Annotated in this window: 222 protein-coding genes, 2 tRNA genes and 2 pseudogenes (2 of these 226 cut by a window edge); 117 read left to right on the top strand and 109 right to left on the bottom strand. The window is 64.9% G+C overall.

All coding sequences use genetic code 11. From position 1 onward, the window contains the following. The 4 genes in view from LJF27_RS09690 to LJF27_RS09675 are tightly spaced (at most 10 nt apart) and all read right to left on the bottom strand, a layout consistent with a single transcriptional unit that may run on beyond the window. Positions 1-155, bottom strand: partial view of an integrating conjugative element protein gene (locus tag LJF27_RS09690; protein WP_003099819.1) — the start only. Its footprint begins 346 nt before the window's first position; the window shows 155 of its 501 coding nt (coding positions 1-155); it begins with the start codon at positions 153-155; the stop codon falls past the left edge of the window. After that, positions 152-733, bottom strand: a complete 582-nt coding sequence (locus tag LJF27_RS09685) for a lytic transglycosylase domain-containing protein (RefSeq protein WP_198339558.1) — start codon at positions 731-733, stop codon at positions 152-154. The genes LJF27_RS09690 and LJF27_RS09685 overlap by 4 nt, the downstream gene beginning before the upstream one ends. Further along, on the bottom strand, positions 718-1,473 hold the full coding sequence (locus tag LJF27_RS09680; RefSeq protein WP_033985465.1) for a TIGR03759 family integrating conjugative element protein: 756 nt from the start codon (positions 1,471-1,473) through the stop codon (positions 718-720). Before LJF27_RS09680 ends, LJF27_RS09685 begins: the two co-directional genes overlap by 16 nt. Before the next feature lie 10 nt (positions 1,474-1,483). Continuing rightward, positions 1,484-2,176, bottom strand: coding sequence for a hypothetical protein (locus LJF27_RS09675; RefSeq protein ID WP_003123350.1), 693 nt, complete (start codon positions 2,174-2,176; stop codon positions 1,484-1,486). 282 nt (positions 2,177-2,458) lie between these two features. Here LJF27_RS09675 and LJF27_RS09670 point away from each other — a divergent pair, with 282 nt between their 5' ends. The 3 genes from LJF27_RS09670 (at position 2,459) to LJF27_RS09660 (ending at position 7,773) form a co-directional block, all read left to right on the top strand. Next, a complete protein-coding gene (locus LJF27_RS09670; RefSeq protein WP_171945329.1) occupies positions 2,459-2,848 on the top strand; it encodes a transposase in 390 nt (129 codons plus the stop codon). After that, positions 2,845-3,711, top strand: coding sequence for an IS3 family transposase (locus LJF27_RS09665; RefSeq protein WP_058167798.1), 867 nt, complete (start codon positions 2,845-2,847; stop codon positions 3,709-3,711). Before LJF27_RS09670 ends, LJF27_RS09665 begins: the two co-directional genes overlap by 4 nt. Before the next feature lie 780 nt (positions 3,712-4,491). Beyond that, positions 4,492-7,773, top strand: coding sequence for a hypothetical protein (locus tag LJF27_RS09660; RefSeq protein ID WP_128569572.1), 3,282 nt, complete (start codon positions 4,492-4,494; stop codon positions 7,771-7,773). A gap of 83 nt (positions 7,774-7,856) precedes the next feature. Here LJF27_RS09660 and LJF27_RS09655 read toward each other — a convergent pair. The 18 genes and pseudogenes from LJF27_RS09655 to LJF27_RS09575 all read right to left on the bottom strand — a co-directional run. After that, a pseudogene (locus tag LJF27_RS09655) lies at positions 7,857-9,264 on the bottom strand (tyrosine-type recombinase/integrase); the annotation flags it as partial. Between the two features lie 38 nt (positions 9,265-9,302). Beyond that, positions 9,303-9,662: a hypothetical protein gene (locus LJF27_RS09650; protein WP_058167800.1), complete on the bottom strand. Its 360-nt coding sequence runs from the start codon at positions 9,660-9,662 to the stop codon at positions 9,303-9,305. 235 nt (positions 9,663-9,897) lie between these two features. Further along, complete coding sequence (locus tag LJF27_RS09645) at positions 9,898-10,608, bottom strand: hypothetical protein (RefSeq protein ID WP_058167801.1); 711 nt, start codon at positions 10,606-10,608, stop codon at positions 9,898-9,900. Between the two features lie 115 nt (positions 10,609-10,723). Continuing rightward, a complete protein-coding gene (locus tag LJF27_RS09640; protein WP_171945330.1) occupies positions 10,724-10,885 on the bottom strand; it encodes a hypothetical protein in 162 nt (53 codons plus the stop codon). Between the two features lie 136 nt (positions 10,886-11,021). Beyond that, positions 11,022-11,510 (bottom strand): STY4534 family ICE replication protein, encoded by a 489-nt coding sequence (locus LJF27_RS09635; RefSeq protein WP_016264237.1) that lies wholly within the window; start codon positions 11,508-11,510, stop codon positions 11,022-11,024. 322 nt (positions 11,511-11,832) lie between these two features. After that, positions 11,833-11,967: a hypothetical protein gene (locus LJF27_RS30385; protein WP_255320593.1), complete on the bottom strand. Its 135-nt coding sequence runs from the start codon at positions 11,965-11,967 to the stop codon at positions 11,833-11,835. Between the two features lies 1 nt (position 11,968). Further along, positions 11,969-12,148: a hypothetical protein gene (locus LJF27_RS09630; protein WP_004347955.1), complete on the bottom strand. Its 180-nt coding sequence runs from the start codon at positions 12,146-12,148 to the stop codon at positions 11,969-11,971. 72 nt (positions 12,149-12,220) lie between these two features. Continuing rightward, entirely contained in the window at positions 12,221-12,610 is a 390-nt protein-coding gene (locus tag LJF27_RS09625) for a hypothetical protein (protein ID WP_058167802.1), read from the bottom strand. 913 nt (positions 12,611-13,523) lie between these two features. Continuing rightward, a complete protein-coding gene (gene pilM, locus LJF27_RS09620; protein WP_058167803.1) occupies positions 13,524-13,961 on the bottom strand; it encodes a type IV pilus biogenesis protein PilM in 438 nt (145 codons plus the stop codon). 28 nt (positions 13,962-13,989) lie between these two features. Continuing rightward, positions 13,990-15,318 (bottom strand): shufflon system plasmid conjugative transfer pilus tip adhesin PilV, encoded by a 1,329-nt coding sequence (gene pilV, locus LJF27_RS09615; RefSeq protein WP_019726843.1) that lies wholly within the window; start codon positions 15,316-15,318, stop codon positions 13,990-13,992. A gap of 4 nt (positions 15,319-15,322) precedes the next feature. Further along, entirely contained in the window at positions 15,323-16,264 is a 942-nt protein-coding gene (locus tag LJF27_RS09610; protein ID WP_003109361.1) for an ATPase, T2SS/T4P/T4SS family, read from the bottom strand. Continuing rightward, on the bottom strand, positions 16,261-16,791 hold the full coding sequence (locus LJF27_RS09605; protein ID WP_003099765.1) for a type 4 pilus major pilin: 531 nt from the start codon (positions 16,789-16,791) through the stop codon (positions 16,261-16,263). The genes LJF27_RS09610 and LJF27_RS09605 overlap by 4 nt, the downstream gene beginning before the upstream one ends. A gap of 21 nt (positions 16,792-16,812) precedes the next feature. Further along, positions 16,813-17,892 carry a type II secretion system F family protein gene (locus tag LJF27_RS09600; RefSeq protein ID WP_058167804.1) on the bottom strand — a complete coding sequence of 360 codons (1,080 nt, stop codon included), beginning with the start codon at positions 17,890-17,892 and terminating at the stop codon, positions 16,813-16,815. Further along, positions 17,892-19,472, bottom strand: a complete 1,581-nt coding sequence (locus LJF27_RS09595; RefSeq protein WP_003149523.1) for a GspE/PulE family protein — start codon at positions 19,470-19,472, stop codon at positions 17,892-17,894. The genes LJF27_RS09600 and LJF27_RS09595 overlap by 1 nt, the downstream gene beginning before the upstream one ends. An 8-nt stretch (positions 19,473-19,480) precedes the next feature. Continuing rightward, complete coding sequence (pilP, locus tag LJF27_RS09590) at positions 19,481-20,014, bottom strand: type IV pilus biogenesis protein PilP (RefSeq protein WP_017002274.1); 534 nt, start codon at positions 20,012-20,014, stop codon at positions 19,481-19,483. Continuing rightward, the gene (gene pilO2, locus LJF27_RS09585; RefSeq protein ID WP_058167805.1) at positions 20,004-21,329 is read right to left on the bottom strand and encodes a type 4b pilus protein PilO2; all 1,326 of its coding nucleotides are present in this window, start codon (positions 21,327-21,329) and stop codon (positions 20,004-20,006) included. The genes pilP and pilO2 overlap by 11 nt, the downstream gene beginning before the upstream one ends. A gap of 3 nt (positions 21,330-21,332) precedes the next feature. Next, positions 21,333-23,042, bottom strand: coding sequence for a PilN family type IVB pilus formation outer membrane protein (locus LJF27_RS09580; RefSeq protein WP_020751093.1), 1,710 nt, complete (start codon positions 23,040-23,042; stop codon positions 21,333-21,335). After that, positions 23,042-24,166, bottom strand: coding sequence for a TcpQ domain-containing protein (locus tag LJF27_RS09575; RefSeq protein WP_058167806.1), 1,125 nt, complete (start codon positions 24,164-24,166; stop codon positions 23,042-23,044). Before LJF27_RS09575 ends, LJF27_RS09580 begins: the two co-directional genes overlap by 1 nt. 252 nt (positions 24,167-24,418) lie before the next feature. Between LJF27_RS09575 and LJF27_RS09570 the strand changes: the two genes are divergently transcribed. Beyond that, positions 24,419-25,288 (top strand): hypothetical protein, encoded by an 870-nt coding sequence (locus tag LJF27_RS09570; protein WP_171884488.1) that lies wholly within the window; start codon positions 24,419-24,421, stop codon positions 25,286-25,288. On the opposite strand, the gene LJF27_RS09565 is transcribed toward LJF27_RS09570, so the two are convergent. From LJF27_RS09565 to LJF27_RS09425, 29 genes and pseudogenes are all read right to left on the bottom strand, one after another. After that, positions 25,274-25,600, bottom strand: coding sequence for a hypothetical protein (locus tag LJF27_RS09565; protein ID WP_071536614.1), 327 nt, complete (start codon positions 25,598-25,600; stop codon positions 25,274-25,276). The two genes, LJF27_RS09570 and LJF27_RS09565, sit on opposite strands and share 15 nt — an antisense overlap. A gap of 110 nt (positions 25,601-25,710) precedes the next feature. After that, positions 25,711-27,687, bottom strand: a complete 1,977-nt coding sequence (locus tag LJF27_RS09560; protein WP_058167808.1) for a DEAD/DEAH box helicase — start codon at positions 27,685-27,687, stop codon at positions 25,711-25,713. Next, complete coding sequence (locus LJF27_RS09555) at positions 27,684-29,573, bottom strand: hypothetical protein (RefSeq protein WP_198339557.1); 1,890 nt, start codon at positions 29,571-29,573, stop codon at positions 27,684-27,686. Before LJF27_RS09555 ends, LJF27_RS09560 begins: the two co-directional genes overlap by 4 nt. A gap of 163 nt (positions 29,574-29,736) precedes the next feature. Next, a complete protein-coding gene (locus LJF27_RS09550) occupies positions 29,737-30,642 on the bottom strand; it encodes a hypothetical protein (RefSeq protein WP_124086598.1) in 906 nt (301 codons plus the stop codon). A 117-nt stretch (positions 30,643-30,759) separates the two neighbouring features. Continuing rightward, the gene (locus LJF27_RS09545) at positions 30,760-31,512 is read right to left on the bottom strand and encodes a hypothetical protein (RefSeq protein ID WP_034086252.1); all 753 of its coding nucleotides are present in this window, start codon (positions 31,510-31,512) and stop codon (positions 30,760-30,762) included. A gap of 8 nt (positions 31,513-31,520) precedes the next feature. Then, positions 31,521-33,440, bottom strand: a complete 1,920-nt coding sequence (topA, locus tag LJF27_RS09540) for a type I DNA topoisomerase (protein WP_058167809.1) — start codon at positions 33,438-33,440, stop codon at positions 31,521-31,523. A gap of 114 nt (positions 33,441-33,554) precedes the next feature. Then, positions 33,555-33,752, bottom strand: coding sequence for an ICE-associated protein CrpP (gene crpP / locus LJF27_RS09535; protein WP_031644039.1), 198 nt, complete (start codon positions 33,750-33,752; stop codon positions 33,555-33,557). Between the two features lie 199 nt (positions 33,753-33,951). Then, positions 33,952-34,440, bottom strand: a complete 489-nt coding sequence (locus tag LJF27_RS09530; protein ID WP_015503573.1) for a single-stranded DNA-binding protein — start codon at positions 34,438-34,440, stop codon at positions 33,952-33,954. A gap of 13 nt (positions 34,441-34,453) precedes the next feature. Next, positions 34,454-34,987 carry a DUF3158 family protein gene (locus tag LJF27_RS09525; protein WP_044069819.1) on the bottom strand — a complete coding sequence of 178 codons (534 nt, stop codon included), beginning with the start codon at positions 34,985-34,987 and terminating at the stop codon, positions 34,454-34,456. A 5-nt stretch (positions 34,988-34,992) separates the two neighbouring features. Further along, positions 34,993-35,721: a PFL_4669 family integrating conjugative element protein gene (locus LJF27_RS09520; protein ID WP_057382284.1), complete on the bottom strand. Its 729-nt coding sequence runs from the start codon at positions 35,719-35,721 to the stop codon at positions 34,993-34,995. Positions 35,722-36,000: 279 nt separating this feature from the next. Continuing rightward, positions 36,001-37,326, bottom strand: coding sequence for an STY4528 family pathogenicity island replication protein (locus LJF27_RS09515; protein WP_033972907.1), 1,326 nt, complete (start codon positions 37,324-37,326; stop codon positions 36,001-36,003). After that, a complete protein-coding gene (locus tag LJF27_RS09510) occupies positions 37,323-38,090 on the bottom strand; it encodes a DUF2857 domain-containing protein (protein WP_019726827.1) in 768 nt (255 codons plus the stop codon). Before LJF27_RS09510 ends, LJF27_RS09515 begins: the two co-directional genes overlap by 4 nt. 27 nt (positions 38,091-38,117) lie before the next feature. Continuing rightward, entirely contained in the window at positions 38,118-39,851 is a 1,734-nt protein-coding gene (locus LJF27_RS09505) for a ParB family protein (protein ID WP_031637583.1), read from the bottom strand. Continuing rightward, positions 39,848-40,096: an Arc family DNA-binding protein gene (locus LJF27_RS09500; RefSeq protein ID WP_016254076.1), complete on the bottom strand. Its 249-nt coding sequence runs from the start codon at positions 40,094-40,096 to the stop codon at positions 39,848-39,850. Before LJF27_RS09500 ends, LJF27_RS09505 begins: the two co-directional genes overlap by 4 nt. A 2-nt stretch (positions 40,097-40,098) precedes the next feature. Continuing rightward, positions 40,099-41,115, bottom strand: a complete 1,017-nt coding sequence (gene yejK / locus LJF27_RS09495) for a nucleoid-associated protein YejK (RefSeq protein ID WP_033866766.1) — start codon at positions 41,113-41,115, stop codon at positions 40,099-40,101. Beyond that, positions 41,115-41,348 carry a hypothetical protein gene (locus LJF27_RS09490; RefSeq protein ID WP_003103841.1) on the bottom strand — a complete coding sequence of 78 codons (234 nt, stop codon included), beginning with the start codon at positions 41,346-41,348 and terminating at the stop codon, positions 41,115-41,117. Before LJF27_RS09490 ends, yejK begins: the two co-directional genes overlap by 1 nt. Further along, positions 41,341-41,835, bottom strand: coding sequence for a hypothetical protein (locus LJF27_RS09485; protein WP_003134082.1), 495 nt, complete (start codon positions 41,833-41,835; stop codon positions 41,341-41,343). Before LJF27_RS09485 ends, LJF27_RS09490 begins: the two co-directional genes overlap by 8 nt. Beyond that, on the bottom strand, positions 41,828-42,085 hold the full coding sequence (locus tag LJF27_RS09480; protein WP_003134081.1) for a hypothetical protein: 258 nt from the start codon (positions 42,083-42,085) through the stop codon (positions 41,828-41,830). Before LJF27_RS09480 ends, LJF27_RS09485 begins: the two co-directional genes overlap by 8 nt. Further along, a complete protein-coding gene (locus LJF27_RS09475) occupies positions 42,082-42,609 on the bottom strand; it encodes a hypothetical protein (protein ID WP_229601850.1) in 528 nt (175 codons plus the stop codon). Before LJF27_RS09475 ends, LJF27_RS09480 begins: the two co-directional genes overlap by 4 nt. Next, on the bottom strand, positions 42,599-42,784 hold the full coding sequence (locus LJF27_RS09470) for a hypothetical protein (RefSeq protein ID WP_003157042.1): 186 nt from the start codon (positions 42,782-42,784) through the stop codon (positions 42,599-42,601). The genes LJF27_RS09475 and LJF27_RS09470 overlap by 11 nt, the downstream gene beginning before the upstream one ends. Next, complete coding sequence (dnaB, locus tag LJF27_RS09465) at positions 42,781-44,127, bottom strand: replicative DNA helicase (RefSeq protein WP_058167746.1); 1,347 nt, start codon at positions 44,125-44,127, stop codon at positions 42,781-42,783. The genes LJF27_RS09470 and dnaB overlap by 4 nt, the downstream gene beginning before the upstream one ends. Then, on the bottom strand, positions 44,124-44,342 hold the full coding sequence (locus LJF27_RS09460) for a hypothetical protein (protein WP_003122068.1): 219 nt from the start codon (positions 44,340-44,342) through the stop codon (positions 44,124-44,126). The genes dnaB and LJF27_RS09460 overlap by 4 nt, the downstream gene beginning before the upstream one ends. Continuing rightward, positions 44,326-45,034 (bottom strand): annotated as a pseudogene (locus tag LJF27_RS09455) (HNH endonuclease signature motif containing protein). Before LJF27_RS09455 ends, LJF27_RS09460 begins: the two are co-directional and overlap by 17 nt. Continuing rightward, on the bottom strand, positions 45,031-45,732 hold the full coding sequence (locus LJF27_RS09450; RefSeq protein WP_058167748.1) for a DUF2786 domain-containing protein: 702 nt from the start codon (positions 45,730-45,732) through the stop codon (positions 45,031-45,033). Before LJF27_RS09450 ends, LJF27_RS09455 begins: the two are co-directional and overlap by 4 nt. Beyond that, the gene (locus LJF27_RS09445; protein ID WP_003122071.1) at positions 45,732-46,418 is read right to left on the bottom strand and encodes a hypothetical protein; all 687 of its coding nucleotides are present in this window, start codon (positions 46,416-46,418) and stop codon (positions 45,732-45,734) included. Before LJF27_RS09445 ends, LJF27_RS09450 begins: the two co-directional genes overlap by 1 nt. After that, positions 46,415-47,236 (bottom strand): hypothetical protein, encoded by an 822-nt coding sequence (locus tag LJF27_RS09440; protein WP_171945363.1) that lies wholly within the window; start codon positions 47,234-47,236, stop codon positions 46,415-46,417. The genes LJF27_RS09445 and LJF27_RS09440 overlap by 4 nt, the downstream gene beginning before the upstream one ends. 5 nt (positions 47,237-47,241) lie before the next feature. Continuing rightward, complete coding sequence (locus tag LJF27_RS09435; protein WP_003111783.1) at positions 47,242-47,739, bottom strand: hypothetical protein; 498 nt, start codon at positions 47,737-47,739, stop codon at positions 47,242-47,244. Beyond that, the gene (locus LJF27_RS09430) at positions 47,736-48,473 is read right to left on the bottom strand and encodes a hypothetical protein (protein ID WP_058167750.1); all 738 of its coding nucleotides are present in this window, start codon (positions 48,471-48,473) and stop codon (positions 47,736-47,738) included. The genes LJF27_RS09435 and LJF27_RS09430 overlap by 4 nt, the downstream gene beginning before the upstream one ends. A gap of 1 nt (position 48,474) precedes the next feature. Further along, on the bottom strand, positions 48,475-49,341 hold the full coding sequence (locus LJF27_RS09425; protein WP_003111785.1) for a ParA family protein: 867 nt from the start codon (positions 49,339-49,341) through the stop codon (positions 48,475-48,477). A gap of 19 nt (positions 49,342-49,360) precedes the next feature. Here LJF27_RS09425 and LJF27_RS09420 point away from each other — a divergent pair. Both LJF27_RS09420 and LJF27_RS09415 read left to right on the top strand, forming a co-directional pair. Continuing rightward, positions 49,361-49,477, top strand: a tRNA-Lys gene (locus LJF27_RS09420). Between the two features lie 387 nt (positions 49,478-49,864). Beyond that, on the top strand, positions 49,865-50,269 hold the full coding sequence (locus LJF27_RS09415) for an acyl-CoA thioesterase (RefSeq protein WP_003112559.1): 405 nt from the start codon (positions 49,865-49,867) through the stop codon (positions 50,267-50,269). A 120-nt stretch (positions 50,270-50,389) separates the two neighbouring features. Here the strand turns inward: LJF27_RS09415 and LJF27_RS09410 are convergent, their stop codons facing one another. After that, positions 50,390-50,950, bottom strand: a complete 561-nt coding sequence (locus tag LJF27_RS09410) for a hypothetical protein (RefSeq protein WP_003117022.1) — start codon at positions 50,948-50,950, stop codon at positions 50,390-50,392. Positions 50,951-51,334: 384 nt separating this feature from the next. Beyond that, positions 51,335-51,973: an NUDIX hydrolase gene (locus LJF27_RS09405; protein WP_003120654.1), complete on the bottom strand. Its 639-nt coding sequence runs from the start codon at positions 51,971-51,973 to the stop codon at positions 51,335-51,337. Positions 51,974-52,557: 584 nt separating this feature from the next. Here LJF27_RS09405 and LJF27_RS09400 point away from each other — a divergent pair. The 4 genes from LJF27_RS09400 to LJF27_RS09385 all read left to right on the top strand — a co-directional run bounded on the left by LJF27_RS09400 (position 52,558) and on the right by LJF27_RS09385 (position 57,381). Further along, the gene (locus tag LJF27_RS09400) at positions 52,558-52,935 is read left to right on the top strand and encodes an Hpt domain-containing protein (RefSeq protein WP_003117019.1); all 378 of its coding nucleotides are present in this window, start codon (positions 52,558-52,560) and stop codon (positions 52,933-52,935) included. A 443-nt stretch (positions 52,936-53,378) separates the two neighbouring features. Continuing rightward, a complete protein-coding gene (locus tag LJF27_RS09395) occupies positions 53,379-53,990 on the top strand; it encodes a fimbrial protein (protein WP_004348355.1) in 612 nt (203 codons plus the stop codon). Between the two features lie 57 nt (positions 53,991-54,047). Next, positions 54,048-54,761: a fimbrial biogenesis chaperone gene (locus tag LJF27_RS09390; RefSeq protein ID WP_003123215.1), complete on the top strand. Its 714-nt coding sequence runs from the start codon at positions 54,048-54,050 to the stop codon at positions 54,759-54,761. 100 nt (positions 54,762-54,861) lie between these two features. Next, a complete protein-coding gene (locus LJF27_RS09385) occupies positions 54,862-57,381 on the top strand; it encodes a fimbria/pilus outer membrane usher protein (protein ID WP_003123214.1) in 2,520 nt (839 codons plus the stop codon). Between the two features lie 79 nt (positions 57,382-57,460). Here the strand turns inward: LJF27_RS09385 and LJF27_RS09380 are convergent, their stop codons facing one another. Next, positions 57,461-57,982: a methylated-DNA--[protein]-cysteine S-methyltransferase gene (locus LJF27_RS09380; RefSeq protein ID WP_003086236.1), complete on the bottom strand. Its 522-nt coding sequence runs from the start codon at positions 57,980-57,982 to the stop codon at positions 57,461-57,463. A gap of 556 nt (positions 57,983-58,538) precedes the next feature. On the opposite strand from LJF27_RS09380, the gene pqsA reads away from it, so the two are divergent. The 7 genes from pqsA (at position 58,539) to phnB (ending at position 66,220) form a co-directional block, all read left to right on the top strand. Further along, positions 58,539-60,092 carry an anthranilate--CoA ligase gene (gene pqsA / locus LJF27_RS09375; protein WP_003112552.1) on the top strand — a complete coding sequence of 518 codons (1,554 nt, stop codon included), beginning with the start codon at positions 58,539-58,541 and terminating at the stop codon, positions 60,090-60,092. Then, positions 60,086-60,937, top strand: a complete 852-nt coding sequence (pqsB, locus tag LJF27_RS09370; RefSeq protein WP_003108611.1) for a 2-heptyl-4(1H)-quinolone synthase subunit PqsB — start codon at positions 60,086-60,088, stop codon at positions 60,935-60,937. The genes pqsA and pqsB overlap by 7 nt, the downstream gene beginning before the upstream one ends. Then, positions 60,930-61,976 (top strand): 2-heptyl-4(1H)-quinolone synthase subunit PqsC, encoded by a 1,047-nt coding sequence (gene pqsC, locus LJF27_RS09365; protein WP_023103373.1) that lies wholly within the window; start codon positions 60,930-60,932, stop codon positions 61,974-61,976. The genes pqsB and pqsC overlap by 8 nt, the downstream gene beginning before the upstream one ends. A 42-nt stretch (positions 61,977-62,018) precedes the next feature. Beyond that, positions 62,019-63,032 carry an anthraniloyl-CoA anthraniloyltransferase gene (gene pqsD, locus LJF27_RS09360; protein WP_003117014.1) on the top strand — a complete coding sequence of 338 codons (1,014 nt, stop codon included), beginning with the start codon at positions 62,019-62,021 and terminating at the stop codon, positions 63,030-63,032. After that, positions 63,026-63,931, top strand: a complete 906-nt coding sequence (gene pqsE / locus LJF27_RS09355) for a 2-aminobenzoylacetyl-CoA thioesterase PqsE (RefSeq protein WP_003086247.1) — start codon at positions 63,026-63,028, stop codon at positions 63,929-63,931. Before pqsD ends, pqsE begins: the two co-directional genes overlap by 7 nt. Before the next feature lie 116 nt (positions 63,932-64,047). After that, positions 64,048-65,640 carry an anthranilate synthase component 1 gene (locus LJF27_RS09350; RefSeq protein ID WP_020750760.1) on the top strand — a complete coding sequence of 531 codons (1,593 nt, stop codon included), beginning with the start codon at positions 64,048-64,050 and terminating at the stop codon, positions 65,638-65,640. Beyond that, the gene (phnB, locus tag LJF27_RS09345; protein ID WP_003086250.1) at positions 65,618-66,220 is read left to right on the top strand and encodes an anthranilate synthase component II; all 603 of its coding nucleotides are present in this window, start codon (positions 65,618-65,620) and stop codon (positions 66,218-66,220) included. Before LJF27_RS09350 ends, phnB begins: the two co-directional genes overlap by 23 nt. On the opposite strand, the gene mvfR is transcribed toward phnB, so the two are convergent. Continuing rightward, positions 66,173-67,171 (bottom strand): multiple virulence factor transcriptional regulator MvfR, encoded by a 999-nt coding sequence (gene mvfR, locus LJF27_RS09340; RefSeq protein ID WP_003108614.1) that lies wholly within the window; start codon positions 67,169-67,171, stop codon positions 66,173-66,175. The genes phnB and mvfR overlap by 48 nt on opposite strands. Before the next feature lie 749 nt (positions 67,172-67,920). Here mvfR and nadA point away from each other — a divergent pair. After that, a complete protein-coding gene (gene nadA / locus LJF27_RS09335) occupies positions 67,921-68,979 on the top strand; it encodes a quinolinate synthase NadA (protein WP_003112547.1) in 1,059 nt (352 codons plus the stop codon). 108 nt (positions 68,980-69,087) lie between these two features. Here the strand turns inward: nadA and LJF27_RS09330 are convergent, their stop codons facing one another. Next, positions 69,088-70,521, bottom strand: coding sequence for a tetratricopeptide repeat protein (locus tag LJF27_RS09330; protein ID WP_003112546.1), 1,434 nt, complete (start codon positions 70,519-70,521; stop codon positions 69,088-69,090). A gap of 163 nt (positions 70,522-70,684) precedes the next feature. Between LJF27_RS09330 and LJF27_RS09325 the strand changes: the two genes are divergently transcribed. Together LJF27_RS09325 and LJF27_RS09320 are read left to right on the top strand one after the other, a co-directional pair. Beyond that, complete coding sequence (locus LJF27_RS09325; RefSeq protein WP_003086258.1) at positions 70,685-70,936, top strand: sulfurtransferase TusA family protein; 252 nt, start codon at positions 70,685-70,687, stop codon at positions 70,934-70,936. Between the two features lie 33 nt (positions 70,937-70,969). Next, the gene (locus tag LJF27_RS09320) at positions 70,970-72,043 is read left to right on the top strand and encodes an AI-2E family transporter (protein WP_003108615.1); all 1,074 of its coding nucleotides are present in this window, start codon (positions 70,970-70,972) and stop codon (positions 72,041-72,043) included. 60 nt (positions 72,044-72,103) lie between these two features. Here the strand turns inward: LJF27_RS09320 and LJF27_RS09315 are convergent, their stop codons facing one another. Next, on the bottom strand, positions 72,104-72,577 hold the full coding sequence (locus LJF27_RS09315; protein ID WP_003120646.1) for a peroxiredoxin: 474 nt from the start codon (positions 72,575-72,577) through the stop codon (positions 72,104-72,106). A gap of 11 nt (positions 72,578-72,588) precedes the next feature. Next, complete coding sequence (locus LJF27_RS09310) at positions 72,589-73,146, bottom strand: glycine cleavage system protein R (RefSeq protein ID WP_003086267.1); 558 nt, start codon at positions 73,144-73,146, stop codon at positions 72,589-72,591. A 183-nt stretch (positions 73,147-73,329) separates the two neighbouring features. Here LJF27_RS09310 and dapA point away from each other — a divergent pair, with 183 nt between their 5' ends. The 6 genes from dapA (at position 73,330) to wapB (ending at position 78,378) form a co-directional block, all read left to right on the top strand. Next, positions 73,330-74,208 carry a 4-hydroxy-tetrahydrodipicolinate synthase gene (gene dapA, locus LJF27_RS09305; protein WP_003086270.1) on the top strand — a complete coding sequence of 293 codons (879 nt, stop codon included), beginning with the start codon at positions 73,330-73,332 and terminating at the stop codon, positions 74,206-74,208. Positions 74,209-74,225: 17 nt separating this feature from the next. Next, a complete protein-coding gene (gene bamC, locus LJF27_RS09300; RefSeq protein ID WP_003086271.1) occupies positions 74,226-75,416 on the top strand; it encodes an outer membrane protein assembly factor BamC in 1,191 nt (396 codons plus the stop codon). After that, complete coding sequence (locus LJF27_RS09295; protein WP_003123205.1) at positions 75,355-76,113, top strand: MBL fold metallo-hydrolase; 759 nt, start codon at positions 75,355-75,357, stop codon at positions 76,111-76,113. The genes bamC and LJF27_RS09295 overlap by 62 nt, the downstream gene beginning before the upstream one ends. Before the next feature lie 28 nt (positions 76,114-76,141). After that, positions 76,142-76,852: a phosphoribosylaminoimidazolesuccinocarboxamide synthase gene (gene purC / locus LJF27_RS09290; RefSeq protein WP_003123204.1), complete on the top strand. Its 711-nt coding sequence runs from the start codon at positions 76,142-76,144 to the stop codon at positions 76,850-76,852. Between the two features lie 93 nt (positions 76,853-76,945). After that, positions 76,946-77,035: transfer RNA gene (locus tag LJF27_RS09285), tRNA-Ser, on the top strand. Positions 77,036-77,385: 350 nt separating this feature from the next. Beyond that, a complete protein-coding gene (wapB, locus tag LJF27_RS09280) occupies positions 77,386-78,378 on the top strand; it encodes a 1,2-glucosyltransferase WapB (RefSeq protein ID WP_078465391.1) in 993 nt (330 codons plus the stop codon). Positions 78,379-78,417: 39 nt separating this feature from the next. Here wapB and LJF27_RS09275 read toward each other — a convergent pair whose 3' ends face one another. Next, the gene (locus LJF27_RS09275) at positions 78,418-79,218 is read right to left on the bottom strand and encodes an IclR family transcriptional regulator (RefSeq protein WP_014603652.1); all 801 of its coding nucleotides are present in this window, start codon (positions 79,216-79,218) and stop codon (positions 78,418-78,420) included. Positions 79,219-79,375: 157 nt separating this feature from the next. Between LJF27_RS09275 and LJF27_RS09270 the strand changes: the two genes are divergently transcribed. The 13 genes from LJF27_RS09270 (at position 79,376) to LJF27_RS09210 (ending at position 92,661) form a co-directional block, all read left to right on the top strand. Then, positions 79,376-79,762, top strand: a complete 387-nt coding sequence (locus LJF27_RS09270; protein ID WP_003086280.1) for a Zn-ribbon domain-containing OB-fold protein — start codon at positions 79,376-79,378, stop codon at positions 79,760-79,762. After that, positions 79,759-80,910 (top strand): thiolase, encoded by a 1,152-nt coding sequence (locus LJF27_RS09265; RefSeq protein WP_003112542.1) that lies wholly within the window; start codon positions 79,759-79,761, stop codon positions 80,908-80,910. Before LJF27_RS09270 ends, LJF27_RS09265 begins: the two co-directional genes overlap by 4 nt. Positions 80,911-81,019: 109 nt before the next feature. After that, on the top strand, positions 81,020-83,167 hold the full coding sequence (locus LJF27_RS09260) for an acetate--CoA ligase family protein (protein ID WP_003145556.1): 2,148 nt from the start codon (positions 81,020-81,022) through the stop codon (positions 83,165-83,167). After that, positions 83,151-84,017, top strand: coding sequence for a MaoC/PaaZ C-terminal domain-containing protein (locus tag LJF27_RS09255; RefSeq protein ID WP_003112540.1), 867 nt, complete (start codon positions 83,151-83,153; stop codon positions 84,015-84,017). The genes LJF27_RS09260 and LJF27_RS09255 overlap by 17 nt, the downstream gene beginning before the upstream one ends. An 81-nt stretch (positions 84,018-84,098) precedes the next feature. Next, positions 84,099-85,454, top strand: coding sequence for an MFS transporter (locus LJF27_RS09250; RefSeq protein WP_017002291.1), 1,356 nt, complete (start codon positions 84,099-84,101; stop codon positions 85,452-85,454). 23 nt (positions 85,455-85,477) lie between these two features. Then, complete coding sequence (locus LJF27_RS09245) at positions 85,478-85,885, top strand: PaaI family thioesterase (RefSeq protein WP_023097915.1); 408 nt, start codon at positions 85,478-85,480, stop codon at positions 85,883-85,885. A gap of 140 nt (positions 85,886-86,025) precedes the next feature. After that, positions 86,026-87,090: an acyl-CoA dehydrogenase family protein gene (locus LJF27_RS09240; protein WP_023110296.1), complete on the top strand. Its 1,065-nt coding sequence runs from the start codon at positions 86,026-86,028 to the stop codon at positions 87,088-87,090. Next, the gene (locus tag LJF27_RS09235) at positions 87,090-87,851 is read left to right on the top strand and encodes an enoyl-CoA hydratase/isomerase family protein (RefSeq protein ID WP_003086299.1); all 762 of its coding nucleotides are present in this window, start codon (positions 87,090-87,092) and stop codon (positions 87,849-87,851) included. The genes LJF27_RS09240 and LJF27_RS09235 overlap by 1 nt, the downstream gene beginning before the upstream one ends. A gap of 1 nt (position 87,852) precedes the next feature. Beyond that, complete coding sequence (locus LJF27_RS09230; RefSeq protein WP_003123195.1) at positions 87,853-88,998, top strand: acyl-CoA dehydrogenase family protein; 1,146 nt, start codon at positions 87,853-87,855, stop codon at positions 88,996-88,998. 40 nt (positions 88,999-89,038) lie between these two features. Continuing rightward, entirely contained in the window at positions 89,039-89,956 is a 918-nt protein-coding gene (locus tag LJF27_RS09225; protein ID WP_003123194.1) for an SDR family NAD(P)-dependent oxidoreductase, read from the top strand. Positions 89,957-89,971: 15 nt separating this feature from the next. Further along, complete coding sequence (locus LJF27_RS09220; protein ID WP_004353331.1) at positions 89,972-90,958, top strand: NADH:ubiquinone reductase; 987 nt, start codon at positions 89,972-89,974, stop codon at positions 90,956-90,958. Between the two features lie 78 nt (positions 90,959-91,036). Beyond that, entirely contained in the window at positions 91,037-92,287 is a 1,251-nt protein-coding gene (locus LJF27_RS09215; RefSeq protein WP_003123192.1) for an OprD family porin, read from the top strand. Between the two features lie 98 nt (positions 92,288-92,385). Continuing rightward, a complete protein-coding gene (locus LJF27_RS09210; protein WP_010792073.1) occupies positions 92,386-92,661 on the top strand; it encodes a zinc ribbon domain-containing protein in 276 nt (91 codons plus the stop codon). Between the two features lie 2 nt (positions 92,662-92,663). Here LJF27_RS09210 and LJF27_RS09205 read toward each other — a convergent pair whose 3' ends face one another. Further along, a complete protein-coding gene (locus LJF27_RS09205; RefSeq protein ID WP_003112531.1) occupies positions 92,664-93,140 on the bottom strand; it encodes a GreA/GreB family elongation factor in 477 nt (158 codons plus the stop codon). A 174-nt stretch (positions 93,141-93,314) separates the two neighbouring features. Here LJF27_RS09205 and LJF27_RS09200 point away from each other — a divergent pair, with 174 nt between their 5' ends. The 5 genes from LJF27_RS09200 to rmuC all read left to right on the top strand — a co-directional run bounded on the left by LJF27_RS09200 (position 93,315) and on the right by rmuC (position 99,609). Then, entirely contained in the window at positions 93,315-94,808 is a 1,494-nt protein-coding gene (locus tag LJF27_RS09200; RefSeq protein WP_003086325.1) for an aldehyde dehydrogenase family protein, read from the top strand. Positions 94,809-94,863: 55 nt separating this feature from the next. Beyond that, complete coding sequence (locus LJF27_RS09195; RefSeq protein WP_003112529.1) at positions 94,864-96,150, top strand: NAD(P)/FAD-dependent oxidoreductase; 1,287 nt, start codon at positions 94,864-94,866, stop codon at positions 96,148-96,150. A gap of 72 nt (positions 96,151-96,222) precedes the next feature. Next, complete coding sequence (locus LJF27_RS09190; protein WP_229601849.1) at positions 96,223-96,591, top strand: antitoxin Xre/MbcA/ParS toxin-binding domain-containing protein; 369 nt, start codon at positions 96,223-96,225, stop codon at positions 96,589-96,591. Between the two features lie 133 nt (positions 96,592-96,724). Then, positions 96,725-97,480: an RES family NAD+ phosphorylase gene (locus LJF27_RS09185; RefSeq protein ID WP_003449003.1), complete on the top strand. Its 756-nt coding sequence runs from the start codon at positions 96,725-96,727 to the stop codon at positions 97,478-97,480. Positions 97,481-98,247: 767 nt separating this feature from the next. Continuing rightward, positions 98,248-99,609: a DNA recombination protein RmuC gene (gene rmuC, locus LJF27_RS09180; protein ID WP_003081943.1), complete on the top strand. Its 1,362-nt coding sequence runs from the start codon at positions 98,248-98,250 to the stop codon at positions 99,607-99,609. 154 nt (positions 99,610-99,763) lie between these two features. Here rmuC and quiP read toward each other — a convergent pair whose 3' ends face one another. From quiP to LJF27_RS09160, 4 genes are all read right to left on the bottom strand, one after another. Then, a complete protein-coding gene (gene quiP / locus LJF27_RS09175) occupies positions 99,764-102,307 on the bottom strand; it encodes an acyl-homoserine-lactone acylase QuiP (RefSeq protein WP_003140632.1) in 2,544 nt (847 codons plus the stop codon). 122 nt (positions 102,308-102,429) lie between these two features. Then, positions 102,430-103,071, bottom strand: coding sequence for a glutathione binding-like protein (locus LJF27_RS09170; RefSeq protein ID WP_003081964.1), 642 nt, complete (start codon positions 103,069-103,071; stop codon positions 102,430-102,432). A gap of 166 nt (positions 103,072-103,237) precedes the next feature. After that, positions 103,238-103,438, bottom strand: a complete 201-nt coding sequence (locus tag LJF27_RS09165; protein WP_003081984.1) for an SEC-C metal-binding domain-containing protein — start codon at positions 103,436-103,438, stop codon at positions 103,238-103,240. Positions 103,439-103,445: 7 nt separating this feature from the next. Next, positions 103,446-103,940, bottom strand: coding sequence for an LEA type 2 family protein (locus LJF27_RS09160; RefSeq protein WP_003081986.1), 495 nt, complete (start codon positions 103,938-103,940; stop codon positions 103,446-103,448). Between the two features lie 314 nt (positions 103,941-104,254). Here LJF27_RS09160 and LJF27_RS09155 point away from each other — a divergent pair, with 314 nt between their 5' ends. Continuing rightward, a complete protein-coding gene (locus LJF27_RS09155) occupies positions 104,255-104,815 on the top strand; it encodes a hypothetical protein (RefSeq protein WP_003081987.1) in 561 nt (186 codons plus the stop codon). Positions 104,816-104,934: 119 nt separating this feature from the next. Here LJF27_RS09155 and LJF27_RS09150 read toward each other — a convergent pair whose 3' ends face one another. From LJF27_RS09150 to LJF27_RS09135, 4 genes are all read right to left on the bottom strand, one after another. Then, the gene (locus LJF27_RS09150; protein ID WP_003081997.1) at positions 104,935-105,555 is read right to left on the bottom strand and encodes a trimeric intracellular cation channel family protein; all 621 of its coding nucleotides are present in this window, start codon (positions 105,553-105,555) and stop codon (positions 104,935-104,937) included. A gap of 82 nt (positions 105,556-105,637) precedes the next feature. Then, positions 105,638-105,955, bottom strand: coding sequence for a hypothetical protein (locus LJF27_RS09145; RefSeq protein WP_003082000.1), 318 nt, complete (start codon positions 105,953-105,955; stop codon positions 105,638-105,640). Continuing rightward, positions 105,955-106,428: a YchJ family protein gene (locus tag LJF27_RS09140; RefSeq protein ID WP_003082003.1), complete on the bottom strand. Its 474-nt coding sequence runs from the start codon at positions 106,426-106,428 to the stop codon at positions 105,955-105,957. The genes LJF27_RS09145 and LJF27_RS09140 overlap by 1 nt, the downstream gene beginning before the upstream one ends. 2 nt (positions 106,429-106,430) lie before the next feature. Then, entirely contained in the window at positions 106,431-106,928 is a 498-nt protein-coding gene (locus LJF27_RS09135) for a DUF6231 family protein (RefSeq protein WP_003086343.1), read from the bottom strand. A gap of 130 nt (positions 106,929-107,058) precedes the next feature. On the opposite strand from LJF27_RS09135, the gene LJF27_RS09130 reads away from it, so the two are divergent. The 3 genes from LJF27_RS09130 (at position 107,059) to LJF27_RS09120 (ending at position 108,908) form a co-directional block, all read left to right on the top strand. Further along, entirely contained in the window at positions 107,059-107,691 is a 633-nt protein-coding gene (locus tag LJF27_RS09130; RefSeq protein ID WP_003082015.1) for an OmpA family protein, read from the top strand. A gap of 115 nt (positions 107,692-107,806) precedes the next feature. After that, a complete protein-coding gene (locus tag LJF27_RS09125) occupies positions 107,807-108,106 on the top strand; it encodes a DUF1145 domain-containing protein (RefSeq protein ID WP_003082018.1) in 300 nt (99 codons plus the stop codon). Next, positions 108,099-108,908, top strand: a complete 810-nt coding sequence (locus tag LJF27_RS09120; protein ID WP_003112523.1) for a hypothetical protein — start codon at positions 108,099-108,101, stop codon at positions 108,906-108,908. Before LJF27_RS09125 ends, LJF27_RS09120 begins: the two co-directional genes overlap by 8 nt. 38 nt (positions 108,909-108,946) lie before the next feature. On the opposite strand, the gene LJF27_RS09115 is transcribed toward LJF27_RS09120, so the two are convergent. Then, entirely contained in the window at positions 108,947-109,411 is a 465-nt protein-coding gene (locus LJF27_RS09115) for a CopD family protein (protein ID WP_003082024.1), read from the bottom strand. A gap of 129 nt (positions 109,412-109,540) precedes the next feature. Here LJF27_RS09115 and dinG point away from each other — a divergent pair, with 129 nt between their 5' ends. The 8 genes from dinG to LJF27_RS09075 all read left to right on the top strand — a co-directional run bounded on the left by dinG (position 109,541) and on the right by LJF27_RS09075 (position 120,949). Next, positions 109,541-111,685, top strand: coding sequence for an ATP-dependent DNA helicase DinG (gene dinG, locus LJF27_RS09110; protein ID WP_003086351.1), 2,145 nt, complete (start codon positions 109,541-109,543; stop codon positions 111,683-111,685). Between the two features lie 78 nt (positions 111,686-111,763). Then, the gene (locus LJF27_RS09105; protein ID WP_073670246.1) at positions 111,764-114,037 is read left to right on the top strand and encodes a beta-agarase; all 2,274 of its coding nucleotides are present in this window, start codon (positions 111,764-111,766) and stop codon (positions 114,035-114,037) included. 109 nt (positions 114,038-114,146) lie between these two features. Continuing rightward, complete coding sequence (locus LJF27_RS09100) at positions 114,147-115,292, top strand: EstA family serine hydrolase (RefSeq protein ID WP_003112520.1); 1,146 nt, start codon at positions 114,147-114,149, stop codon at positions 115,290-115,292. Positions 115,293-115,497: 205 nt separating this feature from the next. Beyond that, positions 115,498-116,379 (top strand): OmpA family protein, encoded by an 882-nt coding sequence (locus LJF27_RS09095; protein ID WP_003082037.1) that lies wholly within the window; start codon positions 115,498-115,500, stop codon positions 116,377-116,379. 98 nt (positions 116,380-116,477) lie between these two features. Continuing rightward, complete coding sequence (gene pdxH / locus LJF27_RS09090) at positions 116,478-117,125, top strand: pyridoxamine 5'-phosphate oxidase (protein WP_003158199.1); 648 nt, start codon at positions 116,478-116,480, stop codon at positions 117,123-117,125. A gap of 7 nt (positions 117,126-117,132) precedes the next feature. Further along, entirely contained in the window at positions 117,133-118,245 is a 1,113-nt protein-coding gene (locus LJF27_RS09085) for a CdaR family transcriptional regulator (RefSeq protein WP_014603183.1), read from the top strand. Between the two features lie 158 nt (positions 118,246-118,403). Next, positions 118,404-119,762 (top strand): GntP family permease, encoded by a 1,359-nt coding sequence (locus tag LJF27_RS09080; RefSeq protein WP_003086363.1) that lies wholly within the window; start codon positions 118,404-118,406, stop codon positions 119,760-119,762. Positions 119,763-119,803: 41 nt separating this feature from the next. Next, complete coding sequence (locus tag LJF27_RS09075; RefSeq protein WP_003082051.1) at positions 119,804-120,949, top strand: glycerate kinase; 1,146 nt, start codon at positions 119,804-119,806, stop codon at positions 120,947-120,949. On the opposite strand, the gene LJF27_RS09070 is transcribed toward LJF27_RS09075, so the two are convergent. Then, positions 120,928-121,170, bottom strand: a complete 243-nt coding sequence (locus LJF27_RS09070; protein WP_003082053.1) for a hypothetical protein — start codon at positions 121,168-121,170, stop codon at positions 120,928-120,930. The genes LJF27_RS09075 and LJF27_RS09070 overlap by 22 nt on opposite strands. A gap of 187 nt (positions 121,171-121,357) precedes the next feature. Here LJF27_RS09070 and LJF27_RS09065 point away from each other — a divergent pair, with 187 nt between their 5' ends. The 11 genes from LJF27_RS09065 (at position 121,358) to LJF27_RS09015 (ending at position 130,812) form a co-directional block, all read left to right on the top strand. Continuing rightward, positions 121,358-121,822, top strand: a complete 465-nt coding sequence (locus LJF27_RS09065; RefSeq protein ID WP_003082056.1) for a glycine zipper 2TM domain-containing protein — start codon at positions 121,358-121,360, stop codon at positions 121,820-121,822. Between the two features lie 328 nt (positions 121,823-122,150). Then, on the top strand, positions 122,151-124,952 hold the full coding sequence (locus tag LJF27_RS09060; RefSeq protein WP_003082059.1) for a monovalent cation/H+ antiporter subunit A: 2,802 nt from the start codon (positions 122,151-122,153) through the stop codon (positions 124,950-124,952). Next, on the top strand, positions 124,952-125,290 hold the full coding sequence (locus tag LJF27_RS09055; protein ID WP_003082068.1) for a Na+/H+ antiporter subunit C: 339 nt from the start codon (positions 124,952-124,954) through the stop codon (positions 125,288-125,290). The genes LJF27_RS09060 and LJF27_RS09055 overlap by 1 nt, the downstream gene beginning before the upstream one ends. After that, positions 125,287-126,786 carry a monovalent cation/H+ antiporter subunit D gene (locus tag LJF27_RS09050; protein WP_003082071.1) on the top strand — a complete coding sequence of 500 codons (1,500 nt, stop codon included), beginning with the start codon at positions 125,287-125,289 and terminating at the stop codon, positions 126,784-126,786. The genes LJF27_RS09055 and LJF27_RS09050 overlap by 4 nt, the downstream gene beginning before the upstream one ends. Beyond that, on the top strand, positions 126,783-127,307 hold the full coding sequence (locus LJF27_RS09045; RefSeq protein WP_003082074.1) for a Na+/H+ antiporter subunit E: 525 nt from the start codon (positions 126,783-126,785) through the stop codon (positions 127,305-127,307). Before LJF27_RS09050 ends, LJF27_RS09045 begins: the two co-directional genes overlap by 4 nt. Then, complete coding sequence (locus LJF27_RS09040; RefSeq protein ID WP_003082079.1) at positions 127,292-127,561, top strand: K+/H+ antiporter subunit F; 270 nt, start codon at positions 127,292-127,294, stop codon at positions 127,559-127,561. The genes LJF27_RS09045 and LJF27_RS09040 overlap by 16 nt, the downstream gene beginning before the upstream one ends. Continuing rightward, positions 127,558-127,905 (top strand): Na+/H+ antiporter subunit G, encoded by a 348-nt coding sequence (locus LJF27_RS09035; protein WP_003082083.1) that lies wholly within the window; start codon positions 127,558-127,560, stop codon positions 127,903-127,905. Before LJF27_RS09040 ends, LJF27_RS09035 begins: the two co-directional genes overlap by 4 nt. Before the next feature lie 113 nt (positions 127,906-128,018). Further along, on the top strand, positions 128,019-128,924 hold the full coding sequence (locus LJF27_RS09030) for a DMT family transporter (RefSeq protein WP_003449018.1): 906 nt from the start codon (positions 128,019-128,021) through the stop codon (positions 128,922-128,924). 10 nt (positions 128,925-128,934) lie between these two features. Next, the gene (locus tag LJF27_RS09025) at positions 128,935-130,032 is read left to right on the top strand and encodes a PLP-dependent cysteine synthase family protein (protein WP_003123175.1); all 1,098 of its coding nucleotides are present in this window, start codon (positions 128,935-128,937) and stop codon (positions 130,030-130,032) included. A 10-nt stretch (positions 130,033-130,042) separates the two neighbouring features. Continuing rightward, the gene (locus LJF27_RS09020; RefSeq protein WP_003082093.1) at positions 130,043-130,564 is read left to right on the top strand and encodes a GNAT family N-acetyltransferase; all 522 of its coding nucleotides are present in this window, start codon (positions 130,043-130,045) and stop codon (positions 130,562-130,564) included. Next, positions 130,561-130,812, top strand: a complete 252-nt coding sequence (locus LJF27_RS09015) for a hypothetical protein (RefSeq protein ID WP_003082096.1) — start codon at positions 130,561-130,563, stop codon at positions 130,810-130,812. Before LJF27_RS09020 ends, LJF27_RS09015 begins: the two co-directional genes overlap by 4 nt. Positions 130,813-130,842: 30 nt before the next feature. On the opposite strand, the gene LJF27_RS09010 is transcribed toward LJF27_RS09015, so the two are convergent. Then, a complete protein-coding gene (locus tag LJF27_RS09010; RefSeq protein ID WP_003082099.1) occupies positions 130,843-131,508 on the bottom strand; it encodes a COG3650 family protein in 666 nt (221 codons plus the stop codon). Between the two features lie 94 nt (positions 131,509-131,602). Between LJF27_RS09010 and LJF27_RS09005 the strand changes: the two genes are divergently transcribed. Then, positions 131,603-132,001 carry a DUF488 domain-containing protein gene (locus tag LJF27_RS09005; RefSeq protein WP_003449021.1) on the top strand — a complete coding sequence of 133 codons (399 nt, stop codon included), beginning with the start codon at positions 131,603-131,605 and terminating at the stop codon, positions 131,999-132,001. Positions 132,002-132,011: 10 nt separating this feature from the next. Here LJF27_RS09005 and LJF27_RS09000 read toward each other — a convergent pair whose 3' ends face one another. Continuing rightward, positions 132,012-132,611 (bottom strand): short chain dehydrogenase, encoded by a 600-nt coding sequence (locus LJF27_RS09000; protein WP_003112511.1) that lies wholly within the window; start codon positions 132,609-132,611, stop codon positions 132,012-132,014. A 105-nt stretch (positions 132,612-132,716) separates the two neighbouring features. Between LJF27_RS09000 and LJF27_RS08995 the strand changes: the two genes are divergently transcribed. The 3 genes from LJF27_RS08995 (at position 132,717) to LJF27_RS08985 (ending at position 137,971) form a co-directional block, all read left to right on the top strand. Beyond that, positions 132,717-133,631: a LysR family transcriptional regulator gene (locus LJF27_RS08995; protein ID WP_003082110.1), complete on the top strand. Its 915-nt coding sequence runs from the start codon at positions 132,717-132,719 to the stop codon at positions 133,629-133,631. A gap of 98 nt (positions 133,632-133,729) precedes the next feature. Beyond that, positions 133,730-135,640 (top strand): ATP-binding protein, encoded by a 1,911-nt coding sequence (locus tag LJF27_RS08990; protein WP_003082113.1) that lies wholly within the window; start codon positions 133,730-133,732, stop codon positions 135,638-135,640. A gap of 36 nt (positions 135,641-135,676) precedes the next feature. Continuing rightward, positions 135,677-137,971 (top strand): hypothetical protein, encoded by a 2,295-nt coding sequence (locus tag LJF27_RS08985; RefSeq protein ID WP_003082116.1) that lies wholly within the window; start codon positions 135,677-135,679, stop codon positions 137,969-137,971. Between the two features lie 76 nt (positions 137,972-138,047). Here LJF27_RS08985 and LJF27_RS08980 read toward each other — a convergent pair whose 3' ends face one another. From LJF27_RS08980 to LJF27_RS08960, 5 genes are all read right to left on the bottom strand, one after another. Beyond that, positions 138,048-138,749, bottom strand: a complete 702-nt coding sequence (locus LJF27_RS08980) for an ABC transporter ATP-binding protein (protein ID WP_003086389.1) — start codon at positions 138,747-138,749, stop codon at positions 138,048-138,050. A gap of 2 nt (positions 138,750-138,751) precedes the next feature. Further along, positions 138,752-139,519, bottom strand: a complete 768-nt coding sequence (livG, locus tag LJF27_RS08975) for a high-affinity branched-chain amino acid ABC transporter ATP-binding protein LivG (protein WP_003082125.1) — start codon at positions 139,517-139,519, stop codon at positions 138,752-138,754. Further along, positions 139,516-140,769: a high-affinity branched-chain amino acid ABC transporter permease LivM gene (locus LJF27_RS08970; RefSeq protein WP_003082131.1), complete on the bottom strand. Its 1,254-nt coding sequence runs from the start codon at positions 140,767-140,769 to the stop codon at positions 139,516-139,518. Before LJF27_RS08970 ends, livG begins: the two co-directional genes overlap by 4 nt. Further along, positions 140,766-141,689, bottom strand: a complete 924-nt coding sequence (livH, locus tag LJF27_RS08965; RefSeq protein ID WP_003086391.1) for a high-affinity branched-chain amino acid ABC transporter permease LivH — start codon at positions 141,687-141,689, stop codon at positions 140,766-140,768. Before livH ends, LJF27_RS08970 begins: the two co-directional genes overlap by 4 nt. Before the next feature lie 260 nt (positions 141,690-141,949). Beyond that, positions 141,950-143,071, bottom strand: a complete 1,122-nt coding sequence (locus tag LJF27_RS08960) for a branched-chain amino acid ABC transporter substrate-binding protein (RefSeq protein WP_003082136.1) — start codon at positions 143,069-143,071, stop codon at positions 141,950-141,952. Between the two features lie 298 nt (positions 143,072-143,369). Between LJF27_RS08960 and LJF27_RS08955 the strand changes: the two genes are divergently transcribed. The 31 genes from LJF27_RS08955 (at position 143,370) to fliJ (ending at position 177,924) form a co-directional block, all read left to right on the top strand. Beyond that, the gene (locus tag LJF27_RS08955) at positions 143,370-143,687 is read left to right on the top strand and encodes a DUF2288 domain-containing protein (RefSeq protein ID WP_003082138.1); all 318 of its coding nucleotides are present in this window, start codon (positions 143,370-143,372) and stop codon (positions 143,685-143,687) included. Between the two features lie 66 nt (positions 143,688-143,753). After that, positions 143,754-144,116 (top strand): DUF5064 family protein, encoded by a 363-nt coding sequence (locus tag LJF27_RS08950; RefSeq protein WP_003082140.1) that lies wholly within the window; start codon positions 143,754-143,756, stop codon positions 144,114-144,116. Positions 144,117-144,368: 252 nt separating this feature from the next. Then, the gene (gene flgB / locus LJF27_RS08945; RefSeq protein WP_003082144.1) at positions 144,369-144,776 is read left to right on the top strand and encodes a flagellar basal body rod protein FlgB; all 408 of its coding nucleotides are present in this window, start codon (positions 144,369-144,371) and stop codon (positions 144,774-144,776) included. 5 nt (positions 144,777-144,781) lie between these two features. After that, positions 144,782-145,222, top strand: coding sequence for a flagellar basal body rod protein FlgC (gene flgC, locus LJF27_RS08940; protein WP_003082150.1), 441 nt, complete (start codon positions 144,782-144,784; stop codon positions 145,220-145,222). Positions 145,223-145,234: 12 nt separating this feature from the next. Then, complete coding sequence (gene flgD, locus LJF27_RS08935; RefSeq protein WP_003082153.1) at positions 145,235-145,948, top strand: flagellar hook assembly protein FlgD; 714 nt, start codon at positions 145,235-145,237, stop codon at positions 145,946-145,948. 27 nt (positions 145,949-145,975) lie between these two features. Beyond that, entirely contained in the window at positions 145,976-147,364 is a 1,389-nt protein-coding gene (gene flgE, locus LJF27_RS08930) for a flagellar hook protein FlgE (protein WP_003082154.1), read from the top strand. 217 nt (positions 147,365-147,581) lie between these two features. Further along, positions 147,582-148,331, top strand: coding sequence for a flagellar basal-body rod protein FlgF (gene flgF / locus LJF27_RS08925; protein ID WP_003082159.1), 750 nt, complete (start codon positions 147,582-147,584; stop codon positions 148,329-148,331). 46 nt (positions 148,332-148,377) lie between these two features. Beyond that, complete coding sequence (gene flgG, locus LJF27_RS08920) at positions 148,378-149,163, top strand: flagellar basal-body rod protein FlgG (RefSeq protein WP_003082164.1); 786 nt, start codon at positions 148,378-148,380, stop codon at positions 149,161-149,163. Positions 149,164-149,208: 45 nt separating this feature from the next. After that, positions 149,209-149,904: a flagellar basal body L-ring protein FlgH gene (gene flgH, locus LJF27_RS08915; RefSeq protein WP_003082166.1), complete on the top strand. Its 696-nt coding sequence runs from the start codon at positions 149,209-149,211 to the stop codon at positions 149,902-149,904. 11 nt (positions 149,905-149,915) lie between these two features. Continuing rightward, positions 149,916-151,025: a flagellar basal body P-ring protein FlgI gene (locus LJF27_RS08910; RefSeq protein ID WP_003082169.1), complete on the top strand. Its 1,110-nt coding sequence runs from the start codon at positions 149,916-149,918 to the stop codon at positions 151,023-151,025. 10 nt (positions 151,026-151,035) lie between these two features. Continuing rightward, positions 151,036-152,238: a flagellar assembly peptidoglycan hydrolase FlgJ gene (gene flgJ / locus LJF27_RS08905; RefSeq protein ID WP_003082172.1), complete on the top strand. Its 1,203-nt coding sequence runs from the start codon at positions 151,036-151,038 to the stop codon at positions 152,236-152,238. An 18-nt stretch (positions 152,239-152,256) separates the two neighbouring features. After that, positions 152,257-154,308 carry a flagellar hook-associated protein FlgK gene (gene flgK, locus LJF27_RS08900; protein ID WP_023116705.1) on the top strand — a complete coding sequence of 684 codons (2,052 nt, stop codon included), beginning with the start codon at positions 152,257-152,259 and terminating at the stop codon, positions 154,306-154,308. Positions 154,309-154,333: 25 nt separating this feature from the next. Continuing rightward, positions 154,334-155,653, top strand: a complete 1,320-nt coding sequence (gene flgL / locus LJF27_RS08895) for a flagellar hook-associated protein FlgL (protein WP_003082175.1) — start codon at positions 154,334-154,336, stop codon at positions 155,651-155,653. Between the two features lie 54 nt (positions 155,654-155,707). Next, positions 155,708-156,469: a class I SAM-dependent methyltransferase gene (locus LJF27_RS08890; protein ID WP_003082176.1), complete on the top strand. Its 762-nt coding sequence runs from the start codon at positions 155,708-155,710 to the stop codon at positions 156,467-156,469. 4 nt (positions 156,470-156,473) lie between these two features. Continuing rightward, positions 156,474-157,076, top strand: coding sequence for an HAD-IB family phosphatase (locus LJF27_RS08885; RefSeq protein ID WP_003082178.1), 603 nt, complete (start codon positions 156,474-156,476; stop codon positions 157,074-157,076). Continuing rightward, the gene (locus tag LJF27_RS08880) at positions 157,052-157,714 is read left to right on the top strand and encodes an NTP transferase domain-containing protein (protein WP_003082180.1); all 663 of its coding nucleotides are present in this window, start codon (positions 157,052-157,054) and stop codon (positions 157,712-157,714) included. The genes LJF27_RS08885 and LJF27_RS08880 overlap by 25 nt, the downstream gene beginning before the upstream one ends. Further along, positions 157,707-162,791, top strand: a complete 5,085-nt coding sequence (locus LJF27_RS08875) for a CDP-glycerol glycerophosphotransferase family protein (protein ID WP_010793909.1) — start codon at positions 157,707-157,709, stop codon at positions 162,789-162,791. Before LJF27_RS08880 ends, LJF27_RS08875 begins: the two co-directional genes overlap by 8 nt. 357 nt (positions 162,792-163,148) lie before the next feature. Continuing rightward, entirely contained in the window at positions 163,149-164,615 is a 1,467-nt protein-coding gene (gene fliC / locus LJF27_RS08870; protein ID WP_003082185.1) for a B-type flagellin, read from the top strand. A 78-nt stretch (positions 164,616-164,693) separates the two neighbouring features. After that, a complete protein-coding gene (locus LJF27_RS08865) occupies positions 164,694-165,065 on the top strand; it encodes a flagellar protein FlaG (protein WP_003082188.1) in 372 nt (123 codons plus the stop codon). 85 nt (positions 165,066-165,150) lie between these two features. After that, positions 165,151-166,575: a flagellar filament capping protein FliD gene (fliD, locus tag LJF27_RS08860; RefSeq protein WP_003082190.1), complete on the top strand. Its 1,425-nt coding sequence runs from the start codon at positions 165,151-165,153 to the stop codon at positions 166,573-166,575. Between the two features lie 121 nt (positions 166,576-166,696). Beyond that, the gene (gene fliS, locus LJF27_RS08855) at positions 166,697-167,077 is read left to right on the top strand and encodes a flagellar export chaperone FliS (RefSeq protein ID WP_003082192.1); all 381 of its coding nucleotides are present in this window, start codon (positions 166,697-166,699) and stop codon (positions 167,075-167,077) included. A gap of 22 nt (positions 167,078-167,099) precedes the next feature. Next, on the top strand, positions 167,100-167,396 hold the full coding sequence (gene fleP / locus LJF27_RS08850) for a pili length/flagellar attachment protein FleP (protein WP_003082194.1): 297 nt from the start codon (positions 167,100-167,102) through the stop codon (positions 167,394-167,396). A gap of 281 nt (positions 167,397-167,677) precedes the next feature. Next, positions 167,678-169,150, top strand: a complete 1,473-nt coding sequence (gene fleQ / locus LJF27_RS08845; RefSeq protein ID WP_003086448.1) for a transcriptional regulator FleQ — start codon at positions 167,678-167,680, stop codon at positions 169,148-169,150. A gap of 112 nt (positions 169,151-169,262) precedes the next feature. Beyond that, positions 169,263-170,471, top strand: coding sequence for a sensor histidine kinase FleS (fleS, locus tag LJF27_RS08840; RefSeq protein ID WP_023116704.1), 1,209 nt, complete (start codon positions 169,263-169,265; stop codon positions 170,469-170,471). A gap of 4 nt (positions 170,472-170,475) precedes the next feature. Next, complete coding sequence (gene fleR / locus LJF27_RS08835) at positions 170,476-171,897, top strand: sigma-54-dependent response regulator transcription factor FleR (protein WP_003082202.1); 1,422 nt, start codon at positions 170,476-170,478, stop codon at positions 171,895-171,897. Positions 171,898-172,143: 246 nt separating this feature from the next. Next, a complete protein-coding gene (gene fliE, locus LJF27_RS08830; protein ID WP_003140591.1) occupies positions 172,144-172,473 on the top strand; it encodes a flagellar hook-basal body complex protein FliE in 330 nt (109 codons plus the stop codon). Positions 172,474-172,495: 22 nt separating this feature from the next. Beyond that, complete coding sequence (gene fliF / locus LJF27_RS08825) at positions 172,496-174,292, top strand: flagellar basal-body MS-ring/collar protein FliF (protein ID WP_003109118.1); 1,797 nt, start codon at positions 172,496-172,498, stop codon at positions 174,290-174,292. Between the two features lie 5 nt (positions 174,293-174,297). Next, positions 174,298-175,314 carry a flagellar motor switch protein FliG gene (gene fliG, locus LJF27_RS08820; RefSeq protein ID WP_003082212.1) on the top strand — a complete coding sequence of 339 codons (1,017 nt, stop codon included), beginning with the start codon at positions 174,298-174,300 and terminating at the stop codon, positions 175,312-175,314. Position 175,315: 1 nt separating this feature from the next. Then, positions 175,316-176,122 carry a flagellar assembly protein FliH gene (fliH, locus tag LJF27_RS08815; RefSeq protein WP_003082217.1) on the top strand — a complete coding sequence of 269 codons (807 nt, stop codon included), beginning with the start codon at positions 175,316-175,318 and terminating at the stop codon, positions 176,120-176,122. After that, entirely contained in the window at positions 176,112-177,467 is a 1,356-nt protein-coding gene (gene fliI, locus LJF27_RS08810; RefSeq protein WP_003086458.1) for a flagellar protein export ATPase FliI, read from the top strand. The genes fliH and fliI overlap by 11 nt, the downstream gene beginning before the upstream one ends. A 13-nt stretch (positions 177,468-177,480) precedes the next feature. Next, entirely contained in the window at positions 177,481-177,924 is a 444-nt protein-coding gene (gene fliJ, locus LJF27_RS08805; RefSeq protein ID WP_003082220.1) for a flagellar export protein FliJ, read from the top strand. Positions 177,925-177,928: 4 nt separating this feature from the next. Here fliJ and LJF27_RS08800 read toward each other — a convergent pair whose 3' ends face one another. From LJF27_RS08800 to LJF27_RS08790, 3 genes are all read right to left on the bottom strand, one after another. Further along, positions 177,929-178,642 carry a TorF family putative porin gene (locus LJF27_RS08800; RefSeq protein ID WP_003086461.1) on the bottom strand — a complete coding sequence of 238 codons (714 nt, stop codon included), beginning with the start codon at positions 178,640-178,642 and terminating at the stop codon, positions 177,929-177,931. A 198-nt stretch (positions 178,643-178,840) separates the two neighbouring features. Beyond that, entirely contained in the window at positions 178,841-180,037 is a 1,197-nt protein-coding gene (gene roeA / locus LJF27_RS08795; protein WP_003082226.1) for a diguanylate cyclase RoeA, read from the bottom strand. Between the two features lie 116 nt (positions 180,038-180,153). Continuing rightward, a complete protein-coding gene (locus LJF27_RS08790) occupies positions 180,154-181,311 on the bottom strand; it encodes a multidrug effflux MFS transporter (protein WP_023103360.1) in 1,158 nt (385 codons plus the stop codon). A gap of 89 nt (positions 181,312-181,400) precedes the next feature. Between LJF27_RS08790 and LJF27_RS08785 the strand changes: the two genes are divergently transcribed. Continuing rightward, the gene (locus tag LJF27_RS08785) at positions 181,401-182,180 is read left to right on the top strand and encodes an AraC family transcriptional regulator (RefSeq protein WP_003082235.1); all 780 of its coding nucleotides are present in this window, start codon (positions 181,401-181,403) and stop codon (positions 182,178-182,180) included. Positions 182,181-182,184: 4 nt separating this feature from the next. Here LJF27_RS08785 and LJF27_RS08780 read toward each other — a convergent pair whose 3' ends face one another. Then, positions 182,185-182,895: an rRNA pseudouridine synthase gene (locus tag LJF27_RS08780; protein WP_017001452.1), complete on the bottom strand. Its 711-nt coding sequence runs from the start codon at positions 182,893-182,895 to the stop codon at positions 182,185-182,187. A 112-nt stretch (positions 182,896-183,007) separates the two neighbouring features. Here LJF27_RS08780 and hcuA point away from each other — a divergent pair, with 112 nt between their 5' ends. Both hcuA and hcuB read left to right on the top strand, forming a co-directional pair. After that, positions 183,008-183,631, top strand: coding sequence for a hydrophobic compound transporter HcuA (hcuA, locus tag LJF27_RS08775; protein WP_003163120.1), 624 nt, complete (start codon positions 183,008-183,010; stop codon positions 183,629-183,631). A gap of 92 nt (positions 183,632-183,723) precedes the next feature. Continuing rightward, on the top strand, positions 183,724-184,872 hold the full coding sequence (hcuB, locus tag LJF27_RS08770) for a hydrophobic compound transporter HcuB (protein WP_003159764.1): 1,149 nt from the start codon (positions 183,724-183,726) through the stop codon (positions 184,870-184,872). Between the two features lie 3 nt (positions 184,873-184,875). On the opposite strand, the gene LJF27_RS08765 is transcribed toward hcuB, so the two are convergent. Beyond that, positions 184,876-185,097 (bottom strand): VF530 family DNA-binding protein, encoded by a 222-nt coding sequence (locus LJF27_RS08765; protein WP_003082243.1) that lies wholly within the window; start codon positions 185,095-185,097, stop codon positions 184,876-184,878. A 100-nt stretch (positions 185,098-185,197) separates the two neighbouring features. After that, positions 185,198-185,389: a hypothetical protein gene (locus LJF27_RS08760; RefSeq protein WP_003109112.1), complete on the bottom strand. Its 192-nt coding sequence runs from the start codon at positions 185,387-185,389 to the stop codon at positions 185,198-185,200. A gap of 472 nt (positions 185,390-185,861) precedes the next feature. Between LJF27_RS08760 and hcuC the strand changes: the two genes are divergently transcribed. Next, positions 185,862-187,628 (top strand): hydrophobic compound transporter HcuC, encoded by a 1,767-nt coding sequence (hcuC, locus tag LJF27_RS08755; RefSeq protein ID WP_003145485.1) that lies wholly within the window; start codon positions 185,862-185,864, stop codon positions 187,626-187,628. A 2-nt stretch (positions 187,629-187,630) separates the two neighbouring features. Here hcuC and LJF27_RS08750 read toward each other — a convergent pair whose 3' ends face one another. Both LJF27_RS08750 and LJF27_RS08745 read right to left on the bottom strand, forming a co-directional pair. Next, on the bottom strand, positions 187,631-187,966 hold the full coding sequence (locus LJF27_RS08750) for a lysozyme inhibitor LprI family protein (protein WP_003082246.1): 336 nt from the start codon (positions 187,964-187,966) through the stop codon (positions 187,631-187,633). A gap of 103 nt (positions 187,967-188,069) precedes the next feature. Further along, a complete protein-coding gene (locus LJF27_RS08745; protein WP_003082248.1) occupies positions 188,070-190,394 on the bottom strand; it encodes an LTA synthase family protein in 2,325 nt (774 codons plus the stop codon). A gap of 254 nt (positions 190,395-190,648) precedes the next feature. Between LJF27_RS08745 and LJF27_RS08740 the strand changes: the two genes are divergently transcribed. Further along, entirely contained in the window at positions 190,649-191,488 is an 840-nt protein-coding gene (locus LJF27_RS08740) for a CvfB family protein (protein WP_003082250.1), read from the top strand. A gap of 9 nt (positions 191,489-191,497) precedes the next feature. Here the strand turns inward: LJF27_RS08740 and LJF27_RS08735 are convergent, their stop codons facing one another. From LJF27_RS08735 to yfiR, 5 genes are all read right to left on the bottom strand, one after another. Then, a complete protein-coding gene (locus tag LJF27_RS08735; RefSeq protein ID WP_003123156.1) occupies positions 191,498-191,872 on the bottom strand; it encodes a hypothetical protein in 375 nt (124 codons plus the stop codon). A gap of 106 nt (positions 191,873-191,978) precedes the next feature. After that, complete coding sequence (locus LJF27_RS08730) at positions 191,979-192,533, bottom strand: magnesium transporter (RefSeq protein ID WP_003112496.1); 555 nt, start codon at positions 192,531-192,533, stop codon at positions 191,979-191,981. A gap of 274 nt (positions 192,534-192,807) precedes the next feature. Further along, a complete protein-coding gene (locus LJF27_RS08725) occupies positions 192,808-193,314 on the bottom strand; it encodes an OmpA family protein (protein ID WP_003082254.1) in 507 nt (168 codons plus the stop codon). Next, complete coding sequence (tpbB, locus tag LJF27_RS08720; protein ID WP_003082256.1) at positions 193,286-194,593, bottom strand: diguanylate cyclase TpbB; 1,308 nt, start codon at positions 194,591-194,593, stop codon at positions 193,286-193,288. Before tpbB ends, LJF27_RS08725 begins: the two co-directional genes overlap by 29 nt. After that, positions 194,593-195,165, bottom strand: coding sequence for a diguanylate cyclase inhibitor YfiR (gene yfiR / locus LJF27_RS08715; protein WP_003082257.1), 573 nt, complete (start codon positions 195,163-195,165; stop codon positions 194,593-194,595). The genes tpbB and yfiR overlap by 1 nt, the downstream gene beginning before the upstream one ends. Positions 195,166-195,374: 209 nt before the next feature. Between yfiR and def the strand changes: the two genes are divergently transcribed. After that, positions 195,375-195,914, top strand: a complete 540-nt coding sequence (gene def, locus LJF27_RS08710) for a peptide deformylase (protein ID WP_003120589.1) — start codon at positions 195,375-195,377, stop codon at positions 195,912-195,914. 33 nt (positions 195,915-195,947) lie between these two features. Here def and LJF27_RS30380 read toward each other — a convergent pair whose 3' ends face one another. Both LJF27_RS30380 and LJF27_RS08705 read right to left on the bottom strand, forming a co-directional pair. Then, on the bottom strand, positions 195,948-196,079 hold the full coding sequence (locus LJF27_RS30380; RefSeq protein ID WP_023130118.1) for a hypothetical protein: 132 nt from the start codon (positions 196,077-196,079) through the stop codon (positions 195,948-195,950). A gap of 132 nt (positions 196,080-196,211) precedes the next feature. Next, positions 196,212-196,532 carry a DUF2025 family protein gene (locus LJF27_RS08705; RefSeq protein ID WP_003082265.1) on the bottom strand — a complete coding sequence of 107 codons (321 nt, stop codon included), beginning with the start codon at positions 196,530-196,532 and terminating at the stop codon, positions 196,212-196,214. Between the two features lie 230 nt (positions 196,533-196,762). Here LJF27_RS08705 and dgt point away from each other — a divergent pair, with 230 nt between their 5' ends. Then, positions 196,763-198,259 (top strand): dGTPase, encoded by a 1,497-nt coding sequence (gene dgt, locus LJF27_RS08700; RefSeq protein ID WP_003133889.1) that lies wholly within the window; start codon positions 196,763-196,765, stop codon positions 198,257-198,259. A gap of 13 nt (positions 198,260-198,272) precedes the next feature. Then, positions 198,273-199,025 (top strand): SIR2 family NAD-dependent protein deacylase, encoded by a 753-nt coding sequence (locus tag LJF27_RS08695; protein WP_003449055.1) that lies wholly within the window; start codon positions 198,273-198,275, stop codon positions 199,023-199,025. A 6-nt stretch (positions 199,026-199,031) separates the two neighbouring features. Here LJF27_RS08695 and LJF27_RS08690 read toward each other — a convergent pair whose 3' ends face one another. Both LJF27_RS08690 and LJF27_RS08685 read right to left on the bottom strand, forming a co-directional pair. Then, positions 199,032-199,619 carry a DUF4234 domain-containing protein gene (locus LJF27_RS08690; protein WP_023116703.1) on the bottom strand — a complete coding sequence of 196 codons (588 nt, stop codon included), beginning with the start codon at positions 199,617-199,619 and terminating at the stop codon, positions 199,032-199,034. Between the two features lie 93 nt (positions 199,620-199,712). Next, positions 199,713-200,702: an aldo/keto reductase gene (locus LJF27_RS08685; RefSeq protein ID WP_003082273.1), complete on the bottom strand. Its 990-nt coding sequence runs from the start codon at positions 200,700-200,702 to the stop codon at positions 199,713-199,715. A 134-nt stretch (positions 200,703-200,836) separates the two neighbouring features. Here LJF27_RS08685 and LJF27_RS08680 point away from each other — a divergent pair, with 134 nt between their 5' ends. Beyond that, positions 200,837-201,748, top strand: coding sequence for a LysR family transcriptional regulator (locus tag LJF27_RS08680; RefSeq protein ID WP_003086503.1), 912 nt, complete (start codon positions 200,837-200,839; stop codon positions 201,746-201,748). Positions 201,749-201,783: 35 nt separating this feature from the next. Next, complete coding sequence (locus LJF27_RS08675) at positions 201,784-202,191, top strand: FosA family fosfomycin resistance glutathione transferase (RefSeq protein WP_003082280.1); 408 nt, start codon at positions 201,784-201,786, stop codon at positions 202,189-202,191. Here the strand turns inward: LJF27_RS08675 and LJF27_RS08670 are convergent. Next, positions 202,188-203,165 carry a rhamnosyltransferase gene (locus LJF27_RS08670; RefSeq protein ID WP_023116700.1) on the bottom strand — a complete coding sequence of 326 codons (978 nt, stop codon included), beginning with the start codon at positions 203,163-203,165 and terminating at the stop codon, positions 202,188-202,190. The genes LJF27_RS08675 and LJF27_RS08670 overlap by 4 nt on opposite strands. Beyond that, positions 203,153-204,421, bottom strand: coding sequence for an MFS transporter (locus tag LJF27_RS08665; RefSeq protein WP_003109102.1), 1,269 nt, complete (start codon positions 204,419-204,421; stop codon positions 203,153-203,155). The genes LJF27_RS08670 and LJF27_RS08665 overlap by 13 nt, the downstream gene beginning before the upstream one ends. A gap of 312 nt (positions 204,422-204,733) precedes the next feature. On the opposite strand from LJF27_RS08665, the gene LJF27_RS08660 reads away from it, so the two are divergent. Continuing rightward, positions 204,734-205,423, top strand: coding sequence for a hypothetical protein (locus tag LJF27_RS08660; protein ID WP_003123148.1), 690 nt, complete (start codon positions 204,734-204,736; stop codon positions 205,421-205,423). Positions 205,424-205,432: 9 nt separating this feature from the next. Here the strand turns inward: LJF27_RS08660 and LJF27_RS08655 are convergent, their stop codons facing one another. From LJF27_RS08655 to hchA, 3 genes are all read right to left on the bottom strand, one after another. Then, positions 205,433-205,783 (bottom strand): DUF7079 family protein, encoded by a 351-nt coding sequence (locus LJF27_RS08655; protein WP_003133878.1) that lies wholly within the window; start codon positions 205,781-205,783, stop codon positions 205,433-205,435. A gap of 66 nt (positions 205,784-205,849) precedes the next feature. After that, positions 205,850-206,263 (bottom strand): thiol-disulfide oxidoreductase DCC family protein, encoded by a 414-nt coding sequence (locus LJF27_RS08650; RefSeq protein ID WP_003163116.1) that lies wholly within the window; start codon positions 206,261-206,263, stop codon positions 205,850-205,852. Positions 206,264-206,518: 255 nt separating this feature from the next. Continuing rightward, positions 206,519-207,394 (bottom strand): glyoxalase III HchA, encoded by an 876-nt coding sequence (gene hchA / locus LJF27_RS08645; RefSeq protein WP_003082292.1) that lies wholly within the window; start codon positions 207,392-207,394, stop codon positions 206,519-206,521. 171 nt (positions 207,395-207,565) lie between these two features. On the opposite strand from hchA, the gene LJF27_RS08640 reads away from it, so the two are divergent. Continuing rightward, positions 207,566-208,297, top strand: coding sequence for a PA1136 family autoinducer-binding transcriptional regulator (locus tag LJF27_RS08640; protein ID WP_012614395.1), 732 nt, complete (start codon positions 207,566-207,568; stop codon positions 208,295-208,297). 6 nt (positions 208,298-208,303) lie between these two features. Here the strand turns inward: LJF27_RS08640 and LJF27_RS08635 are convergent, their stop codons facing one another. Then, positions 208,304-209,290, bottom strand: a complete 987-nt coding sequence (locus LJF27_RS08635; protein WP_025921045.1) for an NAD(P)H-quinone oxidoreductase — start codon at positions 209,288-209,290, stop codon at positions 208,304-208,306. Between the two features lie 145 nt (positions 209,291-209,435). On the opposite strand from LJF27_RS08635, the gene LJF27_RS08630 reads away from it, so the two are divergent. Together LJF27_RS08630 and LJF27_RS08625 are read left to right on the top strand one after the other, a co-directional pair. Further along, positions 209,436-210,311 (top strand): LysR family transcriptional regulator, encoded by an 876-nt coding sequence (locus tag LJF27_RS08630; RefSeq protein WP_003082301.1) that lies wholly within the window; start codon positions 209,436-209,438, stop codon positions 210,309-210,311. Positions 210,312-210,401: 90 nt separating this feature from the next. Beyond that, positions 210,402-211,250, top strand: a complete 849-nt coding sequence (locus LJF27_RS08625) for a CAP domain-containing protein (RefSeq protein ID WP_023116697.1) — start codon at positions 210,402-210,404, stop codon at positions 211,248-211,250. Positions 211,251-211,347: 97 nt separating this feature from the next. Here the strand turns inward: LJF27_RS08625 and LJF27_RS08620 are convergent, their stop codons facing one another. The 6 genes from LJF27_RS08620 to LJF27_RS08595 form a co-directional block, all read right to left on the bottom strand. Beyond that, entirely contained in the window at positions 211,348-212,184 is an 837-nt protein-coding gene (locus LJF27_RS08620; protein ID WP_003086528.1) for a bifunctional allantoicase/(S)-ureidoglycine aminohydrolase, read from the bottom strand. A 136-nt stretch (positions 212,185-212,320) separates the two neighbouring features. Then, entirely contained in the window at positions 212,321-213,223 is a 903-nt protein-coding gene (locus LJF27_RS08615) for a LysR family transcriptional regulator (RefSeq protein ID WP_023116696.1), read from the bottom strand. A 197-nt stretch (positions 213,224-213,420) separates the two neighbouring features. Further along, a complete protein-coding gene (locus LJF27_RS08610; RefSeq protein ID WP_023103356.1) occupies positions 213,421-214,086 on the bottom strand; it encodes an acetyltransferase in 666 nt (221 codons plus the stop codon). Between the two features lie 612 nt (positions 214,087-214,698). Next, entirely contained in the window at positions 214,699-215,415 is a 717-nt protein-coding gene (locus LJF27_RS08605; protein ID WP_003086532.1) for a UTRA domain-containing protein, read from the bottom strand. An 81-nt stretch (positions 215,416-215,496) separates the two neighbouring features. Continuing rightward, on the bottom strand, positions 215,497-216,150 hold the full coding sequence (locus tag LJF27_RS08600; RefSeq protein ID WP_229601848.1) for an HAD family hydrolase: 654 nt from the start codon (positions 216,148-216,150) through the stop codon (positions 215,497-215,499). Positions 216,151-216,217: 67 nt separating this feature from the next. Then, on the bottom strand, positions 216,218-217,552 hold the full coding sequence (locus tag LJF27_RS08595; protein WP_012614394.1) for an MFS transporter: 1,335 nt from the start codon (positions 217,550-217,552) through the stop codon (positions 216,218-216,220). 493 nt (positions 217,553-218,045) lie between these two features. On the opposite strand from LJF27_RS08595, the gene LJF27_RS08590 reads away from it, so the two are divergent. Next, positions 218,046-218,948: a LysR family transcriptional regulator gene (locus tag LJF27_RS08590; RefSeq protein ID WP_003086538.1), complete on the top strand. Its 903-nt coding sequence runs from the start codon at positions 218,046-218,048 to the stop codon at positions 218,946-218,948. A gap of 4 nt (positions 218,949-218,952) precedes the next feature. On the opposite strand, the gene LJF27_RS08585 is transcribed toward LJF27_RS08590, so the two are convergent. The 3 genes from LJF27_RS08585 to toxA all read right to left on the bottom strand — a co-directional run. Beyond that, positions 218,953-220,134, bottom strand: a complete 1,182-nt coding sequence (locus LJF27_RS08585) for an iron-containing alcohol dehydrogenase (protein ID WP_003101834.1) — start codon at positions 220,132-220,134, stop codon at positions 218,953-218,955. A gap of 101 nt (positions 220,135-220,235) precedes the next feature. After that, on the bottom strand, positions 220,236-221,726 hold the full coding sequence (locus LJF27_RS08580) for an APC family permease (RefSeq protein WP_003123143.1): 1,491 nt from the start codon (positions 221,724-221,726) through the stop codon (positions 220,236-220,238). A 259-nt stretch (positions 221,727-221,985) separates the two neighbouring features. Beyond that, on the bottom strand, positions 221,986-223,757 hold the 3' portion of the coding sequence (toxA, locus tag LJF27_RS08575; RefSeq protein WP_023116695.1) for an exotoxin A. Its footprint extends 145 nt past the window's final position; 1,772 of the gene's 1,917 nt are visible here — the last part of the coding sequence; the start codon falls outside the window, past its right edge; the stop codon is at positions 221,986-221,988.

The raw sequence follows: 223,757 nt of genomic DNA, 5'->3' as shown, positions 1-223,757 counted from the left end.
GGTCCTGGTGTGGCAGCGGATGGCTGCGGATCCAGGCCCTGGTAGTAGGGGAGCGCTGAGGCTCCGCCGAGGTCTTCGACAACGATCAGCCCGGCGGCCCAGGCTTGAGTCGCGAACGCCGTGCAGAATGCCAGCGTGGCTAGGATCTTCTTCATGGATTGGTCACCAGCAGGTTGACGCCGAGGACTTGGCTAAGGTGGCGGGATACCGTCCTGCGGTACTTGGCGGCAGGCTCGCCGCCGGCGGGGCGGTGGTAGCGGCCGGCAACCTGGATCCAGTCCACCGGCCTCCCAGGGGCGGATGCGTACAAGGCGTCCCGCTGCTCGACCAGGATGTCGGAGGTGGCGTCCAGGTTCTTGTACGGATCCAGGGAGTCGCAGGGGCTGGAGAAACGATGTCCGTTCCAGCCGATGTTGACCTGGCCGAGGCCGGAATCGACGCTCTTGGCCCCGTAGAGGTTGATCGCCGTGAGTAGCGCGGTGCAGGCGGCGGTGCGGGTCGCGTAGTAGTACGATTTCCCGACGACGTTCAATGTCCAGGGCCAGGGAACGTATTCGCCGCGCAGCAGGACCTTGCTCTCGGTCAGCGCGACCGAGTAGAGCACCTCGGCCGGAACCCCTTTGGGTAGGGCGATCTGCTTGTACGCCGGCGGTGGATCCACGGCGGCCTGAGCGATGTTGGCCAGGACCAGCAGGGCGGCCAGTTGGAGGGCGCGGATTACAGACGTTGCCATCGGCCGTTCACCTCCTGGACCAGGGCGGGAAGGGCCCCGCCCAGTCCCAGGGCCATCCAGCGGCCCTCGTCATGATTGAGCGTGATCTGCTTGCTGCGAACCTTTTTCGGGTCGACGCCGGCGAGGATTGCCCAGTGCCGCACTCGCTCTGCGTCGTTCTGGCTACCGACGAAGTAGAGATCGAACTCCTTGTTCTGCTGCTGCAGGTCGCGGACCCGCTGGATGCAGGCGGTGCAGTTGTCCTGAACGAACAGGGCCAGGCGCCCGCTGCTCTGCAACGCTGGGCTCATGTTCGGCGCGCCCGACGGGTTGGCCGTGCTGCTTTCGGTGAGGCGGATGACCCCCTCGCCTGGATAGGCGCGGGCGAAGGCTTCGTCGTATGCGCGCTGGTAGGCGAGTTCCTTCTCGACCCGGCGCCGTTCGGCCTGGACCTGTAGATCGGCATACCGCCGCCGTTCCTCTGCCGATCGTGCCTCGATGCCCAGCGCGGTCAGCGGGTCAATGCCAGGCGAGTACACGCCCCTGGGGCCTTGCATGAGCGTCTGGTAGCGGGTCCATTCCTGTTGGTTCAGTCCCCACTCCTGGGCCAGGTCGCTCTGAGATGTCTGCTGTTTCAGCGTGCCGAGTTGGCTACCGGACAGCCGGCTGCTGGTCTCTCGGCTCGCCGCAGCCTCCTGACCGACTGCGGGATAACTCAGCAGCAGCACCAGGCCGGACAGGAGCGATACGGTTCTGTTCATGTGCGGGGTCCTATGGTTGGATGCGAACGCTGCGCGAGGCGCCGGCGACGTCGAAGTGCGCGGTACGATCGTCAAGGTCGGTCAGTCGCCAGGTCGTGCCGGCGACGGCATCGCCCTGGCGAATGAGGTAGATCTGGCTGAGCTGGGTGGATCCCGGAGGTGCAACCGACAGAAACCGTTCGCCCCCGCGATACTCCACGCCGAGGATTGAGAAGGGCGGAGGCTCGATTGGCTTGGGTTTCGGCTTGGGCTTGACAGGGAAGGCACCGCGCTTCGGTGGAGGCACGATCAGCGGCGGAGCCTTGGCTTGCTTCTCTTGCAGCGTGCGGACAGAACCGTCCAGCGTCTCCACTGTAGCCTTGAGCACCAGGAGATCGCCGGCCGAGGCGGTGGTTTGAGCCAGGTTCTCGACGGCGTCGGAGGCCTGCTTGGCGAAGGCCTGCGCGGCGTCAATGCGGTTGGACAGTGCCTGCTGGCCTGAGCGGAAGTCCTCGTTGCTGACCAGGTGCTGTCCATCCACGGCGTCGAGGCGCTCGTCGACTCGATTCAAGCGAGCCAGGATCGCCTCTAGCGAGGTCTTTTCCGCGGCACTGTCCACGCCTGATCGGAGCTGAATGAGTTGGTACTGCTGGTAGCCCAGCAGGCCGGCCATTGCCGTCAAGCAGAGGCCAAGAATCATTGATGCAGGGGATGGGCGTTTCATGAGTGTCCTCGCGCGAAGCCAGAGACACCCTCTCAGACTGCCCCCATTGAGGCAGTAGGAAATACTCGGTGAGTGGGGGTGGGATTTTTTGGATAGGATTCTGGCGAATCGCCGGGTCTGATTCGCTATGCGAAGATCAGTCGACTCTGGGTGCCCTTCACACGCATCTAGGCTGCGTCATTTCTGGTTAACACTGCTTCGAGGAAGCCCTAGGCCATGAGTACAAACCTTCCTCAGCTCGAACAAACCATCATCGATATAGCGCGCTAGGAACTGGCTGCTGTGGCTGCTTTTTATCGCAAGAGGGAGGCAGGGATTGAGAGCGCGCACTTCGATGAGGCATGGAGCGAATACCTGGCTCGCTACCATGCACTGAGCACGCTTTTGGTGCTCGGCCAGTTGCCTAATAGCGGAATGAGCGAGGCGGTAGACCAGGTGCTTGCCGGCACGCCGCTTCGTCATGTCGCCGAGACGCTCGGCATCGCTGAAAGCCTGCTGGGCAAATGGAAGCGCCAGTACGAACAGCAAGGTGACGAGGCCTTTCCGGGCAATGGCAAGCAGCGCGGTGAGAGCGCGGAGCTGCGTCAACTACGCCAGCAACTGACTCAGGTCACCATGGAGCGCGACGTATTAAAAAAGGCGCTCGCCATCTTCTCGCAGCCCACGAAGTGAGGTTTCGTGCCATTGAGGCGTTGGCTGGTCGTTACCCCGTAGCACCGATGTGCCGGCTGCTGCGGGTATCGCGCAGCGGTTTCTATGCCTGGCAACAGCGACCACCTTCGGCGAGAAAGATGGCGAATCGTCGTCTGAGCAAGGAGATCCGCACCATCCACCACGAGGTGAATGGGATCTATGGCCATCGCCGCATCAAGGCCGAGTTGACGGCCATGGGGCAGGCGTGTGGTCGGCACCGGGTCGCTCGGCTGATGCGCGAAGCCGGCCAGCGTGTTTGTTCGCGCAAGCGCTGGCGGCTGGTTTCCAGCAGTCGTCACGCTCTGCCGATTGTCCCGAATCACCTGAATCGCCAGTTCGCCTCGGATCGCGCCAATCGGCACTGGGGCTCGGACATGACCTACGTGCGGACGGCCCAAGGCTGGTTGTACCTGGCCGTCGTGCTCGATCTCTATTCGCGCGCTGTCATCGGTTGGGCGATGCACCACCGCATGCAGCAGGCCCTGGTACATGCCGCGCTGGAAATGGCTGTGGCACGCCGCCAACCACAGACGGAGGTACTGCTGCACTCGGATCGTGGCAGCCAATACTGCGCCTACGACTACAAGGCCTTGCTGCGGCGGCATTGCATCGTGTCCAGCCATTCACGTCCGGGGAACTGCTGGGACAACACTGCGACGGAGAGCTTCTTCCGTTCGCTGAAGGCCGAGCGGGTGTACCTGACGCGCTATGCCAACTACCAGGAGGCGAAAACCGACTTGTTCGAGTGCATTCGCTTTTACAATCACCGCCGTCGCCACTCGACGTTGGGCTATCTCAGTCCGATGGAGTTCGAGCGGCGAAATGCGAGCAGTAACTCTTAACTACCTGTCCACCAGTTCCGGGACAGACCACTGTTACCTGTCCACCCCAATTTGATATTTGCTGGCCGACAGGATTGGTATCCGCAGCACCTGTAATCTGTAACGCACTCCTGACTGGCATCGTCGTATGCTGAGTGCCTACGCATCACGCATAGGCAGCTTCCGGCTGCCAAAACAATTGCAAACAGAAAAAAGTTCCAAGAAGCCGCATAGGAAATACTCCTCCTTAAAGGCTGGCAGATTTTAACTAATGTAGCGAAGTGGTAAATTCCAAAGGTCTGGTCTTTGGGAAATTTCCTAAGGATTGATCGGCTGGCGATGCTCCGGCCGTTCGGTTTCCAAGGCTATTGCGCTGTCTATGAAGGAAGGTGGCGATCCGTTCGATAAACTGCTGACCTAGCAGCGGGTCTACGACGAGGCCTGGCAGCGCCTAGAACAAGGTGTCCAGTGGGTCAACCTCGCTATGTGACCCGCTCCGACGCATGCTCCGCGGTGCTGCAGGCGCTTCCTGCCATCCGCATCGATACTGGCTTGGGGCAGTCCAAGAGGGGACTGGCCGCTCGCCGTCGGCCGCTACCACCGCCCAGCCGCGGCATGACGCGAGTTTTGTTCGAGCTCGGCAAGTTGCCCGGTGGAAGCGGATAGGGGCATTGAGAAGCTGGTCAGCTCCCCACCCTCAAAAAGTGGGTAGCGGCGTCCTAACCCGATACCATGGACACCGTCATCAGGGATAGGTCATTCTGGAAGAGCGGTCTGGGATGCCGCGTCTCGAAGGTTTTCATGAACGACAAAACGACGAATCCGAGCTACAGAGAGTTCATGCGGGCACGACGCCCTGGACTCTACTCCGATACCTTGCATGTCGAGGTCGGCGAGATGGATCGACGCCAATTCGAGTTCCATTTGCACTCTTTGACGAGTCGCAAGGAAGAAACCGCGTTTGAGAACTTCGCGCGGGTGCTAGGCGAAAAGGAGATTTGCCCAAACTTGATACCACAAACCGGGCCTACCGGCGGTGGTGACAGCAAGGTTGATACCGAGACCTATCCGGTCGCCCCAGCGATAGCGACGCTCTGGTATGAGGGAAGTCCTACGTCGGCTGACCAGCGTTGGGGCTTCGCTATAAGCGCCAAGGCTGACTGGAAGCCGAAGATTCGCTCTGACGTCGCAAAAATTGTTGCGACTGGCCGTTCGTACTCGCTCATCTATTTCATTTCGAACCAAGCCATCAAGGACAAAGATCGTGCCGACATGGAAGATGCCCTGACGGCCAGCCATGGCGTTCAGGTGCGCATCCTCGACCGCACCTGGATTATCGAGAAAGTTGTTCGAAACCGTCGATGGGATGTTGTGGCGGAGACTCTTCAGTTCGAACTCATGCATAAAACGCTCTCGACGCCGGGGCCATTAGACGTCGGCAGGCTTCGTGACCTGGAAGCGCTGGACGAGAAGATAGAGGCAGCAGCGGTCTCCGCGACGACTCCGCAATTGGTTGAAGAGAGCTTACAGTCCGCACTGCTTGCACGTGCCCTCGACAGGCCAAGATATGAGATTGATGGTCGTTTCGACCGTGCAGAACGTCTGGCACAAAGAACAAACAACAGTAGACAACATCGGCGCATCCTGTACCAAAAGGCGTGGACCGCCTTATGGTGGTTCGACGATTCGGAGGAGGCGGCCAGGCTTTACGAGCCTCTTGCGGCCGAAGCCCTTTCCTCGGACTGGATTTGGGACATTGAGGGCGTCGTCAATCTGTGGCTTGCCCTCCAGGCAAGCAACGCCTTGGACGAATCGCGAACGCTCGCCCTGCGAGTAGCTCTCCAGCGTCATGCCGATGACAAGACTAGGGAGACGAGCTCTCTGTGGGCGCAGACCCTGTTATTTCAAATGGACCTCGTCGCCGGCATGCGCGAAAAGGGCGACCTGCGGCCCATCTTCGTTGCTATGCGCCAAGTACTTAGCAATGTGCGCCGGCAGATTGAGTTCCCGATTGAACCTGTCGTTCGCCTCATACGCGAGCTATCGGCCATTGTTGGCGATTCACCTGGCTACGACGAGTTGCTGGACGCAGTCATCGAGATTGAGCGTGACAGAAACGGTGACCGCGCGGCCGGGGAGCTGCAGTTGCAGCGCGGCCTGCAGAAGCTTGAGCGACAGAAGTCCTATGACGCGATCGACGATCTGGCGCGTGCGCAAATGCTGCTTGCGCAGGAAGATTGTCGAGACGAGTTCATCGTAGCGCTTGGCGGCACGGGGTTGGCATATGAGTCTGCTGGCCTTCTCTATGCAGCCAGGGCGAACTTGGTGTCTGCGCTAGACCGCTGCCTGTATTCCTGGTTCAAGGAGGGGACTGTTGACCACCGAGCCTTGCCACTACTGAAAAAGCTGGCGTGGCTAGAATTGCAGCTTGGGCGCGTACCTTACGTGCTCGCTTGGGTTAAGTGGTTTGAGCCTATCCAGAGTGTGTTGAGCTTGAACGAGGAAGACACCAAGGCTCTCGAGCAGGAGTTGCAGGCCATTGACCGGGTCTTGGGGATCTTGATTCTGCGCACCGCGCATGAAGATTGGGCATCGCTGACCCGGCTTCCGGGCGTCCTGAGCAGTCTGGGCCTGGAGATGTCGCGCGCGGCGGCTCTCTTCATGCTCGGACATGTAGATAAAGTCCGAGCCGAATACGGTGCGGAGAACGATGACCTGAACCAGTTCGCGAGCGAGTGGCTGGCCGCTCCGGCGGCGCAGGATCTTCCGAATCGGCCTCTATGGCACTTCGGGACCACGACTATGACGACGGTCATTCTGGGGTGCCAGGTTGATGTTGTCGCCCGCGGCGGTATCGCATCAGCGTTGCTTGGCGAGAGCATCATTGGATTTCTCGAGGCCTTCTACTCCACTGCCGTGCGTTCCAGGCGACTTTGGTCTCCCAGGGAACGGCTGGTTGTGGAGGTCCGACAGTCAGAGGCTGCAACGCCGCCCTTTGTTCATCGCCAAACTGAGGATGACTGCGGCGAAACCAAGCTCGTCGTCACCCATCCTGTTCTGCCAGCCGAAAACCTGGTTGGTGAAGGTTTCGAAAAGCAGATATTTGAGCTTTTTGCGCATATCACCTCCGAGCTACAACTCGGTGTGGGCCGACCGGAATTCGAGGAGATGTTTGCGAAGCACCGTGCTCAAGACCGTGCCTACCACGTGGCGCGCTCTATCCTTTTCGTCACGAACATCCTGGGCAACTCGCCGCCAGGGCGGGCGGAAGACTGGGTTCGGGACGAAACTCTCGACGCGTTCCCGCTCGTGCGCGACGAACCTTGGATAGCGACCATTGCAGGGCCCGCGCCCACCGACCAGACTCCTGAACGGGATGCCATGCCCACGAGTGAACCATCGTTGGAACATCTATTTGGCGCGGATGCGTTGCGGCATCGCGACGTGATGGTCATGTCTCCCATCAATCTACCACTTTGGGATAAGGCCAAGTGGAAGGGGACTGCTGTGGCGCTGCCGCAGGTACCTGGCGAAGTGGTGCCGCCGTTTATGGGTCTCGCGTTCGAGAACTTTGACGCAGGCAAGAAGATCTTTCGCGGCTGGCGCAAGAAGGTTGGTGCTGAAAATCGCGACGGGTGGCTGAGTGTGACGGTCATAACCGGTATTCGCCGTGACCGCCCGCTGGACTATCGTGTAGCCATCGGCATCAGCGAGTCGTATCTGGAGACCGCAGCAAATGGCAAGCAACTGCTCGCCATGGCCTACCGGATGCATGATATGACGCCCTCATCCAACCGTAACTTGGAAGCCCTGCAAGGTCACTTTCGTCGTGCGGGATTCGTCTTCCTAATGCCCGTGATGTTCGACGCGGCGTCTTCTGGCACCCAGATGACAAATGAGAACTTTGAGCTCGGCATCCAGCTTTCCCAGTTAAGGTTCATTCCAGCTTGGCAGGTTGGGGAAACGTCGCCACTGCTCGGCGCCATGGGCGGCATAACTGATCCTGTTGTTCCACAGGATGTGGCCGAGGTGCCTTTCTTACGGGCTTTGGAACGCATCAGAGCACGGGCGTCGGGCGCCTAGATCGGGGATATCGTGCGCGTCGTACTGCATCTGGCGTGAACATCCGTGCTGTCGCCAGATGTACGGACCGTCTGCGCCCAATCTCAGCGGGAATCAAGCGGCGACCACTCAGTTTCCTTGATGGTCGAAGAAACCAGACCGATCAGCTTGTTCAAGTTGTCGAAGGTCACCGACTCAATCGCCGAGCGCTTGCGTAGACCTGGGCAGGGTGCGGTCGAGGCATGGTAGATGCTCCAAGGTTCAGCTGTACGATTGAGCTTGAGCAGGGCCTGGATCAAGGCATGCTTGGCCGGGTTCAGGTGCCAGTCCGGCACGCGCTGCCCACGATTACCCAGGTTGAGTGCCAGCAGGTTGCCTGCCTTGATTTCATAGCTGATCCACCGGCGCGACTTGCCCGCCATCTTGGCGTACTCGGCCACGGGAAGATTGTGGGGGGCCTCGAAGAGGTCAACCAACACCATCCGTTGCCTCTGGACGTCGGACATGGGCTCCTCATGCCTTGCGCGGCTGCGGTACCGCCGGCGGACGGTGTGTCGCAGCGGTCACCAGGGGTGCCGCCTCGGCCGATGGACTGACCAGAAGAATGGGGGCGGCCTGCGGTCGGGAGGTGTTGTTGGCGCCCTCCAGCCGCGGGACGTCCTCCATGCGCAAGGTCAGCGGCATGCTCGCCGCTTCGACCTTGTTTTGCTCGAAGAGGTCGAAGCGATCGGCCCAGTCCTGCATCATCCGTCGGCGCTGCTCGACGTACTCGGCGTGGTTGTAGGTGGCGCTGACCTTGTTGGGGTCGACGTGGGACAGCTGAGCATCGACCCAGACCTTGGGGTAGCCAATTTCGTTGAGTGCGGTGGACATCGTGGCGCGCATGCCATGTCCGGTCAGCAGGTCGCGATACCCCATTCGCTTGAGCGCGCTGTTGAGGGTGTTTTCGCTGATGCGGGCCTTGATGTCCACATCACCGCGCAGCAGGTAGCGCTGGGCGGGCTTGAACTGCTCCAACAGATAGCGAACGACTTCCATGGCCTGCACTGACAGGGGCACGATGTAAGGGGGGATGTGCTGCGGCAACTGGCGCTTGCGGCGCATGTCCGTCTTGAGCTGCTTGACGACATTGGCCGGTATGACCCACAGGCCCTGGTCCAGGTCGAACTGGTCGGGAGTCGCCTGGCGCAATTCCCCGGTCCTCACGCCGGTAAGCATCAGCAGCCGAAGGCCCAACTGCGTCTGCAGCCGGCCGCGGTATTTGCGCACGCGCTGCAAGTATTTCGGTAACTCGGCCATCCTCAGGAACGGGTTGTGGTTGACCGGAGGCAACGGCAGGGCCACCACATCCAGGTCCGAGGCCGGGTTGTGTTCAAGGCCCGATACGACCACCAAGGCATAGCGGAACATCTGGTTGAACCAGGTCCGGACCTTCTCGGCCACAGAAAGCGCCTTGCGTCGCTCTATGTTGCCGATGACCTCGAGCAGATCCGTACGCTTGATCTCGAAAAGGATGATCCCGCCGAAGCGGGATCGTGGTGAGGGGAGAACTACTCGGTATCCGGGTTGCCCGGGAGGCTTTCTTCCTGCAGCTCGATGCGCAGGTAGGAAGGCTCATCGGACGGCTCGACTATAGATAGGACCAGCTGCGCGAGCGCGCGGTCCTGCCCCTCTTCCTCCTTGTGGTACAGGTGGAATTGGATGTGCTTCGCGGTCGGCTGGAGCGAAAGCTCCTGCCAGGCGGTTTGAACGACACTGGCCAGCCGGGTGCCCATCTCGTCGACCCTGGCAGGGTTGGCGAGATAGACCAGGCGCAGCCAGGCCGCGTTGGTGAGAACGATCGGGAGTTTGAGGTACGCAGCAGTGTGGCCTGCGCTGGAGTGGCTGGAATGGTTGTTGAGAGAGGTCATGAGAGGTCTCCGAATACGCAGGCCTCTCCCGCGGGGATGAGGTCCCCGCGTGGGTGGGTAGGATGCACTCCATCACTTGCGTGATGCGACCGCGCTGCCGAGTGCTGTGGCGGTCTTGGGTGGGGTTGCGCTTGCGCGCCGGAGCCTTAAACCCTGGCTCCTTGGGAGGCGCTGTCAACGACAGCGAGCCAATTCGAATTCGGGGGCTGGCGGGATGTCCCGCCGGCCGGATTGCTCAATCGTCATAAAGCGGCAGGCCCTTGAGCGTGGGCGCGAATGGATCGAGTACCAGGTAGCGGATGTCTGCCTGAGCCGCCAGATGAAGTAGGTCGACCAGTTCGGCCGGGTAGCCAGCGGCGATCTGCTCCTCACGCAAGGCTGAGGCGGTCAAGTCCATCACTTCCAGGTTCTCGTCGGTCCAGGGCGTATGCACCAGTCGGAAGCCAACACTGCCTAGTTCGTCTATCCAGAAGATTCCAATTAGGACTCCAGCGAGTCGGATCAGCATCTTCGTGCCGAAACTCTCCAGGAGGGTGTGCAGAGCCCTCAACGGAATGTGGGATTTGCTGATCTCCCAGGAGCGACTCCATGGCTCATAGCGGTACGCTAGATGGTCCACAAGGGCATGGTCGCCATCAAGGGTGTAGGTGCCCCCGATGAAGCGGCCGGTATCTGCATCCAGAACGGCGTAGGTGACGTCGATCACCGTGCCTTCACTTCCGCAGCGCGCGGCTAGCTCTGGATCTATGTTTCCAGCTCCTACGATGAGGCAGAGGTCGTTGCTGAAGATGCAGGGTTGGCACTGGACCTCCCGGTCCTTCAAATGTGCTTGGCTGCTATGGATAGATCGATTGCACGGTACTTCGCTGTTCGAGTATTTGACTTGAAGCAGATGCTCGACGCGGTACCGGCACAGGTTTTCGAGGAACGGGTTCATTGTGCTCATGGCGTGTCCTTGGTGAGAAGGAGTAGCCCCCATCAAGGGGGGCACCCTTGATGGGTTTGTAAGATGTGGCGCAGCTAGCTAATCGCGCGGGTGTGCAGTCTCACTTCAACTGGTATCAAGCGGTCAGAACGACTGCGTCAGTGCTCAGGCTGGAGAAGATCAACCAAGCCATGTCGCAGAAGTGGCTGTTGTTCAGCAGTTCATCCTCGATGTCGGTCAGGCTTACTTCTTCAACTTCGGGCAGAGCGGGCATTTCAACGGCCTGGGCGTAATTCATGATGATCTCCAGATAATGGAGAACACCACGCCCTGGGGGAGATGGTGCCCCCCGGATGGGTATGCGATGAAGAGTGGCGCATAGCGTAGGTAGTGAAAGGCCCTCGGGATGAGGGTCGGTATTCAATCAAGCCTGCTCAAGCAGCGGCTTGTTCAGCGTGCTCAGCAGGAGCTGCGGGCTCACCTTGCGGTTCGCCTTGACCTTGCTGGGCTTTTTCAGCTTCTTCCTTCGCATCGTAGACGGTGGTGCCATCTACTTTGATCCAGGAGATGAAGAGCAGCCGGCCTTTGAGACTTGCGTCGGGCTTGCCTTGTTTCTCGCCTTTCTGGTGGATGAAGGGATCCGCCCAGATATCGCCGATACGGAAGGAAATCAGAACCTTCTTCTTGGCCTCGACTGCTTCCTTGCAACGGCGGACAAGCTTTTCAGCCTGGGCGCCGACCACTTTGCAGTCGATGTAGGAGTATTCCACGCTGTCTGCCGCGCCATGGAGGGCTGCGACGGTTACGGCGAGGAACGGTTCACCTCGGCGGATCGGTACTTCGCGGATGCGATTGAGGTAGCCGATACCGGTGGTGTGCAGGTCGAAATATTTGGCTTCTTGGGCTTGGGTGTTGTTGCTCATGATGGTTCTCCAGTTTCGTAAGCGAAAGCGGAGAAACACCTTGCCCGTCAGGGAAAAGTATTCCCCGCATGGGTCGGTATTGGGAGGTAAATCTGAGGGAGAGGGCTTCCATCAACCTGTGGTTGATTGATCGCGCTACCGGAAGCTGGTGCGATCTTGGGTTCGATCTACACGGAAATCCGTGTCGTAGTCTTTCAGATCATGACTACTGGGGGAGGATTGCCGACAACGTCAGCAGCTCACGGTGCAAAGAATGAAAAGGCCTGTTGCAGTTGTCAAGCCCCCGCGAATGAAAAAGCCCCTCACACGGAGGGGCTTGAGGTCAGTGCGGGCGGTGCCGATGGTTAAACTTCGTAAGCTTGCGCTTGAGGTTGGGCCAATCGGCCCAGGCCGCCATCGACAAGCACACTACAAGCAAGGCGGCCAGCATGATCACGCCGAAAGTCGTTTGGCTCATCTCAAGATTCCTCCTGAGTCAGGTAGATACCTGTAGACCAGATTACCACACCTACCGACAGCGCAAGGGCAGTCAGGATGCGATGCTCGCCGAGAAAAATGCCGATCAAACCAGCGGCTACCGCCGTGGTTCCAATCTTGCGTAGATCTTCTGCGATTGCGGAAAGTTTTGCGGACCCCATGGTTTTCCTCGATGAATACCGGAAAACCACCCTGCGGGATGGTTTCCCGGCAGGGTTGGTGGGAGGTGTGGATCAGCAGGTCAGCGGATCAACCGGGGCGATCAGTTGATCGAGGGAACCCAGCTTGAGCTCCTTCCTGACTGGCGTTTCAGCTTTGGCGGTCGCCTTGGCCGGCTTGGGTTTGCGTGCGCGCTTGGGCTTTTGCACCTCGCGCGTATTGGCTAGATACCAGTCATTCAGGTTGACATTCTTCAGCCGGACGATGGCTGGGATGTCGCTGATGTGTTCTAGCTCGCCAGCGGTCGGGCCGGCCAGGAAGGCAGGATCGATGCGCTGGACGCTCAACGCAACCGGCGCTTGTGCTTGCACTACGACCGGAGGGCGCCTGAGCGCACTGCGGAACTCACGCACAACACTGCCGAGGGCAAAGCCGATTTCGAAGCTGGTGGATTGCTTGGACATGGTGTTTCTCCTGCAGGTTGAGGGTGCGGAGAAAACACTGGCCCTGGCGGGGAAGTGGATTCCCCGCTGGGTTGCGGAAGGGAGCTTCTATCGACCGAGGCCGACCGACCGCGCTACCAGAAGCTATGCGGTCTTGGGTTGGATCAACACGGTGGGCTGTGCTGCAGCATTTCGGATCCGAGCTGCATGGGGCATGTCGCTGACAACGTCAGCAGATCACGCGTTCATCATCGAAGCGGGGGGCAAAAGTGTCAAGGTCAAGCAGGAGGGGGAGCGGATGCAGCGGGCGGAGAGCGAGGGCGGAAGAGCGCGGCTGGTAGAAACCCTGTCAAAGGTTTCCCCAGCCGTGTCTGGAAGGGGAGTCAAGTGAGCCACCTGTGGTTGAATCGTCGATCCCTGGGCATTGATCGTCTCGATCCCATCACCCGGCCATTATCGTGGCTTGGCCAGCAAACAGTAGGCACGCATCCGCGTACAAAGGGAGCCCTGCGTATCACCGGCGGGCCACCGGCAGGGAGAAGGAACCCGATGGGTAGCCTGATAGTCCTGGAGCAGGAGCATCAGGCTACCCATGGAGAGGGGAAAAGGAGGGGCCGTAACACCAGTACGACCCTTAAATCGAGGAAACACCGAACCTCTTGAGAACCCTATGTGCCTTTAAACTCGCTCGACACGAGTTGACGGCTGCATGACAAGCAAAAGAACAGGGAGACACAGGGAGAATTCTCAACCAGATCCGCACGCCCCACCCGGTGTTGTAGCGTGCTTACGGTTTGGCGATGAGGCGAACCTGCATCACCAGGGCGCTACTGATGACCGTCAGTAGCCAGCGGGGTGAAATCAAAGTTGATGGCATTATGTGTTCAGAAGGCCGGTTTATCAAGCTGCGCCGGGGTTTACTAGCCTGTGGGGGTTAGTTGACCGCGACCACCGCGCCCTCGGGGATGGGCGCAGGGAGCGCAATGGCAGTGGCTCCGAGGCGGCGCGTGACCAACTGGTCGTTGCGCCTGACGCCAACCAGGTCGGATTCCGTACCAGCATCCACGGCCGCCGCCAGCCCCGCCGGCGGCGAGGCGATGAAGGCGTAGCTGGTGCCGGCGGCGATGTAGCCCTGAAGCCGCACTGGCTTGCGGAACCAGGCCGGTAGACCAAGAGCGGAGTCCGCCGGCGAACCGCTGAAACCGGGGTTGGCGTGTGCGTACTCCGCCAGCCTGGAGCGGTAGAGCAGCAAGCTCCTGGCCAGGGTGTCGACCTCGGCCAGCTCGGCGCTCGAGGTCGCGTGGTTGCTTTGTACACTCAGCCAGGTCCCGGTGATCAGCGCGAGCACCAGGACGATCCACATCAGCGGCATACGGCAGTCCTTGAGTCGTGGCGACCTGCTAGTTCACGCAGGTAACGGTGACGTTGGTCGAGTCGGGGGTCTTGTAGGGCTCCGGATAGTTGAAGCCCGGGCCGATCTCGGTGATCAGGCCGAACGAGTAGTTGGTGCCAAAGGTCTGGTTGAAGCCCACCGCGCAGAATCGGCCGCCGCAGGTGATCGCGTAGCGGACATAGTCGTAGTACATCATGCCGCTGTCCTGGCCGTGCAACGTACACCAGTCCTTGATCACGCCCGCAGTGGTATTCATGCGCATGGAGGCGGCGGTTCGCCCCCACTTTCCGTTCTGGCAGGACAACCAGAGTCCGGTGCTGGTAATGCCGGCGAGCCCGTTCGGCGAGCAGTCGGCCCCTTCGGTGGCCACGCCTTTGAGCTGCAGGTATTCGCCGACTTCCGTCCGGCCCTCGGCGGTGAGTTTGCCCGCCTTCATCTCGCCGCCGGTGTAGACGTTCTTGTTCATCCAGGAGCGCACCCAGGTGCTGTCGCTCATGTACCAGCCGCCGCCCCATTTCTCGTTGTACCAGCCCGTGTCACCACGGGTCCTGAACCAGCCTCCGGTGTACGTCTCGCCGGCGACGTCAGCAGTGCCGGCTTTCACCGTGCCAGTGGCTGTCACGTTGCGCGCGCTGATGTCCGCGCTGGTGGTGATGTTGCCGCTGGCCGTGATCGCCCCGGCCGCGGCGATATTGTTGCCTCCCATGTCCAGCGTGGTATTCATCCGGTTGAGTTCGGGATGACCCGGGACGGCATTGCGGTAGAGGTACTCGTTGGCGATGGCGCCGTCCTGGAAGAACAGCGCCGTCGCCAGGTGTCCAGCGCCGGGAGCGCTACCGAAATTGCTCAAGGCCACCTGCCAGGCGGCGCCCTGGGCGATACTGGTGTTGGTTTTCGAGATGTAGCCCCCGGTGGCTCCCATGAGCTGCGCGATCCGGCGGATCGAGAGTTCGGAAGCTACCTGTCCACCCGTGGTCACGATCAGCGTTTCGAGCTGGTTGGCCGCCGGCTTGCGGGCCAGTACCTGGTATTGCTGGCCGTAGATGTTGGTGTCGCGGAAGCCTGCGGGCAGGTAACGGGTGTTGCGCAACATCGGGACGGTGATCACCGCCGGGGCCGTGGCGCCGGCGCTGGCCAGAACCGTGCTGAAGTTGTCCTTCAGGTACTTCTCCGCTGCCTTGGCCACCTGCAGTTGCTGCTGGGCCGCGTGCTGCTCGTCCAGGCCGTCCAGGTAGCTCATCAGGACCGATATGCCGCCGGCGGTCGCGATGGCGATCACGACCAGGGCGATCATCAGTTCGATCGAGATGAATCCACTGCTGCGCTTACTCCTCATGGTGTTATCTCCACAGGCTTTGCCGGGACTGGCGAGCTTGGTCGTCCTGCAGGAGATGAGCTTCCTTTCGGCGGATCTTGTCGCGCATGGACGGGCCGTCGTCGCCGGTGAACAGCAGTGGCTCGGCGGTCAGGCGGCGCGAAGAACCATCGCTCTCCAGCGCTTGGCAGATCACCGCTTGGATGCCTTCGGCAACCACGTCGTAGGCGTTTCTCGCCAGTGGCTGGGCGAGCGTCACCAGGCGCTCGATCGCCTGATGACAGCTTTTCGCGTGAATGGTGGCGATCACCAGGCTGCCGGTCAGAGAGGCCTTGCAGGCCTGGTAGGCGGTGTCCTCGTCGCGGATCTCGCCAATCAGCACCAGGTCGGCGCCGGCCCGCAGCGTGCGCAGCAGAGCCTCGCTGTATCCGCCTGAGCGCCGTGAGGTTCTGACCTGGATGCAGCGGCCGAGCCCATGTTGACCGCTGAGGTTGGTTTCCTGCGGGTCCTCGACGGCGCAGCCCACCCCGCCCAGCTCCTGCAGGCGGGCCAGGAGCAGAGAGGCGGCGGAGCTGGTCTTGCCTGTCGCCATCTCGCCGCAGAACAGGACCAGGCCCTGCAGCTGCGGATCCATCAGCGCGGAAACCACTTCGCTCGGATAGCCGATCTCTTGGAACTCCCGCAATTGAGCGGTCGACCGGCGCAGCACGAAGACGCTGCCACTGAACGCGTCCTCGAGGAGGGTGACGCGAAGCAGAACGCCGTCGACGACGATGGCGAACTCAGGATCCTGCAGCTCCTCCAGCGTTTGCCTGCAGAGCTGGAGCAGTTCCTGGGCGTGCGACTCCCACTCGCGAGGCACCTCGACTCGGCGCGCGCCGGCGCCGGCCAGGCCCTTCACGTCGGCGAAGCCTTCACCGAGGTAAAGGTCGACGAACTGAGCCTGGATGATCGGGTTCACACTCACGAACTGTAGGTCCAGGTAATGCTGTTGCTGTCGCTGCTGCAGGCCTGGGTCGCCGCTGCGGTGGTCACTTCACCAGTGATCGCGGATCCGCTGTTGATCTTGGTCTGCTCGAATGTGTTCTTCGCGATCTTGGTGGCCAGCGTGATACAGGCGTCCTGGGGCAACTTGCTGGTGGTGATCGAGAAGCCCATGCCGGTGGACGAGACAGTGACCGATCCGCCGTAGACGTTGTAGACGACGCCGGAGGAGACACTCATGTTCTTCGGCACGCCGTTGATTGCGATCAGGCTCGGGATCAGGTTGGTACCGCTGGAGCCGTAGCCCGAAGAGGTCTTCAGGGCACGTGCGTTGGCCGCAATGACGCTGATGTTGCGCTGTTCCTCGTTGGCGTTGGACGAACTGAACATCCCAGCTGCTGCGGCCAGCCCCAGGCCGACTCCGATGGCGATGATGATCAGCACGATGATCATCTCGATGGAAACGAAACCGCCCTGCGTCGGTCGGGAAGTGCGTTGCGTAGTGCTCATGGAGCGCTCCTTGGTGAGGTTTCAGTGGTTCATGGATTGGATGAGCTGCTGTGCCTGGTAGGCGCCGAGCAGGACCAGGATCATCAGCGCGCCGATGAAGATCAGGGCGAAGTTCTTCACCAGCCCGGCGGCCAGCTCGATCTGCTTGAGGCTGGTCTCCTGCCAGCGGCGGCTGAACTTGACCAGCGCTTTGGAGAAGCCTCCCCGGTTGGCGAGGATGCACAGGTACTGGATGGCCTGTCGGTCGGGGAAATCGTGACCGGCGCTGCGAAGGGCGACTCCCAGGTTCTGGCCCAGGCCCACGCCGTAGCGGGCAGCTTCCAAGCGCTGCTTCAGCCAGGGCGGGGAGATCTTGATCATGCTGGCCAGGCTGTCGTAGGGGCGTATGCCGGCGTTGAGCATGACCGCCATGTTCAGCAGGAAGGTGGTGCCCTGGAGCATGCGGTAGATGGACCAGGGCGGCAGCGTCCGGTCCAGCCAGACCCGGCCTTTCCAGCGGTAGGTCGGCAAGGTGACGATGACCACCACCGTGAGAGTGATGACGGCGACCAGAACGTAGATACCAGGTCCTGTGACGAAGCTGGCAATGGCGTTGAGCGTGGCGAGTGGGCCGGTCCAGGTGACTGGGTCGGAAAGCCTGGCCAGGCTGGGGACCATGCGATAGGCCACGATGCACAGCAGGAACACCATCATGGCGGACAGCGCCGAGGGGTAGAGCAGCGCCTGCCAGATGGTGGCGCGGATCCTGGCCTGGGCCTCGACCAGGGAGACGGCATCGCCCATGGCCTGAACCAGGTTGCCGCTCATCTCGCCGGCTTCGATCAGCGCTCGCTCCTGGGCGGGCAGATAGAGCGCCATGGCGGTGGCCAGACGCTTGCCGTTGGACAGCCCCATCAGCGCTTCGCGACTGGCGATGGCCACCGGATGAAACGGATGCTGTCCCTCATGAGCGAAGATCTTGTGTACCTCTGCCACAGCGTCCTTCAGCGGGACCCCGTTTTCGAGCAGGGTGGACATGCTTTCGTAGAACTGCAGGCGTTCCTTGCGACCGAACTGCTTGCTGTAGAAGGCGAACTGCAACTGCTCCCAGAAGCCCCCCATCAGCACGCCTCCTGCGAGTAGAAGCTGTCGTCGAGCAGATGCTCATCGAAGTCGAGTGGCCCAATGAAATCCTCGACCATCTGCGGGTCAAAGATGCCCTCGTTGATGCGGCGGATGGCGTGGGCGTGCTTGGTGATGCCCTGCATGGTCTTGACCCAGTAGTTGCGTGCCTCGGCTGGGCCGCCTTTGGCGAACACACGCATGAAGGCGAGGGTGGGCAGCACCACCTCGGCGACGATCGAGCGGCCGTTGACCCCGGAGCCACGGCAGGCCTGGCAGCCAGGCCCCTTGACATGCACTTGGGAAACATCGGTCAAGCGTCGGACCCGTTCGACCAAGTCGGGCGCGAGTTGGTCTTGGTGGTCTTGGAAGCGCAGCTTGCAGCGGGGGCAGAGCTTGGGCAGCAGGCTCTGGTTGATCAGGCCGGTCAGCAGGGCCGGATCGAACAGCAAGCCGGGGTCGACGCCCAGGTCCTTCAGGCGCTGGACAATGCCGATCGCGCTGTTGGTGTGCAGGGTCGACCATAGGCCGTGCCCGGTCATCGCACCACGGAACGCGGCGACAGCGGCGAAGAGGTCGCGTACTTCGCCGATCATCATGTAGTCCGGATCCAGGCGCATGCCGTTGGCGATGCCCGCGGCCCAGGCCTGGCGTTCTGCGTCTGGGTCGGTGGCGTCGTAGACCAGTGGGGTCTGGTTGATGCCTTCGCCGCGAATGCGGTATTCCGGCGGATCCTCGATGGTCAGGATGTGCTTGGATCCGCCATGGAGCTTGTCGAGGCCTTCCATGGTGACCTTCAAGGTCATCGACTTTCCTGACCCGGTGGGGCCGGACAGGATGTTGATGCCGTAGGGCATACGCATCATGCGATCGAACAGTGCGTTCTGCTCGGGCAGGTAGCCGAGCTGCTCCAGGCTGTCTAGGCCGGTGTCGTCGTAGAGCAGCCGCAGGATCATCAAGAACCCCCCGGCACGCGGGCGGGTAGCGATCCGGGCACCGAACAGGTTGAGCTTCTCGACGAAGGTCTGGCTCATCCGCGCATCCTGGTCCAGTTGCGGCTTGAAAAGTGGCTCGGCCACGTCGCACATGGATTGGTAGATGGTGGCGCAGAGTTCGTGCAACTCCTGGCTGCGGAACTGCTCGACGGTCTTCAGCAGGCCGTCGACGCGGAAACGGATCTTGCTGCCGGTGCCGGCGGGACTCACGACGAAATGCACGTCACTGGCGCGGAGCTCAGTGGCCTTACGAATGATCTTGACCACGCGCTCCTGCATCTGGGTGGCGCGCTGGCCATCGCTATCGACCAGGCCGTCCATGGCGACGGCGCGGTAAAGCTGGTGAATGGTCTGCAGGTCGGTAAGGTTGAGCTGGTATCGGAAGCCACGGCGATCGAGACGGTCGATGAACGACAGAACGTGTATGTCGTTCTGGTGGCTCTCCGATAGATAGAGCGTGCCGTCGGCGGCCAGGGCCATGATTTCCTGCAGGTGCTTCGATACCTCCCATTCACCACCGTCGGCGGTGAGCAGTTGGGTCACCATGGAGGGCTGCGCAAGCGCGGCAATCTGAAGGTTCGTCATGGCGGTGCCTACTGAATGAACGGCTGCGGTACAGCCCCGGGCAGCGCCGGCGGAACCGAGGCGCCTTGGGTCGTAGAGGAGGCTTGGGAGGGGGCAACGCTGGAGAAGCCCACGGGCACGCGGTTGCCGTCCTTGTCGGTGAGCACGACCTGGTCCAGCGAGATTGACTCGACGCGGTAGTTGCCCGGCAGCTCCGCGCCGCTGGCGGCGTCAACCTCGTACCCGCCCGGGAACAAGAACGTGGCAGTCATCTTGCCGCCGGCGCCGTAGATGGTCCGCACCACTGGCGGAACCGGCTGCGTGATCGTCGGCGGCGCCGCCGGCACCGGCATGGCGAACGTCTGCCCCTGGGCGCTGACGACCTGGCCGGTTTCGCCTTTGCCTTCCAATTGCCGCTGCGCCGTGGCCAGGCGCACCTTGGCCTCGGTGAGGATGGCCTGGGCCTGGATCTCCGCAAGTTCGCCAACGGTGCCAGCGCAGGCCTGGCCGGACGCGAGGAGGAAGAGCACGGCCACGGCCATGCCGATCGGCTCAGTTCGCATAGATTTCTCCTGTGACAGTCCAGTCCAACTGGCTGTCCTTGAGCGTGGTTTCGAGGTTGGTGATGCGGACACCGGCTGCGGGCAGCCCCTGGAAGGTCAGGTCTGCCGGGAGCCGGGTCTGGGCGCTGAAGGTGAATTTCTTCCAGGAAGGCAACACAACTTGCTGTTCAGTCGCAGCTTCCGCGCCAGGGAGGGGCGGAGTTGTTTCCTGGCTGATCGACAGCTTGGGCTCGACCCCTTGACGGTACAGGTGGCTGGTCAGCGCCTGCAGAACGTCGTCCGCCGGCAGTAGCGGCTCATCACTGCCGATGGCGACCTTCAGATCGACCTTCAGGGCCGCGGTGTTGCCGTTGTCGATGACGAAGGCGGGGCGGTCGGCGAACAGGTGCTGGCTGGCCGCTGTCAGGTCGGCTGCCGTGCTGTTGCCGGTACGGTGGTAGGTGGCGACCAGGACCCTGCCGTCGCACTTGCTGGATTCGAAGAGCCAGCCCTGGATCGACAGCGACAGTACCCCCGTTGCCTTGCTACAGGCGCGTAGCATGTCCTCGAGGTCAGGCATGAGCGTCCAAGGCTTCTGCAATGACGGCAGGTCCAGCGGCTGCTTGGCCTGGGCGTTCTTCTCGGCCAGCTCGGCGAGGCGCCTCTGCTCCTCGAGGAGCGCGGCTTGCCTGGCGAGCTCTTCCTGGTGGGCATTCCATAGGTAGTAGGCGGTTAGCGACCCACCTACCACGCAACCGAGCAGGGCCACTGCCGTCCACTCCCTGGCGGACAAGCCGAAGGTGAGTTGCCGGAGGCGGTAGTCGCGCCGCAGGCGCTTCGGCGCGAGCAGTTCCTCGATGTCGAAGTCCTTGACGGGGAAATCGAACCCTTCGGGAACGAAGACCTGTGCGTTTCGCAGCACGCCGCGCGTAGAGAGCTTCCTGACCCGGTCCCGGGCCTCGTCGAGGGTGGTGACCACATCCTGCCCGGGGACAATTGCGCCATCGAGCGTGGCGACCAGCGCGTAGCGGTCCTCGTCGATTTTCCAGCAGGCCAGGAAGTCGCCGTCGAACTGGCCTGAAAGCGCCGAGGCCAGGGAGTACATGCCCTTGACTGCGCCTTGCGACTTCGAAACGAAGCCGGCCTGAATCACCGTCGGCGAATGGCGGATGGCAACGATGTCCAGATGCTCTTCCTTGCCCAGCTTGCGCGCTTCCTTCATGTACTGCCGCTGGCTGGACAGCGGCCGCCAGAACAGGCCGCTGACGAACTTGTTGCCGTGGTAGCTCAGGATCGAGACGTCTGGTCCACGGCTGCCGAGGTCAGGCTTCTCCATGGTTCAGCCCAGCACGACGGGGGTGATCAGCACCACGATGACCTCGCGCTTGGTATTGCGGGTCAGCCCGCCGCCAAGCCCGAAGAACCCAGCGTCGCCGGTGCCGACCTTGTTGGTGTCCTCGGTGGTCTGGTCGAAGCCGGAGAGTACCAAGGTCTCGCCGCTGCGCAGGCGTACCTTCTGGTCGAACAGTTGTATGTCGTAGCTCGGGAACTGGGCTTTGGAGTCCCCGCTGGTCTGCATTTCGAACGTCGGCCGGGAGGTCATGTTGATGTTGATCTTCAGCAGCATCTCGCCGCTTTCCATCACGAACGGCAGCAGGCTCATGTTGTAGCCGCTGGTCACGGCGCCCGGGATCAGCGAGGTGGTACTGCCGACCTGGGCGACGTTGGAGATCTGGCTGGAGGCCAGGTAGCTGTCGTAGCGGCCGATCTGGATCGGCGCCGACTGGAGGTTGAGCGTGGTCACGGACGGGGAGCGGACGGTCGAAACGCGGCCCTGCTGGGCCAGCGCCTGGACCATGGCTTTGGAGCCAGCCCAGGCGCTGTTGGCGGTATCCAGGATGCTCACGGAGCCGGAGATCGCACTTTGGTCGATGCCCGGCATGGTGTTCTTCAGGCCGATGCCCCACTTGTTGTTGAGCGACTTGTAGACCAGGTTCCAGTCGATCCCCAGTTGATCCTTGTCGGTGAGGGCGACCGAGAGCACGTTGACGTTCAGCAGCACCTGCTTGGTGATGCTCTCGTTCTCCCGGTTGACCAGCTGCTGGACACGGTTGAGGACCTCTGGACGGTCGGTGACGGTCAGGGTGCCCGTGGCACGCGACAGCGACATGCGTCCCATGCTCGGCGTCAGCATCGAGTTGATGCTGTTCTCGATGTCGCTGAGGATCGATGTCTTCAGCTCCGAGCTGGTGGTCTGCTTGCTGCCGGAGTCGCCGCTGATGCCGGAGCTGCCATTCTGTCCGGTGGATCCGGAGCCGTCCCCGCTGATGCCGGCGGCCGTCGTCATACCGGAACGCACGGTAGAGTCCACCGTGTTGACGTCGTCGAAGGCGTAGATGCGGAAGGTCCGCGTGTCCAGGTAGTAGAACTCGACCCGTTTCTCGGTTGGGTTGTAGCGCCAGGACACGCCAGCGCGGGCGGCGATGAGATCGAGGAACCCGCTGACTTTGCCGTTCCATTTGATGTTGTACAGAGACCGCGGGCCGTAGGACCCGAAGCTCGACCCCATGCTGCCGCCGGCACCGAGCGACATGCCGTTGGCGACGGAGGCAGGAAACAGCATGGTGGCCATGTCCTGGCCGCCTTGGATGGGCGGCGGGGCGTTGCTCGCGCGCTGCTGAGGTTGTAGAGCGAAGGCGGCCGGGTTCAGCGCGTCGGGCGTGATACTGACCGCCATGTGGCATTGGTTGATGACTTCCTGGGCGGCCTCCTGCAGCGACGCTGCGCCTGCAGGGCGCCACGTCACGATGCAGTCACTGGACAAGGTGTGCGAAACGCTTAGGGGTTTCGTGCTGACCCAGGGTTTGTCGGAGAACACCACCGTATCGCGCCGATCCGGTCGGGTGTTGCGCACCTGGGCGGCGATCGATGACGCGGAGTCTGCCGTGGCTTCGACACGATCCGCCGACTCGTTCACCCGCGTGACTGAGCAACTGGCCAGTGCGGGGATCAGGAGGCAAGGCAAGAGGTTCTTCAGGGGGGCACGCATCAGTTCTTGCGCTCCTTGATGATGATCAGGGACTGCGGGCGGCTGGCGTTCACCAGGAAGGGCCGTTCGGCAGCGTCATACAGTGGGAACAGCTCGGATACCGCGTCCTCGAAGGAGCCGTGGAAGGTCAGGGGAGCTTCGATCGGATAGTTGAGATCCTGCGGCTCCCAGCGGACGGTCCAGCGTGCGCGCTTTGCCCAAGCTTCCAAGGTGTCGCGCAGGGTTGATCCCGTCTCGGCTGACCAGGCCTGTGCCAGCGGCCGGCTCGGTTCCGTCGGCGTGAGCACCTTGACCGGTGGGGCGGAAGCCACGCTGGCCGGAGTGGGCGGCGTGGACTTCACGGCGGAGGCCGCAGGCTTGGTCGGTGCCGAAGCCGCGGGAGGAGAAGAGGGGTGGCCATCCTTGGCCGGTGCGGCTGGGGGGAGCACAGTGGTGGATTCAGGCTTCTTGGCCGGAGCGGGGCTGGTTGTGATCGGCGCCGGTGTCGGCACCGAGGCGACCACGACGGGCGACTCCAGCGTGCTGACTTTTTCCGTGGAAGAAGGTTGCGCTACCGCCTCCGGTGTTGGGGCAGCGGGTTTCGCATACAGTTGCTGGACCGGTTTCGGCCTCGACGCTGGGGGAAGTTGATAGCCCGGGCGCAGCACGAAGCAGACCTGCCGCGCCACTTCGTCGACCTTAACCTGCCAGGCTGGACCGGAGAGGACCTGGAGGGTGTTGCGCAGGGTCATGGGGCCGAGCTTGTACTGAGCCGCCGGCAGCGGCCGGGTGTAGAGGATGTTCACATGACCGGCCTCTGCCGGGCACAGCGAGTAACCCGAGCGGCTCATCACGTACTGCATGGCGTCCTTGACACTCGGGTTCATGCTCGACGGGATGGTCACGTCGATAATCTGTGCCATCAGGTCGCGCTGGCCAGCGTCCGGCTGGGTGCTGACCAGGGTGTAGCGCCCGTAGCGCACGACGGGCTCCTTCTCCGGCTGTACGCCATTCGGGTACAGGTCCGGTGAGAGCAGGTCTGGATTGCGGCTGCTGTCGAAGGCGGGCCTGGCCGGCTCAGCCTTGTGGGTCGTGCAGCTGGCGAGCAGCAGGCACAGCGTGAGAGTGGTCAACTGCCTGGTCATTGAGGCCCCCTTTGATGATGGGGCACACAGTGGCAGGCCATCCGCCATGCCTCAGCAGGAAATACTCGGCGAAAGGCCAGGGTATTTTCATCTACGTGGCTGTGACGCTCACGGTCGTTGGTCAACGAGACACTAAGGTATGTGAAGGAGCGTGTTTGCAAGGGTCATTGAGGCATACTGCGTGATGTTGTTGCAGCCTTGTTTGAAACTGGCGTCATTGGTTTTACTGTCCAATTTTGAAGTGAGACTCGGATGAACGTATTTGCACTCATTAATAATCCTGGTGAGCCTATTCCCCTGACCGAGGATGAGTATTACAGGCGAACAAATAGAAAGGAGCCGTATGTTCAAAGTGTGAATGGTGTTTTGAGATCCTATGCGATCTGCCCCTCGTGCAAGAATCCAACAGTTATGGTGAATAGGACTGCAACTGAGACGCGCAGCGGTAGCTTCTATGCTAAACACTACAAAGGAAATGTTCGTGGTGTTGCTAACTATGATGAGGGAGAATATCTAAACTGCGATCTTACCAATTCATCGAATATGGACGATAGGGTTAGGCGCCCTCCCTCTCAGAGGAGGAAAATTGATGAGGTAAAGCAGGCGCTAGTGATGGCGTTTGATCTGGTCGTCTCATTTATTGAAACTGATGTAGGGGTCAGATTCGTAGACCGTGTTTTGGAGGATATGCTTGACGATTTTGCCAAAAATAAGGGATACGAGTATAAGGCGATTAATCTTTACAACCTGCCCTATGCGTTCGCGTACATGACAGAGTCCAAGGATATATTTGGTTGCTCGGTCAGTGATGAGGTTGCAGAGAAGATAAATGCTCTTTCCGAAGGTTTTGAGGCCAAGCGTTACGGGCGATTTATCTATGTCCGAAGGAAAGGTGGCAGCCGCTCCAAGATACGGCTGCTATTCTTCGGTCACGCGGAGTCGATGAAAGATGGTGGTGCAGAGTCCATCACTGTGCGGATTGTAGAGATACCTCCGGGAGAGTCAGTCGATACAGCTAAATTCTTATATGAGAAAAAGATAATTCTCGATGGTGCGAAATTTTACAACTACTATATGAAGCGAAAGCGGCGTGTGGAAATGGCTCACTCAAGAGTTGGGTAGGAGTACTTCCTTGATTTTTGAGTTCATCACTGCCTCTATCTCGTCGAGGGTGAATGGGTGCCGTGCAACTCCATCCTCGACGAGTTCTATGTATAACGCCGGTACCGTAGGCTCCCGGTGAAGATAATATAAGGCGACCGTGGTCACCATTTCGCAAATTTTATCTGGGTCGGTTAGCGCTTCCCTAATATTCGCTAGCAGCTTAGGAGAGGCGGCTTGGGTTAGTTCGTAGAGTGTATCTATTTTTAGTAGCGCCTGCAGAATCATATTTCGTCGGTAGTCGATAGTTGGAGAGGGTTGCTCGAATCTCATTTCAGGGGGGCTCCTGCTGGATAGTCGTTACGCTGAAGCTTGCTTCCTGTTGGGGCGAGGGTCAGCGAGAAATACTCGGTTGGTGGGTATATCTTTTTATCCTGCGACACTTAGCCCTCGGCTAGGCTTGCCGCCAGCCGCGCGCGATTGCCGTCAACCTGCTCTGGCTCGATGAGGTCCTGGGCTACCTGGCGTTTCGCGTTGAGCAGTTGCCACAGCTGCTCATCGATCGTGCCCTCGACCAGTGGGATCTTCACCACCACCATGCGGAGCTGGCCGTTGCGGTACGCGCGGTCCTCGGCTTGTTCCTGCTGACCGGGAGTCCAAGGCAGACCGAGGAAAAACACGTAGTTCGCCGCAGTGAGGTTGTTGCCCGTCCCGGCGGCCGCCGTGGTGCAGATGAACACCCGGCAGTCGGGATCCTGCTGGAAGCGATCGATCGCTTTCTGCCGCTTGGTGAGCGAGTCATTGCCCACCAGCGTGACGCAGCCGTGCCCGGCCTGCTCGCAGAGTTCCTTCAGCGCAGCCACGGTCGGCTTGAACTCGCAGAACAGGATCACCTTGTCCTCGGCGTCGAGCTCGCTCAACAGGTCCATCGCCACGCGAACCTTCACCGTTTCCAGGTAACGCCGCAGCGCGCCGAGTCGCGCGAAGACCGGTCGGTCCTCGAGACGCAGCACGTCGTATTGCTGGCGTTCCTCGGTGGAGAGGGCCACCTTCAGCAACTGCCGCTGCTTGCCCTTGAGGCTGGGCAGCACATCTTTGCGCCTGCGCAGCATCCAGTCACCCAGCTCCGCCCGCAGACTCTGGCGGAACTCCGGGTTGCCGGCGAAACGGTCGCAGAACTCTTTCAGCGGCAGTTGGCCGATGGGGTGGCCTGAGAGGCGAAGCAGGGTGTGCAGCTCGGTTTCACGGTTGAGCACCGGCGTGCCGGTAAGCAGGTAGCGGTTCGGCACTTGGGCGGCAATGTCGAAACCGTGCCGCGTGCATTGCGCCGTCGGTTCCTTCATCCGCTGCGCCTCGTCGATGACCATCACGGCGAAGCGCGAAGCGTTGGCGACGAAGGGGCTCAACTGCTCGTAGTTGACCAGGATCCACTGCGCCTCTGGGTTGTCCTGCTGGATAGCCACGGTGGCCGAGGGATAGACCTGCTGGATTTCGCGCTGCCAATTGATCAACAGGGTGGCCAGGGTGATGACCAGAATTGGCCTGCCCGCCGCTCGGATCGAAGCGGCGATGACCGCCTGGCGGGTCTTGCCCAATCCCATGTCGTCGGCCAACAGGGCGCTGGTTCTCTGCAGCAGGTGAGCGATGCCGGCAGGCTGGTGGGCCAGTAGCGAGTAGCCCTGAAGCGCCGCCTCGATATCAGCCGAGCTGTACTCGGTGCGCTCGATCTCTGGCACCGCGGCGAGGTAGATGTCACAAGCTGACTCGTCCTCCAGGGATGGCGCTGCCGGTTCCTGCTGTGGACCGCCGATGCTCATGCTGGGCAGCTCGGTCGCCGGCGCGAAGCTACCGTCGCTGAGCAGCTCCTGGACGGTATCCAGGATCTCGAATTGTTCCTCGGCGAGGCCAAGCTCCAGGATCAGGTTGCTGCGGAGCAGCTCAGTTGTGGCGTCGATGCGCCAGGAGCTCGATGGGCGCAGGAACACCCCGCGCATCCGCCGGGCCACCGCCACCACACCGGGATGGAACTCGCCTGACAGCAAGACGCCGCCCTCGGCCAGCGGCGCGATGCGCAGCAGCAAACCCCAGGTGAAGGCCTGTCGGTCAAGCGAGGCCTGTGCAGATTCGACCATGCCGCTGAAGTCCCGCCAGGACTGTGAGTGGAGGCCTCCAGCGAGCTCGGCGAGTCGGTTGTACAGCGAGTCCAGTTCGGGCAGCAACTTGCCCTTGGGGACCCGCCAGTAGCGGTGCAACGGATGCTCCCGGGCGCTGATGAAGAAGCCGGACAGTTCCAGCAGCGCGCGGTTGCTGCCTGCGATGTAGGGGATCTTCAAGCCGAAGTCGTAGCCGTCGAAGATAGCCCGCTGCAGAAGCGTCGAAGGAGTCGCGGAGGTACGGTTGACCAGACGTGGACGGCTCATCGGTTTTCCAACCGAGTGAGCAGCCACTTCGCCGTGGCTTCGGCGAGGCCCGCCTTCCAGCGACCATCGGCGAAGCGCGTCATGTGGACGGTCATGTCGGGCCAGTTCAGGTTCGTCGCTATGGCTCCAGAGCGAATCCGTTCCATGAACCAGTGGTATGCCTGGCCGGCAGGGGAGTCGGCCGGCACGGGGTGATTATCGAACTCGCGCAATTGCACCGTGGAAAGGTGCTGGGAATTCCAGGGCCTACCTAGAGGCTCGCCATGTTCACGCCTGAGCTCCAATTCGGCAGAGGCCAGTGGACGGCCAGCCTCACGTACTGAGAGCAGTCGGCAGTCTCCTCGATAGGCGGCCTGGTCGTAGCTATCGATGCAATGGGCCAGCGCGATATGTTCGGCATAGAGGTCGGCAGGGCAGCGGAGCTCGACGATCTGCAGGCCATTGGGGCAATCGATAAGGTCGACAGGCAGCATACCCTCCCAGGTGGTGTATTCGTCGGTGTCGACCAGATCGGCCAGGCTGCTCTGTACTGTGGCGCGCAGTTCCCTCTGGACCTGGTGGTAGTCGTCCACCAGGTTGCCAGCCTGTCGGTAGGTACAATGACCCAGGTGCGCCTTCAGGGCGCTGCGCGCCTGCCGAACAACCTGTGAGTTCCCCTGGTCGAGGGCGGTATAGAACTCCTTGATGTCTCTCAGCCGTGCAGTGATTGCAGGCCATGCCGGATCCTGCCAATCCAACGGGCAGCCGTTGAAGAGCCGGTTGTAGTCAGGCTTGGCGTTGTGAATCTGCCAGGGGATCGCATTGTAGGCGGCATAGAATGCTGTCCATTGAGCGCGAGTGATCGGACGCCGGTTACCTAGCGATGCTGCCAGAAGGAGAGTATGCCATCCCGAATTTCGGCCTTCCCGTTTGCGATGGAAGAGAGCTCCTCCCGCACGGCCGGGACTGACGTGACTAAGAAATCGAATCGAGGCCCGTGGCGCCTGAAATAGCCAGGCGAAAAAGTTGATGACCGAAATCCCTTCGTCCGCGACCTGCCCAAGAATACGGCCCATATCGAGGTACAAGTCGCATGGCACGGCGGCGGCCTGCGGTCGTTCACTGTCAAGCAGGGAAAAAGGGCAAGGAAGGAAATGGCGGATGCTCTCGCCGTTGTCGTTGGTCGTCGTGTGGGGCCAGACTCCCTCCTCGCAATCCACCAGTAGCGGCGTCAAGACCGGTTGAGTCTTCAGCATTTGCAGCCGGCGCACCTGGTCGCCTTGAGCCAGCCAGTTGTAGAGCTGGGGCGAGAGGCACCGAACCGAGCGGATGGCGAACAGCAGGTCTTGGTCCAGGACCTGTCTGAAGGTTCGCAAGACCGCTCCGATCTGCTTCAAGTAGAACCGGCGTCTCGGTGAGTAGTATCGATTGTGGCTGACTGATGGATACTGACTCTTGGGGAATGAGCCGAGGTCCTGCCGCGCTAACTGAGTGGCCAACCCCTGTGCCCTCTGGGTGTAGGAGCTGAGCACAGGAACGGCATCGTCGAACTTCTCGAGGCGCTGCAGCAGCTTGAACGCTCCGGCTGGGGACGGCGTGCTTGCAGGGATACGATGGGCAGGTTTGCACTCCCACGCACCGATCAGTTGACCGTCGAAGACCTGGAGCAGAGGCCCTGCGCGCATGATGGTGTAACGCACACCATTATCCGCAGCGACGGTGATGCACCAGCACCTGGTCGTAGAGGTGCTGCGCAGGTAGTGACGGATGAACTTGGTTCGAGCTGTCCCTGCGAGAGAGAAATGCGTTGCCCAGGTGTTGGCGACGGCGAGCTGCCGCTCGCTGTAGCGGGCCAGGGATGGATCCTGTAGCGGCCCGCTAGGGGAGGCGTTGTCGAGTGGTGCCACGCGCATGCTCCTGTGTAGACGAGCAGCAGAGTGGCTGGTTGGTGCGCTGTGATCGACGGGAAATAATCAGCCTACGCAGGCTGTTTTTTTGCGCTATTAACTGATGGTCAATTGGGGCGTCGCTGTAACTCTAATGAAATCTGCATCGTAGTTAGCCAATGGCTTATTGTGCGTTCATCCACTTTGATGGATCAACGCGGTGCCACTGCTGGATCTCGCGATCAAGCTGCATCCATACTTTCTGAAGCCTCGCATGTTCGCCAGAAAAAAGAGGTTTATCTAGATTCTCGAACTGATCGAACTGAGGTATTGGTAGTACACAGCCAATACCGCTGTAGCAGAACCAAGAGCCCACCAATTGAGCAACCTCTGCTATTTCGCGCAGAGCCTGCTTAGCATCAGCGAGTCCCCAATGCTCTAGAACCCTCCCTTCCCGGCTAGCTTCTGTGGCAGCATGGGCTATCTCAACATTGACATGCTCGATTACGTTGGAAAGCTGAGATAAACGGGAATCAAGCATGTCGAATACCTCGATACGTATCAGATCGTCTGGCCGTGAGGCTCCGGCATTGACTCCGCTGAGCCAGTCGAACTCTTTGTGTCTATCAACTGCGCGCTCAAAATGATATTCAACTGGAACCCAGTAGCTATTCTTTCCCAGCTTGGCTTGCTCATCCGAGAAAGCATTTTTTGCAGCGTGGGTTCTATTATAATTATATTCAAGACCAGAAATGGTTTTGACGTAGATCTCACGAGTAAGTTTTCCCCGCGTAGCACGGATGTCGCTTATGAGACCTCCCAGAGAGCACACGCTCTTGGGGCCGCGAATTGGCTCTCTTTCAACTAGACGGCGAATTCCCTGCATCGTGCCTGCCCAGAAACCAGACGCTAACATGTCCATGACAAGACCATTAAGTCTTTTTTTTCCGCTGATTTCTGGGGCTTCTCGCACCATCTCAACCACACATGAATAGGCTGCAAGGTCCCATGCCATGCGTGACAGGGCCTTGCTAATGGCGTTTTCTTCGGTGTCAAAGATGCGCTTCCATTCTGCAATGCGATTATACATTAGCGTCTCCATATGTTGTGTCGCTGGGGCAACCAGTATCTTAGTGCTGCGAGGTAATTCTCATCATGAAGAGTGTCTGCCAGCTCCTGCAATAGTAGCATCGCCCGAGCTTTAAATTTACCAAGATAACAGTTTTTTAAGTCGTACTCTCCAATCCATAGATGTAAAGGCAGTAGGCATGCGATGTATTATTCGAGCGAGTTGTTCTTGAGCTTGGTCCTCGCTGAGCATTATTTCCTCCTGAGTTTTGAGGTTCAACCAATTCAATGTGGTCTGGTAGGTATCCATCTTCCACCCAGCAGTATCTTCCCGGCCCAGTTGCACACGCTCCGGATGGACTTGAATGGGGAGCCCTTGGAGCGATATTTGCTGTCGAAGCTGCCGATAGAGGTGGTAGAAGCTGTCGTTGACCTGATAGTGGTTGAGTGTCACGTCGTGAAGTTGGCTTTTCTGCTGCTCGGCCAGGAAGAAACGGGCAATACAGGTACGGTGGTTCCCGTCGGAGCCGACGTAAAAGTTCAAGCCATCGAGTGTGTTGTAGTGAATCGCGGGCCTGCGCTCCGTTGGCTGCAGGTAGTAGCTCGGGTTGTCCAGCAAGGCGTGCAGGTTTCGCTGCATTCGCTTGCCGCCAGTGAGAAAGTCGAGCCAGGACTTTCCTTGGTAATCCCAGTGGTCCGTACCCACGACGCGGAACACATTGATCGATCCCGTCTCAGTCCAATAGTGGCTTTGAAGGAAGGCGTGCTTTTCCTGGGGGTAGGCTTCCTCCCATGATTGCAGTACCTCTGAGGCCCACGCTGGCGGTTGCTCGACTTGCCTGCGCACGAAGTCGAAATTGAGGTTCCTGTCGGTGCTGGTCTGCATGTTCATGTATTTACCTATAGCCCGCGCGGGTTGTCGAAGTCAGGTTGGCCGTTCTTGGTGGGATAGCTGACCTTGCAGCCGGCGCTGCGGTAGCCGCTGCAGCCCCAGAAGTCGAAGCCGCCCTTGCCGGCTTTCTTTCGGTGGACCAGGGGCAGACCGCACTTGCCGCAGAGGAAGTCACTGGCCGGCGCCGTGGGAGCGCTGGCGGTAGAGCTTGCTCGCGGGTCGCCCTGTGCGCTGGGATGCGCGCGCAGCGTCTGCAGCTCTGACTGCAGGAGCTGGTAGAACTGCTGGACCACGTTCATGTAGGTGTCCTCGCTGTTGGCGATCCGGTCCAAGGCGACCTCGAGGTTGCGGGTGAAATCGAGGCTGAGGAAGCTGAAGTTGTGCTCCAGGAGCGCGATGGTGGCCTCGCCCATCTCGCCGGGGACCAGGCTTCGCCCCTTCATCTGCACCTGGCCTTTGTCGATGATGTTCTTCACGATCGAGGCGTAGGAGGATGGCCGACCAATCCCGCGGCGCTTCATCTCGCCCACCAGGCTGGCATCGGTGAAGCGTTTGGGAGGGGTGGTTTTCTTCTCCAGGACCTCGCCGCTGTAGACCTTGAGTATCTGGCCTGGCTCCAGCGCCGGGATGGGGCTTGAAGGCGTTTCGTTCTTTTGCTCCTCGGCATCATCGCCCTGCAGCAGTTTTCTCCAGCCAGGCACGTTCAGCAGCTTCCCTTTGGCGCCGAAGCGCAGCGGCTTTTTGTCGGGGCCGACGCCAAGGAGGGTGATGGTTCTCACGGCGTACACGGCAGCTTCGATCTGGCTGGCAAGCGCGCGGACTCGAATGAGCTGGTACAGCGCCTGCTCATCAGCAGTCTCACCGGCGGAAGCGGCCATCCAGTCGGTAGGGGTGATGGCGGGGTGGCCTTCCTGGGCGTCTTGGTCCGCTTTGAACATTCGCTGTTGCTCTACACACTTCAGCCCCAAGGCTTTGGCGACAGCACGGATATCCGGCATCGAGTCCTTCGAAATATTGGGGTTGTCCGTTCGGTGGTAAGTGATGAGCCCCTGTTCATACAGCCGCTGGGCGACTTTCATCGTCTTGTCGGGTGACCACTTCAGTGCATTTCCGGCTGCCATCTGGAGCGAAGAGGAGATGAACGGCGCCGGAGGCATATCGGTTTCTTCGCCATCAATGCAGGTCTCGACGATCACATTGCGTATAGCCCCCACCAGTTCTGCGAGTTGACGATCCTGGATATACGGAAATTCCTTGCTGGCAAACGTGGGCACTGGATCCCACTCCGCCTTCCAGGTGCGGCCGTCGCTGGGCGAAACGAAGGCCAGTTCCACCCCGAAATGCTTGATTGGTGTGAAGGCGCGAATCTCCCGCTCTCGCAGGACCACCAGGTACACAGCGACGGACTGCACGCGCCCGGCGGTGGTTGGCCTGCCCATCACGCGCCGCAACTCTGGCGTGACCAGATACCCCACCAGGCGATCGATGACGCGACGGCATTCCTGCGAGGCGACCTTCGGGAGGTCCAGGCGACGCGGCGAGCTGAGTTCGGCGCTGATGCATGACTTGGTGATCTCTTTGAAGGCAACGCGCTTGTAGTTCTTGATCCCGGCAGCCTGGAGTATGTGCCAGCCGATGCTTTCGCCTTCCCGATCCGGGTCGGATGCGACGTAGATTTCCACGGCTTTCTGCCGCAGCTCCTTCAGCCGTGCGACGGTGTTTTCCTTGCCCGAGAGGATCTGGTAGTGCGGTTTGAAATCCTGGCCCACGCCGACGGTGAGCATCTGCGGATCCTGGCCGTGAACGGGTAGGTCTCTGATATGACCGGCAGTCGCTTCGACCTGCCAGGTCACGTCGGGACGAATCGAAGGGAGAAGGGACCTCAGCTTTTTCAGCTTGCCCGGGGCTTCAATGATTACGAGGTGCATCGGCGGAGTCTCTCGGAACAGTCGGTCGAACTGTCGCGATCAGAGAGCGGGCCAACAATGCGAAATGGACGGTGCGCTGTTGCAGTTTTCGGGAGGAACTAAAGGGGAAAGTCATCAGAAGTCGAGCTGCTGTTGCTGCTCCTGGGCAAACCCTTTCAACCAGGACGCCCGCATCGCAGGATGACTGTAGGGGCAGTCGAACACCCGTAGCCCTTTCCGCGCGGCCTCAGCACCAATAGCCCGTACAGTCCGGTGGGGATCGTTGAAGTGTCGTCTGTCCAGCTTGTCGGTATCAGTCGCTCTCTTTGACACACTTTCGGAAGCCCTTGCCACCAGAGATTTCACGAACGGGCGGCCAAAATTAAGGATGCTGGTTTATCAGCTTTTGCCAGCATAACTGTTCATTGCGGTTGCTACAGTCGCTGGAATGCTTGTCGAGGCTGCGGGCGGCGAAGAGAGGTTCTTGCCACCTGCAGCTTCACGAATGGGCGGCCAAAAATTAAGCCACCTGCTACATGGGGATATCGTCGTCGAAGGCGCTGTCGTAGTCCTGCTGCGAGTGCGCATCTTGCTGAGCAGGTTGCTGAGGCACCTGCCGAGACTGCTGATGTTGAGTCGACTGGCCGTTGGTAGACGGCAACAGGATGACCTCGGCCAGGCGGTGAGGAAGGATGGAAATGCGCGAGGCTTCGACCTTCAGCGCCTGTACTTCTTCGCCTGACTCTTTGTCGGGCCAGCGGTCCATGATCGCCCGGCCTTCGACCTTGACGCGCATGCCTTTCGCGAACAGTTCGGCGAAACGCTGGGCATCCTGATGCCACCACTCGACGCTGCACCAGAAGCCGCCGCGATCCTTGTAGCCACCTTGGCCATCGGGAATCGAGTTGTCGAACATCACGTTGAGACGCAGCAACTGCCGCGGGGGATTGTTGCCGTTGGGGAAGCTGCGGTGCTCCGGTGCCGAGCCGATGTTGCCTTCCCAGAAGACGGGGGTAGCCATGATGAATCTCCAGTCAGTGGTGGTTGGTGCTCTGCTGCAGTCGGCCCATGAACTCGGCCTCGGCCTGGCCCATCTTTTCCGCGCACTCGGCGGCCTGCTTGCCGATGGAGTGGATCAGGCTGATCTGCATGTTGAGGGTGATGCGCTGCAGCTCCATCTCGTAGAGGTCTTGCAGCAGGTATTCCGGGGTCTTGTCCTGGCGCAGCATTTCCGTCCACACCCCGACGCCCATCCGCCGGGATGCAATGTTCTGCCAGCGAAGAAAGGTTGTGCGGGCGGATGTGCGCTGCTCGATGAGTCGGGTGGGCAGTAGAGTGAAGGGTGGGCGACGAACCTGGGCCAGCAGTCCCTGGGCAAGTTCAAGCAATCCCTGCTCCAGGACTTCGCACTGTTCCGCCAACTGGGCCAGCTCCCCCTTACCTTTAAAAGGCTTTAAAAGGCCTTTTAGTGAGGCACTGTGTTGCAGCGCCTGGAAGGCAGTTTGTTGCAGTGGGCGGAAGGCACTTTGTTGCAGAGCGCCTTGCTGGTCCTTATCGAGCTGCCGCATTCCGATCAGTCCTCGAGCTCGACACGGTCAGCGTCATCATCGGCATCACTGTCAGAGCGGCCCCGGGTGATCGGCGGAGCGAAGTTCGAGCGTCGGGTGCCCTCCAGGATGTCCTGCGGGATCTCGCCGAACTTCTCGTACATCTTCCGCGCGGCTTCGGCGCGAGCATTGTTTGCGGCGAAGTCGTCGCGAGTAGCGCCCGAGAACTGGTAGCTCTGGGCCAGACCGAAAAGGCTGCGCAGCACCGACGCGCCTTCGTCGAGCCAGACCTCCATGTCTCGGCGCCCGACCAGCCCGACGTGCTGGGCCAGCAGGATTCGACGGGCGAGTTCGTCGTAGTTGGTCAGGAGATAGACTGCCTTGAAGCCCAGAGGGTTGGAGATGAACAACGGGACCTTGACCGGTGTGACGGACAGGTTCTCGGAGATATCGAGGGTCGCGGGCAGCTTGGCCATGACGTCATCCAGTCGCTGGTCGATGGCCTTGAGTGCGGCTTGGCAGCTCTCGACTTTCTCTTCGATCTGAAGCAGCCACCAGTCGGAGTACGGATCGTCCTGTGCTGCCCCGCGGTGCATGCGATTCACGTATGCGCAGAAGCCGGAGAGGCCGAGGATGCTGTGCTTGGCATCCGACTTCTGCCGGCCTGTCCAGATGCGTGCGGCGTGATAGGTGTGAAGCGTCAGGGCGACATCGCTGCGGAGAGAGCCGATCTGAAGCCGATGGGTTTCAGCCATGGTGCAGTGTTCCTATATAGGGAAGGGGTTCGGCCACATCGTGCTGATCGGGGTAGGAGCGCGCAGTAGGAAATACATGGTTCGTCGCTGGGGAATTTCCCATGGCGACTCGGAGCAAGGCACCCAGCTCGCCGCCGGCGCCGAAGTCAGTTCCTGGTGAAGTGGTTCCAGTGGAACCACCCAGTTCGCCGCCGGTGCCTAGGACAGGACCTGACTGAGTGTTTCGGGCCGAAACACGTAGGCCGCTGTGAAAACGCACAACGCCCGGCCGAGACTTTCTCATGGCTCATCACCCCGCTCGGATGGCACGCTCGATCCGTGCCTGGGCCGAATGAGGTCCTTGAGCCGGCTGAGGACCTCGCTCCCTGTCCGGGTATCCCCCCTGGGCTGGACCTGAGGCTGTGTAGGCGCTATGGGGCTCGATGGTGCCGGAGCACGAATGGGGCGTTCCGTTGCGGGGATGGTTCGCTCAGCCGGTTCTTCCGGAGCCCAAGAAGCGTTGAACTTGCCCTGGACTGCACGCTGGATGAGCGTCATGAGGTAGCCGAACGGATTGCTGACTGTTCCGCCGGCACAACGGTGCTGCCACTGCTCGATGACGGGTAGCCGAAGATCTTCGGACACCCGTCGGAGCGCGCTTACCGCCTGGATCCGTTGCTCCGCCTCCAGTGTGTGCAGTAGATCCTGCCAGTTTGGATGGGCTTCCTCGCGTGCTCGCGGTTGTACTGGCTTTTTACATACAGAATCTTGTTTGTATGTATACGTACTATATGAGTTCGGCATCCGAACCAAGGGCGTACTCGGCGGATTCTGTCTGGGTTCGGCATCCGAACTCAGCGGTAGAGCGCATTGCTTGCTGCTGATTTCACTGAGTTCGGCATCCGAACTCGGGGTGGAATGAGGTAAATCCGACAGAGTTCGGATGCCGAACTCTGCCGCTGGATCCGCTTCGAGCTGACTATCGATAGCCCATTGCTGGTGGTTCAAGCGTCCCTCGAGCTTCTCCAGATGGGTAGGGAGGCGGCGACCCACGTCCGGATCATCCCTGAACTCCCGCCAGATGATCTGCCCGATTTCGCGTATGGCTCGGTTGCCGTGGCCGGTGGATTGGCTCAGCAACTGCATGTAGTCGGTGTCCAGCTCCAAGGCTTCGGCTGGAGAGACAGGCTCGTCGTGAAGGATGTAAACGTTGCCCTGGACCTGTCCGTTGAGGTCGTTGCGCAGGCGTCGGCCGAGGCTGAGCCAGCGGGTCAGACGAAGGACCGTGAGTGCCTTGGCGATGGTTTCGCGCGAGGCGATCTTGCCCGGCTGCATGCCGAGATAGGGGCGCAGTTGCTCGTATGTCGGGAACGTGGTCAGTCCGTCGTCGTTGATGAGCAAGCGGAAAACTTGCCAGCAGTTCCGCTCCAGCGGAGTAAGACGCTTATCCAGGAGGAGGCGCCGTGGAACGGTTTCATGCGGATTGCCGCTGAAAATGATGCCGGAATATTGTTGAGCCAGCGGTTCGCCGCTTTCGGCAGCAAGCCGCTTCTTATACAAATGGGCCTCGAGATGTCCCGAGGCCGAGTCCAGCAGTGTCGAGATGGGAAAGCGCGACAGCCTCATGGTGCTGTGTCGCCTTCCGACTGAACCAGGTTCAGTAGTTGTTGACGTTCTGTCTCAGCGTTCACCTGCGTTGTTGCGGATGGGGCAGAGTGGGGCAGGTGTGAGCTGACGCTAGCGAGGTAAAGAGTGGATTGGGACTTTTGCAGGCCCGCCTGGCTCTGGCTCGATTTGCCAGACGGATAGAGCCCGTCTTTCAACCAGCTCTGGATGAGAGACCAAACAATGGCGAGGCTGATGAATTCTGGACTGTCTTGTTCGATTCCGGCGTTGATTTCCTCGGTGAGGATCATCGCGATGTCCAGCAACTCCATGCTGTCCTCGAGGCGGACCTGATTTTCCTGCATCAGGTGCTCCCAGCGGAACCATATCTGGCGCTCGATCTGTTCATCGAGCTGCCGCCAGCGACCGCGGCGCGGGTGGATCTCCAGCATCAAGCGCTTGGTGGCGGTGTCCTCCGGCGACAGACCGAAAAAGCTCTGGATCATCGTTGTGGTGGCTCCCAACTTCAGTGCGCGTTCGATCTGCAGGTCTTCCTGCGCGCTGCGCTCGGCTGTGGCCAGGATTTTCTCCATGACGTCGATGTTCACTCTGACGTCTACCCAGGAAACCGGGGTATTGGTCAGGATGCTCATGACGGCAGGCTGTTGGAGCTGAGCCAGAATCTCCGGCCGCAGCCCCATCTCGGCACAACGCCTGAGCTGGCCGTTGCGCAGGTGGTTGAGCACTTGCGTCAGGACCGCTTCATTGATCAACGACTTCGACATGTCGATCTCTCCCCAAATCGTGCGAAATCACTGGTCGGTAGCTGCTTGCTCGAAGGCTGCCGGCGGCAGCTCAAGGTCAACCAGGCGTCGCGCAAGACGAATGATCCGGAACAGTTTCACCAGGGCTTCGTCATTGAGCCTGCCTTCCTGGCAGGATGGCTGATCGCTTGTGGTGGGTTGGCCCAGCAGCAACTGAGCGAGGCCAGCTGAGAACTGGAATTCACCCAATGCATCGCGGCAGGTCTGTTGATCGTGAGTGTTCAGAACGAATTGGACCTGGCCGCTGAGCGCTTGAAGCAGCGTCATGAGGTGCAGCGCTGAATCAGTAATCTCACGGTCTTCATTGGGCTCGCGATACGTGTAACCCACACCGCCCTGAATCCTGACGATCTCGCCTGGGGCGCCGACGTGCAGAGCGATCTCTTCAGCCAGGTCAGCGATGTGCTGTCGCAGGATCTCGGGGGTATCGATCGACCGCTCGATGTACCAGAGGTCGGTGATCGGGTGAAGACCGCCGACTTGCACTGGGATTGCCTGCAGGGCTGTTTCACCGAAGACAGGTAGATGTTCTCCCTCAAGGCCGGCAAGCCGTTGGCGAGTCTGCTGGATCCTGGTCGATACCGGGCTCACGATATGGCCTGCCAAGACCTCTGCACGCTCCTCGTCGGTCAGTTGCTGTTGTTGGACTGGTGGCGGCGGAGCTGGCAGGGTAGATGTACCCGGGGGGCTCTTGGTCTTGGACGTTTGGAGGCCGGTAGCGGGGCTCTGTATTTGTGCTTGCCCAGTAGACGACGCAGCAGGGTTTTCCTGCCCAACTGGTGGAATTTCAGGTGGCCCGGCAGGTGTGGGCAGGTCGACCAGAGTGCTGCGGCGTTGTTCCTGCTGCCCGTTGGTGATCTCGAGCAGGATCTGGTCATAACGCAGGCCCAGGGGCCGCTTCATCTGGTCGATGAGTTCGTCCTGGAAACGCTCGAAAATGAATTCGTCAGGGCTACTGTCGAAGATTGCCAGGGTGTCCTGGAACAGCATTTCGAAGTCGATACCCTCGCCGGCATATAGACGTGTCCAGCAGGACGAGGCTGACTTTCTGAGTGAAAGGAGTTTTTCGATTTGAGGTTTGCCGAGTCCCGAATACAGCATCACAGGGATCGCTGGCAGCAGTATCTCAACGGCATCCAGCATCTTGCTGATGTGTGAATGTGAAACTGGATAGCCGTCATCGGTGAGCTTCCGTGACAGCTCGCGGATGCCGACCGGTTCGCCTTTCTCCTCCTCATACCAGGCTTTCGCTTTCTGAATGCCCACGGCTCGCTCGATGAACTTGAGGTCGCCCTTCAAATCGTTTTCGGCCAGGTGACCGGTGAGCGCGATGATTTCGCCGCGCTGCTTGTCCCAGGGCTTGAACAGGCAGTTGAAGCGGAAATAGCGCTCGTCTCCGGTCTCCTTGTAGAGTTCGTTGAGCGCCTCGAGGCGGGTGTTGCCGCCGTTGCGGATCCGGTACTTGTCTTCCCCGGGGCGCCGGGTCACCGGTGGTGGCGTATCGAGGCCTCGGTGCCGGATCGACTCTTTGATCTCGTCGAATTTGGGGTTGCGAGTGGTCCGGGGGTTATCGTGCCAGGGGAGGACCTGGTCGAGCGTCAGGACCATGGGCGTGTCGCTGATCGGGTCCGACAACTGCTCCAGAACCTTGGGCGGCGCGGTAAAACCAGGGGCAAGTAGCCGGTCTTTCAGATCTTGCGGGTTGATCTTGGCCATACTCATGCCTCCGCCACCTGAGGCGTGTTCGCCGCCGCCAGCTCAGCCTGCAGGCGCTGGTTCTTGGCGAAGAGTTCGTCGACCATTCGGTTTGCTCGCGCGAGTTCTTCTTCGAGCGCGTTGCTGCGCTCCAGTCGGTAGACGATCTCGCTGTTGGCCGAACGGTGGTTATCCGCGGCTTTTTGCTTTAGCTGATCGCGCAAGCCCAAGGGCATACGGACAACGAACTTATCTTCGGTTTCTCGGGCCATGGTCATTCTCCAATTTGGGCCTTGCGCCGCTTGAGCTGGTCGCGGAGTTGAGTGGGGAGGCTGCTGATCTGCAGCGTGTCGCGCTCCTCGTCGTACTCGATCCTGGAGCCCAGCAGGTGCGCCTCGAAGCTGATCGACAGGCCTTCGGCGCGGCCGGTGAAGCGGCGGAACTGGTTGAGGGTGCGCTTGTCCGCCGGGATTTCCGGCGACAGGCCGTAGTCCTTGTTACGGATGTAGTCGTAGAACGCCCGCGGTTGCTGGTCGTCCATCAGTTCCGAGAGCGCGTCGAGGGTCATCGGCTCGCCGATGCGCGCCTGCGAGGTGGCGTAGTCGACCAGCGTCTCGGTCTTCTCGCGGGCCTGTTCCTCGGCCATGTCCTCGCTTTCCACGAAATCGCTGAAGGCTTTCAGCAGGGTGCGCGTCTCGCTCGGCGAATCCACCCCTTCCTGGCAGCCGATGAAGTCGCGGAAATAGTCGGAGACCTTCTTCCCGCCTTTGCCCTTGATGAACGAGATGTACTGCTTCGACTGCTTGTTGTAGCGCCATTCGGAGATGTTGATCCGCGCGGCCAGGTGCAACTGGCCGAGGTCCAGGTGGCGCGACGGGGTGACCTCCAGCGACTCGTTCACCGCCACGCCTTCGCTGTGGTGCAGCAGGGCGATCGCCAGGTAGTCGGTCATGCCTTGCTGGTAGTGGGCGAACAGGATGTGGCCGCCGGTGGAGAGATTGGACTCCTCCATCAGCTTCTGCAGGTGCTCGACCGCTTCGCGGCTGAAGCCGACGAAGTCGCGATCGCCCTCCAGGTACTCACCGAGCCAGCCGCTGAACGGGTAGGCCCCGGACTCGCCCTGGAAGAACCCCCAGGCCTTGTTCTTGGCGTTGTAGCTTTCGTTGAGGTCGGCCAGCAGGTTCTCGATGGCCTGGGAGTCGCCCAGCTCGGCGTCGCGCGCGTATAGCACGGCCGGGGTGCCGTCGGGCTTCTTCTCGATCAGGTGGACGATGGCGTGTTTGATAGGCATCAGAAAGACTCCTGGTTCAGGGAACGCTGCCTGTCGGCTCGACGGAGCAGGGCGCGGGCATTGAGCTCGCCGCGTGCGTCGCTTGGCGTGGAAGAAATGAAGATCGAGGCGCAGCCGATCTTGCTGAGCTTCAAGTGGCCGCCTGCGGAGCGGTCGACGCTCCAGCCTTCTGCTTGAGCGAAGGCCACCAGCCGGCGAACGCTTTCTCGGGCGCCGCGAAGGAAACTACGCATTCGTGGTCTCCTCGCTGTTGAGCTGCAGCCAGGTCTCCATCTCTGCAAGGGAGCGGGGAAGGCTATCGGTGGCGGCGGCATCCAGGAGACGTTTCACCAGCGCCTGAAGGCTGCGACGATCGCTCTGCCGGCTGCAGGCCAGGTCGTCATGCGCGGAACGCAGCATGCGGACCTCTGTGCGCAGTTGAGTGCATACGTCGTCAGTTGCTACTGGTGCCGTTGACGCGACAGGTGACCGCGACCGTGTCCTGAGGCGGTTTTCCCACTCTTCCCTTGCTGCCGAGAAGCGATGGCCACGACCTACACTCCAACCGCTGGTCCAGTAGCGCGACTTTCCGCAGTCAGGGCAGGGCTGTGCGCCGCTGCCATCCAGGTGATAGCCGCAGTTCAGACAGATCCACGAAGGACCTTCACGCAACTTGAGCTCAAGCATCAGCTCGACTTTCTGGAAGTGCTCGAGCGGCCGGTAGGCAGTGACGTCAGGCATCGCGCGCTACCTCCTTGGGATTTCTACAGGACAGCGCCCAGCGGCTCTCGATGCGCTTTTCGTGGTCGCCTGCCTGTACCGGCATACGGGTGATGTATGCGTTGTCCTCGCCAAACAGTCGTTCGGCAAGGCGGGAGGCTGCCACCTTGTCGCTCCAGGTACAGGTCGCACGCTGCTTCTGAATGGTATTGGTCCAGAAACCGGCGCCATCGAACTTGACGATGCACTGATAGGTCTGGGACGCCTTCATGACTCGGCCTCCTTGCTGAGTGCATCACCGACCTGAACGGCCACCAGTTCGGGCAACCCCGGCTCATGCCCGGGATAGTTGTTGGCCAACTGATGCAGGAACTCGCGCGCGGCGTCCTTGCTGCCTGCAATGCGGAACACCGCAGTGAGGTGCTGGGAGTCCTGAGTGCCGCAGCAGAGGTGTGACATCAAGCTCACCTTCAGCGAGCAGCTGAACAGGTGGCGAGGGATCCATACCGACCAGAAGTAAGCCGAAAGCAGTTGCCCCGGAGCACGCGTAGTGACCACCAGAGTCCCGGCCTGGGTGGTCGAGATCTCGATGTACCCCAGTTCTTCCAGCTCACGAAGCTCTCGCTCCATCGAACTGGGCGCGACCGTGCTCTCGTCCCGCGAAAGGCGCGAGATCACTTGGCTGATGGCGTCCAGCTCGATGGGGTTGACCCCAACGTGATTGGCATGAACCACTGCCGAGTCGGTGAACGCGGCCGAGGCGTGGATACTCGGAAAGCGGGCTTCAGTGTTCATCAAAGACAGCCTCCAACTGATGGACGTCGTAGCTTCCGCAGCAGGGGCAGACCAACACCTCGGCTTCTCCTTCTGGGGTGTTCTCGGCGGGGAGAACCTGGCGCACCAAATGGTGTGGGTGGTGCTGGTCACAGTTCATGCACTGGTGGGTGACCAGGGGCTGGGAAGTGTTCATGCATGGGCTCCTTGCCAGGTCCCCGGCGCCAGGTCGGCAAAGCGGGTCTGGTTGGCGATGAAGGCGGTGTGGACGGTGCCGATCGGACCGTTGCGATACTTGCCGATGATGATTTCGGCGATGCCCTTGGCCTCGGTGTTTGGGTGGTAGACCTCGTCGCGGTACACGAACATGATCACGTCCGCGTCCTGCTCGATTGCGCCGCTCTCTCGTAGGTCCGCGCAGTTCGGTCGCTTGTTCGTCCGGTTCTCTAGGCCGCGATTTAGCTGGGATAGAGCTACGACGGGACAGTCCATCTCCTTGGCCAGCGCTTTCAGCGAGCGGGAGATTTCCGAGATCTCGGTGGCTCGATTCTCCAGGCCTGGGCAACTCATCAGTTGCAGGTAGTCGACCAATATCAGCGCGGGGTGTCCGTACTTCCTGGCCGCCCGGCGAACCTTGGCGCGCAGCTCTGTCGGCGTGAGGTTGCCCTGATCGTTGATGACCAGCCGGCTGCCATAGTCGTTTATGCGCTGGATCGCGCCAGACAGTCTGGGCCAATCCTCTTCTTGCAGTTGGCCCTTCATCAGCTTGCCCAGGTCCAGGTGGCCGAACAGGGCGGCAAGCCTGAACAGCAACTGCTCTGCCGGCATTTCCATGCTGTAAACCTGAACAGACTTCTGTTGGTCGCTCTGGAGCGCGGTGTCGACCAGGTTGAGGGCAAACGACGTTTTGCCCATCGCAGGGCGGGCACCGACGATGATGAGATCTGACTTCTGTAGTCCGCCGGTGAGTTCGTCGAGATCCTTCAGGCCAGTCGGGACCCCCGTTACCGTCACGTTGTTGTTGAAGCGGTAATCGATGGTGTCGACGATCTTCATGAGGCTCTTGTTGATATCGACGAAATCGGCGTTGTGGTGGTCCTGGCCAAGGGCGAACAGCTTCTGCTCAATCTCCTCCTGAACCTCAGAGGGATTTGCCTGGTGGTTCGAGGCGGTCCTGGTGCAGTGGTGCCCGAGAGACATCAACTGCCGCAGGTGCGCCCGATCGCGAACGATCTGCGCGTAAGCCTCGATATTGGCCACGGAGGGCGTGTTGTCGGCGAGCTGGCCGAGGTAGGCCAGCCCGCCAGCTTCTGGAAGGTCTTCGATCGCTTCCGACACCGTCACGACGTCAAACGGGGCGTCCTTCGCGGCCAACTCGCTGATGGCGGTGAAGATCAGCCGATGTTCATGCCGGAAGAAGTCCTCCTTCTGCAGGTGATCGCCGACAATGTCCCATGCCGCGTTGTCCAGCATCAGACCGCCGAGTACCCCTTGCTCCGCCTCGACGGAGTGCGGCGGCGTGAGTTCCAGAACACTCACTTCGAGTCCTCCCGGCCGATCTGCATGAACGTGCTTCCGCCCGGGGCGCCGATGATCTCTAGCGCTTTCACCTCCACCTTGGCGGACTCGATGATCACCGAACTCACATGAGCCACCGCTTTCGCGCGTTCGATATCCAGAGGCTTCTCTTCGTCCAGCAGGCCTTCGATGGTGGCAAAGAGGTGATTACGCAGATCCTCAATCTTGTTTTTCATGCTCGACCTCCTGAATGGTGCGCTTGAGCTTGCTGATGACGCGGATTGCGCTCTTCAGCTCAGGTGGATAGCGATGGATGGAGTTGCGGCGCATGCGTTCGGCCCGGGTGATGAGTTCCAGGTTGTCGATGACGACGTTCTGCTTGTTGTTGTCCTTGAAGCAGACGCAATGGCCGGTTGGGATGGGGCCGACGTGTTCTTCCCAGAGCAGGATGTGGATGCTCTTCCAGTCCCGGGGGGGGATAGCCGGTATCCGAGATCTTTCGTTGCAGGTAGCCATCGGCACTTACCCGTGTGCTGCCGACCGGGAGCCATGTGTGGGGCTTCTGCCCCTTCTTGAACTGCGTTTCCGATGAGCGTCCTCGCGCGGGAAGCCCCTTCATGCCGCAGTTCCATGGGGTGTTTCCCTTCTTGAACCGAGTTGCGCTGCCCCAGTCCTGCCGGATCTTCTTGGAGAACTCGGGGCTTTTTTTCAGCCCGAGCCGATACGCTTTGGAGCAGATCTGCTGGAACGTTTTGTTCAACCTGGCTGCCAGGACCTCGTTCGGCATATCCGGATACAGGCGCAGCAGCACCAGTTCCTGTTCGGCGGTCCAGGTTTCGCGGATGCAGCGCTCCTCTCGGTTGCTGAATTTGCGGCGGGCACGCACCAGAGCCTCGTAGGCGATGTTCGAGAGAGCAGAGCGAGTCATCGGGAACCTCCCTGCTCGAGCGCGCCCTGAACTCGCCGGCTGACGCCGCGGTGCAGGCGAGTGTTTTTGCCGTGCTCCCAGCCTGCGTGCAGCGAAGCCTGGTCATAGGCCAGGGGCTTCGTCGGCGCTGTCGGCTCCAGGAGTTTCAGCTCCGGATGGTGTAGTTCGAGGTAGGCCTTGATGGCTGCTTGAGTCGACTCGTCCGGCCTGCCGGCAAAGTCACGTACCAGCGAACGCACTGCGAGAAGCCAGCCTTCGACGAAGAGCTTGCTGCGACGGCGCTTGGTCGACAGCTTGCAGCGCTTCTGTTGAGCGACATGAGCCGAGCGCGCCGCCACCAGTTGGTGGTGGAGCGTAGAGTAGGCGTGAGCGGCTAGCTCAGGGCCGATCCCTCGGCCCATGAACTTGAACGTCCAGCCCGCTGGCATCGCGTATGCCGCCAGGTAGTCGCAGCCGAAGGAACTGGCGCAGATCCCGGCCAGTTCATGCAGCCATGGGGCAGGAGAGCGCCTGGTTCGAGTGGGAACGCACGCGGTCTCCACCGTGTGGGCCGAGATCTCCGCATCGCTGAGGTCGAACTGGCGCTTCAGGATAGCGGCCTGGCGCAATGCGGTTTCCGCCTCGTTCGGCGTGGCCCCCTTGGCATTCGCAAGGGCCATCAGCTTCTCGACCTTGGCAAGGACTTTTTGCTTGTCCATTACGCGCCCCCCTTGCAGCAGGTTGAGCCCTGCTCGGTGGCGGAGCGGTCCAGGCGCTCGATCTCGGCTAGCACCAGGGCGCCGGCGCGTACCAGGTTCTCGCGCGCCGACTTAGGCTTCCACCACTCTTCGTCCCAGGGCCAGAACAGTGCAGAGCCATTCCGAATGCCGCCCGGCCAGTCGGTGCCGATGCCGCCGGCATGGAGTGCGTAGCAGCCGGCTGCCTGGGCGATCTGGCCAGCGCTAGCGTCGTCGTTGCTGGTATCGAAGCCTTCGACGGTGATCTGGCGCCGGCGCTCGGCCTGTACATCGAGCCAGGCCTGCGGAACAGGGGAGAGGTTTGAAGTTGGGTAAATTCGGTCTGCGACCTGCCGTACCCGGTCGACAATAGCCAGGGCTGCTACGTTGCCCAGTGCGACCTCCAGGGCGGCGAGCAGGTTGGCCATCAAGAACTGCTCACGCTCGTCCGCGTGGCTTTTTGCGCTTGGGCGCCTGTTCCAGTCGACCTGTGCTGAATACCTCGCTGTTACCGGGTCTGGCTCGCAGTAGGACGGCCCGATGTGAACCTGGCAGTCCTGGCATTCAATGGCACAGTTCCAGGCATCGGTGTCGAGCAGCTCGGGTTCCAGCATTCGAATGTTCGTGCTGCTGCAGAGCGGGCAGGGCTTGAGCTTGGGGTCACTCATGGCCTGCCTCCCTGCCCGTCGTCGGTGCTGGGCTTAGCTTGGGAGGAGCCGGCGGCGAGCAGGTCGGCCAGCTCGTTTTCGGTGTCCCAATCGATCTGCTGAAACACATCCTTTATCTCGTCGAGTGCCGAGCGGCATTTGTTCCAGTTCGCGTACACCTTGTCTTCGTCGTAGATGTTCCGGCCCCGGTACGCGTCGACCTGCTCAGGATCGAGCTGCGCCTTGATGGCGGCGAAGTGTTCGAGGCGGACCAGGCGGTAGCCATCAGGCACGCTGTGCTGAGCCTTGGCGGGCGGGGCTGAGCCTGCGAGAACTTCACGCACCTTCTCGATGCCATGCATCACCGTGGTCGGCCATGAGCCATGGTCGGCAGCGTTGACCACTACCCGCAGGACGTGCTCCAGCTCCGCGACCCTGGCCTGGGCGACGTCGCGCTGATTCAAGGCCTTGGCACAAGCCTCGCTGAGCAGGCGCTCATGCTGTTCTGCTGCCGCATCGAGACCGATTGGACTCAGGTGCTCTCCGAGCGGTCGCACGTACTGACACACCGGGCCGTTATCGGTATCGTGGATCGACAGCACGAACCAACCGGCGCCTTCGGGCCGCGTTGGGATCCACTCGCTGTATCGTTGGTCCGAACGGGCAGAGTCGTAGAGGCGAGGCGCATCCGACTCCATGAAGACGTTCTGCAACTCCAGTCCAAGCCGGCGCAGAGTTTCCTGCGCCTCGCTGGAAGAGAAGTTGTCGGCCAGGTCCGGATAGTTCGGATGGGTCCAGAAGCCGAACTGGTCGCGCTCGACCAGGTGGGCTTGAATCATAGGCTTCATGCCAGGCCCCCCTCGCTCATGCCAAGCACTGCACTTGCCTCTGCGGCCAGTTGCTGGCCTTCCGGGCTAGGCGAGCTGCCGACGAAGAGCATCAGCCGCTCGATCACCTTCACGGTGTCCTGGGAGGGTTGGGCGAACTCGGCCAGGTGATCGATTGCAGTCGCGATATTCCAGATAGCCCTGTTCATGTCCCGCTGGATCACGTGGATCGAGCTGGCATTGGCCGCGATGGCCAGTTGCGACTTCGTCTGCAACAGTAGGTCGTGGGCGATTTGGAGCAGGGCGTTCTGCAGGGGCTGTCCACAGGCACGCTGCTGAGCGCGAACCGGAGCGACAAGGCCCTGCAGCATCGCAGCACCTTCAGCCTCGACCAGCAGATTGTCGGAAGCACCGGCGGCAGCGCCTGCTTTGGCCATGTAGCCTTGCACGTAGGCGTCGAACTGGGTCTCGGCGATCAGGCTCAGGATGAGGTTGTTGCGGTTCTGGAGGTTCATATGAGGCCCTCCGGAGCCGATTGCAGAGCGTCTGTCCAGAGCTGAAGGGTTTCCTGCTCCTCGCTGGTCAGAGCGATCTGTGCGGTGCAGTCAGCGACCTTCTGCTTGATGACGCGCAGGCGCTCCTCGACTTCACTGCCATCGTCGTAGGCGATTTCGTGAGTCAGGTGGCTAATGAAGTCACATCGCAGGCTCCCCACCTGACTAGCGAAATACTCGGCTTCACTGCGCCACCCGATGAGCTGCTTGGAACGCTCCAGCCAGCGTTTGAGTTTTGAGTGGAGCTGGTGCGTGGAGTACAGGGGATCGAACACCTTGGCCCGGTTGTAGATCAACGCGATCTGCAGGATTTCCAGCCGCTCTTCGAGCGTATTTCCCGGAAGCGGGTAGTTCGAGGCGACCAGTTGCTTGGCCAGGCGCCCGCGCAGCTCACGCCGCTTCTTGGCCTGTTTCTCGTCGCGATCACGCTTTTCCTTCGCATGCTCGACCTGCTGGTTCACCGAGTCGAGCAAGCGCGCAGCGTCTTGTAGGAGCTGTTTTTGCTCGAAGCTCAAGTAGCAACCCAGCTTCCCGAACAGGTCGGTACCGCCACCAGTCAGCTTGCGTATTTCTCGCGCAGCGCCGGTCAACTTGGCCTGTTGGCTCCGAAGGTCGGCGGCGCTGCCGAACTTGTTCAGTTGCAGCACAAGTTCCGCGTCGACGTCGCGGGCTTGGGTGATAGGAGGCTTCGCCATGTCAGCGCCCTCCCTTGACCAGTGCTGCTACCGCCTCCGGCGTCAGCGCGAGGAAACGGTCAGTCCACTCGGGAAAGACCTCGATGGCCAGGTTACGGATGATTTCCAGCGCGGGCGCTGATGTGCGATTCGAGGGTTGCCGCGTTTCGAGGCGGTGCGCTGGTAGCCCGCGCGATGCTGCATTGCGAAACACGACGGCATCCGGGACAGTCGTTTCGAGTACAGAAATATCCTGATGCTCATCGAAGATGGCACGCACATTCTCGTGAATCGCCCGGGAGTCATTGGTCTGGTCCAGGCAGTTGATGACGATCTGAACCTTGGGGATCCGCATGCCGAGGCGCTCGTAGGGGCGCAGTCCATCGAGCATTTGCATGGTGCCGCGGTTGAACTCGCGGGCAGTGAGCATGTTGGGCTGCAGGGGGGAAACAACCAGATCCGATGCGAGCACGACCATTTCGAGTAAAGCGGAGCGCGCACCTTGGGTGTCGATCAGCACCAGGTCGTAGCCCTGTTTCAGGGACGGCATGAGGTTTGCCAGCCGGAGCCGGCCATCGGGCGCCTGGAGCAGTAGGTTGTTGAGCTGGTTGTTCTGGTCGTTGGAAATCACGACGTCCAGGTTGGGGATAATCGTCCTGGAGATGATCCTCGCTGGGTCAGTTATGTTGGCGGCGAGCAGGTCGTAGATGCCGCCCTGGGCGACTTCAGGTAGCTCGTAGTACGAAGATAGGGAGGGCTGGACGGGGTCCAGGTCGATGAGGAGGGTCTTCAGGCCAGCATCGGCGCAAAATGCACCGAGGTTGGCGGCGGTGGTGGATTTCCCTACACCACCCTTGGTGGATACAACCGAAGTCGCTTTCGCATTCATGTCTACAGCCTCTAATGTGGGGTCATTAGAGGCTGCTGGTGTGAAAGGTGGCTGGGTAGAAACCCTTCCTAGAGAAACCTAGGCCAATTGTCTTTTAACCAATTGGTCGTAGGTTCGAATCCTACACGACCCACCATATTAGAAAGGAGTTTCTGTAGCTCTCCGTAGAGCTCGCAACTTTAGCTTCGGAGCTGCAGTATGCCTTGGCCAGGAAACTGGCCAGAATCGACCGAGTCGATATGAAAAGCCCGCCCGACAAGGCGGGCTTTTCTGTTTCCGCAGTCCGGATATCTCATCCCCAGCGCACCGCAACTCTTATCCTTATCGACATCGGGAAGAAGGCCGGTTTCGCGCTTCCGCCAGTCATATCGGTACTGGCAGCCGCTTTCCCGTTCGTTCTGGCGTGTTCCTGTCAGACCCCGCGCAGCCTGGTGAACTGGTGCACGGCTATCCGAGGATTTGTCAGCGGACCGGGACTCCCATAGAGTGAGGTTCCTTTCCTGGCGACCGGATGAGTGACCCGATGCCGACCCCGGTTTTCATAAAGAGAACGGTACTGTTTGGCGACTGTGATCCCGAAGGGATCGTCTATACGCCACGTTTTTCATACTTTGTGCTGGAAGCGGTGCAGGAGGCGCTCGGGGTCTGGCTGGGCGGCCCGGGGCTCAGAACCCTCCTGGGGTTCAGGATTCTTCCCCCGGCGAGAGCGTTCTCCCTGGAATTCCTGCATCCGGTCACCTGGGACGACGAGCTCACGATGCAGGTGGGCGTGTCGAACGTGGGGACGCATTCTTTCTCGTTTTCAGTCGAAGGACGTCTTTCGCCGGACGTGGTGGCGTTCACTGCGAGCCTGACGCAGGTCTGTGTCTCCCCGGATACCCGCGAAGTCATGGAGGTCCCCGCGCAGCTCCGCGCGCTCCTCGCATAGAGAAACATTCTGGCTATTCGTCGCGGCGCTGGCTACGGCCGGCAGGACGCTGCGAGCGGCATGCCGCTGACCTGCTCCGTGGGGCTCCGGAGGAGGGCGGCAAGCCGCCTTCCTTCATTTCTACTCGTTGCCGAGCATCGCATCCAGATCGCGCATGGTCTGTTTCTTGGCCTGGACGCCCTGCAGTTCGACGAACATTGCCTGGACGGTCTGCACCATGCGTGCAATGGGCATCTTGCCCAGCGGCAACATCTGGTTGTTGTCGCGGATGGCCGGGGCGCAGACGAAAGCGAACGAGCGTTGCAGCCAGTAATCGTATTTCCCCGGGTCGATCCAGCCGTCGACGGTTTTCACGTTGGTGATGACGTTGTCGATGCGGCGCATGGCGCGTGCGTTGTCGAAGCGGACCCTGCGCTCCTTGCACTTGAACTGGACCTCGTAGGCCGTCAGCGTCGGCATCGACCGGTCTTCGAATAGCTGGATGATCTGCGCCGACTGGATACCTTTGGGTTGCTGCAAGATGCCGGTGGCGTTGGCGACGAATACCTCGTTGTTGTAGCGTTCGCCCTTGCCGTAGACGATCCAGTAGTCGCCGGTGCTTTCGGCGACCGCAGTCGTTGCCGTGCAGATGAAGGTGAGCGGCAGCAGCCAGCGCCGAGCGTGAAGGAATGGTTTGCCCATGAGTTCGTCCTTGAATGTCTTGTTCCCGACCGCGGAGGGTCATCCAAGGGACGAATCATAGGTGCAGCCCAAGGTGAGGGTCGACTAGCACAGATGAGCTATGGACGAAGCGGGGGAACTCGCTCGGAGTTCGCTCCATCGGCACGTTCGGGATGGTCGATGGCTGGCGCCTCGGGTGCGCTCCGCCACGCATTCGAACGAGAACGACGGGCCGGCTTTACTGCTCGGAAGGCACGCTGCGCCGCTGTTGGCGGCATCAAGCTGCCGGCGATGGGGGAGGGCGGCAGGCGCTCGTCGACTGGCCGGTCGATCTGCCGGGTACGCCTGCTGGACGTCGTTAGGGTCAGGCCGTCTGCCGCGCGATGACTCCATGAGGTCGGGGGGCTAGTCGAAAAGCGCCTCTGGCGTTTCCGCGTGGATTCGCTGCCATAACGTCTGGATCTGCGAGGCCAGTACCCGGTGCTCGGAAAGCGGCGGCAAGGCGTCCACCGGGAAGTACTCGGCCGCCGACGTTTCGTCCGTTTGTTGTTGAAGACTGCCTCCGGTGACGTGGCAGAAGAAGAAGGCTTTCAACGCATGCGGCAGTTGGGGAGGGTGGGGATGCTTGTGCTTGTCCAGCAATGCCAACAGGCGTATCGCTCGAACTTCCAGTCCGCTTTCTTCCTGGGTTTCGCGAACTACCGCATCTGCCGGCGACTCGTTTACGTCGCACCAGCCGCCTGGTAGGGTCCAGCGACTATCCGAGGCCTCCCGAACCAGCAGAACCCGCTGTTGCGAGTCGAGGATCAACGCACGGACGTCCAGTTTCGGGGTCGGGTAGTGGCTGTCCAGAGCGATCCAGTTCTCGACCCGTTCGTACGCTACCCCCTGGTCGCTGGCGATGAATTCGGCGACGGCATGCTGGAGCGCGCGAAAGCGTCCGATGTCGAAGCGGTCCTTGGAGAAGGCGAGACCGGCCTGGGCGGTGGACAGTATCAATTCCAGAAGACGGGCAAGCGCCCTGGGATCGCTGACCGATGGCATCCTTCCTTCCGTTTTTTCGGCCTTCGCGTGGTCCGCGTCGTGCAAGCCGTCCAATGGATTTGCCATAGATAGAACCCTCGCCGCTCGATGATCTGTAGAGCTGGTTTTCAACCAGGTGTTCCCTGCGTCTTCCTCGTATGCCTGTGTGCGCCAATAGTGGCTTATGCCGCTGTTTCATCGCGACCTGCGCGTAACCCAGACTCGCCTGTCGCAGCGATGGCTCCTCCGCCAGGTTCGCTTCGAACCGTCAGGCGGTCGCAACCGATGACGCCTCTTCGCACAGACTTACCGTAGGAGTTTCCCTCCCCGAAACGAGCGGTCGGGCCGGCTGCGGTCGGCTGGCAAAGGTAGACTCCGTGCCGGCCATGAGCGTTTCCAGGGCCGTTTGGGTCCGTTCGAGGAGACGCAACAAGCGATGCTCCCCTGTTTGGACGGCAGAGGCGGAGGCAATTCCCTTATGCTGCTTGCGGATAACTGGCCCGGACGGCATGTACGGCCTTGTCGTTCTACGGATGCCTGGAGTCCCGCAGGCGGGACAGCGCAACGCGCAGTGACCTTCCTTTAAGCATATCGATGGAGTCTGTATGAAAGAGCTTGGTTCGGAATCGCCGATGGAAAGTCTTTTCGACATTCGTTCACTGGAGGCCATTACCGGCGGCGAGCCGGCTGCATTGCAGCGGTTGCTGGAAACTTTATTGGCCAGCAGTCGGGATGATCGTACTCGGTTGGCGGAATTGCTTGAACTCGCAGACCTGCAAGGAGTGGCCGAACTTGCGCACAGGATAAAAGGGGCTGCGAGGGTGGTGGGCAGCAGCCTATTGGTCGAGTCTTGTTCCTGCCTTGAAAAGGCTTGCCAGAACCCATCGGAGTCTTCCGAGCGGATAGCCAATCTGGCCTCTTCATTGGAAGGCAAACTAAGTGCGTTCGAAATCAGTATCTCAACCGAATTGGCAAAGCTCTAGAGATCGGACCAGATAGAGGTTTCAGAAGCTGTTCAGGTTTCTCCATAACCTGAATCGCATCTATTCACCAGCATGGATTTCCCGTTCCCGTAAGCTCCGCGCCTGCTGCTGGGGTAATGGGATAATTGGGAGCCTGCTGGGTTTGCTTTGGTTTGTCTTGGTTTTTCATTTTTCTATATAAGAGGCGCTATCGAAGCTGATGCGCTTCTTTCGGATCGTTCATTTTGTTTGGCTATTAGTGGTAGCGAGCTTATGGTGTCGGAGGGTTTTTAACTACGAGGTTTTTTCCGCTTGTAGGAAACTTCATACAAGCACTGGGGAGATTTCACACGATTGCCTGGGAAGTGCTTCGTTGTCGTTCTATTCGGCTTTTCGGAGAATGTTGCTGGCTCTTATAGAGTTCAAAAATCGCAACACTTTCACTGTCAAAAGGAAGCTCAATCGTGTCCATTTCCATGAAAAGCATTCTGGCTGCCGCAGTAGCCAGCCTGGTCGTCGGCAATGCCATGGCGGCAGACGGCACCATCAATTTCAAAGGTGAAATCACCGCGGCCGCTTGCAGCATCACTGGTGGTGCCGGCACCACCGTTGGCGGTGCTGCGGGCAACCAGACCATCGACGTAAACCTTGGCAAGATCAGCATCGACTCGCTGGGCGGCACCGCGGGCGGCAGCATCGCCGGTGGTACCAGCCTGAACCTGAACCTGGACTGTGGCAAGACCGGTACCGGCCTGACCACCGTCAAGCTGAAGTTCAACCCGATGTCTGGGAGCACTATTGACCCGAACAATGAGAGCCTGCTGAAAACCGTCGGCACCGCCACCGGTGTCGGCATCGGTATCTATGGATCCGATGGCAAGCTGCTGAACCTGTCGGCGAACGAGACCATCGATGCGCCCCTGGATTCCAAGGTACAAAAAGATGGCGAAGGAAATGACATCACTGTCTACAGTGCCAAGCTGAATCTGCGTGCCGCTTATGTCAAATCCGGCTCCGTAGCTCCTACGGCTGGTAGTGCCGACGGCTCCCTGCCGTTCACCCTGGAATACAACTAAGTTCTGCTACGTGGGCGGGGTATGTATATACCCCGTTCCATGAGGTGCGAGTTCATCATGAAATATCCATTTTCTTCCAGAGTTATCTGGGGTGGCATCCTTTTGCTTTTTTCCACCCTGGCCAATGCGGGAATCACACTGGGAGGAACCCGGGTCGTTCTGCAGGCGCCTGCCAAGGAGGCTGCGATCCTGGTCAGGAACCAGGCTTCCAAGGACGTGATGATTCAATCCTGGGTAGAGGCTGATAATGGGGCAGATAAACGTGAGGTTCCGTTTGTCATCACGCCTGCCCTCAGTCGTTTGGGAGGCAACAAGCAGCAAACCCTGCGTATCCTGTTTCAAGGGGAGGGCTTGCCGAGCGACAGGGAATCCGTATTCCGCCTGAACGTCCAGGAAATTCCGCAAAAATCTGCCTCGGCTAATACGTTGCAGATAGCTTTGCGCCAGCGTATCAAGGTCTTCTACCGCCCCGATAACTTGTCGGGAACTTCCGCCGAAGCGCCTGGAAAGTTGAGCTGGCGTCTTGTCCGTCAAGGTGGAAAGTCGGTTGTCGAAGTTTCCAACGATACTGCGTTTCATGTCTCTTTAGCCAGCGTGAAATTAAAAGCTGGCAATGCCTACTATGTTGTTGATGCCGACATGGTCGCGCCGAAGTCGAGTCGCCGATTCGAAATCAAGGGAACTCCATCCGGCGTTTCTGGAAATGTCGAGTTCCAGAGCGTAAATGACTATGGCGGACTCGATAAACATTCCAGCTCCTTATCCGACTGAAGCTCAGAAGAGCAGAGTAGAAGAGCAGAAGAACTGCTCTTAACTTCCCCTATGGATGGGTGTTTCCGTTTTGTCGGAAATTAGTCCAAGGAATATTCGCGTGGCCATATTTAGGAAAAAGTTCGACTTCGAGTTGTCCGTCTATTCCAGGTCTTCCTGTCTCATGGCCTTGGGATTGGCTTTGCCTGCCGTAACTTTCGCGGTGGAATTCAACGCCGAGTTCCTGAACAACGAGGGCGGGGCGCCCGTTGAACTGAAGTATTTCGAGAACGGCAACTCGGTGTCGCCCGGCACTTACAGCGTCGACATTCATTTGAACCAGATCATGATCCGGCGCGAAGATGTCGTGTTCAGTGCCGATCCCGAAACCGGAAGCGTTCGTCCGGTCGTCCGGGTAGGGCTGCTCAAGGAGATCGGGGTCGATATCGCCCGGCTGACGCGAGACAAACTCATTCCGGATAATCTGGAAAACAATACGCCCCTGAATGTCGCCGAACTCATCCCCGGTGCATCCATCGAGTTCGACGTCAACAGCCTTTCCCTGCTGGTCAGCATTCCACAGCTGTATGTACAGCGGCACTCGCGTGGCTATGTGGATCCCTCTCTTTGGGATGACGGTGTCACCGCGTTGTTTTCCAACTACCAGGCCAACTTCACGCGCAACACCAACTTTGGCCAGAACAGCGATTATCGCTACCTGGGCCTGCGCAACGGCTTCAACCTGTTTGGCTGGCGTCTGCGCAACGACTCCTCCCTGAGCGGAGGTACCGGCATGCGCAACAAGTTCAGTAGCAACCGTACCTATGTGGAACGTGACATTCGTGCCCTGAAGGGGACCTTGTCCCTCGGCGAGTTGTATACCTCCGCTCAGGGGGATGCTTTCGAGAGCGTGCGTATGCGCGGCGTGCAACTGCAATCCGATATCGGCATGCTGCCCGACAACGAGATCAGCTATACCCCGGTGGTGCGCGGTATCGCTGAAACCAATGCGACGGTCGAGGTGAGCCAGAATGGCTTCGTGATCTATTCCACCAACGTACCGCCCGGTGCGTTCGAGATCACCGACATCTATCCCAGCGGCTCCAATGGCGACCTGGAGGTCAAGATCATCGAGGCGGACGGACGCCAGCGGTCCTTCAAGCAGTCCTATTCCTACCTGCCGGTCATGACCCGCAAGGGGAACCTGCGCTATGGCCTGGCCGCCGGTGAGTACCATAATGATGGCCAGCCGTCGGTCAACCTGCTCCAGGGGTCGGCTGTGTATGGCTTGTCCGACAGGGTTACCGGCTTTGGCGGCCTGCTCGCTGCGGAGAAGTACAATGCCACCAACCTGGGCCTCGGCTTCAACACGCCCCTGGGCGGTTTTTCTGCGGACGTGACCCATAGCCAGTCCCGCACGCGGCGGGGTGGGCGCAACCAGGGACAGAGTCTGCGGCTTCTCTATTCCAAGACCATCAACGCCACCGAAACCAGCTTTACCGTGGTGGGCTATCGCTATTCCACGGAAGGCTACCGTACTCTCAGCCAGCATATCGACGACATGTCCGAAGAGAGCTACCTCTATGGCTCAAGTTCCAGTCGGCAGAAGAGCCGCATAGACCTGACGGTGAACCAGACGCTGTTCCGACGCAGTTCGCTCTATCTCACGGCGGGCGAAACCACATATTGGAATCGCCCCGGCAGCAGCCGTCGCGTGCAGTTCGGCTTCAGCAGCGGCATCAAGCGCGCGAGCTATAGCCTGGCGGTTTCCCGTACCCAGGAGACGGGTTCGTTCGGGCGCTCCGATACCCAGTTCACGGCCTCCGTCAGCATCCCCTTGGGCGGTAGCGCACGCTCCAGTCAGGTATATGCCAATGCCGTGAGTTCACAGCATGGTGATTCGAGTCTGAACACCGGTATCTCCGGATACCTGGATGAAGCCAATGCGTTCAACTACAGCGCACAGGCCAACTACAGCAAGGACGGCGGCAACTCCGGCAGCGTCGGCCTGGGTTGGGACACGTCCAAGGCCAAGTTGTCCGCCAATTACAGCCAGGGGCGCGACAACAAGCAGATCAACCTGGGAGCAAGCGGTTCGGTAGTGGTGCATTCGGGGGGAGTGACCTTCGGCCAGCCGGTGGGGGAAACGTTTGGCCTGGTGGAGGTTCCGGAGGTCGGCGGCGTCGGCCTCGACGGCTACTCTTCGGTTCGCACCGACGGCCGTGGCTATGCCGTGCTCCCCTACATGCAACCCTATCGTTACAACTGGGTGAACCTGGATACCAATACCCTTGGAAGCGATACCGAGATCAGCGACAGCACGCAAATGGCCGTGCCGACCCGGGGCGCCGTGATCGCCAAGCGTTTCTCCGCGGAGTCCGGTCGGCGGGTGCAGTTCGACCTGAGCATGGACTCTGGAGGAAAGATTCCCTTCGGTGCACAGGCATACGACAAGGAAGAGCGGGTCGTGGGAATGGTCGACAACCTGTCCCGTTTGCTGGTGTTCGGTATCGAGGACCAGGGGCGCCTGTCCATTCGCTGGAGCGATGGCTCCTGTTCCGTCGACTATCAGTTGCCGCCCAGGAACAAGGACCTGACTTACGAACGAGTTGCGCTCAGTTGCCGTCGGTCCTCGATCTGAAATGTCACCGCTGTAGTCGGGTCAAGTCAAAAGGCGAGGATTTTTCCGGTGAACACCGGGCGCGAGGGCAAGCGGCAGCTCACTCGTCCTCGATCATGCTCAACAGGTCTGGTGTCCTGCCTCGGGTTTCCAAACGCAGCAACCACTGCTTGGCGGCCAACCCACCGGCGAAACCGGTGAGGCCGCCAGAGGCTCCGATCACCCTATGGCAAGGTGCAACAATGGACAGTGGGTTCCGTCCGTTGGCGGCTCCAACCGCCCGTACTGCGTTGGGGCTGCCGATCTGCACGGCTATTTCCGTATAGCTGCGGGTCTCGCCGAATGGAATGGTGAGCAGGGCGGACCAGACCTTTTTCTGAAATTCGGTACCTTGGAAGTCGAGCGGGAGTTCGAACCGGGAACGTTTGCCGGAAAAATATTCCCGCAACTGGCGTTCGGTTTCCGCCAGGAGGGAGCTGTCCTCGGAGAGCCGCATCTCGTCCAGCGGTACTCGGTTGGGACGCTCATGCTGCCAAAGAATCGCGACCAGAAAGGCATCGTCCCTGGCTACCAGGGTCAGTGTCCCGACCGGCGATTCCATTTTCCTGTAGCTATGGGGCATGTAGGTGTCCTCTTCGGCAGGCTCGCCCAGTGTACTACGCAATGGGATTTCAACAGGGAAGCCTGCAAATGGCAGGCGAGGCGGGGCGGAGCGCTATCGGCCCGATGGATGGCCGCCTGCTTCCAGGCATGCCGTCGCCCCTTGGAGCCCAGGTCGAGCGCCTCGAACTGTGAGATCTGGGAGGCGATTTGCCGAGCAAAGTGGGTTGTCATTGGTTTGCCATCTCATGGGTTCGGACGAGGCCTCGAGCAAGGGTTGTAACGGTTTTTGTCTGGCCAATGGGCTCTTGCGTAAAAAGGCTGCCGCCCTTCTTGCTTGGTTGCCGTTCTCGGATCCCGCGCAGCCCGGTGGGTGTGCCAAATTTCTCGCGGTTTGGTTCGCGCCGATTGCCGCGGCCTACGAAGCCCGTGGTTCTTCTCCCCGAAACTTTTTCGTTCGGACTCCGAATATCGCGCTTCGCCCAGCGCCGCTAGTTTCCCGTTCCTGACAAAGCAAGCGCTCTGGCTCAGGTATCTCCTGATCCGGATGCATATCGCTGAAGAGGGAACGTTCTGTCATGTCCACATTGGCCAACCTGACCGAGGTTCTGTTCCGCCTCGATTTCGATCCCGATACCGCCGTTTATCACTATCGGGGCCAGACTCTCAGCCGGCTGCAATGCCGGACCTACATTCTCTCCCAGGCCAGCCAACTGGCCCGCCTGCTCAAGCCCGGCGATCGCGTGGTGCTGGCGTTGAACGACTCGCCTTCGCTGGCCTGCCTGTTCCTGGCCTGCATCGCGGTCGGCGCCATTCCCGCCGTGATCAATCCCAAGTCCCGCGAGCAGGCCCTGGCCGATATCGCTGCCGACTGCCAGGCCAGCCTGGTGGTGCGTGAAGCCGATGCACCGTCGCTGAGCGGTCCTTTGGCGCCGTTGACCCTGCGTGCGGCCGCCGGACGCCCTTTGCTCGACGATTTCTCGCTGGACGCGCTGGTCGGTCCTGCGGACCTCGATTGGAGTGCCTTCCATCGCCAGGACCCGGCGGCAGCCTGTTTCCTGCAATACACCTCGGGTTCCACCGGGGCGCCCAAGGGGGTGATGCACAGCCTGCGCAACACGCTCGGTTTCTGCCGGGCGTTCGCTACGGAGTTGCTGGCATTGCAGGCGGGAGACCGGCTGTATTCGATTCCCAAGATGTTCTTCGGCTATGGCATGGGCAACAGCCTGTTCTTTCCCTGGTTCAGCGGAGCCTCGGCGCTGCTCGACGATACCTGGCCGAGCCCGGAGCGGGTTCTGGAGAACCTGGTCGCCTTCCGCCCCCGGGTCCTGTTTGGGGTGCCGGCCATCTATGCCTCGCTGCGTCCGCAGGCCAGGGAGCTGTTGAGCAGCGTGCGCCTGGCGTTTTCCGCCGGCTCGCCGCTGCCGCGCGGCGAGTTCGAATTCTGGGCCGCGCACGGGCTGGAGATCTGCGACGGCATCGGGGCTACCGAGGTCGGCCATGTGTTCCTCGCCAACCGCCCGGGCCAGGCGCGTGCCGACAGCACCGGGCTGCCGTTGCCTGGCTATGAGTGCCGGCTGGTGGACCGCGAAGGACACACTATCGAGGAAGCGGGCCGGCAAGGCGTGCTGTTGGTGCGTGGCCCTGGGCTGAGTCCGGGTTACTGGCGGGCCAGCGAAGAGCAGCAGGCGCGCTTCGCAGGTGGCTGGTACCGCACCGGCGACCTGTTCGAGCGCGACGAGTCGGGTGCCTACCGTCACTGTGGGCGGGAAGACGATCTGTTCAAGGTGAATGGCCGCTGGGTGGTGCCGACCCAGGTCGAGCAGGCGATCTGCCGTCATCTGCCGGAAGTGAGCGAGGCGGTTCTGGTTCCTACCTGCCGGCTGCACGACGGCTTGCGTCCGACCCTGTTCGTCACCCTGGCCACTCCGCTGGACGACAACCAGATCCTGCTGGCGCAGCGCATCGACCAGCATCTCGCCGAACAGATTCCCTCGCACATGCTGCCCAGCCAATTGCATGTGCTGCCGGCCTTGCCGCGCAACGACAACGGCAAGTTGGCGCGCGCCGAGCTGCGCCACCTGGCCGACACCCTTTATCACGACAACCTTCCGGAGGAACGGGCATGTTGATTCAGGCTGTGGGGGTGAACCTGCCCCCATCCTATGTGTGTCTGGAGGGGCCACTGGGAGGCGAACGCCCTCGCGCCCAGGGCGACGAGATGCTGATGCAGCGCTTGCTGCCGGCGGTTCGCGAAGCCCTGGACGAGGCGGCGGTCAAGCCCGAGGAGATCGACCTGATCGTCGGCCTCGCCCTGTCTCCCGACCATCTGATCGAGAACCGCGACATCATGGCGCCGAAGATCGGCCATCCGTTGCAGAAGGTCCTCGGCGCGAATCGCGCGCATGTCTTCGACCTCACCGACTCGAGCCTGGCCCGCGCCCTCTACGTGGTCGATACCCTCGCCAGCGACCAGGGCTATCGCAACGTCCTGGTCGTGCGCGGCGAATCCAGCCAGGGATTGGAAGTGGACAGCGAGTCCGGCTTCGCCCTTGCCGACGGCGCCCTGGCGCTGCTCTGCCGGCCGACCGGCAAGGCCGCGTTCCGTCGCGGTGCGCTGGGCGGTGATCCGGCGCAGGAATGGCTGCCGCTGAGCATTCCGCTGAATACCGATATTCGCCAGGTGGGCGACGTCAAGGGACACCTCAACCTGCCGGCCCAACCTGGATTGCCCGAAGCGGTACGCGCCGGATTCACCCGTCTGGCCGGGGACTTCCCGCAACTGAACTGGGTGCGCGAGGAATGGTTCGGCCAGGGACGGCCCGATGGTCGTTGCCTGGGGCCGTTCGAACTGGCGTCGCAACTGCGCGCGGCACAGCGCGACCGTCTGGATGAACTGCTGCTGATCAGCTTCGATCCGTTCGGCATGGTGGTGGAGGGCGTGACCCTGGAACTGGCGGGAGAAGCTCATGCATAAGGTCAAACTGGCAGCGATCACCTGTGAACTTCCGGCTCGCAGCTACGAAAACGACGATCCGGTGTTCGCTGCGGTACCGGACCTCAGCGAGTCCTGGTGGCAATTCTGGGGCGTCAATCGGCGGGGCTATTTCGACCCGCGGAACGGCGAGAACGAGTTCAGCCTGGTGGTCCGGGCCGCCGAGCGCCTGCTGCGCAGCAGCGATACCGCGCCGGATAGCGTGGACATGCTGATCTGTTCGGCTTCCTCGCCGATCATGACCGACGCCGGCGATGTCCTGCCGGACCTGCGCGGACGTCTCTACCCGCGCATGGCCAACGTGCTGTCCAAGCAGCTCGGCCTGAGTCGGGCGCTGCCATTGGATTCGCAGATGGAGTGCGCCAGCTTCCTGCTCAACCTGCGCCTGGCAGCGAGCATGATCCGCCAGGGTAAGGCCGAGAAAGTGCTGGTGGTGTGCAGCGAGTACATCTCCAACCTGCTCGACTTCACCTCGCGTACCTCGACCCTGTTCGCCGATGGCTGCGCGGTGGCCCTGCTGACCCGCGGCGACGATGACAGCTGCGACCTGCTGGCTTCGGCCGAACACAGCGACGCTACGTTCTATGAAGTGGCCACCGGTCGCTGGCGCCTGCCGGAAAACCCGACCGGCGAGGCCAAGCCGCGGCTGTATTTCTCGTTGTTCAGCGACGGCCAGAACAAGATGGCCAGCTTCGTCCCGACCAACGTGCCGATCGCGATGTGCCGGGCGTTGGAAAAGGCCGGCCTGGGCAGCGATGACATCGATTATTTCGTCTTCCACCAGCCAGCGCCGTTCCTGGTCAAGGCCTGGGCCGAGGGCATCGGTGCCCGTCCTGAGCAGTACCAACTGACGATGGGCGATACCGGCGTGATGATCTCCGTTTCCATCCCGTACACCCTGATGACCGGCCTGCGCGAGGGCAAGATCCGCCCCGGCGATCGTATCGTCATGGCCGGCGCAGCCACTGGCTGGGGGTTCGCCGCCCAGGTCTGGCAATTGGGCGAGGTGCTGGTGTGCTGAGGCATCGCCATGTTGAACCACGGTGTCCGAGGAGGGCTGCACATGGGTAATCCGATCCTGGCCGGGCTGGGTTTCAGCCTGCCGAAACGCCAGGTCAGCAATCATGACCTGGTAGGGCGCATCAATACGTCGGACGAGTTCATCGTCGAACGTACCGGCGTGCGCACCCGCTATCACGTCGAGCCGGAACAGGCGGTCAGCGCGCTGATGGTGCCGGCGGCGCGCCAGGCCATCGAGGCTGCCGGGCTGCTGCCGGAGGACATCGACCTGTTGCTGGTGAACACCCTGTCGCCGGACCACCACGACCCGTCCCAGGCCTGCCTGATCCAGCCGCTGCTGGGCCTGCGGCACATCCCGGTACTGGATATCCGGGCACAGTGCAGCGGGTTGCTGTACGGCTTGCAGATGGCTCGCGGGCAGATCCTCGCCGGGCTGGCACGGCATGTCCTGGTGGTCTGCGGCGAGGTGCTGTCCAAGCGCATGGACTGTTCGGACCGCGGCCGCAACCTGTCGATCCTGCTCGGCGACGGTGCCGGCGCAGTGGTGGTCAGCGCCGGCGAGAGCCTCGACGACGGCCTGCTGGACCTGCGCCTGGGCGCCGACGGCAACTACTTCGACCTGCTGATGACTGCGGCGCCGGGCAGTGCCTCGCCGACCTTCCTCGACGAGAATGTCCTGCGCGAGGGCGGGGGCGAGTTCCTCATGCGCGGCCGGCCGATGTTCGAGCATGCCAGCCAGACCCTGGTACGGATCGCCGGCGAAATGCTCGCGGCCCATGAGCTGACCCTGGACGACATCGACCATGTGATCTGCCATCAACCGAACCTGCGCATCCTCGATGCGGTGCAGGAGCAACTGGGCATTCCCCAGCACAAGTTCGCGGTGACCGTGGATCGTCTGGGCAACATGGCTTCGGCCTCGACCCCGGTCACGCTGGCGATGTTCTGGCCGGACATCCAGCCGGGACAGCGGGTGCTGGTCCTGACCTACGGCTCCGGCGCGACCTGGGGCGCGGCGCTGTACCGCAAACCTGAGGAGGTGAACCGGCCATGTTGAGGCTTTCGGCTCCCGGTCAACTGGATGATGACCTGTGCCTGTTGGGGGACGTCCAGGTGCCGGTGTTCCTGCTGCGTCTCGGTGAGGCGAGCTGGGCGCTGGTTGAAGGAGGGATCAGCCGGGATGCCGAATTGGTTTGGGCGGACCTGTGCCGCTGGGTCGCCGACCCGTCCCAGGTGCACTACTGGCTGATCACCCACAAGCACTACGACCACTGCGGCCTGCTGCCCTACCTGTGTCCGCGGCTGCCGAACGTACAGGTCCTGGCGTCCGAGCGGACCTGCCAGGCCTGGAAGTCGGAAAGCGCGGTGCGGGTGGTCGAGCGCTTGAACCGGCAACTGTTGCGTGCGGAGCAGCGGTTGCCCGAGGCCTGTGCCTGGGACGCTCTGCCGGTTCGCGCGGTGGCCGACGGCGAGTGGCTGGAGCTGGGACCGCGGCATCGCCTGCAGGTCATAGAGGCCCACGGCCACAGCGACGATCACGTGGTTTTCTACGACGTGCGACGCCGACGCCTGTTCTGCGGCGATGCCCTGGGCGAGTTCGACGAGGCAGAGGGGGTGTGGCGGCCGCTGGTGTTCGACGACATGGAGGCTTACCTGGAGTCCCTGGAACGTCTGCAGCGTCTGCCGACCCTGCTGCAACTGATCCCGGGACACGGCGGCCTGCTGCGGGGGCGGCTGGCCGCGGATGGGGCCGAGTCGGCCTATACCGAGTGTCTGCGCCTGTGCCGGCGGTTGCTCTGGCGCCAGTCCATGGGCGAATCCCTCGACGAACTGAGCGAGGAGCTGCACCGCGCCTGGGGTGGGCAGAGCGTCGACTTCCTGCCAGGCGAACTGCACCTGGGGAGCATGCGCCGGATGCTGGAGATTCTCTCCCGCCAGGCGCTGCCTCTGGACTGAGGCGGGACATCCATTGCGGCGATCGCCGCCGACGGCAGCGGTCGCAATTGGGGGAAAAGGGGGTTATCGATGATGAACATGCCGTTGCGCGCTAGCGTCGCGCAGGCCAGTCGCCCATGGGCGCGGGGAGATGGCTCGTGAGCGGGGTTGGCTATCGACTGGAAGAAAGTCTGGAGTACCGCACGCTGGTGCCGGAGGCGCTGTCGATCTGGCGCATGGCCGGCGCCAACCGGATGCTGTTCGACTGCTTCGACGTGGACAGCAAGGCTGCGCGGCGTAGCGTGGCGATCCTTTCCAGCTGCCTGCGCATCGAGTGCTGGGGGCGCGATGTAGTGCTGCGGGCGTTGAACGCCAACGGACGCGCCTTGCTGGCACCGTTGAGCGAGGCCTGTCCGGCCCAGGTCACCTGCTTGCGTGACGGCGACACCCTGCACTGGCGCTTCCCCCAGGAAGAGTCGCAGGCGGACGAGTGGCGACGCCTGCATGGCCTGTCCAGCCTGGAGGCGCTGCGCCGCGTGCTCGGAACGCTGGGCGACGCGGAGGGGCCCGCGCTTCTGGGCGGCCTGTTCAGCTTCGACCTGGCCGAGCAGTTCGAACCCTTGCCGGCGCCGGCCGAACCTGCGCGGCATTGCCCGGACTACCTGTTCCTGGTGCCGGAGTTGCTGCTGGATATCGATCACCTGGCGCGCCGGACTTCGCTGCAGGCGTTCGTCCACGATCCGGCCGGGCACGACCGGTTGGCCGCCAGCCTGCGCCAGTGTGCCGACGAATTCCATGGCGCCGTGGAGGAGGTTTCCGAGTCGCCGGTGGCAGGCGTACGGGCCGGCAACTACCAGGTCGACCTGGACGATGCGAGCTTTGCCCGCCAGGTAGAGCGCCTGCAGGCCCACGTGAGGGCCGGCGACGTGTTCCAGATCGTACCGTCGCGCAGCTTCAGCATCCCGTGTGCGGACCCCTGGCGGGCCTATCGCCAGTTGTGCCTGCGCAACCCCAGCCCGTACCGCTTCTTCCTCGATGCGGGGGACTTCTGCCTGTTCGGCGCTTCGCCGGAGTCGGCATTGAAGTACGACGCGGAGAGTCGCGAGGTGGAACTCTATCCCATCGCCGGCACTCGCCCGCGCGGACGCGATGCCCGGGGCGCCATCGATGCGGAACTGGACAATCGCCTGGAAGCGGAGTTGCGCCTGGACGCCAAGGAGATCGCCGAGCACATGATGCTGGTCGACCTGGCGCGCAACGATCTGGCGCGGGTCTGCCGCAGCGGTACGCGGCAGGTGCGCGACATGCTCAAGGTGGATCGCTACAGCCACGTGATGCACCTGGTCTCGCGCGTGGCTGGCGAACTGCATGGCGAACTGGATGCGCTGCATGCCTACCGTGCCTGCCTGAACATGGGCACCCTGGTCGGTGCGCCGAAGGTCCGTGCCATGCAGTTGCTGCGGCAGTACGAGGATGGCTATCGCGGCAGCTACGGTGGCGCGATCGGCATTCTCGACAGCGCCGGCAACCTCGATACCAGCATCGTCATCCGCTCCGCCGAGGTCCGCGAAGGTATCGCGCGGGTCCGGGCAGGCGCCGGCGTGGTGCTGGATTCGGATCCACGGCTGGAGGCCGAGGAAACCCGCAACAAGGCGCTGGCGGTGCTGACCGCCGTGGCCGCTGCCGAACGCGAAAGGGGAGAGCGCGATGCGCATCACGCTGTTGGATAACTTCGATTCCTTCACCTACAACCTGGTCGAGCAGTTCTGCCTGCTCGGCGCGGAGGTCCGGGTGATGCGCAACGATACGCCGTTGCCGACGATCCAGGCGGCATTGCTGGCCGACGGTTGCGAACTGCTGGTGCTGTCGCCGGGGCCCGGTCGGCCGGAAGACGCCGGCTGCATGCTGGAATTGCTCGCCTGGGCCCGCGGGCGCTTGCCGGTGCTCGGCGTCTGCCTCGGCCACCAGGCGCTGGCGCTGGCCGCCGGTGGCGCGGTGGGCGAGGCGAGGAAACCGCTGCATGGCAAGAGCACGTCCCTGCGTTTCGATCAGCATCACCCGCTGTTCGACGGCATCGCTGACCTGCGCGTCGCGCGCTACCACTCGCTGGTGGTCAGTCGCCTGCCGGAAGGTTTCGACTGCCTGGCCGATGCCGATGGTGAGATCATGGCGATGGCCGATCCGCGCAATCGACAGCTGGGCTTGCAGTTCCATCCCGAGTCGATTCTCACCACCCACGGCCAGCGTCTGCTGGAGAACGCTCTACTCTGGTGCGGCGCGCTGGCGGTACGCGAGCGCCTTCGGGCCTGAGCGGCGCTGCGCCGTTTCGACGATGCTCGGTTGCCAGGCCGGCGCATCGTCGAAACGCTGGCGGCCGAGTTCGCGCAGGCGCTGGCGGGCGCTTTCGAGAAAGCGCAGGAAGCTGCGCTCGGATTCCAGCGCGGTGTTGTAGTAGCAATACACCTTGGTGTCGATGCCGCCCGGTTCGTAGAGTTCGCTGAGGACTGCCAGGGTACCGTTGCGCAGGCGTTCCTCGACGAAATAATGCGGCGCGATGCCCCATCCGACGCCGGCTTCCACCAGACGCAGCATGTCGTCGAAGTTTTCCACGAAGAGCACCTTGTCGCTGACTGGCCGCAGCAGGTTCGAATGCTGCCCGGAGCGGCTGCCGAGGCTGATCTGCCGGTAATTGGCCAGGCTCGCGATGCTGTGCAGGGAGGCATTGCACAACGGGTGCTGCGGATGGGCGACGACGAACGCCTTGGTGTAGCCGAGCACGCACTGGTTGAAGCGGGAGATCTTCAGTTCCTCGTCGATGGTGATGGCGATATCGATTTCCGCGTTGTCCTGCTTGATCGTCGCCAGGCTATCGGCGGGCGAGGTGCGTATCAGGCTGACCATGTTGAAATCGTCGAGCAGTACGCTGCTCACCGTATCGCAGAACGACGGCGGGATGGCGGTGTCCAGCAGCACCCGGAGATTGCGCGGACCCTTGTTGAGATTGAAGGCGATGTCGCCGATCAGCTGCTGGTAGTTCAGCAGGCTGCGCATGTAAGGGATCAGGCGAAGCGCCTGCTCGGTAGGTTCGACCTTGTAGCCGTCCCGACGGACCAGCTCCACGCACAGGTCGATTTCCAGGTTGCTGACCGCCGAGCTGACCGCGGTGTGCGACTTGCGCAGGATCCGCGCAGCGGAGGAAATCGAACCGGAGGCGATGACCTGGAGGAACATGTTCACGTGATTCAGGTTATGAATAGGCATCCCTTATTCCTTTTATTGGGTGGCGCGTGCCGCTTCCCTTGATCGGGTCAGGTTGCCGCTACTGTGGAAGAAGCGTCGAGGACTCGATAGATAGCGCCCGAGTGTTTCAACTTGTCTTCTGGATGACGTTTTCATCGGGGAAACCTCCCGTCGGTCAGTGAAGCGCAAGGGCTGGCGTGCGAGGGTGGAATCGGCCGCCGGCTCGCTTTCTGCGCGGCGGGCGCACGGCACGGGGAGTCGTCGTTTTGGAGGTGAGGGATGACGGCTCTGTTTCAGGATATTTTTATAATTATGTGAAAGAAGAGCTTATTTCAACGAAATATGTTTCATATTGCTCGTAAATTCGACGAAAAGAAAATCCGGATATTTACCGGTTATTTAACGCTAATACCAAGGGCATAATACCAAAGTATTAACGCTGGCATGCCGGCATGTCGTGTTCGGTCGTGGAGCGAGCCGAGCTAGGGACGGTTCTAAGAAACGAAAAAATTATGTCGCGTAGGTCTAACGACCGAAACCTATGTCTTTTGTTAGCGTAGCCACCGGCCAGGCCGGTACGGACGCCGGGATGGCCCTGGCGCGACCTATGCGGTTAGAATCCGCGGCCTTGCAGGCGGATACCCCGAGCTTCGCTCGAGGGTGTCGCGGGTGCCGTGCCCGAAACCTGCAATCGTCAGCTCCCGGCGGTCCAGCCTGCCGCCGGGTATAAAATCGAGAGACGCGCTGTTGCGCCTTCAGGTGTAGCGACTATGACGCACATTTCCGAACGACTCCTGGTCCAGGCCCACCTGGCCGCCAAGCAACCCCGCGTGTTGAGCGAGCAGGAGAGCGCCGAGCATCGCGCGGCGATCGCGGCCGAACTGAAGGCGCAGAACGCGGTACTGGTGGCGCATTACTACTGCGATCCGGTGATCCAGGCGTTGGCCGAGGAGACCGGCGGTTGCGTATCCGATTCGCTGGAGATGGCCCGTTTCGGCAACCAGCATCCGGCGCAGACGGTGGTCGTGGCCGGGGTGCGCTTCATGGGCGAGACGGCGAAGATCCTCAACCCTGAGAAGCGCGTGCTGATGCCGACCCTCGAAGCGACCTGCTCGCTCGACCTGGGCTGCCCGGTGGATGAGTTCTCGGCATTCTGCGACCAGCACCCGGAACGGACCGTGGTGGTCTATGCGAACACCTCCGCGGCGGTGAAGGCACGCGCCGACTGGGTCGTGACCTCCAGTTGCGCGGTGGAGATCGTCGAACACCTGATGGACAACGGCGAGCCTATCCTCTGGGCACCGGACCAGCACCTGGGACGCTACATCCAGCGCGAGACGGGGGCCGACATGCTGCTCTGGGACGGCGCCTGCATCGTCCACGAGGAGTTCAAGGCCAAGCAGCTGGAAGACATGAAGGCGCTCTACCCGGACGCCGCCATCCTGGTCCACCCCGAATCGCCGGAAAGCGTGGTCGCGCTGGCCGATGCCGTGGGCTCGACCAGCCAGTTGATCAAGGCCGCGCAGACCCTGCCGAACAAGACCTTCATCGTCGCCACCGATCGCGGCATCTTCTACAAGATGCAGCAGTTGTGCCCGGACAAGGATTTCATCGAGGCCCCCACCGCCGGCAACGGCGCCGCCTGCCGCAGCTGCGCGCACTGCCCGTGGATGGCGATGAACACGCTCGAGCGGACCCTGGCCTGCCTGCGCGAAGGCAGCGGGGAAATCTTCGTCGACCCGGCGTTGATCCCGAGGGCGGTCCGTCCGCTCAAGCGCATGCTCGACTTCACCCAGGCCGCGCGCCTGCGCCAGGCCGGGAACGCCTGATCCTGGCGAGGGCGTGCCGCTGCGTAGGGCGAGTAAGCGCGGTGCGGTTGTTCGCCCAACCCCCTGTTTCGATGAGCTTCGCCGGGTGTTTTTCCTCGGATATGCCGCTCAGCGGAACATTTCCTTGACCATCTTTTCCTGTTGGCGAATTTCCTGCTGGCGAGCGTCGAGTCGCGCAGCCAGTTGGAAGTTGCCGCCAGCGCGGCGCTTGGCGAAATCGAGCTGCTCGATGGCGGCCTGGTAGTCGCCGGTCAGAGACAGGTACTCGGCACGGGCCTGGTGCACGCCGATGGCGTTGTTGGTCAGGCTGCGCACCTCGGCCAGGCGGTTCCAGACATCCGGGTCCAGCGGCCGCGCCTTGCTCAGGTCGTCGAGGATCTTCTCCGATTCCTGCGGCTTGCCCATCTTCAGCATCAGGTCGGCGCGCACCTGTTTCAGCGGGTAGCTGCTGGGGAACTGGGCGAGCATCTTCTTCAACCGCTGATCGGCATCCGGAAGGCGGTTGGCGGTGATGTCCAGCTCGACCTGGGCCAGGTTGTAGGCCACGTCGTTGGGTGCCTTCGCCAGCAATTGCCTGAGGTTGTCACGGGCATCGTTGAGCTGGCCGATGCGCGTCTGCGAGATGGCCAGTCCGTAGCGCGCGGCATCCAGCTTGGGATTGTCGTTGAGCATGGCGCGGAAGCGCTTGCCGGCCATCCCCGGGGTTTCCTCGAAGAGCAACTGGGTGCGCGCGCGCATCTGCTGGTAGCGCAGGCTGTCTTCCTTGCCGCCCTGGGGATACTGTTCGGCGCGGTTGCGGGTGTCGGCGATACGCGATTCGGTGACCGGGTGGGTGAGGAGGAACTCCGGCGGCTTGCCGTCGTAGCGGTACTGCCGCGCCAGGCGCTCGAACATGTTCGGCATCGAGCGCGGATCGTAACCGGCGCGAACCATGTTGGTGACGCCGACGCGGTCGGCTTCCTGCTCGTTCTGCCGGGAAAAGCGCAACTGGTTCTGGATCGCCGCCGCCTGGGTCCCGGCGATCGCCGCGATACCCGCATCCCCTGCGCCGGCGGCCGCGGCGACGATGCCGGCGAGCATCGCTGCCATCACCGGCAGTTGCATGCGCTGCTGTGCCTCGATGCCGCGGGCGAAGTGGCGCTGGATCAGGTGGCCGAGTTCGTGGGCCAGCACCGCGGCATACTCGCCTTCGGTCTGGGCGTTGAGCAGTAGCCCGCCGTTGACCCCGATCACGCCGCCGGGCGCGGCGAAGGCGTTGATCTGTGCGTCGCGGATGAGGATGAAGGCCAGCCGGTGGTCCTGCAGGTCGCTGGTTTCGGCCAGCCGGTAGACGCTGCTTTCGACGAAGTCCTTGAGCTGCGGGTCGGAGATCGCATCGACCTGGTTGCGCAGCATGCTCAGCCAGGCGCGGCCCAGCTGGAACTCCTGCTCCGGCGAAACGATCGAGGAAGATGCGTCGCCCAGGGAGGGCAGATCGTCCGACATGACCGGCGAAGCGAGCATGCAGGCGAGCGTCAACAGGGCAGGGCGCAGTACATTCATGCAGGAGGCTCAGGTTGGCAAAGGCCTTACTTTAGCCGTTGGTCATCGGCACTGCCTAGGTATCTGCCCGAGACCCCGAAGCTGTTGGACTTCGAGCGCCGTTTCAACTGGCCAGCGGCGGATAGGCTTGGGTATGCTTGTCGGCCCTTCGGGAGAGGCTGTCATGACGGATAACGATTCATCCCCCCTGGTATGTGACGCGGAGCTGGATGCCAGTGGTCTCAATTGTCCGCTGCCCCTGCTAAAGGCCAAGCTGGAGCTGAACCGCCTGCCCAGCGGCGGGGTGCTCAAGGTAATCGCCACCGATGCCGGGTCGCAGCGAGACTTCCGGGCCTTCGCCCAGCTCGCCGGCCATGAACTGCTGCGCGAAGAGGCCGCCGAAGGCGTCTATCGATACTGGCTGCGCAAGCGTTAGCGGAGCCTTCGCCGTTCCGATTCAGGATTTCCGATGATCAAGGTGTTACGCGACTGGATGCAGCGCTACTTCTCCGACGAGGAGGCAGTGGTGCTGGCGATCATGCTGGTGCTCGGCTTCAGCGTCATCCTCGCCTTCGGCGGGATGCTCGCGCCGGTACTGGCGGCGATGGTGATCGCCTTCCTGATCCAGGGCGTGGTCGGCATGCTGGAACGCTTCCGGGTGCCGCACCTGTTCGCCGTGTGGCTGGTCTACAGCCTGTTCCTCGGCTTGCTGGCGCTGTTCCTGGTGGTCCTGCTGCCGCTGCTCTGGCAGCAATTGTTCACCCTGTTCAACGAACTGCCGCGGATGCTCGGCGAATGGCAGAGCGTGCTGCTGATGCTGCCCGAGCGCTATCCCAGCCTGATCAGCGAGGAGCAGGTGCTCAAGGCCATCGAGACCGCGCGCGGCGAATTCGGCCAGATCGGCCAGTGGGCGCTGACCTCGTCGCTGGCCAGCCTGCCGGTGGTGGTGAACGTCATGATCTACCTGGTGCTGGTGCCGATCCTGGTGTTCTTCTTCCTCAAGGACAAGAAGCGCTTCCATACCTGGTTCCACCGCTACCTGCCGCGCGAGCGCGGGCTGATGAAACAGGTCTGGGCCGAGATGAACCAGCAGATCGCCAATTACATTCGCGGCAAGGTCATCGAGATCGTCATTACCGGCGCGGTGACTTACATCGCCTTCGCCTACCTGGGGCTCAACTACGCAGCGCTGCTGGCCCTGCTGGTCGGCCTGTCGGTGGTGGTGCCGTACATCGGCGCGGTGGTGGTGAGCGTACCGGTGGCGATGATCGCCTTCTTCCAGTGGGGCTGGAGCGACCAGTTCATCTACCTGATGGTGGCCCACGCGATCATCCAGGCGCTGGATGGCAACGTGCTGGTGCCGCTGCTGTTCTCCGAGGCGGTGAACCTGCACCCGGTGGCGATCATCTGCGCGGTGTTGCTGTTCGGCGGGCTCTGGGGCTTCTGGGGCGTGTTCTTCGCGATCCCCCTGGCGACCCTGGTGAAAGCGGTGCTGGATGCCTGGCCCAAGGACCTTCCCGAGACTCCGGCAGCCACGCGATAGCATCGGCCGCATGAAAAATGCAAAAGGCCGCGGATGCGGCCTTTTTTTTCGGGGCGGGGCTCAGGTGCCGTTGAGCGCTTGGGCGGCGGCGAGAACCGCGTCGACATGCCCGGGCACCTTCACGCCGCGCCACTCCTGGCGCAGTACGCCGTCCCTGTCGATCAGGAAGGTGCTGCGGTCGACGCCCATGTATTCCTTGCCGTAGAGCTTCTTCAGCTTGATCACGTCGAACAGTTGGCAGACCGCTTCATCCTTGTCGCTGATCAGCTCGAAGGGGAATTCCTGTTTGCACTTGAAGTTCTCGTGGGACTTCAGGCCGTCGCGGGAGATGCCGAAGACCTCGGTATTGGCCTTCTGGAACGCCGCGTACTGGTCGCGAAAGCCCTGGCCCTCGGTGGTGCAACCGGGGGTGCTGTCCTTCGGGTAGAAGTACAGGACGACCTGCTTGCCCTTCAGCGCGGACAGGGTCACCTCCTTGCCGCTGGTTGCGGGGGCGGTGAAGTCGGGTACGGGTTTGTCGATTGCGACCGGCATGGCTCGGCTCCTCAGGGGTGTTGGGGGCGCCAGGGTTCGATCAGGGCATCCAGGTTCAGGGCGTCGGCGAAGTCCAGGAACTGGTCGCGCAGCCAACTGATCTGGGTGCCGGCGGGCAGCGTCACGGTAATCGTGGCGTTGAGCATGGTGGTGTTGGTGTGCGGCGCCTGGTAGGTGTCGCAGGTCAGGTTCTCCAGCTCGATGTTGTGGTCGATGAAGAACTGGCAGAGTTCGTTGAGGATGTCCGGGCGATACACCGCGCTGACATAGGCCACGTAAGGCAACGCCTGGGCGCGGGTCACGTGAGCGTTGCTGCGGGTCATGCTGAGGGTGATGTCGCCGCGCTTGGTGAGGGCCGGCAGGCTGCCCTCGAGGCGGGCGAGGGCATCCCAGCTTCCGGAGATCTGCAGCACCAGGGCGCTGAACTCTCCGTGGCGGGTCAGGCGGCTGCTGACCACGGCGCAGCGGCTCTCGACGCAGGCGCGGCAGAGCAGGGTGGTCAGCTCCATCGGATTGGGGCCGAGGGCGCTGATCAGAAGGAATTGTTCGCGGGGTTGGCTGGTGGACATTCAACTTTCCTGGAATACGCTGGCGGCACGGGCCGTACCTAAAGCGGGAAGGGTAGCGAAAAGCGCCGCCGAGGGAAACGTCTGCCGCCTGTCAGCGGCTTCCGACGAGGTGGCGCTCGTCTTGTGCAAGGCCTGCCGCCGACAGTACCATTACCGCTTTAATTTCGCGGCAGGAGCGGTTGCATGATTGCGGGCAGTATGGTGGCACTGGTCACCCCCTTCGATGCTCAGGGTCGACTGGACTGGGACAGCCTCGCCAAGCTGGTGGACTTCCACTTGCAGGAAGGCACCAACGCCATCGTCGCCGTCGGCACCACCGGTGAATCGGCCACGCTGGACGTGGAAGAGCACATCCAGGTGATCCGTCGCGTGGTCGACCAGGTCAAGGGCCGCATCCCGGTGATCGCCGGCACCGGCGCCAACTCCACCCGCGAGGCGGTGGCGCTGACCGAGGCCGCGAAAAGCGGCGGCGCCGACGCCTGCCTGCTGGTGACGCCGTACTACAACAAGCCGACCCAGGAAGGCATGTACCAGCACTTCCGCCATATCGCCGAAGCCGTTGCGATCCCGCAGATCCTCTACAACGTACCGGGCCGCACCTCCTGCGACATGCTTCCGGAGACCGTCGAGCGCCTGTCCAAGGTACCGAACATCATCGGCATCAAGGAGGCCACCGGCGACCTGCAACGCGCCAAGGAAGTCATCGAGCGCGTCGGCAAGGACTTCCTCGTCTATTCCGGCGACGACGCCACGGCCGTCGAGCTGATGCTGCTGGGTGGCAAGGGCAACATCTCCGTGACCGCCAACGTCGCGCCGCGCGCCATGAGCGACCTGTGCGCCGCCGCCATGCGCGGCGACGCCGCAGCCGCGCGCGCCATCAACGATCGCCTGATGCCGCTGCACAAGGCGCTGTTCATCGAATCCAACCCCATTCCGGTGAAGTGGGCCCTGCATGAGATGGGTCTGATCCCCGAGGGCATCCGCCTGCCCCTGACCTGGCTCAGCCCGCGTTGCCACGAGCCGCTGCGTCAGGCCATGCGCCAGACCGGCGTATTGGCTTGATCAAGGAGCTCCACGCAATGAAGCGACTGGCTGGACTGACCGCCCTCGCCCTGGTTATCGGCAACACTTCCGGCTGCGGCTGGCTGTGGGGGCCGGAGGGCTATTTCCGCGACCGCGGTGACGACTACCTCGGCGCCCGCGAAACGCCTCCCATGCAATTGCCCGAAGGGGTGCACAGCAAGCCGCTCGATCCGCTGCTGCCGATTCCGCTGAACGTCGCCACCACCCACGAAAAAGAGGGTGAGTACGAGGTTCCGCGTCCGCAGCCGCTGGCCAACGCCGGCGACATCAGCGACTACAGCCTGCAGCGCAGCGGTGATAGCCGCTGGGTCGTGGCCCAGCGTCCGCCGGCGGAAGTCTGGCCGGTGGCCCGGCAGTTCTTCGAGGAGAACGGTTTCCGCATCGCCGACGAGCGCCCGCAGACCGGCGAGTTCAGTTCCGACTGGCAATCGCTGTCGCAGCTTTCCGCGCCGCTGGCACGCCGCCTTAGCAGCCGCGTGAGCGGTGTCGAGCCGGACGGCCAGGCACGGGTTCGGGTGCGTATCGAGCCCGGCGTGCAAAGCAATACCAGCGAGGTCTACGTGCTCAGCCAGACCCGCGCCGCCGGTGACACCAGCAGCCCGAGCTGGCCGAGCAAGTCGGTGGCGCCGAGCCTCGACGCGGCGCTGCTCGACGAGATGGTCGCGAGCATGGCGCGCAGCGCCGAGCAGGGCGGCTCGGTCTCCCTGCTGGCAGCCAACTCGATCTACGACACGCCCGGCACCTTCGAGTTGAGCAAGGACGGCAGCGGCAACCCGGTGCTGACCTTGCAATCCGACTTCGACCGCTCCTGGGTCAGTGTCGGGCGTGCCCTGGATAACGCCGATATCCGCGTCGACGACCTCAACCGCAGCCTTGGCGTGTACTACGTGAACATCGCCGAAGGGGCGAAGAAGCCCGACGAAGACAAGCCCGGGTTCTTCAGTCGCCTGTTCGGCGGCGGCGAGAAGACCAAGGAAGAGGAAGACGCCAAGGCGCAGCGCTACCAGGTCCGCCTGACCACCGTCAGCGACGCCGTGCAGGTCACCGTCGACAAGGACATCAACACCTCTGCGCCGGCCGATGTCGCGCAAAACGTACTGGAAAAACTCCAGGAGAGCATGCGCAATGCGGTTCGCGGTTCTGGGCAGCGGAAGCCGGGGCAATTCGGCCTTGGTGAGCAGTTCTGACACCCGGATACTGATCGATTGCGGCTTCCCGCTGCGTGAAATCATCAAGCGTCTGGCGCGCCTGGGGCTGAGCCCCGCGCAGCTGGACGCGATCCTGGTCACGCACGAACACGCCGATCACATCCATGGCGTCGAACTGCTGGCGCGGCATTACCAAATCCCGGTCTATCTCAGTGCGGGTACCCTGAGCGGCATGCGCCGCCCGGTGCACCCCGCCGAGCTGTTGAGGGCCGGCCAGCGCCTGGCGATCCGCGGGCTGGAAGTGCAGGTGGTTGGCGTCTCGCACGACGCCCGCGAGCCTACCCAGTTCGTGCTGTCCGATGGGCAGCGGCGCTTCGGCATGCTCACCGATCTGGGAATGGCCACGGCCGAGGTGCTGGAGTGCTATCGTGCGGTGGATGCTCTGGTGGTCGAGGCCAACCACGACAGCACGATGCTTGCCGGTGGCCCGTATCCCTATTTTCTCAAGGCCCGCGTAGGCGGTTCGCGAGGGCACTTGAACAACCATCAGTCCGCAGAACTGGTGAAGCAGCTGGATTGGGGTCGCATGCAGCACCTGGTGCTGGCCCATCTCAGCGAAAAGAACAACTCGCCGCAGCTGGCCCGGCAAACCTTCGTCGACACCCTCGGGTGCGATCCGGGCTGGCTGCAGGTGGCCGATCAGCATTCAGGCCTGGATTGGCGCGAGATCGCCTAGGCCCTATTACCCGTAAGCGGAGCCCATCATGGAAAAACGCGAAGAACTCTACCGCGGCAAAGCCAAGTCGGTTTACCAGACCGACGATGCCGATCGTCTCATCCTACTGTTCCGCAACGACACCTCCGCCTTCGACGGCAAGCGCATCGAACAGCTCGATCGCAAGGGCGCGGTGAACAACAAGTTCAACGCCTTCATCATGCAGAAGCTGGAAGCTGCCGGCATTCCGACCCAGTTCGACAAGCTGCTGTCGGATACCGAGTGCCTGGTGAAGAAGCTCAACATGATCCCGGTCGAGTGCGTGGTGCGCAATTTCGCCGCCGGCAGCCTGGTGCGTCGCCTCGGCGTGGAAGAGGGCATCGCCCTGACTCCTCCCACCTTCGAGTTGTTCCTGAAGAACGACGCCCTGGGCGATCCGTTCATCAACGAATCCCACGTCCAGGCCTTCGGCTGGGCCACTCCCGAGCAGCTGGCGCAGATGAAGACCTATTCCTTCAAGGTCAATGAAGTGCTGAACAAGCTGTTCGACGATGCCGGTCTGCTGCTGGTGGACTTCAAGCTGGAGTTCGGCCTGTTCCATGGCCAGATCGTCCTCGGCGACGAGTTCAGCCCGGACGGCTGCCGTCTGTGGGACAAGGAAACCCGCAAGAAGATGGACAAGGACCGCTTCCGCCAGGGCCTCGGCGATGTGATCGAAGCCTACGAAGAGGTAGCCAAGCGCCTGGGCGTGCCGCTTTAACCTCAAAATGCGCGCAACCATCTGAAAGAACGCGAAAAAATCTTCAAGAAAGCTTCGCGTTCTTCGTACAAGCTGGTATCATGCGCGCCGCACGGAGAGATGCCGGAGTGGTCGAACGGGACGGATTCGAAATCCGTTGAGTCAGCAATGGCTCCTAGGGTTCAAATCCCTATCTCTCCGCCATTACATATGAGCAAAGCCCCTGGAATGCCTGGCGTTCCAGGGGCTTTGTCTTTTCTGGCGAGCGTTCGGGCGTCCCCTCTGCGGGGCGGGCGAGAAAGCCGTGCCATGGTTTCGGGTATTGGCCAGGTCGTGCAGTTCTCCTAGGAATGCTGCGGGCCCTTCCTTCGTTCTGTCCTTCCTTCTCCTCTGGGTGGTCGTCCCGCTCTGTCTGGGTTTCGTGGGTGCGCTGAGCGCGCATTTCTCCATTGCTTCCGATTTTCTGTCCTTCGAGCGCCGGGTCGGGCGACCTGCCGGTTTCGATGGTCGGGGCGGTTCTTCTTAGTATCCCGGCGCTTGAAGGCGCCGCGGATGTGTGGCCGAGCTGCATGGCACGGTTTCCTTCCAGCGGACAGCCAGGTTATCGGTTTGTGCCGAGTCCCGGAGCCGGGGCTGGGGAGGAAGAAATGCGACCGCTCGTTTCCGTCGTTTGCGCCTGTTTCAATATCTCGAAGTATCTGGACGAGGCGATTGCCAGCATCTACGCGCAGGGCTATCCCAATCTTGAGTTGATCGTGGTGGATGACGGATCCACGGACGACACCTATGAGCGTCTCGCCATGCTCCGCGAGCGTCACGGTTTCCAGCTCTACCGCCAGGCTAACCGAGGGGTGAGCGATGCGCTCAATCACGGTTTGCGTCATGCGCGGGGGGAGTTCGTGATGACTCCCGACCTCGACGACATTGTCCTGCCTGGAGCGCTCGACACGCGCGTCGACTACTTGCTTGCGCACCCCGAGGTCGGGTGCGTGGGCGGTTTCAATATCTGTATCGACAGTGCCGGTAACGAAGTGGCGCGAGACGGTTTCAGCGAGGGTTGTGTGGAGCGTTGGGGGTTCGATGCAGCATTGGCCGAGACCCTGGTGGTCATGCCGCTGACGGCGCTCTACCGCATGGAAGCGATGAAGCGGGCGGATTTCTTCGACCCGTCGATTCGCGTGCAGGATTTCCAGATCACCCTCAGGATCGCGGCGCAGGGCTATGAAATTCATCGACTGCCGGCCTACATGGGGCGTTATCGCCGGCATGGAAGCGGTCTGTCCGGCAGGTACAAGCTCAATTACGAGGCGGATATGCAAGCCATCGAGCCTTATCGGGCTCACCCGAATTATCGCCGGGCCCGGCAACTGATCCTGAACAAGGCGCTGAAGAAGGCTGTTGTCCAGGATGGGCGATATGCCTGGCAGTTGTTCCGCTCGGTGCCGCTGCGGGCGTGGGACCGGGTGACGCTGAAGCGATTCTGGCGCTTTCTCCGTTATCTGCCGGTCCTCGGGTTGAAAGGTGGTACCGGCGTCGAGGGTCGATGACGGCTGGCCGGCTAATCTTTCAGTGGGTTGAATGTCATTTCAGGATTTATCCTTCAGTGCCTCGCCCTGGGGAAATAGCGCGCGGCTCACGAAGCGCGCGGTATCCCGCAGGCTGGTGCCGATCCGTTCCAGGTCGTCGGGCTGGTGCTGGGCGCTGATGCCGATCGCGGAGATGGCGAAGCGCGGTTGTCCGTCGCGGTCGGTGATGGCGCTGGCGACCATGCTCACGCCGCGGTAGAGGTGTTCCTGGTCGATAGCCCAGCCGCGCTCGACGGCCTCGGTCGCTTCGGCCTGGTAGCGCTCGAAGCTCGGCGGATTTTCCCAGCGCACGCGGGTCAGTCGGCGGCGCAGTTCGTCCTCCGGCAGTTCGCGCAGGCCGGCAATGCAACGCCCGGCGGCGCCGACCAGTTCCGGCAGGCGCGTGCCGACGGCGACGTTGACGTGGGCGACGGGCGGTGCGGCAAGGGCGATGACGCGGATGTGCGCATCGTCGGTGACTTGCCACAGGGCGATGAGGATGTGGTGGGCAAGGCTCAGTCGCTCCAGCTCTGGCTGGATCAGGTCGGCATAGCTGCGTCCGACGAATCCTACGGCAAGTTCCGACAGGCCAAGGCCCAGTTGGTAGGTCTTGCCCGCATCGTCGAAGGATGTCAGTCGTTCGTTGCTCAGGGTGCGCAGGATATTGAAGGCGCTGCTCGGGCTGATACCGGTGGCGCGAGCGATGGCGGCCACGCCTTGCGGTCCGTCGGCGTGGGCCAGGTGGCGAAGTATCTGAATGGCGTTCACTACCGCGCCGACATCTTTGCTGCTGGTGCCTTTGGTTGTGGCGTCCTTGGTCATTTTTCCTCTTTTCATTCAGTATTGTGATTGACATTCACGATAGTGAATATATTCTGGCCTTCCGGAACGTACAACCGGGGGCGGAAGCAGTATCCGGTTCGGCGTCCAGCGCGATGCACTTTGCAGCAAAGGTCGACAAGAACAAAGGAGAAACCTCGTGGCAGATCTTCCCGATGGCAGTACTCCGGGACCTGAGGCGCAGTACCTTGCGTTTCTCGCCCAGGGCCGTTTCATGTTGCAGCGCAGCCGTTCCAGCGGTCGCCATGTGTTCTACCCGCGCCAGTTGGTGCCGGGTAGCGGCGAGACTGATCTCGAGTGGGTTCCCGCCAGCGGCCTGGGTACGCTCTACGCGATCACTGTCAATCGCTCCCGCGGCGGCAATCACAATGTCGCGCTGGTCGACCTGGACGAGGGCGTGCGCATGATGTCGCGGATCGACGGGCACCAGAGCCTGCCGATCGGCACCCGTGTGCAGGCGCGCATCGTCGAGCAGGATGGTGCCAATGTCGTGGTGTTCGTTCCCCACCAGGAGGGACGACCATGAGCGCAGCCATCCGTGGCAAGACCGCCATCGTCGGCATCGGTAGCGCCGGCGTCGGCGAGGCGCCGGGCTACAGCGCCATCGAACTGCTCGGCCAGGCGTCGCTCAAGGCCATTGCCGATGCCGGCCTGAAGCTTTCCGACATCGACGCGATCTTCGCCGCCACCAGCTCCCATGCCTTTCCCACCTTGTCGGTCGCCGAATACCTCGGCATCCGCCCGAAATTCGTGGATGGCACCAATATCGGCGGCTCCAGTTTCGAGCTGCACCTGCTGCAGGCCACTTTGGCACTGGAGGCCGGTCTCTGCGACGCTGCGCTGATCTGCTACGGCTCCAACCAGCGAACCGCCGGCGGCCGCCTGGTATCGATGAGCGAGCCACAATGGCACGAGACGCCCTACAAGCCGCGCCACCCGATCACCGCCTATGCCCTGGCGGCCAGCCGGCACATGCACCAGTACGGCACCACACGCGAGCAGCTCGCCGAGGTGGCGGTCTCTGCCCGGCAATGGGCCAACCTGAATCCCGAGGCGTTCGCCCGCGGGCCGTTGAGCGTCGATGACGTCCTTGCCGCGCGGATGGTCAGCGACCCGCTGAGTGCCGCCGACTGCTGCCTGGTCACCGACGGCGGTGGCGCCTGCGTGGTAGTGCGCGCCGAGCGCGCCCGCGACTTGCCCAATGCGCCGGTGTACTTCCTTGGCGCGGCCGGAGCGCAGTGGCATCGCTCGATCGTGTCGATGCCCGACCTCACCGTGACGGCGGCCTCGGAAAGCGCTCCGCGAGCCATGCAGATGGCCGGTGTGCGGCACGCCGACATCGACCTGGTGATGCTCTACGACGCCTTTACCATCAACACCCTGCTGTTCCTCGAGGACCTGGGATTCTGCGCCAAGGGCGAGGGCGGCCCATTCGTCCAGGGCGGACGCATCGCGCCCGGCGGCGAGTTGGCGGTGAACACCAACGGTGGCGGGCTGTCCTGCGTGCATCCGGGGATGTACGGGATGTTCCTGATCATCGAGGCGGTGACCCAGCTCCGCCGCCAGGCCGGCGAGCGGCAGTTGGCCAAGGCCGACGTGGCGTTGCTGCACGGCAACGGCGGCACGCTGTCCAGCCAGGTAACCGCGTTGCTCGGTACCGGCGACACGCTCTAGACCCCTGGCCGACAGGCCTTCCGGGCGCTGCCGTGGCGGCGTCCCGCGGGCCCGCTCGCCCGCGAGAAGGTTGTCGTGCCGGCCACAGACAAACGGATCAGGTGAACCCATGTCAGCGAACCACTCGCAACAGCTCATCGACGCTCCCCGTTTCGCCAGTCTTACTCCATTGATCGAACCACGCTCGGTCGCGGTGATCGGCGCTTCCAGCGACCCGACCCGCATCGGTGGCCGACCCATCGCCTACATGCTGCGCCATGGCTATGCCGGGCAAATCCTCCCGGTCAATCCGAACCGTGCTGAAATCCAGGGGCTACCGGCCTTCGCCAGCGTCGCGGAGCTGCCGCAGGCACCGGACGCGGCCATTGTCGCGGTGCCTGCGCCTCAGGTGCTGGAGACCGTCCGGGCACTGGGCCGCCAGGGGGCGCGCAGTGCCATCGTGTTCTCTTCCGGATTCAGCGAGGTCGGCGAGGCCGGCGCGGCGATGCAGGATGCGGTGGTAGCCGCTGCCCGCGAGTACGGTATGCGTCTGCTCGGTCCGAATGCGCTGGGCGCGTTCAACAGTAACCTCGGTTACTACGCGTTCTTCTCCACCAGCCTGGAACGTGGCGTACCGCTGCCCGGCCGGGTAGGCATCGCCACCCAGTCCGGCGCCTACGGCGCGCACCTGCTCGGCATGGCGCGCCAGCGCCGCCTGGGAACCCCTATCTGCGTGGCCACCGGTAACGAGGCCGACGTCACCCTGGGCGACAGCATCGGCTGGCTGGTGGAGTCGCCGGAGATCGACGTGGTGATGGCCTACGCCGAATCCATCCGCAACGTCGACAGCTTCCTCGCCGCCCTGGAGGCCGCGCATCGCGCCGGCAAGCCGGTGATCCTGCACAAGGTCGGGCGCAGCGCCCTGGGTAGCCGCGCGGCGCTGTCCCACACCGCTTCGCTGGCCGGCGACGACAAGGTGCTGGACGCCGTGCTGGGCGACTATGCGGTGATCCGCGCCAGGACCACCGAGGAACTGATGGACATCGCCTACCTCGCCACCCGGCGTATCTATCCGGTGGGCAACAGCCTCGGCATGATCACCGTCAGCGGCGGCGCCGGGATCATCGTCAGCGATGTCGCCGAGGAAGTCGGCCTGCCGATGCCGCCGATGCCGGACATGGCCCAGGAGCGGCTGAAGGCACGGCTGTCCTTCGCTTCGCCGATCAACCCGGTGGACTGCACCGCGCAGGCCCTGAACGACCTGACGCTGGTGCGCGACTTTACCGAGTCGATGGTGGTCGACGGTGGCTACCGTTCGCTGCTCGCCTTCTTCACCCAGGCCGGCACCGCCGCCTCCATCGGCGCGCGTCTGGCCGAGCAGTTCCGGCGGATCAAGGAGGCTCATCCCGAGCGTCTGTTCGTGGTCTCGGTGATGGGCGAGGGGGAGGAGCTGGCACCCTACGAGGAGGCCGGCTTCGCACTGTTCGAAGACCCCACCCGGGCGGTAGTGGCGATCCAGGCCATGGGGCGGCTCGGCGAAGCCTTCGCCCGGCCGTTGCGCCTGCGCCGGCCTGCCGGCGGGCTACAGTTGCCCGCCTCCACGCCCGGCGAAGCCGAGGCCAAGCGCCTGCTGGCGCGCGCCGGTATCGAGTCCGCCGCCGAGGCGGTGCTGGGCAGTGCCGAAGAGGCGGTTGCCTTCGCCGAGGGCATCGGATACCCGGTGGTGCTGAAGCTCGCCTCGGCGGACATCCAGCACAAGTCGGAAATCGGCGGCGTGCTGCTTGGCGTAAGCGATGCGGACGCGGTACGCGCCGGTTTCCAACTGCTCCTGCGCCGGGCCGCCGAGAAGGCGCCGCAGGCGCGTCTCGATGGCGTCCTGGTGGCGCGCCAACTGCAGGGCGGGGTGGAGTGCTTCATGGGGATCCAGCGCGATCCGCTGTTCGGCCCGGTGGCGTTGTTCGGCCTGGGCGGGATCTTCGTCGAAGTGCTGCAGGACGTGGTGTTCCGCCGCTGCCCGTTCGAGGTCGACGAAGCCGAGGCGATGATCCGTAGCATCAGAGGCGCGCCGCTCCTGTTCGGCGCGCGTGGCCGGCCGCGGGCCGACGTCGCGGCGCTGGCACGGCTGCTGTCGAATCTCTCGCGGTTCGCCTGGGAGGCGGGAGAGCGCTTGCGCTCGGTGGACCTCAACCCGGTCATCGCCTTGCCGGAGGGCCAGGGCGCCTGGGCGGTGGATGCGGTGTTGGAAGTCGAGGAGGTGGCCGATGGCGCTCGATCCTGAGGTGCTCCTGAACTACCCGATCCCCGAAGTACGCCAGCGCTACAGCCGGCGCGACAGCGCCTTCTACGCATTGAGCCTCGGTCTGGGCGGCGACCCGCTGGACGAGCGCCAACTGGCCTACGTCGATCCGTGCCGCGATCTCCAGGCATTGCCGTGCATGGCCCTGGTGCTCGGTCATCCGGGCTTCTGGCTGGGCAATCCGGCGACTGGCGTGGACGCGCTGCGCCTGGTTCACGGCGAGCAGCGCCTGGAGTGGCGGCGGCCGTTGCCGGCGGAAGGCGAGGTGATCGGCCGGACCCGGGTCACCGGTCTGGTAGACAAGGGCGCCGACAAGGGCGCGCTGCTCTACAGCGAGAAGGTGCTCAGCGACGCGCTCAGCGGCGAGGTGCTGGCTGTCGCCCGCAGCACCACCTTCCTTCGCGGCGACGGCGGCTTCGGTGGTTCCCGGCAGGTGCCGGAAACGCCGCATCGCTTGCCTGAACGGACACCCGACCTGCGACTCGACCTGCCGACCCGTCCGGAGCAGGCCCTGTACTACCGCCTCAACGGCGACGACAACCCGCTCCACGCGGAGCCCGCGGCAGCGCTGCGGGCCGGCTTCCCGCGGCCGATCCTGCATGGCCTGTGCACCCTCGGCGTGGCATTCCACGCGGTGTTGCGCGGGCTCGCCGACTACCGCGCGGGGCAACTGGGACATCTGCAGGTGCGTTTCTCGGCTCCGGTGTTTCCCGGCGAGACCTTGCGTACCGAGATGTGGAGCGACGGCTCGTTCCGCACTCGCGTCGTCGAGCGCGATGTGGTGGTGCTGGACAACGGCCGGGTAGGTCCGCCGCCAGAGCGGCCGGACTGAAGCGAAGGGCGGCGGCGCGAGGGAACGACTGTCGGGCTGCCGTGAAGATCAACCGAAATCCTGCTTGCGAGAACAAGAATAATGAATGCAACCGCGCTTTCCCCGAACCCGGCGCCGGCCATTTCCCGGCGCACCATGCTGATCGCCTTCGTCTTCTGCTTCCTCGGCCTGCTCGCCGACGGCGTCGACCTGATGTTCCTGGCCTACAGCCTCAACAGCCTGAAGGCCGAATTCGGCCTGAGCAACTTCGAAGCCGGCTCCCTCGGCAGCCTGACTCTCGCCGGCATGGCCGTCGGCGGCATCTATGGCGGCTGGTGCTGCGACCGCTTCGGCCGGGTGCGAGTGGTGACCTGGACCATCGTGCTGTTCTCCATCGGTACCGCGTTGCTGGGGCTGACCCAGAACTACTGGCAGTTCGCGCTGATCCGCTTCGTCGCCTCGCTCGGCCTCGGCTCGCTGTTCGTCGCCTGCAACATCCTGATGTCCGAGTGCGTCGGAACCAGGTACCGCACCACCATCCTCGCCGCCATGCAGGCCGGCTGGACCGTGGGCTACCTCGTGGCGACCCTGCTGGCGGGGCAGATCATCCCCGAGTTCGGCTGGCGCGCCTTGTTCTTCACCGCCGTGGCGCCGGCGCTGGTCTGCCTGGCCCTGCGGCCCTGGGTGCCGGAGTCGCCGTCCTGGCTCGCGGCCCAGGCCGGGCGCCAGCGTCCCGGCGCGGCTCCGCAGAGCCACGCCGAGGCTGGCGGCGCCGGCCCGCTGGGACGGATGCTGGGCGATCCGGAAACGCGCGGCATGTTCCTGCTCTGGAGCCTCACCTCCTGCTTCCTGCTGTTCGGCTACTACGGCACCAACAACTGGATGCCGTCCTACCTGGAGAGCGAGTTGGGGATGAACTTCAAGTCGATGACCGGCTACATGGTCGGCACCTACAGCGCGATGATCCTCGGCAAGGTCGCCGCCGGCGTCTGCGCCGATCTCTTCGGCCGGCGCCTGACCTTCGCCGCCGGGGCCATCGGCAGCGCCGCCTTCATGCCGTTGATCGTGTTCTACCACTCGCCCTCCAACATCCTCTGGATCCTCATCACCTTCGGCTTCATCTACGGCGTTCCGGTCGGGGTGCTGGCCACCTACATGACCGAGAGCTTCTCCACCCGCGTCCGCGGCTCGGCGGTGGGCACCGCCTACAACCTGGGTCGTATCGGCGCGGCGGTGGCGCCCGCCGGCATCGGCCTGCTGGCCACCCACGTGTCGATCGGCGCGGGTTTCCTGGTGATGGGCATCACCTACGTGCTCACCGGGCTGATCCCGGCGCTGTTCATTGCGGACCGGCTCTACGACCCGAACCGCGAGTCCCGCGATGCCGAGAGCGCTTCCCGACGGCAAGCGCCGGGCAGTGCCGGGGATACCGCCGAGCGGAGCGCGGCCAAGGCCTGATCCTGCGGCAGGAGTGCACATCCATGAGTTCTTTTCCACGACAGCCAGCGGCGGAGCAGCGGCCCGCCAGCTTCCAGGAGTTCATCGGCCTCGAGCGCTGGACCGATGCCGACGGGGTGGCGCGGGTGCGCCTGGGGCATCGCCCGGAACTGATGAACTACCTGCAACAGTTCCATGGCGGGGTGTTGATGTCGGTGCTGGACGCCGCCATGGCCCAGGCGATCCGTGCCTGCCTGCCGGACTGCTCGATGGTGACCATCGACATGGCTACCCACTTCATGGGTAGCGCCCGCGGCGAGCTTCGTGCGGTTGGCAGGGTGGTGCGGCGGACCCGCACGATCTGCTTCTGCACGGCGGAAATCTGCAACGAGGGCGGCGAGGTCATCGCCATGGCCTCGGGCAGCTTCAGGTACCGCGCGGCTAAGCCGTAGCGGAGTTCCGGCGGCGCGGCAGCGGAGCCATCCGTCGCGCGTCCGGACCACGGCCTGCGCGGTCGCTCCGCGCGGACAAGCCGGCGCCGCCCGTGCAGATGACGGACGGGCGGTCGGCGTATCGACAGGAGGGCGAACAGATGAGTGAGCAAGACGAGTGGGCCGGCGAGCGCGAGCAGCGTCTGCGGATGATCCGCGACAGCGCGGCTTCGCTGGTGCCGCGCGACGGCGACCTGAGCCGCGTGCGCCGCGGTCGTTTCACCGGTAGCGGGGTGGACCGCCAGGCCTGGCGCGAGGTCTGCGCCATGGGCTGGCCGGCGCTGCGCCTGGATGAAGCGTTGGGCGGCAGCGGCCTGGGCATGAGCGAATACGCGGCGTTGCTGGAGGCGCTGGGGCGCGGCCTGCTGCCCGAGCCGCTGATCGAGGCCGGGCTGGTGGCGCCGCTGCTGCCGGAAGACGAGCGCGTTGCGTTGCTGGCCGCTGAGCGGCTGGTCCTGCCGGCGGGCATCGCCTACCGCGATGGGCGGCGGCGCCCTCGTATGCAGCAAGGGCGGCTGCACGGCGAAGTCGCTCACGTACATCTGGCTGGCGCCGCCGATGCCTGGCTGGTGGCCTGCGAGCAGGGCCTGGCGCTGGTCGAGCGCGATGCCGATGGCGTGGAACTGCTCTGCGAGGCGACCCAGGATGGCGCTCACCTGGCGCGCCTGCGTTTCCGCGATGCGCCGGCACGGTGGTTGTCCGGCGAGGTAACGGAACAGGTTCTGGACGAGGCAGCGCTGGCCTGCGCGGCCTATCTGGTCGGACTGATGGATGGCGCCTTCGAGCGAACCCTGGAGTACCTCAAGGTACGTCGCCAGTTCGGCCGCGAGATCGGTAGTTTCCAGGCGCTGCAGCACCGCATGGTCGACCTGAGGATCCAGATCGAACTGTCGCGCGCCATGGTCGAGCAGGCCGCCGCCGCGATCGATGCCGGGGCGTCGGAAAGCGAGCGCCAGCGGCAGGTTTCCAGCGCACGGGTACGGGCCTCGGAAGCGGCTCTGCTGGTGACCCGCCAGGCCATCCAGTTGCACGGCGGCATCGGCTACACCGACGAGGCGGACATCGGCCTGTTCCTGCGCCGCGCCATGGTACTGCTCAATGCCCACGGCTCGCTGGCGTTCCACAAGGCGCGCTACGCCGCGCTGCTACAGCGGGAGGTGGCCTGATGAGCGGTTTGTTGCAGGAAACGCGCGGCACGGTGCGCCTGTTGCGCTTCGACAACCCGGCCCGGCGCAACGCACTGTCGCCGGCGCTGCGCATGGAATTGCTGCGGGCCCTGGAGGCGGCCGAATGCGACCCATCGATCCGCAGCGTGCTGCTGACCGGTGGCGAAGAGGTGTTCTGCGCCGGCGGCGACCTGGGCGACATGCGGGTGACCGAGTTGGCCGCCGGCAGGGCGCGAATGCAGGACAACGCGCGGCTGGTGCGGCAGATGGTGCGCATGGGCAAGCCGCTGATCGCCGCGGTCGAGGGCTGGGCGGTGGGGGCCGGGCTGTCCGTGGCGCTGGCCTGCGACAGCATCGTTTGCGGCGCCGGCGCCCGCTTCGCCGCCGGCTTCGGCAAGGTCGGGCTGCTCGCCGACCTCGGCCAGTTGCATACCTTGCCGGCGCGCATCGGTTGGGGGCGGGCACGGCAGATCCTGATGTTCGGCCAGGTGGTAGAGGCCGAGGAGGCACTGCGCATCGGCCTGGCGGACCGCCTCTGCGCCGCTGGCGGCGCCTTGGCGATGGCGCTGGAGCTGGCCGGGCGGGTGGAGCAGCAGGCGCCGTTGCCCCTGGCGATGACCAAGGCGTTGCTCGCCGAGGGCCTTGACCTATTGCTGGAGCGGGAGGGCGAGTTGCAGAGCCAGTTGTTTCTCAGCGCCGACCACGCCGAGGGCAAGGCGGCCTTTCTCGCCAAGCGTCCCCCCGTATTCAGAGGAAACTGAGATGAGCGACTACGACAGTCTCGATGACAACGCCTTTCGCCTGATGGTCCGTGAGTGGATCGCCGCCAACTATCCGCAGCGCATCCGCAATCCGCCCCGTCGCCTGGGGCGCGAGGAAACCCGCGAGTGGTACCTGCTGTTGTCGCGCCAGGGCTGGCTGTGTCCCGGCTGGCCCAGGGAGTACGGCGGCATGGGGCTGAGCGCCGGCAAGCAACTGATCATGATGGAGGAAATGGAGGAGTACGGCTGCGCGCGCCTGCCCGACAGCGGCGTGACCATGCTCGGCCCATTGTTGATCCGCTATGGCGACGAGGCGCAACGGGCGCGCTTCCTGCCGCGCATTCTCAGCGGCGAAGACATCTGGTGCCAGGGCTACAGCGAGCCCAACGCCGGCTCCGACCTGGCCAGCCTGCGCACCGAGGCGCGCCTGGAAAACGGCGAGTGGGTGATCAACGGACAGAAGACCTGGACCACCATGGGCTCGGAGGCCAACTGGATCTTCCTGCTGGTCCGCACCGAGCGCAGCGCCAAGGCGCAGCACGGCATCAGCTTCCTGCTGGTGCCGATGGACAGCCCGGGCATCGAGGTGCGGCCGATCCTCAACCTGGAGCTGCACGGCGAGTTCTGCGAAGTGTTTTTCAACGACGTGCGGGTGCCCTACGACAGCCTGGTCGGCGGAATCAACCAGGGTTGGAGCATGGCCAAGGCGCTGCTCGGTTTCGAGCGGATCTTCCTCGGTTCGCCCAAGCAGTCCACCTTCGCTCTCCAGCGCCTGGAGCGCCTGGCCCGGCACCTGGGACTGTGGCACGACCCTCTGTTCGTGCGCCGCTTCGCCGCGCTGAGCATGGACCTGGACAGCCACAAGGCGCTCTACGAGCGTTTCGCCGAACGCCTGCGGCGTGGGGAGAGCCTCGGCCCGGAGGTATCCATGCTGAAGATCTTCCAGTCCGAACTGTTCCAGCGCATCAGCGAGCTGGGCCTGGAGGTCGCCGGGGAGGATTCGGCCCTGCTGCAGCCCTTCGCCGAAGACCCCGAGTTGCATCCGGCGGGGATCTTCATCCAGTCGCGGCCGACCACCATCTACGGCGGCAGCAACGAAATCCAGCGCAACATCCTGGCCAAGAGCGTCCTCGGCCTGCCGGGCTGAGCGCAACCGAACGACATCCACGGGACGAAGAGGATTACCCATGAGCAGCAGACTCAATGAAGGCAAGGTCGCGATCGTTACCGGCGCGGGCGGCGGCATCGGCCGCGAGATCGCCCTGGCCCTGGCCGATTCCGGGGCACGGGTGGTGATCAACGATATCGGCGTATCGCTACAGGGCGAGGGCGGGTCGGCCTCGCCGGCCGAAGAGACCCTTGGCCTGATCCGCCAGCGAGGCGGCGAAGGTCTGATCAACACCGACAGCGTCGCCGACTGGGACAGCGCGCGGCGTATCGTCGAATGCGCCATGGACGGTTTCGGGCGTCTGGATATCGTGGTGAACAACGCTGGCATCCTGCGCGATGCGATCTTCCACAAGATGAGCGCCGACGACTGGCTGTCGGTGATCAATGTCCATCTCAACGGCAGCTTCTTCGTCAGCCGGGCCGCCGCCGAACGCTTCCGTACCCAGCAGGCCGGCGCCTTCGTACACATGACCAGCACTTCCGGGCTGATCGGCAACTTCGGCCAGGCCAATTATTCCGCGGCCAAGCTGGGCATCGTCGCCTTGAGCAAATCCATCGCCCTCGACATGCAGCGCTACAACGTGCGTTCGAATTGCATCGCGCCGTTCGCCTGGAGCCGGATGACCGACTCGATCCCGGCCGCAACCCCGGAGCAGAAGGCCCGCGTCGACAAGCTGCAGCGCATGACCCCCGAGAAGAACGCGCCGCTGGCCGTCTACCTGGCGTCCGACGCCGCCCGCGAGGTCACCGGCCAGGTGTTCGCCGCGCGTCACCACGAACTCTTCCTGATGAGCCAGAGCCGGCCGCTGCGCAGTGTGCATAGCGAGCACGGCTGGACCCCGCAGAGCATCGCCGAGCACGGCATGCCGGCGTTGCGCGGCAGCTTCATGGACCTGGCGCGCAGCCCGGACGTGTTCTCCTGGGACCCGATCTGACCGAGGAGGCAATCCATGGGCGTGTTCAGGACCCGTTTCACCGAGACCTTCGGCGTCGAACACCCGATCATGCAGGGCGGCATGCAGTGGGTCGGCCGTGCCGAGATGGCTGCGGCGGTGGCCAACGCCGGTGGCCTGGCGACGCTGTCGGCGTTGACCCAGCCGAGCCCGGAGGCACTGGCTGCGGAGATTGCCCGCTGCCGCGAGCTGACCGATCGGCCGTTCGGGGTCAACCTGACCTTGCTGCCGACGCAGAAGCCGGTGCCCTATGCCGAATATCGCGCAGCCATCATCGAGACGGGAATCCGCGTCGTCGAAACCGCCGGCAACGACCCCGGCGAGCACATCGCCGAATTCCGTCGACACGGCGTCAAGGTGATCCACAAGTGCACCGCCGTGCGCCATGCGCTCAAGGCCGAGCGACTGGGCGTGGACGCCGTCTCCATCGACGGCTTCGAGTGTGCCGGCCACCCGGGCGAGGACGACATCCCCGGCCTGGTGTTGCTGCCGGCCGCGGCCAACCGGCTACGCGTGCCGATCATCGCCTCCGGCGGTTTCGCCGATGGACGTGGCCTGGTCGCGGCGCTGGCGCTGGGCGCCGACGCGATCAACATGGGCACGCGCTTCCTGGCCACTCGCGAATGTCCGATACACCCTGCGGTGAAGGCGGCGATCCGTGCGGCCGACGAGCGTTCCACCGACCTGATCATGCGTTCCCTGCGCAATACCGCGCGGGTGGCGCGCAACGCGATCAGCCAGGAAGTACTGGCGATCGAGGCACGCGGCGGCGCCGGCTACGCCGATATCGCCGCGCTGGTCAGCGGCCAGCGCGGTCGCCAGGTGTACCAGCAGGGCGATACCGACCTGGGGATCTGGTCGGCCGGCATGGTCCAGGGCCTGATCGACGACGAACCGGCCTGCGCCGAGTTGCTCAGGGACATCGTCGAGCAGGCGCGCCAACTGGTGCGTCAACGCCTGGAGGGCATGCTCGCCGGGGTCTGATCCGCTCCGCCACGGCGGTCGCGGCAGGGAGTGGCCGCGGCGCCGTGTCTATCCACTGACGACGAAGAGACAACAACAATGAAAATTCTTCCCGTTCCGATGCTGGCCGCGGGGCTGGCGTTGCTGCCGTCGTTCGCCCAGGCGGAGTTTTTCGCCGACGGCAAGGCCGGCCTCGAACTGCGCAATTTCTATTTCAATCGCGACTATCGCCAGCCCGGCGCCAGCCAGTCCTATTCGGAGGAGTGGGCGCAGGGTTTCCTGTTGCGCTACGAGTCCGGCTACACCGAGGGGCTCTTCGGCCTGGGCATCGATGCGCTGGGCCTGCTGGGCGTCAGGCTGGACTCCTCGCCAGAGCGATCCGGTAGTGGTCTGTTGCCGTATTCGACGAGCGACCGGCGCGCCGCCCACGACTATTCCAGCCTGGGCCTGACCGCCAAGCTACGGGTCTCGCACAGTACGCTGAAGATCGGCAGCCTGATGCCCAGGCTGCCGGTGGTGCAGTTCAACGACACGCGCCTGCACCCGCAAACCTTCCAGGGTGGACTGCTGGAAGTGAACGAGATCGACGGGCTGGCGCTGCAGTTTGGCCAGTTGCGCCAGGTCAAGCAGCGCGACTCGACCAACGCCGAAGACCTCGGCATCACCCGCGGCAACAAGCGCAACGTACTGGCGGGCCGGCACCCCGGCAGCGACCGCTTCGACTTCGCCGGCGGTACCTACCGCTGGAGCGAGCGCCTGAGCAGCAGCTACCACTACGCCAACCTGGAGGATTTCTACCGCCAGCATTATCTCGGCGTGCAGCACCTCTTGCCGCTCACCGATGACCAGTCGCTGAAGTCCGACATCCGCTGGGCGCGTTCCACCGACGAGGGCGGCAGCCGCGTCGACAATCGCGCGCTGAATGCGCTGTTCACCTATCGCCTGGGTGGCCACGCCTTCGGCCTCGGCTACCAGCGCATGTCCGGCGACAGCGGCTTCGCCTACCTGGCCGGGACCGATCCGTATCTGGTCAACTTCGTGCAGATCGGCGATTTCGCCAACAAGGACGAGCGCTCCTGGCAGTTGCGCTACGACTACGACTTCGCCGCCATCGGCCTGCCCGGCCTGACATTCATGAGCCGCTACCTGCGTGGCGAACACATCGACCTTCTGGACGGCGGTGGGCGCGGCAAGGAATGGGAGCGGGACACCGATATCGCCTACCTGGTGCAATCGGGGCCGCTGAAGAACCTGGGGATCAAGTTGCGCAACGGCACCTTCCGCAGCGATTTCGGCAACGACATCGACGAGACCCGGCTGATCGTCAGCTACGCGTTGCCGCTGTGGTGAAGCGGACTTGAGTTTCCCGATGTTTCCGCGCCATTGACCCTGTAGTGGCTACAGCCTTTTCACTGGAAGCCGTCAGATCCAGACGAGAGGGTTGTGCCATGGGGTTCTTCGAACGGTTGTTGATGGGTGGGCGTCATCATGGACAGGGCGGTGGTCATCACGGCGGCGGTCATCACCGCGGTCAGGGCGGCTATCCGCCGGCGCCAGTCGCGGCGGGAATGGCCTGTCGCGCCTGCCGCACCGCGAATGCGGCGACGGCACGATTCTGCCAGGGCTGCGGCGGCGCCCTGGCGCCGCTGCGCTGTATCGCCTGCAGCGCCGATCTCGCGGCGGGCGCGAAGTTCTGCGGCGCCTGCGGTGCGCCGCAGCAGTAGCCTCAGTCGACGGCGAGGATTTCCACCGCAAGGGGGGAGTCCTTCGCCCCGGTCTCGTCGCCCGGGTGCCTGCCGATCAGGCTCTGGCCCAGTGGCGAGCGAGGCGTGATGACCAACACCTCGCGACCTTCGCAATCGATCTTCAGCCCGGCCGCCTCGGGGCCGAGGAACACTGTTCGCCGGCTGCCGTCGGCGTTCAGCAGGGTGACCAGCGCGGTGAGCTGGATGCCCTGTTCCTCGTCGAAATCGCGCAGCACCAGGTTGCGGTACAGGCCCAGCGCCTGGCGGATCTCCTCGACCCGGCGCGACTGCCCGGCGGCCAGGTAGGCCGCTTCCAGGCCGAGGGTGTCGTACTTGTTCTCGGCGACGTTCTCTTCGTGGGTTGCCGTCTCATGGGCGGTCTGCGCGGCGCGGACGGCGACTTCCAGGTCCGCGGCGAGCTTTTCCGTGATCAGGCGCAACAGCTTTTTCTTGTCCATGTCGGGTAGGCGGGGGCTGGCCGGCGAAGGCGTGCATGGTACGGGAAACACGGCGGATCGCGACAGCTCGGAGCCAGTATGAAAACTCGGAATGACGTGGCGAATAAAGGTCGTTTGTCGCTACCGGGCAAACCGACTAAAACGAGCGGAAACGAACAGCCAGGAGAACCTCACATGATCGACGGATTGCTGCGCAGTCTCGGCCTCGACCCCAATGCCTTTCGCGATGGCGAGCTTGCCGTGCATACCCCCATCGACGGCAGTCGCCTGGCTGCGGTGCGACTGGAGGGGCGCGCCGCCGTTGCCGCCAAGGTCGAGCGCGCCGAACAGGCGTTCCGCGCCTGGCGCCAGGTGCCGGCGCCGCGCCGTGGTGAACTGGTGCGGCTGTTCGGCGAGGAATTGCGTCGGCACAAGGCCGAACTCGGCGAACTGGTGTCCTGGGAGGCGGGCAAGATCACCCAGGAAGGCCTCGGCGAAGTCCAGGAAATGATCGATATCTGCGACTTCGCGGTGGGCCTCTCGCGCCAGTTGTACGGTCTTACCATCGCATCCGAGCGTCCCGGCCACCACATGCGCGAGACCTGGCACCCGCTGGGCGTGGTAGGCGTGATCAGCGCGTTCAACTTCCCAGTCGCGGTGTGGTCGTGGAATACCGCGCTGGCGCTGGTCTGCGGTAATTCCGTGGTCTGGAAGCCTTCGGAGAAGACCCCCCTCACCGCACTGGCCTGCCAGGCACTGTTCGAGCGTGCCGCGCGGGCCTTCGGCGGCGATGCGCCGGCGCACCTGAGCCAATTGCTGATCGGCGACCGCGAGGCCGGCGAAGCGCTGGTGGACGACCGTCGCGTCGCCCTGGTCAGCGCCACCGGCAGCACTCGCATGGGGCGCGAAGTGGCGCCGCGGGTGGCGGCGCGTTTCGCTCGCTGCATCCTCGAACTGGGCGGCAACAACGCGATGATCCTGGCGCCAAGCGCCGACCTCGACCTGGCGGTGCGCGGCATCCTGTTCGGCGCGGTGGGCACCGCCGGGCAGCGCTGCACCACCTTGCGCCGGTTGATTGCCCATGAGTCGGTGAAGGACGAGATAGTCGAGCGCCTCAAGGCAGCCTATTCCAGGGTCCGTATCGGTCATCCGCTGGAGGGCAACCTGGTCGGGCCGCTGATCGACGAACGCAGCTACCTGGCCATGCAGGACGCCCTGGCGCGAGCCCGCGAGCAGGGGGGGCGGGTGTTCGGCGGCGAGCGGCAATTGCAGGAGCGCTATCCGGATGCCTACTACGTGTCGCCGGCCATCGTCGAGATGCCGGGACAGACCGAAGTGGTGCGCACGGAGACCTTCGCACCGATCCTGTACGTGGTCGGCTACCGCGATTTCGACGAGGCCCTGCGCCTGAACAACGAGGTTCCCCAGGGACTGTCGTCGTGCATCTTCACCACCGACCTGCGCGAGGCGGAACTGTTCCAGGGCGCGGCGGGCAGTGACTGCGGGATCGCCAACGTCAACATCGGCACCAGCGGGGCGGAAATCGGCGGGGCGTTCGGCGGCGAGAAAGAGACCGGCGGCGGCCGCGAGTCCGGCTCGGACGCCTGGAAGGCCTACATGCGACGGCAGACCAACACCGTCAACTATTCCCGCGAGCTGCCGCTGGCACAGGGCATCACCTTCGATTGAACGGGGCGCGGCGGGCTCCCGCCGCATGGCAATGAGGCTGGCAGCGGAGTCGCGCATGGGCGGTTTGCAGCAACGGTGTCTGTGGGAAGTGGTTACGCCTCGCCTGTCCGGAGCGGCGAGCCTGAACGGCGAGCAGCGCGCCGACGTATGTGTGATCGGCGCCGGTTTCACCGGGCTTTCGGCGGCGCTCCACCTGCTGGAGGCCGGCCGTTCGGTGTGCGTGCTGGAAGCGTACGAGGTCGGCCACGGCGGGTCGGGACGTAATGTCGGATTGATCAACGCCGGCACCTGGATTCCCCCGGACGAGGTGGTCGCCACCCTCGGCGCCGAGCAGGGAGAAAAGCTCAACGCCGTGCTGGGGCGGGCGCCGGCGCTGGTGATGGAGACCATCGAACGCCTCGGCATCGATTGCCAGTTGCGCCGCGAGGGCACCCTGCACATGTCGCACAACGCCAGCGGCGTGGCCGATCTGCAACGCCGTCACGCGCAGTGGACGCGCCGCGGCGCTCCGCTGGAGTTGCTGACCGGCGCGGCTTGCCACGAGGCCTGCGGCACCCGGCGAATCAGCGCGGCGTTGCTCGACCGACGCGCCGGCACTCTCAATCCCATGGCCTATTCGCGCGGACTGGCCACCGCCGTCGTACAGCGGGGTGGGCAACTGTACCAGCGCTCGCCGGTGCTCGCCCTGGAGCGGCAGGGCGCGCTGTGGGCGGTGCGCAGTAGCGCGGGGGCGGTACTGGCGGAACAGGTGGTGATCGCCTCCAACGCCTATACCGAGGGCGAGTGGACCAACCTGAGGCGGCACTTCTTTCCCGGCTACTACTACCAGGTGGCTTCGGCGCCGCTGCACGGCGCCGCGGCCGAGCGCATCCTGCCTCACGGCCAGGGTTCCTGGGACACCAGGACGGTGCTCAGCAGCATTCGTCGCGATGCCCAGGGTCGCCTGTTGCTGGGAAGCCTCGGCAATGGCGCGAACAAGCCCGCCTGGTTCCTGCGGCAATGGGCCGATCGAATCCAGAGCCATTACTTTCCCGACCTGGGCCAGGTCAACTGGGAGTACAGCTGGACGGGTTGCATCGCCTTCACCCCCGATCATCTGATGCGCCTGTTCGAGCCTGCGGAAGGCTTGCTGGCGGTGACCGGCTACAACGGACGCGGCGTGACCACCGGTACGGTAGTGGGCAAGGCGTTCGCCGACTACTTGCTGAGCGGCGAGCGAGCGACATTGCCGTTGCCGTTCAGTGACATGAAGCCCGTCCCCGCGGCCAGGCTGCGCAGTTGCGCCTACGAGATGGGTTTTTCTCTCTATCACGCCGGTCAATGCTTGCGCGTGGTTCTCTAGGCTCGACCGAATCAAGGTGTGTTTTCAGCAAAATAATGATAGTTTGTTGTAAACACACATGAGGAGGTCGTCATGAGCGCTCTCATCAAGGAACGTCCCAGCGCCGATGCCGTCCTGGCCAAGGCCGTCCTGGCCGCGCGCGAGCAATTGGGGCTGACGCAGCTCGAACTGGCCGGCATCGTCGGCGTCGATCGCAGCGCCATCAGCCGCTGGAAGACCCAGGGCCTGCGGGTGGACAGCAAGACCGGCGAGCTGGCTCTGCTGCTGGTGCGAGTCTATCGCGCACTGTATGCCCTGTTCGGCGGGCAGCAGGAGGACATGCACCACTTCCTGCGCACTCCCAACCATCACCTGGCGGGCGAGCCGCTGGCACTGATGGGACAGGTGCAGGGCCTGGTTCATGTGCTGGAATACCTCGATGCGATCCGCGGCAAGGTCTGATACCCGGCGCGCCTGTACGGGGCCTACGCCTGTCACGGAAAAGGCTGGCAGCCAGAGGCGACACGCCTGGCTGAATGGAGACTGCGGTGCCGCTACGCTGGCATCCGACACCACAGGAAGCGAGGGGCGGAAGGTGAGCGAGATCTGGCGACAGTGCAAGGGTGAGCGGCATATCCGACCGCTCCAGGGGCGCCTGGTGCGGTTGGTGGAGAGCCAGGAGCAGGTGGCGACCCTGCAATTGGTCGACACCCTGGAAGAACAGGCGTTGCTCGAGGAACTGCTCGAGTCGAGCAAGCCGCCGGTGCCGGCGGATGCCGAGCCATTGCATTACCTGTTGAAGACCCCGTTCCGTTATCCGCCCTTGCGCTGGGGGTCGCGGTTTGGCCGTCGCCACGAGCCAAGCCTGTTCTACGCCGCGTTGAAGCTGGAAACGGCCATGGCCGAAAGCGCGTATTACCGTTGCGTCCTGTGGAGTGGCATGGTGGTGCCGCCACCGAGCGGGAGGATTCTGTCCGAGCACGCTTCGTTCGAGGCGGGCTGGAAGGTGGAGCGGGGAATCCGTCTGCAGGCGCCGCCTTTCTCCGATCACGAGGCTGCGCTGACCGACATCGCCGACTACCGCGCTCCCCAGGAACTGGGAACTGCCATGCGCAGCGCCGGGGTGCAGGCATTCGAATACCGTTCGGCGCGTTGCCCGGAGCGCGGCTGCAATGTCGCCCTGTTCACGCCCGCGGCCTTCACCGAAAAGCGTCCTCGCAACCTGACGCCCTGGCTGTGCGAAACCACGGCCGGTTACGTGGCCTTCAAGCCGGCGCATGTGCCGGGGTCGCCGAAAATCTTCTCCTGGGAGCTGTTCCTGGTGGACGGAAAGTTGCCGCATCCGGCGTGAGTGGAGGGGGCACGGTTGCCAGCGATCCGGGGGCGCCGTCTGAAGGCCGCCACCTGCCGGTTGGGCAGGGCTGGCCTGCATGCCCCGAGGGAAAGAGTGGCTGAGGATTTCGAACGGCATTGCCCTGCAATGGGGCGGCAAGAGGCTTCGGCGAAAATTTGTGCACAAATGGAAAGCAGCTTGTCAAGGGTTGAGAGCGTTAGGCTCTAAACGCTTGATTTTTCATGTTTGAAACGTAACTTATTGAAAAATAACGATAAAAATAGTTGGTGAAAAAATCGTCAATCTGTCCCATAGCCCCACTCCATCGGGGGTTCGGCAGTTTTTTAGGGGCTTTTCCACTGGGTTATCCACAGGATCTGTGGATTTCCCAAGCGCTTGCTCGACAGCACATCGCACGCTCCAAGGCAAGCCCTGTAGCCGCGACAAAAATGCCGTGGAAGCAGAAATGTCCCGGCGGCGAAGGGCGCAGGGCGATGGTTTCCGTTATGGAAGTATCTGAAATGTCCTGCGCATGGGGTACGCACAGCTCGGAAGCGGAGTGCTCGTTCGGCGCGGCGCTATTCGCTCGACGGTCTTTTCCCAAGAACCTAGAATCCGCTGCACGCGCGCCTGCCAGGCGGGTGTTGCGTCGTTTTCCGCTGGAGTGCCCCATGCCCGTCGATCTACCGAACCTGTTGCTTGGCCTGCTGGCTGCCGCGATTCCCCTGGCCGGCCTGGCATGGCAGCTACAGAGAAGGGCCAGCCTGGCGGAGCGCGAGATAGCCTTGCTCGGCGAGCGACTGGCGACCGCGCAACTGGCCCAGGACGGGCTGAATGCGCAGTTGGAGACCAGTAGGGAGGCTTACCAGCAACTCGGCGAGCGCCATGCCAGGCTCTCCGGCGAGGTCGCCGCGCTGCGTCGGGAAGCCGAGTTGATGGGGGAGGAGCGGCAACGGGCGTCCCAGGCGGAGGCACGTTGGGCCAGCGAGCGCCAGGGCCGGGAAGAGGAAGTGCGTCGCCTGGCTTCCGAACGGGCTGCGCTGGCTGCGGAACTTCGCGAGCAGCAGGAAAGCCACCAGCAGCGCCTGACCGACCTGCAGTCGGCCCGCGACGAGTTGCGGGCACAGTTCGCCGAACTGGCGGGAAAGATCTTCGACGAGCGCGAACAGCGTTTCGCCGAGACCAGCCAGCAGCGCCTGGGGCAGATGCTCGATCCACTGAAGGAGCGCATCCAGGCGTTCGAGAAGCGGGTGGAGGAAAGCTACCAGCAGGAAGCGCGCGAGCGTTTCTCCCTGAGCAAGGAACTGGAGCGTCTGCAGCAGCTCAACCTGCGCCTGGGCGAGGAAGCGACCAACCTGACCCGCGCGCTCAAGGGCCAGAAGACCCAGGGCAACTGGGGCGAACTGGTGCTGGAGCGGGTGCTCGAGCATGCGGGCCTGGAAAAAGGCCGGGAATACGAGACCCAGGTCAGCCTGAAGGGCGCCGAGGGCGAACGCTTCCAGCCGGACGTGCTGATCCGCCTGCCCGGCGACAAGCAGGTGGTGGTGGATGCCAAGGTCAGTCTCACGGCCTACCAGCAGTACATCGCCGCTGACGACGATCTGCTGCGCCAGCAGGCGCTGAAGCAGCACGTAACGTCGTTGCGCAACCATGTGAAAGGCCTCTCCGGCAAGGACTATCGACGCCTGGAAGGGTTGCACAGCCTCGACTTCGTCCTGCTGTTCATGCCGATCGAGGCGGCTTTTTCGACGGCCCTGCAGGCCGAGCCGAACCTGTTCCAGGACGCCTTCGCGCAGAATATCGTGATCGTCAGCCCGACCACCCTGCTGGCCACCCTGCGGGTAATCGACAGCCTCTGGCGCCAGGAGCGGCAGAACCAGAATGCGCGGGAAATCGCCGAACGTGCCGGTTCGCTGTATGACAAGTTCGTGCTCTTCGTCCAGGACCTCGATGAGGTCGGTTCGCGCCTGCAGCAACTGGACAAGGCCTATGCCGCGGCGCGCAACAAGCTCACCGAGGGACGTGGCAACCTGATCAGTCGCAGCGAGCAACTCAAGCTGCTCGGTGCCCGCGCCAGCAAGAGCCTGCCGACGGACTGGCTGGACCGGGCGCTGGTGGCGCCCGTGGAAGAGGCCGGAGAGGAGTGAGATCGGTTCGATCCCGTGCCCGGGCTTTCGAGAAAACGGAGGCTTTCCGGGAGGGGGATAAAAGAAGGGCGTCCGGAAGGACGCCCTGAAGATGATCATGGAGTAAGTCGGCTGTTCAGAGCCACGGCGCGGAGGAAAGTTCCGCGCCGTCCGTTCAGCGAGCGGGAGTGAGCGTCAGCCGCTTGTTGCCGTAAACGCGATCGAGGTTCTGTGGCTGGAACGGGAAGCTGACGTAGCGCCCCTTGAGCCAGGCGTCGATACCGTCGGCGTAGTGCGGGCTGGCCGGATTGCCGGATTGGCCGCTGCTGTTCACGCCGATCATCGGTTCGCTCTGGCCGAAGTCGACGATCAGCCGCATCGCCGGGATCAGCCAAGTGTCGAAGTCCTGGCCCCAGCCGTAGGCCGATACGTCCAGCGTGGTGTGGTCGCCGCCGGCCGGATAGGGCCCGCGATCGAGATAGCCCTTGATCGCGCCGAGTCCGGCGCGCTCGCCGGCGCCCAGGTAGGGGGCCATTTTCGAGCTGTCGCTCCGCCATTCGTAGGTGTGCAGCTTGCCCCATTGCCAGGCCTTGCGCTCGCTCCCCAGTCGCTGTTCGCAGAACTCCACGGCGGCGGCGAGGCTGCGCGCGAGGATTGCCGGCTTGTCCTCCTTCTGCGGAGTGCGGGTATCGTCCCAGAACGGACTGTCGTCGCGCCCGAGCAGGTGGTCGGCTTGCGCCGAGTAGGAGAGGTTGGCGGTCTCGACGAAGGCTTTCCAGGCAGGGCCGTCCTCCGGTCCTAGCTCGTCGAGGAATATCTGCCTGGCGCTCTCGTGGAGGAAGGCGCCGTACAGCGCGGCGTCGCTGGAGCTGGCTGTCAGCTTGCCGTCGAACGCCATCAGCCGGTCGTAGGCCTCCCGCGCCCGGCTGCGTTGCGCCTCCGGCAAGGCGTCGATGGCCTGGCGCAGCGGCGCCGCCATGCCGGGATTGTCGAACATGGCTTGCAGCTTGGCGACGAACAGCGAGGTCTGGTCGTACTGCATGCGGATCATGCTCTGGGTGTCGTGGCTCTTGCTGGCACCGGCGAGCTGGGCGATGCGCTCGGCGCGCTCCGGGTAGTACCAGGAATTGGACAACTGGGCGCCGTAGCCGGGCTGCACGGTGCGGTGGTTGGCGGTACCCAGCCAGCCCTGCTGCGGGTCCTGGTCGGAGGGGTGGAGGATCGGGTCGGCATAGCCATCCCAGTCGTAGCGGCCGTCCCAGCCAGGGGAGGGCAGCAGGCCGCGACCCTCCTTGCGGTTCGGATAGCGTCCGGTGACCTGCCAGCCGATGTGCTTTTCGTCGGCGAACACGATGTTCAGCGGCATCGCGCGAATCTCGCGGGTGGCGTCGAAGGCCTGCTCGATGGTCTTGGCCCGCGACAGGTCGAAGAAGCCGTCCAGGGTCTTGTCGGCTTCCTGCTGGATGCTCCGGTAGGCCAGTCCGTAGCCGCTCTTCAGCGGCAGCGGCTGGAGGATGTTCTTGCGCTCGCCCAGGGCGCTGTTGAGCAGCGGGCCATGGCGGGTTTCGTGGATGACCTCGCGGATCGGCCGCTGGCCCTTGATGAAGAAGGTTTCCTGGCGTTCGCGGGTTGGCTGCCACTTGCCGTCGGCCAGGTAATAGAGCCGGTTGCCCTGGCGTCGCAACTGTTCCAGGTAGAGATCCTGGTTGTCGCCCAGGACCATGGTCATGCCCCAGGCCAGCTTGCCGTTGAAGCCCGCCACCACGCCCGGCAGACCGGCGATGGAAACGCCCGCGGCCTGGTACTTGGGCGAGCGGATCTGCACGTAGTTCCACACCGACGGCATGCTCAGCGGCAGGTGGGTGTCGTTGGCCATCAGGCTCTTGCCGCTGCGGCTGCGTTGCGGCGCGATAGCCCAGTTGTTCGAGGCGGCGACCCCGAGCATGCTCAGCGCTGCGACCTGCCGCGCCGCGCCCTCGACGCCCGCGAGGCCGGGAACCTGCCCGTCCAGGCGCAGGCCCTTGAGCTTTTCCGCCTCGTCGAACGGCAGGTTTTCGTCGGGGTAGGTCGGCGTCAGCCAGGCCAGCTTGTCGCTGCCGACCTTCTGCGCGAGCGTCAGCGAGGCGATTTCTTCCTGCAGGTTCACCGCCAGGCCGAAGTTGAGCAGGGCGAAGACCAGGGCCGAGTCCTCGGGCTTCCAGTATTCCGGACGGTAGCCGGACTGGGCCAGGTCCATCGGCAGCTTGTCGCGATAGCGATACAGGTAGGCGTTGACCCCGCGCGCGTAGACCTCGAAGAAGCGTTGCAGGCGCGGCGAGGCGTTCCTGTACTGGATCTCCGCGGCCTGGCGCAGGTTCACGGTACGCATGAAACGGTCGATCTCCAGCGCGCCGGGGCCGACCATCTCGGCCAGCCGTCCCTGGGCCAGCAGGCGCAGGCTGACCATCTGGCTCAGGCGGTCGGAGGCGTGTACGTAGCCCAGGGCGAACAACGCGTCATGGAAGGTGCCGGTTTCGATCAGTGGCATGCCCAGCGCGTTGCGCCGGATCGATACGTTTTGCGCCAGGCCCTTGATCGGTTGCACGCCGGAGGTCGGCGGCAGGCTGTCGGCGTAGCGATCGTCGAGCCAGGACTGGCAACCGGCCAGGCCCAGGAGGGTGCCGAAGGCCGCGGCGGCGCCGCAACGGGGAAGAAAACGCATGAAGGCTGGCGAGGCCATGGGGTGGGGGCTCCTGCGGGAGTGGTCGCGTCGAGAGGCGCTACGTTAGTGAGGAGCGCAGGGCTGCGCAAGCTCCGCCTGCGATCGTCCGCGAGGACGTCCGCAGGCCGGCTCGGGACCCGCTACTGCGGCGGATTGATGCGCTCCACCAAAGCATAGGCGCGTTGCGTCGCCGGACGCTGGCGAATGCTCTCGAACCAGCGCTGCAGGTGTGGGAAGTCGGCGAGATCCTGCTCCTGCCACTGGTGCGGGACGATCCACGGATAGATGGCCATGTCGGCGATGCTGTAGTCGTCGCCGGCGACGAAGGCGCGGTCCGCCAGGCGCTGGTCGAGAACGCCGTACAGGCGCGCGGTTTCCTTGACGTACCGGTCGATGGCGTAGGGAATCTTCTCCGGGGCGAAGCGGTTGAAATGGTGGTTCTGCCCGGCCATCGGCCCCAGCCCGCCCATCTGCCAGAACAGCCACTGCAGGGTTTCCTGGCGCGCGCGCAGGTCCTTGGCGAGGAAGCGTCCGGTCTTTTCCGCGAGATAGAGCAGGATGGCGCCGGACTCGAACAGCGACAGGGGAGCGCCGCCGTCGGCCGGTTGGCGATCGACGATGGCGGGAATCTTGTTGTTCGGCGACACCTTCAGGAAATCCGCCTGGAACTGGTCGCCCTGGCTGATGTTGATCGGATGGATGGCGTAGGGCAGGCCGGTTTCTTCCAGGAAAAGAGTAATCTTGTGGCCGTTCGGGGTGGTCCAGTAGTACAGGTCGATCATCGGTGCGTCTCCGGCTCGTCGATGGGCTACGAACGGAAGACTCTACGCCAGGAACCTAGGTTCGATGCAAACCGCTGTCGCGCATGACGCCCCGGCGGGGCTGGTGGCGCGCCAACGAAAAGGCCCGCTGCTCAGCGGGCCTTCGGATGCCGGCGCGTGCGAAGGGTCAGGCGCCGTGGCACTTCTTGAATTTCTTCTCGCTGCCGCAGGGGCAGGGATCGTTGCGGCCTACGGCCTTGAGCGGATTGCGCACCGGCTCGTGGCTGTGGTTGCAGTGCGGACCATGGACATGACCATGGCCATGATCGTGATGATGATCGTGGTCGTGGTTGCAGTTCGGGCCGTGTACGTGGGGTTCCTGACTCATGGTGGACCTATTCTGGGATGAAATCGCCGGGAATTATCTCGCCATTTCGTCTCAGGTGCACGCTGCGGCCGAACATCAGTCCGGTCTTCACTTCGCCCTGCAGGCGGTAGCGGATCGGCTCCTCGGGACGCTCGAGGAGCTTGACGATGTATTTCATGTGGCGCCAGAGATTGGTTCGCACCGGTACGTCGAATACCTCGTGGCCGTGGGCGGGAACCGTGAACCACTGGCCGGACTCGCCTTCTGCGAGCTGGATGTCGTTCAGTTGCACGGCGTACTGCAGGCCGCGTACCGGCAGGCTGAAATCGTTGGGGTTGTCGATGCGGAAGCGCATCACGAACTCCTGTTCCAGCAAGCGTGCCTTGACCACTTCCACCTTCAGCAGCTTGACGTCGGGGTCTTCGAAGCTGCCGGTCATCCAGCTGCAGCCCGAGAGATGGGAGAGAACTCCCCACGCCATTATTAGGCTGATAATTCTTATCATTTGCGCCTGGTAATTCATGCTATTCCCCCCGAGACGCCCCAGTTTAACAAGCAGTGATTGTGCTGCAACTTATTGTTGTATAGAGGAAAGATGTTTCAGGTACAGGCCTGTGTCCATATGTTTCCCATAGCGCAGTCGGGGGAGCATGGAGAAGCGCGTACGCCCGTGCAAGTCTTCCCGTCGGCTGGCGTGACCGGCTCGGCTAACCTGAACGGACCCGCCGGCCGATTTGCCGGACCCAGTCACTCCACGCGTGGCTGTCGATGGGTACAATCGCTCGACGAAACGCCAGGGCCGCCATGCCGAGCGGCCCTTCACTCGGAGAGATGCCAATGAGCCGCTTTGAAATCGCCTTTTCCGGCCAGTTGGTCGCCGGCGCCCGTCCCGAGGTGGTCAAGGCCAACCTGGCCAAGCTGTTCCAGGCCGACGCGCAGCGTATCGAACTGCTGTTCTCCGGCCGCCGGGTGGTGATCAAGAACAACCTCGATGCCGCCTCCGCGGAAAAATACCGCAGCGTGCTGGAGCGAGCGGGAGCGATCGCCGTGGTCGCCGAGATGGAGGTCGAGGAGGTGGTCATGGCGCCGCCGCCTGCGCAGACGACTCCCGTGGAGGCCCCGCAGACCCGCGCCGCTACTGGTACCAGCGCGCCCGCCGGACGCTTGCAGGTAGCGCCGCGGGACGGCTACATGGCGGCGTTCGCCGAGGTCGATGCGCCGGATTTCGGCCTGGCTCCGGTAGGCGCCGACCTACAGGACGCCAAGGCCGAAGCCGAGGCGCCGAAACTCGACCTGAGCCGCTTCAGCGTCGCCCCGGTCGGTAGCGACATGGGCCAGGCACGCTCCGAGCCAGCGGCTCCGGCTCCGGACACCAGCCACCTGCGCCTGCAGGACTGAGGCGGGCAGCGGCCTGCGACAAGCCAGGGCGTGGGGCGGATAACCGCGTCGCGAGGCCGTGGCATCGGGGACAGGCGAGGGGTTGGAGGAACGCGTCGGCCAGGGGGCAGGCGCTTGCTTCAGTGGTCGAAATCGTCCTGGTAGACGAACTTGGGCATTTCCCAGTGGAAGCGGATGGCCAGCAGGCGGAACAGGAAGCCGCTGAACAGGGTGATCAGCATCGCCTGCTCGGAAGGCAGTTCCAGCTCCACGCAGATCAGGTAGCACCAGGCGCTGGCGAAGGACACGCTGGCATAGAGTTCGCGGCGGAATATCAAGGGTACGTCGTTGCACAGGATGTCGCGGAGAATGCCGCCGAACACCCCGGTGATCACCCCGCTGATCGCCGCGATCAGCAGGCTGTGGCCCATTTCCAGGCTGACCTGGCAGCCGATCAGGGTGAAGGCCACCAGGCCAACCGCGTCGAGTACCAGGAACAGCGAGCGCAGGTGGCGCATCAGCGGCGCGATGAACACTGTCACCAGCGCGGCGACTGCGGTCAGCGCCAGGTATTCCGGGTGACGGACCCAGGTCAGCGGGTAATGGCCCAGCAGCATGTCGCGTACCGAGCCGCCGCCCAGGGCGGTGACGCAGGCGATCAGCACCACGCCGAACAGGTCCATGCTGCGCCGGCCGGCCGACAGCGCACCGGTCATGGCTTCGGCGGTGATGGCGATGATGTAGAGCACGGTCAGCAGCATGGGGATGGGGCCCGGATGAAAAGGCTGCGCATTCTACCCGAGCGCTCGTCAACGCCCAAACCGCGCAGCCTGGCGCAGCATCTCAGGCGTGCATGCGCAACCAGAAGCGTTCCTGGCAGGCGTTGACGAAGTGCTTGTAGCGTGGGCTGATTTCCTGCCCGGCGGAATCCAGCACTTCGTAGCCGATCCAGCATTCCTCGCAGGCCCCGCTGCTCGGCAGGAGGTCGCGCTCGCAGTGCTGGCGCAGGCGCACGCCGTTGTCGAAACGGTAGAGCGCTTCGCAGCTGTGGATCTCGACGCCGTCCTCGCAGCGCTGTTGCTCTTCGACCTGCGCATCGCTTATCGAGACCGGCGAGGGCAGGGCATGGATGGCGCGGATATAGCTGGCGAGCGAATGCATCAGGTGATCCACGGACCGCAGCATTTCTTCAGCTTGCCGCCGGCGCCGCAGGGGCAGGGATCGTTGCGGCCGAGTTTCAGGGCCACGGTCGGATCGAGGAAGTACCAGCGACCGTTGCGCTGGACGAAGCCGGAACATTCGCGATGGGCATGTTCCCCGTCGGCGTCGTGCCAGCGCGCGACGAAGGTGACTCGCGCATGCTCCGGCTGGCCGCCGAGCACCTCGTGGTTTTCCACCTCCAGACCGAGCCAGGTGCTGCCGTGGCTCCAGGCGCGGATGCCGTCGAGATCGAGGCCGGCCTGTTGCGCCGGCAGCGTGGTGTCGCGCAGGTAGTCCACCAGTCCGAGGGCGTAGGCGCTGTAGCGCGAGCGCATCAGGGCTTCCGCGGTAGGCGCGGGATGTCCCTGGTGATAGCGGCCGCAGCAATCGTCGAGCGGGTCGCCGCTGCCGCAGGGGCAAGAGGGTTGGGTCATGGTTACCACCAGTACTTGCCGAAGTTTTCCGGGTTGGCCCAGAACTTGGCGTTCAGCCAATCGGGGACCTGCTTGTATTCGTACAGGTCGTAGGTGTACAGGGTCAGCGTCTGGCCTTCGCGCTGGAAGCGTTCGCTGTTCTGCATGGCGAGGGCGAAGAAGTCGGTTTCCTGCCAGTCGCTGGCCTCGAGGTCGACCAGTACGGCGACCCGGCTGGCGTTCAGGTTGCGCACGCCCGCGAGCAACTGCAGACCGGTGCGCTGCGGCAGGTGTTCCAGGCAATCGACGAACAGCGCCAGGTCGAAGCGCTGGCCGGCCAGTTCGGCGGGCAATGCCGCCGCCGGGCTGTGCGCCAGTTGGCACTGGGGATGGTTGTGGATGAAGGCCTCCACCGCCGGCAGCCGGCTGGCGCCGACCAGCAGCAAGCGCTTCGGCGCGTAGCGGGCGAGCAACGCGGCCAGGGCCTGCTGCGGGGTGCGGGGAGAAATCGGTTCGCTCATGGGAAAACACTCTCCTGGGATTCGCCAAGACTAGCCTGAAGCGCCTGCATGGCCTAGTGCTGGCGCTTTTTTCGGCTGGGGTCTTTACTCCCTATTTGTCGGTTACAACCGATCCACGAGGAGAGTTTCAATGAGCATCACGAGGACCGCTTTACCCCTGATTCTGGTCAGCGGCTTGCTGACCGGTTGCGCAGGGTTGCAGAAAAGCGACTGGCCGACCTGTGCGGCGGTCGGTGGTGTTACCGGCGCCGGCCTGGGCGCGATCGAAAGCAGCAGCTGGGCCGGCTGGGGCGCCCTGATCGGCGGTGGCGTCGGTGCCGCCTATTGCTGGGTGCACGGTGCCGGCGAACAGGTCGCGCCGCCGCCTCCGCAGCCGGTCGAGGAAGTCGCGCCGCCGCCTCCCGTCGTCAAGGAAGAAACCATTGTCGTGCGCGACCTGCACTTCGCCTTCGATTCGTCGAAGGTGGACGCCGCCGACAGCGAGAAGCTCAACGGCATCGCCGAACGCCTGAAAGGCGAGGCGGCCAGTACGCGCCTGAGTATCACCGGGCATACCGACAGCGTCGGTTCCGATGCCTACAACCAGAAGCTGTCGGAACGGCGCGCGAATGCCGTTGCGAACTATCTGATTGATGCCGGGGTGCCTTCGAGCATCATCGTCGGCGTGCAGGGATTGGGCGAAAGCCAGCCGGTCGCCGACAACAAGACTCGCGAAGGGCGGGCCGAGAATCGCCGGGTGGAAATCCTCATCAAGCGCGAATGACGCAGGCGGCGCGGAGCAGAACGGGGGCGTCGAAGCCCCCGTTTTCGTTCATGGCTGGCGCCGCGGCGGGCTGGCGAGTATGTTCCCCCGCACACGATGTCTTGGGGGGAGTTCCATGAAAGCGTTTCTCGGGCTGGGCAAGCTCGTGACCCTGGTGTTCTGGGGCGCGGTGCTGGTCAATCTGCTGCATCCGTTCGCCTATCCGCTGAACTGGCTGTTGTCGATAGCCGGCGGCCTGATCCTGTTGATCCACCTGATCGAGATTCTCGTCCTCGGAGGACGCCTGAAAGCGCGCGCGCATCCCTGGCTGGATCGTCTCCAGGTCTTGCTGTTCGGGGTCTTCCACATGCTTGCGTTGCCGGCGTTGAGCCCGGCCAGCGAGTTACCGCAGGACAAGGAGGACGATCATGCGTAAGGCCATGCTCGGATTGTTCCTGGTCGTTCCCCTGGCCTGGGCTGGCGCCGTGTTTTCGGCCGAGGCGCCGCCGGCACGCCAGCAGGGTATCGGCGGAACCGTGAAGGTGCAGGCGAACTCGGTGATGCGCCTGCCCAAGCGGGCCCAGGAGCTGCGCCTGCGCAGAGTGGAGATCGGCGAGGATGCCGCCCTGCTGATTCCGCTGGAGGTCAGCGTCCTGCGCATCGAGGAACTGCACATGGCGAAGAACGCCCGGATCGGCGTGGCGCCAGGCGAGGAGCGAATCAGCATCGAAGTCGTCAGCGGCCGCCTGGCCGATGGCAGCATCATTTCCGCGCCCGGCGCGACCGGCACCTTCCGGCAAAGCGCCGGTAACGGCCGCGACCTGACCTTGCGCCTGCAGGCGGTGGAGGTGGAAAGCCTGCTGCTGGACGCCCGCGGTGGCGTCGGCGCTCCAGGCTACGATGGCCTGGACGGGGCTTCCGGCAAGGCCTCCGGCTGCCTCTGGGGCAGCGCGCTGAAAGGTGGCGACGGCCAATCCGGAAGCGACGGCGGTCCGGGCGGGGCGGGCGGTCGGATTCGTCTGGAAGTGCCGGGCGATTTTCCTCTGGAGCGCTTGCAAACCCGTCTGCAAGGCGGCGTCGGCGGCGCTGGAGGCAAGGCCGGCAAACCGGGTGCGGCGGATAACGCCACCGGTTGCTGGATCTACTCGGTGGATGCCGGTCGTGCGGGGCGCAGCGGAGAGGACGGCGCGAACGGCACCAACGGCAGCGACGGCAGCCTGGACGTCGTGCGCTTCTGAGGAGAGGCCGGCAGCACGGCTTCCGGCGCCTCGCCGGTTCAGAGGCTCGGGCGTGCCGCTACCAGGGCTATCAGCAACAGGCCGAGGAGCAGGTTGAAGCCGACGGTGCGGCGGATCTTCCCCAGCGCCTGCCCGCCTGCCGGCCAGTCCTGGGCCTGCACCGCGCGGCGCAGTTCCGGCACTTGCAGCGCCTGCACCCGCAGGAACAGTGCCAGCATGGCGACGTAGAGCCCCATCATTACCTGTACGTAGCGCGGCGCGCCGGCGAAACCGTTGAAGCTCAGGTGCAGCATGCCGACGCCGCTGATCGGCAGCAGGATCACCGCAGCCCAGACCCAATGGAAGAAACGGCGGAACACCTCCAGCCACAGGCCCAGGCGGGCTGGGGCCTCCAGCGCGGCGACGGCCGCCGGACGAAGAATCGTCCAGGCGAAGAACATGCCTCCGACCCAGACCAGGGCGGCCAGGACATGCAGGGCGTAGACGAGGGCGTAGGGGGTCATTCGGCGATCTCCGCTGGCGGTTGTGACGAAGCGCGTTATCATAGCCGCCCTGTCGAACCACTGAAAATTTATCCAGCTATGGCGCGCCGGCGGATTCGTCTTCCGCTGCGCGCCGGGCCCAGGAATTCCATGCTCAGCGCCGAACTCAAGTCCCAGATCCAGGGTGCCTACACCCGCTTTCTCGAAGCCAAGGAGCTGAAGCCTCGCTATGGCCAGCGCCTGATGATCGCCGAAGTGGCCAAGGCCCTCGGCGCGATCAAGGAGGACGAGGAGGGGCACCGCGAGGGCGAGCCGGCGGTGGTCGCGGTGGAGGCCGGAACCGGTACCGGCAAGACCGTGGCCTACAGCCTGGCGGCGATCGCCTGCGCCAAGGCCAGTGGCAAGCGCCTGGTGATAGCCACCGCGACCGTCGCCCTGCAGGAGCAGATCGTCCACAAGGATCTTCCCGACCTGCTGCGCAACAGCGGGCTGGCCTTCAGCTTCGCCCTGGCCAAGGGCCGCGGGCGCTACCTGTGCCTGTCCAAGCTCGACGTGCTGCTGCAGGAAGGCCAGGCGCAGAGCGCGACGGCGCAACTGTTCGCCGACGACGGTTTCAACATCGATGTCGACGAGACCAGCAGCAAGCTGTTCAACCAGATGATCGAACGCCTGGCCGGCAACCGCTGGGACGGCGACCGCGACAGCTGGCCGGAGGCGATCGACGACGCGCATTGGGCGCAGCTCACCACCGATCACAGCCAGTGCACCAACCGACATTGCCCGAACTTCCAGCAGTGCGCCTTCTACAAGGCGCGCGAAGGGATGACCAAGGTCGACGTGATCGTCACCAACCACGACCTGGTCCTGGCTGACCTGGCCCTGGGCGGCGGCGCCATCCTGCCCGATCCGCGCGAGACCCTCTACGTGTTCGACGAGGGCCATCACCTGCCGGACAAGGCGATTGGCCATTTCGCCCATTTCACCCGCCTGCGCGCTACCGCCGACTGGCTGGAGCAGATCGCCAAGAACCTCACCAAGCTGCTCGCCCAGCACCCGCTGCCGGGCGACCTCGGCCGCCTGATCGAACAGGTGCCGGAGCTGGCCCGGGAGATCAAGACCCAGCAGCAGTTCATGTTCACCGCCTGCGAAGAGATCGGCGATTTCCGCGCCGGCGAGGACATGGAAGGTCGCGAGCGGCCGCGTCACCGTTTCGTCGGCGGGGTGGTCCCCGAGCATATCCGCGAGATGGGCATCGAGCTGAAGAAAGGCTTCTCCAAGCTGACCGACCTGTTCACCCGCCTCACCGATATCCTCAAGGAGGCGATGGACGGCGAAGGCGCCGGCGGCATCGCCAGCCACCAGGCGGAGGAGTGGTACCCGCTGTTCGGTAGTCTTTTGGCGCGCGCCCAGGGCAACTGGGAACTGTGGACCGCCTTCACCTGCGAGGACCCGCAGGACAGCCCGCCGATGGCGCGCTGGCTGACCCTCGCCGAGAGCGGCAGCTTCTACGACATCGAAGCCAACGCCAGCCCGATCCTCGCCGCCGAGACCCTGCGCCGCAACCTGTGGAACGTCGCCTATGGCGTGCTGGTGACCTCGGCGACCCTGACCGCGTTGGGCACCTTCGACCGCTACCGCATGCGCGCGGGCCTGCCGCGCAACGCGGTCACCGCGGTGGTGCCGAGCCCCTTCCACCATGCCGAGGCCGGGGTATTGCGGGTCCCCGACCTCAAGGCGGATCCGCGCAACGCCGCCGAGCACACCGCGGCGATCATTCGCGAGCTGCCGGAACTGGTGAAGGGCGCGCGCGGCAGCCTGGTGCTGTTCTCCTCGCGCAAGCAGATGCAGGAAGTCTTCGACGGTCTCGACCGCGACTGGCGCAAGCGGGTGTTCATCCAGGGCAACCTGTCCAAGCAGGAAACCCTGAACAAGCACAAGTCGCGAGTCGACGACGGCGAGGACAGCGTGCTCTTCGGCCTCGCCAGTTTCGCCGAAGGCGTGGACCTGCCGGGGGCCTATTGCGAACACGTGGTGATCGCCAAGATTCCCTTCGCGGTACCCGACGACCCGGTGGAGGCGGCGCTGGCCGAGTGGATCGAGGCGCGCGGCGGCAATCCGTTCATGGAGATCGCCGTGCCAGACGCCTCGCTGCGGTTGGTCCAGGCCTGCGGGCGGCTGCTGCGCACCGAGCAGGACCGCGGCACCATCACCCTGCTGGACCGCCGCGTGGTCACCCAGCGCTACGGCAAGGCTATCCTCAATGCATTGCCGCCGTTCCGCCGGGAAATCGCCTGACGCGCTGGCCTGCGCGGGAGGGCGCCAGCCTTCACGTCCGAGCCGCATCAGGAATTCCCGGCATTTGCCCAGGCCGGGATGGAGTTAAGGAAAACAGGCTTCATGATCCGTTCGCGTTGGCATCTTCCCCTGCTTCTCGGCCTGCTCGCGGTGGCCACGCCGCTGGCGGCGAGCGACACCCAGCAGGTGCTGTTCAACTTCGTCAAGCCAATGGCCGTGGTCGGCATCACCCTTGAGGATGCCGACCTGCCCAGCGCGACGGCGGAGGCCACCCCGGAGGGCGACATTCTCCGTCGCGTCACCTTCAGCCCGGCGCAACGGCCCACCTTGCGCATGAGTCCGGCGCAGGGCCGTTGGGACTGGTCCGCAGCGGACTACGTGAGCCTGCGCATCCAGAACGCCATGAGCTGGGACATGACCCTGGAGGTCGCGATCGAGGGCGAGCAGGGCGCGCCGGGGTTGCAGGCATCCATAGAGCTTCCGGCAGGCCCGCCGCAGACCCTGCTGGTGCCGTTGCGGGCGGTTTCGCCAGAGGCTCTGGGCATGCGTGCGGGGCCGCCGATGCCGCAGATGGTCGAAGGCCAGCGGATGCTGCTGGCGCCACGCGTGGAGGGCTCGCTGGACCGCGCCAGGGTCGGGGCGCTGAGCCTGTCCCTGCGCTCGCCGCAAGCTCCCCAGAGCATCCTGCTCGGACGTTTCGGCATACGCGCAGGGAGGGCGGTGGAGCGGAGCATCCTGACCGGCCTGATCGATCGCTATGGCCAGTACAGCCGCGCCGACTGGCCGGAAAAGATTCGTTCCGACGAGCAGTTGCGCAGCGCCTATGCGGCCGAGGCCGCACAGCTCCGCGACTGGGAGCGGCAGACACCGGCGCGCGACCGTTTCGGCGGCCTGCTGGGTGGGCCGGTGTTCGAAGCCAGCGGTTTCTTCCGCACGGAAAAACGTGGCGGGCGCTGGTGGCTGGTTACTCCGGAAGGACATCCGTTCTGGTCGCTGGGCGTTAATGCGGTGACCGCCGACGGCAGCCGGACCTACGTCGAAGGACGCGAGCCGATGTTCGCCGAACTGCCGGCGGAGGGTGAGCCGCTGGCCGCATTCTTCGGTGAGGGCGACGACCGCCGCGGCGTCGCCGCGCAGGCCGGGCGGCGCTTCGGGCATGGTCGCTGGTTCGATTTCCTCGGTGCCAATCGCCAGCGCATCGCTCCCCAGGCGAGTGCCGACCAGCTCGCCGGCGAATGGCGCCAGCGCACCCTGGAGCGCCTCTCGGCATGGGGTTTCAACAGCCTCGGCAACTGGAGCGATCCGGCGCTCGCCGCACAGACGCGGATGCCCTACAGCCTGCCGCTGTCGATCGCCGGCGACTACGCCACGGTCAGCAGCGGTTTCGACTGGTGGGGAGCCATGCCCGATCCCTTCGACCCGCGCTTCGCCATGGCCGCCGAGCGCGTCATCGCCATCGCTGCTCGCGACCACCGCGACGATCCCTGGCTGCTCGGCTACTACGCCGACAACGAACTGGCCTGGGCCGGGCGCGACGGCTCGGCCCAGGCGCGCTACGGCCTCGCTTTCGGAGCCTTGACGCTGTCCATGGACAGTCCGGCGAAGCGCGCCTTCGTCAAGCAATTGAAAGCCAAGTACCTGGGCCATGAGGCATTGGCCGAGGCCTGGGGCATCGAGCTGGCCGCCTGGGAGGCCCTGGAGGCGCCGGGCTACGCGGCTCCGCTGCCGGGCGAGGGGCATCCGGCCATCGCCGAGGACTACAGCGCCTTCCTCCGGCTGTATGCCGACGCTTACTTCAAGACCCTGCGCGACGCCCTGCAATGGCACGCACCGAACCACCTCCTGCTCGGCGGCCGCTTCGCCGTCAGCACTCCCGAGGCGATCACCTCCTGCGCCCGGTATTGCGACCTCCTCAGTTTCAACCTCTATACGCCGTTGCCCGGGCAGGGCCTGGACGACTCCCTGCTGGCGCGGCTGGACAAGCCGGTGCTGATCAGCGAGTTCCACTTCGGCTCGCGGGATCGCGGTCCGTTCTGGGGTGGTGTCAGCGAGGCGGCCAATGAGCGGGCGCGCGGCGACTCCTACCGAACGTTCCTGGAGGCGGCGCTGAAGAGTCCGTATATCGTCGGCGCCCACTGGTTCCAGTACCTCGACCAACCGGCCAGCGGGCGTCTGCTGGACGGCGAGAACGGCCATATAGGCCTGGTCGGGATCACGGGCTTGCCGTTCGCCGGCTTCGTCGACACGGTGCGCCGAAGCAACCTTGCCGCCCTGTCGCGACTGTCGGCGATGGCCAGGTCCATGCCTGCCGTCGAGCCTCTGCCGCCGCGCGAGGATTCAGCCGGTTCATGAGCGCGCATTCACCGCCGCCCGCTTGCGGCGAACCCCTCTTATGTCAGGGTTCACAAGGCCGCCGAGGGCTGGAAGAATGCCCCGACCACTTTCCCACCGGAACTTGCCCATGACGCCCCAAGGCCACTGTGACAGCCGTTTCGCCCCGCTTGCCGAGGCCTTCGCCCGGCTTTTCGACAATCCGCAGGAGCGCGGCGCGGCGTTGTGCCTGGAGGTCGGTGGCGAGACGGTGGTCGACCTCTGGGGCGGCGTCGCGGACAAGGACGGCGAGCAGCCCTGGCAGCGCGACACCATCCTCAATCTGTTCTCCTGCACCAAGACCTTCACCGCCGTTGCCGTGCTGCAACTGGTGGCCGAGGGCAAGCTCGAACTGGACGCGCCGGTGGCACACTACTGGCCCGAGTTCGCCGCGGCCGGCAAGGCAGCGATCAGCGTGCGCCAGTTGCTCTGCCATCGCGCCGGCCTGCCGGCGCTGCGCGAGCAGATGCCGCCCGAGGCACTCTACGACTGGCAGGCGATGACCACGGCACTGGCCGCCGAGGAGCCCTGGTGGACGCCTGGCGAAGCGCACGGCTATGCACCGATTACCTATGGCTGGCTGCTCGGCGAGGTGATCCGCCGGGTCGACGGCCGCGAGCCGGGCGAGGCCATCGTGGCGCGCACCGCGGCACCGCTGGGCCTGGATTTCCATGTCGGCCTGGACGACAGCCAGTTCGGCCGCGTCGCCCACATGGCACGGAGCAAGGGCAGCCTCGGCGACGCTGCCGCCCAGCGTATGCTGAAGACCATGATGAGCGAGCCATTGGCGCTGACCACCCGTGCCTTCACCAATCCGCCGTCGATCCTCACCAGCACCAACAAGCCGGAATGGCGACGCATGCAGCAGCCGGCCGCCAATGGCCATGGCAACGCGCGCGCGCTCGCCGGCTTCTATAGCGGCCTGTTGCAGGGACGTTTGCTGGAAGATGAACTGCTGGGCCAGTTGGCCCACGAACACGCGGTAGGCGAGGATCGGACCTTGCTGACCCGGACCCGCTTCGGCCTCGGCACCATGCTCGACCAACCGGGCGTGGCCAATGCGACCTACGGACTCGGCCCCAAGGCCTTCGGCCACCCTGGGGCGGGTGGCTCGATCGGCTTCGCCGATCCCGAGCGCGACCTGGCTTTTTCCTTTGTCAGCAACGCCTTGGGGCCGTATGTGCTGATGGATCCGCGGGCGCAGCAGCTGGCGCGTGTCGCGGGGGAGTGTCTGTAATCCGTTGGTTAACTTTTAACCGCTTGTCGGCTCGACGCTAAATTTCATTGCCAAATAATGGCTTAGCGACACAATCTAAAGCGTCGTATGAGATAGGGCGTTGCCGGGGCAGTGGATCGACTCCGGCATCGCTGCGATGTGACCGGCGGTTGAGCCGAATGTTCCATCGGGCTCGCCTTCTTTCACTTCCAACGGACCCCGACGTATGAAACTGCTTAAGACCTCGACGCTTCTTCTCTGCATGACCGCCTCCGGCTGCAGCTATTTCCAGACCCAGGACGCTTCCTCGCAGCCAGCCAAGGCTCCGGCCGAGCAGGCTTCCAGCCATTCATGGTGGCCGTTCGGCAAGGACGACGGACAGACCGTCGCCAAGCAGGCCACGGAACAGAAGGCCGAAGCCGAGCATGTCGGCTCCAGCCACTGGTGGTGGCCGTTCGGCAAGGACGAAGGCGGTCGGGACGTAGCCGCCAAGGCAGCGGAGCAGAAGGCCGAGATCGCCGCGGCGAAGAAAGAAGTCGCCGCCGCAGCCGAGCCGAAGGCCGCCAACCCCTGGTGGTGGCCGTTCGGCGCCAGCTCGGCGAGCAAGGCGTCGGGCAAGCCGGCACTGGTCCAGCAGAAGGTCACCAAGGAGTGGCTGGATGCCCATGAGAAAGCCCTGCGCGAAGCGATCGCCGGTAGCGAGTTCACCCTCGAACGCCGCGACAACGCATTGATCGTCATCGCCCCCGCCGACTACTCGTTCAATCCCAAGCGCCACACCATGCTGATGCCGATCACCCTCAACCCGCTGGGCAAGGTCGCCAAGATGGCCCAGGCCGATCCGCAGAGCGGTATCCTGGTACTCGGCCATACCGACAGCACCGGCAGCAAGGCGGTCAACGACAAGCTGAGCTTCGAGCGTGCCCAGTCGGTGGCGGCGATCTTCCGCCTCAGCGGCCTGAAAGGCGACCAATTGCGCCTGAAGGGGGTCGGTTCCGACATGCCGCGCGCGGACAACGCCAGCGCCGCCGGCCGCGCCCAGAACCGTCGCGTCGAAGTGCTCTATACCCAGCGCGCCAGCCTGCTGTCCCTGGCCCAGGGCAACTGAGCCGAACCGGGGCAGGGCGCTTGGCGCCATTGTCCCGGATCAAGCGCGAGGCGGAGTCTGCGGTTAAGCTATGGCGCATTTCCCCCTGGAGATGCGCCATGACCCAGTCCCTGGCCGATATGCGCCGCGAGTACACCCGCGATGGCCTCAGCGAGGCCAACGCCCCTAGCGATCCCTTCAGCCTGTTCCGCCAGTGGTTCGACGACGCGGTGAAGACCGAGCGCCTGCCGGTCGAACCCAACGCCATGACCCTGGCCACCGTCGACGCCGACGGCTATCCGCATTGCCGTATCCTCCTGCTCAAGGGCCTCGACGAGCGCGGCTTCACCTTCTTCACCAACTACGAAAGCGCCAAGGGCCGGCAACTGGCGGCCAATCCGCGGGCGGCCATGACCTTCTTCTGGCCGGCGTTGGAGCGCCAGGTGCGCATCGAAGGCAGCGTCGAGAAGGTCACTCCCGAGGAATCCGACGCCTACTACCAGGTGCGTCCGCTGGGCAGTCGCCTGGGCGCCTGGGCCTCGCCGCAGAGCCGGGTCATCGCCGATCGCGCCGAGCTGGAACGGCTGCTCGCGGACACCGAGCGGCGTTTCGCCGACCAGCCGCCGAGCTGTCCCGAGCACTGGGGCGGCTACCGTCTCCTGCCGCAGCGCATCGAGTTCTGGCAGGGGCGGCCGAGCCGCCTGCACGACCGTCTCGACTATCGACGCCAGGACGGCGGCTGGCGGCGCGAACGCCTGGCGCCCTGAATCCTCCATGTTCGAACTGGATTCGACGCTGGCGCAGCACATCGTCGATCGGGCGATGGCGATCCTGCCGCACAACATCAATGTGATGGATGCCCAGGGCATGATCATCGGCAGCGGCGATCCATCGCGCCTGCATACCCGCCACGAAGGGGCGCAACTGGTGCTGGCCAACCGGCGGGTGGTGGAAATCGACGAGCAGGCCGCCGCCTGCCTGCGCGGGGTGCGGCCAGGGGTGAACCTGCCGTTGCTGCACGCCGAGCGGCTGGTCGGCGTGCTCGGCATTACCGGCGCGCCGGAGGTGGTCCGGCCCTATGCCGAGCTGGTGCGGATGGCAGCGGAAATGCTCATGGAACAGCGCCAGATGCAGGACGAGCGACACTGGCAACGCCAGCGTCACGAAGCCTGGCTGCGCCAGTTGCTCGATCCCGGCCACGGCCTCGGGGCGCTGGCGGCCGATGCCGAACACCTGGGGCTGGCCATGCACTGGCCGCGCCAGGCGGTCTTCCTGGAGTTGCCCGAGCATGCCGATCCGCTGCCTTGCCAGGCTCGCCTGCTGGCGGCACTCGGCGGCCGGGCGGAGCACTGGAGCGCGGCGCTGGGCGAGCGCCTGGTGTTCTGGTGCCGGCCGGTAGCCCACGCAGATACGCTCGAGCACTGGCTGGAGCGCGCCGACGCGCGCGGCTGGGGCGTGGCGCGCCTGTGTGCCGGCGACCCGGCGCATGACCTGGCCGAGCTGCGCGCCTCGGCCTGCGCCGCGCGCGACCTGCTGGACTATGCGCGCAGCCGGTTGCCCGGTCGGCGGGTCGTGATCCTGGACGGACACCGCCTCGCCAGCCTGCTGTTCAGCCAGCGCGACAGTTGGCAGGTGCGGCAGCTGCTGGCGCCCTTGCAGCGGTTGCTCGACCACGATCCGCAAGGTTCGCTGGCCGCTACCCTGGAGTCCTGGTGCGCCCATGACGGGCACGCCCAGGCCTGTGCCCAGGCGCTGGGAATCCATCGCAACAGCCTGCGCTACCGACTGGAGCGCATCGCTTCGATCAGCGGGCTCGATCTCGCTCGCCTGGAGCACCGCCAGCAATTGTTGCTGGGGCTGCAATTGCTCGTTCCGCGCCGCGGGTAACGGGCGATCAATCGATTCACTGTGCAGTCGCACAAAATGTTCCCCTTCCAGCGCCGTCTTCCTCTGGCCGTTGCACAAGGCGTGTCCGGTCCCGACGGAGCGAAAATGACCCGCCCCTGGGCGCCCATCCCACACCCATAACAACAAGGAGGCGGCTCATGACCCTGGTCCTGATCCTGCTGGCGTTGATCGCCTTTATCGTCCTGTCCACCACGCGACTCAAGCTGCACCCGTTCCTCGCCCTGCTGGCGGCCGCGCTGATCGCCGGCTTCGCCTACCAGGTACCCACGGCGGAAATCGTCAAGACCGTTACCGGCGGCTTCGGCAGCATCCTCGGCTACATCGGCATCGTCATCGTGCTCGGCACCATCATCGGGGTGATCCTCGAGCGCAGCGGTGCGGCGATCACCATGGCGGAAAGCGTGATCCGCCTGCTCGGCGAACGCTTCCCGACCCTGACCATGTCGATCATCGGCTACCTGGTGTCGATCCCGGTGTTCTGCGATTCCGGCTTCGTCATCCTCAACTCGCTGAAGAACGCCCTGGCGGCGCGGATGAAGATATCCACCATCGCCATGAGCGTGGCCCTGGCCACCGGTCTCTACGCCACCCACACCTTCGTGCCGCCGACCCCGGGACCGATCGCCGCGGCCGGCAACCTCGGCCTGGACGCCAGCCTTGGCCTGGTGATCGTGGTCGGCCTGGTGGTCGCCTTCGTCACCGCGATGGCCGGCATGTGGTGGGCCAATCGCTTCGTCGGCAAGGACATTCCCCTGGTCGACGACGGCCAGGTCGTCCAGACCGAAGAGGACTTCAGCGAGCTGCGTGCCCGCTACGGCAAGCTGCCCAGCGCCACCCAGGCGTTCGCGCCGATCTTCGTACCGATCCTGTTGATCTGCCTTGGCTCGGTCGCGGTATTCCCGAGCAAGCCGCTGGGCGAGGGCGTACTGTTCGCCTGCCTGAACTTCCTCGGTCAACCGGTGATCGCCCTGCTGGTCGGCCTGGCGCTGGCCTGCACCCTGCTCAAGGGCCAGAGCAAGCGCGAGGAATTCCATGAGCGCGTGGTGGAAGGCATCCAGTCGGCCGCGCCGATCCTGCTGATCACCGGCGCCGGCGGCGCCTTCGGTGCGATGCTGAAGATCACTCCGCTCGGCGACTACCTGGGCAGCACCCTGTCAGCGTTGGGCATCGGCCTGTTCATGCCGTTCGTGGTGGCGGCCGCGCTGAAGACCGCACAGGGCTCGACCACCGTGGCGCTGGTCACCACCTCGGCGCTGGTCGCTCCGCTGCTGCCGCAGCTCGGCCTGGACAGCGAGATGGGCCGGGTGCTGACGGTCATGGCGATCGGTGCCGGAGCGATGACGGTGTCCCACGCCAATGACAGCTTCTTCTGGGTGGTCACACAGTTCAGCCGCATGACCGTATCCACTGCCTATCGCGCCCAGACCCTGGCGACCCTGGTCCAGGGTATCGCCGGTATGCTCGCGGTATGGCTGCTCAGCCTTGTGCTGCTCTGATTGAAGCGGGGCCGGGGACTCCCGGCCCTGCGAGGTGACTGATGAAAATCGTGATTGCTCCTGATTCGTTCAAGGAAAGCCTGTCCGCGCCCGACGTCGCCGAGGCTATCGCCCGCGGCTGGCGGCGAGTCTTCCCGCAGGCCGAGGTGTTGCTGCGGCCACTGGCGGACGGCGGCGAAGGCACGGTCGATGCGGTACTCGCCGCCACCGCCGGCGAACGTCGCGAATGCCGTGTCGAAGGCCCGCTCGGTGAGCCGACCCTGGCGCACTGGGGCTGGCTGGACGACGCCACCGCAGTGATCGAAATGGCTTCCGCCAGCGGCTTGCACCTGGTCCCGCGCGACCGCCGCGACGCCACGCGCAGCAGCAGCCGTGGCACTGGCGAGCTGATCCGTGCGGCGCTGGACGCCGGGGCGCGGAAGATTATCCTCGGCCTCGGCGGCAGCGCTACCAATGATGCCGGCGCCGGCCTGCTGGGCGCGCTCGGCGTGCGTTTCCTGGCTGCCGACGGCGAGGAACTGGCGCCCGGCGGCGCCGCGCTGGCTGGCCTGCACAGTCTCGACCTGGGCGGGCTGGATCCGCGCCTGGTGGATGTCGCGGTGGAAGTCGCCGCAGACGTCGACAACCCGCTATGCGGGCCGCGCGGCGCGTCGGCGGTGTTCGGTCCGCAGAAGGGCGCCAGCGCCGAACAGGTGGCGCAACTGGATGCCGCCCTGGCGCACTTCGCCAAGGTGGTCGCGGCGACCCTTGGCGAGGACTTCAGCCGGGTGCCGGGCGTCGGCGCCGCCGGCGGCCTGGGTTTCGCCGCGAGGGCATTCCTCCGCGCGCGTTTCCGCCCAGGCATCGAACTGGTGGCGGAGCTGGCCGGGCTGGCCGATGCGCTGGTCGGTGCCGACCTGGTGCTGACCGGCGAGGGCCGTCTGGATGCGCAGAGCCTGCACGGCAAGACCCCGGTGGGCGTGGCGCGGATCGCGCGCCAGGCCGGCGTTCCCGTGGTAGCCCTGGCCGGCAGCCTGGGCGACGGCTACCAGCGCCTGCACGACGCCGGCATCGATGCGGCGTTCAGCCTGGCGCCGGGACCGATCAGCCTGGAGCAGGCCTGTGCCGGAGCGGCGGCGGAACTGGAGGCGCGCGCCGAGCAGATCGCCCGGCTCTGGCGCCTGGCTCAGGCTTCGCGGGAAGGGTAGTCGGCGGCGGCGCGCTCCAGCCAGGCCGGCAGGTCGCGCCGCTTCACCTTGCTGGCCTTGGCCTCGGCCAGTCGCTGTAACAGATAGTCACGCTTTTGCGGGTCGTCGCCGGCGAATGACAGCGCCAGGTCGCGGTCCATCCAGCGGCGGATGCGCCAGTAGATCCACCAGTGGAAATACAGGCCGGCGGCGGTGGTGACGACGATGATGAAATAGTCCATGGCTGTTCCTTCTGCGGGCGCTCACCCTAGCCGATCGGTCCCGCCGATGAAAGCGGGAGGGTTCGGTCGAAACTGAACGAACCTGTACCATTGCTGAATCGATTCGATTATCTCGCGCCGGCCAGGTGACAGGAGCGGCTGCGGGAGAGTCTAATATTCGTCAGTTATCCCTTTCGGAGATGCCGTTATGCGCAAGTCTGCCTTGATCGTTGCTTCCTTCACCGCCATGGCCCTGGCTCTTGGCGGCTGCCAATCCAGCCTCACCGGCGATACCTACAGCCGTGAGGAAGCCCGTACCGTGCAGACTGTACGCATGGGCACCATCCAGGCCTTGCGCCCGGTCAAGATCGAAGGCACCAAGACCCCGATCGGTTCCATCGCCGGTGCCGGCGTCGGCGGTGTCGCCGGCAGCGCGGTGGGCGGCGGCAAGGGCAGCTACGTCGCGGCCATCATCGGCGCGGTCGCTGGCGGCCTGCTGGGCGCGGCTACCGAAGAAGGCCTGACGCGCACCCAGGGCGTCGAGATCACCGTGCGCGAAGACGACGGCAGCACCCGCGCCTATGTCCAGCAGGTCGACCAGGGCCAGATCTTCCGCGTCGGCGAGCGCGTGCGCATCCTGACCGTCAACGGCACCAGCCGCGTCGCCCACTGATTCTTCCCACGTTATCCCGCGGCCGGCATTTCGCCGGCCGTTTTCGTTGTAGCGCCGAACCACTGCCGGCGTTGTCTTGCTAAGCTTCAAGTCGTTGCCGTTGCAGAGTTTTTTTCGGCTTTCCGGCAGTCGGAACGCCTGAATTTTGTAATAATTCAATCCATGACGTTCGTTCGATAGATTGCGATAATCGTAGTTCCGTCGCGCCGCGCCTGCCGGTGGCCGATGGGGCTTCGAGCTGCTGGCGATCCGGCCGCGCACCGACAACCGCGGGGAAGCACCGCCGGCCAGGCATGCCGGGGGCTCCGCCATCGAAGAGGAGTAGCCCATGATTCTGGCGCTGATCATCGCGCTGCCGTTCATGGGGGCGTTGTTGCCCCTGCTTGCCGAGCGTGGCGGCCGCACCTTGTGCGCGGCGTCCGCCGGCGTGGCGCCGCTGATCGGCCTGATCCTGTTGCTCGGGCAGCGCGGCACGGTGTTCGCCGGGCAGACCCTGACCGCCAGCTATTCCTGGCTGCCGGAAATCGGCATCAACCTCAGCCTGCGCCTGGACGGCCTCGGTTTCCTCTTCGCCCTGCTGATCCTCGGCATCGGCCTGCTGGTGATCCTCTACGCCCGCTACTACCTCTCCGAACAGGAGCCGATGGGGCGTTTCTTCGCTTTCCTGCTGCTGTTCATGGGCTCCATGCTCGGCGTGGTGCTCGCGGAAAATCTCTTGCTGATGATGCTCTTCTGGGAGCTGACCAGCCTGTCCTCGTTCCTGCTCATCGGCTTCTGGGGCAGCCGTTCCGACGCCCGCAAGGGTGCGAGGATGGCCCTGACCGTTACCGGAGGGGGCGGCCTGGCGCTGCTGGCCGGGGTGCTGCTGCTCGGCCACATCGCCGGCAGCTTCGAACTCACCGAGGTCCTCGCGGCTGGCGAGCTGATCCGCGCCCACGCCCTGTATCCGCTGGTGCTGATACTGATCCTGCTCGGCGTGTTCACCAAGTCGGCGCAGTTTCCCTTCCATTTCTGGCTGCCCCACGCGATGGCGGCGCCGACCCCGGTTTCCGCGTACCTGCACTCGGCGACCATGGTCAAGGCCGGCGTATTCCTGCTGGCCCGGCTGTATCCGGCGCTGGCCGGCACCGAGTGGTTCTTCTACCTGGTCAGCCTGAGCGGCCTGGTGACGCTGTTGCTGGGGGCCGGCATGGCACTGTTCCAGCATGACCTGAAGGGGCTGCTGGCCTACTCGACGATCAGCCACCTGGGCTTGATCACCCTGCTGTTCGGCCTCGACTCCCCGCTGTCGAACGTCGCCGCGGTGTTCCACATCATCAACCACGCGACCTTCAAGGCCTCGCTGTTCATGGCCGCCGGGATCATCGACCACGAGACCGGCAGCCGCGACATGCGCCTGATCAACGGGATGTGGAAGTACCTGCCGCATACCGCGGTGCTGGCCATCGTCGCCTCCCTGGCGATGGCCGGGGTGCCGCTGCTGAACGGCTTCCTCAGCAAGGAGATGTTCTTCGGCGAAACCCTCAGCCAGAACCTGCTGGGCAGCTTCAACTGGCTGGTGCCGGCGGTGGCGACCCTGGCCGGCGTGTTCTCGGTGGCCTATTCGCTGCGTTTCATCCACGACGTGTTCTTCAACGGCGAGCCGGCCCGGTTGCCGAAGTTCCCGCCCCACGAGCCGCCGCGCTACATGAAGGTACCGGTGGAGATCCTGGTGTTCCTCTGCCTGTTGGTCGGCATGCTGCCGGCCTACACCGTGGCGCCGCTGCTGGCCGCCGCCGCCAGTGCCAGCCTTGGCGGGCAACTGCCGGAATACAGCCTGGCGATCTGGCACGGTTTCAACCTGCCATTGCTGATGAGCGTGGTGGCGCTGGTTGGCGGTGTGCTGGTCTATGTCCTGCGCAAGCCGCTGTTCAACTGGTACGCCGGGTTACCGGAGGTGGACGCCAAGCTGGTCTTCGAGCAGCAGGTGCAACGTGTGGTGGCCCTGGCCGCGCGCCTGACCGCCTGGCTGGAGAACGGGTCGCTGCAGCGCTACCTGGCCTGGCTGCTGGGCGCGGCGCTGGTCGTGGTGGCGGTCGAGCTGGCACCGCTGGCGAGGCTGACCGGCTCGCGCGGCCTGACCCCGCTGGACGGTATCACCGCCCTGGGCATGCTGGTGCTGGCCTTCAGCGGCCTGGCCACGGCGCTGTTCCATCGTATGCGCCTGGTCGCGCTATTGATCCTCAGCGTCGCCGGCCTGCTGGTGGCCCTGGCCTTCGCTCGCTTCTCGGCCCCGGACCTGGCGCTGACCCAGTTGTCGGTGGAAGTGGTGACCATGGTCCTGCTGATGCTGGCGCTGTATTTCCTGCCCTCGCGCACTCCGGCGGAGTCCTCCAGCCTGCGCGGCTTGCGCGACGTGGCGCTGGCCGGCGGGGTCGGCATGCTGGTGGCGCTGCTGGCCTACGCGGTGCTGACCCGGCCCTACGAGAGCATCGCCGGATTCTTCGTCGAGAACAGCGTCTCCGGGGGCGGCGGCTACAACGTGGTCAACGTCATCCTGGTGGACTTCCGTGGTTTCGATACCCTCGGCGAGATCAGCGTGCTGGCGATCGCCGGCGTCGGCATCTACGCGATGCTCGCCGGTTTCGCCCTGCACAAGCCGACCTGCGACCCGCAGGGTCGCAACTGGGCCCACGCCAAGCACCCGCTGATCCTGGAAACCCTGTCGCGGGTGCTGCTGCCGCTGGCGTTGCTGATCTCGGTGTTCATCTTCCTGCGCGGCCACAACCTGCCGGGCGGAGGTTTCATCGCCGGCCTGGTGACTGCCATCGCCCTGGTGCTGCAATACATCGCCAGCGGCTCGCAGTGGGTCGAGCAGCGCCTGCCGCTGAACTATGCGGCCATGGCTGGCGCCGGAGTGCTGATCGCCGGGCTCACCGGGCTCGGCAGCTGGCTGTTCGGCTATCCGTTCCTGACTTCCGCGTTCGGCCACTTCGAGTTGCCGCTGATCGGCGAGATCGAGCTGGCCACGGCGATGCTGTTCGACCTCGGCGTGTACCTCACCGTGGTCGGTGCCGCGCTGCTGATCCTGTCCTACCTCGGCAAGCTCAGCCTGATGCCTGAACCCGTCGCACAAGAGGAGGCGCTCTGATGGAAGCCCTGTTCGCCATCACCCTCGGCCTGCTCACCGCCAGCGGCGTCTACCTGCTGCTGCGGGCGAGGACTTTCCCGGTGGTGCTCGGTCTCACGCTGATCTCCTACGCGGTCAACCTGTTCCTGTTCGCCATGGGCCGGCTCGGCGGCAGCGTCGCGGTGATCGGCACTCCCGGGGAGTATGGTGATCCGTTGCCGCAGGCGCTGGTGCTGACCGCCATCGTCATCGGCTTCGCCATGACCGCCTTTGTCGTGGTCCTGGCCCTGCGTGGCCTCGGTGACCTCGGCAGCGACCACGTAGATGGCCGTCCGGACGAGGAGGAGCCGCGCCCATGAGCCATTGGCTGATCCTGCCGATCCTGCTCCCCCTGTTTGCCGGCAGCCTGCTGCTGTTGCCGCTGGCCGAGCGCTGGCAGCGCGGCCTGTCGTTGCTCGCGGCGCTGGCACTGATCCCCCTGAGCCTGCTGCTGATACGTACGGCCGCCAGCGGCGACCTGAGCGTCTATGCCCTGGGCAACTGGGCCGCGCCGTTCGGCATCGTGCTCATGCTCGATCGTCTCGCCGCCCTGATGCTGCTGGCCACCGCGGTGCTCGGCAGCGCCGCGCTGATCTACGCGCTGCGTGGCGACGACCGCCTGGGCAAGCATTTCCACGCGTTGTTCCAGTTCCAGCTGCTCGGTATCAACGGCGCCTTCCTGACCGGCGACCTGTTCAACCTGTTCGTGTTCTTCGAGATACTCCTGATCGCCTCCTACGCGTTGCTCCTGCATGGCGGCGGCGCGGAGCGGGTACGCTCGGGCTTGCACTACGTGATCCTAAACCTGGTCGGCTCGGCGTTCTTCCTGATCGCCGTGGGTACCCTGTATGGCCTCACCGGCACCCTGAACATGGCCGACATGGCGCAGAAGATCGCCATGGCAGATGCCGAGCGCGCGCCGCTGCTGGCGGCAGCCGGGCTCCTGCTGCTGGTGGTGTTCGCCCTGAAGGCGGCGCTGTTGCCGCTGTACTTCTGGCTGCCGCGCGCCTATGCCGCGGCCAGCGCGCCGGTGGCGGCGCTGTTCGCGATCATGACCAAGGTCGGCATCTACTCGATCCTGCGGGTCTACACGCTGGTCTTCGGCGATGCCGCCGGCGAGCTGGCCAACCTGGCGCAGGCCTGGCTCTGGCCGCTGGCCCTGGCGACCCTCGGCCTGGGCGCGATCGGTGCCTTGGCGGCGCGGACCCTGCAAGGCCTGCTGGCCTACCTGGTGGTGGTCTCCGCCGGAACCCTCCTGGCTGGCGTGGCGTTGGGCAGCGAGCGGGCGCTGGCGGCGTCGCTGTACTACCTGCTGCACAGTACCTGGATCGCCGGTGGCCTGTTCCTGCTCGCCGACCTGGTCGCCCGCCAGCGCGGCGACAAGGCCGGCGACCTGGTCCAGGGCCCGGCGTTGCAGAATCCTCGGTTGCTCGGCGGGGCTTTCTTCATCGGCGCCATCGCCGTTGCCGGTCTGCCGCCATTGTCGGGGTTCTTCGGCAAGGTCATGCTTTTGCAGTCGGTCGCTCCCGGCAGCCAGGCGCTGGCCCTATGGAGCGTGGTACTGGGCAGCGGCCTGGTGGCGCTGGTGGCGTTGAGCCGGGCCGGCAGCACGCTGTTCTGGCGCACCGGGCATACCGTGCTCGGTAGCGCCGAACTGGACCACGGCCGCTTGTTCGCCTGCATCCTGTTGCTCTCCGCCGGCCCGTTGCTGGTGTTCGCCGCGAAGCCGCTGCTGGCCTACGTCCAGGCCACCGCGGCGCAGTTGCACGACCTCGACCTGTATCGCCAGATCATCACCCGCGGAGGTGCCGCATGATCAGCCGTTCGTTGCCGCGTCCGCTTCTTCGCGTACTGCCTCATCCCGTGCTTAGTGTCCTGCTGTTGCTGGTCTGGTTGCTGCTGGTGGATTCCTTCGCCATCGGCCACTGGCTGCTCGGCGCCTTCCTCGGCGTGTGCATTCCGCTGCTGACCAACCGCCTGCTGGTCGGGCGCAGCCAGGAGTGGCATCCGTTGCTGCTGCTGAAGCTGCTGGCGCTGGTGATGTGGGACATCCTCGTCGCCAACATCCAGGTCGCCCGCCTGACCCTCGGACCGATCGAGCGCTTGCGTCCGGCCTTCGTCGAGGTGCCGATCGAGCTGGAGAACGACCTCGCCATCAGCGTGCTGGTGAGCATCGTCTCGCTGACCCCGGGGTCGGTGTCGTCGGACCTCAGCGACGACCGCAAGACCTTGCTGGTGCACGGCCTCGACGTGCCGGACAAGGCGGCGCTGATCGCCGAGATCAAGCAACGCTACGAAGCGCCGCTGAAGGAGATCTTCCCATGCTCGCTTACGTGATCCCGCTGTGCCTGGCGCTGCTCGGCCTGGCCCTGTTGCTGACCCTGGCGCGCCTGGTCAAGGGGCCGTGCCTGCCGGACCGGGCGCTGGCGCTGGACACCCTCTACGTGAACGCCATCGCGCTGCTGGTGCTGTACGGCATCTGGCGCGACAGCGACCTGTTCTTCGAGGCGGCGCTGCTGATCGCGGTGCTCGGCTTCGTCGGTACGGTGGCGGTGGCCAAATACATGCTGCGCGGAGACATCATCGAATGACTGGCGAACCCCTGAGCCTGTGGCTGGAAATCATCGTCTCGGCGTTCCTCCTGCTGGGCAGCGCCTTCGTCCTGATCGGCGCGATCGGCCTGTACCGCCTGCCGGACTTCTTCATGCGCCTGCACGGGCCGACCAAGGCCACCACCCTCGGGGTCGGCGGGGTGATCGTCGCCTCGCTGATCTATTTCTCCAACCGCCAGGCGGGCATCAGCCTGCATGAGCTGCTGATCAGCCTGTTCCTCTTCATCAGCGCTCCGGTCAGCGCCTACATGCTGGCCAAGGCCGCGGTGCTGCAGCAGTTGCCGCTGGAGAAGAAGACTCGCGGCAAGCCCTGGGAGCAGTGAGGCACGGCGCAACAGTTTTGCCCGCTTTCTGTGCCTGTCGGCGCGGCTAGTCGGCTGCCTATACTGGGAGTCCTTTTTCCGGCGCCGTGACGGCGCCCGTGGTGGAGATTCCCTTGACTCGGACGCGCTGGTTCGCCCTGGCCTGCCTGATCCTGGCGATGGCGCTGTGGGGCAGTTCGTACGTGGTGCTGAAGGTCGCTTTCCGCGAACTGCCGCCGCTCTGGGTGATCTTCGGTCGCATGGCCCTCGGCAGCCTGGTGTTCCTCGTCGCCTGGCGCTGGCGGGGACGCATCGACTACCGCTCGGGCGACTGGAAGTACCTGCTCGGCCTGGCCGTCTGCGAACCCTGCCTGTACTTCCTCTGCGAATCCTTCGCCCTGCAATACACTAGCGCGGCCCAGGCCGGGATGATCACCGCGCTGCTGCCGTTGCTGGTGGCGGTGGGGGCCTGGTTGCTGCTGCACGAACGGATCGGTCGGATGACCTGGATCGGCTTCGGCCTGGCGGTGCTCGGTTCGATCTGGCTGAGCCTCGCCGGCGAGCCCGACCTGCACGCGCCGCAGCCGCTGCTGGGCAACTTCTTCGAACTTCTCGCGATGATCTGCGCCACCGGCTATACCCTGTTGCTGAAGCACCTGTCGGCGCGCTACTCGGCATTCGCCCTGACCGCCATGCAGGCCTTCGTCGGCACGTTGTTCTTCCTGCCGCTGGCGCTGGCCAGCGCCGACCTGCCGAGCCAGCCCAGCGCGCTGGGGATCCAGGCGGTGGTGTATCTCGGCGTGGTGGTCACGGTGGGCGCCTACGGCCTGTACAACTTCGGCGTCGGTCGACTGCCGGCCAGCCAGGCCTCGGGATTCATCAACCTGATCCCGGTCTTCACCCTGGTATTCGCCGCGCTGTTCCTCGGCGAAACCCTCAACGGCCCGCAGATGCTCGCTGCCGGCATGGTCTTCATCGGCGTCGCCATCAGCCAGTGGCGCAGCGCTCCGCCGCCGCCTCCTGCCGGCGTCCTGAACTGAAGGAGTTTCCATGACCGTCGACCAACGCCAATGGGCCCGCGAGGCGATCCGCATCATCGAAGCGGATTTCCAGCGCAGCGCCGATACCCATTTGATCCCCCTGGAGACTCCCGGCCTGCCTGGCGTCGAACTGTACTTCAAGGACGAGTCCAGCCACCCCACCGGCAGCCTCAAGCATCGCCTGGCGCGCTCGCTGTTCCTCTATGCGCTGTGCAACGGCTGGCTCAGGCCGGCCGCGCCGGTGATCGAGGCATCGAGCGGTTCCACGGCGATTTCCGAAGCCTATTTCGCACGCCTGCTGGGCCTGCCCTTCATCGCCGTGATGCCGGCCAGCACCTCGAAGGAAAAGATCGCCCAGATCGCCTTCTACGGCGGCCAGAGCCACCTGGTGGAGGACCCCACCCAGATCTACGCCGAGTCCGAACGCCTGGCGCGGGAGAGCGGTGGCCATTTCATGGACCAGTTCACCTATGCCGAGCGCGCCACCGACTGGCGGGCGAACAACAACATCGCCGAATCAATCTTCCAGCAGATGCGCCACGAGCCGTACCCGACCCCGACCTGGCTGATCTCCAGCCCCGGTACCGGCGGCACCCTGGCGACCCTCGGCCGCTACGTGCGCTATCGCCAGCACTGCACCCGGGTACTCTGCGCCGACGCCGAGCGTTCGGTGTTCTTCGACGCCTATGTCAGCGGCGACCGTGGCCTGACCCTGGATTGCGGTTCGCGGATCGAGGGCATCGGCCGGCCGCGGGTCGAGGCGTCCTTCCTGCCGGAAGTGATCGACGCGATGGTCAAGGTGCCGGACGCCTGGTCGCTGGCGGCCATGCATTACCTGGCCCGACGCCTGGGGCGGCGGGTCGGCGGCTCCAGCGGAACCAACCTGATCGGCGCCCTGGTGGCCGCACGGCAAATGGTCGCGGCCGGCGAGAAGGGTTCGCTGGTGGCGATTCTCTGCGACGGCGGCGAACGCTATGCGACCACCTATTACGATCCGGTCTGGCTGGCCAGGCAGGGCTATGCGCTGGAGCCCCTGGTCGAGGCGCTGGCTGCCTGCATCGAGCGGGGCGTGGCGTTGCCCGACGGGCTGCTGGTGGCTGGACTTTGAAGGAATGGATATGCACCGTTTGCGAGCTGCCGAAACCGGCGATATCGAGGCCATGACCGACCTGTTGCTGCGCCACGGGCCGAATCCCTGGAACCATTTGCCGGAGGAGGGGGTGCGTGCGCATCTGCGAGCCATCGCCGACGGCGAGGTACGTGCCGTCCTGGCCGAGCGCGACGATCGGCTGCTGGGGTTCGCCAGCTTCCGTCGCACCGAGGATTTCGCCCATTACCAGCCGCAGCGTGCCGATGCGCCGCGGGCCTACATCTGCGAGGCGGTAGTGCATCCGGCGGCGGCCGGCCAGGGGCTCGGCAGCGCGTTGCTGGAGGCGGTGCTGGCCCAACTGGCCGACGAAGGCATCGAGGACGTCTATATCGATCGTCACGAAGAGAACCTGGCGTCGGCGGGAATGATGCGCAAGGCCGGCTTCGTCGAGCTGGAAACCTACGCCGATCCGGCGCGGCGACCGAACGGCTCGGGGCGCTCGACAGTGTGCCATCGCAATCTTTCCCTCCAGCGCAGAGCCGTGCGATGAGTTTCATCCGCCTCAAGGTGCGCGCCGCCTTCATGGTCCACGGCTACGACGCGGACAACCGGGAAATCGTCGAGCAGATCGGCGAGGAACGCTTCGTCGAGAAACTGCTGCGCATCGAACGGATCCAGTCGATCAGCGAGAAATACCTGCTGGTCAGCGCCTCCCACGGGCGCGTCGCCTACTGGGAATACGAGGGCGGCCTGACGGCGCTGCGGCGGCGCCTGGAGCAGGCCGGACTGCTCTTGTAGGGAAGGGCCGCCGCTGCGCGGCCCCTCGCTTCACTTGCCCAGTGCGCCCGGATAGGCGCAGCCGCGCAGCGTCTCGCCATCGATGCGCAGTTCGGCGGAGTAGCTGCTGAAGGCGCCGCTCATGCTGTCGGTGCAGGACGACGGGGCGATCCACAATTCGACCTTCTTGCCGTTCGCCTCGCTGGAATAGCTGGTGCTGCCGTTCGGCAGTTCCTCGGCGACGTAAGGCAAGGCCAGGGTCTCGTGTTCCGGGCGGTCCAGGCGCAGGCCCTGGTTGTTCACCCTGGCGCTCCAGAAGGGTTCGTTGCCGTTGGCGGCGAAGGTCAGCAGCTTGAAGTTCGGGTCGTCGCAGCCGGGGCCCTCGTTCTGCACGCGGTACAGTCGGCTGACCTCCAGCTTGCCGTCGGTACCGCGGACCTTGGCCGGTCCCATGGTGCCGCGCAGGTCGACGAACAGGCCCTGGGCGCCGTCGTCGAACAGGCTGTCGGCTTCGCGGCGCAGGCCGGTATTGGCCACGTCCTCGATGCTGAACAGGCGCTTCTCGGTACAGGGGCGGAATTGCAGCGCGCCGTTGATCTTCACCAGTTCGCCCTGGAAGCGGGTGTCTACACTGGTGCTCGGCGATTCGGGCTTCCACACCTGGCAGGCGGCGAACAAGGGGAGCAGGCTGTAGACCAGCAGACGGGCAGGGCGCATAGGGAAGACTCCATCGAAAATGCGCCCACGTTACCGAGCGTCCGGGCCTAGCTCAAGTCCGGATCGGACTTCATCGCAACCAGGGAGTCGATCGATGATCCAATGCAAGCGTGTATACGAACCGGCGTCGCCCGCCGATGGCCGGCGCGTACTGGTGGACCGGCTGTGGCCGCGCGGCATCCGCAAGGAGGCCCTGGCCATGGACGACTGGCTGAAGGACGTGGCGCCCTCCAACGAGGTGCGCAAGCAGTTCTGCCACGATCCGGCACTCTTCGACAGCTTCCGCGAACACTACCGCGCCGAGTTGCAGGCGCACCCGGAACATTGGTGGGGCCTGCTCGACAGCGCTCGGGAGGGCACCCTGACGCTGCTCTACGGCGCCCACGACCAGCAGCACAACAATGCCGTGGTGCTGGCCGAGTTCCTCGAGGAGGAGCTGGACCGCCAGCAGCCGGGCAGTTCGCCGACCTGCTACGCCGACCGCTTCTCCTGAGAAATATCGCTTACCAGATGCGGTACACCTGGCCGGTCTGCGCGCCTTCCACGCTGCGTGCGTAACCCAGCGCGGCGTCCGCCGCCGGAACCGGCTTGAAGCCACGGAAGTAGGGCGCGTAGCCGGGCAGCGCCTCGCTGACCACGGTCGGGCTGACGGCGTTGATGCGCAGGCCGCGCGGCAACTCCAGGGCTGCGCCGCGGACGAAGCCCTCGACGGCGCAGTTGACCATGCTCGCCGAACTGCCGAAGCGGATCGGCTGCTCGGCGAGCACGCCGCTGGTGAGGGTGAAGGAGCCCCCGTCGTTGGCGTACTCGCGGCCGAGCAGTACCAGGTTGACCTGGCCCATCAGCTTGTCGCGCAGGCCGAGCTGGTATTGCGCCTCGCCCATTTCCTCCAGGGCGCCGAAGTGCACCTTGCCGACCGCGGCGACCAGCGCGTCGAAGCGACCGGTTTTCTCGAACAGGGCGCGAATGGAGTCTGAGTCGCTGATGTCGACCTGGAAATCGCCGCTGCTGTGGCCTACCCGGACGATCTCGTGGCGCTCGCCGAGTTCTTTGTCGATACCCTTGCCAAGGGTGCCGCTGGCGCCGATCAGGATGATTTTCATACAGGCCTCTCGTTGAGTGAAGGTGAGTGGTTTCCAGTGTAGAGTCGCTTTTGCCATGGATAATCCTGTCAATCGACAACCTGCCGTTTTCATAGGGAAACAATCGTGAAGGACCTGGACGATCTCGCCGCCTTCGCCGTACTCCACGACCTGGGCAGTTTCACCCGCGCCGCCGAGCGTCTCGGTTGCAGCAAGGGCCAACTGTCGAAGCGCATTGGCGTCCTCGAGCAGAAGCTCGGCGTGACCCTCTTGCACCGCACCACCCGCCGTCTTTCGCTGACCGCCGCCGGCGCCGCGCTGCTGCCCGAGGCGCAGGCCTTGCTGGTGCAGGCCGAGCGCGCGCGGCAGGCGGTGGCGCGCTTGCAGGAGCGAGCGGAAGGACGGGTGCGGGTGACCCTCCCGGTCTCGCTGGGCGAGACCCTGTTCGATGCACTGCTGGAGGACTTCCAGGAACGCCATCCGCTGCTGCGCGTCGAGCTGGACCTGTACAACGGCCTGCGCGACCTGGTTGGTGAGGGCTTCGACCTGGCGATTCGCTCTGGGGTCGAGCAGGACGCCCGGCTGGTGGCGCGGCCGCTGTTCGTCCTGCAGGAAATCACCTGCGCCAGTCCCGCCTACCTGGCGCGACACGGCGAGCCGCAACGCCCGGCCGAGCTGGCCGAGCGCGAGTGCCTGCTGAACTCGCACTACAGCGGCCACGAGGAGTGGCTCTATCACCGCCACCATCGGCTGGAGCGGGTACGGGTTGCCGGCTTTCTCGCCAGCAACCACTACAGCCTGTTGAAGAAGGCCGCGCTGGCCGGCACCGGCATCGCCCGGCTGCCGTCATACATGGTCCACGACGAACTGGGCGACGGCCGCCTGGCCTGGTTGCTGCGCGACTACCAGACGCGCAGCACGCCGATGTTCCTCGTCCATCCGTTCCAGGGCGGCCTGCCGCGGCGCACCCAGGTACTCGCCGATTACCTGCTCGACTGGTTCGAGCGCAGCCGGCGACAATTGATCGGCCTGGAGGGTTGAACATTTCGCCGCGACGCGGCTCTATTGCACTCCGGGCCGCTTCCATGCGGCCTGAAGCTCATCGCGGGCACGTCGTTGCACAAGGAACGTGACGGAACGTGGCAGAATCCCGCACCGGACCGCTCGCGTGCGAGCGGACGCCATTCATCGAACGCTTGGATAGGGACATGCAAAGCAGCTTTCCGCAATCGAACACTCCCCAGATCCGTCGCGCTGGAGTCGACCTCAACGGCGTGATGTCGGTGCTCAGCAAGCACCTCTATTCCACGCCCACCGTGGCGTTGCGCGAGCTGGTGCAGAACGCCCACGACTCGATCCTCCGTCGCCGCCTGGAGCAGCCCGACTGGCAAGGGCCGTCGCGAATCGAGGTGATCGGCGACAGTGCCAGCAACACCGTGCGCATCGTCGACACCGGCGCCGGGCTCACCGAGCACGAAATCCACGCCTACCTGGCCACCGTCGGCGTCGGCTACACCCGCGGACTGCGCCAGTCCGGCCACGAGGACAGCGGGCTGATCGGCATGTTCGGCCTGGGCTTCCTCTCCGCTTTCGTCCTGGCCCGCCGGGTCAGCGTGCGGACCACGTCCTACCAGCAGCCGGAACTGGGCTTCTGCTACGTCTCCAGCAACGCCGAGCAATACAGCGTGACGCCGATGCCGGCGCGCCCGGTGGGTACCGAGATCACCCTCGAACTGCAGGACGAATACAGTGCGCTGACCCAGGCCGCGCGCCTGCGCGAGATCCTCGAACGCTACTGCGTGCTGCTGCGCGAGCCGATCCACGTCGGCGGCGACGCCCAGTCGATCAACCCGGAGCCGCCGCCGTGGCGGCTGGCCGCCGACGCCGCGCTGCACCCGCTGCAACGGCAGCGCCGCGACCTGGAGTTCGCCGCGCGTTTCGAGCACGACTTCGAGCCGATCTGCTGCCTGCCGGTGCGCCCGGACGAGCGGGTCGACGTGCAGGGCCTGCTGTGGATCCAGGACGGCGGCACCTATGGCACCAGCGACAACCGCAATCTCTCGGTATTCCTTCGCGGCATGCTGCTCGACGATGACGCCCGCGACCTGCTGCCGTCCTGGGCCGGGTTCGTCGGCGGGGTGATCGAGTCGAACCGCCTGACGCCCACCGCCAGCCGCGAGGACCTGCAGCGTGACGACCATTACGCGGCGATCCAGCATGCGCTGGCCGAGGCGCTGATCGCCGGGCTCGGCGAGGTGGCGCGGCAGCAGCCGGAGGCCTGGCGGCGGGTCCTGCTGCGGCACAACGAGGCCCTGCTGGGAGCGGCGTTGTGCGACGAGCGTCTGTTCGCGCTGATGATGGACAGCCTGCGCGTACCCACCTCCCAGGGCGACCTCCCGGCTTCCGAACTCCTTTCGCGCGGAGCGGTGCATGTGCTGCTGGACAACGACAGCGGCTTCGAGGAAATGCTGTTCCGTGCCATGGGCGTACCGGTGGCCCATGGCAATCGCTATGCGGTAGTACCCTTCCTCCGTCGCTGGGCGCAGGCCAAGGGGATGCGCCTGGTGGAGCTGGGCACCGAGCAGGGCAACCGCCAGTTGTTCCGCCTCGACCGACTGCCCGAGCGCGAGACCGGCTGGCTGGCCGAACACCTGGGCGGCGCCGAGGAGCAACTGGTGATCGCCCGCTTCAGCCCCGAGGAATTGCCGCTTGTGGTGGTGCCCGACCGCGACGCCGAACTCAAGCGGCGACTGGAGGACGACGAGGCCGACAAGCGTATTTCCACCGCGGCGTTGCGCCTGGCTCGGCAGTTCACCCGCAAGCTCGACAATCGCCAGCCGAGCCGGCTCTACGTCAACCTCGACAATCCGGCGGTGCAGGCGCTGCTCGCGGCCGTCGGCGAGGAACGCGACGAAGCGGCCCATGCGGCGTTGCTGCTGCGCTCGTTCAAAGTGATCATCGCCGGACAGGGACGCGGCCAGCCCGCGACCTCGCTGAACCAGGCCCTGGCCGGACTCGCCGATTCGGTGAAGCGCCTGCTGGGGCAATAAGAAAATTCGCAACACGCCTGATGGAGACTGAAGCATATGGATATCTGGAACTGGGTGGAGAAGCTCCGCGCCGACCTGCGTGAGGCCGGCCAGGAGCAGAGTGCGCGGCTGATCGACGAACTCACCGCGTACGTCTGCGACCTCGAGGTGGAGCGCGCCGAGGCGCTGTTGCCGGAGGTCAAGGCGCTGAGCCGGACGTTGAACAACCCGTGGCTGGAAATCTTCGTCCGCCACTGGGAAATGCGTAACCGGGTCGGCAACCAACTGGAGGGTGAGACCGCCCTGGCCGACGCCGTTTCCCTGTTCGAACTGGCCAACCGCGACGACACCCAGGCCTGCCCGCAGTCGGTCTGCGTGACCCAGGACCTGGCGTCGTGCTACGCCAACGTCGACGGCCCGGGCTGGGTGGAGGAACGCATCGAGGTGTGCGACGAGACCCTGGCGCGGATCGACCCGACCTGGGCCTGCTTCCACTGCCTGAGCAACGAGAAGGCCGAGGCGCTGCTCGACGACGGGCGCGGCGAAGACGCCCTGGCCTTCCTGGCCGAACAGGAGAAGAAGATCCTCGCCGCCGGCGAGGAGGTATTCGACAGCCTCCTGGAGATGCGCGTGGCGATCCTGCTGAACCTGGGGCGCGCGGAACAGGCGCTGGCCCTGATCGGCGAGATGGAGGAGAAGGTCGAGGGCGCGGAGTGGAACAACATCAGCCAGCCGCGGCGTCTGTACAAGGCCCACGGCCTGGCGTTGCTGGGGCGCGACGAGGAGGCCCTGGAGGCGCTGCTGCCGTTCTCCGAGATTGCCCCGCGCTATCGTACGATCTGGCTGCGCGCCGTCTACCTGCTGCTGCAACGGACCCCTGAGCGCAACACCTGGGACTTCGGCGGGCGCCTGCAGCAGATGCTCGAACACTACTCGCAGAAGGGCGCGCACCGGGTGGTCATCGATGTTGCCAGCCAGGCCATCCGCCTCGCGTTGCAACGCGGTTCGGTATGGAGCGCCAGGCGCCACCTGGCGCTGGCCGAACAGCATGCTCAACAGTTGCAGCGCGATCGGGGCGCCAGCCAGTTGCTCGCCGGGTTGAGGGAGGAGATCGATGCCGCGCCGCAGCAGCAGGAGCTGCCGGTGCCGGCTGCGGAGTTGCTCGACTGGCTGGCTGCGCAGGGCAGCGAAGACGCGCCGCGCAACCCGGAGAAAGAAGTGCAGTGGCTGCTCCAGGCGCTGGCCGAGCGGCCCGACGACACCGCCTTGCGCGAAGTGGCCGCCTCGGCGCTACAGGCCTGCTCCGCCGACGACGAGGCCATCGACCTGCTCTGGGAGTACGTCGAGCGCCACACTGACGAGGAGCAGCAACTGGCCTACTACCTGCTCAATGCCTTGCTGGCCCGCGGCGAGTACGACCAGGTCAAGCGCCTCGGCCGGCTCTACGCCGACAGCGTGCCGCTGATCGCGCTGTGGAGCGAAGTCAAGCTGGCCGAGAAACTCAACGACTGGCCGGAGCTGGAGCGCGCCTGCCAATCGGTGCTGGAAATTTCTCCCGGCTCGCTGGGAGCCCACAGCCTGCTGGGTAAGGCGCTGATGGAGCAGGATCGCTTCGCCGAGGCGGCGCTGGCCTACCAGCGTCTGGCCGGCAAGCTGGAGGAGCCGCAGTCGGTGCAGTGGGACCAGATGACCGCCGCCAGCGCCGCGCGCGACTGGACGATGCTGCGCGAGGTCGCTGCCGGCATGGGCATGGAGTTCGCCGCCGGCGACGGACCGATCGAGGAAGACTGGGGCTGGGTGATCGTCCGCTACATCGAGGATGGCGAAGCGCTCGACTACTACGCCCGGCGCACCGGCCCGGTGACCGCGCGGGTCCTCGAGAACGCGCCGGGCAACCGCAGCCAGCGGGTCGGGGACTGGGTGGTGTTCGACGCCGGCCTGATCTATCCGGCTCCGGAAGACGAGGAGGAACGCAAGCGTTTCGTTCCCACCTATGCGGTGGTGCACGTCCTCGAGAGCGGTGGTTACTCGCCGAGCTGGCTGGTGGACGGCGTCTATCCGGGCGACGAGGCCTTCGACGCCTTCCGCGAAACGCTCGACGCGCGCGGCTGGAAGGTCTGGGTGCACAGCAACCGCGACTACCAGGTCACCGATGCCAGCAGCGGCGAGGAACTGCGGGCGATCTACTTCACCGTCGCGACACCCGCGCAGCAGGCGCCGCGCGACCTGCACCAGGCGTTGCAGGAGGCCACCGGGCAATGGCCGCACCGCATGTGCTGGCTGCGCCTGGCGGAAGCGGCGGAGGTCGACACCCAGCCGCACCTGGACGCTATCGAGCGCTACGGCCTGTAGCCGGTACGCCTCGGCATAAAAAAACGGCCCGTGAGGGCCGTTTTTTTATGCGCTGAAGTCTCCGGCGGGACGGTGCTCAGCCGCCGAGGTAGGCGTCGCGCACCTTCGGGTTGGTCAGCAGGGCGGCGCCGGTGTCGTGCATGACGATCCGGCCGTTCTCCAGCACGTAGGCGCGATCGGCGAGCTTCAACGCCTGGTTGGCGTTCTGCTCGACGAGGAACACGGTGACGCCTTCGCGACGCAGCTGCTCGATGATCTCGAAGATCTGCTGGATGATGATCGGCGCCAGGCCGAGCGAAGGTTCGTCCAACAGCAACAGCTTTGGCTTGCTCATCAGCGCGCGGCCGATGGCGAGCATCTGCTGTTCGCCGCCGGACATGGTCCCGGCGCGCTGTTCGTAGCGTTCCTTCAGGCGCGGGAAGAGTTCCAGCACCTTGTCCATCTGCACCTGGTAGTCGTCCTTGTCGGTGAAGAAGCCGCCCATCGCCAGGTTTTCTTCCACCGTCAGGCGGGAGAAGACCCGGCGGCCTTCCGGGACCACCGCGATGCTCTTGCGCATGATGGTGGAGGAGGGCAGGCCGACCAGTTCCTCGCCTTCGTAGCGGATGCTGCCGCTGGCCGCCTGCGGCGAGCCGCAGAGCGTCATCAGCAGGGTCGACTTGCCGGCGCCGTTGGCGCCGATCAGGGTGACGATCTCGCCCTTCTTCACTTCCACGCTGACGTCGTGCAGCGCCTGGATCTTGCCGTAGTAGGTGGAAACCTTGTCGAAACTCAGCATGCTCACGCTTCCCCCAGATAAGCCTTGATCACGTCCGGGTTGTCGCGGATCTGCTCCGGCGTCCCGTCGGCCAGGGGGGCGCCCTGGTTGATCACCACGATATGGTCGGAAATGCTCATCACCAGCTTCATGTCGTGCTCGATCAGCAATACCGTCACGTTGTGCTCGCTGCGCAGCTTGGCGATCAGCGCCTTGAGGTCGTCGGTCTCCTTCGGGTTGAGGCCGGCGGCCGGCTCGTCGAGCATGAGGATCCGCGGGCGGGTCATCATGCAGCGGGCAATCTCCAGGCGTCGCTGCTGGCCGTAGGCGAGGGTGCCGGCGCTGCGGTTGGCGAACTCGGTAAGGTTGACTTCCTCCAGCCAGTGCGCGGCGTACTCCATGGCCTCGCGCTCGCTGCGGCGGAATGCCGGGGTCTTGAACAGGCCGGCGAGGAAGTTGGTGTTGAGGTGGCGGTGCTGGGCGACCAGCAGGTTCTCCACCGCGGTCATTTCCTTGAACAGGCGGACGTTCTGGAAGGTCCGCACCACGCCCTTGCGAGCGATCTTGTGACCGGGCAGGCCCTGGATCTCCTCGCCGTCGAGGCGGATCAGGCCGCCGGTGGGCTGGTAGAAGCCGGTCAGGCAGTTGAACACGGTGGTCTTGCCGGCGCCGTTCGGGCCGATCATCGAGACCACCTGCTTTTCCTCGACCTTCAGGTTGACGCCGTTGACGGCCAGCAGGCCGCCGAAGCGCATGGTCAGGCCGCTCACTTCGAGAATCGGTCGGCTCATGGCTTCAGCTCCAGGTGCGGGCGTTGCATCGGCAGCAGTCCCTGGGGACGCCAGATCATCATCACGATCATGGTCAGGCCGAAGATCAGCATGCGGTATTCGTTGAACCCGCGCATTTCCTGGAGCAGCACCATCACCACCGCGGCGAGTATCACGCCGAGCTGCGAACCCATGCCGCCGAGCACGACGATCGCAAGGATCATCGCCGACTCGATGAAGGTGAAGGACTCAGGCGTCACCAGGCCCTGGCGGGCGGCGAAGAAGCTGCCGGCGAAACCGGCGAAGCTGGCGCCGATGGTGAAGGCGGAGAGCTTGACGATGGTCGGGTTGAGACCGAGAGCGCGGCAGGCCACTTCGTCCTCGCGCAGCGCTTCCCAGGCGCGACCGATCGGCATGCGCATCAGCCGGTTGATCACGAACAGGGCCAGCAGCACCAGCAGCAGGGCCACCACGTAGAGCAGGATGACCTTGTAGTTGGTGTTGTAGGCGATGCCGAAGAACTCGTGGAAGGTCTGCATGCCTTCCGGCGCGCGGCGTTCGAAGGTCAGGCCGAACAGGGTCGGCTTGGGGATCGAGCCGATGCCGTTGGGGCCGCCGGTGATCTCGGTCATGTTGCGCAGCAGGATGCGGATGATCTCGCCGAAGCCGAGGGTCACGATCGCCAGGTAGTCGCCGCGCAGGCGCAGCACCGGGAAGCCGAGGAGGAAGCCGAACAGCGCGGCCATCATCCCGGCGATCGGCAGGGCGGTCCAGAAGCCGAACCCGGCGTACTCGGCGAGCAGCGCGTAGGTGTAGGCACCTACCGCGTAGAAGCCGACGTAGCCGAGATCGAGCAGGCCGGCCAGGCCGACCACGATGTTCAGGCCGATGCCGAGCATCACGTAGATCAGGATCAGGGTGGCGATGTCCACCGCCCCGCGCGAGGCGAAGAACGGCCAGACGAAAGCCACCACGACCAGGGCGAGGACCGCCCAGCGCTGGGTCGATGGCAGGCTGAGGAAGTTCTTCAGGCCGCTGCCGTTGACCTTGTAGCCGACGCCGCGACCCAGCTTGAGCGGGATGCGGTCGCGGAACAGCTGCCAGACGAACATGGCCAGGGCGGCCGCGGCGATGGTCCAGAGGGTCTGCGCATCGGCGCCGAGGACCTCGAGCTTGATGCCGACGGTGCGCAGCTTCAGGCCTAGGATCGGATAGGACACCAGGATCACGAGGAGGGCGCTGAACAGCGCGCGCTTGAGGGACTGGCTCATACTTTTTCCACCTCCGGACGACCGAGGATGCCGGTAGGTCGGAACAGCAGCACCAGGATCAGCAGGCCGAAGGCCACCACGTCCTTGTACTGGTCGCCGAACACGTCGGCGCCGAAGGCTTCGGCGACGCCCAGCAGCAGGCCGCCGAGCATGGCGCCGGGGATGCTGCCGATGCCGCCGAGCACCGCGGCGGTGAACGCCTTGATCCCGGCGAGGAAGCCGATCCCGGGGTTGATCACGCCGTACTGCATGCCCAGCAGCACCGCGGCGACGGCGGCCAGGGCGGCGCCGATGACGAAGGTGAGGGCGATGATGTTGTTGCTGTTGATACCCAGCAGGTTGGTCATCTTCAGGTCCTCGGCGCAGGCGCGGCAGGCGCGGCCCAGGCGGGAGCGGGAGATGAACAGGGTGAGGCCGAACATCACCAGGAAGGTGACGACGAAGATCAGGATCTGCATATAGGAGATCACCACGCCGTTCATGCTGCTTTCGCCGAACACGAAGTTGCCGGGCAGCAGGGTCGGGATGGCCTTTTCCTTGGAGTCCTGCGAGAGCATCACGGCGTTCTGCAGGAAGATCGACATGCCGATCGCGGAGATCAGCGGGATCAGGCGGTTGCCGCCGCGCAACGGGCGGTAGGCGACCCGCTCGATGCTGTAGCCGAAGGCACTGGTGACGATGATGCTGGCGGCGAATGCGGCGAGCATCATCAGCGGAACGCTGTCCAGCCCCATCATCGCCAGCAGGGTGATGGCGATGAAGGCGATGTACGAGCCGATCATGTACACCTCGCCGTGGGCGAAGTTGATCATGCCGATGATGCCGTAGACCATGGTGTAGCCGATCGCGATCAGCGCATAGGTGCTGCCGACGGTCAGGCCGTTAACCAATTGTTGTAGGTAATGATAAATCTCGGGCATGGGACTCTCTCGCTAAACGCCCGCCGTTGTACGGCAGGTAGACGTTCGGCTCGCGGGTGTGGGGCCGGAACGCTGCTGAGACCCGTCACGATCCGGCGCGCGGCGGGCCGGCGGGAGGCAGGGGAAAGCCGCGCTCCCGTCCACCAGGAGTGAACGCTGCCGGTCTTCGCCTGCCCTTGCCGGGCCGCCGCTCGCGGAATCATGCGGGTACTAAAACAAAGCCCACGGTGGGTGACGTGGGCTCCGTACTGCAACGATGCTTACTTGACCTCGGTCCGGGTGGCGTCCTTGTGCCACTCGTAGACGGTGAAGTCGAAGTTCTTCAGGTCGCCCTTCTCGTCGAACCCGAGGTTCCCGGTGGGAGTCTCGAAGGTGTTGGCGCGCAGGGCCTCGGCGACCTTCTCCGGATCGGCCTCGCCGGCTTTCTCGATGCCCTTGGCGATCACTGTGACCGCGGAGTAGGCGGGCAGGACGAAGATGCCGCTCGGATCCTGGTTCTTCGCCTTGAAGGCGTCGATCAGGGCCTTGTTCTTCGGATCCTGCTCGAAGGCGCGCGGCAGGGTCGCCAGCATGCCTTCCGAAGCGTCGCCGGCGATCGCGGTGATTTCGCTGTTGCCGACCCCTTCCGGGCCCATGAAGCGCGCGTCCAGCCCGGCCTGCTTGGCCTGGCGCAGCAGCAGGCCCATTTCTGGGTGGTAGCCGCCGAAGTAGACGAACTGCACGCCGGCTTTCTTCAGCTTGCTGATCAGCGCGTTGAAGTCCTTGTCGCCGGCGTTCAGGCCTTCGAAGACGGCAACCTTGATGCCGGCGTCTTCCACGGTCTTCTTCACCTCGGTGGCGATGCCTTCGCCGTACTGCTGCTTGTCGTGCAGTACCGCGATGGTCTTGTCCTTGTAGCGTTCGGCGATGAACTTGCCGGCCACCGGGCCCTGCATGTTGTCCAGGCCGATCGTGCGGAAGATCAGCTTGTAGCCGCGCGAGGTGATTTCCGGGGCGGTGGCCGACGGGGTGATCATCAGCACGCCTTCGTCTTCGTAGATGTCGGTGGCGGGTTGGGTGGAGCTGGAGCAGACATGGCCGACCACGAACTTGACGCCGTCGTTGACCACCTTGTTGGCGACCGCCACGGCCTGCTTGGGATCGCAGGCGTCGTCGTAGATCACGCCTTCGAGTTGCGCGCCGTTCACGCCGCCTGCCTTGTTGATCTGTTCGATTGCCATCAGCGCACCGGCGCGCTGCATGTCGCCGTACTGGGCTACCGGACCGGTGACCGGGCCAGCCAGGGCGATCTTGATGGTGTCGGCGGCCATGGAGTAGCTGGCGAACCCGGCAATGGCCATCGCGGCGAACAGGCGGGATAGACGCTGAGTACCCTTCTTCATAGTGCTCCACTCTTCTTGTGTGTTGTCATTGTTGTAGTCTCGCGGCCGCGGGGGCCGGAGGAGACCGGGTGATCGTCATGGACGGACCCCGGGAACTGTACCGGTACAGTGTAGAGCGGCGCTTCGTCGCTTGAAAAGCACGGCACGGCGAGCTCCCGTGAGTCGTGTCGCCTGGTTGACATAAACGTATAGAAAAACGGCGCGGACCTGCCTCACCTCCCTGGGCCCGGTTTCCCTTCGGCTGTCGTGGGCTACCGGCGGGCGTTATCATGGCGCCCATGCAATCCAGGTAGATCCCATGACAGAACAAACTAGCACCCTCTATGCCAAGCTGCTCGGCGAGACCGCGGTCATTTCCTGGGCCGAGCTGCAACCGTTTTTCGCCCGTGGCGCCTTGCTCCAGGTCGATGCCGCGCTGGACCTGGTGGAAGTCGCCGAGGCCCTGGCCGGGGACGACCGCGAGAAGGTCGCCGCCTGGCTTTCCGGCGGCGGCCTGAGCAAGGTCGGGGAGGATGCGGCCAAGGACTTCCTCGAACGCGACCCGACCCTCTGGGCGGTGGTGGTGGCGCCCTGGGTGGTCATTCAGGAACGCGCGGGAAAAGCGACGTTGCACTGATCCAGGGCGGTTTTCTTTCGCTCGACCCTGGCTAGACTGATTCCGATTCCCACCAGGAGATTCGTCATGTTCGAACCAGGCCACCTCCATCTGGTCAGCCTGCCCGGCCTCGACCAGCAGGACATCAATATCCATATCCGCTACGAGGTGCGGCAGAACGCCGAATCCGGCGCCTATGTGCACTTCGACATGGACGGCGAGATCGACGGCAAGCCGTTCAGCGACTCCTTCGAGCTGCCGCGCGATACCGCCTTCAACTTCGCCAGCGATGCCACGCGGGTCGCCCAGAAGCACGGCCTGCACCCGAAGTTCGGCGCGATCACCCGGGTGCACAAGGAATACGATGCGATGTTCGAGGACATTCGCGCCAAGCTGCATGCCCATCCCGGCGAACCGGTGGATCTCGAGCGGATCATTCGCCACGAGTGAGCCGTGTCCCCGGCGGCCGGAAGCATGGGAAAGGCCCGATATCGACGATATCGGGCCTTTTTTCGTTTGCCGGAGAAGCCGTTCCAGGGGCTTGCCACCCTTGCCGGCAAGCGGAAGCGGCTTGCCGCTTGCCGCTTCCGGGTTACCCTTAAATAAACTCAAGTTATTGAATATAAAGGTTTTTAATAATTTGGCACGGGCCTTGCTGAAGTGTTGGCGACGAAAGCCACACCGGCAAACAGGTTCGCAGCCATGAGCATCAGTTTCGACAGAGCACTCGGTATCCACCAGCAGGCCCTCAGCTTCCGCGCCCAGCGCGCCGAAGTGCTGGCCAACAACCTGGCCAACGCCGATACCCCGAACTACAAGGCTCGCGACCTGGACTTCGCCGCGGTTCTCGCCGAGCAGAAGGACAAGGCCGCCAAGGGTACCTTCGCCACCCGCACCACCAACGAGCGGCATATCGCCGCCGAAGGTTTCGGCATGGGCGAGGGCAGCCTGCAGTACCGCATCCCGGTCCAGCCGTCGATCGACCAGAACACTGTCGACGCCCAGATCGAGCAGGCCAACTACGCCGAGAACGCCATGCACTTCCAGGCGTCCTTCACCTTCCTCAACAGCAAATTCAAAGGGCTGGTCAGCGCCCTGCGTGGAGAGTAACCGCCATGTCCCTCGCCAGTGTCTTCAACATTGCCGGTAGCGGCATGAGCGCCCAGAGCACCCGCCTGAACACCGTGGCCAGCAACATCGCCAACGCCGAGACGGTTTCCTCCAGCGTCGACAAGACCTACCGCGCCCGCCATCCGGTGTTCTCCACCATGTTCCAGCAGGCCCAGGGCGACAGCGGCTCGCTGTTCGCCGACCAGGACAGCTCCGGCGCCGGCGTGCAGGTGCTGGGCATCGTCGAGGACCAGAGTTCGCTGATGCCGCGCTACGAGCCGAACCATCCGGCCGCGGATGCCAACGGCTACGTGTATTACCCCAATGTGAACGTGGTCGAGGAAATGGCCGACATGATTTCCGCCAGCCGTGCCTTCCAGACCAACGCGGAAATGATGAATACCGCCAAACAGATGATGCAGAAGGTCCTGACCCTGGGTCAGTGAGCGGAGTAGAGCATGAGCATCGATAACGTCAGCGGCACCAGCAGCAACACCGGCAACGTCAACGGCAGCAAGCGCGCCGCCGGCAGCGGCGCCACCGAGACCGGGCAGAGCGTCAAGGGCAGCAGCAACCTTGGCAAGGACGAATTCCTCAAGCTGCTGGTGGCCCAGTTGAAGAACCAGGACCCGATGTCGCCGCAGCAGAACGGCGAGTTCATCGCCCAACTGGCCCAGTTCAGCACCGTGGAAGGCGTGCAGTCGCTGAACAAGAGCATGGAGAGCATTCTCTCCAACTACCAGTCGTCGCAGGCCCTGCAAGCCTCGTCGCTGGTGGGGCGCAAGGTCATCGTGGCGACCGACAAGTCGGTGGTGGACACCAAGGACACCTTCAAGGCGTCCCTCAACCTGCCGGTCTCCAGCAGCAACGTATGGGTCAACGTCTACGACGACAAGGGCACCGTGGTCAATCGCATCAACCTCGGCCAGCAGGCTGCCGGCAGCGTCAGCTTCATGTGGGACGGCAAGGACAGCAGCGGCAACATCATGCCGCCGGGCACCTACAAGTTCGAGGCGCAGACCTCGATCGACGGCAAGACCTACGGGCTCCAGACCTACCTGCCGGCCAACGTCGACAGCGTCACCCTGGGGCAGAACGGCGGCGAGCTGATGCTCAACCTCGCAGGCCTGGGCAGCATCGCGCTGTCCAAAGTACAGATCATCGGCCAGTAAGCCGGCGTTTCCGGCAAGGAGCTATCCATGAGTTTCAACATCGGCCTGAGCGGCATCCAGGCGGCCTCCAGCGGCCTGAACGTCACCGGCAACAACATCGCCAACGCCGGCACCGTAGGCTTCAAGCAATCCCGCGCGGAGTTCGCCGACGTCTACGCCGCCTCGGTGCTGGGTTCGGGCAGCAACCCGCAGGGCAGCGGCGTGCTGCTCTCGGACGTCTCGCAGATGTTCAAGCAGGGCAACATCGACTCGACCAACAGCGTGCTGGACCTGGCCATCAACGGCAACGGCTTCTTCGTCACCAGCAACAACGGGGCGATCAGCTACACCCGCGCCGGCTACTTCAATACCGACAAGCAGGATTTCATCGTCGACAACAACGGCTACCGCCTGCAGGGCTATGCCGTCGGGCCGAACGGCCAGTTGCAGAACGGCGTGGTCACCGACCTCAAGGTCGAGCGCGCCAATCAGGCGCCGCAGGCCACCTCGAGCATCCAGCAGTCGTACAACCTCAACTCGACGCTGAAGCCGCCGACCGTGACGCCGTTCGATCCGTCCGACGCCGCTACCTACAACTCGTCCTCTTCGCTGGGCATCTATGACAGCCAGGGCAACTCCCACACCATGAGCCAGTTCTTCATCAAGAACGAGCCGGACCCGAATGCGACCCCGCCGATTCCGGAGAACAGCTGGACCATGAAAGTGCTGATCGACGGCGTCAATCCGCTCGATCCGTCGAACAAGACGCCGATGAGCTTCAACGTCACCTTCGACGCCAGCGGCCAGATGACCTCGGTTCGGGCGCCGGACGGCAGCACCAGCGGGCCGGGCTTCAGCATCGACGCGACCACCAACGTGATCCAGTTCAGTCCGGCCACTGGCAATCCGCCGACTCCCGGCACCGGCTGGATTCCGGCGGCCTCGGACGGCAAGACCCCGCCGACCTACGCCTGGAACGGCGCGACCGGTGCCGCCAGCGGCATCTCCTTCGACATGCGCAAGACCACCCAGTACTCCACCGCGTTCGCCCAGAGCAACCCGATCCAGGACGGCTACACCACCGGTCAGTTGGCAGGCCTGGAAATCGACGACACCGGGGTGATCTTCGCCCGCTACACCAACGGCCAGTCCAAGGTGCAGGGCCAGGTGGTGCTGGCCAACTTCGCCAACATCCAGGGCCTGACGCCGATCGGCAAGACCTCCTGGGTGCAGTCCTCGGAGTCCGGCGAGCCGGCGGTCGGCGCGCCGCGCTCGGGCACCCTGGGGGCGTTGCAATCCGGCGCGCTGGAAGCGTCCAACGTGGACATCTCCAACGAACTGGTGAACCTCATCGTCCACCAGCGCAACTACCAGGCCAATGCCAAGACCATCCAGACCGAGGATGCGGTGACCCAGACCATCATCAACCTGCGCTGATGACGGCGTGCCGGTGCCGTCCGGGCACCGGCAAGGCCCTTGCCGCCAGCGGCAACCCCTGGCCAGGGGTTGCCCCCGAAGCCTCCGAAAGGAGGCTTTCTGTTTTATAAAATCCTTTTAAATCAATGTATTAATTGTTTTTTCGAATTCTGGCACGGCGCTTGCTGGATAACCTGCAAGAAAGCCCGGCGGATTGTGCCGGTGCCTGGAGGATTCGATGGACAAGATGCTGTACGTCTCCATGAGCGGGGCCAGCCAGAACACCCTGGCGATGCGTGCTCATGCCAACAACCTGGCGAACATCTCGACCAGCGGCTTTCGTCGCGACTTCGAGCAGGCGCGTTCGATGCAGGTGTTCGGCGACAGCTTCCCGGCGCGGGTATTCGCCATGAGCGAGCGGCCCGGTACCGATTTCAGCCATGGCAGCCTCCAGGAAACCGGCAACGAGCTGGACATCGCCATCGACGGCGACGGCTTCGTCGCGGTCCAGGCGCCGGATGGCAGCGAGGCCTACGTGCGTACCGCCGGCATGCATATCGACGCCCTCGGCATGCTGCGCACCGGCGACGGCTTGCCGGTGCTCGGCAACGGTGGGCCGATCGCCGTGCCGCCGGAGGAAAAGGTGGAGATCGGCCAGGACGGCACCATCAGCATCCGCGCCCTTGGCGAGAACCCCAACGTGGTCGCCGTGGTGGACCGGATCAAACTGGTCAACCCGAACCTGAAGCAGATGGAGAAGGGTACCGACGGCCTGCTGCACTACAAGCCGCAGCCGGGCGAGCAGGCGCCGCTGGCCGACGCCAACGTGAAGGTGGTCTCCGGTTTCCTGGAAAGCAGCAACGTGAACGCGGTGGAAGAGATGACCGCGATCCTCTCGCTGTCCCGTCAATTCGAGCTGCACGTGAAGATGATGCGCACCGCCGAGGACGATTCGGCGGCCATGGCGCGGGTTTTGCAAATCAGCTAATCACTTGAGCGTGGTGCCATAAAACCGGCACCCGAGGAGCACGACGATGTTATCGGCACTGTGGGTCAGCAAGACCGGTCTGTCCGCCCAGGACATGAACCTGACCACCATTTCCAACAACCTGGCCAACGTATCCACCACCGGCTTCAAGCGCGACCGCGCGGAGTTCCAGGACCTGCTGTACCAGATCCGGCGCCAGCCGGGCGGCCAGTCGACCCAGGACAGCGAGCTGCCTTCGGGCCTGCAACTGGGTACCGGTGTGCGCGTCGTCGGCACCCAGAAGATATTCACCCCGGGCAGCCTGCAGACCACCGAGCAGCCGCTGGACATGGCGGTCAACGGGCGCGGCTTCTTCCAGGTCCTGCTGCCGGACGGCACCGTGTCCTACACCCGCGACGGCAGCTTCCACCTGAACTCCGACGGGCAGATCGTCACCTCCAACGGCTTCGCCCTGGAGCCAGCGATCGTGGTGCCCAACGAGACCCAGACCTTCACCGTCGGCCAGGACGGCACCGTCTCGGTGACCACCACCGGCAACGCCCAGCCGCAGGTGATCGGCAACATCCAGACCGCCGACTTCATCAACCCGGCCGGCCTGCAGGCCATCGGCAACAACCTGTTCCTGGAAACCGGCTCCAGCGGCGCGCCCCAGGTCGGTACGCCGGGTCTCAACGGCCTCGGCACGGTTGCCCAGAACACCCTGGAAAACTCCAACGTCAACGTGGTCGAGGAACTGGTGAACATGATCACCACCCAGCGCGCCTACGAGATGAACTCCAAGGTCATCTCCACCGCCGACCAGATGTTGTCCTTCGTCACCCAGAATCTTTGACGGGCCCTGACCGGGCCCTGGCTGTACGCCGCGAGGTAGCTTGATATGAACCGGCTGATGATCGTCTCCCTGCTTGGCATCGCCACCGCCCTGGGCGGTTGCGTCAATCCACCGCCGAAGCCGAACGATCCGTACTACGCGCCGGTGCTGCCGCGCACCCCGCTGCCCGCCGCGCAGAACAACGGCGCGATCTACCAGGCCGGTTTCGAGCAGAACCTCTACGACGACCGCAAGGCCTTCCGCGTGGGCGACATCATCACCATCACCCTCAACGAGAAGACCCAGGCGAGCAAGAAAGCCAACTCCGATATCCAGAAGGACAGCAAGACCAAGATGGGGCTGACCTCGCTGTTCGGCAGCGGCATGACCACCAACAACCCGATCGGCGGCGGCGACCTCAGCCTCAGCGCCGAATACGGCGGCTCGCGCGACGCCAAGGGCGATAGCCAGGCGGGGCAGAGCAACAGCCTGACCGGCTCGATCACCGTGACCGTGGCCGAGGTGCTGCCCAACGGCATCCTCTCCGTGCGCGGCGAGAAGTGGATGACCCTGAACACCGGCAACGAGCTGGTGCGCATCGCCGGCCTGGTCCGCGCCGACGATATCGCCACCGACAACACCGTGTCCTCGACCCGCGTGGCCGACGCCCGGATCACCTATTCCGGCACTGGCGCCTTCGCCGATGCCAGTCAGCCGGGCTGGCTGGACCGCTTCTTCCTCAGCCCGCTGTGGCCGTTCTGAGGACGCCCGCGATGACCAAGTTCAAGCACCTGCTGGCCCTCGCCGCGCTGCTCCTGGCCGCCGGCGCGGCCCAGGCCGAGCGGTTGAAGGATATCGCCAGCATCCAGGGCGTGCGGACCAACCAGTTGATCGGCTATGGCCTGGTGGTCGGCCTGAGCGGCAGCGGCGACCAGACCACGCAGACGCCGTTCACCCTGCAGACCTTCAACAACATGCTGGCGCAGTTCGGCATCAAGGTGCCGGCCAACGTCGGCAACGTGCAGTTGAAGAACGTCGCCGCGGTATCGGTGCATGCCGACCTGCCGCCGTTCGCCAAGCCGGGCCAGCCGATCGACGTCACCGTGTCGTCCATCGGCAACGCCAAGAGCCTGCGCGGCGGCAGCCTGCTGATGACTCCGCTGAAAGGTATCGACGGCCAGGTCTACGCGGTCGCCCAGGGCAACCTGGTGGTCGGCGGCTTCGACGCCGAAGGCCGCGACGGCTCGAAGATCACCGTCAACGTACCGTCCGCCGGACGTATCCCGGCCGGCGCCACCGTCGAACGCGCGGTGCCGAGCGGCTTCGACCAGGGCAACAGCCTGACGCTGAACCTCAACCGCCCGGACTTCACCACTGCCAAGCGCATCGTCGACCGCATCAACGAACTGCTCGGTCCGGGCGTCGCCCATGCGGTGGACGGCGGCTCGGTGCGGGTCAGCGCGCCGCTCGACCCGAACCAGCGGGTCGACTACCTGTCGATCCTGGAGAACCTCGACGTGCAGCCGGGCGAGGCGGTGGCCAAGGTCATCATCAATTCGCGCACCGGCACCATCGTCATCGGCCAGAACGTCAAGGTATCGCCGGCCGCCGTCACCCACGGCAGCCTGACCGTGAGCATCACCGAAGACCCGATCGTCAGCCAGCCCGGTGCCTTCTCCAACGGCCAGACCGCGGTGGTGCCGCGCTCGCGGGTGAACGCCGAGGAGGAGACCAAGCCGATGTTCAAGTTCGGTCCCGGCACCACCCTGGACGACATCGTCCGCGCGGTGAACCAGGTCGGCGCCGCGCCGAGCGACCTGATGGCGATCCTCGAAGCCCTGAAGCAGGCCGGCGCGTTGCAGGCCGACTTGATCGTGATCTGAGGACGACGCCATGGATTCCCGTTTGCTCAGCGGTATCGGCGCAGGCCCCGACAGCGGCTCCTATACCGATCTCAACCGCCTCAACCAGCTCAAGGTCGGCAAGGACCGCGACGGCGAGGCGAACATCCGCAAGGTCGCCCAGGAATTCGAATCGCTGTTCCTCAACGAGATGCTCAAATCCATGCGTTCGGCCAACGAAGCGCTGGGCGACGGCAATTTCATGAACAGCCAGACCACCAAGCAGTACCAGGACATGTACGACCAGCAACTGTCGGTGAGCCTGTCGAAGAATGCCGGCGGCATCGGCCTGGCCGACGTGCTGGTGCGCCAGTTGTCGAAGATGAAGCAAGGCTCCAGGGGCAACGGCGAAAACCCGTTCGCCCGGGTCGCCGAGAACGGCGCCGGTCGCTGGCCGAGCAACCCCAGCGCGCAGGCCGGCAAGGCCCTGCCGATGCCGGAAGCCGGCCGCGACGACTCGAAGCTGCTCAACCAGAGGCGCCTGGCGCTGCCGGGCAAGCTGACCGAGCGCATGCTCGCCGGCATCGTTCCCTCCGCCTCGCCGGCCGCCAGCCAGATGCAGAGCCTGGGCCAGGACAGCTACCTGCCGGCGCAGAGCTACCCGGCGGCGAGCCGCCGCGGTTTCTCCACCGATGGCGTCGACAGCCAGGGCAGCCGGCGCATCGCCCAGCCGCCGCTGGCCAGGGGCAAGTCGATGTTCGCCTCGGCCGACGAGTTCATCGCCACCATGCTGCCGATGGCCCAGAAGGCCGCCGAGCGGATCGGCGTCGATGCCCGCTACCTGGTGGCCCAGGCCGCGCTGGAGACCGGCTGGGGCAAATCGATCATCCGCCAGCAGGATGGCGGCAGCAGCCACAACCTGTTCGGCATCAAGACCGGCAGCCGCTGGGATGGTGCCTCGGCGCGCGCTCTCACCACCGAATACGAAGGCGGCAAGGCGGTCAAGGAAGTCGCGGCGTTCCGCTCCTACTCGTCGTTCGAGCAGAGCTTCCACGACTACGTCAGCTTCCTCCAGGGCAACGACCGCTACCAGAACGCCCTGGACAGCGCCGCCAACCCCGAGCGCTTCATGCAGGAACTGCAGCGCGCCGGCTACGCCACCGATCCGCAGTACGCCCGCAAGGTGGCGCAGATCGCCAGACAGATGCAGACCTACCAGGCCGTCGCCGCCGCCGGCACGCCGCCTCTGGGTTGAGCAAGGAGGAACTGACCCATGTCCGACCTACTCTCGATAGGCCTGTCCGGCCTCGGCACCAGCCAGACCTGGCTGACTGTCACCGGGCACAACATCACCAACGTCAAGACGCCGGGCTACAGCCGCCAGGATGCCATCCAGCAGACCCGGATCCCGCAGTTCAGCGGTGCCGGCTACATGGGCTCGGGCAGCCAGATCGTCGACGTGCGCCGCCTGGCCAGCGACTTCCTCACCGGCCAGTTGCGCAACGCCACCAGCCAGAACAGCGAGCTGAACGCTTTCCTGGGCCAGATCGACCAGCTCAACTCGCTGCTGGCGGATAACACCACCGGGGTCAGCCCGGCGATGCAGCGTTTCTTTTCCGCCTTGCAGACCGCTGCGCAGAACCCGTCCTCGACCGAGGCGCGCGAGGCGGTGCTGGCCCAGGCGCAGGGCCTGAGCAAGACCTTCAATACCCTCTACGACCAACTGGACAAGCAGAACAGCCTGATCAACCAGCAGTTGGGTGCCCTGACCTCGCAGGTGAACAATCTCAGCCAGAGCGTGGCCGAGTACAACGATGCCATCGCCAAGGCGAAATCCGCCGGGGCCGTGCCCAACGATCTGCTGGACGCGCGCGACGAAGCGGTGCGCAAGCTCTCCGAGATGGTCGGCGTGACCGCGGTCACCCAGGACGACAACAGCGTCAGCCTGTTCATCGGCAGCGGCCAGCCGTTGGTGGTGGGCAATACCGTTTCGACGCTGAGCGTGGTGCCGGGGCTGGACGACCCGACCCGCTACCAGGTGCAGCTCACGCTTGGCGACTCCACGCAAAACGTGACCCGGTTGGTCTCCGGCGGGCAGATGGGCGGCCTGCTGGCGTATCGCGATACCGTCCTGGATAGCTCCTACAACAAGCTCGGCCAACTTGCGCTGACCTTCGCCGATACCGTCAACAAGCAACTGGGGCAGGGCCTGGACCTGGCGGGCAAGGCCGGCGCCAACCTGTTCGGCGACATCAACGATCCGGACATCACGGCGCTGCGGGTCCTGGCGAAGAACGGCAACACCGGCAATGTCCACGCCAACCTGAACATCACCGATACCAGCAAGCTGAATTCCAGCGATTTCCGCCTGGACTTCGACGGCACCAATTTCACCGCGCGGCGCCTGGGCGACGACGCAAGCATGCAGGTCACGGTCAGCGGTACCGGTCCCTACACCCTCTCGTTCAAGGATGCCAACGGCGTCGACCAGGGCTTCAGCGTGACCCTCGACCAACTGCCGGCCGCGGGCGACCGCTTCACCCTGCAGCCGACCCGGCGCGGCGCCAGCGATATCGAGACAACCCTGAAGAACGCTTCGCAACTGGCTTTCGCCGGGTCCGCTCGCGCCGAGGCGACCACCAACAACCGCGGCAGCGGCGCCATCGGCCAGCCGAACCTGGTCGGCGGACCGTCGCCGATCGATCCGGCGGTTCTGCAGAACGCCTTCGGCGCCAATGGTCTGCCGCTGAGCGCGACGGTCAGCGCGGATGGCAAGACCTACACCATGACCTCGCCGCTGCCGGCCGGTTGGAGTTATGTCGACAAGGACGGCAACGCGCTGCCCGGCAGTCCGACGCTGAACAGCGGTACCAGCAACAGCGTGCGCATGGCCTATACCGATCCGGGCAGCGGCCAGACCTATACCTACGAGTTCAACCTGTCCAACGTGCCGCAGACTGGCGACAGTTTCACCCTGAGCTTCAACAAGGACGGCATTGCGGACAACCGCAACGCCCTCAACCTGAATGCCTTGCAGACCAAGCCGACGGTGGGCGGTACCGGCAGCACGGGGTCTACCTACAACGACGCCTACGGTGGGCTGGTGGAGCGGGTCGGCACCCTGACCGCCCAGGCGCGCGCCAGCGCCGACGCCTCGCAGACCGTGCTCAAGCAGGCGCAGGACAGCCGCGACTCGCTGTCCGGGGTGAGCCTCGACGAAGAGGCGGCCAACCTGATCCAGTTCCAGCAGTACTACAGCGCGTCGGCCCAGGTCATTCAAGTTGCCCGCTCGCTGTTCGATACCCTGATAGGCGCGTTCCGCTGAGCGCCTTAACCGAGAGACCCTCGTCATGCGCATTTCAACGATCCAGGCTTTCAACAACTCGGTCAGTGGCATCTCCCGCAACTATGCCGACCTGACGCGCACCCAGGCCGAAATCAGTGCCGGCAAGCGCCTGCTGACCCCGGCCGACGACCCGGTCGGCGCCGTCCGGCTGCTTCAGCTGAACCAGGAGCAGGCGCTCAACAGTCAGTACAAATCGGGCATCACGGCAGCGAAGAACAGCCTGCAGCAGGAGGAGACCATCCTCAATTCGGTCGGCACGGTCATCCATCGTATCCGCGAGATCGCCGTGCAGGCCGGCAACGGCGGCCTCGACGCCTCGGACAAGAACGCGCTGGCCACCGAACTGGCGCAGCGCGAGGACGAACTGCTGAACCTGCTCAACAGCCGCGATGCCAGCGGCAAGTACTTGTTCTCCGGCAGCCAGGGCGATACCCAGCCGTTCGTTCGCAACCCGGACGGTACCTACTCCTACAACGGCGACGAAGGCCAGCGTGAGGTACAGATCGCCAGCAGCACCTTCATTGCCATCAGCGACAACGGCAAGATCCTTTTCGAAAGCGGCAGCAACGCCAACCGGGTCTCCACCGGCAAGGGCGCCGCAGGCCTGGACGCCAGCGGCAACCCCAGCGACAGCAGCATCTCCCTGGGCCTGGTGACGGACAAGGAAGCCTACGACACGGTGTTCCCGTCGAGCACGCCACCGCTGGCCAGCGATGGCGTCGGTATCCACTTCACCGACGCGAAGAACTACGTGGTCTACGACCTCAAGACGATCCCGCCGGGCTACGACTGGAGCACCAGCGACCCCAACCCGCCGAGCTTCGCCACGCTCGCCAGCGGCAAGATCGACGACAACGCCCAGACCAGCGACTTCATCACCTTCGGCGGCGTCAAGGTACAGATCGACGGCGAGCCGCAGGGCGGCGACACCTTCAGTATCAAGCGCCAGCCGGACCAGGAAAAGCGCAGCTTGCTCAATACCGTGTCGGACTTGCGCAAGGCCCTGCTCAGCGCCGAGGACACGCCGGCTGGAAACCTGGCTATCCGCGACGCGGTGGGGGTGGCGATCTCCAACCTGGACTCTTCGAACTCGCAGATCCTCACGGGCCAGGGACGCATCGGCGCGCGGATGAACGTCGCCGAATCGACGGAAACCTTCATCGACGACGTGACCCTGGTGAATACCGCCGTGATCTCGCAGATCCAGGATCTGGACTACCCTGAAGCGCTGTCACGGCTGACCCTGCAATCCACCATCATGGATGCGGCGCAGCAGAGTTTCGTCAAGATTCGCGGCTTGAGCCTGTTCAACTACCTGAGTTAAGCGGATGACAAGCGATAGCCCTGTAGGGGCGCGGAGTCGACAGCAGGCTACGGAATGACCGACAAACAACGGATAAAGGGCAGGCCTGTCGCTATCGACTACGAAAGCACGCTGGCTTTCTTCGAAGGTCGGGCCGCCCGCGAATATCGCAATGCCCTGAGTTCGACGATGTATCAGGACCAGCAGCCGGAACTGGTCGAGGAGCGCGATCGGCGCGAGAAACTGCGCGTCGCTCCGGGACTCGCCCTCGGTATGGCCCGGCGGGTCCTCGACATCGGCTGCGGTATCGGGCGCTGGGGCTGGCTGCTGGCCGAGGAAGCGCCGCAGGCCGATTACCTGGGCATCGACTTCTCCGCCGCGCTGGTGGAGAAAGCCTGCGACGAGGCACGGCAGCGCGGCTACGAGCGGCTGCTTTTCCAGCGGATGTCGGCGACCGACATCCGTCCCGCCGAGCTGGCGCTCAGTCCTCCCTACGACCTGCTGCTGGTCTCGGGACTACTCATCTATCTCAACGACAGCGACTGCCAGGAACTGTTGCGCCAGGCGCTGCAGCTGTGCGCACCGGGCGGGCGGATCTACCTGCGCGAACCGGTAGCCGTGGAACAGCGCCTGACCCTGGATCGCTTCTTTTCGAAGGAACTTGAACACGAGTATTCGGCGGTCTATCGCACCGTCGCCGAACTCAAGGACATGCTCGTACAGGCCGGCGGAGGGGAAGGGCCTGCGATTCTCGAAGAGGACTGCCTGTTCGCCGAAGCGCTGGAAAAGCGTGTGGAGACCCGCCAGTACTTCATGATCCTGCAGCGACGGGGATGACTCTGTGCGCACTGCCTACTGCTTCGACCTGGATGGAACCCTGACCCGTCAGGAACTGTTGCCGCTGATCGCGTCGTCCGTCGGTCTCGAAGACGAGATCGAGGTGCTGACCCAGGCCACCATCGACGGTTTCCTGCCGTTCGACAAATCCTTCAAGCTGCGTGTCCGCTTGCTGCGCGACGCGAACCTGGAGTGGATCCACAGCGCCCTGCGTCAGCAGGTGGAGCTGGACCCGCATATCCAGGCGTTCATTTCCGCGCGCCCTCGGCAATGCTTCGTCGTGACCGGCAACCTGGACCTCTGGGTCGAGCCGGTGCTCGAACGCCTCGGAGTGCGCAGCTTCACCTCGCGGGCGCGGATGCGCGACGGACGTCTGGAGGGAGTCGAGGAGATCCTCCACAAGGGCGACGCGGTGACCTCCCTGCGCGGCGAGTTCGAGCGCATCGTCGCTGTCGGCGAAGGGATGAACGACGTGCCGATGTTCGAGGCCGCCGATCTGCGCGTGGCCTACGGCGGAGTGCATGTGCCGAACCGGGTGCTGACCGGCCTGAGCGATTTCGTGGTCCATGAAGGAGAAGCCCTGTGTCGCCTATTGAACATGCTGTGATCAGCGCGGCGGGCATCGGCTCTCGTCTGGGACTGAACAAACCCAAGTGCCTGGTCGAGGTTGGTGGCAAGACGCTGCTGGCCCAGCACCTCGAGCGCCTGGCGGAGATCCCGAACGTCTGGGTCGTGGTGGGGTTCCAGGAGGAACTGGTCATCGAGCAGGTGCGCAACCTGCGCAGGGACGCGATCATCGTGCGCAACCCCGATTTCGACCGAACCAATACCTTGCAGAGCATCCACCGGGTTTCGCGCTATCTCGACCGGCGCTTCCTCGCCGTGGATGGCGACACCTTCATCGAGAATCGCTCGTTCGAACGCTTTCTCCGCGCTGCCGCCGGGCAGGCGGGCCTGATCGGCGTCTCGCGCTACACCACCAGCGATGGCGTGCGCGTTCTGCTGGACGCGGGTGGCGAGGCGGTCACCGCTTTCACCCGCGAGCCGCAGCACGCCTACGAATGGACGGGTATCGCGATTCTCCGGCCGGACATGGTGGTGGACCGGCCGATATACGTGTACCAGGCGCTCGAACCGTACCTGCCGCTGCCCGCGCAGGAACTCGACGCCTTCGACATCGATACCGCCAGCGACCTGGATATGGCGCGGCGCGTGCACCTGAATAACTGGAACCTGAATGATTGAGGACAGCGTGAGCGAACCCGGCCGGCGCGACGGCGGGGATGCCGGGAAGCGATTGGCCTGGCTGCAGCGGCAGGTCTTGCCGGTGCTGGAGGAGGGGGACGCGGTCTGGGTTTCCGGGCTGGACGGCGCGCCGTTCGCCGGGGGCGCACACAAGGTCGTCGAGGCTTCCGTCGCTGGCGAGCTGCCTGGCAACGAGCGTTTCCGCCTGGCTTGCCTGGGCGGGGCGGTGGGAGGCGTGGCGGACGACTGGCAGGCCATGCGCCTGCTCCTGCGCGCGGTGGAGAGCCTGGAGGATCGCGGCTGGCTGCTGCTGGAGGAGGCTCTCTCGGTATGCGCCGCAGGCGCTTGCCGGAGTCCCCAGGCGCAGGCCCGCCTGGCGCTTTCCCTGGGCTTGCGGCAGGTCGCGGAACTGCGCCTGGGCGCGCCGGACGACGGCGGACGCCAGCGGGTGCTGCAACTGTTCCGGCAGGACCTGGCGGTTGCGCGCATGCAGCGCTACTCGGGCCTGAGGGTCGCCTGTTACGGCAACATGCCTTTCCACTACCGCTCGTTGCGTCCTTTGGCCGAGTGTTTCGAGGACAGCCTCCTGAGCCTCGACATCGATGAAGTCATGGCCTGGAAACCGGACGTGATAGCGGTGGCCGACGGCTGGTCGGTGGAGTTCTGGCGCGACTACTGCGATGCGCACAACGTATTGCTGGTCGGCATGCGCCATGGCTCGGTCACCCGCTACGGATTCGCCGAGGGCACCTACCGCTACGCCGACTATCTGTGCGGCAGCGCCTGGGACATCGACGACACCCTGGCTTCCTCGGTGATGCCGCGCAACGGTTTCCTGCTGACCGGCAACGCCTGGTGCGACGAGGTGTTCCGGCTGCCCGCGAGAACCCCGGCGGAGAACGCGCCGACCATCCTCTTCGCCCCCACCTACAACCCCGAGATCAGCGCCGCCGTCCACCTCGGCGAGCGTGTGGTGGCATTGATCCGCAAGGTCTATCCCGCGTCGCGGATCATCATCAAGCCGCATCCCGCCATCGTCCAGCACGAACATGCGTTCGTCAGCGACAAGGATCTGTTCCGCGACCTCATGAAGCTCTGGCGCGAACAGTCACGCACGGACCCGCTGGTCACTCTGGTGGACGACCCCGAGGCGAGCATCGCGGCCAGCTTCGCCGAAGCCGACATTCTGCTGGCGGACCGTTCTTCGCTGATCTTCGAGTTCATGACGCTCGACCGACCGATCCTGCTGTTCTCCCGCGAACAGCGGATCGCCCGCTGGGCCTACAACCCGGAGGCTCCAGGGAACGCCTGGCGCGATATCGGACTGGAGTTCGCCGACGACGAGCAACTGCTCGACCTGCTGGCCAATGCCTTTACCCGGCACGCGGAGAGTCGCGATACCCAGGAGAACCGCACGCAGCAGCTGTACGGCCGGTTTCGCGACGGACGCAGCGTCCAGAGGGTCGCCGCAGCGATCGCCGAGGCGCCGCGCTTGCAGATCGTGCTCGACGCGCGGGCCGCTGCGGATGGCGGGCAGCGCCTGGCCGAACATTATGCGGCCTGCTTCGCCCATCGCCGTATCGACCTGATCGCTCCGTCCGGCGCGGCATTGCCGGCCGACGTGCGGCGCTTCGATTCGTGGCGGGCCTGGTGCGACGCGGAGGCTGCCACGCTCGAACGCAGGGCTTCGGCGGTGCTTCTGGTGGAAGACGACGGCCAGTTGCTGCCGGGCAGCGCGCATCAGGTAAGCGCGCTCCTGCCGGCCATCGCCATGGGCCAGTTGCGGCATGCCCGGCTGGCGTTGGAAGAGCGCGAGGCCGGGCCCGCTGGCGAAACCGACTGGAGCGCTCGCCGCCTGCACAGGTTGCTCGCCCGCCTGCAGCCGAAGCCGGCCTGGCGTCTGCTGGCGCCCGCGCTGTTGCGCGAGGAACTGGCCGACCTGCCGGACGAAGCGGAGCAGCCGTTGTGGCTGCGCGCCGTGGCGGCAGCCGAGGCGCCGGTCGAATGGCCCGTCGGGCAGTTGAACCTGTTCGCCGAAGAGGGACTGTTGCGCCAGGGCGACGTGCATATGCTCTGCGCGCGCGCTCGGCTGCGCGCGGTTCCTTGCGTGTCGGGCCTGCCGCTGCGCCAGCGCCAGGTCGTCCTGCAGGTCACGCCCTTCGCCAGCCAGCTTTACGACCGCTTCCCGTTCCAGTTGCGCGTGTGCCTCAACGGCCAGCTCTTCAGCCGCGTGAGCGTCGAGGACGCGCGAGCGAAGTCGCTGGTCCTGCCGTTCCGGGGTGACGAACGCGGTGGCATGACGATCGAACTGGAGTGCGACGGCAGCTATCCGGCTTTCGAAGGCGTTTCCACGCCGGTCTCCCTGCTGCTCCAGACCGCGTTCCAGCCGGCGCCGGGAGACTATTGCGCGGCCCTCGCGGCCGGCGCAGCGAGCCCGGAGGCGGGGGAGGACTTCCGCAGCGAATACGAGACCTGGCTGCACGGGCGCGAAGTGGAGCCGGCCCGCTACCGTCCCTTCATCGACGCTTTGCGACGCGACTCGCGGATCGAAGTCCTGGTGCTTGCCGAGGAGGCCGAGGACGCAGACCTCCAGCGCAGCCTGGCGAGCATCGACGGCCAGGCCTTGCCGGCCTGGCGCACGCGGATACTGGGCAGAGCCCCGGCGTTTGCGCGCAAGGGCCTGGCGTGGCTGGCCGAGGGTGGTTCCGCCGCCGAGCGGATCAACCTGGCGGCGGCCGCCAGCGACGCCGACTGGCTGATCGTCATCCATGCCGGAGACGAACTGGCGCGTTCCGCGTTGCTCCTGCTGGCGGAAAAGATCCGTACGGAAACCGCGCTGCTGTGCTGCTACAGCGATGAAGACCATGTGTGCGACGGACGCTACGAGGCACCGTTGCTGAAGCCCGACTTCAACCTCGACCTTCTGCGCAGCTACCCCTACTGCGGTCGTTCCCTGGCCTTCCAGCGTGCCGCCTTGCTGGCGCAGGGCGGCTTGCAGGAAGGCTTCGGCGATCTGGCGTTGCAGGACTTCATGTTCCGCCTGGCGGAGCGGGAGGGCCTGGATCGTATCGGCCATCTCGCCGAGGTCCTCTACCACAGCGCTCGCGCCTTCGGAGAATGGCTGGCGAGCGCCGCCGTGCGCCCGTTCATCGCGAGCGTGGTTGACGAGCACCTGAACCGCCTCGGGGTTCCGCATCGAATCGAGCCGGGCCGGCTGGCGGTGATCAACCGCATCGCCTACGACTATCCGGGGACGCCGGCAGTGTCCCTGCTGCTTCCCGTGGGAGACAGCCTGAGCGCTCTCCAGCGCAGCGTGGAAAGCTTCCTGGAGAACACCGACTACCCGTCCTACGAATTACTGCTGGTCGCCTCCGGCCCGCTGGCGCCCGACATGGCCGCCTGGCTGGAGGCGGTCCAGGGACTGGGGAGCGAGCAGATCCGGGTGCTCAGCCCGCAGGCTTCGAGCCTTGCCGGGTGCCTCAACCTCTGCGTGGCCGAGGCCCGAGGCGAATTCCTCCTGTCGTTGGGGGCGGGGGTCGTGGCCCTTCGTCCGGACTGGTTGCGCGAGTTGCTCAACCACGGCCACCGCCCGGAGGTCGGGGCGGTCGGCGGCAAGCTCCTGGGCCTGGACGGAACGATTCGCGAGGCGGGCCTGGTGCTTGGCCTGGGCGGCACGGCGGGCCGCGCGTTCGCCGGCGAGGCGGGAGACAGCGCCGGCTACATGCATCGCCTGCTGGTCGTCCAGAATCACACGGCTCTGTCGGCTTCCTGCCTGTTGTTCAAGCGCTCGCTGCACGACGAACTCGGCGGCTTCGACGAGAACGACTTCGCTCATGGCCACGCCGACGTCGATTTCAGCCTGCGTGCCCGCCAGCTCGGCTACCTGTCGGTGTGGACGCCCTATGCAATCCTGGCCCAGAACGGAAACGTCGAGCTGCCTTCCATGGAGGCCGATGAGTCGCTCTACCGGCGCTGGCTACCGGCATTGGCGCGGGATCCCGCGTACAACCGCAATCTCAGCCTGGAGGGGGCCGGGTTCGCCCTGGAGCGCCCCGAGGTACCGGCCTGGCAACCGCTGTTCGGACGGTCGCCGCTGCCGCGGGTCCTGGCGCATCCTGCCGATCCCTACGGTTGTGGCCACTATCGCGTGCGTCAGCCGTTCCGCGCGCTGCACGACGCCGGCCTGCTGGACGGCATGCTCAGCGAGTCGCTCCTGCAGCCGGTGGCGTTGGAGCGCCTGGAGGTCGACAGCGTGATTCTCCAGCGGCAGATCAGCGAAGAGCAGTTGCGGGCCATTTCCCGGATGCAGTCGTTCAACCGCGCCTTCCGGGTCTACGAACTGGACGACTATCTGCCCGAGCTGCCGCTGAAGAGCCTGCATCGGGCCGAGATGCCCGGCGACATTCGCCAGATCCTCGGTCGTGCCCTGGGCCTGGCGGACCGTTTCGTGGTCTCGACCGAACCGTTGGCGGAGGCATTCCGGCGCATGCACGGGGACATCCGGGTCGTGCCGAACCGCCTTCCGTTGCCCTGGTGGCGCGACCTTTCCAGTCGGCGCCGGGACGCAGAGCGGCCACGGGTCGGATGGGCCGGCGGGATCGGCCATGGCGGCGATCTCGAGGTGATCGCCGAGGTCGTGCGCGAGCTGGCGGACGAGGTGGACTGGGTGTTCTTCGGATTCTGCCCGGATGCCTTGCGTCCCTATGTGCGCGAATACCATCCGGGGGTGGAGATCGAACGCTATCCCGCCTACCTGGCCAGCCTCGACCTCGATCTCGCCCTGGCGCCGCTGGAGCAGAACCGCTTCAACGAGTGCAAGAGCAACCTGCGCCTCCTGGAGTACGGCGTGCTCGGCTTCCCGGTGATCTGCAGCGACGTGCTCTGCTATCGCGACAGTCTCCCGGTCACGCGGGTGAAGAACCGTTCCAGGGACTGGCTGGAGGCGATCCGCTCGCACCTGGCCGATGCGGACGCCAACGCCGCAGCCGGCGCGCAGTTGCGCGAGGCGGTGCGCCGCGACTGGATGCTCGAAGGCGCGCATCTCGAGGCATGGGCGGCAGCCTGGCTGCCGGACTGAATCCGGGGTTTTCTCGAACGAGGCCGGTGGCGCAAGCCATCGGCCTTTTTTCATGCCCGTGTCCCGTTGCACGGGAGGGCTAAAGAAAATCGCCGGGGGGTCGATGCAATGGGTGTCGGAACTTCCACCCTCTGTCGGACCAACCGGAGGCGGTTCAGGACCGATATTGGCGAGTCCTCTTCGAAGCATGTAACCCACTGAAGAGGAAGAGAAAAAGAAAATGTTGATTTTTTCTCTAAAGCTCCGCCGGGAAACGCCGATAAACACCATGAACGCGAATTCTTGGGGCACCTGAGCAAGCAGGCCGAGAGATCGCAAGCTCAGGTAACCGAAATAGGTCCTTTGGAGGAAATCACCATGGCCCTTACAGTCAACACGAACATTGCTTCCCTGAACACTCAGCGCAACCTGAATGCTTCTTCCAACGACCTCAACACCTCGTTGCAGCGTCTGACCACCGGCTACCGCATCAACAGCGCCAAGGACGATGCTGCCGGCCTGCAGATCTCCAACCGCCTGTCCAACCAGATCAGCGGTCTGAACGTTGCCACCCGCAACGCCAACGACGGCATCTCCCTGGCGCAGACCGCTGAAGGTGCCCTGCAGCAGTCCACCAATATCCTGCAGCGTATCCGCGACCTGGCCCTGCAATCCGCCAACGGCTCCAACAGCGACGCCGACCGTGCCGCCCTGCAGAAAGAAGTCGCTGCGCAACAGGCCGAACTGACCCGTATCTCCGATACCACCACCTTCGGTGGCCGCAAGCTGCTCGACGGCTCCTTCGGCACCACCAGCTTCCAGGTCGGTTCCAACGCCTACGAGACCATTGACATCAGCCTGCAGAATGCCTCTGCCAGCGCCATCGGTTCTTACCAGGTCGGCAGCAACGGCGCGGGTACCGTCGCCAGCGTAGCGGGCACCGCGACCGCTTCGGGCATCGCCTCGGGCACCGTCAACCTGGTCGGTGGCGGTCAGGTGAAGAACATCGCCATCGCCGCCGGCGATAGCGCCAAGGCCATCGCCGAGAAGATGGACGGTGCCATCCCGAACCTGTCGGCTCGTGCCCGTACCGTGTTCACCGCTGATGTCAGCGGCGTGACCGGTGGTTCGCTGAACTTCGACGTAACCGTTGGCAGCAACACCGTGAGCCTGGCAGGCGTGACCTCCACTCAGGATCTGGCCGACCAACTGAACTCCAACTCGTCGAAGCTGGGCATCACCGCCAGCATCAACGACAAGGGTGTACTGACCATCACCTCCGCTACCGGCGAGAACGTCAAGTTCGGTGCGCAGACCGGTACCGCTACTGCCGGTCAGGTCGCAGTGAAGGTCCAGGGTTCCGATGGCAAGTTCGAAGCGGCCGCCAAGAACGTGGTAGCTGCCGGTACTGCCGCTACCACCACCGTCGTGACCGGCTACGTGCAACTGAACTCGCCGACCGCCTACTCGGTCAGCGGTACCGGCACCCAGGCTTCGCAGGTCTTCGGCAACGCCAGCGCCGCGCAGAAGAGCAGCGTTGCCAGCGTCGACATCTCCACTGCCGACGGCGCCCAGAACGCCATCGCGGTAGTCGATAACGCCCTGGCTGCGATCGACGCCCAGCGTGCCGACCTCGGTGCTGTTCAGAACCGCTTCAAGAACACCATCGACAACCTGACCAACATCTCGGAAAACGCTACCAACGCTCGTAGCCGCATCAAGGACACCGACTTCGCTGCCGAAACCGCGGCGCTGTCGAAGAACCAGGTGCTGCAACAGGCCGGTACCGCGATCCTGGCCCAGGCCAACCAGCTGCCGCAGGCGGTCCTGAGCCTGCTGCGCTAAGCCCGGGAACGGTCACTCACGCGGTACTGGGAGGAAGGGGTGACCCTTCCTCCCTTTTCCCTTTGCGAGGCATGAGAAATGGACGTCGGAAATATCACTTCCCTTTCTACGTTCAAGACCGGCAGGGCCCCGGAGGCCAGCGGCGATATCTTTGCGCCGCGCAGCGCAGCGGATGGCAGCGGCAAACCGTTGCCGGAAGTGACGGCTTCCCGGGAGGCCAGCGAATCTCGCGATGACCTGGGGCTCGCCGTCAGCGACATCCAGTCTTTCGTGCAGAGCGTCAAGCGCAACTTGAACTTCAGCATCGACGACTCCTCTGGCCAGGTCGTGGTCAAGGTGATCGACGGTGACTCGGGCGAAGTCGTGCGGCAAATCCCTTCCGAAGAAGTACTAAAACTTGCCGCCCGGCTCGACGACGTACGCAGTGTCCTGTTCGAAACCCGCGCCTGACGCGCGGGTTGAACGACTTGGCATGGTGCTTGCCCTATCGAAGGGATAGGGCAGTACATGCACGGTTTTTTGACGGAGATGGATTATGGCCGGTATCTCGATAGGAGTAGGCTCGACCGATTACACCGATCTGGTGAACAAGATGGTGAACCTGGAGGGCGCGGCTAAGACCAACCAGCTCGCCACCCTGGAGAAGACCACCACTACTCGTCTCACTGCCCTGGGCCAGTTCAAGAGTGCGATCAGCGCGTTCCAGACGGCGCTCACGGCGCTGAACAGCAATGCTGTGTTCATGGCGCGCACCGCCAAGTCTTCCAACGAAGACATTCTCAAGGCGAGCGCCACCCAGAGCGCGGTGGCTGGCACCTACCAGATCCAGGTCAACAGCCTTGCCACCAGCAGCAAGATTGCCCTCCAGGCCATCGCCGACCCGGCCAATGCCAAGTTCAACAGCGGTACGCTGAACATCTCCGTCGGCGACACCAAGCTGCCGGCGATCACCGTCGACTCCAGCAACAACACGCTGGCCGGCATGCGTGACGCCATCAATCAGGCCGGCAAGGAAGCGGGCGTCAGCGCCACCATCATTACCGACAACTCCGGCTCGCGTCTGGTGCTGAGCAGCACCAAGACCGGCGACGGCAAGGACATCAAGGTCGAGGTCAGCGATGACGGCAGCGGCGGCAATACGTCGCTCAGTCAACTGGCCTTCGATCCCGCGACGGCTCCCAAGCTCAGCGACGGCGCCGCTGCCGGCTACGTGACCAAGGCGGCAAACGGTGAAATCACCGTCGACGGCCTCAAGCGCAGCATCGCCTCCAACAGCGTGAGCGACGTCATTGACGGCGTCAGCTTCGACGTGAAAGCCGTCACCGAAGCCGGCAAGCCGATCACCCTGACTGTTTCCCGGGACGATGCCGGGGTGAAGGACAACGTCAAGAAGTTCGTCGAGGCCTACAACACCCTCACCAAGTTCATCAACGAACAGACCGTGGTGACCAAGGTCGGCGAAGACAAGAATCCGGTCACTGGTGCTCTGCTCGGCGATGCCTCCGTCCGTGCGCTGGTCAACACCATGCGCAGCGAACTGATCGCCTCCAACGAGAACGGCAGCGTACGCAACCTTGCCGCCCTCGGAATCACCACGACCAAGGACGGTACGCTGGAGATCGACGAGAAGAAGCTCGACAAGGCGATCAGCGCCGACTTCGAAGGCGTTGCCAGCTACTTCACCGGCGATACCGGCCTGGCCAAGCGCCTGGGCGATAAGATGAAGCCCTACACCGACGCCCAGGGGATTCTCGACCAGCGCACCACGACCTTGCAGAAGACCCTCAGCAACGTCGACACGCAGAAGGCTGATCTGGCCAAGCGGCTGGCGGCGCTGCAGGAGAAACTGACCACTCAGTTCAACCTGCTTTCCGCGATGCAGGATGAAATGACCAAGCGTCAGAAGAGCATCACGGACAACCTCGCCAGCCTGCCTTACGGCAGCGGCAAGAAGACCTGATCCGCTGGCTGGCGGTGCGGCCCAAGGCCGTATCGCCGGCAAAAAAACCTCCCGCCCACCGTAAAGCTCCCGCGCTCCTTGCCGATAACTTGGTCATAGCGAAGCCCACTGGGAGCGGTCCATGTACGCGATGAAAGCGATGAAGCAATACCAGCAGGTCAGCATCGAGGCTCAGGTTTCCGATGCCAACCCGCACCGTCTGATCCAACTGCTCATGCAGGGTGGTCTGGAGCGTCTGGCCCAGGCGCGTGGTGCGATGGAGCGGGAGCAGATCCCGGAAAAGGGGATCCTGATCGGCAAGGCCATCGGCATCATCGGCGGCCTTCGCGAAGCGCTGGACAGCGAGCGTGGTGGCGAGCTGGCCGGCAATCTGGATCGTCTCTACGAGTACATGATCGCTCGTCTGGTCGAGGCCAATACCAGCAACGATACCAGCCTGCTAGACGAAGTCAGCGCCCTGTTGTTGGAAGTGAAGTCCGGTTGGGACGGTATTTCGCACTGAAAGAGATGTAAAGGGATCGGTTATGAGCCAAGCCACGCAACAACTGGATGAAACCCGACTCGCCCTGGCCGATGCGTTGCAGGCCGGCAACTGGGATGCCATCGGTGAGCTGGATCAGGTCTGTCAGGTCAAGATCGACCAGGCCATGCATGATGACGAGCGCGACGAGCAGGCCTTGCGCGTGAGCCTGGAGCAGTTGCTCAGCTTGTACAACGATATGCTCAGCGCTTGCCGGCAGCAGCGCGAAGCGATCGGTGCGGAGCTGACCGGTCTGCAGCGTGCGAGTAAAGGCGCCAAGGTCTACCAGATGTTCGGATAAGTTTTTCATGGCTTTGTGCCGTTACTTTGGCGCAAGGCTTTTCGGAAAAATTTACATATCCCCCAAAACCCCTGCCAGTACTGCTTTCCATGCGGTCTGTAGGGGTTTTTTATTGCCTCTCCCTGTCGGAAACAGCAAAAAAAACACGCCATAAAATTGACTAATCGTTCACATTTGACTTAACTAGTGGCCAAATGCTGGCTGCTTATTAGAAATAGGCATTAGTCCCAGCCCTCTTTCGGGTCGAGCGAGACCCATTCGATGCAAGGCAGCTGATCAAAATGTGGCGCGAAACCAAACTCTTGCTGATTGACGACAATCTCGATCGCAGTCGCGACCTGGCAGTCATTCTCAACTTCCTCGGCGAAGATCAGCTGACCTGCAACAGCGAGGATTGGCGAGAGGTAGCGGCGGGCCTGAGCAACAGTCGCGAAGCCCTGTGCGTGCTGCTCGGCAGCGTCGAGTCGAAGGGCGGGGCGGTAGAGCTGCTGAAGCAGCTGGCCAGTTGGGACGAGTACCTGCCGATCCTGCTGATCGGCGAGCCGGCCCCGGCCGACTGGCCGGAAGAGCTGCGCCGCCGGGTGCTCGCCAGCCTGGAGATGCCGCCCAGCTACAACAAGCTGCTCGACTCCCTGCATCGCGCCCAGGTCTACCGCGAGATGTACGACCAGGCCCGCGAGCGCGGCCGCTCCCGCGAGCCGAACCTGTTCCGCAGCCTGGTCGGCACCAGCCGGGCGATCCAGCAGGTGCGGCAGATGATGCAGCAGGTCGCCGATACCGATGCCAGCGTGCTGATCCTCGGCGAGTCCGGCACCGGCAAGGAAGTGGTGGCGCGCAACCTGCATTACCATTCCAAGCGCCGCGAGGGGCCCTTCGTCCCGGTGAACTGCGGGGCGATCCCGGCGGAACTGCTGGAAAGCGAATTGTTCGGCCACGAGAAGGGCGCCTTCACCGGTGCCATCACCAGTCGTGCCGGACGTTTCGAGCTGGCCAACGGCGGCACCCTGTTCCTCGACGAGATCGGCGACATGCCGCTGCCGATGCAGGTCAAGCTGCTGCGCGTGCTGCAGGAGCGCACCTTCGAAAGGGTCGGCAGCAACAAGACGCAGAACGTCGACGTGCGGATCATCGCCGCGACCCACAAGAACCTCGAGAAGATGATCGAGGACGGCACTTTCCGCGAAGACCTCTACTACCGCCTCAACGTATTCCCCATCGAGATGGCGCCGCTGCGCGAGCGGGTGGAAGACATCGCCCTGCTGCTCAACGAACTGATCTCGCGGATGGAGCATGAGAAGCGCGGGTCGATCCGCTTCAACTCGGCAGCGATCATGTCGCTCTGCCGCCACGACTGGCCGGGCAACGTCCGCGAACTGGCGAACCTGGTGGAGCGCCTGGCGATCATGCATCCCTACGGGGTGATCGGGGTCGGCGAACTGCCGAAGAAATTCCGCCATGTCGACGACGAGGACGAGCAACTCGCCAGCAGCCTGCGCGAAGAGCTGGAAGAGCGCGCGGCGATCAACGCCGGGCTGCCGGGAATGGACGCGCCGGCGATGCTGCCGGCCGAAGGCCTGGACCTCAAGGACTACCTGGCCAACCTCGAGCAGGGCCTGATCCAGCAGGCCCTCGACGACGCCGGCGGAGTGGTCGCGCGGGCCGCCGAACGCCTGCGCATCCGTCGCACCACGCTGGTGGAGAAGATGCGCAAGTACGGCATGAGCCGGCGCGACGACGACCTGTCGGATGATTGACAGGTCGTTTCGCAACGCTTTGATTTTCAAATGAAAAAAATTTAGGCACGGGTATTGCTATATCTCCGTCGACCGACAGAACCATGACGTCGCGCCGACCGAGAGAAACGCAATGCAACCAGCCCTCCACGCCTTCCCCGAGCAGCCAGCCGATACGGCCGAGGCCACCAGCCGCGCCGGCCTCGAGCAGGCCTTCGCGCTGTTCAACCAGATGTCCAGCCAGCTCAGCGAGTCCTATAGCCTGCTGGAGGAGCGCGTTACCGAGCTGAAAGGGCAACTGGCCCTGGTCAGCGCGCAGCGCATGGAGGAGCTGGCGGAAAAGGAGCGCCTGGCGAACCGCTTGCAGAGCCTGCTCGACCTGCTTCCCGGCGGCGTCATCGTCATCGATGCCCATGGTGTGGTCCGCGAGGCCAACCCGGCGGCCCTGGGCCTGCTTGGCGAACCGTTGGTGGGCATGCTCTGGCGCGAGGTGATCGCCCGCTGCTTCGCTCCGCGCGAGGATGACGGCCACGAGATTTCCCTGCGCGACGGACGTCGCCTGTCCATCGCCACCCGCTCGCTGAACGGCGAACCGGGTCAACTGATCCTGCTCAACGACCTTACCGATACCCGCCGTCTCCAGGAGCAACTGGCGCGCCACGAGCGCCTGTCGGCGCTGGGGCGGATGGTCGCCTCGCTGGCCCACCAGATCCGCACGCCGTTGTCAGCGGCGTTGCTCTATGCCGGGCACCTCAGCGAGCAGGCGCTGCCGACCGACCAGCAGCAACGCTTCGCCGGGCGCCTGAAGGAGCGCCTGCACGAACTGGAGCATCAGGTACGCGACATGCTGGTGTTCGCCCGCGGCGAGCTGCCGCTGACCGACCGGGTGGCGCCGAAGGCGCTGTTCGACAGCCTGCGCGCGGCGGCCGAAGTCCATGTCCAGGGGCTCCAGGTGCGTTGGCAGTGCGAGGCGCGCGGCGGCGAGCTGCTGTGCAATCGCGACACCCTGGTGGGCACCGTGCTCAACCTGGTGGAGAACGCGATCCAGGCCTGCGGGCTCGAACTGCGCCTGAAGGTGCATCTCTATGCCCGCGCTGACAGCCTGCGCCTCAGCGTCAGCGACAACGGACCGGGCATGGACCCGGCGACCCTGGCGCGCCTGGGCGAACCCTTCTTCACCACCAAGACCACCGGTACCGGGCTCGGCCTGGCGGTGGTCAAGGCCGTGGCGCGCGCCCACCAGGGGCAATTGCAGTTGCGCTCTCGGCCGGGGCGCGGCACCTGCGCCACCTTGATCCTGCCGCTGATTCCGGCGGCGCCTCTTTCTGCGATTCAGGAGTAACCCCATGGCAGCCAAAGTCTTGCTGGTCGAAGACGACCGCGCACTACGCGAAGCCCTCAGCGACACCCTGCTGCTGGGCGGTCACGAGTTCGTCGCCGTGGACTCGGCGGAGGCGGCGCTGCCGGTCCTGGCCCGCGAAGCCTTCAGCCTGGTGATCAGCGACGTGAACATGCCGGGCATGGACGGACACCAGTTGCTCGGCCTGATCCGTACGCGCTACCCGCACCTGCCGGTGTTGCTGATGACCGCCTACGGCGCGGTCGATCGCGCCGTCGAGGCGATGCGCCAGGGCGCCGCCGACTACCTGGTCAAGCCGTTCGAGGCGCGGGCGCTGCTCGACCTGGTGGCACGCCATGCGCTGGGCCAGTTGCCGGGCAGCGAGGAGGATGGTCCGGTGGCCCTGGAGCCGGCCAGCCGGCAGTTGCTGGAACTGGCCGCGCGGGTCGCGCGCAGCGATTCCACCGTGCTGATCTCCGGCGAGTCCGGGACCGGCAAGGAAGTCCTGGCCAACTATATCCACCAGCAATCGCCGCGTGCCGGCAAGCCGTTCATCGCGATCAACTGCGCGGCGATCCCGGACAACATGCTCGAGGCCACCCTGTTCGGCCACGAGAAAGGTTCCTTCACCGGCGCCATTGCCGCCCAGCCCGGCAAGTTCGAGCTGGCCGACGGCGGCACCATTCTTCTCGACGAGATATCTGAAATGCCCCTCGGCCTGCAGGCCAAGCTGTTGCGCGTATTGCAGGAGCGCGAGGTGGAGCGGGTCGGTGCGCGCAAGCCGATCAACCTGGATATCCGCGTGCTTGCCACGACCAACCGCGACCTCGCGGCGGAAGTCGCGGCGGGGCGTTTCCGCGAGGACCTCTACTATCGCCTGTCGGTCTTCCCGCTGGCCTGGCGGCCGCTGCGCGAACGCCCTGCGGACATCCTGCCGCTGGCCGAGCGTCTGCTGCGCAAGCACAGCCGCAAGATGAACCTCGGCGCGGTGGCGCTCGGCCCCGAGGCCGCCCAGTGCCTGGTCCGGCATGCCTGGCCGGGCAACGTACGGGAACTCGACAACGCCATCCAGCGTGCGTTGATCCTGCAACAGGGCGGCCTGATCCAGCCCGCCGACCTGTGCCTCACCGCGCCGATCGGTATGCCGCTCGCGGCCCCGGTGCCGGTGCCCATGCCGGCAATGCCACCGGCCACCCCGCCGAGCGTCGAGATTCCGTCGCCGGCCGCAGGCCAGGACGCTAGCGGCGCGCTGGGCGACGACCTGCGCCGCCGCGAATTCCAGGTGATCATCGATACCCTGCGCACCGAGCGCGGCCGCCGCAAGGAGGCTGCCGAACGCCTTGGCATCAGCCCACGGACCCTGCGCTACAAGCTCGCCCAGATGCGCGACGCGGGGATGGACGTGGAGGCCTATCTCTACGCCATCTGAGTGCTCGCCATGTTCCCCAGGCCCGCCTCGTGCGGGCCTTTTGCGTCCGCCGCCGGTCGTCGCCCGGGGCTGTTCGAGCGTGCGCGCCTGCCGATAACCGGAGCAGGGACGGACCCTGCAGCGGTCGCGGGCATTGGCGGCGAACGCCGATGCCGGGCCTTGGGGTCGACTTGGCACCCTTGTTGCTAACTCCTCTGCAAAGTGCCGGGCGGCGTCAAAAAAGCCGCGGCTGTTGGAGGAAGAGTCATGAGTCAGGGTGTCGAGTTCAATCGTCTGATGCTGGAAATGCGTTCCATGCAAATGGAAGCCATGGCCAAGGCCAAACCGGTTCAGGCGCCGGCCGAAGCGGGGGCGCCGAGCTTTTCGGAAATGCTCTCCCAGGCCGTGGACAAGGTGAACGAGACCCAGCAGGCCTCCACCGCGATGGCCAACGCCTTCGAGGTCGGCCAGAGCGGCGTCGACCTGACCGACGTGATGATCGCCAGCCAGAAGGCCAGCGTGTCGTTCCAGGCCATGACCCAGGTGCGCAACAAACTGGTCCAGGCCTACCAAGACATCATGCAGATGCCGGTCTGAGCGGCGCGAGGATAACTAGTTCATGGCCGATGCACTGATCGACAGCCAGGTTCCCGCCAAGAGCGGCGGTGCCGGGATGCTGAAGAAATCCTTCCCGGGACTGTCGTTCCTCGACAACCTTTCCGAGATGACCATGCTGCGCCAGATCGGCCTGCTGGTCGGTCTCGCCGCCAGCGTGGCGATCGGCTTCGCCGTCGTGCTCTGGTCCCAGCAGCCGGACTACAAGCCGCTCTATGGCAGCCTCAACGGGGTCGACGCGAACCGTGTGGTGGAAGCGCTGACCGCGGCGGACATTCCCTACAAGGTCGAACCCAACTCCGGCGCGCTGCTGGTCAAGGCCGACGACCTCGGCCGGGCACGCATGAAGGTGGCCTCCGCCGGCGTGGCGCCGACCGACAACAACGTCGGTTTCGAGATCCTCGACAAGGAACAGGCGCTGGGCACCAGCCAGTTCATGGAAGCCACCAACTACCGCCGCGGCCTGGAAGGCGAGCTGGCGCGCACCGTGTCGAGCCTGAACAACGTCAAGGCCGCCCGCGTGCACCTGGCGATCCCGAAGAGTTCGGTGTTCGTCCGCGACGACCGCAAGCCCAGCGCCTCGGTGCTGGTCGAGCTGTATCCGGGTCGCAGCCTGGAGCCGAGCCAGGTGATGGCGATCGTCAACCTGGTCGCCACCAGTGTGCCGGAGCTGGACAAGTCGCAGGTCACCGTGGTCGACCAGAAGGGCAACCTGCTCTCCGACCAGCAGGAACTCTCCGAGCTGACCATGGCCGGCAAGCAGTTCGACTTCACCCGGCGCATGGAAGGCCTGCTCACCCAGCGCGTGCACAATATCCTGCAACCGGTGCTGGGCAACGGTCGCTACAAGGCCGAGGTGTCCGCCGACGTTGACTTCAGCGCGGTCGAGTCGACCTCGGAGATGTACAACCCGGACCAGCCGGCCCTGCGCAGCGAGCAACGCAACAACGAGGAACGGCAGAATTCGTCCGGCCCGCAGGGCGTGCCGGGGGCGCTGTCGAACCAGCCGCCGGGCCCGGCCAGCGCGCCGCAGCAGGCCACCGCCAGCGCGCCGGCCGACTACGTCGCGCCGGGCCAGCCGCTGAAGGACGCCAACGGCCAGACCATCATCGATCCGAAGACCGGCAAGCCGGAGCTGGCGCCGTACCCGACCGACAAGCGCGACCAGACCACCCGCAACTACGAACTGGACCGCTCGATCAGCTACACCAAGCAGCAGCAGGGGCGCTTGCGCCGACTGTCGGTGGCGGTGGTGCTGGACGACCAGATGAAGGTCGACGCGAAGACCGGCGAGGTCAGCCACCAGCCCTGGAGCGCCGACGAACTGGCGCGCTTCACCCGCCTGGTACAGGATTCGGTGGGCTACGACGCCAGCCGCGGCGACAGCGTCAGCGTGATCAACGCGCCGTTCGCCCCGGCCCAGGCCGAAGAGATCGACAGCATTCCGTTCTACTCGCAGCCGTGGTTCTGGGACATCGTCAAGCAGGTGCTCGGCGTGCTGTTCATCCTGGTCCTGGTGTTCGGTGTGCTGCGTCCGGTGCTGAGCAACATCACCGGCGGCGGCAAGGGCAAGTCGCTGGCCGGCGGCGGCGGTCGCGACGGCGACCTGGCGCTGGGCGAGAGTGGCCTGGAAGGCTCGCTGGCCGACGACCGGGTGAGCATCGGCGGGCCGTCGAGCATCCTCCTGCCGAGCCCCACGGAGGGGTATGATGCGCAATTGAACGCGATCAAGAACCTGGTCGCACAGGACCCGGGCCGCGTCGCCCAGGTCGTGAAAGAGTGGATCAACGCCGATGAGTAAGCGCCATGAGTGAGAATCGTCTCGCCGCCAAACTGACCAAGGTCGACAAGGCCGCCATCCTGCTCCTGTCGCTCGGCGAGACCGACGCGGCGCAGGTGCTGCGGCACATGGGACCGAAAGAGGTGCAGCGGGTCGGCGTGGCCATGGCGTCGATGCGCAACGTGCATCGCGAACAGGTCGAGCAGGTGATGGGCGAGTTCGTCGAAGTGGTCGGCGACCAGACCAGCCTCGGCGTCGGTGCCGACGGCTACATCCGCAAGATGCTCACCCAGGCCCTCGGCGAGGACAAGGCCAACAACCTGATCGACCGCATCCTCCTCGGCGGCAGCACCAGCGGCCTGGACAGCCTGAAGTGGATGGAGCCGCGTGCCGTGGCCGACGTGATCCGTTACGAACACCCGCAGATCCAGGCCATCGTGGTCGCCTACCTCGATCCCGACCAGGCCGCCGAGGTGCTCAGCCATTTCGACCACAAGGTGCGCCTGGATATCGTGCTGCGCGTCTCCTCGCTGAACACCGTGCAGCCCTCGGCGCTGAAGGAACTCAACCTGATCCTGGAGAAGCAGTTCGCCGGCAATTCCAACGCCACCCGCACCACCATGGGCGGGGTCAAGCGCGCGGCGGACATCATGAACTACCTCGACAGCTCCATCGAAGGCCAGCTGATGGATTCGATCCGCGAGGTCGACGAAGACCTGTCCGGACAGATCGAGGACCTGATGTTCGTCTTCGACAACCTCGCCGACGTCGACGACCGTGGCATCCAGGCGCTGCTCCGGGAAGTCTCCTCGGACGTACTGGTGCTGGCGCTCAAGGGCTCCGACGAGGCGATCCGCGAGAAGGTCTTCAAGAACATGTCCAAGCGTGCCGCCGAGCTGCTGCGCGACGACCTGGAGGCCAAGGGGCCGGTACGGGTCAGCGAAGTGGAAGGTGCGCAGAAGGAAATCCTCACCATTGCCCGGCGCATGGCCGAGTCCGGCGATATCGTGCTGGGCGGCAAGGGTGGCGAGGAGATGATCTGAGGTGGTCCCCCACGACAAGGACAAAGACAATCCCAGCGAACTGATCCGCGGCAAGGACGTGGCGGCCTTCGGCCTCTGGTCGTTGCCGAGCTTCGACGAGCCGCGCGACGAGCCGGCCGTTGCCGCGCCGCAGGTGCCCGCGGTCGCCGAACCCGCGCCGGCGCCGCCGGCGGTGGAAGAGGTCGAGCTGGAGACCGTCAAGCCGCCGACGCTGGAGGAGATCGAGGCGATCCGCCAGGACGCCTACAACGAAGGCTTCGCCACCGGCGAGCGCGACGGTTTCCACGCCGGCCAGTTGAAGGCGCGGCAGGAAGCCGAGGAGGCGCTGAAGGAGCGTCTGCAAAGTCTCGAGCGTCTGATGACGCAGCTTCTGGAACCCATCGCCGAGCAGGACGCCCTGATCGAGCAGGGCATGGTCAACCTGGTCAACCACGTTGCCCGCCAAGTGATCCAGCGCGAACTGCACATGGACTCCAGCCATGTCCGCCAGGTCCTGCGCGAGGCTCTGAAGCTGCTGCCGATGGGCGCGGCGAACATCCGTATCCATGTCAACCCGCAGGACTTCGAGCGGGTCAAGGCGCTGCGCGAGCGCCACGAAGAGAGCTGGCGGATTCTCGAGGACGATTCGTTGCTGCCCGGCGGCTGCCGCATCGAGACCGAGCACAGTCGCATCGACGCGACCATCGAGACGCGCCTGGCGCAGGCAGTGAAGCAACTGTTCGAGCAACAGCGCGAACAGGCGACCCATCCGCTGGCCAGCGACATCCGGATCGACCTCGACGCCCCCGGAGACGTCGATGCGCCTTGAGCGAACCAGTTTCGCCAGGCGCCTGGAGGGCTACACCGAGGCTGTCTCGCTGCCGGCGCAGCCGGTGGTCGAGGGCCGCCTGCTGCGCATGGTCGGCCTGACCCTCGAAGCCGAAGGCTTGCAGGCCGCGGTCGGCAGCCGCTGCAACGTGATCAACGAAAGCGGCTACCACCCGGTGCAGGTGGAGGCCGAAGTGATGGGCTTTTCCGGTAGCAAGGTGTACCTGATGCCGGTCGGCAGCCTCGCCGGCATCGCGCCCGGCGCGCGGGTCGTGCCGCTGCCGGACACCGGGCGCCTGCCGATGGGCATGTCGATGCTCGGCCGCGTGCTCGACGGCGCCGGCCGCGCCCTCGACGGCAAGGGCGGGATGCGCGCCGAAGACTGGGTGCCGATGGACGGCCCGACGATCAACCCGCTCAAGCGCCACCCGATCAGCGAACCTCTCGACGTCGGCATCCGCTCGATCAATGGCCTGCTCACGGTCGGCCGCGGCCAGCGCCTCGGCCTGTTCGCCGGTACCGGGGTGGGCAAGTCGGTGCTGCTGGGGATGATGACCCGCTTCACCAGGGCCGACATCATCGTCGTCGGTCTGATCGGCGAGCGGGGCCGCGAGGTGAAGGAGTTCATCGACGAGATCCTCGGCGAGGAAGGCCTCAAGCGCTCCGTGGTGGTCGCCTCGCCGGCCGACGACGCGCCGCTGATGCGCCTGCGTGCCGCGCAATACTGCACGCGGATCGCCGAGTACTTCCGCGACAAGGGCAAGAACGTATTGCTGCTGATGGACTCGCTGACCCGCTACGCCCAGGCCCAGCGCGAGATCGCCCTGGCCATCGGCGAGCCACCGGCGACCAAGGGGTATCCGCCATCGGTGTTCGCCAAGCTGCCGAAGCTGGTGGAACGCGCCGGCAATGCCGAAGCCGGTGGCGGCTCGATCACCGCGTTCTACACCGTGCTCTCCGAGGGCGACGACCAGCAGGACCCGATCGCCGACGCCGCTCGCGGCGTGCTCGACGGGCACTTCGTATTGTCCCGGCGGTTGGCCGAGGAAGGCCACTATCCGGCCATCGATATCGAAGCTTCGATCAGCCGGGTGATGCCGCAGGTGGTCGAGGCCGAGCACCTGCGCGACGCCCAGCGCTTCAAGCAGCTCTGGTCGCGCTACCAGCAGAGTCGCGATCTGATCAGCGTCGGTGCCTACGTGGCCGGCGGCGATCCCGAGACCGACCTGGCCATCGCTCGCTTCCCGGTCATGCGCCAGTTCCTGCGCCAGGGCCTCGACGAAAGCGAAAGCCTGGCGGAAAGCCGTGCGCGGCTGGCGAGCCTGCTCGCCGGCGGGCAGGCCTGAGGCGCGCTGAGGCATGGAGAAGCGCGCGGCGCGGCTGGCGCCGGTGGTGGACATGGCCAGCAAGGCCGAGCGGGATGCCGCGACCCAGCTGGGCAGGTGCCAGCAGCAATTGCTCGCGGCACAGCAGAAGCTGGCGGAGCTGGAACGCTACCGCAACGACTACCAGCAGCAATGGATCAGCCAGGGCCAGAAGGGCGTCAGCGGCCAGTGGCTGATGAACTACCAGCGCTTCCTCTCGCAACTGGAGACCGCCGTCGCCCAGCAGGCCAACAGCGTGACCTGGCACCGCGAGGCGGTGGACAAGGCGCGGCTCAACTGGCAGGAGAGATACGCCCGCCTGGAAGGGCTGCGCAAGCTGGTCGAGCGCTACCTGGAAGAGGCGCGCCAGGCCGAGGACAAGCGCGAGCAGAAACAGCTCGACGAACTCGCCCAGCGTACCCGCCGCCAGGACGACTGACGACTCAGAAGAACGGACGCGACGCCTTCAGCATGAATGTGGTGTCGCAGTAGCTGTTGTGTCCCGAGTAGGCGCTGCAATCGCTGCCGGTCAGGCTGGTGCCGCTGTAGGACAGGTTCAGGTCGATGCCCAGCCAGGGCCGCGAGAGGTTCACCGACCAGTCGTTGAAGACGCTCACGTAGCCCCCGCCGCTGAGGCTCGCCGGGTTGTCCAGGCGATGGTTGCCGTACTTCAGGGTGACGTCGAAACCGAACGGCGGGTTGACCCCGAGGTCGGCGAACAGGGTGGTGTCGTTGCGCCCCGGGTCGCTGCTCAGGGCCGCGCCGAGCCGGCTGCCGAAGATCGACAGGCCGCCGTAGAGTTCGGCTGCGTCGTTGGCTGGCTGCTCCGGGCGGCTGTAGCGGATCAGGCCCATTTCGTAGCCCAGGCGGTTGTTCAGCGGGCGCTTGAAGCCGGCGTAGGAGTCGATCTCGGTGGGCTTGCCGGGGTCGAGGTTGGAGGTCCAGTTGCCGATGTACCAGCCACTTTCGTGGCTTAGGTCGAGGCCGCCGTGGAAACTGCCGGAGCTGCCCGGGGTGACCAGGCCCTGGGCCATGCTGCGGGTCGGACTGGTGGCCAGCTTGAGTTCGAAATCGCCCAGGTCGCGGGCCATCACCTGGGCCAGGGCCGAGGAACTGGCGAGCAGGGCACAGGTGAGCACGAGCAGGTGCTTGAGCATGGTTCTCCCCTGGTAATGCGGACAACGGCGCTGCGCCGGTCTTCCCGCACGACGCCAACGGCAAGGCCGCGGCATGGGGCCGGGCGAGGTCGGGCAGGTCGGAAGGGCAGGAAGAGCGGCGAGCTAGAGCGCCACGGACCATCTTAACCAAGGTTCGGGCGGCTGACCGACCGCTCGTCAGGGCCGGCCGATCAATTGTTACCGCAGGCTTTCCGCGAGGCTGGCCAGGCGAATCACTTCCACCCGGTTGCGACCGCTGCTCTTGGCCCGGTAGAGAGCCTGGTCGGCGGCGCTGTAGAGCTGCTCGTAGCTGGCCTGGCCGCCTCCGTCGAGGCTGGCCACGCCGAAGCTGGCGGTCAGGCAGAGCACGCCGTCCTGCGTCGCCAGCGGGGTACCTTCGAGGCGTTCGCGGAGTTTTTCCGCAAGGCTGCGAGCCTGCTGCTCGGCGGTGTCGGGCAGGAGCAGGAGGAATTCTTCCCCGCCCAGGCGCGCCACGCTGTCGCTGCTACGGGTATTGCCGCGCAGCAGGTTGGCGGCATGGCGGATGACCTCGTCGCCGAAGGGGTGCCCATAGCGGTCGTTGATGTACTTGAAGTGATCCAGGTCGACCATCAGCAGGCTCAGCGGCTGCGGTTGGCGAGCGATGCGCGCGAGCTCCATGAGCACCAACTGGTCGAACTCGCGACGATTGAACAGGCCGGTCAGGGGGTCGTGACCGGCCAGGTACTCCAACTGGCGATTCTTCTCCTCCAGCTCCTGCCGCTGCAACTCCAGCTTGCGTTGCTGGCGCAGGTTGCGCACGTGGCCGTGCCAGAGGATCAGCGACAGCAGCAGGCCGAGGCCGAACGCGGTGAGGCCGTTGGCCTGGTTCGACAGGCGCAGTTGCGGGTCGGCCTGGGCGTGGTCCATCGCCACCTCGAAGGCCAGCATCGCCAGACCGTAGAAGGGCACCGCGTAGGCCGGGCGGATCAGGATGAACATGGCGCAGGCGAAACAGGCCAGCAGCAGCGGCGTGATGTTGCTGGTGATGCGCTGGTCGATGCAGGCGATGGCGACGCCGAAGCCTATGATCCCTGCGCCGCCCAGCAGGATCAGCAGGCGCATGCGCCACAGCTTGGGCGGCTGGCGGCGCAGCCATAGCGCGAGCAGGCCGATGCCGCCGAAGAGCAGGGCCATGGCGCCATGGGCGTACATGATTTCCTGGCGCCAGAGCTGATGGCCGAGGTCCGGGCGGAAGTCCTTGAGGGAAAACACCAGGATGTGGATCAGGTTGAAGGGGACGGTCAGCAGCGCGAGGTGGGTCAGACGCGAGAGATTCTCCAGGGCGATGGGAAGGGCCAGGGACGAATTCACCTCGATGGCGTGCTGGATCGATTCGAGCGTCGTTCTGGCCACGTTCTGCGGGTCCGCGTGGGCGCTGTGCCATCACAGCATAGCAGCGTCGCGACGGCCGCCCTATCCGGCTTTCCGGGCCGGTCGTCCGGTTTGCACGGGCGTACCTGGCGCCGCTTTCATTCCGGCAGCCGCCTGGCCAGCAGCAGTGCGACCAGGCCCAGCAGGCTCCAGTACGCCGCCAGCGGCCAGGGATGGTCGAACGGTAGCAGGGTGGACGCGCCCAGTCCGAGGCCGATCAGCAGGTAGTAAGCGAGCCCGAACAGGGCTCCGGCGCGTCCCCGGCAATCGTCGTAGGCGTGCAGCGCCGGACCCAGCAGGTTGGGAATCGCCACGCCGAAGCCGACGAAGATCGGCAGGGCTGGCAGCGCCCAGTACAGGCCTTCGGCGTATCCGACGGCGGCCAACAGCGTCTGCGCTGTCGCGCCGACGGCCGCCAGCGCCAGGCCCAGGCGTACCCGGCGAGCGCTGTTCCAGGTGCGCGGCAGGCGTCGGTTGAGCAAGGCGCCGAGGCTCCCGGCAAGGGCGATGGCCAGGCCGATCCAGCCGAAGCCCAGGCCGGGCAGGTCGCCGACCATGAACGGCCCGGCGGCGTAGAAGGAGAACACCAGCACATTGAGCACCGCCACCAGCAGTGCGCGCGTTTGTAGCGGGCGGTCGGCCAGGACCCGTCGGAAGATCGCCAGGGTCGCGGGCTCGGGCGTGCCCGCCAGCAGCGGACGGGTTTCCGGCCAGGCCGGGACGACCAGCGCCGCCAGCGAGGCGAGCAGCACCGCCAGGGTGGCGAACACCGCCGGGTGCCCGCCGAGGTCGGCCAGCCACTGGCCGCCGAGGGGGCCGACTGCCGGCGACCAGGCCAGCACCGCGCCGAGCGTGACGAAATAGCTCATCAACGCCGGGCCTTGCAGCACATCGCGCAGGCTGGCCTGCACCGTCACCGAGCAGGTCGCCAGGCCGAGGCCCTGGACCAGGCGACAGGCAAGCAGGTAGGAATAGTCGGTACTGGCCCAGGCACCGAAGGTCGCCAGGGCCGCCAGGCCGAGCCCGCCGAGCAGAGCCGGGCGCCGGCCGAGGCGGTCGGCCAGCCAGCCCCAGAGCCAGATGCCGGGGGCGAAACCGACGAAGAACAGCGCCATGGTCCACTGGCTGGTAGCGTCGTCCAGTCGCCAGTGGCTGGCCAGGGCCGGCAGCGCGGGGGAAAGGATGGTTTCGGCGACTTGCGGCAGGGCTAGCAGGGCGAGCACCAGCAGCAGGGGAGGGCGAGGACGGTCAGGCATGATGGCTCCGGAAAAAAGAGCCAAGCCTAGGCCGCCTGCGCCTGGCAGAATGCTGCGGTCAGGACGGAAAACATCGCGAAGAGGACAAGGTGCCGCGCTATCCCTACGAACGGGTCGAGGATCCCGATCTCGCCCGCTGCCCGGTGGTCGGCCTCGAGGTCGACAGCACCGGCCACCGCAGCGACTGGCATTGCCACCGGCGCGCGCAGTTGCTGTACATGGCGGCCGGTAGCGTCACGCTGTATTTCGCCGAGCGCATTTGCCAATTGACGCCGCTCCAGGCCGCCTGGCTGCCGGCCGGCGTGCCGCATCGCACGGTCCTGCACGGGCGCTTCGCCTACCGTAGCCTGTACTTCGAACCCTCGGCGTTCGCCGAGCTGCCGGACAGCGTCCAGGTCCTCGAAGTCGGGCCGCTAATGCGCGAACTGATCCTGCGCATGACCGGCTGGGCAGCCGACTTGCAATTGGAAGGGCCGCACCTGACGCTGTTGCGCGCACTGTTCGATGAACTGGCGAGCGCGCCGGCACACGCCGCGAGCCTGCCGATGCCGCGCGATGCGCGGGCGCTGAAGGTGGCCGAGGCGCTGCTGGCGCAACCCGCGCTGGACTGGAGCATCGAGGCATGGGGACGTGAGGTCGGCGCCAGCGGGCGGACCCTGGCGCGTCTGTTCACCGAGCAGACCGGCCTGGGTTTCTCCCGCTGGCGAACCCAGGCGCGCTTGTTCGAAGCGCGGAGGCGCCTGGCCGAAGGCCGCTCGGTGACCGAGGTCGCCCACGCCCTGGGCTACGCCAGCGACAGCGCGTTCATCGCCATGTACCGGCGGGTCTGCGGGCAGTCGCCGGGGCGCGCCCTGCGTGGCCTCGAATGAGCGCTCAGAAGCGTTCGTGGAGGCCGAGGTAGCGCCATTCGCCGAGCGGTAGCCTGGCCAGCGACAGCGCGCCGATGCGCAGGCGGCGGATGCTCCGCACTTCCAGCCCCTCGCTTTCGCACATGAAGCGCAACTGGCCGGGCTGCACGTCTTTGAGGGCGAAGCGCAGGTGGCTTTCGTTCTGCCAACTGACCTTGCACGGCGATAGCCTGCGGCCCTGGTAGGCGAGGCCGTGGCGCAGGCGCTCGAGGCCGCCGGCGGCCAGGTCGCCGGCGACCTCGACCAGGTATTCCTGCTCCAGCCGTGCACCGTCGTCCACCAGCTTGCGCAGTACGCCGTGCTGCTGGCTGAACACCACCAGCCCCGAAGCCTCGCTGTCCAGCGCAAGGGTGGGACGCTGGCGGGCGAAGTGTTTTTTCAGCGCTCGCAAGGGACTGGGGTCATCGCTCCAGCGCCGCCCCGCAGCGAGCAGGCCTTCGAAATCGTCGTGGCGCCAGCCGGCCGGCTTGTGCAACAGCAGGGTGGCCGGTTCGATCGTTTCCGCGCGGGCGCCCGGCAGCAGCTCCACGCGCTGGTCGAGCACCTTGAACTGTGGCTCCTCGATCACTTCGCCGTCGACGCTGACCCAGCCGCCCTCGATGTACAGCTCGGCTTCGCGGCGCGAGCAGGCGGTGAGTTCGGCGAGGCGTTTGGACAGGCGGATCGGGTCGGTCATGGCGAGGCTACTGGAATGAAAGACCGCCAGTTTACTCGTTGTGGCGATGGGCGCCGAGGAATGATTCGGCGCCCGCTCGGTCCCAACTTAAGGAACCGGAGAGGAGACCCTCATGCAGTCACGCCTGATCGATGGCCTGGAATGGGACCTGGACGAGGATGGCAGCGGCGGCCTGTGCAACGTCCATGGCGACAAGGTCCATCTGCGCCAGGGCGACATGGACGGCGCCTGCGGGCCCTACTGCCTGGTCATGGCGATGCTGGTCCGCGGCCAACTGCGCCGGCGCCAGGCCAAGGGCCTGGAGCGGGTCGACAGTCGCAGTCGCTACGGGCGCCTGATGAAGGCGCTGGACCAGCACGGCCCGCTGCTGCGCGTCGGCACCACCGGCGTCGACCTGCTGGAGCTGCTGGCCGAGATCAACGATACCGAGCATTTCGCCCTCAAGGGCGAGGGGCGCAGGTTGGTCCGGCACACCCGCGAATACCTGCAGGCCGGCTTTCCGGTAGTGCTCGGTTTCCACGGCCGCAAGGGCAGCGATATCCGCCACTGGGGCCTGGCCATCGGCATGAGCGAGCGCGCCTTCCTGCTCCTCGACCCGGCCCACGACCTGCCGCGCGGGCAGGCCTGGAACGCGGTGATCACCAGCGAGGCGCACGGTTCCCGGTTCGGCTATCGCTATATCAATGCCAAGGGCACCTGGGCGGTGACCCTCAAGGAAATGGTCGCCTTGCTTTGAGGGGCGGGTTTGTTACAGCCCGTGTGCGGACTGCCAGGCGCGGCGGATCTGCGACTAGAGTGGTGTTTTTCGCTTGGGGAAGGAGAGAACGCATGCCGGGCCTGTCTTTGAATGCCATCCTGCTGAGCGCCGTCGCGCTGCTCGCTCCGTCGGTCGAGGCGGTGGACGCCGGTCGCCACGACAGCGAGCTGGGCGCCGTCGAGGTCACCCCGGTGGTTGGTGGTCTGGCCTATCCCTGGGCCGTCGCCTTCCTGCCGGACAACCAGGGCATATTGGTCACCGAGCGGCCCGGCAGCTTGCGTTTCGTCAGTCCCGAGGGACAGTTGTCGGCGCCGCTGGAAGGCGTACCCAGGGTCTTCGCCAGCGGCCAGGGGGGACTGCTCGACGTCGCCTTGTCGCCGGGGTTCGCCGAGGACCGGCTGGTCTACCTGACCTATGCCGAGGCCGGCGAGGACGGCCGCGCCGGAACGGCGGCGGGACGTGGCCGGTTATCGGCGGACAAGCGACGGCTGGAGGGCTTCCACGTGATCTTCCGGCAGTTGCCGAAGCTTTCCAGCGGCCATCACTTCGGCTCGCGCCTGGTCTTCGACGGCAAGGGCCACCTGTTCATCGCCCTCGGCGAGAACAACCAGCGCAGCACCTCGCAGGACCTGGACAAGTTGCAGGGCAAGGTCGTCCGCCTGTATCCGGACGGCGGCGTTCCCAAGGACAATCCCTTCGTCGGCCGTACCGACGCGCGGCCGGAGATCTGGAGCTATGGCCACCGCAACCAGCAGGGCGCCGCGCTGAATCCCTGGACCGGCCGGCTCTGGACCCACGAGCACGGCCCGCGCGGCGGCGACGAGATCAACATACCCCAGGCCGGCGGGAACTACGGCTGGCCGCTGGCGACCCATGGAATCAACTACACCCTGCTGCCGATCCCCGAAGCCAGGGGCAAGGCCGTCGAAGGTACCGAGGCGCCGCACCATGTCTGGGAGAAGTCGCCGGCGATCAGCGGCATGGCGTTCTACGATGCGCAGCGCTTCCCGGCCTGGCAGCATAATTTGTTCATCGGCGCGCTGGCGACGCAGGAACTGATCCGCCTGCAACTGGATGGCGACCGGATCGTCCACGAAGAGCGCCTGCTGGGCGATCTCGGGGTGCGCATCCGCGACGTGCGGCAGGGCCCGGACGGCTATCTCTACCTGCTCACCGACCAGAAGGACGGGCAATTGCTGCGCCTGGGGTTGGCGCGCTAGCCTTCAGCCTTGGTTGCGCTTGAGCTGGACGTAGAGCGCCTCGACCTTTTCCCGGGCCCAGGGCGTCTTGCGCAGGAAGGCGAGGCTGGACTTGATGCTCGGGTCGTTCCTGAAACAACGAATGTCGACCCGTTTGCCAAGCTCCGCCCAGCCGTGGTGGGCGACCAGTTCGGTGAGCAGTTTTTCCAGGGTGACGCCGTGCAGTGGATCGGGATGGCCAGGCATGAAGGGCTCGGGATTCAGGCAATGAAAAAGGGGATGGAGCGTGGCACATCTGCGTGCCGGCCTGCCATCCCCTTCGTAGTCCCCGGCGAGGGGCGGGCGTTCAGCGCTTCTTGCTGATGGTGATCTGCCGCGACGGGCCGTAGACCTGGCCGCTGACGCCCTTGGCGATCTTCTGGATCTCGCCGCCGGCCTGGAGGAAGGCGGCGACCTGCGCTTCGATGGACTCGCGGGTTTCGACCGCGGGAGCCGGCTTGGCGGCTTTCGGCGCGACGGTTTTCTTCATGATGGCCATATCCGGGGACCTGTCTCTGCATTAAATATGGCCGTTCATTATAACCGAAGCGGCGTTTTATTTCATCTTGAATATTGTCGATCAGATTTCGGACGTAACCTGCTGTTTTCTATAAAGTCCGTTAGGCAATACCCGAGCGAGGCGCTGCGGCATTGGCGATCCGGCGGCGAACTGCTCGAGGTCTCCGCGGCTGGATGTTCCGCCGACCCCGGGCGACGCAGGATACCGCCAGGTGGATAACTCCCTTCGCGCATCCCGGCATGAATTCCAATGTTTGCATTAGTTGATGCGAGAAAGTTCTCCGGGCCTCTATCTCACCTATATCGAGAATAATGAAAAGTTCACGATTAGTTATCGGCTAAGTTGCCCGGATATATACGTCGATATCATCGCGCTGCCGGCCGGGGCATGCATCGCCTCGCTGCGTTCCCGGTGCTAACCTGCGGAACCCCAGCCGCCGAGCGAGCGCCGCATGCCAGCCATTCTCTCCTCCCGCCAACGTATCGCCCTGCGCCTGGCCTGGCGCTTCATGGCGCCTTACCGCTGGCGCATGCTCGGGGCCCTGGTGGCGTTGCTGTTCACCGCGGCGATCACCCTGTCCCTGGGCCAGGGCATCCGCCTGCTGGTGGACCAGGGGTTCCTCACCGCCTCGCCCGAATTGCTCAATCGCTACATCCTGCTGTTCTTCGTGCTGGTGCTCGGCCTGGCCGTGGGCACCTTCGTGCGCTTCTACCTGGTGTCCTGGATCGGCGAGCGCTTCGTCGCCGATATCCGCAAGCGCGTGTTCGACCACCTGATCGAGTTGCATCCCGGTTTCTACGAAACCAACCGTAGCTCCGAGATCCAGTCGCGCCTGACCGCCGACACTACGCTGCTGCAGACGGTGATCGGTTCCTCGCTGTCGATGGCCCTGCGCAATGCCCTGATGCTGGTCGGCGGGGTGCTGCTGATGTTCGTCACCAACGCCAAGCTGACCAGCATCGTGGTGCTGGCGTTGCCGCTGGTGATCGCCCCGATCCTGCTGTTCGGCCGCCGCGTGCGCAGCCTGTCGCGGGAAAGCCAGGACCGGGTGGCCGACGTCGGCAGCTACGTCGGTGAAACCCTCGGTCAGATCAAGACCGTGCAGGCCTACAACCACCAGGCGCAGGATCGCCAGCGCTTCGCCGGCACCGTCGAACGCGCCTTCGACACCGCGCGCAAGCGCATCGCCCAGCGCGCCTGGCTGATCACCGTGGTGATCGTGCTGGTGCTCGGCGCGGTCGGCGTCATGCTCTGGGTCGGCGGCCGCGACGTGATCGCCGGCAGCATCTCGGCCGGCGAACTGGCCGCGTTCGTCTTCTACAGCCTGATCGTCGGCATGGCCTTCGGCACCCTCAGCGAGGTGATCGGCGAATTGCAGCGCGCCGCCGGCGCCGCAGAGCGCATCGCCGAGCTGCTCAGGGCGCGCAGCGAGATCCGCCCGCCAGCGCAACCACGCAAGCTGGCGGCACGGGTGAGCGGGAGGATCGAATTGCAGGCGGTGCGCTTCGCCTATCCGACCCGTCCCGAACACTGGGCCATCGACGACATCAGCCTGGCCGTCGAACCGGGGGAAACCCTGGCCCTGGTCGGACCTTCCGGCGCCGGCAAGTCGACCCTGTTCGATCTGCTCCTGCGTTTCTTCGATCCGCAGCAGGGACGGCTGCTGCTGGACGGGCAGCCGATCGTCGAACTGGACCCGGCCGACTTGCGCCGCAGCTTTGCCCTAGTGTCGCAGAACCCCGCGCTGTTCTTTGGCAGCGTCGAGGAAAACATCCGCTACGGCCGTCCGCATGCCAGCGCCGCCGAGGTCGAGGCCGCAGCGCGTGCCGCGCATGCCCACGAGTTCATCCTGGGTCTGCCGCAGGGCTACGCCACCCACCTGGGCGAGGGCGGCATCGGCCTGTCCGGCGGCCAGCGCCAGCGCCTGGCGATCGCCCGGGCGTTGCTGGTAGACGCGCCGGTGCTGCTGCTCGACGAGGCGACCAGCGCCCTGGATGCGGAAAGCGAGCACCTGATCCAGCAGGCCCTGCCAGGCCTGATGAGCGGACGTACCACCCTGGTGATCGCCCATCGCCTGGCCACGGTACAGAGCGCCGACCGCATCGCGGTGATCGACCAGGGGCGGCTGGTGGCCATTGGTAGCCATGCCCGGCTGATCGCCGAGAACCCGCTCTATGCGCGCCTGGCGGAACTGCAGTTCGCTGCCGGCGGACGCTAGCTTCAGAGCGGCTTGTCGATGCCCGCGTACTGCTTGTCCAGCTCGTCGATACGCTGCGCGTAGGCGCGGGAGAGGCAGTCGGTGTCGCCACCGCAGCGCCGGCGCTGGCGCAGCCAGTCCTGCTGCCGGTCCTGCATGGCGCCGCGGCCGCCCATGGCGAACAGGCCGCGGAGGAAGTGGTACTTGACGCTCATCTCGACGTCCTTGTCGTTCAGCGCCCGGTTCGCGCAGATGGCCTTTTCGTCCGCTCGCTCAGCCTTTTCGCAATCGAAGCTGGCCGCTTCGGCCAGGGGCGCCAGCAGGAGTCCGCCGAGGGCGAGGAATGCCAGGTGCTTCATGCCGTTCTCCGTTTCGCCTGGTTGCTTGCGAATCTTCGACGCCCGCGACGGCGCTGGGTTCAGCGGGGAGCGCGCGGCGGCCGGGCGGGTCGCTCCGGCGCGGTCAGTGCGAAAGGATCAGGGCCTTCTGCTCGGGGATGACGGTGCGCTCCCGAGGGGCGTCCGCGCGTTCCGCTTCCTCGGTTTCGGGGCGGTTGGCGAACAGGCTTTTCAGGGTGCTCAGCAGCGGCTGTTCCTTCGCCGCTTCGGCGACCTGGCTGCGGCTTTCCACGGGTTCCGGGTTGGCCGCCGTGACCACGTGGAAGTCGCTGATCTCGATGATCCCGCGGCCCTCGGCGAGCAAGTGGAAGGAGAAGGCCTTGCGCGCTTCCGGGTTGTCGAAGGTGAAGCTCATGTCCAGCGGCTTGCCTTTGAGCAGGCGCGGGATGTCCGGTACCGGTATGGGAACGTCGCGTTCGAACTCCTTGGTCTTCAGCGTCACCCGGGCGCCGTTGCGGTCCATCTGCAAGGCGCGGATCTTCAGGGTGACCGTGGTCCTGCTGTTCTTCGGCATCTCCAGGTATTGCGCGCCGATCAGGTTGTCGGTCCAGTCGTTGTGGGTTTCCGGCTTCAGGCGGATGCGTTCGTGGGTGGCGAACTGGAACTCCTGGCCCAACTGGCCGGCCTGTTGCACGGAGTGGTCGAGGACGGCGGCGCGCTGGCTGACCAGGCGTGCCTGGCGACCGCTGAAGCGACCGAGGAACTCGGCTTCGTCGGCGATGAAGCCCTCGCTGCGGTAGCGCCGGCAGACCTGCTGGAAATCGCATTCGACGAAGGTGTCCTTGCCGTCGTGGTGGCGCAGCATGCCGTTGGTGTAGGACATCATTTCGCGGCCGCTGGCGTAGTCGCGGAACAGCGAGCGCCCGGAAATCCCCGCCGGCACGCGGTAGCCGAAATAGTCGAGGACGGACGCGGCGAGGTCGACGTGGCCGTAGACGCCGCTCTTGATCGGCGGCAGCGCCGCCTGTTCCGGTGCCAGTACCAGGTTGAAGCCCCAGGCCGAGGCGAGGCGCACCTGGTCGACACCGTGGGATTCGTCGGAAGTGAGCACCACCAGGGTGTCGCGCAACACGCCCTGTTTCTCCAGGTCGGCGAGGAAGGCGTCGATCGCGTCGTCGAGATAGGCCACCGCGGCCTGCTTGGCGCTCGGGTAGCGGGCCAGGTAGTCGGCAGGCGCCGAGTAGGGCTGGTGGGTGCCGACGGTGAGCAGGGTCAGCATCCAGGGTTTCTTCTGCTGGCGCAGCTGCTTCACGTAGGTCGCGGCGCCCTCGAAGAAGGCCTTGTCGTCCATGCCCCAGGGAAACTCCAGGTAGGACGTGTTGCGGAACCAGTCGCGCCCGAGGGTCTTGTCGAAGCCCATCTGCGGCATGACCTTGTCCTTGGCCATGAAGCGCAGGCCGGCACCCTGCAGGAAGTGCGTGCTGAAACCGTGCTGGCGCAGCTGGGCGGGCAAGCACTCCCTGGCCCGGGCCGGGTTGTTGAGCAGCTCGACGCCCTTCGGCGTGCCCGAGTCGAGCTTGCTGTAGTCGCCGCAGAGCATGGCGTAGAGGCCGCGGATGGTCTGGTGGCTGTGCAGCACGTAGTCCGGGGTGGTCATCGCCCGTTCGGCCCAGCCACTCAGTCTGGGCATCGGCGCTTCGTGGTAGCTGCTGTTGATGGCGGCGCGGTTGGCGGCGATATACGCGCCGGGGATTCCCTCCATGGCCACGATCAGGACGTTGCGCGCGCGCCCTCCGCCGGCCAGCAGCGGCGTTCCGGAAAGGTCGAGCTGGTTGAGCCCGGCGACGTCCGGCGGGGTGTCCGGACGGTCGTCGGCGAGCCAGTCTTCGACCGCCAGTTGGCCACTGCTGAGCGCGCTGGCCAGCAGCTTGTGCGGCAGGTTGTACTGCTGCCATTGGTCGGCGTCGCTCGGACGCAGGTATTGCAGGCCGACATGCGCCGCCAGGAACGCCGCCGGCAGCGCGTAGGCATAGCGCGGCAGGCGCGGACCGCGGCGACGCCAGAGCAGCACGCAAAGCAATGTCGCGCCACCGAGGCCGAGCGCCAGTGGCAGGTGGGCGAGGCCGCCGCCCTGGGTGGAGCTGCTGACGAACTGCGGATCCAGCAGGTACTTGAGGTCGGAAGGTTCCGGCATGCGCCCGACCGCGCCGACCAGTTCGGCATTGCCGATCAGGAACAGGCACCAGAGCAGCATGACCGGGAGCGCGAACCACAGGGAGCGTCGATGCAGGAGCAGCACCAGCAGGCTGCCGAGGGCCAGGTCCGAGAGATAGCCGAACGGCGTCGACCAGCCGAGCCAGTAGCGGCCGGCGAGGGGAACGACCAGGAACAGCGCGGCCAGCGCCAGAAGCGAGCCGCAAGATGAGAGCCAACGGCTGAGTGGACGCACAGGAACTCCTGATGAGCGGCAGCGAGAATCCTTGATAAGGATGTTCCAAAAAAGTCTTTAGGGTTCACGATTTTGAAACATCGTTGTGCTTACTGCCAGTAGACAGTCGGCATTTGGGAAATGTCCGCGTGGTTCAGGATGTTTCGGCGCGAATGGCCGGCAAGGCGATGAGCGGCGTCGGCGTACCGGCAAAAACTTCCGCCCGCATGCGTGGCGCCCGGTAGAATGCCGCCCCTTCGACAGGGGGAGACAACATGGCGGTCATCGGGCGTTTCAATTCACTGCAGGTGGTCAAGCACACGGAGTTCGGGCTCTATCTCGACGGTACCCAGCACGGCGAGATCCTCCTGCCCAAGCGCTATGTGCCGAAGGACCAGCCCAGCGAAGTGGGCGACTGGCTCAACGTGTTCATCTACCTGGACAGCGACGACCGCCTGATCGCCACCACTCAGACGCCCAAGGTCCAGGTCGGCGGTTTCGCCAGCCTGAAGGTCGTGGAGATCAACCGGATCGGCCTGTTCCTCGACTGGGGCCTGCCCAAGGACCTGCTGCTGCCGCATTCGGAAGAAAAGCGTCCGTTGCAGGTCGGCGACTACTGCGTGGTCTACGTCTACCTGGACAAGCGCACCAACCGCATCACCGCCACCGCACGCCTGGACCGCCAGTTGGACAACCTGCCGCCACGCTACAGCGTCGGCCAGGCGGTCGACCTGCTGGTGGTGGAGCGTACCGAGATGGGCTTCAAGGCGATCATCGAGGGCAAGCACTGGGGCCTGATCCACAAGAACGAGGCGTTCAAGTTCCTCCGCAGCGGCATGCGCGAACAGGGCTACATCAAGGAATTGCGCGCGGACGGCAAGATCGCCCTTAGCCTGCAGCCGGTCGGCGCCGAGGCCGCCGTCGAGCTGAGCCAGCAGATTCTCGCCCGGCTGCTGGAGGCCGGCGGCAGCCTGCCGCTCAGCGACAAGAGTTCGCCGGAAGATATCCACCGGCTCTTCGGGGTCAGCAAGGGGACCTTCAAGAAGGCCATCGGCGGCCTCTACAAGAAAGGCCTGATCCTGATCCACCCGGAACGCATCGAACTGCCGCGCTGAGGTTTCCGCTCAGGGCTGGAGGAACGGGGCGAAGTCCAGGCCAGCGCCGCCGGGGCGGACGTCGCGCAGGCGCTTGCCGGGGTCCGCGCTCAGCTCCAGGCTGAGGGTCGGCCGGCGGGCGTTCTTGTCGCGCAGTTCCAGGCTGTCCTGCTGATGGCGAAGGAAACCGGTGGGCACCTTCAGGTGCTCCACTGCATCGCCGGCCGGGTTCGCCAGCAGCAGGTTGAGGAACTTGCCGGCCTTCAGTTGGCTGAGCGGAATATCGAACCACCAGACGTTCTTGCTCTTGTTGAAGCGGGCGAGCAGGGTGTTGCCGGCATCCAGCACGGACATGCCCAAGGCCTGGTTGAGCTGTGCGATGGCTGCCGCTTTATCGAGTTTCATGGAGTTTCCTGACGGGCCGCGCCGGCCGGGATGGCGGGCGGGTAGCCGGATATTCTAGCAGCCGGAGGGACGCCGCAGGACCTGCGCGGTGCGCAGGCCCCGCCGCTCAGACCATCCGCCGGAACTGCCGCCAGCGTTGCTGCCAGCCCAGCAGCAGCGGAGAGACCGCGGGGCCGGTGCCGGCGTCCTGCAGGCGCGGGTGGTGGCTGACCACGTTGACCAGGATCGGCTCCTGGGCGTTCTTCACATCGACGAAGAACAGGTGCTGCCCCTGGTGCAGGCGTTCTTCGAAGGGACGGAAGGCGCGGTTGGTGCGCTGCAGGCCGAAGAAGCTGCCTTCCCACAGGCAGAACGCGCAGAGCATGGCGCCGAGGAAGATCACCGGAATCCAGCCGGCGGCGGTTTCCGTCCAGCCGCTGGCATAGGCGAAGGCCACGGCGACGATGGCCAGGACGAGGCCGACCAGCAGGCCGACACGGCCGGAGCGGACCACATCCTTCTTCATGAACGGAGAGACTTCGTGCAGATGGCGCTGGCCGGTCTCCGCGTCCTTTTCGCTGAGGACGTGGATCTGCTCGGTGGCGATGCCGCTGGCTTCCAGTTCGGCTTCGAGCCGTTCCAGCTCGTCGAGGTTGTCGCTGATGTAGTAATGCCGGTTCATGGCATGCCTCCCATCGTCTGACGGCCTGTTCCTTGGGCGAACAGGCAAAGGTCGATACCCCCTGTCGGTGAATCCCGGAGCACCCGCAAGCGGCAGGTCGGCCGGGATTGTCGGTTTCTTGCGCAGCATTCAGTCTAGCATCCGCGGCAGCGGCGGCCGGTACGCCGGTCTGCTGGCTTCTTCCTTCAACATAGGCCGGAAGCGGGGTAGTGGCGGGGCCGGGCGATGGACGGGCCAGGTACGGGTGGGCCGTACGCAGCCCGCGAGCGCAGGATTACTCGGCGGGAACGATGATGGCGACGCGGCGGTTCTCGCTGCGGCCGGCGCGGGTCTTGTTATCGGCCACCGGCTTGCTCATGCCAAGGCCGCGGACCTCGATGTTGGCCGCCGGCATGCCGGCTTCGCGGAATACCGCGGCCACCGATTCGGCGCGCCGTTCGGAGAGCTTTTGATTGTAGCCTTCGTCGCCGTAGTTGTCGGTGTGGCCTTCCAGGCGGACCTTGTCGATGTCTACCGCGAGCAGGGCGCGGGCGATCTTGGTCAGGGTGTTGCGGCTGTCGGGATTGAGACGGTCTAGATTGTTGCCGAACAGCACCTTGCTCGACATGCCGAACTCCCAGCCTTCGTCGCGGAGTTCGAAGCCCTGCTCCTGGAGCACGGCGATCTGCTCGGCGCTCAGGCCGGTCTGCGGCGGCTTGGTCTGGCAACCGGCCAGGCCCAGCACAAGGCTGAACAGGGCGAGGGCAAGCAATCTACTTGGGTGGAGCCTCTGGGGTAGCACTGTCTATCTCCTTTTCTTCCTGAAGGATGCGGGGGTCGTTGAGTTCCGCCAGGCGCCGGCTGCCGCGGGCCTGGCGCTTGGCGATGTACATCGCCATGTCGGCGTCGTGGAGCAGCGCCGCCGGGGTATCCGCATGCTCGGGATAGAGGGCGATGCCGATGGTCAGCGAGGTACTCACCGTGCTGCCGTCGCTGAGCCGGATCGGCGCCTGCATGCTGGCGATGATGTTGTCGGCGATGCGCAGGGCGTCGGCGCCGGACGCCAGCGGTGCGAGCAGGACGGCGAATTCGTCGCCGCCCAGGCGCGCCACCAGGTCGCTTTCGCGCAACTGCCCACGGATGCGCATGGCGATGTTGACCAGCACGGTGTCGCCGGCGGCATGGCCGAGGCGGTCGTTGATCTCCTTGAAGCGGTCGCTGTCGATGAACAGCACCGCCAATTGCTCGCGATGCTCGTTGGCATCGCGCAGCGCCCGGCTCAGGCGGCCTTCGAAGAAGGCGCGGTTGGGCAGGCTGGTCAGGCTGTCGTGGTGGGCCTGGTGCGCCAGCGAGGCGTTCTCGTCCTGCAGGCGCGCCTGCCAGGATTCGAGTTCGTCGAGCAGGGCGTTGAAGTCCTCGCCCAGTTGGCTCAGCTCGGCGATGCCGGCTTCCGGTACGCGCTTCTCGAAATCCCGTTCGCGGCGCACGGTATGCGCGACCTTCGCCAGTTGGTCGAGCGGGCCGACGATACCGCGTACCAGCCGCCGCGACAGGTAGAAGGCGCCCAGGGCGGTAAGCAGCAGGCACAGGACCATGCCGGCGAAACCGGTGAGCAGGAAGCGCAGCAGGCTGCCGCCGGAGCCCTTCACCTCCACCGAACCGATCTTCTGGCCGTCGTGCAGGATCGGTTGTTCGGTCGGCGCGCTGAGCAGCCAGTGCGCCAGTTGCTGTTCCAGCAGGTGCAGCGGCCCGGTGCTTTCCCGATGCCAACTGGCCAGGGTCTGTCCCTGGCGGTCGTAGACGATGGCGCTGGAGACCTCTTCGCTGGAGGCGATCAGCGCCAGGGACTCCTCAGCGGCCTGGGCATCGCCGAAGACCACCGCGGCTTCGACGGTATAGCTGATGGAACGGGCGATCAGTTGCTGGTTGGGGTCGGCATAGGCGCGCAGGGTCAGCAGGCCGACCAGGGTCACCGCCAGCCCGGCGGTGAATACCGCGACCAGCGCCACGCCCAGGTGCGCGCGATAGAGCACCCGGCGCAGCGATGGATTGGAACCCGTATAGCGACGACGACGGTTCATCACGGAGTGGCCTGCCGCCTTGCCAGTTTCAATACGCTCGGGTGCACGCGTACGCCGCTGCGGGCGATGGAGTCGAGATTGGCCTCGAAGGTGATGCGCGGGCCGCCGACGTTGAGGCAGAACATGCTGCCGACGCTGCATTCGGTGCCACGCTCGCTGATGGACAGGACCGGATGCCCGGCCAGGCTGCGGAACACCTGCTGGCGCTCGCGCTCGTCGACCACTCCGAGGTAGATCACGTTGCAGAGCGTGCCGAGGTCCGGGTTGTCCACCGCGCGGCGTTCCGCATGCACGCGCCTGCCATTGGCCTGCACCATGCCGCGGAGCAGGCCGTCGGCGTACTCGGTCGGTCCGACCACGCAGAGTTGCAGGACCGCCGGCTCCTTCGGCCAGCGCACGTAGCTGAATATGCCCAGCAGAACCTGGCTGACCGCATTGCTGCGTTGCTCGACCGACGTCCGTGCGTCGTCCGCCCACAGGCCTCCGCCGCCCAGGCAGGAAACCGCCAGGACCAGGCAGGCCAGGGTGCGCCTGTAGAGGTCGAGGGGCTGCAAGGTGGGCAACGAAGGCAAAAAGGTTTCCTCCAGGAAAACGTAGCGGGGTGGCACGACTGGCCAGTGTAGTCGGTGTGCGGCGAATATTACCGGATGTGCCGGGAAAGAAAGCCGTTCGGTGTCAAATCAATGGCGCAATTGCCGGAGATGGAAGCGCTTTGCGTCTTGTCCTGTCTGGTTTTCTGGCTGAGCATGTAGGGCGTTACTGACCTTTATCAGGGGGCGGCATGATCCGGGAAATCCTCAAGATGGGTGACGAGCGCCTGTTGCGCATCGCGCAGCCGGTGCCGTCCGAACTGTTCGGCAGCGAGGAGCTGCAACGGCTGATCGACGACATGTTCGAAACCATGCATCACGTCGGCGGGGTAGGGCTGGCCGCGCCGCAGATCGGCGTCGACCTGCAGCTGGTGATCTTCGGTTTCGAGCGCAGCGAGCGCTATCCGGACGCCCCGGCCGTGCCGCCGACCATCCTGCTGAACCCGCGGATCACCCTGCTGGACGACGAGATGGAAGAGGGCTGGGAGGGCTGCCTGTCGGTGCCGGGGTTGCGCGGCGCGGTATCGCGCCATCGGCGCATCCGCTACCAGGGCCTGGACCCGCAGGGACAGCCGATCGACCGCAGCGTCGAAGGGTTCCATGCGCGGGTGGTGCAGCACGAGTGCGACCACCTGATCGGCCGCCTGTATCCCTCGCGAATCACCGACTTCAGCAAGTTCGGCTTCACCGAGGTGCTGTTCCCCGACCTGGACCCCGCCGCGGACGATTGAGCGGTTGCGCCTGCGGCTCTGCTCCGGCCTGGCTCAGCTCCGCGGTGGGGTGCCGAGCGGCGCCGCCGGAGCGTGTTTTTTCGCTCGTTTCGCCAGGCGTTTCTCCTGGGCGGTTTTCAGCGGTTTCCTACGAGTTTCCTTCTTCGCGTTCAGTCCCTTGCTCATGGCGTTCACCTCCCCACGCAGCACCTGCGTGGCGCGCCGGATGGCCGATGGCGTCCGCGGCGCCGGACGGCGGCGGACGCTTCCAGCATAATGCGTGGCGCAGCGCCCGGCGCGGGCGGCGATCGACGGCGCTCAGCGCAACTGGCGTTGTGCGGTGATTTCCGGCAGGTCCTGGCGGCGCAGATAGACCAGTAGCGGCTCGCCGATGTTCAGTCGTTCGTTGATGTTCTGTTCCAGCAGGATCTGCAACTGCTCGCGGCCCAGGCGCATGACGTCGTCGCGTACCGAACTCCAGACGAACTCGCTGGTGGGCGTGATGCTGTCGTCGGCTACGTCCATGCCGAAGGAGTCTTCGCTGAAACGCACGATGTAGCGGCCGGTCTTGCGGTTGAAACCGACGAACCCCTTGAGGGCATCGGCGGCCTGGCAGATGTCGGTGGATGTGATGCTCATGCGGAACCTCCCTGAACGTTCCTGTTTCTCTGGGCGCACGCATGATCGGCGGCGCCCCCGTTCTGCGGCGGGGGTCGCTGGTGCCGAGCGGGGTATTCTGCCAGTTGCCGCCGCCCGGGGAAGAGGGCGGATCGCGAACGGTAGTGGGACGGATTGTCGCGACCTTGGTTAAACCGCCGCCACGCGCTAGGCTCGGGGTTCGCAGCCGACCGAGTGGAGAACAGCGCCAGATGCCAGGGGCCGTGGATTTCAAGGAGCGGATATCCCGCCAGCGTCCGCATGACAGGGAAACCTACGGACATGCCGGGAACACCGATCTGCAAGACATCGTCTACCAGTTGGAAAGCGACCGCGGGCGCATCGTCAATTCCGCCGCCGTGCGTCGCTTGCAGCAGAAGACCCAGGTCTTCCCGCTGGAGCGCAACGCGGCGGTGCGCAGCCGCCTGACCCATTCCCTGGAAGTGCAGCAGACCGGGCGTTTCATCGTCCGCACGCTGTTCCGCCAACTGGGCCCGCGTGCCGCGGAGGTCGGCCTGGACGGGCTGGAAGGCGCGCTGGAAAGCCTGGTGGAAATGGCCTGCCTGATGCACGACGTCGGCAATCCGCCGTTCGGTCATTTCGGCGAGTACGCCATCAACGACTGGTTCGAACGCAACCTCGACGCCCTGTTCGAGCGCCGCATACCGCCGGGCCAGGGCGACGGCCTGTTGCAGCAGCGCATGCTCACCGACCTCAAGCATTTCGAAGGCAACGCCCAGGCCATCCGCCTGGTGGTGAAGCTGCTGCGCCTGAACCTCACCTACACCCAGACCGCCGGCCTGCTCAAGTACGTGCGTCCGGCCTACGAGCCGAAGCCGGACAAGGCGGCGGCGAACCACTACCTGAACAAGAAGCCGGGCTTCTATCTTTCCGAGGAAGCCTTCGTCGACGAACTGCGCCGAGTCCTCGGCATGCGCCCGGGCACTCGCCACCCTGTGGCCTACATCATGGAAGCGGCCGACGATATCTCCTATTGCCTGGCCGATATCGAAGACTCGGTGGAAAAAGGCATCCTCGACATCCGTCAATTGGCGGATCTGCTGGTGAAGAAGTTTGCCGTCCACCATTCGCCGGACGCGCCGATTCCCGGCGACGCGGACAACATGAGCTTCCAGCGGATGGTCGACTACTCGCTGGAAAAGGCCGAGCGGGAGCCGATCAACAAGGTCAGCGAATTCTTCATCCGCCTGCGGGTGAAAATGATCCACCCGCTGGTCCAGCACGCCGCCCAGCAGTTCATCGACAACCTCGAAGCGGTTCATGCCGGCACCCTCGGCCGCGCGCTGATGGAGGACGGCAGCCTGCCGCACGCCATCGTCCAGACGTTCAAGGACGTGGCAATGGAATGGGTGTTCTGCCATCCGGAGGTGGAAACCCTGGAATTGCAGGGCTACCGCATCATCCAGGGCCTGCTGGATTTCTACGCGCCGCTGCTGCGCCTGCCGGCCGAGGAGTTCCAGGCCCTCGCCGAAGGTCGCCAGGCCGCCGCGCCGCATCCGCAACTGCTGGTTCGGCGCCTGCCGAGCCAGCAGATCAAGGCTTACCTGGAGGCCATGAAAGGTGTGGCGGAGGACCCGTTGCAGCGGCAGTGGGAGTTCTACCACCGCTGCCGCATGCTCCAGGATTTCGTCAGCGGCATGACCGACCAGCATGCCCAGGACGAATACCGCGCGTTGTCCGCGCTGTAAGCGGAGGAGCGAGATGCGCGCTGTCGTCGAACTGCTCGCCGGCGCCCGCCGCCTGGTGATCTTCACGGGCGCCGGGGTGTCGGCGGAAAGCGGGATTCCCACTTTCCGCGATGCCCTTGGCGGTCTCTGGGCGCGCTACGATCCGGCGGCCCTGGCCACGCCCGCGGCCTTCGCCGACGATCCCGCGCTGGTCTGGGGCTGGTACGAGTGGCGCCGCCTGAAGGTGCTGGGTGTCCAGCCGAATCCCGCGCACCGGGCGATCGCCGCGTTGAGCGGACGGATCGCCGGCACCCGGTTGGTCACCCAGAACGTCGACGACCTGCATGAACGCGCCGGCAGCCGCGACGTCCTTCACCTGCATGGCAGCCTGCACGCGCCGCGTTGCGCGATCTGCGCGGCAGCCTACCGGGACGCCTTGCCCGATTCGGTCGAGCCGGAAGAGGGACGACGGATCGAGCCGCCGCGTTGTCCGGCCTGCGGCGGACAGGTCCGGCCGGGCGTGGTCTGGTTCGGCGAGGCGCTGCCCGAGGCGGCGCTGCGCGAGGCTTTCGCCGCGGCCTGCGAGTGCGACCTGTTGCTCAGCGTCGGCACTTCCGGCGTGGTGCAGCCGGCGGCGCGGATACCCGGACTGGCGCTGGAGCACGGTGCCAGCGTCGTGCATGTGAACCCGCAACCGGTGCGCACCCGCCATCCGCGCGAACACTGTCTCGTCGGTCCGGCTGGCGAGGTGCTGCCCGAACTGTTGCGCCGGGCGTTTCCCGGCTGAGGCGGCTCAGCCCTGGGACGAGCCGAAGAGGATTACCGCGGAACCGATCAGGATCAGCAGCCAGTAGAGCGCGCCGAGCACGATGAACAGCAGGTTGTAGCCCGAATAGCCGGCGTTGCCCGTGCCCTGCGGGTCGCCGCTGGCGAGGTTGGCCTGGCGCTGGATGTTGCGCATCGGGATCAGCGGCGTGAGCAGCAGCAGGAGCGAGGGCAGCGAGTAGGGCTCCAGCGCGGGGACCACGTCGGTGAGGTGGCTGATCAGGTTCGCCGCGACCGTCAGCAGCACCGCCCAGGTCGCATCCTTGCTCGGGCTCCATAGTGCCTGGCGCTCTTCCGGCAGGGCCTGGTGGATCCGCCGGGCGAGGGCGTGGAAAAAGAAGATGCCGAAGATCGCCCGCCATACCGGGCTGATCCGCCGCTCCATCTGCGGTTGCTGGGCCTTCCAGTGCTTGTACATCCAGTACACGCCGTACAGCCCCAGGGTGACGAGGGAGAGCACGCTCATCTTGCCCAGGGAAGTGACGAAGAAATGCGCCCGCTTCGCGCCGCGGGTTTCCACCAGGGGCGCTTCCGGGGTCTTGTAGACGTTTTCCATAACTGATCAGGCAGTCCTTGAGAAAAACCGCCATTTTGCCTTCCGCCGCTCCGTCAGGCCAGCGGCCAGGGGCGTGCCGCCCCGGCCGTCCGATCAGGCGTTGCGGCTGGGCGGCGCCATGAACTCGGGACCGACCGGATCCTGGATGGTCTCGGCGAGGATCCGCTCGATGCGGGCCATGGCCTCGTCGTCCAGGCGCCAGCCGAAGGCGTCGGCGATGCCGTTCAACTGCTCCGGCTTGCGCGCCCCCCACAGCGCCACCGTAGGGCCGCGATCGAGAATCCAGCGGATGGCCAGGGCCAGCACCGACTTGCCATAGCGCTCGCGAGCCAGTTCCTCCAGTTGCGCGACCGCTGCCAGGTACTGGGCGAAGCGGGGCTGCTGGAACTTCGGGTCGGACTTGCGCAGGTCGTCGCCATCGAAGCGGGTCTCGGCGTTCATCCGTCCGGAAAGCAGGCCGCGGCACAGCGCTCCGTAGGCCAGCACGACGATGCCGTTACGCTCGGCGTAGGGCAGCACGTCGGCGTCGATGGCGCGCTCGAACAGGTTGTAGGGTGGCTGCACGCTGGCCAGCGGAGCGAACTGGCGGAACCCGTCCATCTGTTCCGGCGAATAGTTGCTCACGCCGATGGCGAGGATCTTGCCGTCGCGGCGCAGGCGCTCCAGTTCGCCGGCGGTTTCCTCGTGCGCCACCAGCGGGTCCGGCCAGTGAATCTGGTACAGGTCGATACGATCGGTTTTCAGCCGCCGCAGCGAGTCCTCGACCTCCCGGCGGATGCGTGCGGCGGAGGCGTTGCGGTGGATGCCCGCGTCGCTCCACTCCAGCGCCGCCTTGGTGGCGATCACCGCCTTGTCGCGCAGGCCCTGCAAGGCCTTGCCGACGACCTCTTCGGAATGGCCGAAGCCATAGACCGGCGCGGTGTCGATCAGGTTGATCCCGGATTCCACCGCACGCCGGATGGTTTCCACCGACGTCGCGTCGTCAGCGCCGCCCCACATCCAGCCGCCGATGGCCCAGGTGCCGAGGCCGATGCGCGAGACCGGCGTGTCGATACCCTCGATGCGAATGCTTTCAACGCTCATGGAAATACTCCTGCAGATCGGGAAAACGCTTGCCGGCAATGCGCTCGGCGGCACGGAGCGATTACTCTAGATCACCCGAGATTGAATGTGGCTCAATGCTGCATTGACCTCCGAGAACTGCCAGGAGCCCTGGAATGCCGGCTTTCACCCGTTCCGAACTCGCCGACCTGAACGTCTTCATGACCATCGTCCGGCGCCGCAGCTTCCGTCACTCGGCCCAGGAGCTGGGTGTCAGTACCTCGGCGCTGAGCCACAGCATGCGCAATCTCGAGGCGCGGCTCGGGGTGAAGCTGCTTAACCGTACCAGCCGTTCGGTGGTGCCGACCGATGCCGGTAGCGCGCTGGCGGCCAAGCTGGAGGATGGTTTCCAGGTGATCGGCGAGGCGCTCGGTGAGCTCGATGCCTATCGCACCTCGCCGGTGGGCCGGCTGCGCCTGAACGTGCCGCGCGATGCCTCGCGGCTGCTGCTGGGGCCGGTCCTCAGGCGCTTCACCGAGGCGTATCCGGACCTGCAACTGGAACTTTCGGTGGAGGACCGCATGGTCGACATCGTCGCCGACGGCTACGACGCCGGCATCCGTTACGGCGGCACGGTGCCCCAGGACATGGTCGCGGTGCCATTGACCGGGGAGCTGCGCTGGGTGGTGGCCGCGTCGCCCGATTACCTGGCGCGCCACGGCGTGCCCCAGCGGCCGGACGACCTGTTGCGGCACGCCTGCATCCGCATGCGCCTGGGCGACAACTCGTTCTACAAATGGGAACTGGGCGACGGCGAGCGGATGGTCGAGGTCGACGTGCCCGGCCCTTTCAGCGTCAACGAAAGCAATACGGCGGTCGCCGCGGCCTTGGACGGCGTTGGCCTGGCCTACTGCCTGGAAGTGGGAATCGCCGAGGAGCTGCGTAGCGGCCGGCTGCAACTGGTATTGCCCGACTGGACCTCGATGGGCGCGCCGTTCTGCCTCTATTATCCGAGCCGACGCCAGCCGCAACCCGGCTTGCGCCAACTGATGGAAATGATCCGCGGCGACTGGCTGGGGCGTGCCTGAATCGTCCTCCCGCCAAACCTTGCAAGGAGCCCCCCATGCTCACCGGTCTCAATCACCTGACCCTGGCGGTCGCCGACCTGCCGGCCAGCATCGCCTTCTACCGCGATCTTCTCGGCTTTCGCCTGGAAGCGCGCTGGGACCAGGGCGCCTATCTCGAACTGGGTTCTCTGTGGCTGTGCCTGTCCCGGGAGCCGCAGTACGGCGGGCCGGCCGCGGACTACACGCACTACGCCTTCGGCATCGCCGCCGCGGATTTCGCCCGCTTCGCCGCGCAGCTGCGCGCGCATGGCGTGCGCGAATGGAAGCAGAACCGCAGCGAGGGCGATTCGTTCTACTTCCTCGACCCGGACGGCCATCGCCTGGAGGCCCACGTCGGCGACCTGCGCAGCCGGCTCGCGGCGTGCCGGCAAGCGCCCTATGCGGGAATGCGTTTCGCCGACTAGGCCTTGGCCTTGCCGGAAGCTACGGACGCCACGGCCGGGCCGGCGAGGCGCTTCAGCAGGCGCGGGCGGTTGCGCTCCAGTGCGCCGCCGCGCCCCCGCAGGCCGTCCCACAGGCCCCAGCCCAGGCAGCGCAGCTTGAGCAGCTTGTCGCGTTCGAGCAGGAGCACCGCGAGGCCCTGGGTCAGGGTCGGCAGGTTCGCCAGCAGGGCCAGCGGCGAGGACCGGGCGTAGCGGCGCAGGACCAGCAGGCCGTTGCGCGCCAGGTAGTAGCGGCGCAGCGGGGCGTGGTTCATCGCGCTGAGGCTGAGACCGCCGAGGCGGCGGGTCTTGCGCGTGCCGATGCGGTGCTCGAGGACCAGCCGTGGGTCGACGTACAGGGGCACGTTCAGCGCCTGGGCGCGCAGGCTGTATTCGGTGTCCACGTGGTCGATGAACAGTTCCTCGTCGAAGTGGCCGAGGCGCTGGTAGGCCTCGCGGGTCAGCAGGCAGCCGGAGGAGATCAGGAACGAGGTGCGCTGCGGGGTCGTCAGGCCGTCCAGAGACAATTGCCTGAGCGTCAGTCCGTCGAGATGGATGGCCGGCAGGAAGCGCCGGTCACCCCGGTCGAAGATCCGTGGGCCGAGCAGGCAGGCCTGACCGTTGCGCGCCTGCAGGTTGCGCCACTGGGCGGCGAGGAAGGCGCCGCCGGGACGGGAGTCCTGGTCGAGCAGCAGCACACCCTGCACGCCACGCCGGAACAGCGCGTCGAGCCCCTGGTTGAAGGCGCCGGCGATGCCCTGCCGGTTGCCGTGGTGCAGCACGGCGATGCCTTGCCCGCGCAGCCGGGCATTGCGCTGCGGATCGCTGTGCGGTGAGTTGTCGACGGCGAGGAAGCGCAGTTGCGGAAACGCCGCCGCCAGTTCGCCAAGGTGTTCCAGGTCGTCGTCGCCAGGATTGAACAGTACCACCAGCACGCCCATGTCTATCCGGTCCATGATCGTTCTTCTCCCGTAGGTCGAAGTTGCCAGGCCAGGACCAGCCCGGCCAGAACGAGAAGGGCGCCGGCGAGGAATGGCGCGCCGGCCAGGGGCACTGGCGCGAGCGGACCGCTGCCCCAGTGGAACAGGCCGCTCATCAGCGGCGGACCGACGATCGCGGCGAGGCTCATCAGGCTGCTCAGCACGCCCTGCAACTCGCCCTGGCGGTCGACCGGCACGCGGGCCGAGAGCAGCCCCTGCATGGCCGGGGTGGCGAGGCTGCCGAGCGCGAAGGGCAGCAGCGCGCAGACCAGCCAGAATGACGAGTCGACCAGGGCGAACAGCAGCAGGCCGCAGCCTTGCAGGGCGAGGCCCAGGCGCAGCAGGCGGGCGTCGTCCAGGCGCCGCTTGCAGAGGTTCACGCCGAGGGTCTGGGCGAGCACCGCGAGCACGCCGTAGAGGGCCAGCGAGTAGCCGATCCAGGCGCTGCTCCAGTGAAACTTCTCGATCACGAAGAACGGCCAGACCACCATCACCGCCTGCAAGCCGAGGAATACCAGGGCAAGCACCGCCAGCAGGCGTCCGACCCCCGGTTGCCGAGCCAGGCCGCTGATCGAGCGCAAGGCATTCATCCGCCTCGGATCCAGGCGGCGGCGTCGCGTCGGGGGCAGGGTTTCCTCGAGGAACAGGCCGGCGAGCAGGGCGTTGAGCAGGCACAGGCCGGCGGCCAGCAACAGCGGCAGCGTCGTGCCGTGCACCGCCAGCAGCCCACCGAGGGCGGGGCCGAGGATCATGCCCAGGGCGAGGCCGGCGTACAGCCAGCCGAAGTGCCGGGTGCGCTGCCCGTGCGTGCCGAGGTCAGCCGCGCAGGCCATCGCGGTGGCCACGCTGGCGCCGGTGAGCCCGGCCAGCGCGCGACCGAGGAACAGCATCCAGAGGCTGTCGGCCAGCGCCAGCAGCAGATAGCTGAGGGCGAAGCCGAGCATCGCCAGGACCAGGACGGGGCGGCGTCCGAAGCGGTCGCTGAGGCTGCCGAGGACCGGCGAAAAGAACAATTGCAGCAGCGCGAAGGTCATCACCAGGGCGGCGCCCCAGGTGGCCGCGTCGCGGACCGCCAGCGGCGCCACGCTGCCGATCAGCGTCGGCAGCAGGGGCACGATCAGGCCGACGCCAGCGGCATCCAGCAGGCAGGTGAGGAACAGCAGAGGCAGGACGCGTTTCGCGCCGGGACCGTGTTCCCGCGTGGCGGAGGGGCAGAGGCTGGTCGTGGACACGCCAGGACCCTCCCGGCGAACACAGGAAATCCCGATCCTGGGACGCCAGCGACGGCAAGGGAAACTACCGGAATTCACAGGTTCGACGAACGGTCGCGGCAACGCCGGCGGGCTGTGTGATGTCATAATGATGCGACCCGTGCGCCAGTCGGGTATCCTTGCCGGCCTCTCAACGTTGTTTCCTAACGATATTTTCCTCCTGTCGCGAGCAAAGGGATTTCAATGACGCCCAGAAAAGGAAAGCTACCTGCCGTGCTCGCCTGCATGGCAGCGCTGGCGGGCTGCAACATCAACCCGGCGAACCAGGGCTCGGTGTCGTCCTGGTTCTCCATGCGCGCCGGCGATCCGCCCAGCTTCGTCACCGGCGTGGTCGGCTTCGAGAACACCGGCAGCAACGACCCGTCCACCCGCCTGACCCTGCGTTTCCGCGATCCCGCCTCCAAGACCCATGCGGCCCACGTCACCACCTCGTCGTACTCCGAGCTGTTCAGCCTCGCACTGACGCCGCGCTACTACGAGCTTTACGAGTTCGAGGTGAGGTACCTGTCCTATACCGTCACCCGCGAGACCGGTGCGTACGAGGAGCGCTGCGAGGCCAACGGCGAGGCGCTGGAGAAGACGGTCCGGAAAAGGAAGCGCAGCGTCACCCACACGGCGGTAAACGTGGAGTCCAACTGTCGTTCTACGCCGCTGACCAAGACCGACTACTACTACGAGACCTATACCTCCAAGCCGTTCTCCGCGCCGTTCCGTGCCGAGAGCTTCGCCACCAACTACATCGGCGACTTCCGCGTGCAGTGCAGCTACAAGGAGAAGAAGGGCAAGACCCTCGTCGACAGCTGCCGTCTCAACTACGGCGCCGTCAGCCGCGATCGGGTGGACGCCTGGGTGGCGCAGATGAACGAGGCAGACAAGGACAAGCGCGAGCCGCTGCCGCCGGTACGCCAGCAGGCGGTCGACACGAAGAAGGCCGGCAAGCTCATCCATTCGGTATTTCGCTGAGGCGCTCGCTCAAAGAGCGCCGGCGATCGCGCGCCAGGTGTCGGCGTATCGCCATCGCAGCCAGGCGACCAGGCAGCGCTCGTGCCAGCGTCGCAGGGCGCTGCTCCTTTGCCGCGCCAGGCGTCGCTCGATGGCCTCTTCCAGCCAGGCCTCGTCGAAGGCGGTCCATACCGCCGGAGCGGGGCTGAGCAGGTTGCCGTGGCAGACCGGCGCCACTTCCTCGAAGAACAACCGCTCCAGCAACGCCGGGTCGACGCCCTTTATCCGCCGGGCGATATCCTCGGGCTCCAGGAGAGTGTCGACGAAGGCGTCGGATAGCGCGTGGCGCAGTCGTCGGCGTTGGCTCGGGTCAAGGGCCATGGCAAGTATGGGTCCGCAGGCTGGTGCGCAGGCAGCATAACCCGCCACGGCCAGCGTGGAGAGGCGTCAGGCTCGACGGGGACGCCAGGAGCGACGACGAAGGGGTGGGCGCTGGCGGCCGAACCAGCGCCAGCGGTTGCGCCGTAGCGCCTCGTGGCACTCGTCGCGCAGCCAGGCTGGCAGCAGGCGCAGCCAGCGCAGGTGACGCCAGGGGCCCGGCAACAGGCGCAGCACCTCGAGCAGGGCATCGTTGTCGTCGCAGGCGTAGGCGCCGTCGACGAACAGCCAGGTGTCGAAATGATCGGGTGCCAGCCCGAACCAATCGAGAATCGCCAGGCCTTCGGCGGACTGCGCGGCAAGCAGCTTCAGCCGGTGGTCGGCGCGGCGTGCCAGGAAACCGCTCCAGAGCGTGCAGAAGCGGCAGTGCTGGTCGTACAACACGACCTTGTCGCCGGGCTTGAGGTACGGCGGCAGTGACATGAGGGGCCCCCTTGGGTTCGGCTTTGTGCGCAAGCCCGGAACCGTAACGGCGGGAAGGGAGGACGACTAGTCGGGGTGCTGTCAGAGTTTTCTTTCTGTGCGGTCATCGATTCGTCTTTCGCCGGACGGCGCCGGGCAACGCGCCATTCCTCTTCCTGAAGGACGATGCTGCGCCAGGCCGGTTTAAGTTCGATGACGCCGGGACGAACGGGAGATGTCCCCGTCCGTGGGGCACGGACGGGGCGCGGCGGGGAATCAGCGGGCGAACGCTTCGAGAAGGGTCTTGGCGGCCAGCTTGCCAAGGTTGTTGGAGGCCAGCGGGCTGTCGCCGGTGAGCAGCTTGCGGTCGCGGTGGACCTGGCCGGTGATGCCCTTGTTGAGGATCTTCACCCCGAGCTTCTGCAGGTTCTCGCCCACCAGCCAGGGCAGGGGACCGGGCATGTAGCCGATCTCCAGGTTGGCGCCGGTGTCCAGGGCGTCGGGGAACACGCAGATCTCGTAGCCCTTGAACGGGTAGTCCTCCGGCTTCTCGTCGACCGCCGGTGCCAGCAGGCAGGCCGGACCGTGGCAAAGGGTGATGATGTAGCGGTCCTTGGCGAGGAAGGCATTGAGCAGCCGTTTCACCTCCCGGCTGTGCGGAATGCCCGCCAGCACGCCGTGGCCGCCGGGAACGAACACCGCGGCGTACGGCGAGTCGTCGGCGACGGCCTGCTCCAGGAGGTCGGCGAGCTTCCGCGGCGCTTTCAGCTTGGGCAGGTACTTCGCGTAGATGCTCTTCACCGCCTCGTCCTCACCGGGCATCGCCCACATCTCCAGCTTCACCGGGTTGCCGGAGAGCGTGGCGACATCGAACTCGAAGCCGGCCTTGTCCAGGTGGTACATCGGCAGGAGCATTTCCACCGGGTGGTTGCCGGTGGAGAACATGCTGCCGTTCTGCATCAGGATGTAGCGTTCGTCGGTACCGATCATCAGCACCTTCTTGCCGCCCTTGTACGGGGTCGGGTAGTCGGCGCCGTCGAAGTCGGTCTTTGCCGAGGTGTACTGGCTCAGGGAATAGGGCGAGGGAAAGAACGCGTTGTGCTCTGCGTGGTCGGGCGTCGGGGTTCTGCTGGTATCGCGCTCGTTGCTCATGGCTCGTTCCTTTCTGCGTGATGGAGGTCGTACCAAGACGATAGGCGGGGTCGCCGGCCGGCGAAATAGGGGAAATCCCCTAACCCACGATCGGTCGCCTGAGGGTTTTCCCCTATGGGCTTTTGCCGGCAAGCCGGGGATCATGCGGGAAAAGTCAGGAACGTCCGCTCCATGACCGACTACGCCAGCCTTCTCTTCGACAGCGTCGCCCGGCTGCGTAAGGCCGCTACCACCGAGGCGGTCTGCCGCGAGATGGTGGAGTTCGCCGCACGCCTGGGCTTCGACCGGGTGATCGTCTGCAGCCTGTTCCCCCGCCCCGGCGAGGACGAACTGATCGACGAGCTGTTCTTCGTCCATGGCGACTGGGCCGAGGGGCGCAGCGCCCAGCAGCGCGACGCCTATCTTCTGCACTGTCCGGTCACCCGGCACATCCTCGAACTGGACGAGCCGTTCTTCTGGTCGAAGAGCCCCTCGGAGGATCCCGAGCGCATGACCTACCGCATCGTCCGTGGGGTCCGCGACCTCGGCCAGGTCAATGGCATGCAGGTGCCGGTGTTCGGCCGCAACGGTCTGGAGGGCGCGGTGTCTTTCGCCGGCGAGCGGCTGGACCTGAATGCCGGTTGCAAGCTCGCCGCCCAGGCCTTCTGCCCGATCCTGTTCTTCGCCCTGAAGCGCCTGCGCGGCCCTGTGTCGGCGGGCGATGCGCAAGCGCTCAGCGAGCGCGAGCGGGAAGTCCTGCAATGGATCGCCCTGGGCAAGCAGCAAGCGGAGGTGGCGGCGATCCTGATGATTTCCGAGCGCACCGTGGAGAATCACCTGCGTGCCGCCCGCCGCCGTCTCGGCGCGGCGTCCACCGCCCAGGCGGTGGCGCGGGCGCTGCGCCTGGGCGATATCGAGGTCTGAGCGGCTTCAGGGAGCGGACGTGAGGACGATCTTGCCGATGTGCTGGCCGGAGTCCATCAGTTCGTGGGCCTGGCGCGCCTGTTCCAGAGGGAAGGTGCGGAACACTTGCGGCCGGACAGTGCCGGCGCGCACATGCGGCCAGACCTGGCGCTCCAGTTCGGCGATGATCGCGCCTTTCTCGTCGTGGCTTCGCGAGCGCAGGGTCGAGCCAAGATGGACCAGGCGCTTGCTCAGCATCGGGAACAGGTCGACTTCGGCGGCCTTGCCCTTGATCACGCCGATCTGCACGATCCGTCCGTTCATCGCCGCCGCCTGGTAGTTCCGCGTCACATAGTCGCCGGCAACGATATCGACGATCACATCGACCCCGCGACCTTCGGTGCCGCGCAGCACTTCCTCGACGAAGTCCTGCTCGGTGTAGTCGATCGCCACGTCGGCGCCGAGGCGCAGGCTGGCCTCGCGCTGGGCCTCGCTGGAGATCGTGGTGAAGATCTTCGCCGCGCCGAAGGCCTTGCCCAGCATGGTCGCGGTGGTGCCGATGCCGGAGGCGCCACCGTGGACCAGCAGCGTCTCGCCGGCCTTGAAGCCACCGCGCTGGAACAGGTTGACCCAGACGGTCATGAAGGTTTCCGGCAGCGCCGCCGCTTCCTCCATGCCCAGGCCGTCGGGCAGGTGCAGGGTGGTGCGCTCGTCGGCCACCGCGAACTGCGCGTAGCCGCCGCCGGGAATCAACGCCATCACCGCCTCGCCGACGGCGAAGCGGCTGACCTCGCTGCCGACCGCCCGCACCGTGCCGGCGATTTCCAGGCCGGGAATGTCCGAGGCGCCGGGCGGCGGGTCGTACACGCCCTTGCGCTGAAGCACGTCGGGGCCATTGACGCCGGCGGCGCGGACTTCGACCAGAACCTCGTGCGGGCCGGGCGTCGGCAGCGGCCGGCTGGTCGCCACCAGTACCTCGGGGCCGCCGGGCCGGGCGATCTCGATGGCGGTCATTCGTTCGGGAAATCGGTTCGTGCTGCTCATCGCATGCTCCTGGGAAAATGGTTCGGACCTGGTTCGCATGGTAATCAGCGCGGATGCCGTGGTCGCGCAGCGCTTTTTCATTAGACTGATGCGAAAATGCATCAGGAAAACCGCCATGAATTGGGACGACACCCGCGTCTTCCTCGCGCTCTGCCGCGAGCACACCCTGCGCGGCGCCGCCCGCGCGCTTCACGTCGACCAGGCCACGGTGGGCCGGCGGCTGGCGTCGCTGGAGGCGGCGCTGGGCTCGACCCTGTTCCTGCGCACCTCGTCCGGCTACCTGCTGACCCCGGCCGGCGAGGCGGCCTTCGAACTGGCCGAGAAGATGGAACGCTCGGCCCTGGAGTTGCTGCGGCGGACCCGCGGGATGGACCACCGACTGTCCGGCGAGGTGCGGTTGTCCACCACCGACTCCCTGGCCGTCGACTTCGTGCTACCCGCCCTGGCCCGCCTGCACCTTGAACACCCGGATATCCGCGTGCTGCTCGACAGCGCTTCGGCCGTGGTCGACCTGCCCAAGCGCGAGACCGACATCGCGATTCGCACCCTGCGGCCGGAAAATCCCGATTTGATCCTGAGAAAACTCGCCAGTTGGCCCATGGGCCTGTTCGCTTCCGCGGACTACCTGCGGCGCAACGGCGTACCGGTGCCCGGCGAGCGTTTCCGCGGCCACGACCTGGTGATGTACGAACCCTATTGGCACAGCCAGCGCGAACTGACCCTGGGCGGCGAGCCGATCCGCGACGGCCGGGTGGTCATCGCGGTGAATTCCAACATGATGGTGCGCCAGGCCCTGGCGCGTGGCCTGGGGCTCTGCGAGCTGCCGCTGTACATGGGCGAGCGCGACGGACTGGTGCGGGTCTGGCCGCAGCGTGAGCGACGCCGGCCATACGAGGTGTGGATGGTTACCCACAAGGACCTGCGCCACACCGCGCGGGTCCGCGCGGTGATCGAGCGGCTGGTGGAGGCGTTCGCCGAAGCGCCGGCCTGAGCCTGCAACGCCGGCGCCGGGTTCCGGTCGAATGCGGCGGCGCGCCGCGGAATCGCGCATCATAGGCGCCATCAGATCGAGGAGATTTCCATGGCAATCCCAAGCATCCCGCGTTTGGCCGTACTGACGCTCGGACTGGCGCTCGCAGCGGCCGCCAGTGCCGCCGACGAGGCGCAACTGGTCGAGGCGATCAACGCCTACCGTGGCCAGGTGCAGTCCTGCGGCGGGCAGGCCAGCGGCGAACTGCCGCCGCTGGCCGCCGATCCGCGCCTGGCCTTGCCGGTGAGTGCCGCCGGCGACCTGCAGCAGGCGATGGCGCAGGCCGCCTACCCGATGGTCAACGTGCAGTCGATCAGCCTTTCCGGGCCGCGCGATGCCGGCGCGGCGATGAAGGCGCTGCAGGAAAGCTTCTGCCGCGTGGTGCTCGACCCGCAATTCGTCGACGTCGGCGTCAGCCGCCAGGACCGCGACTGGCGCATCGTCCTCGCCCGGCCATTGCTGCGCGGCGGCATGGGCGATTGGCAGGCGGAAGGGCAGAAGCTCCTGGAACGGATCAACGCCGCCCGCGGGCAAGCCCGCCAGTGCGGTGGCAAGCCCTACGCAGCGGCCCAGCCGCTGGCCTGGAACGCCACCCTTGGCGGCGCCGCCGAAGCGCATTCGCGGGCGATGGCCAACGGCAACTTCTTCGACCACCTCGACCGCGACGGCCGCACCCCCGGCGACCGCGCCGAGCTGGCCGGCTACAGCGGCGGGCTGATCGGCGAAAACATCGCCGCCGGCCAGGACGGGGTGGACAAGGTGGTCGACGGCTGGCTGGCCAGCCCGGGCCACTGCGCCAACCTGATGAACCCCGGCTACCGCGAGCTGGGCGCGGCCTACGCCACCGATCCGAAGAGCGACGCGGGAATCTACTGGACGGCCATGTTCGGTTCGCCCTGAAGTCCTCCGCGCCCGGAACTGACGACGGGCTGGGCGCCTTCCGCAAACGAAAAACCCGGCGCCATGGCGCCGGGTTCCCTTTCAGCCTGTCTCGCCCTCAATGCGGTGCATTGAGAGTCAGGCGCATGTGCCGGTTGACATCCTTGTACAGCAGGTAGCGGAAGCGCCCCGGGCCGCCCGAATAGCAGGCCTGCGGGCAGAAGGCGCGCAGCCACATGAAGTCGCCGGCCTCCACCTCGACCCAGTCCTGGTTCAGGCGGTACACCGCCTTGCCTTCCAGCACGTACAGGCCGTGCTCCATCACGTGGGTCTCGGCGAAGGGGATCACGCCGCCCGGCTCGAAGTTGACGATGTTGACGTGCATGTCGTGGCGCATGTCGCTCATGTCGACGAAGCGGGTGGTGCTCCAGCGGCCTTCGGTGTCCGGCATCACCAGCGGCTGGATGTCCTGCTCGTTGGTGACGAAGGCTTCCGGCAGCGGTACGCCGTCGACCTTCTGGTAGTGCTTGCGGATCCAGTGGAAGCGGGTGTGCTGGCCGGTGGTATTGCGCACCTTGTAGTCGGCGCCCGGCGGAATGAAGGCGTAGCCGCCCGGCTGCATGGCGTGGACCTGGCCCTGCAGGGTCAGGCTCAGCTCGCCCTCGACGACGAACAGCACGGCCTCGGCGTTGGGATCCTGCTCCGGTTTGTCGCTGCCACCGTTGGGCGCCAGTTCGACGATGTACTGCGAGAAGGTCTCGGCGAAGCCGGACAGCGGGCGGGCGATCACCCACATGCGCATGTTGTCCCAGAACGGCAGGTGGCTGGTGACGATATCGCGCATCACCCCCTTGGGAATCACGGCATAGGCTTCGGTGAACATCGCCCGGTCGGTGAGCAGCTCGGTCTGTGCCGGGTGCCCGCCGTGCGGCGCGTAGTAGCTGGACTTGGACATGGAGCGTTTCCTCGTTGTTGTCTTGCTGCCGGCTCACGCGCCGCCGGAGCGAAATGGGCGGGCGCGAGCCGTTGCTGACGGCAACGATATCCAGCGCCTGTCGCATGCACAAATTAAATGTTGGAATCCAGCATATTCATTTTTCGAATGAGGGCCGGCTCCGGGTATCTTCCGCCAGCACCCGCGACAGCACGCGTGCCAGTGCCTTCACCATCGGATCCGCCGCCGGCCGGTGCAGCAGCGCCACTTCGAACACGTCCACCGCCGGCAGCCCGGCGTTCTTCGGCAGCACCGCGTGGCCTGCGCTCACCGCGCGCAGCGGCAGCAGGCCGATGCCCATGCCGTCGGCGATGGCCGATTGCAGGCCGCTGAGGCTGGAACTGGTGAAGCTGATGTGCCAGCGCCGGCCGACCGCTTCCAGGGCGGCGATCATCTCGTCGCGGTAGACCCCGCGCGGCGGGAAGGTGACGATGGGCAGCGGGTCGAGGTCGATGCAGGGGTTCCTGGCGCTGTCCACCCAGCATGTCTTTTCCGGCCAGCAGGCCAGTGCCTCGCGGCTGGCGCGTCGCTGCTTGAGCAGCACCAGGTCCAGTTCGCCGCGGTCGTAGCTGGCGCTGAGGTCGCGGCTCATGCCGCTGGTGACTTCCAGCTTGACCTGTGGATAACGCCGGTTGAAGGCCGCCAGTCGCTCGGTGGTACGGCCGGCGGCGAAGTCGTCCGGCACGCCGATACGTACCGTCAGCGCCACCGTGGCGCCGGATAGCGCCTCGGCCAGTTCGTCGTTCAGTGCCAGCAGGCGGCGGGCATAGCCGAGCAGTGTATCGCCGGCGTCGGTCGGCAACACGTCGCGGTTGCCGCGCTCCAGCAGGCGGTGTCCGGCCGTTTCCTCCAGGCGGCGAACCTTCTGGCTGACGGTCGACTGGGTCGAGTGCAGGCGCGCGGCGGCAGTGGTGAAGCTGCCGCAATCGGCCACCGTGACGATGGCGCGGAGCAGGTCGAGGTCGAACAGGCGGCTATTCGATTTTTCACTGTCGCTCATAGCAATATCGGGTTTTCAAATGAATACCCCGCTTTTAACAGGTCGTCGCTGTTCGCCGCAATCCACCGATAGAGCAGTTCCAGGAAGTACGTTGAGAACAGATGTTGGTGGCTATCAGGCCGGTCTGGTGGGCAGGTTCTCGCATCCTGCTGGTCAGGTGCCCAGCTAAGGGTAGGAAGACTGCCCCTCGACCTGGCTTACCCCGCCACTTCCTTGCGCACCAGCGGCTTCGCCGGATTGCCAACCACCACGGCACCTGCCGGTACGCTTTTCGTAACCACAGCTCCCATTCCCACCACGGCACCTTCGCCGATCACTATTGGATGCTCCGGCGTTCCCTGCTTGATGACCGCCCCCGTCCCGATGTAGGCGTGACTTTCTATCCTGACGTTGCCGTTGCATTTCACGGAAGGGGCGAAGGTCACGAAGTCGCCTATCTCACAATCGTGTGCCACATAAGAATAGATATTCGCATGGAAGAACTTTCCGATCCTGGTGTTCGAGGTCACCATGGAGAATGGGCAGAGTATGCTGCCTTCGGCAAGTTCGTTGCCGTCCAGGACGACTGCGTTCGATGCCGAGATCGAGAAGGGTCTGGCGCCACCATCCAGCAGGATGTTGCATACCTTCTCGCGGATCCTGCTATTGCCGATGGCGATATTGAAGAATCGTTCGCCCGCCTTCTGCGCCAGGAATTTCTCGGTGGTGAGTACGTCGTAGCCGTTTACGTTCTTTGCCACATCGCCATCATCGATGAATACCAAGCGGAAATTGCCCTGGCTGACCATGCGAAGGTTCTTGTTTGCCAATGGAATGACTTCACGCCCGAACCCACCTGCGCCAACAATTCCATATAGGTCCATATCGTCTCCATGCGTGGGGGGAATCTGCCATGGATAATACCGGCAATATAGTGGCACGTCATGCAGGGGCTGAAGCTGTCGGCACGGACGAACGGGCTGGGCGCTGGTATGACGAAGCTATTCATGTACAGGACCGACTATTCCGGAGAGCTGGTCGCCGTTCTTTAGCGCAGGAGGCTGTCGTCGGCTCCGAGCCCGTAGTCGCGGGCGACGCTGTAGCCCCGGAATGCTCCAGAGTGCCGGCAGCGTGCCGACCAGCAGGTCGTCGGGGGCCCGGGCGCTGCTGCGTATTAGGTGCGGGTGGTAAACAGCCGCGCCTTCGGCTTGCCGATCAGGGTAACCAGGTTGAGGAAGCGATGTGGCGCTGGCAGTGCTCGGTAGCATGATGTCTGTAGTGCACGGTGACGTAGTGGCCGGGGTTTTGGGACGAACGGCTGACCGGTCAGGCTGTGGGAGCGCTTGATGAGATCGAATAGGGGGCAGGCGTACGGGGAATCCCTTGTGTGGCTGGGATGCCGTCTTCTGCTTGTCTGCACCGCAGTCTGCCATCGCGCGCCTGGCTGATTCGTCCAATCCTTGGTCGTTGGCCAACCTTGAGGCTGTCGAGGAGCGCTACTCGGGCACCTCGACGTTGACCTGTAGCGCGTCGTGGCGCCAGTACTCCAGGTCGCAGTCGATCAGGCGGCCCGCCTGGTCGCGGTTGACCCGCACGATCTGTAGCGCCGGGCTGCCCACCGAGACCCGCAGCGGCCCGGCGGCCTCCGCCGGGAGGATGGTCGGGACCATCTCGAAGCGCACCCGGCCGTAGCGGATGCCGTAGTGGTTGGCGTAGAGATCGGTCAGCGAGCGAGTCAGGTCGAAGCGCTCGATGCCGGGAAAGTAGGCGGGATTCAGGTAGTGCTCGACGTACAGCACCAGCCGCCCGTCGACCCGCCGCGCCCGGCGGATCTGGAACACCCGCGACAGCGCCGGCAGCTCCAGGCGCTGGCAGATGTCGACGCTGGCCGGGATCATCGCCGCGCCGAGCACCTCGGTCTCCGGCACCCGACCCTGGTCGGCGACCATCGCGTGGAAGTGGCTGCGCACCAGCGGGTTGTACAGCAGCCGCTGCGGCGAGACGAACCAGCCGCGGCGTTCCTCGCGGTAGATCAGGCCCTGGTCCTCCAACTGGCCGAGCGCCTCGCGCAGGGTGATGCGGGTGGTCGAGAACAGCTCGCTCAACTGCCGTTCGCTGGGCAGCTTGCTGCCGCGCGCGAGCAGGCCGCGCTCGATCTGCTCGCGCAGGGACTGGTAGATCACCGTCAGGGGTCGGGACGGCTCGTCGCGCATATCGACGCTTCTCCGCTGGGGCTCCGGGGGGCTACAGGGTAATGCTTCCGGGCCGCCGGCGGTATAGCGCGGCGCGCCTTCTCAGCGCCATTGCAGCACCGGCCAGCCGGCCTCGCGGGCGTGCCCGAGCAGCGCTGGGTCGGGGTTCACCGTGTGCGGCCGGTCGACCCGCGAGAGCAGCGGCAGGTCGTTGCGCGAGTCGGAATAGAAGGTCGCGCCGGCCAGCGTCTCGCCCTCCTGGGCCAGCCAGGCGTCGAGGCGACGGACCTTGCCCTCGCGGTAGGTGAGGGTGCCGCGGGTGCGCCCGGTGTAGAGGCCGTCGCGCTCCTCGATGTCGATCGCCAGCACCTCGTCCACCCCCAGCCGGCGGCCGATGGCGCTGACCAGGAAGTGCGCCGAGGCGGAGATGATCAGCAGGCGGTCGCCGGCCTTGCGGTGGCGTTCCAGGCAGCGCAGGGCGTCGGCGTGGATGCGCGGCGCTATGATCCGCGCGACGAAATCCTCGACGGCGCCGGCGATCTCCGCCGGGGTGCGGCCGGCGATGGGCGCCAGGCTGAAGTCCATGTAGTCCTCCATGGCCAGCCGGCCCTCGGCATAGAGTTCCATGAGGCGGCGTTCCTGGTGCAGGAAGGCGGTCTTCTCGACCCAGCCCAGTTCGGTCATGTAGCGCCCCCAGAGGGTCGCGCAGTCGCCGTCGATCAGGGTGTCGTCGAGGTCGAAGAGAGCAAGTGGCATAGGCGGTTCCTTGTTCGCTAGGGATTGGCCCGGCACGCCTGGCGCCGGGCGGTGGTTCGGCGAGGTTTCAACGCGGCTTGCCGGCCGCCAGCAGCGGCCCGCCGGCATGCGCCTTCGGTTCGACGCGGCACGCGCCTGGCCGGCTGTTCCAGAACGGCACCAGCAGCAGGCTGGCGAGCAGCGCGGTGGCGGTGAACACGAAGAACACCGTGAGGGTGTCGAAGTAGCCCGGCAGCAGGCCGCCGAGGATCGCCCCGACCGAGCCGCAGCCGTTGACGAAGCCGGTGGCGGTACCGGCTGCTTCGCTGGTACCGAAGTCGATGGCGGCGGCGCCGCTGATCATCGAGTCCGGCCCGTAGAGGGTGACGCCCATCATGAACAGCAGGCCGACCACCAGGTACAGGCTGCCGCTCTGCATCGCCGGGACGAACAGCGCCAGGCTCACGGTCAGCGCCGCCAGGCTGAGCACGCAGGCCGGCATGCGGCGGGCGCCGAACAGCTTGTCCGAGGCCAGGCCGATGAGGATCGGCCCGGCCAGCCCGGCGACCTCGAAGGCCGAAGGCACGATGGCCGAGGCGACCTTGCCGATCTCCGGCATGCGTTCGTAGATGATCACCGGGCCCCAGAGCAGGATCGCGTAGCGCGCCGGCTTGAGCAGGAAGTAGGCGATGCCGAGGACCAGCACGTGGGGATTCCTGAGCGCCTTCAGCAGGGCGCCGGAATGGCTCGGCCGGGGCGCGTTGGCGGGGGGCGCGGCCTCGGCCTCCACGGGCGGCAGGCCGACGTCCTGCGGACGGTTGCGCTGGAGGAAGAAGAACAGCACGGCCACCGCCAGCACCACTCCCGCCGAGGACAGGAAGGCCATGCGCCAGTCATGCGTCAACCGGTAGGCGCACCAGCCGGCGAACGGCGTCGCCACCAGCCCGCCGAAGGCGTAGCAGGTACTCCACAGGCCGAGCACGCGGCCTCGCTCGTAGGTGGCGAAGAAGGCGCCGATGTTCTTGCACAGCCCCGACCAGCCGGTGGACTGCGCCAGGCCCTGGACCACCATGCAGGCGGCGAAGATCGGCAGGGTGGCGAAGGTACCCATCGCCAGCGCCGCCAGCGCCGAGGTGAGCAAACCGCCGAGCACCACCACGCGGGTGCCGAAACGGTCGGCGAACACCCCCCACATGAACTGGCCCACGGCGTAGGCGGCCAGGTAGAGGGCATCGAGATCGGCCATGGCGCTCTTGTCGAGCTCGAAGGAGGGGTCTTCGGCGATGCCGAGCTTGGCCACCGAGAAGGCCTTGCGGGTGAAGTAGAAGGCGGCGTAGGCCAGCCAGGTGATGACGAAGATCTGGATGCGCCAGCGCTGGAGCGATTGCCAGCCACGGTGCAGGGTACCGTTGTGGTTGTTCATGTGGGTCCCTATGGGTCTAGACAGTGCGGGGAGGTTGTTCTTGTTGTGCTGCTGCAAAGCTGTCCGGATGAATGGTCTAGGCCAGATGCCTTTCCCATGACTTTTTTCGTGCGCAAGGTTGGCTGTCGACGCGCTCCTGCTCGGTCCTGCCGAGGCTGAGATGGATTGTGAAGGCTTGGTGGCGGTGCGTGGCGCCGATCCGGTCAGGCTGGGCCGGCTGGCGAAGGTCAATCTAGCACCGGGTATTTTTATGGTCTAGACCAAAAGCGGAGCGAAACGATTCGATTTTTTCGAGGGATTGCCTGGGATTGGTGCATTTTCTTGTCCTGGCGGCACCTTTTGGCGGGACTTTTCTACGTATTTTCAAGAAATTGGAATAGACCAGATTTTCGATGATACGCCAGCGCCTCTGGTGCGCCGTGCGCCGCCGCTGGATGGCCGCGTGTCGCGGCGCTCGGCTAGACTGCGGGACCTCGCGCCGGATCGGACCGCCATGCTGAGAAACGTCACCGACCTAGACCTGCGTCTGTTGCGCATCTTCGCCTGCGTGGTGAAGTGCGGCGGTTTCACCGCGGCCCAGGCCGAGCTGAACATGAGCCAGTCGAACATCAGCATGCACATCGCCAGCCTGGAGAAGCGCCTCGGCTACCGGCTCTGCGAGCGCGGCAAGGGCGGCTTCCGACTGACCGCCAAGGGTCGCCGGGTGCTGGAGGCTTCGCGAACGATGTTCGACGCCATCGGCCTGTTTCGCGACCAGGCGCAGGCGTTATCCGGACGTTTGGTCGGGGAGCTGTACCTGGGCCTGGCGGACAATCTCGCGACCTTGCCCCAGGCCCGTTTCGGCGATGCGCTGGCGCGCTTCCAGCGGCGCGACCAGGATGTCCAGCTGAACCTTTTCGTCAATTCGCCCACCGAGCTGGAACTGGCGGTGATCGAAGGCGAGCTGGACCTGGCGATCTCCTATTTCAGCCGTTCGCGGCCGAGCCTCGAATACCGCCCGCTGTATCGCGAAGAGATCGGCGTGTTCTGCGGCGATCGCCATCCGCTGTTCGCCGAGGCGCAGCCGACCCTGGAGCGGATCGCCGCCTGTGACTGGGTGATGCATGGCTTCCTGCCGGAAAACCTGGTCCTGCCGCTACGCCCGTCGCGCAGCCGCGCCACCGCCTACCACATGGAAGCGGTCGCCCATGCCGTGCTGGCCGGCACCCACCTGGGCTACCTGCCGACCCATTACGCCGAAGCCTGGATCGAGCGCGGGCGGATGCGCGCGCTGTTGCCGGAGCGGCTGAGCTATCCGGTGGAGCACAGCATGATCGTCTATGCCGGGCGCCCCCTCAGCGAAGCCGCCCGCGCCTTCATCGACGACCTGCTGCAGGTCCACGGCCTGGCGTCCTGAGCGCTCAGGCGAGAGTCCCGGCCACCGCCTGGCGGTAGATGCGCGCATAATCCCGGGCATCGAGCGGCAGGGCGTTGGTCGCCGAGGACGACAGGTCGGCCAGCGCCTGCTCGCCCACCCATTGCGCGTCCTCGCCATCCAGGCCGAGGGCGGCGAGGTTCGCCGGGATGCCGATGCGCGCGCGCAGTTCGAGGATCCACGCCAGCAGGCCGTCGAAGCTCGCTTCGTCGAGTTCCAGGTAGCGCGCCAGGCGCGCGGCGTCGGCTTCTATCGCCGGGCGGTTGGCCAGCAGAACGTAGGGCAGCAGCACGGCGTTCAGCAGGCCGTGGTGCAGGTGATGGCGAGCGCCCAGCGGGTGGGCCAGGGCGTGGACCCCGCCAAGCCCCTTCTGGAATGCCACTGCGGCGCTGGCCGAGGCTACCAGCATGCCTTCCCGGGCGGCGAGGTCGTTGCCGTCGCGCACGGCGTTTTCCAGGTGCTGCCTGACCAGGCGCACGCCTTCCAGGGCGATGCCCGCCGACATCGGATGGTAGAGCGGCGAGAACAGCGCCTCCAGGTGATGGGTGAGGGCGTCCATGCCGGTGGCGGCGCTCAGCGCCGGCGGCAACCCGCGGGTCAGGCGCGGGTCGAGGAATACGCAGGCGGCCAGCAGCTCGCGATGGCCGACGACCCGCTTGATGCCCAGTTGCGTGTCGGTCAGCACCGCCTCGCGTCCCAGTTCCGAGCCGGTGCCGGCGGTCGTGGGAAGCGCCAGCAGCGGCGGCAGGCCGAGCAGCGGGTAGTCGGCGAGGGTCGGATAGCTGCGCAGCGTCTGTGTCCATTCGAAGCGTTCGAGGCCGTGCGGATCGCGGCTGAGCAGGGCGATTCCCTTGGCCGCGTCGAGGGCGCTGCCGCCGCCGAGAGCGATCAGCGCGTCATGCCCGCCAGCCTCGAAGCGCCTGGCGCCGCCGTGGACTTCAGCGAGGCTGGGGTTGCTCGACAGTTCGTGGAACAGGTCATGGTCGATGCCGGCGCGTTCCAGGCACTCGCGCACCAGGCGCAGGGGCTCCAGGGCGAGCATGCCGGGATCGGTGACCAGCAGGGGCCGGCGTGCGCCCGCCAGCGCGCAACGCCTCGGCAGTTGTTCCAGGGCGCCGACGCCGCAGAGGATATCGGTGGGGTAGTTCCAGTAATGCAGGTCGCTCATGGCGATGCTCCGTGAAAGCAGGATGAGCCGGGCCCCGCCGGGCGCGAAGCCAGCGTGCGGGAACAACCGGAGGAGGCGCCGGAACGGCCGGCGCGTGCGGGTCAGTCCGCCGGCGGAGCGGCGAAGCTGAGGCTGGTGGCGATGCGCCGATGCGGCTTGGCGATGACCATGTAGAGCAGGCCGAACGCGGCCAGCGCGGAGAACACCACGACCACCGCCCAGACCTGGAACCAGGGCGCGTCGGGCGGGGCGAGGCTGGCCCGCGGCCAGGCGACGTTGAGCGCCTCGAACGACAGCCAGGCGACTGCCAGGACGTTCACCGCCAGCCCCGCGCGTCCCAGGCGCAAGGCGCCCTTGTCCGGGTCCCAGCGGCCGACGAGGCGGGCCCAGAGGGCGCAGGCGGCGACGATCAGAAAGACCACGAAGAAACCGCCGCTGCCGAACGCGATCAGCGTGCCGACCGCCGTGGCGTTCAGCCCCAGGGCCAGGCCGAGGCTGGCCAGCAGCGTGCTGCAGACCATCGCCGCCATCGGCACCTTGCGCCGGTCGACCCGGCGCAGCAGGGCGGAGCCGGGCAGGATGGCGTCGCGCGCCATGCCGAAGATCGCCCGGCCGATATAGGTCTGCACCGACACCACGCAGGCGACGAAGGCGATCAGCACCACTGCGACGAAGGGCCGCTCGGCCCAGGCGCCGAAGGCGTCCACCACCGCCGGGGTGACCGGGTCGACCACCTGGCCGCTGACCACCGCGCCGATGTCCTGGTAGGACAGGGTCACGGCGAAGGCGGTGAGCATCACGGTGAGTCCCACCACCAGCATCGAGCGCAGGATCGCCCGGGGAGTGGAGACGCGGGCATCGGTGGTTTCCTCGGAAATCTGCGAGCAGGCGTCGAAGCCGAGGAAGGCCCAGCCGCCCACCGCCAGCGCGGTCAGCACGCCGTCCAGGTAGGCGCCGTCCGCACCGCCTGTGCCGCCCGGGCCGCTGAACAGCAGGTCGAGCGGATGGTTGCGGAAGAACAGCAGCAACAGCACGCCGATACCGATGGAGGCGATGGCCTCGGCGACGATCCCGGCATTGACGAAGTACTTCAGCGGGTTGATCCCCAGCAGGTTCACCGCCAGGCCCAGCGCCAGCAGCAGCGCGCCGCAGAGCACCTGGCCGTTGGCCGACGGCGGCGCGCCGGTCGCCAGCAGGCCGAGCCAGAAGCCGCCGAGGTAGGCCACGGTGGTCAGCGAGGCCAGCGCCGAAGCCAGGTAGAGGAAGCCGGTGAACCAGGCCAGGCGGTCGCCCACCAGGCGTCGCACCCACTGGTAGCAGCCGCCGGCCAGCGGAAACTGCGAGGACAGCTCGGCGTAGACCAGCGCCACGCCGAACTGCAGCAGCAGGCACAGCGGCACCACCCAGACCCAGGAGGGGCCCATGCTCATGGCGCCGAGGGACATCACCGAGTAGATGCCCACCACCGGCGAGATGGTGGCGAAGCCGACGGAAAAGGACGACCACAGGCTCAGCCCGCGCTCCAGTTCCTGGCGATAGCCGTGGGCCGCCAGCAGGCGTTCGTCGCGGGAGGCATCGCGGAGATCAGTCATGGCGGTCTCCGGGCGAGCGCTGCGGGGAAGGGGAAAGGCGGATGCCACCGATGCGATGGGTGAGCATGGAGAGTCCTCGTCGGCTATTGGAATTGTTATGGCCGCTTCCGGGACGAGCGAAAGCGTGGCAGACGCAGGTTAGGCGGATTACCTATCAGGATGAATTCATATTCGATTGGGCTGGCATCAGGAAAACCTGATGTATGGCCAGGCCCCGAGAAGGCCGGCTCCTGCGAAGGGAGCCGGCCGGTCGCGGCAGTTACTTCAGGTCCTCGCGCGGCGGTTTGCCGGGCTGGCTGGCGTAGTCCGGCAGGGCGCTGATCGCCTGTTCCTTGTCGGGGATGCTGGACGGGTCGAGGTCGCCGCCGACGTTGCGCGGGTCGGTGGGGATCGCCGAGGGAATCACCACGGTGCGCTCGGCCAGCGGCCAGCCGAGAATGGTCTCCAGGCGCCCGCCTTCCTCCTCGGGGCCGGTGATGGCGTCCAGGCGCAGCGGCAGCGGATGGCCGATCAGCCGTTCGACCTCGCCCGCCGCCTCCGGCGCGGCCAGGGTCAGGCCGGTGCGGTAGAAGCCCGGCAGACTCGAGCGCGGCACATAGACCCGCAGCAGGGCACCGTTGCGGATCCGGCCGCGCGCGTCGGGTTCCTGGTCCTGGGCGTAGCCGTAGGCCAGCGCCGGATCGCCGGCGATATAGAAACCGCGCCAGATCGCGTCGAGGTCCTGGCTGCGCGCGCGCACCCCGCCGAAGACGATGCTTTGCGCCGCTTCGAGGAAGGTGCCGTGGTAGCCGACGAACACATAGCCGCGCTCCTCCAGTTGGCGGTGCGCCTGGAGCAGCCGCTCCACCGTCCAGTTCTGCGTGCCGCGGGTGCTGAAGCTGATGTCGCCGCCGTCGCCGAGGAACTCCGCGCCAGTGGGATAGTTGCGCTCCAGCAGGGCGTCGCCGCTGTCCGCCGGGCCCGCGCATTCACCGGCGGCGACCGGGCAGGTCAGGCTCACCACGTCGGCGCTGGCCGCGCCGGCCTCGTCGTTGCCTGTGCCCTGCCGGACGAAGCGCTCGCTCTCGGCGGCGGCCAGGGTCAGGGCCAGACGGGCCTGCTCCGGCTGCTCGCGGATCGCTTCGCCCAGGTCGCCGCCGCTGCCGGGGCTGGCCAGGGCGTTGCGGATCACTTGGTCGACCTGGTTCCACGACAGTCGCGCCGCCAGGTAGAGGGCGACCAGCCGCTGCACCGGATAGCCGCACTGCTCCAGTTGTTCCCAGCCGCGCGGCTGGCGATGACGGGTGAAAGTCTCCAGCGGCAGGTGGCAAGCCTGGTGCGCGGTCAGCGCGGCCAGGCTGCCGCCCTCGGGGAAGTGCAGGCGATGACTGATGACCGTGGGCTTGATGTCCAGGTCATGCTTCGCCGGGTTGCCGGCGAGCACCCGGTAGATCTTGCCTTCCCAGGTATCGTCGAGGTTGCAGCGTTGCTGGGCGAGGTAGTTGTAGACCCCGTCCAGCGGGTCGAGCAGGCACAACACCTTGCCGCTGGCCCATTCGCTCCAGCGCTTTTCCCGGCGCGGCTGGGTCTTGGCCATGACCACGCTGACCCCGGCATGGCTGATGGCGAGCGTCGGCTGCATCTCGTTGCTCTCGTGCGCCCTGACGAAGAAGGTGGCATCGCGCGCCAGCTTCGCCAGCAACTCGTCGCCCATCTCGATGGTGTAGATCGGCGACATGTGGCTGAGCTGGTTACCGGCGTTCAGTTCGTGGATGAACACCTTGATGTTCGAGGGCTTCTCGTGGCCGATCGGTACCAGCCAGTTCAGCGACCAACTGCCGCGCGCCTGGCGCGTGTAGCTGTAGCGCACCGGCTTGTTCGGCTCGACGCCGCCTTCGAGGCGGATGGTCAGGCCGTCGCTGGTGATGCTGAGGGCGTTGTCGATGGCCAGCTTGAGCGCGTCGTTGCCGCCCTCCAGGACCATGGAGTAGTGCAGCACGCCCTGGCCGTTGGTGTCGGCGATGGCCGGGTCGACGCTCATGCGGCTGGAAC

The organism is Pseudomonas sp. 203-8, from assembly GCF_020708595.1.
Classification (GTDB): domain Bacteria; phylum Pseudomonadota; class Gammaproteobacteria; order Pseudomonadales; family Pseudomonadaceae; genus Pseudomonas; species Pseudomonas aeruginosa.
This window is presented reverse-complemented; position numbering and strand designations above follow the sequence as displayed.

Bases quoted from the DNA above. Each gene is read 5' to 3' on its own strand.
- LJF27_RS09685 (WP_198339558.1), bottom strand. From the start codon at position 733: ATGGCAACGTCTGTAATCCGCGCCCTCCAACTGGCCGCCCTGCTGGTC.
- LJF27_RS09680 (WP_033985465.1), bottom strand. From the start codon at position 1,473: ATGAACAGAACCGTATCGCTCCTGTCCGGCCTGGTGCTGCTGCTGAGT.
- LJF27_RS09675 (WP_003123350.1), bottom strand. From the start codon at position 2,176: ATGAAACGCCCATCCCCTGCATCAATGATTCTTGGCCTCTGCTTGACG.
- LJF27_RS09660 (WP_128569572.1), top strand. From the start codon at position 4,492: ATGAACGACAAAACGACGAATCCGAGCTACAGAGAGTTCATGCGGGCA.
- LJF27_RS09650 (WP_058167800.1), bottom strand. From the start codon at position 9,662: ATGACCTCTCTCAACAACCATTCCAGCCACTCCAGCGCAGGCCACACT.
- LJF27_RS09645 (WP_058167801.1), bottom strand. From the start codon at position 10,608: ATGAGCACAATGAACCCGTTCCTCGAAAACCTGTGCCGGTACCGCGTC.
- LJF27_RS09640 (WP_171945330.1), bottom strand. From the start codon at position 10,885: ATGAATTACGCCCAGGCCGTTGAAATGCCCGCTCTGCCCGAAGTTGAA.
- LJF27_RS09635 (WP_016264237.1), bottom strand. From the start codon at position 11,510: ATGAGCAACAACACCCAAGCCCAAGAAGCCAAATATTTCGACCTGCAC.
- LJF27_RS30385 (WP_255320593.1), bottom strand. From the start codon at position 11,967: ATGAGCCAAACGACTTTCGGCGTGATCATGCTGGCCGCCTTGCTTGTA.
- LJF27_RS09630 (WP_004347955.1), bottom strand. From the start codon at position 12,148: ATGGGGTCCGCAAAACTTTCCGCAATCGCAGAAGATCTACGCAAGATT.
- LJF27_RS09625 (WP_058167802.1), bottom strand. From the start codon at position 12,610: ATGTCCAAGCAATCCACCAGCTTCGAAATCGGCTTTGCCCTCGGCAGT.
- pilM (WP_058167803.1), bottom strand. From the start codon at position 13,961: ATGCCGCTGATGTGGATCGTCCTGGTGCTCGCGCTGATCACCGGGACC.
- pilV (WP_019726843.1), bottom strand. From the start codon at position 15,318: ATGAGGAGTAAGCGCAGCAGTGGATTCATCTCGATCGAACTGATGATC.
- LJF27_RS09605 (WP_003099765.1), bottom strand. From the start codon at position 16,791: ATGAGCACTACGCAACGCACTTCCCGACCGACGCAGGGCGGTTTCGTT.
- LJF27_RS09600 (WP_058167804.1), bottom strand. From the start codon at position 17,892: ATGGGGGGCTTCTGGGAGCAGTTGCAGTTCGCCTTCTACAGCAAGCAG.
- LJF27_RS09595 (WP_003149523.1), bottom strand. From the start codon at position 19,472: ATGACGAACCTTCAGATTGCCGCGCTTGCGCAGCCCTCCATGGTGACC.
- pilP (WP_017002274.1), bottom strand. From the start codon at position 20,014: ATGCGAACTGAGCCGATCGGCATGGCCGTGGCCGTGCTCTTCCTCCTC.
- pilO2 (WP_058167805.1), bottom strand. From the start codon at position 21,329: ATGGAGAAGCCTGACCTCGGCAGCCGTGGACCAGACGTCTCGATCCTG.
- LJF27_RS09580 (WP_020751093.1), bottom strand. From the start codon at position 23,042: ATGCGTGCCCCCCTGAAGAACCTCTTGCCTTGCCTCCTGATCCCCGCA.
- LJF27_RS09575 (WP_058167806.1), bottom strand. From the start codon at position 24,166: ATGACCAGGCAGTTGACCACTCTCACGCTGTGCCTGCTGCTCGCCAGC.
- LJF27_RS09570 (WP_171884488.1), top strand. From the start codon at position 24,419: ATGAACGTATTTGCACTCATTAATAATCCTGGTGAGCCTATTCCCCTG.
- LJF27_RS09565 (WP_071536614.1), bottom strand. From the start codon at position 25,600: ATGAGATTCGAGCAACCCTCTCCAACTATCGACTACCGACGAAATATG.
- LJF27_RS09560 (WP_058167808.1), bottom strand. From the start codon at position 27,687: ATGAGCCGTCCACGTCTGGTCAACCGTACCTCCGCGACTCCTTCGACG.
- LJF27_RS09550 (WP_124086598.1), bottom strand. From the start codon at position 30,642: ATGTATAATCGCATTGCAGAATGGAAGCGCATCTTTGACACCGAAGAA.
- LJF27_RS09545 (WP_034086252.1), bottom strand. From the start codon at position 31,512: ATGAACATGCAGACCAGCACCGACAGGAACCTCAATTTCGACTTCGTG.
- topA (WP_058167809.1), bottom strand. From the start codon at position 33,440: ATGCACCTCGTAATCATTGAAGCCCCGGGCAAGCTGAAAAAGCTGAGG.
- LJF27_RS09530 (WP_015503573.1), bottom strand. From the start codon at position 34,440: ATGGCTACCCCCGTCTTCTGGGAAGGCAACATCGGCTCGGCACCGGAG.
- LJF27_RS09525 (WP_044069819.1), bottom strand. From the start codon at position 34,987: ATGCGGCAGCTCGATAAGGACCAGCAAGGCGCTCTGCAACAAAGTGCC.
- LJF27_RS09520 (WP_057382284.1), bottom strand. From the start codon at position 35,721: ATGGCTGAAACCCATCGGCTTCAGATCGGCTCTCTCCGCAGCGATGTC.
- LJF27_RS09515 (WP_033972907.1), bottom strand. From the start codon at position 37,326: ATGAGGCTGTCGCGCTTTCCCATCTCGACACTGCTGGACTCGGCCTCG.
- LJF27_RS09510 (WP_019726827.1), bottom strand. From the start codon at position 38,090: ATGTCGAAGTCGTTGATCAATGAAGCGGTCCTGACGCAAGTGCTCAAC.
- LJF27_RS09505 (WP_031637583.1), bottom strand. From the start codon at position 39,851: ATGAGTATGGCCAAGATCAACCCGCAAGATCTGAAAGACCGGCTACTT.
- LJF27_RS09500 (WP_016254076.1), bottom strand. From the start codon at position 40,096: ATGGCCCGAGAAACCGAAGATAAGTTCGTTGTCCGTATGCCCTTGGGC.
- yejK (WP_033866766.1), bottom strand. From the start codon at position 41,115: ATGCCTATCAAACACGCCATCGTCCACCTGATCGAGAAGAAGCCCGAC.
- LJF27_RS09490 (WP_003103841.1), bottom strand. From the start codon at position 41,348: ATGCGTAGTTTCCTTCGCGGCGCCCGAGAAAGCGTTCGCCGGCTGGTG.
- LJF27_RS09485 (WP_003134082.1), bottom strand. From the start codon at position 41,835: ATGCCTGACGTCACTGCCTACCGGCCGCTCGAGCACTTCCAGAAAGTC.
- LJF27_RS09480 (WP_003134081.1), bottom strand. From the start codon at position 42,085: ATGAAGGCGTCCCAGACCTATCAGTGCATCGTCAAGTTCGATGGCGCC.
- LJF27_RS09475 (WP_229601850.1), bottom strand. From the start codon at position 42,609: ATGAACACTGAAGCCCGCTTTCCGAGTATCCACGCCTCGGCCGCGTTC.
- LJF27_RS09470 (WP_003157042.1), bottom strand. From the start codon at position 42,784: ATGAACACTTCCCAGCCCCTGGTCACCCACCAGTGCATGAACTGTGAC.
- LJF27_RS09460 (WP_003122068.1), bottom strand. From the start codon at position 44,342: ATGAAAAACAAGATTGAGGATCTGCGTAATCACCTCTTTGCCACCATC.
- LJF27_RS09450 (WP_058167748.1), bottom strand. From the start codon at position 45,732: ATGGACAAGCAAAAAGTCCTTGCCAAGGTCGAGAAGCTGATGGCCCTT.
- LJF27_RS09445 (WP_003122071.1), bottom strand. From the start codon at position 46,418: ATGAGTGACCCCAAGCTCAAGCCCTGCCCGCTCTGCAGCAGCACGAAC.
- LJF27_RS09440 (WP_171945363.1), bottom strand. From the start codon at position 47,236: ATGATTCAAGCCCACCTGGTCGAGCGCGACCAGTTCGGCTTCTGGACC.
- LJF27_RS09435 (WP_003111783.1), bottom strand. From the start codon at position 47,739: ATGAACCTCCAGAACCGCAACAACCTCATCCTGAGCCTGATCGCCGAG.
- LJF27_RS09430 (WP_058167750.1), bottom strand. From the start codon at position 48,473: ATGGCGAAGCCTCCTATCACCCAAGCCCGCGACGTCGACGCGGAACTT.
- LJF27_RS09425 (WP_003111785.1), bottom strand. From the start codon at position 49,341: ATGAATGCGAAAGCGACTTCGGTTGTATCCACCAAGGGTGGTGTAGGG.
- LJF27_RS09415 (WP_003112559.1), top strand. From the start codon at position 49,865: ATGCCGACCCCGGTTTTCATAAAGAGAACGGTACTGTTTGGCGACTGT.
- LJF27_RS09410 (WP_003117022.1), bottom strand. From the start codon at position 50,950: ATGGGCAAACCATTCCTTCACGCTCGGCGCTGGCTGCTGCCGCTCACC.
- LJF27_RS09405 (WP_003120654.1), bottom strand. From the start codon at position 51,973: ATGCCATCGGTCAGCGATCCCAGGGCGCTTGCCCGTCTTCTGGAATTG.
- LJF27_RS09400 (WP_003117019.1), top strand. From the start codon at position 52,558: ATGAAAGAGCTTGGTTCGGAATCGCCGATGGAAAGTCTTTTCGACATT.
- LJF27_RS09390 (WP_003123215.1), top strand. From the start codon at position 54,048: ATGAAATATCCATTTTCTTCCAGAGTTATCTGGGGTGGCATCCTTTTG.
- LJF27_RS09380 (WP_003086236.1), bottom strand. From the start codon at position 57,982: ATGCCCCATAGCTACAGGAAAATGGAATCGCCGGTCGGGACACTGACC.
- pqsA (WP_003112552.1), top strand. From the start codon at position 58,539: ATGTCCACATTGGCCAACCTGACCGAGGTTCTGTTCCGCCTCGATTTC.
- pqsB (WP_003108611.1), top strand. From the start codon at position 60,086: ATGTTGATTCAGGCTGTGGGGGTGAACCTGCCCCCATCCTATGTGTGT.
- pqsC (WP_023103373.1), top strand. From the start codon at position 60,930: ATGCATAAGGTCAAACTGGCAGCGATCACCTGTGAACTTCCGGCTCGC.
- pqsD (WP_003117014.1), top strand. From the start codon at position 62,019: ATGGGTAATCCGATCCTGGCCGGGCTGGGTTTCAGCCTGCCGAAACGC.
- pqsE (WP_003086247.1), top strand. From the start codon at position 63,026: ATGTTGAGGCTTTCGGCTCCCGGTCAACTGGATGATGACCTGTGCCTG.
- LJF27_RS09350 (WP_020750760.1), top strand. From the start codon at position 64,048: ATGGGCGCGGGGAGATGGCTCGTGAGCGGGGTTGGCTATCGACTGGAA.
- phnB (WP_003086250.1), top strand. From the start codon at position 65,618: ATGCGCATCACGCTGTTGGATAACTTCGATTCCTTCACCTACAACCTG.
- mvfR (WP_003108614.1), bottom strand. From the start codon at position 67,171: ATGCCTATTCATAACCTGAATCACGTGAACATGTTCCTCCAGGTCATC.
- nadA (WP_003112547.1), top strand. From the start codon at position 67,921: ATGACGCACATTTCCGAACGACTCCTGGTCCAGGCCCACCTGGCCGCC.
- LJF27_RS09330 (WP_003112546.1), bottom strand. From the start codon at position 70,521: ATGAATGTACTGCGCCCTGCCCTGTTGACGCTCGCCTGCATGCTCGCT.
- LJF27_RS09325 (WP_003086258.1), top strand. From the start codon at position 70,685: ATGACGGATAACGATTCATCCCCCCTGGTATGTGACGCGGAGCTGGAT.
- LJF27_RS09320 (WP_003108615.1), top strand. From the start codon at position 70,970: ATGATCAAGGTGTTACGCGACTGGATGCAGCGCTACTTCTCCGACGAG.
- LJF27_RS09315 (WP_003120646.1), bottom strand. From the start codon at position 72,577: ATGCCGGTCGCAATCGACAAACCCGTACCCGACTTCACCGCCCCCGCA.
- LJF27_RS09310 (WP_003086267.1), bottom strand. From the start codon at position 73,146: ATGTCCACCAGCCAACCCCGCGAACAATTCCTTCTGATCAGCGCCCTC.
- dapA (WP_003086270.1), top strand. From the start codon at position 73,330: ATGATTGCGGGCAGTATGGTGGCACTGGTCACCCCCTTCGATGCTCAG.
- bamC (WP_003086271.1), top strand. From the start codon at position 74,226: ATGAAGCGACTGGCTGGACTGACCGCCCTCGCCCTGGTTATCGGCAAC.
- LJF27_RS09295 (WP_003123205.1), top strand. From the start codon at position 75,355: ATGCGGTTCGCGGTTCTGGGCAGCGGAAGCCGGGGCAATTCGGCCTTG.
- purC (WP_003123204.1), top strand. From the start codon at position 76,142: ATGGAAAAACGCGAAGAACTCTACCGCGGCAAAGCCAAGTCGGTTTAC.
- LJF27_RS09275 (WP_014603652.1), bottom strand. From the start codon at position 79,218: ATGACCAAGGACGCCACAACCAAAGGCACCAGCAGCAAAGATGTCGGC.
- LJF27_RS09265 (WP_003112542.1), top strand. From the start codon at position 79,759: ATGAGCGCAGCCATCCGTGGCAAGACCGCCATCGTCGGCATCGGTAGC.
- LJF27_RS09260 (WP_003145556.1), top strand. From the start codon at position 81,020: ATGTCAGCGAACCACTCGCAACAGCTCATCGACGCTCCCCGTTTCGCC.
- LJF27_RS09255 (WP_003112540.1), top strand. From the start codon at position 83,151: ATGGCGCTCGATCCTGAGGTGCTCCTGAACTACCCGATCCCCGAAGTA.
- LJF27_RS09250 (WP_017002291.1), top strand. From the start codon at position 84,099: ATGAATGCAACCGCGCTTTCCCCGAACCCGGCGCCGGCCATTTCCCGG.
- LJF27_RS09245 (WP_023097915.1), top strand. From the start codon at position 85,478: ATGAGTTCTTTTCCACGACAGCCAGCGGCGGAGCAGCGGCCCGCCAGC.
- LJF27_RS09240 (WP_023110296.1), top strand. From the start codon at position 86,026: ATGAGTGAGCAAGACGAGTGGGCCGGCGAGCGCGAGCAGCGTCTGCGG.
- LJF27_RS09235 (WP_003086299.1), top strand. From the start codon at position 87,090: ATGAGCGGTTTGTTGCAGGAAACGCGCGGCACGGTGCGCCTGTTGCGC.
- LJF27_RS09230 (WP_003123195.1), top strand. From the start codon at position 87,853: ATGAGCGACTACGACAGTCTCGATGACAACGCCTTTCGCCTGATGGTC.
- LJF27_RS09225 (WP_003123194.1), top strand. From the start codon at position 89,039: ATGAGCAGCAGACTCAATGAAGGCAAGGTCGCGATCGTTACCGGCGCG.
- LJF27_RS09220 (WP_004353331.1), top strand. From the start codon at position 89,972: ATGGGCGTGTTCAGGACCCGTTTCACCGAGACCTTCGGCGTCGAACAC.
- LJF27_RS09215 (WP_003123192.1), top strand. From the start codon at position 91,037: ATGAAAATTCTTCCCGTTCCGATGCTGGCCGCGGGGCTGGCGTTGCTG.
- LJF27_RS09210 (WP_010792073.1), top strand. From the start codon at position 92,386: ATGGGGTTCTTCGAACGGTTGTTGATGGGTGGGCGTCATCATGGACAG.
- LJF27_RS09205 (WP_003112531.1), bottom strand. From the start codon at position 93,140: ATGGACAAGAAAAAGCTGTTGCGCCTGATCACGGAAAAGCTCGCCGCG.
- LJF27_RS09200 (WP_003086325.1), top strand. From the start codon at position 93,315: ATGATCGACGGATTGCTGCGCAGTCTCGGCCTCGACCCCAATGCCTTT.
- LJF27_RS09195 (WP_003112529.1), top strand. From the start codon at position 94,864: ATGGGCGGTTTGCAGCAACGGTGTCTGTGGGAAGTGGTTACGCCTCGC.
- LJF27_RS09190 (WP_229601849.1), top strand. From the start codon at position 96,223: ATGAGCGCTCTCATCAAGGAACGTCCCAGCGCCGATGCCGTCCTGGCC.
- quiP (WP_003140632.1), bottom strand. From the start codon at position 102,307: ATGGCCTCGCCAGCCTTCATGCGTTTTCTTCCCCGTTGCGGCGCCGCC.
- LJF27_RS09170 (WP_003081964.1), bottom strand. From the start codon at position 103,071: ATGATCGACCTGTACTACTGGACCACCCCGAACGGCCACAAGATTACT.
- LJF27_RS09165 (WP_003081984.1), bottom strand. From the start codon at position 103,438: ATGAGTCAGGAACCCCACGTACACGGCCCGAACTGCAACCACGACCAC.
- LJF27_RS09160 (WP_003081986.1), bottom strand. From the start codon at position 103,940: ATGAATTACCAGGCGCAAATGATAAGAATTATCAGCCTAATAATGGCG.
- LJF27_RS09155 (WP_003081987.1), top strand. From the start codon at position 104,255: ATGAGCCGCTTTGAAATCGCCTTTTCCGGCCAGTTGGTCGCCGGCGCC.
- LJF27_RS09150 (WP_003081997.1), bottom strand. From the start codon at position 105,555: ATGCTGCTGACCGTGCTCTACATCATCGCCATCACCGCCGAAGCCATG.
- LJF27_RS09145 (WP_003082000.1), bottom strand. From the start codon at position 105,955: ATGCATTCGCTCGCCAGCTATATCCGCGCCATCCATGCCCTGCCCTCG.
- LJF27_RS09140 (WP_003082003.1), bottom strand. From the start codon at position 106,428: ATGACCCAACCCTCTTGCCCCTGCGGCAGCGGCGACCCGCTCGACGAT.
- LJF27_RS09135 (WP_003086343.1), bottom strand. From the start codon at position 106,928: ATGAGCGAACCGATTTCTCCCCGCACCCCGCAGCAGGCCCTGGCCGCG.
- LJF27_RS09130 (WP_003082015.1), top strand. From the start codon at position 107,059: ATGAGCATCACGAGGACCGCTTTACCCCTGATTCTGGTCAGCGGCTTG.
- LJF27_RS09125 (WP_003082018.1), top strand. From the start codon at position 107,807: ATGAAAGCGTTTCTCGGGCTGGGCAAGCTCGTGACCCTGGTGTTCTGG.
- LJF27_RS09120 (WP_003112523.1), top strand. From the start codon at position 108,099: ATGCGTAAGGCCATGCTCGGATTGTTCCTGGTCGTTCCCCTGGCCTGG.
- LJF27_RS09115 (WP_003082024.1), bottom strand. From the start codon at position 109,411: ATGACCCCCTACGCCCTCGTCTACGCCCTGCATGTCCTGGCCGCCCTG.
- dinG (WP_003086351.1), top strand. From the start codon at position 109,541: ATGCTCAGCGCCGAACTCAAGTCCCAGATCCAGGGTGCCTACACCCGC.
- LJF27_RS09105 (WP_073670246.1), top strand. From the start codon at position 111,764: ATGGAGTTAAGGAAAACAGGCTTCATGATCCGTTCGCGTTGGCATCTT.
- LJF27_RS09100 (WP_003112520.1), top strand. From the start codon at position 114,147: ATGACGCCCCAAGGCCACTGTGACAGCCGTTTCGCCCCGCTTGCCGAG.
- LJF27_RS09095 (WP_003082037.1), top strand. From the start codon at position 115,498: ATGAAACTGCTTAAGACCTCGACGCTTCTTCTCTGCATGACCGCCTCC.
- pdxH (WP_003158199.1), top strand. From the start codon at position 116,478: ATGACCCAGTCCCTGGCCGATATGCGCCGCGAGTACACCCGCGATGGC.
- LJF27_RS09085 (WP_014603183.1), top strand. From the start codon at position 117,133: ATGTTCGAACTGGATTCGACGCTGGCGCAGCACATCGTCGATCGGGCG.
- LJF27_RS09080 (WP_003086363.1), top strand. From the start codon at position 118,404: ATGACCCTGGTCCTGATCCTGCTGGCGTTGATCGCCTTTATCGTCCTG.
- LJF27_RS09075 (WP_003082051.1), top strand. From the start codon at position 119,804: ATGAAAATCGTGATTGCTCCTGATTCGTTCAAGGAAAGCCTGTCCGCG.
- LJF27_RS09070 (WP_003082053.1), bottom strand. From the start codon at position 121,170: ATGGACTATTTCATCATCGTCGTCACCACCGCCGCCGGCCTGTATTTC.
- LJF27_RS09065 (WP_003082056.1), top strand. From the start codon at position 121,358: ATGCGCAAGTCTGCCTTGATCGTTGCTTCCTTCACCGCCATGGCCCTG.
- LJF27_RS09060 (WP_003082059.1), top strand. From the start codon at position 122,151: ATGATTCTGGCGCTGATCATCGCGCTGCCGTTCATGGGGGCGTTGTTG.
- LJF27_RS09055 (WP_003082068.1), top strand. From the start codon at position 124,952: ATGGAAGCCCTGTTCGCCATCACCCTCGGCCTGCTCACCGCCAGCGGC.
- LJF27_RS09050 (WP_003082071.1), top strand. From the start codon at position 125,287: ATGAGCCATTGGCTGATCCTGCCGATCCTGCTCCCCCTGTTTGCCGGC.
- LJF27_RS09045 (WP_003082074.1), top strand. From the start codon at position 126,783: ATGATCAGCCGTTCGTTGCCGCGTCCGCTTCTTCGCGTACTGCCTCAT.
- LJF27_RS09040 (WP_003082079.1), top strand. From the start codon at position 127,292: ATGCTCGCTTACGTGATCCCGCTGTGCCTGGCGCTGCTCGGCCTGGCC.
- LJF27_RS09035 (WP_003082083.1), top strand. From the start codon at position 127,558: ATGACTGGCGAACCCCTGAGCCTGTGGCTGGAAATCATCGTCTCGGCG.
- LJF27_RS09025 (WP_003123175.1), top strand. From the start codon at position 128,935: ATGACCGTCGACCAACGCCAATGGGCCCGCGAGGCGATCCGCATCATC.
- LJF27_RS09020 (WP_003082093.1), top strand. From the start codon at position 130,043: ATGCACCGTTTGCGAGCTGCCGAAACCGGCGATATCGAGGCCATGACC.
- LJF27_RS09015 (WP_003082096.1), top strand. From the start codon at position 130,561: ATGAGTTTCATCCGCCTCAAGGTGCGCGCCGCCTTCATGGTCCACGGC.
- LJF27_RS09010 (WP_003082099.1), bottom strand. From the start codon at position 131,508: ATGCGCCCTGCCCGTCTGCTGGTCTACAGCCTGCTCCCCTTGTTCGCC.
- LJF27_RS09005 (WP_003449021.1), top strand. From the start codon at position 131,603: ATGATCCAATGCAAGCGTGTATACGAACCGGCGTCGCCCGCCGATGGC.
- LJF27_RS09000 (WP_003112511.1), bottom strand. From the start codon at position 132,611: ATGAAAATCATCCTGATCGGCGCCAGCGGCACCCTTGGCAAGGGTATC.
- LJF27_RS08985 (WP_003082116.1), top strand. From the start codon at position 135,677: ATGGATATCTGGAACTGGGTGGAGAAGCTCCGCGCCGACCTGCGTGAG.
- LJF27_RS08980 (WP_003086389.1), bottom strand. From the start codon at position 138,749: ATGCTGAGTTTCGACAAGGTTTCCACCTACTACGGCAAGATCCAGGCG.
- livG (WP_003082125.1), bottom strand. From the start codon at position 139,519: ATGAGCCGACCGATTCTCGAAGTGAGCGGCCTGACCATGCGCTTCGGC.
- LJF27_RS08970 (WP_003082131.1), bottom strand. From the start codon at position 140,769: ATGAGCCAGTCCCTCAAGCGCGCGCTGTTCAGCGCCCTCCTCGTGATC.
- livH (WP_003086391.1), bottom strand. From the start codon at position 141,689: ATGCCCGAGATTTATCATTACCTACAACAATTGGTTAACGGCCTGACC.
- LJF27_RS08960 (WP_003082136.1), bottom strand. From the start codon at position 143,071: ATGAAGAAGGGTACTCAGCGTCTATCCCGCCTGTTCGCCGCGATGGCC.
- LJF27_RS08955 (WP_003082138.1), top strand. From the start codon at position 143,370: ATGACAGAACAAACTAGCACCCTCTATGCCAAGCTGCTCGGCGAGACC.
- LJF27_RS08950 (WP_003082140.1), top strand. From the start codon at position 143,754: ATGTTCGAACCAGGCCACCTCCATCTGGTCAGCCTGCCCGGCCTCGAC.
- flgB (WP_003082144.1), top strand. From the start codon at position 144,369: ATGAGCATCAGTTTCGACAGAGCACTCGGTATCCACCAGCAGGCCCTC.
- flgC (WP_003082150.1), top strand. From the start codon at position 144,782: ATGTCCCTCGCCAGTGTCTTCAACATTGCCGGTAGCGGCATGAGCGCC.
- flgD (WP_003082153.1), top strand. From the start codon at position 145,235: ATGAGCATCGATAACGTCAGCGGCACCAGCAGCAACACCGGCAACGTC.
- flgE (WP_003082154.1), top strand. From the start codon at position 145,976: ATGAGTTTCAACATCGGCCTGAGCGGCATCCAGGCGGCCTCCAGCGGC.
- flgF (WP_003082159.1), top strand. From the start codon at position 147,582: ATGGACAAGATGCTGTACGTCTCCATGAGCGGGGCCAGCCAGAACACC.
- flgG (WP_003082164.1), top strand. From the start codon at position 148,378: ATGTTATCGGCACTGTGGGTCAGCAAGACCGGTCTGTCCGCCCAGGAC.
- flgH (WP_003082166.1), top strand. From the start codon at position 149,209: ATGAACCGGCTGATGATCGTCTCCCTGCTTGGCATCGCCACCGCCCTG.
- LJF27_RS08910 (WP_003082169.1), top strand. From the start codon at position 149,916: ATGACCAAGTTCAAGCACCTGCTGGCCCTCGCCGCGCTGCTCCTGGCC.
- flgJ (WP_003082172.1), top strand. From the start codon at position 151,036: ATGGATTCCCGTTTGCTCAGCGGTATCGGCGCAGGCCCCGACAGCGGC.
- flgK (WP_023116705.1), top strand. From the start codon at position 152,257: ATGTCCGACCTACTCTCGATAGGCCTGTCCGGCCTCGGCACCAGCCAG.
- flgL (WP_003082175.1), top strand. From the start codon at position 154,334: ATGCGCATTTCAACGATCCAGGCTTTCAACAACTCGGTCAGTGGCATC.
- LJF27_RS08890 (WP_003082176.1), top strand. From the start codon at position 155,708: ATGACCGACAAACAACGGATAAAGGGCAGGCCTGTCGCTATCGACTAC.
- LJF27_RS08875 (WP_010793909.1), top strand. From the start codon at position 157,707: ATGATTGAGGACAGCGTGAGCGAACCCGGCCGGCGCGACGGCGGGGAT.
- fliC (WP_003082185.1), top strand. From the start codon at position 163,149: ATGGCCCTTACAGTCAACACGAACATTGCTTCCCTGAACACTCAGCGC.
- LJF27_RS08865 (WP_003082188.1), top strand. From the start codon at position 164,694: ATGGACGTCGGAAATATCACTTCCCTTTCTACGTTCAAGACCGGCAGG.
- fliD (WP_003082190.1), top strand. From the start codon at position 165,151: ATGGCCGGTATCTCGATAGGAGTAGGCTCGACCGATTACACCGATCTG.
- fliS (WP_003082192.1), top strand. From the start codon at position 166,697: ATGTACGCGATGAAAGCGATGAAGCAATACCAGCAGGTCAGCATCGAG.
- fleP (WP_003082194.1), top strand. From the start codon at position 167,100: ATGAGCCAAGCCACGCAACAACTGGATGAAACCCGACTCGCCCTGGCC.
- fleQ (WP_003086448.1), top strand. From the start codon at position 167,678: ATGTGGCGCGAAACCAAACTCTTGCTGATTGACGACAATCTCGATCGC.
- fleS (WP_023116704.1), top strand. From the start codon at position 169,263: ATGCAACCAGCCCTCCACGCCTTCCCCGAGCAGCCAGCCGATACGGCC.
- fleR (WP_003082202.1), top strand. From the start codon at position 170,476: ATGGCAGCCAAAGTCTTGCTGGTCGAAGACGACCGCGCACTACGCGAA.
- fliE (WP_003140591.1), top strand. From the start codon at position 172,144: ATGAGTCAGGGTGTCGAGTTCAATCGTCTGATGCTGGAAATGCGTTCC.
- fliF (WP_003109118.1), top strand. From the start codon at position 172,496: ATGGCCGATGCACTGATCGACAGCCAGGTTCCCGCCAAGAGCGGCGGT.
- fliG (WP_003082212.1), top strand. From the start codon at position 174,298: ATGAGTGAGAATCGTCTCGCCGCCAAACTGACCAAGGTCGACAAGGCC.
- fliI (WP_003086458.1), top strand. From the start codon at position 176,112: ATGCGCCTTGAGCGAACCAGTTTCGCCAGGCGCCTGGAGGGCTACACC.
- fliJ (WP_003082220.1), top strand. From the start codon at position 177,481: ATGGAGAAGCGCGCGGCGCGGCTGGCGCCGGTGGTGGACATGGCCAGC.
- LJF27_RS08800 (WP_003086461.1), bottom strand. From the start codon at position 178,642: ATGCTCAAGCACCTGCTCGTGCTCACCTGTGCCCTGCTCGCCAGTTCC.
- LJF27_RS08790 (WP_023103360.1), bottom strand. From the start codon at position 181,311: ATGCCTGACCGTCCTCGCCCTCCCCTGCTGCTGGTGCTCGCCCTGCTA.
- LJF27_RS08780 (WP_017001452.1), bottom strand. From the start codon at position 182,895: ATGACCGACCCGATCCGCCTGTCCAAACGCCTCGCCGAACTCACCGCC.
- hcuA (WP_003163120.1), top strand. From the start codon at position 183,008: ATGCAGTCACGCCTGATCGATGGCCTGGAATGGGACCTGGACGAGGAT.
- hcuB (WP_003159764.1), top strand. From the start codon at position 183,724: ATGCCGGGCCTGTCTTTGAATGCCATCCTGCTGAGCGCCGTCGCGCTG.
- LJF27_RS08765 (WP_003082243.1), bottom strand. From the start codon at position 185,097: ATGCCTGGCCATCCCGATCCACTGCACGGCGTCACCCTGGAAAAACTG.
- LJF27_RS08760 (WP_003109112.1), bottom strand. From the start codon at position 185,389: ATGGCCATCATGAAGAAAACCGTCGCGCCGAAAGCCGCCAAGCCGGCT.
- hcuC (WP_003145485.1), top strand. From the start codon at position 185,862: ATGCCAGCCATTCTCTCCTCCCGCCAACGTATCGCCCTGCGCCTGGCC.
- LJF27_RS08750 (WP_003082246.1), bottom strand. From the start codon at position 187,966: ATGAAGCACCTGGCATTCCTCGCCCTCGGCGGACTCCTGCTGGCGCCC.
- LJF27_RS08740 (WP_003082250.1), top strand. From the start codon at position 190,649: ATGGCGGTCATCGGGCGTTTCAATTCACTGCAGGTGGTCAAGCACACG.
- LJF27_RS08735 (WP_003123156.1), bottom strand. From the start codon at position 191,872: ATGAAACTCGATAAAGCGGCAGCCATCGCACAGCTCAACCAGGCCTTG.
- LJF27_RS08730 (WP_003112496.1), bottom strand. From the start codon at position 192,533: ATGAACCGGCATTACTACATCAGCGACAACCTCGACGAGCTGGAACGG.
- tpbB (WP_003082256.1), bottom strand. From the start codon at position 194,593: ATGAACCGTCGTCGTCGCTATACGGGTTCCAATCCATCGCTGCGCCGG.
- def (WP_003120589.1), top strand. From the start codon at position 195,375: ATGATCCGGGAAATCCTCAAGATGGGTGACGAGCGCCTGTTGCGCATC.
- LJF27_RS30380 (WP_023130118.1), bottom strand. From the start codon at position 196,079: ATGAGCAAGGGACTGAACGCGAAGAAGGAAACTCGTAGGAAACCGCTG.
- LJF27_RS08705 (WP_003082265.1), bottom strand. From the start codon at position 196,532: ATGAGCATCACATCCACCGACATCTGCCAGGCCGCCGATGCCCTCAAG.
- dgt (WP_003133889.1), top strand. From the start codon at position 196,763: ATGCCAGGGGCCGTGGATTTCAAGGAGCGGATATCCCGCCAGCGTCCG.
- LJF27_RS08695 (WP_003449055.1), top strand. From the start codon at position 198,273: ATGCGCGCTGTCGTCGAACTGCTCGCCGGCGCCCGCCGCCTGGTGATC.
- LJF27_RS08690 (WP_023116703.1), bottom strand. From the start codon at position 199,619: ATGGAAAACGTCTACAAGACCCCGGAAGCGCCCCTGGTGGAAACCCGC.
- LJF27_RS08685 (WP_003082273.1), bottom strand. From the start codon at position 200,702: ATGAGCGTTGAAAGCATTCGCATCGAGGGTATCGACACGCCGGTCTCG.
- LJF27_RS08680 (WP_003086503.1), top strand. From the start codon at position 200,837: ATGCCGGCTTTCACCCGTTCCGAACTCGCCGACCTGAACGTCTTCATG.
- LJF27_RS08675 (WP_003082280.1), top strand. From the start codon at position 201,784: ATGCTCACCGGTCTCAATCACCTGACCCTGGCGGTCGCCGACCTGCCG.
- LJF27_RS08670 (WP_023116700.1), bottom strand. From the start codon at position 203,165: ATGGACCGGATAGACATGGGCGTGCTGGTGGTACTGTTCAATCCTGGC.
- LJF27_RS08655 (WP_003133878.1), bottom strand. From the start codon at position 205,783: ATGGCCCTTGACCCGAGCCAACGCCGACGACTGCGCCACGCGCTATCC.
- LJF27_RS08650 (WP_003163116.1), bottom strand. From the start codon at position 206,263: ATGTCACTGCCGCCGTACCTCAAGCCCGGCGACAAGGTCGTGTTGTAC.
- hchA (WP_003082292.1), bottom strand. From the start codon at position 207,394: ATGAGCAACGAGCGCGATACCAGCAGAACCCCGACGCCCGACCACGCA.
- LJF27_RS08640 (WP_012614395.1), top strand. From the start codon at position 207,566: ATGACCGACTACGCCAGCCTTCTCTTCGACAGCGTCGCCCGGCTGCGT.
- LJF27_RS08635 (WP_025921045.1), bottom strand. From the start codon at position 209,290: ATGACCGCCATCGAGATCGCCCGGCCCGGCGGCCCCGAGGTACTGGTG.
- LJF27_RS08630 (WP_003082301.1), top strand. From the start codon at position 209,436: ATGAATTGGGACGACACCCGCGTCTTCCTCGCGCTCTGCCGCGAGCAC.
- LJF27_RS08625 (WP_023116697.1), top strand. From the start codon at position 210,402: ATGGCAATCCCAAGCATCCCGCGTTTGGCCGTACTGACGCTCGGACTG.
- LJF27_RS08620 (WP_003086528.1), bottom strand. From the start codon at position 212,184: ATGTCCAAGTCCAGCTACTACGCGCCGCACGGCGGGCACCCGGCACAG.
- LJF27_RS08615 (WP_023116696.1), bottom strand. From the start codon at position 213,223: ATGAGCGACAGTGAAAAATCGAATAGCCGCCTGTTCGACCTCGACCTG.
- LJF27_RS08610 (WP_023103356.1), bottom strand. From the start codon at position 214,086: ATGGACCTATATGGAATTGTTGGCGCAGGTGGGTTCGGGCGTGAAGTC.
- LJF27_RS08605 (WP_003086532.1), bottom strand. From the start codon at position 215,415: ATGCGCGACGAGCCGTCCCGACCCCTGACGGTGATCTACCAGTCCCTG.
- LJF27_RS08600 (WP_229601848.1), bottom strand. From the start codon at position 216,150: ATGCCACTTGCTCTCTTCGACCTCGACGACACCCTGATCGACGGCGAC.
- LJF27_RS08595 (WP_012614394.1), bottom strand. From the start codon at position 217,552: ATGAACAACCACAACGGTACCCTGCACCGTGGCTGGCAATCGCTCCAG.
- LJF27_RS08590 (WP_003086538.1), top strand. From the start codon at position 218,046: ATGCTGAGAAACGTCACCGACCTAGACCTGCGTCTGTTGCGCATCTTC.
- LJF27_RS08585 (WP_003101834.1), bottom strand. From the start codon at position 220,134: ATGAGCGACCTGCATTACTGGAACTACCCCACCGATATCCTCTGCGGC.
- LJF27_RS08580 (WP_003123143.1), bottom strand. From the start codon at position 221,726: ATGACTGATCTCCGCGATGCCTCCCGCGACGAACGCCTGCTGGCGGCC.